Origin of the sequence: Thetidibacter halocola (assembly GCF_018224955.1) — a bacterium.
Taxonomy (GTDB): Bacteria; Pseudomonadota; Alphaproteobacteria; order Rhodobacterales; family Rhodobacteraceae; genus Thetidibacter; species Thetidibacter halocola.
The window spans coordinates 339,122-559,459 of the sequence record NZ_JAGTUU010000003.1; the positions used below are offsets into that span (position 1 = coordinate 339,122).

At 67.0% G+C, this 220,338-nt stretch carries 228 protein-coding genes, 4 tRNA genes and 2 pseudogenes (2 of these 234 only partly in view); 149 read left to right on the plus strand and 85 right to left on the minus strand.

Going from position 1 to position 220,338, the window contains the following annotated elements; genetic code table 11:
• Both rpsR and rpsF read right to left on the minus strand, forming a co-directional pair.
• Positions 1–217, minus strand: the 5' portion of a protein-coding gene (gene rpsR, locus KB874_RS08635) for a 30S ribosomal protein S18 (protein WP_212536163.1). Its footprint begins 11 nt before the window's first position; the window shows 217 of its 228 coding nt (coding positions 1–217); its start codon is at positions 215–217; the stop codon falls past the left edge of the window.
• Between the two features lie 24 nt (positions 218–241).
• Positions 242–634: a 30S ribosomal protein S6 gene (rpsF, locus tag KB874_RS08640; RefSeq protein ID WP_212536164.1), complete on the minus strand. Its 393-nt coding sequence runs from the start codon at positions 632–634 to the stop codon at positions 242–244.
• A gap of 243 nt (positions 635–877) precedes the next feature.
• Between rpsF and KB874_RS08645 the strand changes: the two genes are divergently transcribed.
• The 3 genes from KB874_RS08645 (at position 878) to KB874_RS08655 (ending at position 2,179) form a co-directional block, all read left to right on the plus strand.
• Complete coding sequence (locus tag KB874_RS08645) at positions 878–1,120, plus strand: hypothetical protein (RefSeq protein WP_212536165.1); 243 nt, start codon at positions 878–880, stop codon at positions 1,118–1,120.
• 111 nt (positions 1,121–1,231) lie between these two features.
• Positions 1,232–1,480 carry a hypothetical protein gene (locus KB874_RS08650; RefSeq protein ID WP_212536166.1) on the plus strand — a complete coding sequence of 83 codons (249 nt, stop codon included), beginning with the start codon at positions 1,232–1,234 and terminating at the stop codon, positions 1,478–1,480.
• A 114-nt stretch (positions 1,481–1,594) separates the two neighbouring features.
• The gene (locus KB874_RS08655) at positions 1,595–2,179 is read left to right on the plus strand and encodes a YceI family protein (RefSeq protein ID WP_212536167.1); all 585 of its coding nucleotides are present in this window, start codon (positions 1,595–1,597) and stop codon (positions 2,177–2,179) included.
• Positions 2,180–2,249: 70 nt separating this feature from the next.
• Here KB874_RS08655 and KB874_RS08660 read toward each other — a convergent pair whose 3' ends face one another.
• Positions 2,250–2,990, minus strand: coding sequence for a hypothetical protein (locus KB874_RS08660; protein ID WP_212536168.1), 741 nt, complete (start codon positions 2,988–2,990; stop codon positions 2,250–2,252).
• A gap of 73 nt (positions 2,991–3,063) precedes the next feature.
• On the minus strand, positions 3,064–4,260 hold the full coding sequence (locus tag KB874_RS08665) for a cytochrome b/b6 domain-containing protein (RefSeq protein WP_212536169.1): 1,197 nt from the start codon (positions 4,258–4,260) through the stop codon (positions 3,064–3,066).
• Between the two features lie 159 nt (positions 4,261–4,419).
• Between KB874_RS08665 and fabD the strand changes: the two genes are divergently transcribed.
• From fabD to KB874_RS08680, 3 genes are all read left to right on the plus strand, one after another.
• Positions 4,420–5,361 carry an ACP S-malonyltransferase gene (fabD, locus tag KB874_RS08670; RefSeq protein ID WP_212536170.1) on the plus strand — a complete coding sequence of 314 codons (942 nt, stop codon included), beginning with the start codon at positions 4,420–4,422 and terminating at the stop codon, positions 5,359–5,361.
• 74 nt (positions 5,362–5,435) lie between these two features.
• On the plus strand, positions 5,436–6,173 hold the full coding sequence (fabG, locus tag KB874_RS08675; protein ID WP_212536171.1) for a 3-oxoacyl-ACP reductase FabG: 738 nt from the start codon (positions 5,436–5,438) through the stop codon (positions 6,171–6,173).
• Between the two features lie 205 nt (positions 6,174–6,378).
• A complete protein-coding gene (locus KB874_RS08680; RefSeq protein WP_212536172.1) occupies positions 6,379–6,612 on the plus strand; it encodes an acyl carrier protein in 234 nt (77 codons plus the stop codon).
• An 85-nt stretch (positions 6,613–6,697) separates the two neighbouring features.
• Here KB874_RS08680 and opgC read toward each other — a convergent pair whose 3' ends face one another.
• From opgC to mazG, 3 genes are all read right to left on the minus strand, one after another.
• Positions 6,698–7,924, minus strand: coding sequence for an OpgC domain-containing protein (gene opgC, locus KB874_RS08685; RefSeq protein ID WP_212536173.1), 1,227 nt, complete (start codon positions 7,922–7,924; stop codon positions 6,698–6,700).
• Between the two features lie 318 nt (positions 7,925–8,242).
• Entirely contained in the window at positions 8,243–9,244 is a 1,002-nt protein-coding gene (locus KB874_RS08690; protein WP_212536174.1) for a Fe(3+) ABC transporter substrate-binding protein, read from the minus strand.
• A gap of 84 nt (positions 9,245–9,328) precedes the next feature.
• On the minus strand, positions 9,329–10,141 hold the full coding sequence (mazG, locus tag KB874_RS08695; RefSeq protein WP_212536175.1) for a nucleoside triphosphate pyrophosphohydrolase: 813 nt from the start codon (positions 10,139–10,141) through the stop codon (positions 9,329–9,331).
• A 61-nt stretch (positions 10,142–10,202) separates the two neighbouring features.
• Here mazG and KB874_RS08700 point away from each other — a divergent pair, with 61 nt between their 5' ends.
• From KB874_RS08700 to KB874_RS08730, 7 genes are all read left to right on the plus strand, one after another.
• Positions 10,203–11,363, plus strand: a complete 1,161-nt coding sequence (locus KB874_RS08700) for a M20 aminoacylase family protein (protein ID WP_212536176.1) — start codon at positions 10,203–10,205, stop codon at positions 11,361–11,363.
• Between the two features lie 95 nt (positions 11,364–11,458).
• Entirely contained in the window at positions 11,459–12,625 is a 1,167-nt protein-coding gene (locus KB874_RS08705) for a M20 aminoacylase family protein (RefSeq protein ID WP_212536177.1), read from the plus strand.
• 102 nt (positions 12,626–12,727) lie between these two features.
• Entirely contained in the window at positions 12,728–13,690 is a 963-nt protein-coding gene (speB, locus tag KB874_RS08710) for an agmatinase (RefSeq protein WP_212536178.1), read from the plus strand.
• Positions 13,691–13,796: 106 nt separating this feature from the next.
• On the plus strand, positions 13,797–14,210 hold the full coding sequence (locus KB874_RS08715; protein WP_212536179.1) for a DUF1499 domain-containing protein: 414 nt from the start codon (positions 13,797–13,799) through the stop codon (positions 14,208–14,210).
• 31 nt (positions 14,211–14,241) lie between these two features.
• A complete protein-coding gene (gene prfA / locus KB874_RS08720; RefSeq protein ID WP_212536180.1) occupies positions 14,242–15,291 on the plus strand; it encodes a peptide chain release factor 1 in 1,050 nt (349 codons plus the stop codon).
• Position 15,292: 1 nt separating this feature from the next.
• Positions 15,293–16,141, plus strand: coding sequence for a peptide chain release factor N(5)-glutamine methyltransferase (gene prmC, locus KB874_RS08725; RefSeq protein WP_212536181.1), 849 nt, complete (start codon positions 15,293–15,295; stop codon positions 16,139–16,141).
• 207 nt (positions 16,142–16,348) lie between these two features.
• A complete protein-coding gene (locus tag KB874_RS08730; protein ID WP_212536182.1) occupies positions 16,349–16,996 on the plus strand; it encodes a DUF4167 domain-containing protein in 648 nt (215 codons plus the stop codon).
• A 42-nt stretch (positions 16,997–17,038) separates the two neighbouring features.
• Here KB874_RS08730 and rsmA read toward each other — a convergent pair whose 3' ends face one another.
• From rsmA to KB874_RS08760, 6 genes are all read right to left on the minus strand, one after another.
• Entirely contained in the window at positions 17,039–17,881 is an 843-nt protein-coding gene (gene rsmA, locus KB874_RS08735; protein ID WP_212536183.1) for a 16S rRNA (adenine(1518)-N(6)/adenine(1519)-N(6))-dimethyltransferase RsmA, read from the minus strand.
• 82 nt (positions 17,882–17,963) lie between these two features.
• Positions 17,964–18,935: a 4-hydroxythreonine-4-phosphate dehydrogenase PdxA gene (pdxA, locus tag KB874_RS08740; protein WP_212536184.1), complete on the minus strand. Its 972-nt coding sequence runs from the start codon at positions 18,933–18,935 to the stop codon at positions 17,964–17,966.
• On the minus strand, positions 18,932–20,143 hold the full coding sequence (locus KB874_RS08745; protein ID WP_212536185.1) for a peptidylprolyl isomerase: 1,212 nt from the start codon (positions 20,141–20,143) through the stop codon (positions 18,932–18,934). The genes pdxA and KB874_RS08745 overlap by 4 nt, the downstream gene beginning before the upstream one ends.
• Entirely contained in the window at positions 20,131–22,284 is a 2,154-nt protein-coding gene (locus tag KB874_RS08750) for an LPS-assembly protein LptD (protein WP_212536186.1), read from the minus strand. The genes KB874_RS08745 and KB874_RS08750 overlap by 13 nt, the downstream gene beginning before the upstream one ends.
• Complete coding sequence (gene lptG / locus KB874_RS08755; protein ID WP_212536187.1) at positions 22,284–23,378, minus strand: LPS export ABC transporter permease LptG; 1,095 nt, start codon at positions 23,376–23,378, stop codon at positions 22,284–22,286. Before lptG ends, KB874_RS08750 begins: the two co-directional genes overlap by 1 nt.
• Positions 23,375–24,490, minus strand: coding sequence for an LptF/LptG family permease (locus tag KB874_RS08760; protein ID WP_212536412.1), 1,116 nt, complete (start codon positions 24,488–24,490; stop codon positions 23,375–23,377). The genes lptG and KB874_RS08760 overlap by 4 nt, the downstream gene beginning before the upstream one ends.
• A gap of 148 nt (positions 24,491–24,638) precedes the next feature.
• On the opposite strand from KB874_RS08760, the gene KB874_RS08765 reads away from it, so the two are divergent.
• Positions 24,639–26,105 carry a leucyl aminopeptidase gene (locus KB874_RS08765; protein ID WP_212536188.1) on the plus strand — a complete coding sequence of 489 codons (1,467 nt, stop codon included), beginning with the start codon at positions 24,639–24,641 and terminating at the stop codon, positions 26,103–26,105.
• A 5-nt stretch (positions 26,106–26,110) separates the two neighbouring features.
• Complete coding sequence (locus KB874_RS08770; RefSeq protein WP_212536189.1) at positions 26,111–26,578, plus strand: DNA polymerase III subunit chi; 468 nt, start codon at positions 26,111–26,113, stop codon at positions 26,576–26,578.
• Here KB874_RS08770 and KB874_RS08775 read toward each other — a convergent pair.
• The 3 genes from KB874_RS08775 to KB874_RS08785 form a co-directional block, all read right to left on the minus strand.
• Positions 26,575–27,156, minus strand: coding sequence for a retropepsin-like aspartic protease family protein (locus KB874_RS08775; protein WP_212536190.1), 582 nt, complete (start codon positions 27,154–27,156; stop codon positions 26,575–26,577). The two genes, KB874_RS08770 and KB874_RS08775, sit on opposite strands and share 4 nt — an antisense overlap.
• 56 nt (positions 27,157–27,212) lie before the next feature.
• Positions 27,213–27,833: a MarC family protein gene (locus KB874_RS08780; RefSeq protein ID WP_212536191.1), complete on the minus strand. Its 621-nt coding sequence runs from the start codon at positions 27,831–27,833 to the stop codon at positions 27,213–27,215.
• A 295-nt stretch (positions 27,834–28,128) separates the two neighbouring features.
• Positions 28,129–29,982, minus strand: a complete 1,854-nt coding sequence (locus KB874_RS08785) for an ABC-F family ATP-binding cassette domain-containing protein (protein WP_212536192.1) — start codon at positions 29,980–29,982, stop codon at positions 28,129–28,131.
• A 129-nt stretch (positions 29,983–30,111) separates the two neighbouring features.
• Here KB874_RS08785 and ndk point away from each other — a divergent pair, with 129 nt between their 5' ends.
• Positions 30,112–30,534, plus strand: a complete 423-nt coding sequence (gene ndk, locus KB874_RS08790) for a nucleoside-diphosphate kinase (protein ID WP_212536193.1) — start codon at positions 30,112–30,114, stop codon at positions 30,532–30,534.
• Positions 30,535–30,598: 64 nt separating this feature from the next.
• On the opposite strand, the gene KB874_RS08795 is transcribed toward ndk, so the two are convergent.
• Positions 30,599–30,931 (minus strand): TfoX/Sxy family protein, encoded by a 333-nt coding sequence (locus KB874_RS08795; RefSeq protein ID WP_212536413.1) that lies wholly within the window; start codon positions 30,929–30,931, stop codon positions 30,599–30,601.
• Between the two features lie 57 nt (positions 30,932–30,988).
• Positions 30,989–32,173 carry a pyridoxal phosphate-dependent aminotransferase gene (locus tag KB874_RS08800; RefSeq protein ID WP_212536194.1) on the minus strand — a complete coding sequence of 395 codons (1,185 nt, stop codon included), beginning with the start codon at positions 32,171–32,173 and terminating at the stop codon, positions 30,989–30,991.
• 272 nt (positions 32,174–32,445) lie between these two features.
• Between KB874_RS08800 and KB874_RS08805 the strand changes: the two genes are divergently transcribed.
• Together KB874_RS08805 and KB874_RS08810 are read left to right on the plus strand one after the other, a co-directional pair.
• Positions 32,446–32,805 carry a hypothetical protein gene (locus KB874_RS08805; RefSeq protein WP_212536195.1) on the plus strand — a complete coding sequence of 120 codons (360 nt, stop codon included), beginning with the start codon at positions 32,446–32,448 and terminating at the stop codon, positions 32,803–32,805.
• On the plus strand, positions 32,786–34,081 hold the full coding sequence (locus tag KB874_RS08810) for a DNA-packaging protein (RefSeq protein ID WP_346346525.1): 1,296 nt from the start codon (positions 32,786–32,788) through the stop codon (positions 34,079–34,081). Before KB874_RS08805 ends, KB874_RS08810 begins: the two co-directional genes overlap by 20 nt.
• A 201-nt stretch (positions 34,082–34,282) precedes the next feature.
• Here KB874_RS08810 and KB874_RS08815 read toward each other — a convergent pair whose 3' ends face one another.
• The gene (locus KB874_RS08815) at positions 34,283–34,696 is read right to left on the minus strand and encodes a hypothetical protein (protein WP_212536197.1); all 414 of its coding nucleotides are present in this window, start codon (positions 34,694–34,696) and stop codon (positions 34,283–34,285) included.
• Between the two features lie 214 nt (positions 34,697–34,910).
• Between KB874_RS08815 and KB874_RS08820 the strand changes: the two genes are divergently transcribed.
• From KB874_RS08820 to KB874_RS08895, 16 genes are all read left to right on the plus strand, one after another.
• Positions 34,911–36,104, plus strand: coding sequence for a phage portal protein (locus KB874_RS08820; RefSeq protein ID WP_212536198.1), 1,194 nt, complete (start codon positions 34,911–34,913; stop codon positions 36,102–36,104).
• Position 36,105: 1 nt separating this feature from the next.
• On the plus strand, positions 36,106–36,333 hold the full coding sequence (locus KB874_RS08825) for a GTA head formation protein, RCAP_rcc01685 family (RefSeq protein WP_212536414.1): 228 nt from the start codon (positions 36,106–36,108) through the stop codon (positions 36,331–36,333).
• 12 nt (positions 36,334–36,345) lie between these two features.
• Positions 36,346–36,888 (plus strand): HK97 family phage prohead protease, encoded by a 543-nt coding sequence (locus KB874_RS08830; RefSeq protein WP_212536199.1) that lies wholly within the window; start codon positions 36,346–36,348, stop codon positions 36,886–36,888.
• A 64-nt stretch (positions 36,889–36,952) separates the two neighbouring features.
• Positions 36,953–38,131, plus strand: coding sequence for a phage major capsid protein (locus KB874_RS08835; protein WP_212536200.1), 1,179 nt, complete (start codon positions 36,953–36,955; stop codon positions 38,129–38,131).
• A 171-nt stretch (positions 38,132–38,302) separates the two neighbouring features.
• On the plus strand, positions 38,303–38,896 hold the full coding sequence (locus KB874_RS08840) for a head-tail connector protein (protein WP_212536201.1): 594 nt from the start codon (positions 38,303–38,305) through the stop codon (positions 38,894–38,896).
• A complete protein-coding gene (locus tag KB874_RS08845) occupies positions 38,893–39,231 on the plus strand; it encodes a head-tail adaptor protein (RefSeq protein WP_212536202.1) in 339 nt (112 codons plus the stop codon). The genes KB874_RS08840 and KB874_RS08845 overlap by 4 nt, the downstream gene beginning before the upstream one ends.
• A complete protein-coding gene (locus KB874_RS08850; RefSeq protein WP_212536203.1) occupies positions 39,228–39,644 on the plus strand; it encodes a DUF3168 domain-containing protein in 417 nt (138 codons plus the stop codon). Before KB874_RS08845 ends, KB874_RS08850 begins: the two co-directional genes overlap by 4 nt.
• A 44-nt stretch (positions 39,645–39,688) precedes the next feature.
• A complete protein-coding gene (locus KB874_RS08855; RefSeq protein WP_212536204.1) occupies positions 39,689–40,111 on the plus strand; it encodes a phage major tail protein, TP901-1 family in 423 nt (140 codons plus the stop codon).
• Positions 40,111–40,443 (plus strand): gene transfer agent family protein, encoded by a 333-nt coding sequence (locus tag KB874_RS08860; protein WP_212536205.1) that lies wholly within the window; start codon positions 40,111–40,113, stop codon positions 40,441–40,443. Before KB874_RS08855 ends, KB874_RS08860 begins: the two co-directional genes overlap by 1 nt.
• Positions 40,430–40,630: a rcc01693 family protein gene (locus KB874_RS08865; protein WP_212536206.1), complete on the plus strand. Its 201-nt coding sequence runs from the start codon at positions 40,430–40,432 to the stop codon at positions 40,628–40,630. Before KB874_RS08860 ends, KB874_RS08865 begins: the two co-directional genes overlap by 14 nt.
• On the plus strand, positions 40,627–41,292 hold the full coding sequence (locus KB874_RS08870) for a phage tail tape measure protein (protein WP_212536207.1): 666 nt from the start codon (positions 40,627–40,629) through the stop codon (positions 41,290–41,292). Before KB874_RS08865 ends, KB874_RS08870 begins: the two co-directional genes overlap by 4 nt.
• A gap of 12 nt (positions 41,293–41,304) precedes the next feature.
• Positions 41,305–41,934 carry a DUF2460 domain-containing protein gene (locus KB874_RS08875; RefSeq protein WP_212536208.1) on the plus strand — a complete coding sequence of 210 codons (630 nt, stop codon included), beginning with the start codon at positions 41,305–41,307 and terminating at the stop codon, positions 41,932–41,934.
• Positions 41,934–42,818: a DUF2163 domain-containing protein gene (locus KB874_RS08880; protein WP_212536209.1), complete on the plus strand. Its 885-nt coding sequence runs from the start codon at positions 41,934–41,936 to the stop codon at positions 42,816–42,818. Before KB874_RS08875 ends, KB874_RS08880 begins: the two co-directional genes overlap by 1 nt.
• Positions 42,815–43,249: a C40 family peptidase gene (locus tag KB874_RS08885; RefSeq protein ID WP_212536210.1), complete on the plus strand. Its 435-nt coding sequence runs from the start codon at positions 42,815–42,817 to the stop codon at positions 43,247–43,249. The genes KB874_RS08880 and KB874_RS08885 overlap by 4 nt, the downstream gene beginning before the upstream one ends.
• Positions 43,249–47,184 (plus strand): baseplate multidomain protein megatron, encoded by a 3,936-nt coding sequence (locus KB874_RS08890; RefSeq protein WP_212536211.1) that lies wholly within the window; start codon positions 43,249–43,251, stop codon positions 47,182–47,184. Before KB874_RS08885 ends, KB874_RS08890 begins: the two co-directional genes overlap by 1 nt.
• On the plus strand, positions 47,181–47,477 hold the full coding sequence (locus tag KB874_RS08895) for a DUF7742 family protein (protein ID WP_212536212.1): 297 nt from the start codon (positions 47,181–47,183) through the stop codon (positions 47,475–47,477). The genes KB874_RS08890 and KB874_RS08895 overlap by 4 nt, the downstream gene beginning before the upstream one ends.
• A gap of 64 nt (positions 47,478–47,541) precedes the next feature.
• Here KB874_RS08895 and KB874_RS08900 read toward each other — a convergent pair whose 3' ends face one another.
• The gene (locus KB874_RS08900; RefSeq protein ID WP_346346526.1) at positions 47,542–47,901 is read right to left on the minus strand and encodes a TraR/DksA family transcriptional regulator; all 360 of its coding nucleotides are present in this window, start codon (positions 47,899–47,901) and stop codon (positions 47,542–47,544) included.
• Positions 47,902–47,948: 47 nt separating this feature from the next.
• On the opposite strand from KB874_RS08900, the gene cysE reads away from it, so the two are divergent.
• Complete coding sequence (gene cysE / locus KB874_RS08905; protein ID WP_212536213.1) at positions 47,949–48,755, plus strand: serine O-acetyltransferase; 807 nt, start codon at positions 47,949–47,951, stop codon at positions 48,753–48,755.
• A 97-nt stretch (positions 48,756–48,852) separates the two neighbouring features.
• On the opposite strand, the gene KB874_RS08910 is transcribed toward cysE, so the two are convergent.
• The 7 genes from KB874_RS08910 to KB874_RS08940 form a co-directional block, all read right to left on the minus strand.
• On the minus strand, positions 48,853–50,163 hold the full coding sequence (locus KB874_RS08910; RefSeq protein WP_212536214.1) for a pyruvate dehydrogenase complex dihydrolipoamide acetyltransferase: 1,311 nt from the start codon (positions 50,161–50,163) through the stop codon (positions 48,853–48,855).
• Positions 50,164–50,238: 75 nt separating this feature from the next.
• Positions 50,239–50,508, minus strand: a complete 270-nt coding sequence (locus KB874_RS08915) for a hypothetical protein (RefSeq protein ID WP_212536215.1) — start codon at positions 50,506–50,508, stop codon at positions 50,239–50,241.
• A complete protein-coding gene (locus KB874_RS08920) occupies positions 50,508–51,872 on the minus strand; it encodes a pyruvate dehydrogenase complex E1 component subunit beta (protein WP_212536216.1) in 1,365 nt (454 codons plus the stop codon). The genes KB874_RS08915 and KB874_RS08920 overlap by 1 nt, the downstream gene beginning before the upstream one ends.
• Entirely contained in the window at positions 51,872–52,870 is a 999-nt protein-coding gene (pdhA, locus tag KB874_RS08925; protein WP_212536217.1) for a pyruvate dehydrogenase (acetyl-transferring) E1 component subunit alpha, read from the minus strand. The genes KB874_RS08920 and pdhA overlap by 1 nt, the downstream gene beginning before the upstream one ends.
• 87 nt (positions 52,871–52,957) lie before the next feature.
• On the minus strand, positions 52,958–53,260 hold the full coding sequence (locus tag KB874_RS08930) for an FtsB family cell division protein (RefSeq protein ID WP_212536218.1): 303 nt from the start codon (positions 53,258–53,260) through the stop codon (positions 52,958–52,960).
• Between the two features lie 102 nt (positions 53,261–53,362).
• The gene (locus KB874_RS08935; protein WP_212536219.1) at positions 53,363–53,542 is read right to left on the minus strand and encodes a hypothetical protein; all 180 of its coding nucleotides are present in this window, start codon (positions 53,540–53,542) and stop codon (positions 53,363–53,365) included.
• The gene (locus KB874_RS08940) at positions 53,539–53,778 is read right to left on the minus strand and encodes a YdcH family protein (protein ID WP_212536220.1); all 240 of its coding nucleotides are present in this window, start codon (positions 53,776–53,778) and stop codon (positions 53,539–53,541) included. Before KB874_RS08940 ends, KB874_RS08935 begins: the two co-directional genes overlap by 4 nt.
• A 120-nt stretch (positions 53,779–53,898) precedes the next feature.
• Here KB874_RS08940 and KB874_RS08945 point away from each other — a divergent pair, with 120 nt between their 5' ends.
• Positions 53,899–54,834 carry a hydrogen peroxide-inducible genes activator gene (locus KB874_RS08945; RefSeq protein WP_212536221.1) on the plus strand — a complete coding sequence of 312 codons (936 nt, stop codon included), beginning with the start codon at positions 53,899–53,901 and terminating at the stop codon, positions 54,832–54,834.
• Between the two features lie 76 nt (positions 54,835–54,910).
• On the opposite strand, the gene KB874_RS08950 is transcribed toward KB874_RS08945, so the two are convergent.
• Complete coding sequence (locus KB874_RS08950) at positions 54,911–56,110, minus strand: phosphoglycerate kinase (protein ID WP_212536222.1); 1,200 nt, start codon at positions 56,108–56,110, stop codon at positions 54,911–54,913.
• A 136-nt stretch (positions 56,111–56,246) separates the two neighbouring features.
• Here KB874_RS08950 and KB874_RS08955 point away from each other — a divergent pair, with 136 nt between their 5' ends.
• The 44 genes from KB874_RS08955 (at position 56,247) to KB874_RS09165 (ending at position 93,620) form a co-directional block, all read left to right on the plus strand.
• Entirely contained in the window at positions 56,247–56,756 is a 510-nt protein-coding gene (locus KB874_RS08955) for a peptidylprolyl isomerase (protein WP_212536223.1), read from the plus strand.
• Positions 56,749–57,306, plus strand: a complete 558-nt coding sequence (locus tag KB874_RS08960) for a peptidylprolyl isomerase (protein ID WP_212536224.1) — start codon at positions 56,749–56,751, stop codon at positions 57,304–57,306. Before KB874_RS08955 ends, KB874_RS08960 begins: the two co-directional genes overlap by 8 nt.
• Before the next feature lie 209 nt (positions 57,307–57,515).
• Positions 57,516–58,679 carry an isovaleryl-CoA dehydrogenase gene (locus KB874_RS08965; protein WP_212536225.1) on the plus strand — a complete coding sequence of 388 codons (1,164 nt, stop codon included), beginning with the start codon at positions 57,516–57,518 and terminating at the stop codon, positions 58,677–58,679.
• A gap of 80 nt (positions 58,680–58,759) precedes the next feature.
• Positions 58,760–59,221 (plus strand): lysozyme inhibitor LprI family protein, encoded by a 462-nt coding sequence (locus tag KB874_RS08970; protein ID WP_212536226.1) that lies wholly within the window; start codon positions 58,760–58,762, stop codon positions 59,219–59,221.
• A gap of 16 nt (positions 59,222–59,237) precedes the next feature.
• Positions 59,238–59,543, plus strand: a complete 306-nt coding sequence (locus KB874_RS08975) for a hypothetical protein (protein WP_212536227.1) — start codon at positions 59,238–59,240, stop codon at positions 59,541–59,543.
• On the plus strand, positions 59,540–60,010 hold the full coding sequence (locus KB874_RS08980; RefSeq protein ID WP_346346527.1) for a lysozyme inhibitor LprI family protein: 471 nt from the start codon (positions 59,540–59,542) through the stop codon (positions 60,008–60,010). Before KB874_RS08975 ends, KB874_RS08980 begins: the two co-directional genes overlap by 4 nt.
• Complete coding sequence (locus KB874_RS08985; RefSeq protein WP_212536228.1) at positions 60,010–61,557, plus strand: AMP-binding protein; 1,548 nt, start codon at positions 60,010–60,012, stop codon at positions 61,555–61,557. Before KB874_RS08980 ends, KB874_RS08985 begins: the two co-directional genes overlap by 1 nt.
• Positions 61,554–62,138, plus strand: coding sequence for a hypothetical protein (locus KB874_RS08990; RefSeq protein WP_212536229.1), 585 nt, complete (start codon positions 61,554–61,556; stop codon positions 62,136–62,138). Before KB874_RS08985 ends, KB874_RS08990 begins: the two co-directional genes overlap by 4 nt.
• Before the next feature lie 148 nt (positions 62,139–62,286).
• Entirely contained in the window at positions 62,287–63,888 is a 1,602-nt protein-coding gene (locus KB874_RS08995; protein ID WP_212536230.1) for a carboxyl transferase domain-containing protein, read from the plus strand.
• Positions 63,889–64,067: 179 nt separating this feature from the next.
• Positions 64,068–66,011, plus strand: coding sequence for an acetyl/propionyl/methylcrotonyl-CoA carboxylase subunit alpha (locus KB874_RS09000; RefSeq protein ID WP_212536231.1), 1,944 nt, complete (start codon positions 64,068–64,070; stop codon positions 66,009–66,011).
• Entirely contained in the window at positions 66,008–66,676 is a 669-nt protein-coding gene (locus KB874_RS09005) for a glutathione S-transferase family protein (protein ID WP_212536232.1), read from the plus strand. Before KB874_RS09000 ends, KB874_RS09005 begins: the two co-directional genes overlap by 4 nt.
• 90 nt (positions 66,677–66,766) lie before the next feature.
• Entirely contained in the window at positions 66,767–67,621 is an 855-nt protein-coding gene (locus KB874_RS09010; protein WP_212536233.1) for a hydroxymethylglutaryl-CoA lyase, read from the plus strand.
• A complete protein-coding gene (locus tag KB874_RS09015; protein WP_212536234.1) occupies positions 67,621–68,238 on the plus strand; it encodes a class I SAM-dependent methyltransferase in 618 nt (205 codons plus the stop codon). The genes KB874_RS09010 and KB874_RS09015 overlap by 1 nt, the downstream gene beginning before the upstream one ends.
• A complete protein-coding gene (locus tag KB874_RS09020; protein ID WP_212536235.1) occupies positions 68,231–69,022 on the plus strand; it encodes a crotonase/enoyl-CoA hydratase family protein in 792 nt (263 codons plus the stop codon). Before KB874_RS09015 ends, KB874_RS09020 begins: the two co-directional genes overlap by 8 nt.
• Before the next feature lie 126 nt (positions 69,023–69,148).
• Entirely contained in the window at positions 69,149–69,523 is a 375-nt protein-coding gene (locus KB874_RS09025; protein ID WP_212536236.1) for a hypothetical protein, read from the plus strand.
• Positions 69,524–69,750: 227 nt separating this feature from the next.
• On the plus strand, positions 69,751–70,116 hold the full coding sequence (locus KB874_RS09030; protein ID WP_212536237.1) for an NADH-quinone oxidoreductase subunit A: 366 nt from the start codon (positions 69,751–69,753) through the stop codon (positions 70,114–70,116).
• Entirely contained in the window at positions 70,107–70,640 is a 534-nt protein-coding gene (locus KB874_RS09035) for a NuoB/complex I 20 kDa subunit family protein (RefSeq protein ID WP_212536238.1), read from the plus strand. The genes KB874_RS09030 and KB874_RS09035 overlap by 10 nt, the downstream gene beginning before the upstream one ends.
• A gap of 11 nt (positions 70,641–70,651) precedes the next feature.
• Complete coding sequence (locus KB874_RS09040; RefSeq protein WP_212536239.1) at positions 70,652–71,260, plus strand: NADH-quinone oxidoreductase subunit C; 609 nt, start codon at positions 70,652–70,654, stop codon at positions 71,258–71,260.
• Complete coding sequence (locus KB874_RS09045; RefSeq protein WP_212536240.1) at positions 71,257–71,634, plus strand: nuclear transport factor 2 family protein; 378 nt, start codon at positions 71,257–71,259, stop codon at positions 71,632–71,634. The genes KB874_RS09040 and KB874_RS09045 overlap by 4 nt, the downstream gene beginning before the upstream one ends.
• A gap of 9 nt (positions 71,635–71,643) precedes the next feature.
• Entirely contained in the window at positions 71,644–72,873 is a 1,230-nt protein-coding gene (locus tag KB874_RS09050; protein WP_212536417.1) for an NADH-quinone oxidoreductase subunit D, read from the plus strand.
• Positions 72,874–72,896: 23 nt separating this feature from the next.
• Positions 72,897–73,211: a hypothetical protein gene (locus tag KB874_RS09055; protein ID WP_212536241.1), complete on the plus strand. Its 315-nt coding sequence runs from the start codon at positions 72,897–72,899 to the stop codon at positions 73,209–73,211.
• Between the two features lie 51 nt (positions 73,212–73,262).
• On the plus strand, positions 73,263–74,414 hold the full coding sequence (locus KB874_RS09060; protein WP_212536242.1) for an NADH-quinone oxidoreductase subunit E: 1,152 nt from the start codon (positions 73,263–73,265) through the stop codon (positions 74,412–74,414).
• Between the two features lie 54 nt (positions 74,415–74,468).
• On the plus strand, positions 74,469–75,203 hold the full coding sequence (locus tag KB874_RS09065) for an endonuclease (protein WP_212536243.1): 735 nt from the start codon (positions 74,469–74,471) through the stop codon (positions 75,201–75,203).
• Positions 75,204–75,376: 173 nt separating this feature from the next.
• On the plus strand, positions 75,377–76,117 hold the full coding sequence (locus KB874_RS09070; protein WP_212536244.1) for a hypothetical protein: 741 nt from the start codon (positions 75,377–75,379) through the stop codon (positions 76,115–76,117).
• Between the two features lie 10 nt (positions 76,118–76,127).
• Positions 76,128–76,346 (plus strand): DUF5337 domain-containing protein, encoded by a 219-nt coding sequence (locus tag KB874_RS09075; RefSeq protein WP_212536245.1) that lies wholly within the window; start codon positions 76,128–76,130, stop codon positions 76,344–76,346.
• Positions 76,347–76,349: 3 nt separating this feature from the next.
• Entirely contained in the window at positions 76,350–77,648 is a 1,299-nt protein-coding gene (gene nuoF, locus KB874_RS09080) for an NADH-quinone oxidoreductase subunit NuoF (RefSeq protein WP_212536246.1), read from the plus strand.
• A complete protein-coding gene (locus tag KB874_RS09085) occupies positions 77,645–78,070 on the plus strand; it encodes a DUF3291 domain-containing protein (protein WP_212536247.1) in 426 nt (141 codons plus the stop codon). Before nuoF ends, KB874_RS09085 begins: the two co-directional genes overlap by 4 nt.
• A 4-nt stretch (positions 78,071–78,074) precedes the next feature.
• Positions 78,075–78,545 carry a DUF3291 domain-containing protein gene (locus tag KB874_RS09090; protein WP_212536248.1) on the plus strand — a complete coding sequence of 157 codons (471 nt, stop codon included), beginning with the start codon at positions 78,075–78,077 and terminating at the stop codon, positions 78,543–78,545.
• Between the two features lie 52 nt (positions 78,546–78,597).
• Positions 78,598–78,942, plus strand: a complete 345-nt coding sequence (locus tag KB874_RS09095) for a hypothetical protein (protein ID WP_212536249.1) — start codon at positions 78,598–78,600, stop codon at positions 78,940–78,942.
• Positions 78,943–79,050: 108 nt separating this feature from the next.
• Entirely contained in the window at positions 79,051–79,443 is a 393-nt protein-coding gene (locus KB874_RS09100; RefSeq protein WP_212536250.1) for a DUF5333 domain-containing protein, read from the plus strand.
• Between the two features lie 227 nt (positions 79,444–79,670).
• Positions 79,671–81,656, plus strand: coding sequence for an NADH-quinone oxidoreductase subunit NuoG (nuoG, locus tag KB874_RS09105; RefSeq protein WP_212536251.1), 1,986 nt, complete (start codon positions 79,671–79,673; stop codon positions 81,654–81,656).
• Between the two features lie 3 nt (positions 81,657–81,659).
• On the plus strand, positions 81,660–82,049 hold the full coding sequence (locus KB874_RS09110) for a hypothetical protein (protein ID WP_212536252.1): 390 nt from the start codon (positions 81,660–81,662) through the stop codon (positions 82,047–82,049).
• A gap of 9 nt (positions 82,050–82,058) precedes the next feature.
• On the plus strand, positions 82,059–83,087 hold the full coding sequence (gene nuoH, locus KB874_RS09115) for an NADH-quinone oxidoreductase subunit NuoH (RefSeq protein WP_212536253.1): 1,029 nt from the start codon (positions 82,059–82,061) through the stop codon (positions 83,085–83,087).
• 11 nt (positions 83,088–83,098) lie between these two features.
• Positions 83,099–83,593 (plus strand): NADH-quinone oxidoreductase subunit NuoI, encoded by a 495-nt coding sequence (gene nuoI, locus KB874_RS09120; protein ID WP_212536254.1) that lies wholly within the window; start codon positions 83,099–83,101, stop codon positions 83,591–83,593.
• Complete coding sequence (locus KB874_RS09125; RefSeq protein ID WP_212536255.1) at positions 83,590–83,997, plus strand: carboxymuconolactone decarboxylase family protein; 408 nt, start codon at positions 83,590–83,592, stop codon at positions 83,995–83,997. Before nuoI ends, KB874_RS09125 begins: the two co-directional genes overlap by 4 nt.
• The gene (locus tag KB874_RS09130; protein ID WP_212536256.1) at positions 83,994–84,596 is read left to right on the plus strand and encodes an NADH-quinone oxidoreductase subunit J; all 603 of its coding nucleotides are present in this window, start codon (positions 83,994–83,996) and stop codon (positions 84,594–84,596) included. Before KB874_RS09125 ends, KB874_RS09130 begins: the two co-directional genes overlap by 4 nt.
• Position 84,597: 1 nt before the next feature.
• Positions 84,598–84,732, plus strand: a complete 135-nt coding sequence (locus KB874_RS23140) for a hypothetical protein (protein ID WP_283054209.1) — start codon at positions 84,598–84,600, stop codon at positions 84,730–84,732.
• A 93-nt stretch (positions 84,733–84,825) separates the two neighbouring features.
• Positions 84,826–85,131 carry an NADH-quinone oxidoreductase subunit NuoK gene (nuoK, locus tag KB874_RS09135; RefSeq protein ID WP_023849383.1) on the plus strand — a complete coding sequence of 102 codons (306 nt, stop codon included), beginning with the start codon at positions 84,826–84,828 and terminating at the stop codon, positions 85,129–85,131.
• Between the two features lie 4 nt (positions 85,132–85,135).
• Positions 85,136–87,289 (plus strand): NADH-quinone oxidoreductase subunit L, encoded by a 2,154-nt coding sequence (gene nuoL, locus KB874_RS09140; protein WP_212536257.1) that lies wholly within the window; start codon positions 85,136–85,138, stop codon positions 87,287–87,289.
• Positions 87,289–88,842 carry an NADH-quinone oxidoreductase subunit M gene (locus KB874_RS09145; RefSeq protein ID WP_212536258.1) on the plus strand — a complete coding sequence of 518 codons (1,554 nt, stop codon included), beginning with the start codon at positions 87,289–87,291 and terminating at the stop codon, positions 88,840–88,842. Before nuoL ends, KB874_RS09145 begins: the two co-directional genes overlap by 1 nt.
• Positions 88,843–88,853: 11 nt before the next feature.
• Complete coding sequence (nuoN, locus tag KB874_RS09150; RefSeq protein ID WP_212536259.1) at positions 88,854–90,296, plus strand: NADH-quinone oxidoreductase subunit NuoN; 1,443 nt, start codon at positions 88,854–88,856, stop codon at positions 90,294–90,296.
• A 137-nt stretch (positions 90,297–90,433) separates the two neighbouring features.
• A complete protein-coding gene (locus KB874_RS09155; RefSeq protein ID WP_212536260.1) occupies positions 90,434–91,171 on the plus strand; it encodes a biotin--[acetyl-CoA-carboxylase] ligase in 738 nt (245 codons plus the stop codon).
• An 8-nt stretch (positions 91,172–91,179) separates the two neighbouring features.
• Positions 91,180–91,956, plus strand: coding sequence for a type III pantothenate kinase (locus tag KB874_RS09160; protein ID WP_212536261.1), 777 nt, complete (start codon positions 91,180–91,182; stop codon positions 91,954–91,956).
• A complete protein-coding gene (locus tag KB874_RS09165) occupies positions 91,953–93,620 on the plus strand; it encodes a ribonuclease J (RefSeq protein ID WP_212536262.1) in 1,668 nt (555 codons plus the stop codon). The genes KB874_RS09160 and KB874_RS09165 overlap by 4 nt, the downstream gene beginning before the upstream one ends.
• Here the strand turns inward: KB874_RS09165 and KB874_RS09170 are convergent.
• The 5 genes from KB874_RS09170 to KB874_RS09190 form a co-directional block, all read right to left on the minus strand.
• Positions 93,604–93,858, minus strand: a complete 255-nt coding sequence (locus KB874_RS09170) for a hypothetical protein (RefSeq protein ID WP_212536263.1) — start codon at positions 93,856–93,858, stop codon at positions 93,604–93,606. The genes KB874_RS09165 and KB874_RS09170 overlap by 17 nt on opposite strands.
• A 36-nt stretch (positions 93,859–93,894) precedes the next feature.
• Positions 93,895–94,185 carry an HD domain-containing protein gene (locus tag KB874_RS09175; protein WP_212536264.1) on the minus strand — a complete coding sequence of 97 codons (291 nt, stop codon included), beginning with the start codon at positions 94,183–94,185 and terminating at the stop codon, positions 93,895–93,897.
• A gap of 92 nt (positions 94,186–94,277) precedes the next feature.
• Positions 94,278–95,786 (minus strand): DEAD/DEAH box helicase, encoded by a 1,509-nt coding sequence (locus KB874_RS09180; RefSeq protein WP_212536265.1) that lies wholly within the window; start codon positions 95,784–95,786, stop codon positions 94,278–94,280.
• Between the two features lie 204 nt (positions 95,787–95,990).
• Positions 95,991–96,932 (minus strand): glycosyltransferase family 2 protein, encoded by a 942-nt coding sequence (locus KB874_RS09185; protein WP_212536266.1) that lies wholly within the window; start codon positions 96,930–96,932, stop codon positions 95,991–95,993.
• A complete protein-coding gene (locus KB874_RS09190; protein WP_212536267.1) occupies positions 96,929–98,659 on the minus strand; it encodes a glycosyltransferase family 2 protein in 1,731 nt (576 codons plus the stop codon). The genes KB874_RS09185 and KB874_RS09190 overlap by 4 nt, the downstream gene beginning before the upstream one ends.
• A gap of 278 nt (positions 98,660–98,937) precedes the next feature.
• On the opposite strand from KB874_RS09190, the gene tgt reads away from it, so the two are divergent.
• The 6 genes and pseudogenes from tgt to KB874_RS09220 form a co-directional block, all read left to right on the plus strand.
• Positions 98,938–100,062, plus strand: coding sequence for a tRNA guanosine(34) transglycosylase Tgt (gene tgt / locus KB874_RS09195; protein ID WP_212536268.1), 1,125 nt, complete (start codon positions 98,938–98,940; stop codon positions 100,060–100,062).
• Between the two features lie 103 nt (positions 100,063–100,165).
• Positions 100,166–100,339 (plus strand): hypothetical protein, encoded by a 174-nt coding sequence (locus KB874_RS09200; protein ID WP_212536269.1) that lies wholly within the window; start codon positions 100,166–100,168, stop codon positions 100,337–100,339.
• A gap of 199 nt (positions 100,340–100,538) precedes the next feature.
• A complete protein-coding gene (gene lon / locus KB874_RS09205; RefSeq protein WP_212536270.1) occupies positions 100,539–102,944 on the plus strand; it encodes an endopeptidase La in 2,406 nt (801 codons plus the stop codon).
• A 157-nt stretch (positions 102,945–103,101) separates the two neighbouring features.
• A tRNA-Val gene (locus KB874_RS09210) sits at positions 103,102–103,176 on the plus strand.
• A gap of 110 nt (positions 103,177–103,286) precedes the next feature.
• A tRNA-Val gene (locus KB874_RS09215) sits at positions 103,287–103,362 on the plus strand.
• 165 nt (positions 103,363–103,527) lie between these two features.
• A pseudogene (locus KB874_RS09220) lies at positions 103,528–103,662 on the plus strand (transposase); the annotation flags it as partial.
• A gap of 250 nt (positions 103,663–103,912) precedes the next feature.
• Here KB874_RS09220 and KB874_RS09225 read toward each other — a convergent pair.
• From KB874_RS09225 to KB874_RS09240, 4 genes are all read right to left on the minus strand, one after another.
• Positions 103,913–104,638 (minus strand): transporter substrate-binding domain-containing protein, encoded by a 726-nt coding sequence (locus tag KB874_RS09225; RefSeq protein ID WP_212536272.1) that lies wholly within the window; start codon positions 104,636–104,638, stop codon positions 103,913–103,915.
• A 100-nt stretch (positions 104,639–104,738) separates the two neighbouring features.
• Positions 104,739–105,545 (minus strand): alpha/beta fold hydrolase, encoded by an 807-nt coding sequence (locus tag KB874_RS09230; RefSeq protein WP_212536273.1) that lies wholly within the window; start codon positions 105,543–105,545, stop codon positions 104,739–104,741.
• Positions 105,546–105,559: 14 nt separating this feature from the next.
• A complete protein-coding gene (locus tag KB874_RS09235; protein WP_249200343.1) occupies positions 105,560–107,317 on the minus strand; it encodes a thiamine pyrophosphate-binding protein in 1,758 nt (585 codons plus the stop codon).
• A 49-nt stretch (positions 107,318–107,366) separates the two neighbouring features.
• A complete protein-coding gene (locus KB874_RS09240) occupies positions 107,367–109,361 on the minus strand; it encodes a tripartite tricarboxylate transporter permease (protein WP_212536275.1) in 1,995 nt (664 codons plus the stop codon).
• A gap of 200 nt (positions 109,362–109,561) precedes the next feature.
• Here KB874_RS09240 and KB874_RS09245 point away from each other — a divergent pair, with 200 nt between their 5' ends.
• The 4 genes from KB874_RS09245 (at position 109,562) to KB874_RS09260 (ending at position 114,259) form a co-directional block, all read left to right on the plus strand.
• Positions 109,562–110,620 (plus strand): tripartite tricarboxylate transporter substrate-binding protein, encoded by a 1,059-nt coding sequence (locus KB874_RS09245; RefSeq protein WP_212536276.1) that lies wholly within the window; start codon positions 109,562–109,564, stop codon positions 110,618–110,620.
• A gap of 109 nt (positions 110,621–110,729) precedes the next feature.
• Positions 110,730–112,373 carry a UbiD family decarboxylase gene (locus KB874_RS09250; protein ID WP_212536277.1) on the plus strand — a complete coding sequence of 548 codons (1,644 nt, stop codon included), beginning with the start codon at positions 110,730–110,732 and terminating at the stop codon, positions 112,371–112,373.
• Positions 112,374–112,414: 41 nt separating this feature from the next.
• The gene (locus KB874_RS09255) at positions 112,415–113,500 is read left to right on the plus strand and encodes an AbrB family transcriptional regulator (RefSeq protein WP_346346528.1); all 1,086 of its coding nucleotides are present in this window, start codon (positions 112,415–112,417) and stop codon (positions 113,498–113,500) included.
• 78 nt (positions 113,501–113,578) lie between these two features.
• Entirely contained in the window at positions 113,579–114,259 is a 681-nt protein-coding gene (locus KB874_RS09260; protein ID WP_212536278.1) for a GntR family transcriptional regulator, read from the plus strand.
• Between the two features lie 9 nt (positions 114,260–114,268).
• Here KB874_RS09260 and KB874_RS09265 read toward each other — a convergent pair whose 3' ends face one another.
• On the minus strand, positions 114,269–114,844 hold the full coding sequence (locus KB874_RS09265; protein ID WP_212536279.1) for a UbiX family flavin prenyltransferase: 576 nt from the start codon (positions 114,842–114,844) through the stop codon (positions 114,269–114,271).
• A gap of 41 nt (positions 114,845–114,885) precedes the next feature.
• Positions 114,886–117,174, minus strand: coding sequence for a xanthine dehydrogenase family protein molybdopterin-binding subunit (locus KB874_RS09270; protein ID WP_212536280.1), 2,289 nt, complete (start codon positions 117,172–117,174; stop codon positions 114,886–114,888).
• Positions 117,175–117,292: 118 nt separating this feature from the next.
• Between KB874_RS09270 and KB874_RS09275 the strand changes: the two genes are divergently transcribed.
• Genes KB874_RS09275 through KB874_RS09290 form a run of 4 tightly spaced genes read left to right on the plus strand, consistent with a single transcriptional unit; the run spans position 117,293 to position 121,992 of the window.
• On the plus strand, positions 117,293–119,731 hold the full coding sequence (locus KB874_RS09275; RefSeq protein WP_346346529.1) for a xanthine dehydrogenase family protein molybdopterin-binding subunit: 2,439 nt from the start codon (positions 117,293–117,295) through the stop codon (positions 119,729–119,731).
• Complete coding sequence (locus tag KB874_RS09280) at positions 119,728–120,660, plus strand: ABC transporter substrate-binding protein (protein ID WP_212536281.1); 933 nt, start codon at positions 119,728–119,730, stop codon at positions 120,658–120,660. The genes KB874_RS09275 and KB874_RS09280 overlap by 4 nt, the downstream gene beginning before the upstream one ends.
• 14 nt (positions 120,661–120,674) lie before the next feature.
• Positions 120,675–121,175: a (2Fe-2S)-binding protein gene (locus KB874_RS09285; RefSeq protein WP_212536282.1), complete on the plus strand. Its 501-nt coding sequence runs from the start codon at positions 120,675–120,677 to the stop codon at positions 121,173–121,175.
• Positions 121,176–121,179: 4 nt separating this feature from the next.
• Positions 121,180–121,992, plus strand: coding sequence for an FAD binding domain-containing protein (locus tag KB874_RS09290; protein ID WP_212536283.1), 813 nt, complete (start codon positions 121,180–121,182; stop codon positions 121,990–121,992).
• Positions 121,993–122,005: 13 nt separating this feature from the next.
• On the opposite strand, the gene KB874_RS09295 is transcribed toward KB874_RS09290, so the two are convergent.
• Complete coding sequence (locus KB874_RS09295; RefSeq protein WP_212536284.1) at positions 122,006–123,367, minus strand: class II 3-deoxy-7-phosphoheptulonate synthase; 1,362 nt, start codon at positions 123,365–123,367, stop codon at positions 122,006–122,008.
• Positions 123,368–123,471: 104 nt separating this feature from the next.
• Here KB874_RS09295 and KB874_RS09300 point away from each other — a divergent pair, with 104 nt between their 5' ends.
• From KB874_RS09300 to KB874_RS09350, 11 genes are all read left to right on the plus strand, one after another.
• Positions 123,472–123,996: a TIGR02444 family protein gene (locus KB874_RS09300; protein WP_212536285.1), complete on the plus strand. Its 525-nt coding sequence runs from the start codon at positions 123,472–123,474 to the stop codon at positions 123,994–123,996.
• Positions 123,997–124,185: 189 nt separating this feature from the next.
• Complete coding sequence (locus KB874_RS09305) at positions 124,186–124,941, plus strand: FadR/GntR family transcriptional regulator (RefSeq protein ID WP_212536286.1); 756 nt, start codon at positions 124,186–124,188, stop codon at positions 124,939–124,941.
• The gene (locus KB874_RS09310) at positions 124,934–126,586 is read left to right on the plus strand and encodes an amidase (RefSeq protein ID WP_212536287.1); all 1,653 of its coding nucleotides are present in this window, start codon (positions 124,934–124,936) and stop codon (positions 126,584–126,586) included. The genes KB874_RS09305 and KB874_RS09310 overlap by 8 nt, the downstream gene beginning before the upstream one ends.
• Positions 126,587–126,670: 84 nt before the next feature.
• Positions 126,671–128,212: an ABC transporter substrate-binding protein gene (locus KB874_RS09315; protein ID WP_212536288.1), complete on the plus strand. Its 1,542-nt coding sequence runs from the start codon at positions 126,671–126,673 to the stop codon at positions 128,210–128,212.
• 76 nt (positions 128,213–128,288) lie between these two features.
• Entirely contained in the window at positions 128,289–129,230 is a 942-nt protein-coding gene (locus KB874_RS09320; protein WP_212536289.1) for an ABC transporter permease, read from the plus strand.
• On the plus strand, positions 129,227–130,060 hold the full coding sequence (locus KB874_RS09325; protein WP_212536290.1) for an ABC transporter permease: 834 nt from the start codon (positions 129,227–129,229) through the stop codon (positions 130,058–130,060). Before KB874_RS09320 ends, KB874_RS09325 begins: the two co-directional genes overlap by 4 nt.
• The gene (locus tag KB874_RS09330; protein WP_212536291.1) at positions 130,060–131,892 is read left to right on the plus strand and encodes an ABC transporter ATP-binding protein; all 1,833 of its coding nucleotides are present in this window, start codon (positions 130,060–130,062) and stop codon (positions 131,890–131,892) included. Before KB874_RS09325 ends, KB874_RS09330 begins: the two co-directional genes overlap by 1 nt.
• Positions 131,893–131,933: 41 nt before the next feature.
• A complete protein-coding gene (locus tag KB874_RS09335) occupies positions 131,934–132,878 on the plus strand; it encodes an acetamidase/formamidase family protein (RefSeq protein ID WP_212536292.1) in 945 nt (314 codons plus the stop codon).
• A gap of 491 nt (positions 132,879–133,369) precedes the next feature.
• Complete coding sequence (locus KB874_RS09340) at positions 133,370–133,837, plus strand: hypothetical protein (protein ID WP_212536293.1); 468 nt, start codon at positions 133,370–133,372, stop codon at positions 133,835–133,837.
• A gap of 184 nt (positions 133,838–134,021) precedes the next feature.
• Complete coding sequence (locus KB874_RS09345) at positions 134,022–134,432, plus strand: hypothetical protein (protein WP_212536294.1); 411 nt, start codon at positions 134,022–134,024, stop codon at positions 134,430–134,432.
• On the plus strand, positions 134,342–135,151 hold the full coding sequence (locus KB874_RS09350; protein ID WP_212536295.1) for a hypothetical protein: 810 nt from the start codon (positions 134,342–134,344) through the stop codon (positions 135,149–135,151). Before KB874_RS09345 ends, KB874_RS09350 begins: the two co-directional genes overlap by 91 nt.
• A gap of 248 nt (positions 135,152–135,399) precedes the next feature.
• Here the strand turns inward: KB874_RS09350 and KB874_RS09355 are convergent, their stop codons facing one another.
• The 6 genes from KB874_RS09355 to KB874_RS09380 all read right to left on the minus strand — a co-directional run bounded on the left by KB874_RS09355 (position 135,400) and on the right by KB874_RS09380 (position 140,528).
• Entirely contained in the window at positions 135,400–135,813 is a 414-nt protein-coding gene (locus tag KB874_RS09355; protein WP_212536296.1) for a hypothetical protein, read from the minus strand.
• Positions 135,814–136,080: 267 nt separating this feature from the next.
• Complete coding sequence (locus KB874_RS09360; RefSeq protein WP_212536297.1) at positions 136,081–137,265, minus strand: vWA domain-containing protein; 1,185 nt, start codon at positions 137,263–137,265, stop codon at positions 136,081–136,083.
• Between the two features lie 61 nt (positions 137,266–137,326).
• Complete coding sequence (locus KB874_RS09365) at positions 137,327–137,494, minus strand: apolipoprotein acyltransferase (protein WP_212536298.1); 168 nt, start codon at positions 137,492–137,494, stop codon at positions 137,327–137,329.
• Positions 137,491–138,879, minus strand: coding sequence for a DUF2927 domain-containing protein (locus KB874_RS09370; protein ID WP_212536299.1), 1,389 nt, complete (start codon positions 138,877–138,879; stop codon positions 137,491–137,493). Before KB874_RS09370 ends, KB874_RS09365 begins: the two co-directional genes overlap by 4 nt.
• The gene (locus tag KB874_RS09375; RefSeq protein WP_212536300.1) at positions 138,879–139,334 is read right to left on the minus strand and encodes a GNAT family N-acetyltransferase; all 456 of its coding nucleotides are present in this window, start codon (positions 139,332–139,334) and stop codon (positions 138,879–138,881) included. Before KB874_RS09375 ends, KB874_RS09370 begins: the two co-directional genes overlap by 1 nt.
• 291 nt (positions 139,335–139,625) lie before the next feature.
• Positions 139,626–140,528, minus strand: a complete 903-nt coding sequence (locus KB874_RS09380; protein ID WP_212536301.1) for an AEC family transporter — start codon at positions 140,526–140,528, stop codon at positions 139,626–139,628.
• 181 nt (positions 140,529–140,709) lie between these two features.
• Between KB874_RS09380 and KB874_RS09385 the strand changes: the two genes are divergently transcribed.
• Positions 140,710–141,186, plus strand: a complete 477-nt coding sequence (locus tag KB874_RS09385; RefSeq protein WP_212536302.1) for a VOC family protein — start codon at positions 140,710–140,712, stop codon at positions 141,184–141,186.
• Here the strand turns inward: KB874_RS09385 and KB874_RS09390 are convergent.
• Positions 141,183–142,022, minus strand: a complete 840-nt coding sequence (locus KB874_RS09390) for an AAA family ATPase (protein WP_212536303.1) — start codon at positions 142,020–142,022, stop codon at positions 141,183–141,185. The two genes, KB874_RS09385 and KB874_RS09390, sit on opposite strands and share 4 nt — an antisense overlap.
• Before the next feature lie 175 nt (positions 142,023–142,197).
• Here KB874_RS09390 and dksA point away from each other — a divergent pair, with 175 nt between their 5' ends.
• The 4 genes from dksA to KB874_RS09410 all read left to right on the plus strand — a co-directional run bounded on the left by dksA (position 142,198) and on the right by KB874_RS09410 (position 146,063).
• On the plus strand, positions 142,198–142,620 hold the full coding sequence (dksA, locus tag KB874_RS09395; protein ID WP_212536304.1) for an RNA polymerase-binding protein DksA: 423 nt from the start codon (positions 142,198–142,200) through the stop codon (positions 142,618–142,620).
• Positions 142,621–142,699: 79 nt separating this feature from the next.
• Positions 142,700–143,866 carry an FAD-dependent monooxygenase gene (locus KB874_RS09400; RefSeq protein WP_212536305.1) on the plus strand — a complete coding sequence of 389 codons (1,167 nt, stop codon included), beginning with the start codon at positions 142,700–142,702 and terminating at the stop codon, positions 143,864–143,866.
• 239 nt (positions 143,867–144,105) lie between these two features.
• Positions 144,106–145,074: an XdhC family protein gene (locus KB874_RS09405; RefSeq protein ID WP_212536306.1), complete on the plus strand. Its 969-nt coding sequence runs from the start codon at positions 144,106–144,108 to the stop codon at positions 145,072–145,074.
• Positions 145,071–146,063, plus strand: coding sequence for a molybdopterin-binding protein (locus KB874_RS09410; RefSeq protein ID WP_212536307.1), 993 nt, complete (start codon positions 145,071–145,073; stop codon positions 146,061–146,063). The genes KB874_RS09405 and KB874_RS09410 overlap by 4 nt, the downstream gene beginning before the upstream one ends.
• Positions 146,064–146,140: 77 nt before the next feature.
• Here the strand turns inward: KB874_RS09410 and infC are convergent, their stop codons facing one another.
• Positions 146,141–146,815: a translation initiation factor IF-3 gene (gene infC, locus KB874_RS09415; RefSeq protein WP_428849240.1), complete on the minus strand. Its 675-nt coding sequence runs from the start codon at positions 146,813–146,815 to the stop codon at positions 146,141–146,143.
• A gap of 50 nt (positions 146,816–146,865) precedes the next feature.
• On the opposite strand from infC, the gene KB874_RS09420 reads away from it, so the two are divergent.
• On the plus strand, positions 146,866–148,026 hold the full coding sequence (locus KB874_RS09420; RefSeq protein WP_212536308.1) for a hypothetical protein: 1,161 nt from the start codon (positions 146,866–146,868) through the stop codon (positions 148,024–148,026).
• 103 nt (positions 148,027–148,129) lie between these two features.
• Here the strand turns inward: KB874_RS09420 and KB874_RS09425 are convergent, their stop codons facing one another.
• The 6 genes from KB874_RS09425 to cysG form a co-directional block, all read right to left on the minus strand.
• Positions 148,130–148,987: a ferredoxin--NADP reductase gene (locus KB874_RS09425; protein WP_212536309.1), complete on the minus strand. Its 858-nt coding sequence runs from the start codon at positions 148,985–148,987 to the stop codon at positions 148,130–148,132.
• A 93-nt stretch (positions 148,988–149,080) separates the two neighbouring features.
• Positions 149,081–149,455, minus strand: a complete 375-nt coding sequence (locus tag KB874_RS09430; protein ID WP_212536310.1) for a DUF934 domain-containing protein — start codon at positions 149,453–149,455, stop codon at positions 149,081–149,083.
• Positions 149,456–149,528: 73 nt separating this feature from the next.
• Positions 149,529–150,302, minus strand: a complete 774-nt coding sequence (locus tag KB874_RS09435; RefSeq protein ID WP_212536311.1) for a phosphoadenylyl-sulfate reductase — start codon at positions 150,300–150,302, stop codon at positions 149,529–149,531.
• A 4-nt stretch (positions 150,303–150,306) separates the two neighbouring features.
• On the minus strand, positions 150,307–151,974 hold the full coding sequence (locus KB874_RS09440) for a nitrite/sulfite reductase (protein ID WP_212536312.1): 1,668 nt from the start codon (positions 151,972–151,974) through the stop codon (positions 150,307–150,309).
• Positions 151,967–152,272: a DUF2849 domain-containing protein gene (locus KB874_RS09445; protein WP_212536313.1), complete on the minus strand. Its 306-nt coding sequence runs from the start codon at positions 152,270–152,272 to the stop codon at positions 151,967–151,969. The genes KB874_RS09440 and KB874_RS09445 overlap by 8 nt, the downstream gene beginning before the upstream one ends.
• Positions 152,272–153,672, minus strand: coding sequence for a siroheme synthase CysG (gene cysG, locus KB874_RS09450; protein WP_212536314.1), 1,401 nt, complete (start codon positions 153,670–153,672; stop codon positions 152,272–152,274). Before cysG ends, KB874_RS09445 begins: the two co-directional genes overlap by 1 nt.
• Positions 153,673–153,821: 149 nt before the next feature.
• Here cysG and KB874_RS09455 point away from each other — a divergent pair, with 149 nt between their 5' ends.
• The gene (locus KB874_RS09455; protein ID WP_346346530.1) at positions 153,822–154,283 is read left to right on the plus strand and encodes an Lrp/AsnC family transcriptional regulator; all 462 of its coding nucleotides are present in this window, start codon (positions 153,822–153,824) and stop codon (positions 154,281–154,283) included.
• Positions 154,284–154,440: 157 nt separating this feature from the next.
• Here KB874_RS09455 and KB874_RS09460 read toward each other — a convergent pair whose 3' ends face one another.
• A complete protein-coding gene (locus tag KB874_RS09460) occupies positions 154,441–155,619 on the minus strand; it encodes a cytochrome P450 (RefSeq protein WP_212536421.1) in 1,179 nt (392 codons plus the stop codon).
• 59 nt (positions 155,620–155,678) lie between these two features.
• On the opposite strand from KB874_RS09460, the gene KB874_RS09465 reads away from it, so the two are divergent.
• From KB874_RS09465 to KB874_RS09495, 7 genes are all read left to right on the plus strand, one after another.
• Positions 155,679–157,421 (plus strand): ATP-binding protein, encoded by a 1,743-nt coding sequence (locus KB874_RS09465; RefSeq protein WP_212536316.1) that lies wholly within the window; start codon positions 155,679–155,681, stop codon positions 157,419–157,421.
• 70 nt (positions 157,422–157,491) lie between these two features.
• Positions 157,492–158,715 (plus strand): sigma-54-dependent transcriptional regulator, encoded by a 1,224-nt coding sequence (locus KB874_RS09470; protein ID WP_212536317.1) that lies wholly within the window; start codon positions 157,492–157,494, stop codon positions 158,713–158,715.
• Between the two features lie 112 nt (positions 158,716–158,827).
• The gene (locus KB874_RS09475; protein WP_212536318.1) at positions 158,828–159,298 is read left to right on the plus strand and encodes a hypothetical protein; all 471 of its coding nucleotides are present in this window, start codon (positions 158,828–158,830) and stop codon (positions 159,296–159,298) included.
• A 15-nt stretch (positions 159,299–159,313) separates the two neighbouring features.
• Positions 159,314–160,594 carry a DUF1513 domain-containing protein gene (locus KB874_RS09480; RefSeq protein ID WP_212536319.1) on the plus strand — a complete coding sequence of 427 codons (1,281 nt, stop codon included), beginning with the start codon at positions 159,314–159,316 and terminating at the stop codon, positions 160,592–160,594.
• A 271-nt stretch (positions 160,595–160,865) separates the two neighbouring features.
• A complete protein-coding gene (locus tag KB874_RS09485) occupies positions 160,866–161,870 on the plus strand; it encodes a DctP family TRAP transporter solute-binding subunit (RefSeq protein ID WP_212536320.1) in 1,005 nt (334 codons plus the stop codon).
• Positions 161,871–161,942: 72 nt separating this feature from the next.
• A complete protein-coding gene (locus KB874_RS09490; protein ID WP_212536321.1) occupies positions 161,943–162,626 on the plus strand; it encodes a TRAP transporter small permease in 684 nt (227 codons plus the stop codon).
• 4 nt (positions 162,627–162,630) lie between these two features.
• A complete protein-coding gene (locus tag KB874_RS09495; protein ID WP_212536322.1) occupies positions 162,631–164,112 on the plus strand; it encodes a TRAP transporter large permease in 1,482 nt (493 codons plus the stop codon).
• A 71-nt stretch (positions 164,113–164,183) separates the two neighbouring features.
• Here the strand turns inward: KB874_RS09495 and tpiA are convergent, their stop codons facing one another.
• Positions 164,184–164,924, minus strand: a complete 741-nt coding sequence (gene tpiA, locus KB874_RS09500; RefSeq protein WP_212536323.1) for a triose-phosphate isomerase — start codon at positions 164,922–164,924, stop codon at positions 164,184–164,186.
• 112 nt (positions 164,925–165,036) lie between these two features.
• On the opposite strand from tpiA, the gene KB874_RS09505 reads away from it, so the two are divergent.
• Positions 165,037–165,927 (plus strand): isopenicillin N synthase family dioxygenase, encoded by an 891-nt coding sequence (locus tag KB874_RS09505; RefSeq protein ID WP_212536324.1) that lies wholly within the window; start codon positions 165,037–165,039, stop codon positions 165,925–165,927.
• A gap of 126 nt (positions 165,928–166,053) precedes the next feature.
• Positions 166,054–166,827 (plus strand): hypothetical protein, encoded by a 774-nt coding sequence (locus tag KB874_RS09510; RefSeq protein WP_249200345.1) that lies wholly within the window; start codon positions 166,054–166,056, stop codon positions 166,825–166,827.
• A gap of 43 nt (positions 166,828–166,870) precedes the next feature.
• On the opposite strand, the gene KB874_RS09515 is transcribed toward KB874_RS09510, so the two are convergent.
• From KB874_RS09515 to KB874_RS09525, 3 genes are all read right to left on the minus strand, one after another.
• Positions 166,871–167,194: a TfoX/Sxy family protein gene (locus KB874_RS09515; protein WP_212536325.1), complete on the minus strand. Its 324-nt coding sequence runs from the start codon at positions 167,192–167,194 to the stop codon at positions 166,871–166,873.
• Positions 167,194–167,577: a HesB/IscA family protein gene (locus tag KB874_RS09520; RefSeq protein WP_212536423.1), complete on the minus strand. Its 384-nt coding sequence runs from the start codon at positions 167,575–167,577 to the stop codon at positions 167,194–167,196. The genes KB874_RS09515 and KB874_RS09520 overlap by 1 nt, the downstream gene beginning before the upstream one ends.
• Positions 167,578–167,646: 69 nt before the next feature.
• Positions 167,647–168,009: an SUF system Fe-S cluster assembly protein gene (locus KB874_RS09525; protein WP_212536326.1), complete on the minus strand. Its 363-nt coding sequence runs from the start codon at positions 168,007–168,009 to the stop codon at positions 167,647–167,649.
• Between the two features lie 141 nt (positions 168,010–168,150).
• Between KB874_RS09525 and KB874_RS09530 the strand changes: the two genes are divergently transcribed.
• On the plus strand, positions 168,151–168,369 hold the full coding sequence (locus KB874_RS09530) for a hypothetical protein (protein WP_212536327.1): 219 nt from the start codon (positions 168,151–168,153) through the stop codon (positions 168,367–168,369).
• Here the strand turns inward: KB874_RS09530 and rimK are convergent.
• Positions 168,366–169,778, minus strand: coding sequence for a 30S ribosomal protein S6--L-glutamate ligase (gene rimK, locus KB874_RS09535; protein ID WP_212536328.1), 1,413 nt, complete (start codon positions 169,776–169,778; stop codon positions 168,366–168,368). The two genes, KB874_RS09530 and rimK, sit on opposite strands and share 4 nt — an antisense overlap.
• Before the next feature lie 225 nt (positions 169,779–170,003).
• Between rimK and KB874_RS09540 the strand changes: the two genes are divergently transcribed.
• Positions 170,004–170,945 (plus strand): pirin family protein, encoded by a 942-nt coding sequence (locus KB874_RS09540; protein ID WP_212536329.1) that lies wholly within the window; start codon positions 170,004–170,006, stop codon positions 170,943–170,945.
• Between the two features lies 1 nt (position 170,946).
• Here the strand turns inward: KB874_RS09540 and KB874_RS09545 are convergent, their stop codons facing one another.
• Positions 170,947–171,705: a polysaccharide deacetylase family protein gene (locus KB874_RS09545; protein WP_212536330.1), complete on the minus strand. Its 759-nt coding sequence runs from the start codon at positions 171,703–171,705 to the stop codon at positions 170,947–170,949.
• Positions 171,706–171,949: 244 nt separating this feature from the next.
• On the opposite strand from KB874_RS09545, the gene KB874_RS09550 reads away from it, so the two are divergent.
• Positions 171,950–172,026 (plus strand) — tRNA-Asp (locus tag KB874_RS09550).
• A 33-nt stretch (positions 172,027–172,059) separates the two neighbouring features.
• A tRNA-Asp gene (locus KB874_RS09555) sits at positions 172,060–172,136 on the plus strand.
• Positions 172,137–172,333: 197 nt separating this feature from the next.
• Here the strand turns inward: KB874_RS09555 and mepK are convergent.
• A complete protein-coding gene (gene mepK / locus KB874_RS09560) occupies positions 172,334–172,903 on the minus strand; it encodes a peptidoglycan L,D-endopeptidase MepK (RefSeq protein WP_212536331.1) in 570 nt (189 codons plus the stop codon).
• Positions 172,904–173,221: 318 nt separating this feature from the next.
• On the opposite strand from mepK, the gene KB874_RS09565 reads away from it, so the two are divergent.
• The 8 genes from KB874_RS09565 to eno all read left to right on the plus strand — a co-directional run bounded on the left by KB874_RS09565 (position 173,222) and on the right by eno (position 182,800).
• Positions 173,222–174,856 (plus strand): L,D-transpeptidase family protein, encoded by a 1,635-nt coding sequence (locus tag KB874_RS09565; protein WP_212536332.1) that lies wholly within the window; start codon positions 173,222–173,224, stop codon positions 174,854–174,856.
• 59 nt (positions 174,857–174,915) lie between these two features.
• Entirely contained in the window at positions 174,916–176,022 is a 1,107-nt protein-coding gene (locus KB874_RS09570; protein WP_212536333.1) for a UDP-3-O-(3-hydroxymyristoyl)glucosamine N-acyltransferase, read from the plus strand.
• 96 nt (positions 176,023–176,118) lie between these two features.
• Positions 176,119–176,379: an acyl carrier protein gene (locus tag KB874_RS09575; RefSeq protein WP_212536424.1), complete on the plus strand. Its 261-nt coding sequence runs from the start codon at positions 176,119–176,121 to the stop codon at positions 176,377–176,379.
• Positions 176,376–177,584 (plus strand): beta-ketoacyl-[acyl-carrier-protein] synthase family protein, encoded by a 1,209-nt coding sequence (locus KB874_RS09580; RefSeq protein ID WP_212536334.1) that lies wholly within the window; start codon positions 176,376–176,378, stop codon positions 177,582–177,584. The genes KB874_RS09575 and KB874_RS09580 overlap by 4 nt, the downstream gene beginning before the upstream one ends.
• A 55-nt stretch (positions 177,585–177,639) precedes the next feature.
• The gene (locus tag KB874_RS09585; protein ID WP_212536335.1) at positions 177,640–178,863 is read left to right on the plus strand and encodes an NAD(P)/FAD-dependent oxidoreductase; all 1,224 of its coding nucleotides are present in this window, start codon (positions 177,640–177,642) and stop codon (positions 178,861–178,863) included.
• A gap of 66 nt (positions 178,864–178,929) precedes the next feature.
• Positions 178,930–180,555: an alpha-D-glucose phosphate-specific phosphoglucomutase gene (locus KB874_RS09590; RefSeq protein WP_212536336.1), complete on the plus strand. Its 1,626-nt coding sequence runs from the start codon at positions 178,930–178,932 to the stop codon at positions 180,553–180,555.
• A complete protein-coding gene (locus KB874_RS09595; protein WP_346346531.1) occupies positions 180,556–181,452 on the plus strand; it encodes a DMT family transporter in 897 nt (298 codons plus the stop codon). It begins immediately after the preceding gene.
• A gap of 73 nt (positions 181,453–181,525) precedes the next feature.
• Complete coding sequence (eno, locus tag KB874_RS09600; protein ID WP_212536337.1) at positions 181,526–182,800, plus strand: phosphopyruvate hydratase; 1,275 nt, start codon at positions 181,526–181,528, stop codon at positions 182,798–182,800.
• A gap of 170 nt (positions 182,801–182,970) precedes the next feature.
• On the opposite strand, the gene KB874_RS09605 is transcribed toward eno, so the two are convergent.
• From KB874_RS09605 to KB874_RS09615, 3 genes are read right to left on the minus strand one after another with little or no spacing between them, the layout of a single operon-like run.
• Positions 182,971–183,933 (minus strand): glucokinase, encoded by a 963-nt coding sequence (locus KB874_RS09605; RefSeq protein WP_212536338.1) that lies wholly within the window; start codon positions 183,931–183,933, stop codon positions 182,971–182,973.
• Positions 183,934–183,946: 13 nt separating this feature from the next.
• Positions 183,947–185,266, minus strand: coding sequence for a GH1 family beta-glucosidase (locus tag KB874_RS09610; RefSeq protein WP_212536339.1), 1,320 nt, complete (start codon positions 185,264–185,266; stop codon positions 183,947–183,949).
• A 7-nt stretch (positions 185,267–185,273) separates the two neighbouring features.
• The gene (locus tag KB874_RS09615) at positions 185,274–186,299 is read right to left on the minus strand and encodes a substrate-binding domain-containing protein (protein ID WP_212536340.1); all 1,026 of its coding nucleotides are present in this window, start codon (positions 186,297–186,299) and stop codon (positions 185,274–185,276) included.
• 248 nt (positions 186,300–186,547) lie between these two features.
• Here KB874_RS09615 and KB874_RS09620 point away from each other — a divergent pair, with 248 nt between their 5' ends.
• From KB874_RS09620 to KB874_RS09640, 5 genes are all read left to right on the plus strand, one after another.
• Positions 186,548–187,816: an ABC transporter substrate-binding protein gene (locus tag KB874_RS09620; RefSeq protein WP_212536341.1), complete on the plus strand. Its 1,269-nt coding sequence runs from the start codon at positions 186,548–186,550 to the stop codon at positions 187,814–187,816.
• A gap of 145 nt (positions 187,817–187,961) precedes the next feature.
• Positions 187,962–188,981 carry a carbohydrate ABC transporter permease gene (locus KB874_RS09625; RefSeq protein ID WP_212536342.1) on the plus strand — a complete coding sequence of 340 codons (1,020 nt, stop codon included), beginning with the start codon at positions 187,962–187,964 and terminating at the stop codon, positions 188,979–188,981.
• Between the two features lies 1 nt (position 188,982).
• A complete protein-coding gene (locus KB874_RS09630) occupies positions 188,983–190,137 on the plus strand; it encodes a carbohydrate ABC transporter permease (protein WP_212536343.1) in 1,155 nt (384 codons plus the stop codon).
• 74 nt (positions 190,138–190,211) lie between these two features.
• Positions 190,212–191,873, plus strand: coding sequence for an alpha-amylase family glycosyl hydrolase (locus KB874_RS09635; RefSeq protein ID WP_249200390.1), 1,662 nt, complete (start codon positions 190,212–190,214; stop codon positions 191,871–191,873).
• 21 nt (positions 191,874–191,894) lie between these two features.
• Positions 191,895–192,977 carry an ABC transporter ATP-binding protein gene (locus tag KB874_RS09640; RefSeq protein WP_212536344.1) on the plus strand — a complete coding sequence of 361 codons (1,083 nt, stop codon included), beginning with the start codon at positions 191,895–191,897 and terminating at the stop codon, positions 192,975–192,977.
• Between the two features lie 82 nt (positions 192,978–193,059).
• On the opposite strand, the gene KB874_RS09645 is transcribed toward KB874_RS09640, so the two are convergent.
• Both KB874_RS09645 and KB874_RS09650 read right to left on the minus strand, forming a co-directional pair.
• Entirely contained in the window at positions 193,060–193,302 is a 243-nt protein-coding gene (locus KB874_RS09645; protein ID WP_212536345.1) for a hypothetical protein, read from the minus strand.
• Positions 193,303–193,383: 81 nt separating this feature from the next.
• Positions 193,384–193,740, minus strand: coding sequence for a rhodanese-like domain-containing protein (locus tag KB874_RS09650; RefSeq protein WP_212536346.1), 357 nt, complete (start codon positions 193,738–193,740; stop codon positions 193,384–193,386).
• 151 nt (positions 193,741–193,891) lie between these two features.
• Between KB874_RS09650 and uvrA the strand changes: the two genes are divergently transcribed.
• Positions 193,892–196,750: an excinuclease ABC subunit UvrA gene (gene uvrA / locus KB874_RS09655; protein WP_212536347.1), complete on the plus strand. Its 2,859-nt coding sequence runs from the start codon at positions 193,892–193,894 to the stop codon at positions 196,748–196,750.
• 1 nt (position 196,751) lies between these two features.
• On the opposite strand, the gene KB874_RS09660 is transcribed toward uvrA, so the two are convergent.
• The 7 genes and pseudogenes from KB874_RS09660 to KB874_RS09685 all read right to left on the minus strand — a co-directional run bounded on the left by KB874_RS09660 (position 196,752) and on the right by KB874_RS09685 (position 202,270).
• The gene (locus KB874_RS09660; protein ID WP_212536348.1) at positions 196,752–197,069 is read right to left on the minus strand and encodes an excinuclease ABC subunit A; all 318 of its coding nucleotides are present in this window, start codon (positions 197,067–197,069) and stop codon (positions 196,752–196,754) included.
• Positions 197,070–197,194: 125 nt separating this feature from the next.
• Positions 197,195–197,398 carry a YgaP family membrane protein gene (locus KB874_RS09665; protein ID WP_212536349.1) on the minus strand — a complete coding sequence of 68 codons (204 nt, stop codon included), beginning with the start codon at positions 197,396–197,398 and terminating at the stop codon, positions 197,195–197,197.
• A 72-nt stretch (positions 197,399–197,470) separates the two neighbouring features.
• On the minus strand, positions 197,471–198,145 hold the full coding sequence (locus tag KB874_RS09670; RefSeq protein WP_428849236.1) for a Crp/Fnr family transcriptional regulator: 675 nt from the start codon (positions 198,143–198,145) through the stop codon (positions 197,471–197,473).
• A complete protein-coding gene (gene mmsB / locus KB874_RS23290; RefSeq protein WP_346346535.1) occupies positions 198,132–199,004 on the minus strand; it encodes a 3-hydroxyisobutyrate dehydrogenase in 873 nt (290 codons plus the stop codon). The genes KB874_RS09670 and mmsB overlap by 14 nt, the downstream gene beginning before the upstream one ends.
• Positions 199,005–199,031: 27 nt before the next feature.
• Positions 199,032–200,045 (minus strand): annotated as a pseudogene (locus KB874_RS23295) (enoyl-CoA hydratase/isomerase family protein); the annotation flags it as partial.
• Positions 200,046–200,142: 97 nt separating this feature from the next.
• Positions 200,143–201,282: an acyl-CoA dehydrogenase family protein gene (locus tag KB874_RS09680; RefSeq protein ID WP_212536351.1), complete on the minus strand. Its 1,140-nt coding sequence runs from the start codon at positions 201,280–201,282 to the stop codon at positions 200,143–200,145.
• A gap of 70 nt (positions 201,283–201,352) precedes the next feature.
• The gene (locus KB874_RS09685; RefSeq protein WP_212536352.1) at positions 201,353–202,270 is read right to left on the minus strand and encodes an ATP-grasp fold amidoligase family protein; all 918 of its coding nucleotides are present in this window, start codon (positions 202,268–202,270) and stop codon (positions 201,353–201,355) included.
• A gap of 132 nt (positions 202,271–202,402) precedes the next feature.
• Here KB874_RS09685 and KB874_RS09690 point away from each other — a divergent pair, with 132 nt between their 5' ends.
• Positions 202,403–203,551 carry a glycosyltransferase gene (locus tag KB874_RS09690; RefSeq protein WP_212536353.1) on the plus strand — a complete coding sequence of 383 codons (1,149 nt, stop codon included), beginning with the start codon at positions 202,403–202,405 and terminating at the stop codon, positions 203,549–203,551.
• Here the strand turns inward: KB874_RS09690 and KB874_RS09695 are convergent.
• The 4 genes from KB874_RS09695 to KB874_RS09710 all read right to left on the minus strand — a co-directional run bounded on the left by KB874_RS09695 (position 203,546) and on the right by KB874_RS09710 (position 207,381).
• Positions 203,546–204,673 (minus strand): carboxylate-amine ligase, encoded by a 1,128-nt coding sequence (locus tag KB874_RS09695; protein WP_212536354.1) that lies wholly within the window; start codon positions 204,671–204,673, stop codon positions 203,546–203,548. The genes KB874_RS09690 and KB874_RS09695 overlap by 6 nt on opposite strands.
• A gap of 47 nt (positions 204,674–204,720) precedes the next feature.
• On the minus strand, positions 204,721–205,140 hold the full coding sequence (locus KB874_RS09700; RefSeq protein ID WP_212536355.1) for a hypothetical protein: 420 nt from the start codon (positions 205,138–205,140) through the stop codon (positions 204,721–204,723).
• 183 nt (positions 205,141–205,323) lie between these two features.
• Positions 205,324–205,743, minus strand: a complete 420-nt coding sequence (locus tag KB874_RS09705; protein ID WP_212536356.1) for a hypothetical protein — start codon at positions 205,741–205,743, stop codon at positions 205,324–205,326.
• A gap of 138 nt (positions 205,744–205,881) precedes the next feature.
• Entirely contained in the window at positions 205,882–207,381 is a 1,500-nt protein-coding gene (locus KB874_RS09710; protein WP_212536357.1) for a CoA-acylating methylmalonate-semialdehyde dehydrogenase, read from the minus strand.
• 97 nt (positions 207,382–207,478) lie between these two features.
• On the opposite strand from KB874_RS09710, the gene KB874_RS09715 reads away from it, so the two are divergent.
• From KB874_RS09715 to KB874_RS09730, 4 genes are all read left to right on the plus strand, one after another.
• Positions 207,479–208,375: a LysR family transcriptional regulator gene (locus KB874_RS09715; RefSeq protein ID WP_212536358.1), complete on the plus strand. Its 897-nt coding sequence runs from the start codon at positions 207,479–207,481 to the stop codon at positions 208,373–208,375.
• Between the two features lie 60 nt (positions 208,376–208,435).
• Positions 208,436–208,870, plus strand: coding sequence for a CBS domain-containing protein (locus KB874_RS09720; RefSeq protein ID WP_212536359.1), 435 nt, complete (start codon positions 208,436–208,438; stop codon positions 208,868–208,870).
• A 98-nt stretch (positions 208,871–208,968) separates the two neighbouring features.
• The gene (coaD, locus tag KB874_RS09725) at positions 208,969–209,484 is read left to right on the plus strand and encodes a pantetheine-phosphate adenylyltransferase (protein WP_212536360.1); all 516 of its coding nucleotides are present in this window, start codon (positions 208,969–208,971) and stop codon (positions 209,482–209,484) included.
• A gap of 57 nt (positions 209,485–209,541) precedes the next feature.
• Positions 209,542–209,961 carry a hypothetical protein gene (locus KB874_RS09730; RefSeq protein WP_212536361.1) on the plus strand — a complete coding sequence of 140 codons (420 nt, stop codon included), beginning with the start codon at positions 209,542–209,544 and terminating at the stop codon, positions 209,959–209,961.
• Between the two features lie 12 nt (positions 209,962–209,973).
• On the opposite strand, the gene KB874_RS09735 is transcribed toward KB874_RS09730, so the two are convergent.
• Positions 209,974–210,132, minus strand: coding sequence for a hypothetical protein (locus tag KB874_RS09735; protein ID WP_212536362.1), 159 nt, complete (start codon positions 210,130–210,132; stop codon positions 209,974–209,976).
• Positions 210,133–210,312: 180 nt separating this feature from the next.
• On the opposite strand from KB874_RS09735, the gene KB874_RS09740 reads away from it, so the two are divergent.
• Entirely contained in the window at positions 210,313–210,561 is a 249-nt protein-coding gene (locus tag KB874_RS09740; RefSeq protein WP_212536363.1) for a hypothetical protein, read from the plus strand.
• A gap of 9 nt (positions 210,562–210,570) precedes the next feature.
• On the opposite strand, the gene gap is transcribed toward KB874_RS09740, so the two are convergent.
• From gap to rocF, 4 genes are all read right to left on the minus strand, one after another.
• Positions 210,571–211,572: a type I glyceraldehyde-3-phosphate dehydrogenase gene (gene gap / locus KB874_RS09745; RefSeq protein ID WP_212536364.1), complete on the minus strand. Its 1,002-nt coding sequence runs from the start codon at positions 211,570–211,572 to the stop codon at positions 210,571–210,573.
• 73 nt (positions 211,573–211,645) lie between these two features.
• Positions 211,646–211,789: a glyceraldehyde-3-phosphate dehydrogenase gene (locus tag KB874_RS09750; protein WP_212536365.1), complete on the minus strand. Its 144-nt coding sequence runs from the start codon at positions 211,787–211,789 to the stop codon at positions 211,646–211,648.
• Positions 211,790–211,857: 68 nt separating this feature from the next.
• On the minus strand, positions 211,858–212,913 hold the full coding sequence (locus KB874_RS09755) for an ornithine cyclodeaminase (protein WP_212536366.1): 1,056 nt from the start codon (positions 212,911–212,913) through the stop codon (positions 211,858–211,860).
• 82 nt (positions 212,914–212,995) lie between these two features.
• A complete protein-coding gene (rocF, locus tag KB874_RS09760; RefSeq protein ID WP_212536367.1) occupies positions 212,996–213,916 on the minus strand; it encodes an arginase in 921 nt (306 codons plus the stop codon).
• Between the two features lie 117 nt (positions 213,917–214,033).
• Between rocF and KB874_RS09765 the strand changes: the two genes are divergently transcribed.
• Positions 214,034–214,462, plus strand: a complete 429-nt coding sequence (locus KB874_RS09765) for an Lrp/AsnC family transcriptional regulator (protein WP_212536428.1) — start codon at positions 214,034–214,036, stop codon at positions 214,460–214,462.
• A 79-nt stretch (positions 214,463–214,541) separates the two neighbouring features.
• Here KB874_RS09765 and KB874_RS09770 read toward each other — a convergent pair whose 3' ends face one another.
• Complete coding sequence (locus tag KB874_RS09770; RefSeq protein WP_212536368.1) at positions 214,542–215,183, minus strand: response regulator transcription factor; 642 nt, start codon at positions 215,181–215,183, stop codon at positions 214,542–214,544.
• Entirely contained in the window at positions 215,180–216,601 is a 1,422-nt protein-coding gene (locus tag KB874_RS09775; protein ID WP_212536369.1) for a cache domain-containing protein, read from the minus strand. Before KB874_RS09775 ends, KB874_RS09770 begins: the two co-directional genes overlap by 4 nt.
• 283 nt (positions 216,602–216,884) lie before the next feature.
• Between KB874_RS09775 and KB874_RS09780 the strand changes: the two genes are divergently transcribed.
• From KB874_RS09780 to KB874_RS09790, 3 genes are all read left to right on the plus strand, one after another.
• Positions 216,885–217,970: a TRAP transporter substrate-binding protein gene (locus KB874_RS09780; protein ID WP_212536370.1), complete on the plus strand. Its 1,086-nt coding sequence runs from the start codon at positions 216,885–216,887 to the stop codon at positions 217,968–217,970.
• Between the two features lie 113 nt (positions 217,971–218,083).
• The gene (locus tag KB874_RS09785) at positions 218,084–219,022 is read left to right on the plus strand and encodes a TRAP transporter small permease subunit (protein WP_212536371.1); all 939 of its coding nucleotides are present in this window, start codon (positions 218,084–218,086) and stop codon (positions 219,020–219,022) included.
• Positions 219,023–219,034: 12 nt separating this feature from the next.
• Positions 219,035–220,338, plus strand: the 5' portion of a protein-coding gene (locus KB874_RS09790) for a TRAP transporter large permease subunit (RefSeq protein ID WP_212536372.1). The gene runs 1,057 nt beyond the window's last position; 1,304 of the gene's 2,361 nt are visible here — the first part of the coding sequence; the start codon lies at positions 219,035–219,037; its stop codon lies off the right edge, out of view.

Genomic DNA, 220,338 nt, shown 5'->3' on the forward strand with positions numbered 1-220,338 from the left:
CGTAGGGCAGCAGGGCGAGGAAGCGGGCGCGCTTGATCGCGCGGGCCAGCTCACGCTGCTTCTTGGCCGAAACGGCGGTGATGCGGGACGGGACGATCTTGCCGCGCTCGGAGATGTAGCGTTGCAGCAGCTTGACGTCCTTGTAGTCGATCGCCGGTGCATTGTCGCCCGAGAAGGGGCAGACCTTGCGGCGGCGGAAAAACGGTTTTGCAGCCATGGGTTATGTCCTCTTCTTCAGGTCTCAGTTGCGGCGTTCGCGGCGGTCGCCACGATCACCTCGGTCACCGCGATCGCCCCGGTCACCGCGCTCGTCGCGCTTCTGCATCTGGGCCGAGGGGCCCTCTTCGTGGGCGTCGACCTTGATGGTCAGAACGCGCATCACGTCGTCATGCAGGCGCATCAGGCGTTCCATTTCCTGCACGGCCGACGCGGGTGCGTCGGTCTTGAGGAAGGCATAGTGGCCCTTGCGGTTCTTGTTGATCTTGTAGGCCATCGTCTTGACGCCCCAGTACTCGGTCTCGACGATCTTGCCGCCGTTGTCCGAGAGGACGGTTCCGAAATGCTCGATGAGACCTTCGGCTTGCGTGTTGGACAAGTCCTGACGCGCAATGAAAACATGCTCGTAAAGCGGCATGTGCACTCCACTTCTGTCAAGGCGCATTTCAAAGGGCGGGCGTCATGCCTTCCGCACCCGACCCACGAGAGGCTGCGCGGTTCATAAAGAATTCGCGGAAGGTGCGCGGCTTATACAAGCTTCGAACCGAAACGCAAGGCCGCCGGGCATCGTCCCGTGGCGGCATCCTGTTTCCCGCTTCCTGCCGTATTTCCGCCCGACGAATCCGTCAGGTTCGGGTGGTTTGATCGAGGAGTGTCACGCATGGAACGTTTGCAGGGTGTCGACAGGACCGGAACCGCCGCCGGTGCGGTCCGCTGGACCTTCTTGCGTTTCGGGCTGGCTGTTGTGGGGGTGGTGCTGGCGATGTCGGCCTTCGGGCTTTGGATGGTGCCCGGCGACACGGGACAATCGCCCCTCTCGCTGGATAGGCTCGGCCTGTCCTTGTTCATGCTGCTGTGCGGGTTGTGCTGCTTGGTGGTCGCGCAGCAGATGCGTCGTCTCTAGCTGGCATATTTCCGCCGAAACAACAACCTTAGCGCGAATTCATTTTAATCTTCGCCATCAATTCCCGTAGGATGGCCACAGTTTGGTTTAGTCGCTTCGTGGAGACGTTCCATGAAAGAAAAAATACAGTTCGCAAATAGTCTGTTTCCATCCCTTCGAGTGCTTCTCTCCAGCCTGTTGACCTTGATCCTGACCTGTTCGGGCCTGTTGCTGTCGGGGCTCGCGGTCGGTGTCTGGATCATACCCGATCGCGGGATGCTGCCCATGCTGACCCTGATGAACCTGGCCCTGTCGGTTCTGTTGCTGATCATCGGCTTGTGCTGTCTTGCCTTCGCATATCACCGGCTCCGGGCGGGCTGAGCGGTTTTCGATCGCCTGTCGAAAAACGCACAGACCGTGTTGAGCCCTCAAGATTGCTGTATCCGGCGGTCTGCCCCACCTCCTGTGCACAGTTCACACACGAGGAGACCCCCAATGAAAACTCTCATGCTGTCCACCGCCCTGATGGGCGCCCTGTTCGCCGCGCCGCTGGCCGCTTCGGACGGCGCCGAGACCTATGTGCTCGACGCCAGCCACAGCCAGATCGTATTCAACTACAACCACCTGGGCTATTCCACGACCTATGGCATGTTCTCCGGCTTTGACGGCCAGATCGCCTGGGACAAGGCCGCGCCGGAAAACTCGACCGTGAGCGTGTCCTTCCCGGTGCGCACCATGCTGACCGGCTGGGAAGCCCGGTTCTCGCATTTCATGGCGGCTGACTTCTTCGACGCCGCCGAAGACGAAATGGTGACCTTCACCTCGACCGCGATCACCGTGACCGGCGACAACACCGCCGACATCACCGGCGACCTGACGCTGAACGGCGTGACCAAGCCGGTGACGCTGTCGGCAAAGCTCAACCAGGAGATGGATCACCCGATGGAGGGCAAGCCCTGGGCCGGCTTCGACGCGACCGCGACGCTGCTGCGTTCGGATTTCAACGTCGGCGCCTTTGCCCCCTTCGTCAGCGACGAAGTCCAGGTGATGATCTCGATCGAGGCGATGAAGGCCGAGTAAGCCTGTCTTTCAGTCTGACCGGAAAGGCCCGCGCTTTGTGCGGGCCTTTTTTCTTGTCCGGGACGCGGCCTCAGAGAAGGTTGCGCACCTTCTGGTGGAAGGCGTGATTGCGGGCGCGGGCGGTCTCGAGCAGGCTTGGGCGGGCTTCGGCGGTGCCGATCCGCGATGGCCAGTCCTGCGGCGCCGCCTCGGGCGGGTTGTCGGGGAAATGGCGGAACTTGTCGCTGAAGGGCAGGCTCAGAACCCGCCGCCCGAGGCAAAGCGCCCAGTAGGTGCCGTGGTACGAATTGGTGACGACCGTGGCGCCGCTGGCGAGAAAGGCGATGGCCCCTGCCATGTCGCCCTCGTCGTTCGACCGGGTCGGGATGGCCGGATCCAGCGCCAGGTCGGCGGACTTGCGCGCGTGGCGGAACAGGACGACCTCGTGGCGGGGCGCGGACACCGCGTCGAAGAGCGGCGACAGGGCAGAGGCGCAGGGTACCCACTCGATCCTGTCGATTCCGTGGTTGCGGGTCGAGACCAGCGCACAGCCGCCTTCGAGGATGTCGAAGGCATAGCCGCGCCGGTCCCTTGCCGAGATGCCGACGCCCCAGGCGACGCGATGGCGGACGCTTTCGACCGTGGCGATGGCGGCGCTGACGCAGTCCTGAAAGACCTGCCCGCCGCCCATTACCAGCAGGTCGCAAGGCGGGCAGTCGTCAGCGAAATCAGCGAACTCATGGGGTCCCAGATCGACATAGTGACCGGGCGAACAGGCCATGTCGCCGACATTGCGATGCCGGCGACGATGCATGAAAACGGTTCTGGTCATGGTGCCCGGATGGTTGCCGCCGGGCGCAGCATGCCGTGGGCCCGGGCCGGGTGCAACCCAGCCCGGTGGCCCGTCAGCCGCGTGTGGCGGTCAGCGCGACATCCACCGTCACCTCGAATCCCAGTTGCGCCGGGTCGGTCATCTGCCCGCCGATGCCGAATTCGCGGCGGTCGAGCGCGAGGCTTCCCGTCATCGTGGCGCGGTCTTCCTGAACCTCCAGTATGAAGGGCAGGGTGACCGGCATGGACTGGTCCTTGATGGTCAGCGTGCCCTCGGCGCGCAGCGCGCCGCTCTCGTCGGCCAGGATGTCGGCGGCGAAGGTCGCGGTGGGATGTGCCTCGGCGGCGAAGAAATCCGGCCCCATCGCCTGGCCCGTGACGCTGCCCAGCGTCAGCGAGGGGATCGAGACCGTCACGGTGACCGAGCCCTTGTTGCCGGCGCCGGAACTGTCCTGGTAGGCGATCTGCGCGGTCCAGTCGGCGAAACTGCCTGTCACCGCGCTGCCGAACTGGCTGACGGTTAGGCCCAGCGTGCCTTCCTGCACCTGCCAGTCGCTTTCCACGGTGGCCAGCGCGGCGGCGGGTGCGGGCCGGTCGTCATGGGCAAAGACGCCCAGCGCCGCACCGGCACCCAGCGCGCCGCCCCAGACCACCAGCGCCCCCGCCAGACCGGCCAGCGCGCCGCGATGCCGGGCGGGGCTGCCCGCCTGCGTCCGGCCGGGCAGCATCCGGCGCAACGTGGCGTCGCGGTCGATCACGTGATGCTTGAGCGCGCCCGCCACATGCGCCGCCAGCGCGCCCATCAGAACGTAGGTGGCAACGTGGTGCAGCGCGGCTGTGGCCCCGGCGAGGGCCTCGGACTTGGGCACCAAGGGCAGGTCCTGCCCGATGCCCCAGATCGGCGCAAAGCCGGTGGTGGCGGCATGGTGCACCCAGCCCGACAGCGGCACCAGCACAAGCGAGCCGTAGAGCAGCCAGTGCGCCACCTCGGCCGCGAGCGTCTCGAGCTTGCGATCGGGATGCAGCGGGGCGGGTTTCGGCTGGCTCAGCGCCCACAGGATGCGCAGCAGGGCCAGCGCGAACAGGATCACGCCCACGGTCTTGTGGATCGAGAACAGCATCGCCTTGCGGGCCAGTTGCTCGGCGGTGTCATAGGGCAGGTCATTGGCCACGATGCCCAGCGGGATCATCGCGAGGATGCCCAGCGCGATCGACCAGTGAAAGGTCTTGGCCACCGCGCCATAGCGGGTTTCGGAGTTTGTCAGGGACATTGGAACCTCGTTCGGATCGTCCTGTTGCTGCGGCAGACCTATAGGCCGGAATGCCGCGCGCAATCCGCGCGCGCGCACAGGCGCCGTGCAGCGCGGCGTTGCGCGGCAGGCCTGCGCCCTGTAAGGGCAGGACAACAAGGCTGAAACGGAGGGGGATCCATGTCACGCGCTTTCATCTTTCCCGGACAGGGGGCACAGTCCATCGGCATGGGCCGCGACCTGGCGGAGGCCTATCCCGAGGCCCGCGCCGTGTTCGACGAGGTGGACAACGCGCTGGGGGAAAAGCTCTCCTCGCTGATCTGGGAGGGCGACATCGAGACCCTGACCCTGACCGCGAATGCGCAGCCCGCGCTGATGGCGACCTCGATCGCGGCGATGCGCGCGCTTCAGGCCGAGGGCGTCGGTATCGACGCCGCAGCCTATGTCGCGGGGCATTCGCTCGGCGAGTACTCGGCGCTCACGGCGGCGGGGGCGTTCACCGTGGCGGATGCGGCGCGGCTGCTGCGCGCGCGCGGCAAGGCCATGCAGGAGGCGGTTGCGCCGGGCGACGGCGCGATGGCGGCGATCCTGGGGCTCGACCTCGCCGACGTGCGGCAGGTGGCGCATGACGCGGCGATGGGGGCCGTCGTGACGGCGGCCAATGACAACGACCCGGCGCAAGTGGTCATCTCGGGCCATGTGCATGGCGTCGAACGCGCCGTGGCGCTGGCCAAGGAGCGTGGCGCCAAGCGGGCGGTGATGCTACCGGTCAGCGCACCGTTCCATTGCTCGCTCATGCAGCCCGCCGCGCGCGAGATGGCCGAGGCGCTGAACCACGTGACGATCAACGCGCCCGCGGTGCCGCTGGTGGCCAACGTGGTGGCCGAGGCGGTGGACGATCCCACCACGATCCGCTCGCTGCTGGTGGACCAGATCTGCGGCACCGTGCGCTGGCGCGAGTCGGTGCAGTGGATGGTCGCCCATGGCGTGTCCGAGTTCTGGGAGATCGGCGCAGGCAAGGCGCTGTCGGGCATGGTGCGGCGCATCCACAAGGAGGCGGCAACCGTGACGGTGGGCAGTGCCGGGGATGTCCGGTCGGCGGCAGCCAGCCTGTCGTCCTGAGCGGGGTGCACATTTCATCGACGAAATTTGCAAATTCCCTTGAGGGAATTTGCGCGAGCGGAGAAGGAAGCAAGATGTTCGATCTGACGGGCAAGACGGCGCTGGTGACCGGCGCCTCGGGGGGAATCGGGGGCGCCATCGCGCGCACGTTGCACGGGGCCGGGGCAACGGTCGGGCTGTCGGGCACGCGGGTCGAGCCGCTCGAGGCGCTGGCCGCCGAGTTGGGCGACCGCTGCCATGTGCTGCCCTGCAACCTGTCGGATGCCGATGCCGTCAACGCGCTGCCGAAACAGGCGGCCGAGGCGATGGGCGGCGTCGACATCCTGGTGAACAACGCGGGCATCACCCGCGACAACCTGTTCATGCGCATGTCCGAGGAGGAGTGGTCCGCCGTGCTGGAGGTCAACCTCACCTCTACCTTCCGCCTGTGCAAGGGCGTGCTGCGTGGCATGATGAAGGCGCGCTGGGGCCGGATCGTGAACATCTCGTCGGTGGTGGGCGCGACGGGCAACCCGGGGCAGGGCAACTATGCCGCCGCCAAGGCCGGGATGATCGGCATGTCCAAGAGCCTTGCCTACGAGGTGGCGAGCCGCGGCATCACCGTGAACGCGGTCGCCCCCGGCTTCATCGAGACGGCGATGACCGACAAGCTGAACGACGACCAGAAGGCCTCGATCCTCGGGCAGATCCCGTCGGGTCGCATGGGCACGCCCGACGAGATCGCCGCTGCGGTCCTCTACCTGGCGAGCCCCGAGGCAGGTTACGTGACGGGCGCCACGCTGCACGTGAACGGCGGCATGGCGATGCTCTGATCCATGCCGCAAAGCGGCATGACAAAGCGTTTGCCATCCTCGTGCCTTATGCTATAGGCGCGCTGACATTGGCCGGGGGGCGCGCAGGCGTTGCAGGCCAGCAGGCCGGGTTTCCCGGAGAACACCGCCCGAAAGGGCATGTATGGCCACCCCGGAGGGGCAAGGGCAGAACGGGCCTTCGGGCCGCAGAAGCAGAGGAACGGACATGAGCGACATCGCAGATCGCGTTAAGAAGATTGTGGTCGAGCACCTGAGCGTCGAAGAGGACAAGGTCACCGAAGGCGCCTCGTTCATCGACGACCTGGGCGCGGACAGCCTCGACACCGTCGAGCTGGTCATGGCATTCGAGGAAGAGTTCGGCATCGAGATCCCGGACGACGCGGCCGAGACGATCCAGACCTTCGGCGACGCGGTCAAGTTCATCACCGACGCGCAGTAAGCGGTTCCCCACGGGGAGTTCAGGCGGCGCCCCTCGCGGGCGCCGTTTTGCTTTGGCGGGATGCCGTCCGGCGCTCGTCCCGGCCTCAGGCCGGAACATCGCCCCGCCCGCCGTCCCGCCTGCGCGCCGCCTTGCGGGCGCTCTGGTGGCGGTTGACCAACACCGAGACGCCGTAGACGACCGCCATGCACAGGCCCAGGAGTCCCAGCGCGAAGGCCGGCGTGGATTCGCTGCCCGCCGGTACGGTGTAGGCGATCCAGTAGCTGATCACGATACTGGCCGAGAAGCTTTGCAGCGTCACCGCGCCGATGGTGCGCAGTACGCGCAGGCCGAACAGCCCGCGCACCGCCCGCGCCACCCGGCTGTTTGCCAGGCGGGGCGTCATCAGCAGGCAGGCGAGCACGAACACCGCCAGCACGAAATTCATCAGCGGCAAAAGCGCCACTGTCAGGTAGTCGCGCAGGTAGCGCAGCCCGAGGGGCGCAAGCCCGCTGGCCGACAGAAGGCCGACGACGCCGAAGACGGCCAGCAGCGTCAGCATCAGCCGCAACACGCCCGGCGGGGTGTTGCGGACGAAGCCGCGCAGCGCCTCGGCATCGCGGGCATAGAGCGCGCCGAGGGCGACGCCGAAGAAGAAGATCATTTGCCAGGCGAAGATGTGGAACGATCCGCCCTCTTCTATCCGGGCGCCGGGAACCTGGGCGAACAGCGCCTCGAAGGCGCGCTGGGTGAAGCCGTAGCGCGCGAACAGCCAGGCCAGCACGCTCAGCCCCAGCGCGACATGGCGCAGGCGCGACTGGAACATCAGAACGAAGACCGGGGCGATGGCGATGTAGACGACATAGAGATACAGGATGTCGAAGAAGGCAGGCCGGTAGAACCCTGTCAGGAACAGCGCGATGTCGTCTAGGCCGATGCTCTCGCGGCCATGCAGCAGGACCGAGGCCGTGCTGCCTGCCAGCGGCAGAACCAGCGCCGGCAGCAGGCACAGCGCGAAGACCACGATGTAATGCGCGACGATCCTGCCCGCGCGCTGCAATCCCCAGCCCAGCGACGACAGCACGCCGCGCCGCGCCAGGCGGAAGCTGAGGATGTAGCCGGTCATGAAGCCGGACACCGCCATGAAGCCTTCGCCGGTCAGGAACACGGCAAAGGGCTTGTGCGTCAGGAATGACAGTGCGCCGACGCCGGTGATGGCGACCACGTGGCCAACCGTCATGGCAAAGATCAGGTAGCCGCGGATGCCATCGACAAGCGGCAGGTGGGCCGGCGCCTTGGGCCGTTCCTGGCTGTCTGCCTGCGCGTCGCTCACCCGTCCGTTCCTTCTGGATGTCCGGCACCGGTGCCGCATCGCGGACGCGATACTCCGGGAATGCGCTCAGAATAAGGCTTTGCGAGAGACAGGAAAGGGCACCTTGCGGCGCCCTTCGAGGTCGGTCGGGAAGTGTGGCGGGCCTGCCCGGGATGCGGGCCTCTGGACGGGACGGATCAGGCCCAGGCCTGTCCTGCTCGTGCCGCGGGCGGTTGCCCGGCCCCATGGGGCCGGGTCCGGCTGCCGGGGCTCCGCCCGTCATCACCCCGAACCGGCCACTGGCAGGTTCGCCCGGGCCGCAGGCCCGGGTCCGGGCGGTCACCCATCGAAATCGACGGTTTCGACCAGCTTCAGCGCGTCGGCGCGCAGGGCTGCCAGCGTCATCAGGTTCACGTCGTCGGCGGTGAAGGTGCCCCAGCTGTTGGTCAGGGCGTCAGGCTCGGTGCCCGGGGCGATGGGGTATTCGTAATTCGCTTCGGCGTAGATCTGCTGCGCCTTGGGCGAGGTCAGGAATTCCATCATCTTCAGTGCGTTCTCGCGGTTCGGCGCCGCCGCCGTCATCGCCACGCCCGAGATGTTCACGTGGGTGCCGCCATTCTCGAAGGTCGGGAACAGCACGTTGACCGAGTTCGCCCAATCCTGCTGTTCGGGGTCGGTCAGCATCTGGCCCATGTAATAGGTGTTGCCGAGGCTGATGTCGCATTCGCCCGACCAGATCGCCTTGACCTGTGCGCGGTCGTTGCCTTGCGGCTTGCGCGCGAGGTTGGCCTTCACGCCTTCCAGCCAGGTCTTGGTATACTCCTCGCCATGATGGTGCAGCATGGCCGAGACGAGGCCGATCGTGTAGCTGTGCGTGCCCGAACGGGTGCAGATGCGACCCTGCCACTTCGGATCGGCGAGATCCTCGTACGTGGTCACCTCGGAGGGATCGACGCGGTCCTTGCTGGCATAGACGATGCGGGCGCGGGTGGTCAGGCCCCACCAATGGCCCTCTGGATCGTGATAGGCGTCGGGCACGTTGGCGGCCAGCGCCTCGGAGGTCACGGCCTGGGTCACGCCGGCATCGACCGCCTCGGCCAGGCGCGAGATGTCGACGGTAAAGATCAGGTCGGCGGGCGAGCGCGCGCCCTCGGCCTTCAGCCGCTCGACCATGCCCTTTTCCAGGAAGGCGACGTTGACCTTGATCCCGGTTTCGGCAGTGAAGGCGTCGGTCAGCGGGGCCAGCAACTCGGGCTGACGGTAGGAATAGAGGTTGACCTCCTGGGCAAGGGCCGGGGCGGCGATCGCGATGGCGGTCAGGGCGGTGGTCAGGCGCAGCATGAAGGACTCCTGTTCGTGGCGCTTCCATTTGATGCGCTTCTTAAACCCGACTAAAATGATCAGGTCAATACCTGAGTGAAGAGTTCAGGTATAGCCAGCCTTCTCGCGCGCCTTGGCCGCGTCCCACAGCGCGTCCATCTCTTCCAGCGTGCTGTTCGAGGGCGTGCGGCCCTGTTCGGCCAGCGCCGCCTCGATGGCGGCGAAGCGGCGGGTGAACTTGGCATTGGCGGACCGCAGGGCGGCCTCCGGGTCGATCTTGAGGTGACGGGCGAGATTCGCCATGACGAACAGGAGGTCGCCGAATTCCTCCTCCATGTGGGCGGCGTCGCGCGCCTCGCGCAGTTCGGCGGCTTCTTCCACCACCTTGTCCAGCACCTCGTCGGTCGAGGGCCAGTCGAATCCGACCCGCGCGGCGCGGTTCTGCAACTTGATCGCGCGGGTCAGCGCGGGCAGGCCGTGGGCGACGCCATCGAGGATGCCCTTCTGTTTCTTCGCGGCGCGTTCGGCGGCCTTGATCGCCTCCCAGTCGCGGGTCTGCTGTTCGGGGGACTTGTCGTTCGACTCGTCGCCGAAGACATGCGGATGCCGTGCCACCATCTTGTCCGACATCGTGTTGGCCACGTCGTCGAAGGTGAACAGCCCGCGGTCCGCCGCCATCTGGGCGTGAAAGACCGACTGGAACAGCAGGTCGCCCAACTCGCCCTTCAGTTCGTCCCAGGCCTCGCGCTGGATCGCGTCGGCGACCTCGTAGGCTTCCTCGATCGTGTAGGGGGCGATGGTGGCGAAATCCTGCTCGAGATCCCAGGGGCAGCCCGTGACAGGGTCGCGCAGCGCCCGCATGATCGCCAGAAGTCGCGGCATCCCGCCTTTCGGGTCGTGGATCAGATCGTCGCTCATTGCGTCCCTCTCGGGTTTCGGTCACTTGAGGGATGAGCCATCGCGTCCGAGGAGTCCACCCATGCCCGTCCTGAACCGCATCGCAGGCTTTGCCGAGGAAATGGCAGGCTGGCGCCGTCACCTGCACCGGCATCCGGAACTGTCGCTGGACTGCCACCTGACAGCCGCCTTCGTGGTCGAGCGCCTCGCCGAATTCGGGGTCGACGTGATCGAGACCGGCATCGCCACCAGCGGCGTCGTCGCGGTGATCGAGGGCAGGGGGCCCGGCCCCGTGACCGGCCTGCGCGCCGACATGGACGCGCTGCCCATGGACGAGGCGACGGGTGCGGAATGGGCCAGCACCACCCCGGGCCGGATGCATGCCTGTGGCCATGACGGCCACACGGCGATGCTGCTGGGGGCTGCGAAATACCTCGCGGAGACGCGCAATTTCGCGGGAAAGGTCGTGCTGATCTTCCAACCCGCCGAGGAAACCATCGGCGGCGGCCGGATCATGGTCGAGGAAGGCATCATGGAACGCTTCGGCATCGACGAGGTCTATGCCCTGCACACCGACCCGTTCGGCGACCTGGGCGAGTTCCGCACCTGTCCCGGCCCGATCATGGCGGCAGTGGACGATTTCGAGATCACCGTGACGGGCAAGGGCGGCCATGCAGCCTATCCGCATGAATGTCTCGATCCGTTGCCCTGCGCGCTGGCCATCGGCCAGGCGATGCAGACCGTGGTCTCGCGCAATGCCGATCCGCTGGCCTCGTTGGTGGTGTCGCTGACGCAGGTTCATGGCGGCACCGCCTTCAACATCATCCCCGAGAGCGTGCGGCTGGCCGGCACCGTGCGCAGCTTTGACCCGAAGGTGCGCGACATGGCCGAACGGCGCATCGCCGAAATCGCCAGGGGGCAGGCGGCCAGCTATGGCGTCACCGTCGCGGTGGAGTATCGCCGCAACTATCCGCCCACCGTGAACCATGCCGACCAGACCGCCCGCGCAGTGGCCGTGGCGCGGGAGGTCTCGCCCGCCGTGATCGACGATCTGCCACCCGAGATGGGGGCCGAAGATTTCTCTTACATGCTGAACGTCCGCCCCGGGGCCTTCCTGTTCCTGGGCCAGGGCAAGGGACCGTCGGTACATCACCCGGAATTCGACTTCAACGATGCCGCCGCGCCCTATGGCGCGAGCTTTTTCGCGCGGCTGATCGAGACGCGGCACGGCGGGGGACGGTGACGGCGCTCGTCCTTCGGACATCGCCCCGCCCACCGTCCCGCATGTGTTGCGCCTGTAGTCAATCGGCGCGACAGTTCCGAAAAAGGAGATCCCCCATGCCTATCGTGAATTCCATCGCCGCCCAGGCCGAAGAGATGACCGCCTGGCGCCGCCACCTGCACACGATCCCCGAACTTGGTCTGGACTGCCACAAGACGGCAGCCTTCGTGGTGGATCAACTGCGCGGCTTCGGGATCGAGGACATCACCACGGGCATCGCCCGCACCGGGATCATCGCCATCATCGAGGGCCGCGAACCGGGGCGCACCATCGGTCTGCGCGCCGACATGGACGCGCTGCCGATGCAGGACCTCTCGGGCACGGGCTGGGCCTCGACCGTGCCGGGCATGGCGCATACCTGTGGCCATGACGGCCACACGACGATGCTGCTCGGCGCCGCGAAATACCTGGCCGAGACGCGCAATTTCGCGGGGCGCGTCGCGCTGATCTTCCAGCCCGCCGAGGAAAACGAGGGCGGCGGGCGTATCATGGTCGAGGAAGGCATGATGGAGCGGTTCGGCATCGACGAGGTCTATGGCATCCACAATTCGCCGGGCCTGGCGCAGGGCCATTTCGCCACCAATCCCGGCGCGCTGCTGGCGGGCGTCGACGAGTTCACGATCACCATCACCGGAATCGGCGGTCATGGCGCGCAGCCCTACCAGACCCGCGACCCGGTGATCGCGGCCGCCAGCATGACGCTTGCGCTGCAAAGCATCGTCAGCCGCAATGTCAGCGCGCTTGACCGCCTGGTGGTCTCGGTCACGCAGATCCACACCGGGTCGGCGATGAACATCGTGCCCGAGACCGCCATGCTCAACGGCACCGTGCGCTACTTCGACAAGGCCGTGCAGGCCACGGTCAAGGAGCGCATGGCCGAGATCGTGGAATTCCAGGCCAGGAGCTTTGGCATGACGGCAACGCTCGACTATTCCGAGGGTTACCCGCCCACGATCAACCACCCCGACCAGGCCGCCTTCGCGGCCGAGGTCGCGCGCGAAGTCGCGGGCGAGAACGCCGTCGATGCCGACGCGCCGCCGATCATGCCCGGCGAGGATTTCGCCTACATGCTGCTGGCGCGCCCGGGCGCCTACCTCTTTCTTGGCCAGGGCGACACGCCGGGCTGCCACCACCCGAAATACGACTTCAACGACGGCATCGCCCCGATCGGCGCCAGCTTCTTCGCCCGACTGGTGGAGCGCGCCCTGCCGATCAAGGACTGAGCCGTCCCTTCATCTTGCCCGATAAACTCCGGGGGTGAGGCGCGGAACGCGCCGAGGGGGCAGCGCCCCCTCGACCCCATCCACACAGGACCACGACCGACCATGAGCCTCGAAGACGCCAAGCGCCAGATCGACCACGCCTTCACGAGGGAAGACCTCAAGGGCCCCTCATTCGAGAACGTCTTTGCCGGCGCCACATCCTTCCTGCGCCGCCGCTACACGAAGGACCTCGCGGGCATCGACATCGCCGTCACGGGCCTGCCCTTCGACCAGGCGGTGACGAACCGGCCCGGCACGCGCCTCGGGCCGCGCGCCATCCGCGAAGCCTCGCAGCTGCAACCCTGCGACGCGCCCTATGGCTGGGGCTTCGACGTGCTGTCCGAGTTCGCCATCGCCGATTACGGCGACATGGCCTTCGACTATGCCATGCCCTCCGAGGTGCCCGAGCGCATCCGCGCCCATGTGGCCGGCATCCTGGGGCAGGGCGCGGCCTGCATCGCGCTGGGGGGCGATCACTCGGTCACGCTGGGCTGTCTGCGGGCGCACGCGGGAAAGCACGGGCCACTCTCGGTGATCCAGTTCGACGCCCATACCGACACCTGGGCCGATGACGATTTCGCGCGGGTCGATCACGGCACCTTCCTCTACAAGGCGGCGAAGGAAGGCACGGTCGTGCCCGAACGCTCGGTCCAGATCGGCATCCGCACCGACAATCCAGACCCGCTGGGCTTCCACATCCTCGACGCGCCCTTCGTGCATGACAACGGCCCCGCCGTCGTGGCGCAGCGGGTGAAGGAGATCGTCGGCGACGCGCCCTGCTATGTCACCTTCGACATCGATGCGCTGGACCCGGCCTTTGCGCCGGGCACGGGCACGCCGGTCTGGGGTGGATTGGCCAGCCACCAGGCGGCGGCGATCCTGCGCGGCATCGCGGGTGTCAACATGGTCGGTGGCGACGTGGTCGAGGTCTCTCCGCCGTTCGATTCCGCCGCGATCACGGCGGTGGCGGGCGCGCATGTGGCGACGGCGCTGCTGTGCCTGTGGGCCTATGCAAGACGCGGCTAGGGGTGGCGGGTCCTTGCCGGGTCACAGCATTGTCCTTTGAGAATCGCGCCCAACCGTGTCATGCCCGCCTGAGGGCAGGACAACGAAGCCGGGGGACACCGTGCGCATGATCTTCTACGCCATCGTCATTCTCGTCTTCGGCGGGCTGGCCTGGATCCGCCTCGCTCCATCGGACCCTGCGGTGTGGAACGTCGATCCGCAGGTCACCGCAGACCAGGACCTGGCCAGTGGCGTGCGCCGCCGCATTCCCGGCGGCGAGGCGACGCTGACCGCGCTGCACCAGATCATCCTGGAAACCCCTCGGACAGAGGTGCTGGCCGGCGACCCCTCGGAGGGGCGCGTGACCTATGTCACCCGTTCCAAGTGGATGGGCTTTCCCGATTACACGACCGTTCAGCTGTCCGATGGCCAGGTCGAGCTGTATGCCCGGCTGCGCTTTGGCCAGTCCGACATGGGTGTGAACCGCGCCCGGGTCGAAGGCTGGTTGTCGGCGCTGCAATCCGAGGGCGGCACGTCTTGACGCGGCGCCGCGGGCGCGCCATTCAGCCCGCATGATCCCCCAGGACCGCCTTCGCCAGATCAAGGACAGGCTCGGCTATGTCGAGGCGCGTATGAGCACGGGCGATGGCGACATCGCCGCGCTGGGCCGTGAATATGCCGAATTGCGCCCTCTGGTCTCGGTGATCGAGGATTGGGAGCGGCTGAACACCGACATCGCCGAGGCCGAGGCGATGCTGTCCGATCCCGAGATGCGCGCGCTGGCCGAGGAAGAACTGCCGCAGCTGCGCGCCCGCCTGCCCGAGGCCGAGCGCGCCGTGCAACTGGCACTGCTGCCGCGCGATGCGGCCGATGCCCGGCCCGCCGTGCTGGAAATCCGCCCCGGCACGGGTGGCGAGGAGGCGGCGCTGTTCGCTGCCGACCTGGCCCGCATGTACCAGCGTTACGCCGAGGCGCGCGGCTGGACATGGGACGTGATCGAACAACAGGACAGCGATCTGGGCGGCCTGCGTGAGCTGGTCGTGCGAATCGCGGGCGAGGGAGTCTTTGCCCGTCTCAAGTTCGAATCCGGCGTGCACCGCGTCCAGCGGGTGCCCGAGACGGAATCGGGCGGGCGCATCCATACCTCGGCCGCGACCGTCGCCGTCCTCCCCGAGGCGCAGGAGGTCGATATCCAGATCGACCCCAACGATATTCGCATCGACACGATGCGCAGTTCCGGCGCGGGCGGGCAGCATGTGAACACCACCGACTCGGCGGTGCGGATCACGCATATCCCCTCGGGGATCGTCGTCACCTCGTCCGAGAAGTCCCAGCACCGCAACCGCGAGATCGCCATGCAGGTGCTGCGCGCGCGGCTGTTCGACAAGCAGCGCCAGGAGGCCGATTCCGAGCGCGCCGGCGCGCGCAAGGCGCAGGTGGGCTCCGGCGACCGCAGCGAGCGCATCCGCACCTACAACTTCCCGCAAGGGCGCATGACCGATCACCGGATCGGGCTGACGCTGTACAAGCTCGATCAGATCCTGCAAGGCGACCTCGACGAGATCATCGACGCTCTGACCGCCGAACACCAGGCCGCCGCCCTCGCGGAAATGGGCGCCTGAGATGCGCGGAACCGACCTGCTGGCGCGGGCCGTCGTGCGGCTGCGCGACGCGGGTGTGCCCGATCCGGGCCGCGATGCGCGCCGCCTGCTGGCCCATGTGCTGAAGGTGCCGCCGGGTCGGCTGACCCTGTTCCTGCCGGAACCTGTGGCGCCGGACCTCGGCATGGCCTTCGATGCGCTGGTCAATCGCCGCGCGGCGCGCGAGCCCGTCAGTCACCTGACCGGCCGCCGCGCCTTCTATGGCCGCGACTTCCTCGTGACGCCCGATGTGCTGGACCCGCGCCCCGAGACGGAAACGCTGATCGAGGCGGCCCTAGCCGAGCCCTTTGCCTCGGTCCTCGACCTTGGTACCGGGACGGGCTGCATCCTTCTGACGCTGCTGGCCGAACGGCCGCAGGCCTATGGCACGGGCATCGACCTCAGCGAGGCGGCGCTGAACGTGGCCTTCTGGAACCGCAACGCGCTGCGGCTGGAGGCGCGGGCGGAACTGCTGCAAGGCAACTGGTGCGTGCCGCTGGACCCGGACATGCGCTATGACCTGATCGTGTCGAACCCGCCCTATATCGCCGCCTCCGAGATGGCCGGGCTGGCGCCTGAGGTGCGCGACCACGAGCCACTCCTCGCGCTCACCGACGAGGAGGACGGCCTGTCGGCCTATCGCGCCATCGCCGACCAGGCGCCCGGTCATCTCGAACCCGGCGGGCGGCTGATCGTCGAGATCGGGGCGACGCAGGCGGAGGCGGTTTCCGCTCTTTTCGAACGGGCGGGGCTGGCCCGGATTGCCACGATTGCCGATCTCGACGGGCGCGATCGCGTGGTCGTCGCGCATCGCGACGCGGAAAAACGCTGAAAAGCGCGGCGAATTGCCCGGGACATGCCGCAAACCCCTTGTCTCTGCGGCGCCACTATGCTTAATCGAGGGCGTCAGGTGGTTGGACAGTGCCAACGCCGTCCTTCCTGACGCCAAGCCGAACAGCCGCGTGACCAGAAATCGGACCGGCGCAAAGCGCGCCCCAGGGGTCACTCCACAGTCAAAACGGACTGGATAGCCAAACTTATGCGTTCCACCAAATCCCGCTCGCGGAACAAGAACAACCGCAACCGCAACCCTCTGGGCAATGTCGTGAACCGTGTGTTCGACAGCTCCGGGCCCGAGGGCAAGGTGCGCGGCACGCCGCAGCAGATCATCGAGAAATACAACCAGCTGGCGCGTGACGCCGCCCTGGGTAACGACCGCGTCGCGGCCGAGAACTTCCAGCAGCACGCAGAGCACTACCTGCGTATGCTGGCAGAGGCCCAGCGCGAGCAGGACCAGCGCCGCGAGCAGCAGGAACGCGAGAACCGCGAACGTCAGGCGCAGCGCGACCGCGACCGCCCCGAGCGTGACGGCCAGTCCGGCGACCGCAGCGGCGACGACGATCAGCCGCGCCGCGCCGACAACCCGCGCCGCGCCGATCCTGCGCGCGGCGACGACCAGCCCGACGTGCTGGACCTGCACGGCGACGATGACGGCCCAGGCCTTGTCGAGACACCCGAATCGCGCTCTGAGGCTGCTCCGGAGCCGGCCCCCGCAACCGAGGAAAAGCCGCGCAAGCCCCGCGCCCCGCGCCGCCCCCGGAAAAAGCCCGAGGCCAAGGATGGCGGCCAGGGCGAGGCGCCGGCCGGATCGGACAAGCCCGGCGACGCCACCGAAGCGGCGGAATGACGGGATGGACTTAGGCCCCTTCGGGGGCCTTTTTCGTGGTGCTCAGCGGCGCGCGATCTCGCGCGCCAGCGCGCAGAATCCCTCGATCGGCACCTGTTCGGCGCGATCCGTGGGCGCGATCCCGGCCGCCCTCAGCCGATCCTCGATATCCGGCCCGAACCCCTTCAGCGCCGCGCGCAGCATCTTGCGCCGCTGGTTGAAGGCCATTGCCACCACCCGCTCCAGCACCGCCGGATCGGCCTCGAAACGCGGGCCGGGCAAGGCGCGCAGATGCACCACCGCGGACGAGATCTTGGGCGGCGGGGTGAAGGCCTCGGGCGGCAAGGACAGCGCGATGCGCGCCTCGCATCGCCATTGCGCCAGAACGGCGAGCCGCCCATAGGTCTTGGAGCCTGGCTGCGCCACGATCCGCTCGGCCACCTCGCGCTGGAACATCAGCGTGAGACTCGTCCAGAAGGGCGGCCATACTGGCGGTGTCAGCCAGCGCACCAGCAGTTCGGTGCCCACGTTGTAGGGCAGGTTGGCGCAGATCGCGATGGGCGGGGTCAGATGTGCCAGCGGGTCGACCTCCAGCGCGTCGCCCTCGATCACTTGCAAGCGGCCCGGATAGGCCGCGGCGATCTCTGCCAGCGCGGGCAGGCAGCGTGCGTCCTTCTCGATGGCCAGCACGCGCCGCGCCCCCTCGGCCAACAAGCCGCGGGTCAGCCCACCGGGGCCCGGCCCCACCTCCAGCACGTCCATCCCCGACAAGTCGCCCGCAATCCGCGCGATCCGTGCGGTCAGGTTCAGATCCAGGAGGAAGTTCTGCCCCAGCGCCTTCTTGGCGCGCAGGTCATGCGTCGCGATGACCTCGCGCAGGGGCGGCAGGGCGTCGATCCGGCTCATGGCGTCTCTGGGCTCCAGATACCCCGGGGGGGGCTCGCGCAGCGAGACGGGGGCACAGCCCCGATGTCCCGGCTCGCCACGATCACGCCTTGCCCCCGGCCATGCGCCAAGCCATGCGCAGCGCCTCGATCGTGCTTGTGGGATTGGCGACGCCGCGCCCCGCGATGTCGAAGGCGGTGCCGTGATCCGGCGAGGTGCGGATGAAGGGCAGGCCCAGCGTCACGTTCACGCCGCGGTCGAAATCGAGCGTCTTGATCGGGATCAGAGCCTGGTCGTGATACATGCAGAGCGCGGCGTCATAGCCGGCGCGGGCGCGCTCGTGAAACATCGTGTCGGCGGGCAGCGGGCCGCGCAGGTCCATGCCCACGGCGCGCAACCGGTCCAGCACCGGGGCGATCAGCGTCTCTTCCTCGTGACCCATGCGCCCGCCTTCGCCCGCATGCGGGTTCAGGCCGGCCACCGCCAGCCGCGGTGCCGCGATGCCGAACCGCTCGACCAGGGCGCGATGGGTGATGCGGATGCGTTTTTCCAGCAGGTCCGCGGTCAGCACGCGGGGCACCTCGGCCAAGGCGATGTGGATCGTCACCGGCACGACACGAAGCCGGTCCGAGGCGAGCATCATCACCACCTCGTCCACCCCGGCGAGATGGGCGAGAAACTCGGTATGGCCGGGAAAGGCGAAACCGGCCCCGTCGGCCAGCGCCTTCTTGTGGATGGGCAGGGTGCAGACGCCACCCGCCGAGCCGTCCTGCGCCAGCCGCACGCCGGTCTCGATCGCCGCCACCACGCCGGGAGCGTGCGCCGCCTGCGCCACGCCGGGAACGCGCGGGCCGGGCATGGACAGAGCCAGCACCGGCAGGCCCTGTGCGGCCGCCTTGGCGGCCTGGGCGGGGCTGTCGATGACGACCGAGGGCACGGTTCCGGGGAGATGGGCTGGATCGCCGATCCAGAAGAAGGGCAGGGATTCGCCCAATTCTGACCAGGCGGCCTCGGCCAGTTCAGGGCCGATGCCGGCGGGCTCTCCGCAGCTCAGCGCGATGGGCGCAGGTGTCATTTCTCGATGATGACCGAGTCGGAGCGCAGCTGTTCCAGGTAACTTGCGGCGAGCGATTCGATGCGCTGGTTGCGAAGCCCGATGCCAAAGCTCTCGCGGTCGAGATCGTCCGACAGTTTCGGCGAGCGTCCGCATAGCATCAGGAAGACCAGCGTCTGGCCGTTCGCCCGCGTCAGCGCGGTCGAGACCTCGCCGGGGTCGAGCTTGCTCAGTTCGAAGGCGATGTCGGTGGGGATCTGCTCGGGCGGCAGCGATCCGCGTTCCAGCACCTCGGCCGGCTGGCCCTTGGCGACGCCATAGAGGTCGTCACAGCGGTCCAGCGTGCTTTCCAGCACGCGCGCCTTGGCCAGCGTTTCGGGCGAGCGGCCACCGGGCATGTAATAGGCGGCGTATTCGATGGTCGCGCTTTCCGGAGCGGCAAAGCCGGTTTCCTCGATCTCGCGCAGCTGGAACAGGGCGATGGCGCCTTGCAGCGGGATCGGTTCCGACACTTCGCCCGGCTTCAGGCCCAGCACGATTGGGCGCAGCGGCGGCGGTAGCTCGGTCAGGTCCTGCCAGGGCAGGCGGCCGCCATTGCCGCGCGTGGCGGTTGCAGAATAGCGACGCGCCTCGGCCGAGAAGGCGGCGGTCGAGTCGAGTTCGGCGATGCGGGCGGCGCGGGCGCGCACTTCTTCCTGGTTCTGCGGCGTCATCGGCATGATGATCTCGGACAGCAGGACGCGCACCGAACTGCCGCCCTGCGCGGTCAGGGCGCGGTCGATCTCGTCTTCGGAGACATTGGCGCGTCCGGCAAAGCGCTGCTGGACCAGGATCCGCCAGCTGAGGCCGGCCTGCACGAAATCGCGGAAGGTCTGTTCGGCCACGCCCCTGGCCTCGAGGGCCGCAACGAATTCCTCGCGCTCGAGGTTTGCGCGGGCGGCGAATTCGGCCATCCCGTCCAGCACGTCCTCGGGCGAGGGGCGGATGCCGGCATCCTGCGCTGCGTTCAGGCGCAGACGGTCGTCGATCAGCTGCTGCCGCGCGGTTTCCATCGGGTCGCCGGGGGCGTTCAGCAATTGCAGCATGCGCGCGCGCTGCTCGATCTCGTAGCCGGTGATCACCTTGTCGTCGACGAGGATGGCGGGCGAGAACAACCCCTGCGCCTGCGCGCCCGAGGACAGCGACAGGCCGAGGACCAGCGCGGCGGAGAGGCGGGTCAGTAGGTGCATGTGCGACGGTACTCCTTGCCACTGCCGCCGGTGGAAAACCCCTTGAGCGCGACAGTCAGGTCGAAATCGGTGCTTGGTTCGAGGTTGGTCGACGACGCCAGGCGACGCGATGCCGACAAACCCACCTCCACGCATTCATTCCGGTATTGCAGGCCCAGCCCGACGCGGTCAAGCCGGTCGTCGGCAAGGTCATAGCGCCACTCGGTCAAGGCGGTCCAGTGCCGATCGAAGCGGTAGGTGCCGTCAAAGCTCCATTCCGACAGCGCCTTTGAACGGTTTTCGTCCGGATCGGTCACCAGCAGCAGGTAGGACGCGCCGAGGTCGAGCCGGGCATTGGACCAACCTGCCCGCGCCTCGGCCTTGGAAAAGCGGCTGTTTTCCTCAAGAAGGCCGCGCGCCGAGATGGTCAGACCGACGGGATGAGCGAAACTCCCGGCCAGCAAGATGTCCGACGCGGTATCCATCAGGCCCGATGAGCGCGAGAAATCGGGATCTGCCGCCTCGCGCCAGACGCGGCCCATGGTCAAGGCTGCCGTCCATCCGGTCGGTGCCTGGTGCATCCAGCGCAGCCCGGCGGCCAGCGTGGCGCCGTGTTCACGCCGGTCGGCGGCGGGAAAACGCGACAGCGACAGCAGGTTTGCCTCGTCGAATTCGACGCGGGTGCTTTCGTCGTTGGGATTGCCGGGTCGGGTTCCGCCTGTCCAGCCCAACTGGACGACCGGTTCCAGCAGGGTGCGACCGCCCGCGGGGCCGACCCGCAGCAGCGGCCAGCGCAGTTCTACCGCTGCGCCGGGCGTGGCGCGGGCGATATCGGGCGTGGCAGTCACGTCCTGCCGCGTGGCGAAGGAGTCGAGCCAGAGGTGGGCGCTGGCCCCGGCGCGCAGGCCCATCGGCAGGGTCCATTGGTCGCGCCAGCTGATCTCGGCGTTGACGCGGGCGACGTCCCGGCCGTCGATCTCGGTATCGGCGTCCGTGCCATCGATCGGCAGGTCGGAATAGCGATAATGGGTGTGCGCCGTGGCGTTGAACCGCCATTCGCCACCCCCGGCCCAGGCCGGGAACCACCGGCGTTCGAACCGTGCGTCCGAGACGATGGTGGGCTGGGTGCCGTTGTCCTCGCTTACGCGGAGCGACTGGTAGTGCACGAGATTCGCCTGGAGAAAGGCGTCGCGGCGCACCCGGGTCACGGTCAGGCGGCTTTCCAGCCGGTCTTGGCTGGTGACGCCGTAATCGTTGAGATAGCTTTCGTCCGAGGCGGTCTTGATGTCGAAATCCAGCTTGAAATCGTCCGGCAGGTCGAACAGGCCGCGGGCAAAAAGATAGCCCCGCGCCGCGTCCGAACCCAGCGTGTCCGACGACACGGCGCCCGTCACCTCGAGATCGCCATGCACGAAGGCGCGTCTATAGCGTAGTTCCAGCGTGCGGGTGTTTGGCGACAGGAAGGGCGTCAGCGTGACGTCCTGGTGATCGCCCAACGGGATGAAATAGGGCACACGCACCCCGAAACCCAGCAGGGTCGAGGTATGGATCGTCGGGATCATGAAGCCGCGCGCACGGTCCAGCGTCGGGTCCGGCATGCGCAGGCGCGGCAGGTAGAACACGGGCACGTCCAGCACGCGGACCTGCGCGTCGTCGAAATAGAGCTGGCGTGCCTCGGTGTCATGCACGACTCGCGTGGCGCGGATCTGCCACAGCGGCGCGCTGGTGCCGCAGACCTGGCAGGAGGTGGCGGCAACGCGGCTGAGCCGGGTATAGCGGCCGCCGACGCGGCGCGCCTCGACCGAGGCGACCTGCAACTGCTCGTCCAGAACCAGCCGTGCCCCTGTCAGCAGTCCGTTCTTCAGCGCACGATCCATCGTGGCGAAATCGGCGATCAGCACGTTGCCCTGCGGATCGGTGATGCGGATCGGGCCGTCGATCTGCAGGGTCTCTGCGGTGCTATCATAGACGATGCGGCTGGCTTGCAGACGGGTGCCATCCTGCAACGCCTCGACATTGCCGGTGGCGATCAGGCGGCTGTCACCCTCGACCAGGATCTCGTCGGCGACCAGCAGTGCGGGGCCGTCCTGCGCGCGCGCGGGCGGCGCGAGCGCGAGGCACAGCGCGGCGATCAGCGGCGCGATCAGGCGGACGGTGCGCATCAGCCGTCCTCCATCTGAAGCACCAGGCCAAGCGCCAGCAGCAGCGCCGCGACCGGCGGCACCCACGCCGCCAGCAGCGGCTGGAGCTGGCCGTTCTCGCCCATGATCTGGGCGAAGTTGCGCACGTAATACAGGCCAAAGCCCAGCAGGATCGCCGACAGCACCGAGACGCCGGTGCGCCCCAGCCGGGCGGGCCGCATGGTAAAGGCCGCGCCCACCAGCACCATGGCCACCAGGAACAGCGGCCTGGCCAGTTCCATCTGGAACCAGACCAGGTGGCGGCGCGCGGAAAAGCCCGCCTGTTCGAGATCGGAGATGAAATCGGGCAGATCCCAGATCGCCACCGCCGAAGGGCTGCCGAACCGGTCGCGGATGCTGTCCTGTGTCAGGTTCGACGGCAGCAGCAGCATGTCATGCGCCCGCGCGCCCAGTTCCGGGTTCAGACCCGGCGTCAGTGGCCAGGCGGTGGCGTTGGTGAGGCGCCAGGCGCCGTCGGTCAGCTCGGCCTCGGCGGCGAGGATGCGGCTCTGCGGTCCGCCCTGGGGCGCGTAGGTCACGATGGACACGTCGTAAAGCCGTGTCGCCTCGGCATTGGCGCGGTCGGCGCGGATCACCGCCTGCCCCTCGTCGCCACCCTGGCGCAGCCACAGCCCCTCGGGGCCGATCGAGATGGCCGAGGCGCTGCCCGTGCGGTAGGTCTCGCGCAGGTCGGCATAGCGTTTCGAGGTCGCGGCGACGATCGGGTTCATCATCGCCACCACAAGCACGCCGATCAGCAACGCTACCAGCAGCGGCGCGGCCAGCACCGTCAGCCCGGACCGGCCCGTGGCGCGTACCACGACCAGTTCCGACGACCGTGCCAGGCTGATGAACAGGGCGATGGTCGACAGGATCATCACCAGCGGCAGGATCTGGTACAGCCCGTCGGGCAGTTTCAGCGCGGCCAGCTGCACCACCTGCCCGAAGGTGGCGTCGTCGCCGAAACGGCGCAACTGCTCGACCAGGTCCAGCAATGCCTGGAGCAGGGCGAACACGGCGAAGAGGCCGAGGAACATCATCAGGAAGCGGCGGGCGAAATAGGCGTGAAGGATCATGTAGCGGCCTCCGCCGGGGGCGACCCGCGCCGCCGGGGGCGCCACCCTCGCCCGCCCGAGGCCAGAAGCGCCCAGACCATGCCGAGACCGACCACCGAGGGCAGATAGACCAGCGGCCAGAGCCGGGAAACGCTCCGCACCGGGTCGCTGACGCCGGATTCCACCAGCTTGACCGTCACCAGCAGGAAAATCGCGCCGACAATCTGCTTTGTGACGCCAAAGCGCGAGAAGGTGCCGGCCTGAAGCGCCGCAAAACCGATCAGCGCAGCCACCATCGCAAGGATCGGCTGTTCGAAACGCATATGCGCCTCTTGCAGCACGGCACCGGGTCGTTCGCGCAGTTCCTCGGCCAGCGCCTCTGTCCGGGTCAGCAATTCCAGCGTCGGTACCGTGTCGAGCCGCCGCACGACCACGCGGGACTGCGCGACCAGGCCGCTGATGTCGTAGATCAGGTCGGCGAAGGTGGTGGTCGAGAGGCGCCTTTCCTCGAGGTTCATGGTCTGTGCGAGGCCGGAGATCATGACCAGCTTTGGCCCGTCATCGGCCCGCAGCAGGTAGGCGCGCTCGGCGGTATAGGTCAGGCTGCGGTCAGGCTGTCGGCGGTCGGACAGCAGGACGTCGCGCAACTCCCCATCCGGGGCAATGTCGCCGATGTAGAAGGTGACGCCCCGCGCAGGATGCAAAAAGGTTCCCTCGCGCAGCAGTCGGGCCGAGACCGAGCCGGAAATCTCCTGTTCGCGCAGGCGCAACTGCGCGATCGAGGCGGGCACGAGGACATGGCACAGGATCGCCGTCATCAGCGCGATGATCGTGCCGTAGATCGCGACGGGGCGGGCCAGGCGCCAGGGCGAATAGCCCACGGCCTTGACGACGGTCAGTTCGGAATCGCCCGACATGCGGTTGGTCACGTAGACGGCGGCGGCAAAGCTGGCCATCGGCATGATCTGGAGGATCACCGCCGGCAGCGACAGCATGGTGAATTCCAGGAAAACCCCCGCCGAGTGCCCGTCGGCGATCAGCCGGTCGAACAGCACCACCGCACGGTTCACCCAGTAGACCAACACCAGCACCAGCGAGAAGAATCCGAACAGCACCATCAGTTGCGACAGCATGTATCTGTCGAATCTCTGCACGCCGACATGTCCCCCAGCAGTTCCTGTGCCGGAGCCTAGCCGATGCGCAGGGGACGGGAAAGGTGGCACTGGCCAAGGACTGCCGCGCGCATTACCTGTGGGCGGGGAACGGCCGAAGGGGAAAGACATGACGGACCTGCGCGCAATCCGCTTTGCGGCGGTGGAACTGGACGCCCTGGCGGACATCGAGGGGCACCTGGGAATCACGGTGCCCGCCGCCGGAACCATGAGCCCGGGTGCGCGGCGCCTGAACCGGCTGTGCAAGGGCGCGCTGGCGCGGCTGTTGGCCTCGGAGGCCTGGGAAAAGGTCAAACCCGGCGAGGGGCATACGCTGTCGCATCCCGCGGGCATGACCTGCGCCGCGTTGCACGTGGTCAAGGTCGAACGCCGCCCGGCGCAGGCGGATGCGCGCAAGGCCGGTGCGACGCTGGCGCGGCTGGCGGGCGAGGCGCCGCTGACGGTGCTGGTCGAGGGGACGGGCCTGCCGGAACAGATCGCGCTGGGGCTGGCGCTGCGCGGCTATGCCTTTACCGCGCGCAAGTCCGAACCGGGCAAGACACCGGCCCCGGCGGTGCTGATGGTGCGCGACGCGGACGCGGTCGCGCAGGCCGCGGCGCCGGTGCTGGCGGTGGCCGAGGGCGTGTGCTTCACCCGCGACCTGACCTCGGAACCGGCCAACGTGCTGACCACCACCGAGTTCGCCGCAAGGCTGGAGGCGCTGCGCGGCATTGGCGTCGAGGTCGAGGTGTTGGAGGAGGATCGCCTGACCGAACTGGGCATGGGGGCGCTGCTGTGCGTCGGGCAAGGCTCTGACAGCCCATCCAAGGTCGTCATCATGCGCTGGAAGGGCGGCGAGGGCGCGCCGCTGGCGCTGGTCGGCAAGGGCGTCGTGTTCGACACCGGCGGCATCAGTCTCAAACCTGCGCAGGGCATGGAAGACATGACCATGGACATGGGCGGCGCGGGCGTCGTGGCCGGGGTGATGAAGGCCCTCGCGCTGCGCAAGGCGCGTGCCAATGTCACCGGCCTTGTCGGGCTGGTCGAGAACATGCCCTCGGGTTCGGCGACCCGTCCGGGCGATATCGTGAAATCGATGAAGGGCGACACGATCGAGGTCATCAATACCGATGCCGAAGGGCGTCTGGTGCTGGCCGACGTGCTGTGGCACGCGCAGGAAACCGAAAAGCCCGCCGCCATCGTCGACCTGGCGACGCTGACCGGGGCCTGCATCATCGCGCTGGGGCATCACAATGCGGGCGTCTTTGCCAATGACGACGCCTTTGCGGCCGATTTCCTCAAGGCGGCGCAGGCCGAGGGCGAGGGCGCTTGGCGCCTGCCAATGGGCCCGGCCTATGACGAGCAGATCAAGTCGCAGAAGGCGGACATGAAGAACACCGGCGGGCGGCCCGGTGGGGCGGTGACGGCGGCGCAGCTGCTGCAACGCTTCGTGCGGCCGGAAATGCCGTGGATTCATCTGGATATCGCGGGCGTGGCGCAGGTCACGTTCGACACCACGCTGGCGCCCAAGGGCGCGACGGGCTGGGGCGTCATGGCGCTGGACCGGCTGGTTCGGGACAAGTTCGAGAAGGGCTGAGGGCCGTGGGGGCGGTCTATTTCTACCACCTGACGCGCCAGCCGGTCGAGGTCACGCTGCCCATGCTGCTGGACAAGTCGCTGGCGGCGGGCTGGCGCGTGGCGGTGCGCGGCACCGATCCCGCCCGGATGGACTGGCTGGACCAGAAGCTGTGGCTGGGTCCCGAGGAGCAGTTCCTGCCGCACGGGCTGGCCGGCGGCGATCACGACGCGGATCAGCCGGTGCTGCTGACAGTGGGACCGGGCGAAGCCAACAACCCGGCCTGCCTGATGGCGATCGACGGGGCCGAGGTGTCGGTCGACGAGGTGCAGCGGCTGGAACGGGTCTGCATCCTGTTTGACGGCCATGACGACTCTGCTCTGGGCGTCGCGCGCGCTCAATGGAAGGCACTGACCGGGGCGGGGTGCCGGGCGCTGTACTGGTCCGAGGAATCGGGCCGCTGGCAGAAGCTGCGCGAGACGGGCGGGGATTAGCGCTCGAGCACCAGCTTGCCGCCGGCGATCTCGATCCGGTCGAAGCGTTGCAGATAGCTCATCCCCAGCAGTGACTTGTCCATCTCGCCCTCGTTGACGTAGGCCGGCACGCGGGCGTCGGTGAAGGGGCCGACCGCCACCGTGTCCAGCGTGACGGGCGCCGTCCGGACAAGGCCGTTCGCGGTCATAGCCTCGGAGAAATAGGCCAACTCGCCCAGTGATAGGCCTGCGCGTTCGGCATCCGCCCTGGTCAGGACCATGGCCGAGGCGCCGGTATCGACGACAAAGCGCACCGGAACGCCGTTCAGGTCGAGTGTGACGTAGTAGTGGCCGTCCGGTGCGCGGGGCAGTTCGATCCGGCCGGATTCGGCAAAGACCGATTGCTGCGGACGGACTGTCTGGCGGATGTCGCCCCACAGGCCGATGGCCGCAATCACCCCGATGAAGATCAGCACCCAGGCCGACATCTGGCGCAGCGTCTTGCCCAAGCCCTGTCGGTTCTCGACGAAGAACCAGAAGGCGATGGCGCAGCCCAGCACCACGAGGTAGATCGCCTGACCGAAATCGTCGCCGTTCATGCCGCCGCTCCTTCTGACAAGGGAAAGATAGGGGCGCTTGCGCGGAATTTCGAGCCTCAGAGCGCGCCGAAACCGAACGCGCGCAGCCCGTCCAGCACGAATTGCACCGAAAGCGCGGCCAGCAGCATCCCCAGGAGCCGCGTGACGACGACGATTCCCGTCCGGCCCAGCGCCCGTTCGATCAGTCCCGCCAGCAGGAACATCACCATCACGATGGCCAGGACCGAGACCATGACGCCCATGATCCCCGCCATTTCCAGCGCGCTGTCGGACTGGCCCGCGAGCAGGATCATCGTAGCGATGGCGCCCGGGCCCGCGATCAGCGGAATGGCGATGGGAAAGACCGAGGGGTCGGGCATGTCCTCGGGCTCGACCTTGTCCTCGCGTCGCTTGGTGCGGCGCTCGAACAGCATGTCGAGGGCGGTCAGGAACAGCAGGATTCCACCCGCGATGCGGAAGGCCGGCATGGAGATGCCGATGAAGCCCAAGACCGCCTCGCCGAGGAAGGCGAACAGCGTCAGCACCGCGAAGGCCGTGATGCAGGCGCGCAAGGCCACGGCGCGGCGATGGCGCGCGTCGGCGCCCGCGGTCAGCGCGATGAAGATCGGCGTGAGGCCGATCGGGTCGATCACGACAAAGAGCGTCGCAAAGGCCGTTATGAGCGCGGCGGTGTCCATGGGCCGGGCCTAGCCGGGCGCACCGGCGGAGTCCAGCGGCCGAGGCCGCTGCCGTCGTGCGGCCCCAGTTGCGCAGGATCCTCTGGACGCGGAAGCAGGAAAAGACGAGCGGTCGAACATCCTGTCGCCGAAATGGTCGTCCATCTGAGCCTAGTGCACGCCGGGCAAGGTCAGGCGGCTTTGGTCATGGCCTTGCGCGATGGCCCAGCGGCGCGCCGTAGGCACGTCCCGTGGATAGCCGACGTGCCGACCCTCGGGAAAAATCGGGGAAGGCAGTTACCGGTCGCGTGAACGGCTACGCGCTTTCTGCGGCGTCGAGTTTCTCGGCAGCGGCCTCCCACATGGCCTCGGCGCGGGCGAGGCCTTCCATGACCTCGGCGTATTTGCGGTTCCAGACCTCGAGCTCGCCCACCTTTTCGGGCTCGTAGAGCGCGGGATCGGCAAGTTTTTTCGCCAGCCTGCCGCGCATCTCCTCGATCTTGGTCACGCGATCCTCGCAGCGGCGGAGCTCCGCCCGCAGTTCGAGAATCACGTCACGAGACGGGCGTTTCGGTTTGGAATCGTTTGGTTTCTGAGCCTTCTTTTGGTCCTTTTCAGAGATCAGCAGCAGGGCGCGATAGGTGTCGAGATCGTCCTCGTAGGGCGCCACGCCACCATCCGAGACCAGCCAGAGCCGGTCTGCCACCATGCCCAGCAGGTGCATGTCGTGGCTGACAAGGATCACCGCGCCGGAATAGGCGGTGAGCGCCTCGACCAGCGCCTCGCGGCTTTCGATGTCGAGGTGGTTGGTCGGTTCGTCGAGGATCAGCAGGTGTGGCGCATCAAGCGTTGCCAGCAACAGCGACAGGCGCGCCTTCTGACCGCCGGACAGGCGTGCGACCTCGGTTTCCGCCTGCGCCGCCATCAGGCCGAAGCCCGCGAGGCGCGCCCGCAACTGCGCCGGCGCTGTTCCGGAGCGTTCGCGTTGCAGGTGTTGCAGGGGCGTTTCGTCCAGGTGAAGTTCGTCGACCTGGTGCTGGGCGAAATAGCCGATGCGCAGCTTGCTGGAGGTGGTCATGCGCCCCTCGATCAGCGGCAGGCGGCCGGACAGCAGTTTCGACAGGGTCGACTTGCCCTGGCCGTTGCGGCCCAGCAGCGCGATGCGGTCATCCTGGTCGATTCGCAGGTTCATCTTTCGAAGGATGATCTTTTCGCCATAACCCGTTGCGCCACCTTCGATATTGATGATCGGCGGGCTGAGTTCCTCGGGTTGGGGGAAGGTGAAGACGCGCTTGGCGGCCTCCTCTGGCGCGGTGATCATCTCCATCCGCTCGATCATCTTCAGGCGGGCCTGCGCCTGCTTGGCCTTGCTGGCCTTGGCGCGGAACCGGTCGACGAAACCTTGCAGATGGGCGCGGCGTTCCTGCTGTTTCTTTGCCGTGGCGGTCTGCTGGGCGCGCTTTTCTGCGCGCTGCCGGACAAAGCCGTCATAGGGCACGCCGTAATAGGTCAGCCCACGATCCTCGAGATGCAGGATCGAGCCCACCGCGCGGTTCAGCAGGCCGCGGTCGTGGCTGATGATTATGACGGTGTGTGGATAGCGCGCGAGGTAGCTTTCCAGCCAGAGCGCGCCTTCGAGGTCGAGATAGTTCGTCGGTTCATCCAGCAGGAGCAGGTCGGGCCGGGCGAAGAGCACGCCGGCCAGCGCCACGCGCATCCGCCAGCCGCCGGAAAAGGCGCTGCACGGCATCAGCTGTTGTTCCGGGTCGAAACCAAGGCCACGCAGGATGGTGGCGGCGCGCGCCTCGGCCGACCAAGCGTCGATATCGGCAAGCCTGGTCTGGATCTCGGCCATGCGGTTGCCGGTCGCGTCCTCGGCCTCGGCCATCAGCGCGGCGCGTTCGGTGTCGGCGGCCAGAACCGTGTCGATCAGCGAGACCTCTGTGGCGGGCACTTCCTGCGCGACGCCGCCGATCTTGGCGCGCGAGGGCAGCGTGATCTCGCCGCCATCCAGAGTCAGTTCGCCCCGTATGAGGCGGAAGAGCGTGGTCTTTCCCGCGCCATTGGCGCCGACCAGGCCCACCTTGTGACCTTCGGGAATCGTGGCGGAGGCGCCCTCGAACAGGGGGCGGCCCTCGACGGAATAGGAGATGGAGTCGATGCGCAACATGGGCGCGGCTTAGCAGAGGCCGCAGGGGGGCGCCAGCGGCGCGGCAAGGGGTTTCCAATCGCTGCGCCCCATGCTAACGCCGCGCCCAATCGGCCGGGCTTGTCCGGCCTGTCACAATGGAGCGAACCCATGGCAATCGAACGCACTCTGTCGATCATCAAGCCCGACGCCACCCGCCGCAACCTGACCGGCAAGATCAACGCCAAGTTCGAGGATGCGGGCCTGCGCATCGTCGCGCAGAAGCGCATCCACCTGACCAAGGCGCAGGCCGGCGAGTTCTACAAGGTTCACGCCGCGCGCCCGTTCTATGACGAACTGTGCGAGTTCATGGCGTCCGAACCGGTCGTCGTGCAGGTGCTGGAAGGCGAAGGCGCCATCGCGAAGAATCGCGAAGTGATGGGCGCCACCAACCCGGCCGACGCGGCCCCGGGCACGATCCGCGCCGAATTCGCGGAATCGGTTGGCGAAAATTCGGTTCATGGGTCGGACGCACCGGACACCGCAGCCGGAGAGATCGCGTATTTCTTCTCGGGCCTCGAACTGGTGGGCTGAGCCACACCGCTTCCTCGGATCGGAAAGGCGCCCCGCGGGGCGCCTTTTTGTTTTGGCGGCGGGGTCAGGGGCGGATGCCGAAGTCGCGCAGGAAGGCGGTGAGGTCGGGCGGCAGGGCGCCGTCCTGTCCCGCGGCGCCGGCCTTGATCGCGTCAAAGCGTTCCCGCAGGGCGGCTTTTTCGGCGCCCTTGCAATCGTTCCAGGGACGGCCCTGCAACGCCATGACCAGGACGTAATAGCCGATGAAATGGGGTTTTTCGCCTGCGGCCAGCAGACGGGCATAGGCCCGGTCGGCACCGAGGGCGCGCAAGTCCTCGGCCGAGCGAATGCCGGCGCGTGCCATCGCTGCCTCTGTTGCCGGGCCGAGGTTGCGGATGGAGGAAACCGGCGTGGTCATGGTCACGCGGTCGAGGTTCGGCGGCGGATGCCGCCCCGAGTGGGGCGCAAGTGCCGTTCAGGCATCGGCGAGTCCCTTTGCGAAGTCGCACAGAGTATGCACGGCTTCCCAAAGGCGGTCATCCTCGACCGTGAGGGCCACGCGAATGTGACCGGCGGCGGAGCGGCCAAAGCTTTCGCCCGGCATGACGGCGATGCGGTGCTGATCGAGCAGGCGTTCGGCGAAGTCGCGGCCCGATAGACCGGTCTTGCGGATGTCGAGCATCAGATACATGGCCCCCTGGGAGGGGATGACACCGACGATGTCCTGCTTTTCCAGCGCGTCGAGGATGATCTGGCGGCGGCGGTGGAACGGTTCGGCAACGGCCTGTTCGGCGGATTCGCCCTGTGACAGGGCAAAGACGGCCGCATCCTGGATATAGCCGGGCACACCGTAGGTGGTGCAGGTGGCGAGGTCGATCAGGGAGCCGATCGCATCCTCCGGCCCGACGAGCCAACCGATGCGCGAGCCGGTCATCGCGTGGCTTTTCGACAGCGAGCCGATCACCAGCGTGCGCCGCGCCATGCCGGGCAGGGCGCGCGGGCTGAGATGGCTGCCCTGCCAGACCTGCGTGTCGTAGACCTCGTCCGACAGGAGCCACATGTCGCGCGCCTGCACCACGGAGGCCAGCGCCTCGAGCGTGAGGCGGGGATAGACTGCGCCGGTCGGGTTGTTCGGCGTGTTGACCAACAGGCTGGTGGCGCGGAAATCGGCGGCCAGCCTGTGCACCTCTGCCGGATCGGGCAGAAAACCCCGTTCCGCGCGGGTGCGGATGGCGACCGGATGGGCCGAGGCGGCGCGGATCGTGCCGGGATAGGTGGCGTAATATGGATCGACGAACAAGGCCGCGTCGCCCGGCGTGCAGGCGGCCATGTGCGCGGCAAAGAGCGCGGCCTGGCCGCCAGGCGTGACAAGCACGTTCTCGCGCGTGGTGGGCACGCCGGTGCGGGCCTGAACCCGGTCGGCGATGGTCTCGCGCAGGGCATCGGTGCCCGGCACGCTGGCATATCCGGTATGGCCCGCCCGAGCGGCCCGGTGCATGGCCTCGAGAATCGTCGGGTCGGTGGTGATGTCGTGTTCGCCAATGGTGAGCTCGGTGACCTGCTGGCCGTCGCGCACCATGGCGCGGGCGCGATAGAACACCTCCCACCCGTCAGAGCCGTCTTCGTTCAGCCGCGCAACGCGGTTCGAGAGCTTGGGCATGCGACCCTCCTCAATTGCGGTCGTTCTTGCCAGAGCCGGCCCCGCCCGGCAAGCGCACCGAACGATGCGGTTTTCTATCTGATTGCCACCTTAGAAAGGGTAAACGGTTTCAGATATTTGCGTTCGCTGGTGGCTTTGACAGACAGGGCAATCGCGGCTAGCGTCCATCCATGCTGGACGTGTCGGCATGTGGAACAGGCCGGGCGAAGATCCGATCCGCATCACCGCCGCTTACCTGGAGGGGAGACCTACAGGCAAGAAAGGTGTCGAGCATGGAAGAGCAGAACGAAGACCGGACGCTGATCCGGGCCAGCAGCCGCCTGAGACGGCTGGAATCAGAACGGGATGACATCGCCGAGATGCTGGCGACCATCCGCGAAGATATCCGCGATCTGAGAACGCGGATCCGGCAGGGCGAAGTTTCCAGGAGTGCAGAGGACGCGAAGTTGATGGCGGACATCCGCTACTGGCTGCGTGCGTCGCGGGAAACGGAGGCCGAGATTGAAGACATCAGGCGCAAGGAAGAGGGAATCGTCGGGGAATACGGATTGGACCTCGAACAGGCATGCGTTGCGGTCCGGTGCCAGCTTGATAGCCTCCGCGCCTGCTGCGGTGCAGGAGAGGTTTCTTGACGGTCTGACCACCGGGGAGCGCATCGCGCTCCCCTACCTGTTCGAATTCTGGGCGCATCCGCACCAGCTGCCGCCGGATGGTTTCTGGCGGTCCTGGGTGATCCTGGGCGGGCGCGGCGCGGGAAAGACGCGGGCGGGCGCCGAATGGGTGCGATCCCAGGTCGAGGGCGCGCGGCCGCTGTCGCCGGGGCGCTGCAAGCGGCTGGCGCTGATCGGCGAGACGCTGGACCAGGCGCGCGAGGTGATGATCTTTGGCGACAGCGGGATCATGGCCTGTTCGCCGCCTGACCGGAAACCGAAATGGGTGGCGTCGCGGCGCTGCCTCGTCTGGCCGAACGGGGCGGAGGCGATGGTCTATTCCGCCTTCGACCCTGAATCGCTACGGGGGCCGCAGTTTGATGGCGCCTGGGTGGATGAACTGGCGAAATGGCCCAAGGCGCGCGAGACCTGGGACATGCTGCAATTCGGGCTGCGGCTGGGGGATGACCCTAAGGTCTGCGTGACGACGACGCCGCGCAATGTCGATGTGCTGAAGGAATTGCTGGAGCTGCCGTCCTCGGTGGTGACCCATGCGCCGACCGAGGCGAACCGGGCGCACCTGGCGGAGTCCTTCCTCGAGGAGGTGCGGGCGCGCTATGCGAACACGCGGCTGGGGATGCAGGAACTGGACGGCGTGCTGGTCGACACGGTCGATGGCGCGCTGTGGTCGCGCGAGATGTTCCGGCCCGCGGGGCGGGTTCCCGATCTGGATAGGGTCGTTGTGGCGGTCGATCCGCCGGCGGGGACGGGCAAGGCGGCGGATGAATGCGGGATCGTGGTGGCCGGTGTGGTCATGCAGGGCAAGCCGCATGAATGGCGCGCCTATGTGCTGGAGGATGCCTCGGTCCAGGGGGTGTCTCCGACCGGATGGGCCACGGCGGCAGTCGAGGCGGCGCGGCGCTGGGACGCGCAGCGGGTGGTCTACGAGGCCAACCAGGGCGGCGCGATGGTGGGCACGGTGCTGCAACAGGTCGACCCGGGCGTGGCGCTGAAGGCGGTGCATGCCTCGGACGGCAAGAGCGCGCGGGCCGAGCCGGTGGCGGCGCTGTATGAGCAGGGCCGGGTGTTCCACGCGGCGGGTCTGGGGCGGCTGGAGGCGCAGATGCAACTGATGACGCAGCGCGGCTTCGAGGGGCAGGGCAGCCCGGACCGGGTGGACGCGCTGGTCTGGGCGGTGACGGAGTTGATGCTGGGGCGGGGGGGGATGGCGTCGCCGAGGGCAAGGACGTTAGGGTGAGGAATTACAATTTTCAAGGACCAAGGCGAATGTTTTGGTCCTGTTCTATCATGAGATAACGAATTCTTTGCGGCAAATGGATCTTGCAGCCTTTCATTCTTCAATTTGTCATAATGTAGCTAGTTGATTAGGAACTCTAAAATTTTCAATACGGTGGGCAGAGGGTGGGGTTTATTGATGGAAATACTTGCGCGGCTCAGGTTAAATAAAGACGAAATATGCTAAAGCTGCAAAACCCAAGAGCGCAACCAATGCGGCTGTGGAAGCAGCCACCCACATTGCCGAGACAGCGGCAAAGCTAGCAGTAAGCAAGTTCTGAAGGAACGGCACTTCGACGGCGGGCTCTTCAACAAAAGCCAATCCATACCAAGTATCGTCGATTCTAAGAATAGCAGCTTTGCCTGTTAGAAGAATTCCGTGTTTCAAAGCCATAATAGTCCCGTCTTCGTCACCGGCCCACCAACGATCCATCATGATGCGTTGTTCAAATTCGATCGAATTTTTTATTTTGACTGGAGCGATGCCGCTAGCAACCGTATAGCCGATAATGACAGCAGCAGCTGAAAATAGGCGTACTGCTTTTAGTAAGTCATCTAAACTCGCCCGTAGGTCCATTAGGATTCCTCGTCGGTGGTATGAAGCAAAATATGAAAGCTCTTTCATTTAGCCTTAATTTTAGATGGGCTCAACAAAGATTCTCAGTGTTGCGCACCCACCGTGCGGTGCCGTGAAAGCCTCTTAAGCCCAGTCTCCTACAACCCTCACAACGGCGGAAAGACCCGCCCAAGGACACCGCTTCAGGCGACCCGAGGAAAAGGAGCAAGGCGCGATGGTTTTCGATTTTCTGCGGCGTGGGAAGGGCGAGGCTGTGGCCTCGGTCGAGACCAAGGCCTCGGCCACGGGGCCGCTGGTGGCGCATGTGAGCTCGGGCCGGGTGGCGTGGACGCCGCGGGACACGGTCTCGCTGACGAAACAGGCGTTCACCGGCAACCCGGTGGGCTTTCGCGCGGTCAAGCTGATCGCCGAGGCGGCCTCGGCGTTGCCGCTGGTCCTCCAGGATACCGCCACGCGCTATGCCGATCACCCGGTGCTGCGCCTGCTGACCAAGCCGAACCCGGCGCAGGGGCGGGCGGAGCTGTTCGAGGCGCTGTATGGTCAGTTGCTGCTGTCGGGTGACGGATACCTGGAGGCCGTGGCGGGTGAGGCGGGGCTGCCTTTCGAGCTGCATGTGCTGCGGTCGGACCGGATGAGCGTGGTGCCCGGCGCGGATGGCTGGCCGGTGGCCTATGAATACGCGGTGGGCGCGCGCAAGCTGCGGTTCGACGTGACGGGGCCGGTTTCCCCGGTCTGCCACATCAAGAATTTCCATCCGCAGGACGATCACTACGGGCTGTCGCCACTGCAATCGGCGGCGCAGGCGGTGGACGTGCACAATTCGGCCTCGCGCTGGAGCAAGGGGCTGCTGGACAATGCCGCGCGGCCCTCGGGTGCGATCGTGTGGAAGGGTGTCGACGGGCAGTCGAACCTGACCACCGAGCAATACGAGCGTCTGGTGGCCGAGGTCGAGGCCAACCACCAGGGCGCACGCAATGCGGGCCGTCCGATGCTGCTGGAAGGCGGTTTGGACTGGAAACCGATGGGCTTTTCGCCCAGCGACATGGAGTTCCAGAAGACCAAGGAGTCTGCTGCGCGCGAGATCGCGGTTGCCTTTGGCGTGCCGCCGATGCTGCTGGGGATCCCGGGCGAGGCCACCTATGCCAACTATGCCGAGGCGCACCGGGCCTTCTATCGCCTGACGGTGCTGCCGCTGGCGACGCGGGTCACGGCGAGCGTTGGCCGCTGGCTGTCGGATTTCGTGGGCGAGGAGGTGGAGCTAAAGCCCGATCTCGACCAGGTGCCGGCGCTGGCAACCGAGCGCGACGCGCAATGGGCGCGCGTGGCCACCGCCGATTTCCTGACGCAGGCCGAGAAGCGCCGGATGCTGGGCCTGCCCGCACTGGCCGAGGACGGCGCCGGTGACTGATATGCGCCGAGTGTCGGAGTCCTTTGCCTGTGCGCCGGGGCTGAAGCTGGAGGCGCATGAGCGGCTGAGCAAGTTGCAGTTCGACGCCATCGACGCGCGGCTGGAACGGATGGAGGCGCTGATCGAGCGGCTGGAGCGGCGGCTGTGGCTGACCGTCTACGGCGTTGCTGCGGTGATCCTGACGCAGGCCTTCCAGGGATTTCTCAACGCGCTTCCGGGCGCGCAGTAAGAGGGAACGGACATGGATCTGGAACACAAGTTCTGCAGCTTCGACGCCGAGGTGACGGTGGTCGACGGCACGAAGATCGAGGGCTACGCGAGCCTGTTCGGCGCAGTCGACCAGGGAGGCGACATCGTTGCCAAGGGCGCCTATGCCCGCAGCCTCAAGCGGCTGATCGAGGAGGATCGTGCCGTCAAGATGCTGTGGCAGCACGATCCGGCGCAGCCCATCGGCGTCTGGGAGACGGTGCGCGAGGATGCGCGCGGCCTCTACGTCAAGGGTCGTCTGCTGGACAGCGTGGAAAAGGGCCGCGAGGCTGCCGCCCTTATCGCGGCGGGCGCCATCGACGGGCTGTCCATCGGCTATCGCACGCTGAAGGCCACGAAGAATGACAAGGGCCAGCGGCTCTTGACGGAACTGGAGCTTTGGGAGGTGTCGCTCGTGACCTTCCCGATGCTGCCCAGTGCGCGGGTCGCATCCAAGGGCGAATACCCAGCGGACGCGGAGCTTCGCGACTTGGCGGAGACCCTGGAGGGGCTGCGCCGGAACCTGGCGGGCGACTGACGCGCGCCACTCACTCGTGCCCCCAAGTAGCGACGCGGTAGGGCAACCAAAGAGGGATGCAAAGATGAACGAAACCGGGACCCAGTCTCGGACCGGGGAAGATCTGTCTCCGGTCGTCCGGGTGAGTGCCGCGATGGCGGGACTGATCGGGGACTTCAAGGCCATGCAGGCCGACCTTCAACAGAAGCTTCAGAAACAGGAAGAGCGACTGACCATGCTTGATCACAAGAACGCCCGCGTGGCGCGCCCGGCACTGTCCACCTGCACCGCGGTGGAGGCCCCCCATCAGAAGGCGTTCGACGCCTATCTGCGCTCTGGCGACGATGACGCGTTGCGCGGCATCGAGCTGGAAGGCAAGGCGATGTCGACCGCGATCAACGCCGATGGCGGCTACCTCGTCGATCCCAGGACCGCTGACACGATCAAGTCGGTCCTGGCGTCGACCGCGTCGATCCGCGCGATCTCGAACGTCGTGAATGTCGAGGCGACCTCGTTCGACGTGCTGATCGACCAGAACGATACCGGCGCAGGCTGGGCCAACGAGTCCAACCCGACCGCCGAAACCGGCACGCCGACCATCGAGCGCATCTCGATCCCGCTCTATGAACTCAACGCGATGCCGAAGATCAGCCAGCGCCTGCTGGACGACACGGCCTTCGACATCGAGGCCTGGCTGGCCGGTCGCATCGCCGACAAGTTTGCCCGTGCCGAGGCCGCGGCCTTCATCAGTGGCGACGGCGTGGACAAGCCGCGAGGCTTCCTGAGCCATGCCAAGGTCGACAATGACTCGTGGGCCTGGGGGTCTATCGGCACGGTGACCTCGGCCGATGCAAACCTGGTGGGTGACAGCGACTCTCTGATCGACCTGGTCTATGCGCTGGGTGCGCAGTACCGCGCCAAGGCGACCTTCGTGATGAACTCGAAGACCGCCGGCGCGCTGCGAAAGGTCAAGGACGCCGATGGCCGCCACCTGTGGGCCGACGGTCTGTCGAGCGGCCAGCCGGCGCAGCTGCTAGGCTACCCGGTGCTGATCGCCGAGCAGATGCCGGATATCGGTGCGGGCAACTTCCCCATCGCCTTCGGCGACTTCTCGGCCGGCTACACCATCGCCGAGCGCCCGGACGTGCGCGTGTTGCGCGACCCGTTCAGCGCTAAGCCGCATGTCCTGTTCTATGCGACCAAGCGCGTGGGCGGCGACGTGAGCGACTTTGCCGCGATCAAGCTGCTGCAAAGCGGCGTCTGATCGCCAATGAGACGGATGCGGTGAGGGTGCAGGTCCTTGCCGTGTCCCCGGGCACGCGCGTGAGCGGTCACGCCGTCCAGCAGCTCCCCTCCGCAGAAGCGGCGTGAGCGGCGCGTGCCCGACCTCGAGGCCCCGATCGCGGAGGCCAGGACGGGATTTCGGAGAAAAGACATGATCTTGGTGGAAGAAACTCAGGTGCCCGAAGCGGCCCTCCCGGTCGACGCGCTGAAGCAGCATCTGCGTCTGGGGAGCGGCTTTGCCGAGGATGACGTCCAGGACGCGGTGCTGGCCTCGTTCCTGCGGGCGGCGATGGCGGCGGTCGAGGCCCGGTGTTCGAGCGTGCTGATCGCGCGCCGGTTCGTGCTCACGGTGCACGTGTGGCGCGACGGCGAGGGGCAGGTCCTGCCGGTTGCGCCGGTTTCGGCGATCGCGGATGTGACCATCGTCGATGCCTACGGCGTCGAGACGGTGATCAGCCCGGCGCGCTATCGTCTGCAGAAGGACAGTTTCACACCCCGGCTGCGGCCGGTGGGGATGAGCCTGCCGACGATCCCTTCGGGCGGGTCGGCCGAGATCCGGTTCGACGCAGGCTATGGTCCGGCGTTCGACGATGTCCCGGCCGATCTGCGGCAGGCGGTGCTGTTGCTGGCAGCGCATTACTACGAATACCGGGACGAGACGGCACTGAGCCAGGGTTGCATGCCGTTCGGCGTGACGGCGCTGCTGCAGCGCTACCGCCCGGTGCGGCTGGGGCTGGGCGCATGAGCCGGCCCAACCTGACCCGCCGGCTGATCCTGGAGGCGCCGGTGCAGCTGCCCGATGGCGCCGGGGGCTATACCGAAAGCTGGTCGGCGCTGGGAACGCTCTGGGCCGAGATCAACCCGCGCTTCGGTCGCTTCGCCAGCGCTGTCGGCGGCACGGTGTCCGTCACCGCTGCGTTGATCACGGTGCGCGCGGCCCCTGTGGGCCATTCCAACCGGCCTGTTCCAGGCCAGCGGTTCCGCAACGGCAGCCGCGTCTTCACCATCGAGGCGGTGAGCGAGGCGGATGCACGCGCGATGTTCCTGGAATGCCAATGCAAGGAGGAGATCGCGGCATGACCTATGCGGTGGCAAGCGCGCTCCAGGCGGCGGTCTACCAGGCCTTGCAGGGCGACGCGGTGCTGACAGCGCTGGTGGGCAGCAATGTCTTTGACGAGTTGCCCAAGGGCGACCTGCCCAGCCTCTTCGTGTCTCTGGGCCCGGAAACGGCGGTCGATGCAAGTGACGCAGACGGCGACGGTGCCTGGCACCGGTTCACGGTTTCCGTCGTGACCGAAAGCGCCGGGTTCCAGTCCGCCAAGGATGCCGCCGGCGCCATCAGCGACGCGCTGCATGGCGCGAACCTGACCCTGAGCCGTGGCCGGCTGGTGGGGCTGTGGTTCCAGAAGGCGGTGGCGCGGCGGCAGTCGGGCAAGCGTCGGCAGATTGACATGGTGTTTCGTGCACGCGTCGAGGACGCGGTCGCGGGCTGATCCGGGCCGAGGCCCGAAATGGACTCAACGCAGGAGACGAAAACATGGGTGCTCAGAACGGAAAGGACCTTCTGGTCAAGGTGGATATCGACGGCACCGGCCAGTTCACAACGATGGCAGGTCTGCGCGCGACGCGCATCAGCTTCAACGCCGACCAGGTGGACGTGACCACGCTGGAAAGCCAGGGCGGCTGGCGCGAGTTGCTGGCCGGCGCGGGCGTCAAGTCGGCCAACATCAGCGGTTCCGGCGTGTTCAAAGACGCGGCGACAGACGAACGCGCGCGGCAGATCTTCTTTGACGGCGAAACGCCCTCTTTCCAGGTCATCATCCCGGATTTCGGCACGGTCGAGGGCCGGTTCCAGGTCACGTCGATCGAATATGCCGGCTCGCATAACGGCGAGGCGACCTACGAGGTCGCGCTGGCCTCGGCGGGGGCGCTGAACTTTGCGGCGGCGCCGGTGAACTGATGGCGAATCCGTGGAGGGGAGAGGTGACGCTGGTGCTGGACGGTCAGCCGCACGTGATGCGGCTGACACTGGGCGCACTGGCCGAACTGGAAGCGGGGCTGGAGAGCGGGTCTCTGGTCGAATTGGTGCGCCGGTTCGAGGCAGGACGTTTCAGCACACGCGACGTGCTGGCGCTGATCGTCGCGGGCCTGCGTGGCGGTGGCTGGCAGGGGCGGGCAACCGACCTGACCGCCGCCGAGATCGAGGGCGGGCCGCTGGCGGCGGCGCGGGCGGCCGCGGAACTGCTGGCCCGGGCCTTCATGTTGCCGGAGGATAGCCATGGACGGGTTTGACTGGCCGGTCCTGATGCGCGCCGGGATGCGCGGCCTTGGCCTGAGACCAAATGATTTCTGGGCGCTGACCCCGGCCGAGCTGCGTCTGCTGCTGGGCGAGGAGACAGGCGCCAGACCGATGGGACGGACGCGGCTTGACGAGTTGATGGCCGCCTTTCCCGACACAGCAGAAGGAGCACGCGGATGAGCGACTTCGACATCATCGAGGATCTGTCCGGCGGGATCGACGCGCTGGAAACCTCGCTGGGAGGAGCGATCGGCATGGCGGCGCAGTTTGACGCCGAGCTGAAACGGATCCACCAGACCTTTTCGGCCACAGGGGACGGTGCGACCAAGCTGGACCGCACCCTGAGTCGCGGGCTGTCGCGGGCGATCGACGGTGTCGTCCTGGATGGTATGAAACTATCCGACGCGCTGGGGGTCGTGGCCAATTCGATGATCGACGCGGCGTGGAAGGCGGCTGTGCGCCCGGTGGCAGACCATTTCGGTGGGATGATCGCCGGCGGTCTCGGCAAGCTGTTCGGGTCGTTCTCGCCCTTCGCGGATGGCGGCAGCTTTTCGCAGGGGCGGGTGATGCCGTTTGCGACGGGTGGCGTGGTCAGCGGTCCTGTCAGCTTTCCGATGCGGGGCGGCATGGGCCTGATGGGAGAGGCAGGCCCCGAGGCGATCATGCCGCTGACCCGCGGCCCCGACGGCAAGCTGGGCGTGCGCGCACAGGGCTCGGGCGGCGCGCCGGTGCAGGTCGTCATGAACATCCAGACCCCGGATGTGAAGGGGTTCCAGCGCAGTCAGAGCCAGATCGCGGCGCAGATGTCGCGAATGCTGAGCCAGGGCGCGCGCAACCGGTAAGCGGAGGACGAGATGGCTTTCCACGAGGTGAGATTTCCGACCGACCTGAGCTTTGGCTCGGTCGGGGGGCCGGAGCGGCGCACCGACATCGTGCAACTGACCAGCGGCTATGAAGAGCGCAACACGCCCTGGGCGCATTCGCGCCGCCGCTATGACGCGGGTCTGGGTCTGCGGTCGCTGGATGACGTTGCCGAGCTGGTTGCGTTTTTCGAGGCGCGGCGCGGCCAGATGTTCGGGTTCCGCTGGAAGGATTGGAGCGACTTCAAATCATGTCCTCCCTCGCAGGCGCCTGGGGCCACCGACCAGGTAATCGGGCAGGGCGACGGGACGACCACGGGGTTCGCGTTGGCCAAGACATATGCCTCGGGCGAGGCAGCTTATCTGCGTCCCATCGCCAAGCCGGTGGCAGGCAGCGTCCGCATCGCGCTGAACGGTGAGGAACAGGATGCAGGCGCTGTCTCGGTCGATGCCACGACGGGGATCGTGACATTTGCTGTTGCGCCAGCAATTGGAGTGCAGATCGCCGCCGGGTTCGAGTTCGACGTGCCGGTGCGGTTCGATACCGACCGGATCGCCGTCAGCGTCGCCACGTTTCGCGCCGGGCAGGTGCCGGATGTGCCCGTGTTGGAGCTTCGGGTTTGATGCCGGGCGCGAAGGCGCTGCACGCGCACCTTGCCGCGGGTCTCGCAACAGTTGCACGGGCCTGGGCCGTGACCCGGCGAGACGGTGTCCGTTTTGGGTTTACCGATCACGATTGCCCGCTAAATTTCGATGGTTTGGTGTTCAGGGCCGACAGCGGCTTGACGGCGCGCGCCTTGCAGCAGGCAACCGGGCTTGCGGTCGACAACACCGAAGCCATGGGCGCGCTCTCGGACAGCGCCATCCGAGAAGAGGATATCGCCGCGGGCCGCTTCGATGGTGCCGAGGTGGTCGCCTGGCTTGTCAACTGGGCGGATGTTTCTGCCCGGCGCGTGGTCTTTCGCGGCCATATCGGCGAGGTGCGGCGTGGCGCGGGGGCGTTTCATGCGGAATTGCGTGGCCTGACCGATGCGCTCAACCGACCCGTGGGGCGGGTTTTCCAGAAACCCTGTTCGGCGGTTTTGGGCGACCGGTCGTGCCGATTCGACCTCGATACGTCCGGTTTCATCCATGAAGGGCCGCTGGTCACGATTGAAGGTAACCGCGCCTTTGATTTCGGTGACCTGTCGGCCTTTGCGGGAGGATGGTTCCAGCGTGGGCGCCTGATCGTGCAGAGCGGCGCTGCGATGGGGCTGAGCGCGGCGATCAAGCGCGACCGCATCTTGGACGGCCAGCGACTGATCGAGCTGTGGGAGCCGTTGCGCGCGACGCCGCAGCCCGGCGACCTGGCGCGGATCGAGGCGGGCTGCGACAAGCGGTTCGAGACCTGTGGTGCCAAGTTCGGTAACACGCTGAACTTCCGTGGCTTTCCGGACCTCCCCGAAGAGGACTGGATCCTCGTGACACCGGGCCAGTCGCGGGCTCTTGGCGGCGGGAGCCGGCGATGAATGCGATGGTCGACGCGGCGCGGTCCTGGATCGGAACGCCCTACCTGCACCAGACCTCGGTCAAGGGGGCGGGTTGCGACTGTTTGGGGTTGTTGCGCGGAGTCTGGCGCGAGGTCATCGGTCCGGAACCGGTGTCCGTGCCGCCCTATTCCATGGACTGGTCCGAACCGCAGGGTGACGAACGGCTGTGGCGTGCGGCGCTGGCCCATCTGGTGGTTCGTCCGCTCGATCAGCCCTTCGCGGGCGATGTCCTTCTGTTCCGCATGCGGGACGGCGCGGTGGCCAAACACCTGGGAATCCAGACGCGGACCGGCCCGCAGCCTGCGTTCGTGCATGCCTACAACGGACATGGCGTCGTCGAATGCGCCCTCAGCGCCCCCTGGGCGCGGCGCATGGTGGCACGTTTTGCCGTTCCATTGGAGCAAGAGTGATGGCGACAATCCTTCTTTCCGCCGCTGGTGCGGCAATTGGTGGCTCGATCGGCGGGTCTGTCCTAGGCCTGTCCATGACGGCGGTCGGCCGGTTCGTTGGCGCCTCCATGGGGCGCATGCTGGATCAGCGGCTGATGGGGCAGGGGTCCGACGCGGTCGAAACCGGTCGCGTCGATCGGTTCCGCATCACCAGCGCAGGCGAGGGGGCGCCGGTGCCGCAGGTCTTCGGGCGGATGCGGGTCGGCGGCCATGTGATCTGGGCAACCGAGTTCAGCGAGCATGTCTCGAAGCGCGGGGGTGGCGGCAAGGGTGCTCCGCGCCAGCCGAAGATCCGTGAATACAGCTATTCAGTCAGCCTGGCCCTTGCGCTGTGCGAGGGCGAGATCGCCTCTGTCGGGCGGATCTGGGCCGATGGTGTGGAATTGGCACCGCGCGATTTGACGATGCGTGTCTATCGCGGCACCGAGGACCAGTTGCCCGATCCCACGATCGAAGCCGTCGAAGGGCCCGGCCAGGCGCCAGCCTATCGCGGCACCGCCTACGTTGTGATCGAGGATCTCGACCTAGGCCGTTTCGGCAACCGGATCCCGCAGTTCAGCTGCGAGGTGACTCGGCCCGACATGCGGGCCGAGGGCCTGTGCCGTCGCTTGCCGGGCGTGGCGATCATCCCGGGCTCGGGCGAATACGCGCTGGCGACCCGGCCCGTGTTCATGGATCACGCCCAGCAGGCGGAACTTCCATTAGGTCTGTCCTTCAATTCCGGCGGTTCCGGGGTCGCCAATGTCAACACGCCCAGCGAAGAGGCGGATTTCCTGACCTCTCTGCGCCATCTCAAGGATGAGGCGCCCGGCTGCCAGGCGGCGTCGCTTGTGGTCAGCTGGTTCGGCGACGACCTGCGCTGCGGCTTCTGCAGCATCCGACCCAAGGTGGAACAGACGCAACATGACGGGCGCGACATGCCGTGGAGTGTCGCCGGGCTGACCCGTGCGGACGCCGCTTCGGTGCCGTCGCTCGATGACCGGCCAGTCTATGGCGGCACACCGACCGACCAATCGGTCGTCCAGGCGATCCGCCGGATGACGCAGGACGGTCTTGCCGTGCTCTACTATCCCTTCATCCTGATGGATCAACTGGACGGCAACGGCCTGAGCGATCCCTGGACCGGCGGCCCGGACCAGCCGGGTCTGCCCTGGCGCGGTCGCATCACCCTGAGCGCGGCGCCTGGCCAGCCCGGCAGCCCAGACGGCACCACCGCGGCCGATGTCGAGGTGGAGTCCTTCTTTGGCAGCGCGACGGCCGCCGATTTCACCGTTGGCGACGGAACTGTGTCCTATTCCGGTCCGCAGGAGTGGGGATATCGCCGGTTCATCCTGCACCAGGCGGCGCTTTGCGCGGCGGCGGGCGGCGTTGACGCCTTCTGCATCGGTTCCGAGATGCGCGGCCTGACGCAGATCCGTGGGGCCAGCGGGTTTCCCGCGGTCGAGGCGCTGATCGCGCTGGCTGCGGCTTGCCGGGCGATCCTGGGTCCAGATGTGCGTATCGGCTACGCCGCCGACTGGTCCGAGTACTTCGGCTACCAGCCGCAGGACGGGTCGGGCGACGTCTATTTCCATCTCGATCCGCTCTGGGCCGATGCCAACATCGATTTCATCGGGATAGACAACTACATGCCGCTGTCCGACTGGCGGGATGGCGACGACCATGCGGATGCCGGCTGGGGCGCGATCCACGATGCCGACTACCTGAAATCCAACATCGAGGGTGGCGAAGGGTTCGACTGGTTCTATGCCTCTGACGCCGACCGCGCGGCGCAGTTGCGCACACCCATCACCGACGGAGCCCATGCCGAGCCGTGGGTCTTTCGCTACAAGGACATCCGCCGCTGGTGGACGAACCCGCATCACGAACGGATCGGCGGCCTGCGTTCCGAGACGCCGACCGCCTGGCAGCCGCGGTCGAAACCGGTCTGGTTCACCGAACTGGGCTGTGCCGCTGTCGACAAGGGCACGAACCAGCCGAACCGCTTTGTCGATCCCAAAAGCTCGGAAAGCGATCTGCCACATTTCTCGAACGGGATGCGAGACGACCTGATCCAGCATCAGTATCTGACTGCCATGCTGGACTATTGGGGCGATGCGGTGCGCAATCCTGTATCCGAGGTCTACGCCGGTCCGATGATCGACATGACGCGCGCCTTCGTCTGGGCCTGGGACGCGCGCCCCTATCCCTGGTTCCCGGGCAACGAGGCCTTGTGGAGCGACGGCGGCAACTATCGTCACGGTCACTGGATCACCGGGCGGATCGGCGGGCGGACGCTGGCCTCGGTCGTCGAGGAGATCTGCGCACGGGCCGGGTTGACGCAGATCGACACGCAGGGCCTGCACGGGTTCGTCCGGGGCTTCGTCGTTCCGGACAATGGCGATGCGCGCCGGGCGTTGCAGCCGCTGATGCTTGCCTATGGGTTCGACGCGGTCGAGCGCGACGGCGTGCTGGTCTTCCGCATGCGAAGCAGGGTTTCCGCACAGGAGATCGACCCGGACTTCCTCGCGCTCAGCGACGAACTCGAGGGCGACATCGTCGAGACCCGCGCCAGTGAGGCCGAGATGGCGGGCCGGGTGCGCGTGGGCTTCGTTCTTGCGGATGCCGATCACCAGGCCGCGACAGAGGAAACCGTCCTACCCGATGACGCGACCCATGCGATCGCCGAGACCGACCTGCCGTTGGCCCTGACACGCGCCGAAGGGCGGCAGACCGCCGAACGCTGGCTTGCCGAGGCGCGCGTCGCCCGCGACACGCTGCGCTTTGCCCTTCCGCCCTCGTGGCTGGACCTGGGCGCAGGCGACGTGGTGCGCCTGCCGTCGAAATCGGGCCCGATCCTGGCGCGCATCGACCGGATCGACGTAACCGACCGGCAGATCGTCGAGGCGGTCCGGATCGAGCCCGATGTCTACAGCCCGTCCGAGATGCCGGATCAGGGTGGCGCGCTGCGCGCCGTCGTCCCAGTAGTGCCGCCGACACCGGTCTTCCTGGACCTGCCGCTGATGCGCGGTGACGAGGCGCCCCACGCGCCGCACCTCGCGGTCACGGCGCAGCCATGGACAGGCCCGGTGGCGATCTACGACGCGGCCGCGGACGAGGATTACACGCTCAACGGCGTGGTCGCGGCGCAATCGGCAATCGGCCTCACCGAAACGCCTCTTTCGTCGGCACGGCCGGGCCTAGTCGACCGGGGCGAGGGGCTGCTTGTGCGGCTGGCGTCCGGCGCGCTTCAATCCATCACCGACACGGCCCTGCTGTCCGGCGGCAACCTGATGGCCATCGGCGACGGCACGCTGGACCGGTGGGAGCTGTTCCAGTTCCGAGACGCGCAGTTGGTTGGTCCGGGGCTTTGGCGGCTGTCGCATCGGCTGCGCGGGCAGGCGGGCAGCGACGGTGTGATGCCGCCGGTCTGGCCGGCCGGATCGATAGTCGTGCTGCTGGACGGCACACCATCGCAGATCGCGCTGGCGGCCGCACAACGCGGGGTCGAGCGGCATTACCGCATCGGACCCGCCCGCCGAGGCTACGACGATCCGACCTTTGTCCACCGCGTGGCGCGCTTTGCCGGAAACGGGCTGCGGCCCTATCGCCCGGCCCATCTGCGCGCCGAGAGCAACCCACTGGGCACCACCTTCCGCTGGGTGCGGCGGACGCGGATCGACGGCGATGGCTGGGACGGGTACGAGGTGCCCCTTGGCGAGGATGCGGAAACCTATCTGCTGCGCGTCACGCTTGGCGGAACCCTTGTGCGCGAGGTTCAGACTACCGCGCCGGAATGGCACTATAACGCAACCTTGCAGGCGGCGGATGCCGTCACCGGGGGCTATGACCTTTCCGTTGCGCAGATATCGGCGCGGTTCGGCCCCGGTGCCTTTGCCGTGTTGAGCGTGGCATGAGACCGGTCTTGCATGGCGACGTTATCGCGGCGGCGCGGGCGATCCTGCCCCTGCCGCCGCTGGCGCGCGAGGCCGCCGCACGCCGCCTCGTCGCGCAGGCAGAGGCCGCCGACCGCTATCGCAAGCGCATGGGCCGCGTGCATCGCGACTGGGGCAACGGCACGCTGATGGGGGCTGCCGGGCCGGGCGTGGCGGCCGTGCGTCTTGGCGATCCAGAGATGCTCGATGCGATGCGGGCCGTGATTGACGCCCTGCTGGAGCGTGCCGTCCGCGCAGGCCGACACCACGGCTGAATCGTCTTGCCCTCGTCCCCGTCGACCTTCGCATCAGTTTCCTGGATGCAACCTGGCAAAGCTGTCAGCCACTGGCGCAGGACACGCAGCGCATCGCGGTCAGGTCGAGCGTCAGCCGGGCCTCGGGGATCTCTTCTCCGCAATCCTCGCAATGGCCGTAGTCGCCCGCGTCCAGCCTGTGCAGCGCGGCAATCAGGGCGCGGCGTTCGCCCTCGCGGCGTGCGGTCGCCGCCTTGGCCATCGATTGCGACAGCAGCGCGTCCTGACGCGACAGGCGCCCCACCGCCTGCTGGTCCAGTTCGACGACCCCGCGGGCTTCGCGGCCGCGCGCGTCGTCCGCCTCCAGTTCGGCCAGCCGCGCTGCGATCAGCGCGCGCCATTCAACGTCACCCATGATCGCCCCCATCACCGATTTGCGTTTCACGCGTGAAAGCCTATCTGCTACAGTCGCTGCGTCAAAGGAGAAGACCGATGGCGGAAAAACGCGCGAAACTGGCCGAAGTCGATCCCGTCTGGGCCCGAATCCTGATGGAGGCCGACCGGGCCGTGGCCGACGAGCCGCTGCTGGGCGGCATGGTTCATTACTCGGTCCTGCATCACCCCTCGCTCGAGCGGGCGCTGGCCTATCGCATATCGCTGAAGCTGGCGAATGGCGAAATGACCGAACAGATCCTGCGCGAGATCTGCGACGAGGCCTTTGGCGCCGAGTCCCATCTGGCGCAGTCGGCCCGCGCCGATATCGTGGCCACCTATGAACGCGATCCGGCCTGCCATCGCTACTTGCAGCCGCTGCTGTTCTTCAAGGGGTTCCAGGCCGTGCAGGCCTATCGCGTGGCCCACTGGCTGTGGAAGCAGGGCCGGCGCGATCTGGCCTATTTCTTCCAGATGCGGTCGTCCGAGGTGTTCGGCGTCGACATCCATCCGGCTGCACAGATCGGCAAGGGCATCATGATCGACCACGCCCATTCCATCGTCATCGGCGAAACCGCCGTGGTGGGCGACAATGTCTCGATGCTGCACTCGGTCACGCTCGGCGGCACCGGCAAGGAAGAGGAAGACCGCCACCCCAAGATCGGCAATGGCGTGCTGATCGGCGCCGGGGCCAAGGTGCTGGGCAACATCAAGGTAGGCCATTGCTCGCGCATCGCGGCGGGCTCGGTGGTGTTGCAGGAGGTGCCGCCGTGCAAGACCGTCGCCGGCGTTCCGGCGAAGATCGTGGGCGAGGCGGGTTGCGACCAGCCATCGATCAGCATGGACCAGTTGCTGGGCACGCGTTGACGCTTGGGCGGTGCGAAACAGTGGGTGACTGCGGGACGCTGTCGCCGGAACTCACTATGACTGACCGTGTGGCGGGCGGGGGTGTGCCCCGCCCTTGTCACGCCAGCATGGCCAGCGGGTTTTCGAGGTTACCGACGATGGCCGCCAGCAATTCGGCACCCAGCGCGCCATCGATCACCCGGTGATCCACCGATAGGGTCAGAGACATGACGGTGGCCGTCCCGAGACTGCCATCCTCGTTCACGACCGGCTGTTTCACCCCGGCTCCGACGGCCAGGATCGCGCCATGCGGCGGGTTGATGACCGCATCGAAACTTTCGATCCCGAACATGCCCAGGTTGGAAATGGCAAAGCTGCCCCCCTGGTAGTCCTGCGGCGCCAGCTTGCGGTCGCGGGCGCGGGTGGCGAGGTCCTTCATCTCGGCGCTGAGCGCCGACAGGGACTTCTGATGCGCATCGCGCAGGACCGGGGTGAACAGGCCGCCTTCGACCGCCACCGCCACGGCCACGTCGGACGGGGTCAGCTGCAGGATGCGGTCGCCGGCCCAGACCGCGTTGGCGGCGGGCACCTGCTGGAGCGCGGCGGCGCAGGCCTTGATGATGAAGTCGTTGACCGACAGTTTCACCCCGCGTGCCGAGAGCTGGTCATTCAGCTGCGCGCGGAAGACCAGCAGCGCGTCGAGTCGAACCGAGCGGCGCAGGTAGAAATGCGGGATCGTCTGCTTGGCCTCGGTAAGGCGGGCGGCGATGGTCTTGCGCATGCCGTCGAGCGGGATCTCGGTATGGGGACGGTCGGCGTAGATCTTGGCCACGCCACCTGCCGGGGTCGTGGGCGCGCTGCGCGGTGCTGCGGGTTGCGCCGCGGCTTGCGGGGCTGGTGCGGCGGGTTGCGGCGCGCCGGCCGCATCGGGCGTCGCGGCTTCGACATCGGCCTTGACGATCCGGCCATGTGGACCGGATCCCTTGACCGCCGCGAGGTCGACGCCCTTTTGCGCCGCGATCCGGCGGGCGAGGGGCGAGGCGAAGACGCGGTCGCTGTCCGGTGATGCCGGGGCAGGGGCGGCCTTGTCGGGGCCCCCTGCGGGGGCCGCCTCCGCAGCCGCGGCGGTCTGCGCCTTCGGCGCGGTGACCGCGGGCGAACCAGTGGCGATGTCGTCCGACGACTCACCGTCCTCAAGCAGCACCGCGATGGGCGTGTTCACCTTAACGCCCTCGGTGCCCTCCGCGACGAGGATGCGGCCGATCGTGCCTTCGTCCACCGCCTCGAATTCCATCGTGGCCTTGTCGGTCTCGATCTCGGCGATCACGTCGCCGGAGGACACGGTGTCGCCTTCCTTGACCAGCCATTTCGCCAGCGTGCCTTCCTCCATCGTCGGGCTGAGGGCGGGCATGAGGATTTCGGTGGGCATCGGTCAGCTCCTGTCGGCGGCTGGGCCTGTGGCGGCGATGGGTTCGGCGGGGGCCAGCCCCCGCACCCCCGGAGTTCAGGGGCAAGATGAAGGGGCGGTTCGGTCGATCAGAGAAAGGATGTCATAAGGTTTGCGGGGCGTTTCGCCGCCTGCGAGGGTGGCGACGGCGCGGGCGAGCGGCGCGCGATGCGCGGCGATCCATTCGTAGGCTTCCTGGTGGCTGGGGCGCCCGCAGGGGCGCAGGCCGCCCATCAGGCATTCGGGCACCAATGCGCGACCGGCATCGGTTTCGATGCGGTAGGCCTCGGCGATGGCATCGCGGCCCATGACCTGAACCCGGGGCATCAGCGGTAACAGACCTGTTTCACGGCCGCCACGACCTCGGCCGTGGTGACGAGGGCCAGTTTCTCGAGGTTCGCCGCGTAAGGCATCGGCACGTCCTTGCCCGTGCAGTTGATGACCGGCGCGTCGAGCCAGTCGAACGCCTCCTGCATCAGCACGGCCGAAATGTGGTTGCCGATGGCCCCGACCGGAAAGCCCTCTTCGACAGTGACGCAGCGGTTGGTCTTCTGCACGCTTGCGATGACGGTGGCCGTGTCCATCGGGCGCAGGGTCCGCAGGTCGATCACCTCGGCGCTGATGCCCTCCTTTGCCAGGATCTCGGCGGCCTCGAGCGCATAGGTCATGCCGATGCCGAAGCTGACCAGCGTGACATCGGTGCCTTCGCGCCAGATTCGCGCCTTGCCGAAGGGTACGGTGTAGTCGTCGCCTTCGGGCACCTCGAAGCTGCGGCCGTAGAGGATCTCGTTTTCGAGGAAGATCACCGGGTTCGGGTCGCGGATCGCGGATTTCAACAAGCCTTTGGCGTCGGAGGCCGAGTAGGGCATGGCCACCTTCAGGCCGGGGATATGGGCATACCACGCGGCGTAGTCCTGCGAATGCTGGGCGCCCACGCGCGCCGCCGCGCCGTTCGGGCCGCGGAAGACGATGGGGCAGCCCATCTGGCCGCCCGACATGTAGAGTGTCTTGGCCGCCGAGTTGATGATCTGGTCGATCGCCTGCATGGCGAAGTTGAAGGTCATGAACTCGACGATGGGGCGCAGCCCGCCGAATGCCGCGCCGACGCCGATGCCGGCAAAGCCGTGCTCGGTGATCGGCGTGTCGATCACGCGCTTGGCCCCGAATTCCTCCAGCAGGCCCTGGCTGATCTTGTAGGCGCCCTGGTATTCGGCCACCTCCTCGCCCATCAGGAACACATCGCCATCGCGGCGCATTTCCTCGGCCATGGCGTCGCGCAGCGCCTCTCGCACGGTCTGTTTCTTCGTCTTGGTGCCTTCGGGCCAGGGCGCCTCGGCCTTGGCCACCGGCGCCGGCGTCGCCTTGGCCGGGGCGGCGGTTGGCGCAGCGCGGGCAGGGGCTGCGGGCGGCCGCGGGGCGGGTTCGGCGGCCCCGGTCGGCACGGATTCCCCGGCCTCGACCAGCACGGCGATGGGGGTGTTCACGCGGACGTTCTCGGTGCCCTCGGGCACCAGGATGCGGCCCATCACGCCCTCGTCCACGGCCTCGAATTCCATCGTGGCCTTGTCGGTCTCGATCTCGGCGATGATGTCGCCGGACGACACCGTGTCGCCCTCCTTGACCAGCCAGCGGGCCAGCGTGCCTTCCTCCATCGTGGGAGAGAGGGCGGGCATCAGGATTTCCGTGGCCATCACTGCGCCTCCGCGTAAATGTCGGTCCAGAGCTCGTCCAGCGGCGGCTCGGGGCTTTCGCGCGCGAAATCGGCGGCGTCGCTGACGACCTTCTTGATCTCGCGGTCGATCGCCTTGAGGTCGTCCTCGGTCGCGTGCTTGCCTTGCAGCAACAGGTCGCGCACGTGGTCGATCGGATCGCGTTCCTCGCGCATCTTCTGCACTTCCTCGCGGGTGCGGTACTTCGCCGGGTCCGACATGGAATGGCCGCGATAGCGATAGGTCTTGATCTCGAGGATGTAGGGCCCGGCACCCGACCGGCAGTGCGCGACGGCGCGCTCGCCGGCATCCCTGACCGCCAGCACGTCCATGCCGTCGACCATTTCTCCGGGGATGTCAAAGGCCTGGCCGCGGTGGTAGATGTCGGGCGACGAGGTCGAGCGTGCCTGTGCCGTGCCCATCGCGTACTGGTTGTTCTCGACCACGAAGATCACCGGCAGCTTCCACAAGGCGGCCATGTTGAACGTCTCGTAGACCTGGCCCTGGTTGGCCGCTCCGTCGCCGAAATAGGTGAAGGTCACTCGGTCGGTGCCCTTGTACTTGTCGGCAAAGGCCAAGCCCGCGCCCAGCGGCACCTGCGCCGCCACGATGCCATGCCCGCCGTAGAAATGCTTTTCGCGGCTGAACATGTGCATGCTGCCGCCCTTTCCTTTGGAATAGCCGCCGATCCGGCCGGTCAGTTCGGCCATGACGCCGCCCGGGTCCATGCCGCAGGCCAGCATGTGGCCGTGATCGCGGTACGAGGTGATGCGCTTGTCGCCTTCCTCGGCGGCGGCCTCGAGACCCACGACGACCGCCTCCTGGCCGATGTAGAGGTGACAGAACCCGCCGATCAGGCCCATGCCGTAAAGCTGGCCGGCCTTTTCCTCGAACCGCCGGATCAGCAGCATGTCGCGATACCACGCGAGCAGCTTTTCGGGTGCGACATTGGACTTGGCCGGCTGTTTGCGCGTGGCCATGACGGCACCTCCCCGGGATCGTTCAGCGTTAAACCGTCTTGAAGGGTAACGCGGGCCGGGTCAGCCGTAAAGACGCCTTTGGCGGTGTCAGCGCACCACGATCTCGTCGGTGCGGATCAGGCCCAGCACGTCGCGCGCCTGCTGGTCCAGCAGGTCGGGGTCGAGGAATTCGTCCGAAAGGCGGCGGGTCAGGTTCTCCATCCGCTCGACGTCGGCCTCCAGCCCCGCCAGTTCGGCGCGCAGGGCGCCGGCCTCGACCTGGATCTCCGCGCGGCGGAACAGGCCATAATCGCCCTGCACAGCGGCAAAGATGAAATAGGCCGACAGGCTGAGAGCCACGGCAAAGAACACGAGAACACCGAACGCGGGTCGGGACTTGCGATGGGTCATCAAGGCGCTGCTCTCGTTCCTCGGAGGGGGCGCCTCTGGCGGGCGCGTTCTTGCACCATGCCACAGGGGCGGGGGCTTGTGAATCCCCGCCCCGGGCTTTGTTCAGGTCGTGCGCGCGGTTTCCAGGGCGCGTGGCTTTTCTGCACGGGTACGGTCCTCGGCGGATTTCCCGCGGTGGCCGAGCGCATCATGCGGTCCGCATTCCCCAAGGGCCTCGCGCATCTCGTCGAGGTCGCCATGCAGGCGCAGGAATGGCGCGCGGCCAAAGGTCTGCCCGATCATGCCCGCTGCTCCGCGTCGGCCCGGTCCATCGCCGAGACGGTGCGCAGGACGCCGTCGTAATAGGTCATCTCGTCCTTGAGGATCAGCTTGTTGCGCTTGAGCATCCGCAGGCGCGACACGCTGGGCAGCGGGCGGTTCTGCTCGTCGCGGATGCGTTCGTCAAGCGCGGCGTGGCGCGTCTTCAGCGCCTCGATGCGGGCATGCAGCGATCCGGGGTTGGCCGGTGTCTTGGTCATGGTCGTCCTCCCTCTGGTTGAACTGGTGAGGATGTGGGGAGGCGCAGGGCTTGAATGAACCCAATGCAACGCCGATTTAGGATAGGGATAACCTATGGAACATCCGGCATGGGCGCGGCGATGAAAGAGGCACCGACGATCCGGCAGGTGACGTATTTCCTGCTTCTGGCCGAGACCGGCAGCTTTGGCCAGGCGGCCGAGCGGGCCGGGATCAGCCAGCCATCGCTGTCGCTCCAGATCTCGGCGCTCGAGAAAACGCTCGGCCTGCGGTTGTTCGAGCGCGGCCGCCACGGCGCGCATCTGACGCCTGAGGGCCGCGCCCTGCGCGAGCGCGCGCTCGAAGTGGCCGAGGCGCTGGAGGGGTTCTCCGAGACCGCCACGCAGTTGCGCAGCGGCATGTCCGGGCAGCTGCGCCTGGGCTCGACCCCGACCATCGGCCCCTACCTGATGCCCGCGCTGGTGCGCCGCTTGCACCAGCGCCATCCCGACGCCCGCCTTGTGCTCAGCGATGGCGATCCGCGCACCCTGTCGGACAGGCTGATGCAGGGCCAGCTCGACGCGATCATCACCCAGCTTCCGGTCGACGTGAAGGGCGTGACCGTCACGCGGCTGTTCCGCGAACCCTTGATGCTGGCCATGGCGCATGACCATCCCCTGGCCCGCAAGCAGGCGGTCAGCGATGCCGACCTGGCCGGGCAGGACGTGCTGACGCTGTCGCCGCGCTACGCGTTGCACGCGCAGATCACCGCGCTGGCGCGCGAGGCCGGGGCGACGTTGCGCAGCGACTACGAGGGCACCAGCCTCGATGCATTGCGGCAGATGGTGGCGATGAACATGGGGCTGACCTTTCTGCCCACGCTCTACGTCCGATCCGAGATTGCGGCGCCGCGCGGCGATGTGGCGGTCAGGCCGTTCCGGCGCGGATCGTTCACCCGCTCGGTCGGGCTGGTCTGGCGCGAGAGGGCCGGGCGGTCGGTCGCGCTGGCCCGGCTGGCCGAGGTCGCCCGCGAGACGATCCGCCTCGACTGCGCGGCGCATGTGGTGATCGAGGGCTAGGGCCGGCCGCGCCGGGGCGAGCCCGCCACAGCCGCCAGCGTGCCTTGCCGGGTCGTCCCGGCGGTGCCGGCCGGACTCAGTCCCCGGCCACGTCCAGCGCCGCGACTCCGGGCAGGGTCTTGCCCTCCATCCACTCGAGGAAGGCGCCGCCGGCAGTCGAGACATAGCTGAAATCATTCGCCGCGCCGGCCTTGTTCAGCGCCGCGACCGTGTCGCCGCCGCCGGCGACCGAGACCAGCTTGCCGTCGTCGCTGCGCCGGGCCGCGTGTTTCGCGGCGGCATTGGTGGCGACGTCGAAGGGTTCGATCTCGAAGGCGCCCAGCGGGCCGTTCCAGATCAGCGTATGGGCCCGGTCGATCGCCGCCTTGATCGCCGCCACCGCCTCGGGCCCGGCATCGAGGATCATCGCGTCCGACGGGCATTCGGTGGCGGGAACCACCTGGTGCGCCGCCCCGGCGGCGAATTCGCGCGCCACGACCACATCCACGGGCAGCAGCACCTCGCAGCCCTTCTTGGCGGCCTTGGCCAGGATCTCGCGCGCGGTCTCGGCCATCTCGTGCTCGCACAGCGACTTGCCCACGTCGATGCCCTGCGCCGCCAGGAATGTGTTGGCCATGCCGCCACCGATCACCAGGATATCGACCTTGCCCACGAGGTTGCCCAGCAGGTCCAGCTTGGTCGACACCTTGGCGCCGCCGACCACGGCCAGCACGGGGCGCTCGGGCTTGCCCAGGGCCGCTTCCAGCGCCTGCAACTCGGCCTGCATCAGGCGGCCCGCGCAGGACGGCAGCAGCCGCGCCAGCCCCTCAGTCGAGGCATGTGCACGGTGCGCTGCGGAAAACGCGTCGTTGCAATAGACGTCGCCCAACTTGGCCATCTCGGCCGCCAGCGCGGGGTCGTTCTTTTCCTCACCCTTGTGAAAGCGCGTGTTCTCCAGCAGGGCCACCGCGCCCTCGGGCAGCGCCTCGACCACCGCCATCGCAGCCGGGCCGATACAGTCCGAAGCAAAGATCACCGGTGCGCCCAGGATCGCTTCCAGTGTCGGAACCAGCGGTTGCAGGCTCATGTCGTCGCGGCGCTCGCCCTTGGGCCGCCCGAAATGCGCCAGCAGGATCGGCTTGCCGCCCCGGTCCAGAATGTCCTGCACGGTGGCGGCGATTCGCTCGATCCGCGTGGTGTCGGTGCAGGCGCCGTTTTCCATCGGCACGTTGATATCGACCCGAGTCAGCACGCGTTTCCCGCGCAGCTCCATGTCATCAAGCGTATTCCAGGCCATGATCGTCCCCAATCCGTGTTTCCCGCTGTCTGCCCGGTCGCGCCCGCCTCGTCAACGCTTGGGCGCATGTCACGGCTTCTTGTCCATCGGCGGGCGGAGGGCTAAGTCTGGCGCAACTTTGTGGAAGGAGAGCCCGATGGCCGAGATCAAGGACCCCGAGAACACGATCGTGATGGAGCTGAAAGGCGGCCAGGTCGTGATCGAACTGTTGCCCGACGTGGCGCCCAAGCATGCCGAGCGGATGAAGGAACTGGCGCGCGAAGGCGCCTACGACGGCGTGGTGTTCCACCGCGTGATCGACGGTTTCATGGCGCAGACCGGCGATGTCGAGCATGGCAATGCCGATGGCGACAGCTTCAGCATGCGCCGCGCGGGCACCGGTGGCTCGGACAAGCCCGACCTGCCGGCGGAATTCTCGAAGCTGCCGCATGACCGGGGCACGCTGGGCGCCGCGCGCAGCCAGAACCCGAACTCGGCCAATTCGCAGTTCTTCATCAACTTCAAGGACAACCATTTCCTGAACGGGCAATACACGGTCTATGGGCGCGTGATCTCGGGCATGGAGCACGTGGACGCGATCACCCGGGGCGAGCCGCCCGCGAACCCCGACAAGATGATCAGCGTCAAGGTGGCCTCCGATGCGTAAGCTGGCCCTTCTTCTCGCCTGTGCCGCGTCGCCGGCGCTGGCCACCGGTCTCCAGGTCGAGATTGCGGGCGAGGGTGCCAACGGCACCGTCACCATCGACCTCTTCGAGGATATCGCGCCCAAACATGTCGAGCAGATCGCCGCGCTGGCCGCGGCGGGCGAATACGACAACGTCGTGTTCCACCGCGTGATCGACGGCTTCATGGCGCAGACCGGTGACGTGGAATTCGGCGATGCCGAGGCCGATGGCTTTTCGATGCAGGCTGCGGGGCGCGGCGGTTCGGATCGCGGCGACATCCCGGCCGAATTCTCCGACCGTCCGTTCGAGCGCGGCATCGTCGGCATGGCCCGCGCGCAGGATCCGAACAGCGCCAATTCGCAGTTCTTCATCATGTTCCAGCCGGGCTATTTCCTGAACGGCCAGTATACCGTGGTCGGAGAAGTCACCTCGGGGATGGAGATCGTCGACGCGATCAAGCGCGGCGCCGGCCAGAACGGCGCGGTGGTCGGCGCGCCCGACCGCATGGTGACGGTGACCGTCACCGAATGAGACAAGGCCGGGGCGCGCGGCCAGACGCTGCGCGCCCCGGCCACCTCCCCCCCCCCCCGCGCCCCTGTCGCCGGACGCCTTTCCAGCCCCCAAGCCAATGAAACGCCACCATCCCGCGCGGCCCGTCGCCCTGCGGCCTCTGGCCCATTGACGCGACTCGCTTTGCCCGTCTAAATGAACGCACGTTCAATAAGCGCGGGGAGGCGCCGATGTTCCTGGCCAGCATGAATTTCGACCTGGGCGAAGACGTGAATGCCTTGCGCGAGATGGTCCACAAGTGGGCGCAGGAGCGGGTCCGGCCGATGGCGGCCGAGATCGACAGCAGCAACGATTTCCCGGCGCCGCTGTGGAAAGAGATGGGCGACCTCGGCCTGCTCGGCATCACCGTACCCGAGGAATACGGCGGGGCAGGCATGTCCTATCTGGCACACACCGTCGCCACCGAGGAAATCGCGCGAGCCTCCGCCTCTGTCAGCCTGTCCTACGGCGCGCATTCCAACCTCTGCGTCAACCAGATCAAGCTGAACGGCACCGAGGCCCAGAAGCGCAGGTATCTGCCCGGCCTGATCTCGGGCGAGCATGTTGGCGCTCTGGCCATGTCCGAACCCTCGGCCGGGTCCGATGTCGTCTCGATGAAACTGCGCGCCGAAAAGCGCAACGATCATTACCGTCTGACCGGCAACAAGTACTGGATCACCAACGGCCCCGATGCCGATACGCTGGTGGTCTACGCCAAGACCGACCCCGAGGCAGGCGCCAAGGGGATCACCGCCTTCATCGTCGAGAAATCGATGAAAGGCTTTTCGACCAGCCCGCATTTCGACAAGCTGGGCATGCGCGGCAGCAACACGGCAGAGCTGATTTTCGACGATGTCGAGGTGCCGTTCGAGCATGTGCTGGGCGAAGAGGGTAAGGGCGTGCGCGTGCTGATGTCGGGCCTCGACTACGAGCGCGTCGTGCTGGCGGGGATCGGCCTGGGCATCATGGCCGCCTGCCTTGACGAGATCATGCCCTACCTGCGCGACCGCCACCAGTTCGGCAAGCCGATCGGCTCGTTCCAGTTGATGCAGGGCAAGATCGCCGACATGTACACGGCGATGAACTCGGCCCGCGCCTATGTCTACGAGGTGGCCCGCGCCTGCGACCGCGGTACGGTCACGCGGCAGGACGCCGCCGCCTGCTGTCTTTATGCCTCCGAGGAGGCGATGAAGCAGGCGCACCAGGCGGTGCAGGCGATGGGTGGCGCGGGCTTCCTGGCGGATGCTCCCGTCGCGCGCCTGTTCCGCGACGCAAAGCTGATGGAGATCGGCGCCGGCACCTCCGAGATCCGCCGGATGCTGGTCGGGCGCGAGCTGATGGCGGCGATGGGGTGACGGCATGGGTTGGCGCGACTCGATGATCGGGGCTAGGATGCTGGGTGTTCGCCCAAGCATTTTGTCCGTCGGAGAGTGTCATGCGCCCCTTTGTTCTTGCCCTTTTTCTGCTTGTCCCCGGTGCGGCGCAGGCGCAGCAGGCCCAGCCCGCGGATGTGCAGACATTGCAATCCTGCGTCCAGAACTATGCCAATGGCGCGCCGCAAAGCCGGGTGATCGGCGGCTGCGTCGGAATCATCGACGGGGCGTTCCGCAACGGCACGACGCTCGAGATCGCAGAGGGGATCATGCGCGAACACGCCGCATGGGACACGCTGCTGAACGCCTGGTGGCAACCGATGAAAGCACGGGCGCAGGCGAACGGCACGTGGGACCGGTTGCTCGCCTCGCAGCGGCAGTGGATCAGGGACCGCGATGCGGAATGCCAGCGCGCCTACGACAGCGCGGGCGGCGGCTCGATCCGGGTGATTTATGCCGCCGAATGCCAGCGCGACCTGACCGCGGCCAAGGCGGTGGATTTCTTCTACAGTCTCTACAAGTAGCCTCCGGGGCAGGGGCATGAGCCGGTGGTTGTGGTTTCTGCCGCTCGCTGCTCTGACGCTGGTGGGGGCACTGCTGGCCTTCCGCTATGGCTGGGTCGCCGCCAACCTGTCGGAAACCGCGGCGATCGAGACCTATGCCGCGCGCTACATGGACGAGACGGGATCGCCCGCCGCCGACTGCACCGCCGTGCCGGGCAACCGCGTCTGGCTGGTCATCCGCTGCGGCAGCGGTCAGGATCGCATTGTCTACCGGGTCAACCGGTTCGGCGGGCTGGTCGATGTGACCGTCGGATCCGATCCCTTGCAGGAGCCTCGCACGTGAAATCCTTCGCCTTGATCCTCGCCGCTCTCGCCATGCCGGCCGCCGCGCAGGACCTGGTCTTTTCGCCACAGCCGACGCAGGCCTGCCTCGCCTCCGGCCAGCCCTTCGACCAGTGTATCGGGCTTGCCGCCGATGCCTGCACCGCCGCCAACGGCTATGCAACCGTGGTCCAGGGCGGTTGCCTGTCGCGTGAGGCAGAGTGGTGGGACGGCCGCCTCAACGCCGCCTACCAGCGCGCCATGGCCGGGGCAAAGCAGTCGGACAGCCAGAGCGGCCAATACGCCCCCAGCCAGGCCAAGGCGCTGCGCGCCATGCAACGCGCCTGGATCCCGTTCCGGGATGAGACCTGCAGTTTCGAAGCCAGCCAATGGGGCGGCGGCACCGGGGCAGGGCCGGCCTTTGCCGCCTGCCTGATGCGGCTGACCGCGTATCAGACGCATTACCTAGAAAACATCGGTCTGAACTGATGCTGACCCGCGCGCCTACATATGATGCCTTGCACGACGGGTTCCGCTGGACCCTGCCCGAAGGGCTGAACATGGCGGTGCAGGTCTGTGACGCGCGCGCCCACGCCACGCCCGAGGCGCTGGCCATCATCGACCTGACCGACGGCGCGCGGCGCGACGTGACCTGTGGCGCGCTCTACACGCTGTCCCGCCGGGTCGAGGCGACCCTGCGGCGCCGCGGCGTGGACAGGGGCGACAGGGTGGGCGTCCTGCTGTCGCAATCGCCGCTGTGCGCCGCCGCGCATCTTGCGGCCTGGCGGATGGGCGCGATCAGCGTGCCGCTGTTCAAGCTGTTCCAGGGCGACGCGCTGCGCACGCGGCTCGAGGATTGCGGCGCGCGGATCGTGGTCACGGATATCGACGGGGCCTTCCTGCTGTCGGAACTCGGCGTCGCGGCACTGGTCGAGGCCGACCTGACCGACCCGCCCACTGATGCGCCACCCGCCGACACCGGGCCGGAAACCCCGGCGGTGCTGATCTACACCTCGGGCACCACGGGCAAGCCCAAGGGCGCGCTGCACGGCCACCGGGTTCTGACCGGCCATCTGCCCGGCGTCGAGATGAGCCACGATTTCCTCGGCCAACCCGGCGACGTTCTGTGGACCCCCGCCGACTGGGCCTGGATCGGTGGGTTGTTCGACGTTCTGATGCCCGGCCTCGCGCTCGGCGTGCCGGTGGTCGCGGCGCGCGCCGACAAGTTCACGCCCGAGACCTGCGCGCAGGTGATCCGCGAGGGTCGCGTGCGCAACGTTTTCTTCCCGCCCACCGCGCTGCGCATGCTCAAGGCCGCCGATGCAAGCCTGCCGGGCCTGCGCAGCGTTGCCAGCGGTGGCGAGCCGCTGGGGGCCGAGATGCTGGCCTGGGGGCGGGACGCGCTGGATGTGACGATCAACGAGTTCTACGGCCAGACCGAATGCAACATGGTCGCCTCGTCCTGCGCCGCGCTGTTCGACCCGCGCCCGGGCTGCATCGGCCGCGCCGTGCCGGGCTTCGACGTGGCGGTGATCGACGAGGCGGGGCAACCGACGACGGACGAGGGCGCCATCGCCATCCGCCGCGGCTGCGCCTCGATGCTGCTGGAATACTGGGGCAACCCGCAGGCCACCGCCGAGAAGTTCCGCGGCGACTGGCTGCTGACCGGCGACCGCGGGACGATCGAGGGCGGGTATATCCGCTTCGTCGGGCGCGAGGACGATGTCATCACCAGCGCGGGCTATCGCATCGGCCCCTCCGAGATCGAGGATTGCCTGCTGACCCATCCCGCCGTCGCCACCGTCGGCGTGGTGGGCAAGCCCGATAGCCTGCGCACCGAGATCGTCAAGGCCTATGTCGTGCTCAAACCCGGCGCGCGGGCCAGCGCGGAGACGTTGCAGGACTGGGTCAAGGCGCGCCTCGCAAGCTATTCCTATCCCAGGGAAATCGCCTTTCTCGACGCGCTGCCGATGACCGTCACCGGCAAGGTCATCCGCAAGGACCTGAAAAGCATGGCGGCAGAGGAAGGGGCATGAAACACGCGCTTTTCGCCGCCCTGATCGCCGCCGCTCCGCTTTGTGCGCAAGAGGCGCTGCCGGATTTCGCCACCTGCCTCGACAGCGACATGGCGCAATTCGAGCGCAGCCTGCGCGCGCTGCAAACCCTGCCCGAACCGCGCGAGTTCGAGATCGGCGACACGCGCGGGGTCGGCTGGTGCGGCTCGGCCGGGATCATCGCCTGCGACCGTAGCGAAACCCCCTATCCCTGCCAGCACCGACTCGCCGCCCTGCAAGAGGCGACGCGCCGCGCCGTGCTCGACAGCCTGCCGCCGCCCGAGTCGCTGCCCGACGCGCCGGGCGACTGGGCCGCGCCGCTTTATCCGCGGGTCTACGCCCTGGCGCATGGCTTGTCCGCCGGGCCGGATTGCGACGGCGCGACCGAGGCGCGCGGCGCCTGGTGCGCGGCCTGGGAGGCCAACAACCGCCTGCGCGACGCGGTGCTGGCACATCAGCTGGCGCGCTATTTCGGCGTAACCGCGCCGGCGGTGGACCTCGGCTGGGCCCAGGTGCCGCCGCCCGTGCGCCCCGTGGCGCGAAACGCGGAGGGTGGCGAATGAGCAGACGGCAGGACCGGCCAGGCATCGGCCCGGTGGCGCCCGGGGCTTGGGCGGGCAGGGCCGACCCTCGCCCGCTATGGACGAAACACGCGGCGCGGTCCGGCGGGGCGATCCCGCGGCGCGCGGCGACGGGGAAGGAAGCAGCAGCATGAGACTGCAATCGTCGGTCGTGACCGGCTCGGAAACCTATCGCGCCAACCGTGCGGCGCACCTGGCCGCGCTGGCCGAGATCGAACAGGCCGCGGGCCTCGCCGCCGAGGGCGGCGGGCCGAAGGCGCGCGAGCGCCATGTCTCGCGCGGCAAGATGCTGCCGCGCGAGCGGGTGGCCAACCTGCTCGACCCCGGCTCGCCCTTCCTCGAGATTGGCGCGACGGCGGGGCATGGCCTCTATGACGACGCGGCCCCCTGCGCCGGCGTGATCGCCGGGATCGGCCTGGTCGAGGGGCGCCAGGTCATGGTCGTCTGCAACGACGCCACCGTGAAGGGCGGCACCTACTACCCGATGAGCGTCAAGAAACACCTGCGCGCGCAGGAGATCGCGCTGGAATGTCGTCTGCCCTGCGTCTACCTGGTGGACTCGGGCGGTGCGAACCTGCCCAACCAGGACGAGGTCTTTCCCGACCGCGACCATTTCGGGCGCATCTTCTACAACCAGGCGCAGATGAGCGCGCAGGGCATCGCGCAGATCGCCGTCGTCATGGGCTCCTGCACGGCGGGCGGCGCCTATGTGCCGGCCATGTCGGACGTGACGATCATCGTCAAGGAACAAGGCACGATCTTCCTCGCCGGTCCGCCGCTGGTCAAGGCCGCGACGGGCGAGATCGTCACCGCAGAGGACCTCGGCGGCGGCGACGTGCACACCCGCCTCTCGGGCGTGGCCGACTACCTGGCCGAGGACGATGCCCACGCGCTGGCGCTGGCGCGGCGCGCCGTGGCCTCGCTGGGGCGCGCGTCGGCGACGTTGGATCTCGGCAGCGGTCCGCCCCCGGCCTACGATCCGGACGAAATCCTCGGCGCGGTGCCCGCCTCGCTCTCGACCCCCTACGACATCCGCGAGGTGATCGCACGGATCGTCGACGAGTCCTATTTCGACGATTTCAAGCCCCGCTTCGGCGAAACCCTCGTGACCGGCTTCGCCCGGATCGAGGGGATGGATTGCGGCCTCATTGCCAACAACGGCGTGCTGTTCTCCGAGGCGGCGCAGAAGGGCGCGCATTTCGTCGAGCTCTGCTCGCAGCGCAAGATCCCGCTGATCTTCCTGCAGAACATCACCGGCTTCATGGTCGGCCGCAAATACGAGAACGAAGGAATCGCACGACACGGAGCCAAGATGGTGACGGCGGTAGCGACGACAGCCGTGCCCAAGATCACGCTGCTGGTGGGCGGCAGTTTCGGTGCCGGAAACTACGGCATGGCGGGCCGCGCCTACCAGCCGCGCTTTCTCTGGACCTGGCCCAACAGCCGCATCTCGGTCATGGGCGGCGCGCAGGCGGCAGGCGTTCTTGCAACGGTGAAACGCGACGCGATCGAACGGGCGGGCGGCGCATGGTCAGCCGAGGACGAGGCCGCGTTCAAGCGCCCCACGGTCGAGATGTTCGAACGCCAGTCGCACCCGCTCTATGCCAGCGCGCGCCTCTGGGACGACGGCATCCTCGATCCGCGCAAGTCGCGGGCCGTACTGGCCCTGAGCCTGCGCGCGGCGCTGAACGCACCGATAGGCGAGACACGCTTCGGCGTGTTCCGGATGTGAGCCGGGCAGGGGCTCTGCCCCTTTGCCCCTGCGGGGCATTCACCCCGGAGTTCAGGGGCAAGATGAAGGGGCACCGGGTCCGTTCTTCATCTTGCCGGGCAAACTCCGGGGAGCGCGAGGGGTTGGCCCCTCGCCGGCACGACAGAACGGCCCGGCACGACGCCGGAAGGGAGTGAGCAATGTTCGACACGATCCTGATCGCCAACCGGGGCGAGATCGCATGCCGCGTCATCCGCACGGCGCGCGCCATGGGGCTGCGGACGGTGGCGGTGCATTCCGACGTCGATGCGGGGGCGGCACATGTGGCGATGGCCGATGTCGCGGTCTGCATCGGTGGTGCGGCGCCTGCCGACAGCTATCTGCGGGGCGACCGGATTATCGCGGCGGCGCAGGCGACGGGCGCGCAGGCGATCCATCCGGGCTACGGCTTTCTTTCCGAGAACCCCGATTTCGTCGAGGCGGTCGAGGCGGCCGGGCTGACCTTCATCGGGCCATCGGCGGCGGCGATCCGGGCCATGGGTCTCAAGGACGCGGCCAAGGCGCTGATGGAGAAGGCCGGTGTGCCGGTCGTGCCGGGCTATCACGGCGCCGATCAGGACCCCGGCCACCTCGAGGTCGAGGCGGACCGCATCGGGTATCCCGTCCTCATCAAGGCGGTGGCGGGTGGTGGCGGCAAGGGCATGCGGCTGGTCGAGACACCCGCCGGTTTCGTCGACGCGCTGGAACGCGCCAAGGCCGAGGCGCGCACCGCCTTCGGCAACGACTCCGTTCTGATCGAGAAATTCGTCGAGAAGCCGCGCCACATCGAGGTGCAGGTCTTTGGCGACGGCACGCGCGCGGTGCATCTGTTCGAACGCGACTGCTCGTTGCAACGCCGCCACCAGAAGGTCATCGAGGAGGCCCCCGCGCCCGGCATGACGCCCGAGATGCGCGCAGCGATGGGGTCAGCCGCGGTGCGAGCCGCCGAGGCGATCGGCTATCGCGGCGCGGGCACGGTCGAGTTCATCGTGGACGGCAGCGACGGCCTGCGGCCCAATGGGTTCTGGTTCATGGAGATGAACACGCGCCTTCAAGTCGAGCACCCGGTGACCGAGGGGATCACCGGCGTGGACCTGGTGGAATGGCAGATCCGCGTCGCGGCGGGCGAACCGCTGCCTCTGCGGCAGGAGGAGCTTTCCATCACTGGCCATGCCTTCGAGGCGCGGCTTTACGCCGAGGACGTGCCGGCGGGGTTCCTGCCGGCGACCGGAACGTTGGCGCATCTGTCCTTCCCCGAGGGTGTGCGCGCCGACAGCGGCGTGCGGTCGGGCGATGCGATCTCGCCGTTCTACGATCCGATGATCGCCAAGGTGATCGTGCATGGGCCGACCCGCGCGGTGGCGCTGCGGCAGCTTGCGCGCGGGCTCGAGGGCTGCCGCGTGGCGGGAACGGTGACGAACCTCGCCTTTTTGGGCGCCCTCGCGCGACACGAGGGGTTCGCCGCCGGCGACGTGGATACCGGGCTGATCGCGCGCGACCTGTCCGCGCTGGCCGCCGAGCCGCGGGCCGAGCCGCGCCATTGGGCGCGCGCCGCGCTGGCGGCGACCGGGCTGGATGCGCCGGGTGGCTGGGACCGGGGCTTTGCGCTCTGGGCACCGCTGGCGCGGCGGGTGACTTTGCGCCACGGCGACGAGGTCGTTGACTGTGTCCTGCGCGCGGAGGGACCAGACCGGGCGCGGATCGCCATCGGCGAGGCCGAGGTTCTGGCCGAATGGCAGGGCGGCGCCCTTCGGCTGGACGGCGGGCCCGCGCCCGAGGTGCATGTGGCGCCGCTTCGGGTTACGGTGTTCGACCGGTTCGGTCTGGCCTTCGACCTGCCCGACCCGCTGGAGCGTGCCTCGGCGGCGGGGGCGGGCGATGGGCTGACCCGCGCGCCGATGCCGGGCCGGGTGGTGAAGGTGCATGTCCATGCCGGGCAGGCCGTGGCTGCGGGCGACCGGCTGGCGGTGCTCGAGGCGATGAAGATGGAGCACACGATGCAGGCCGCGCGCGATGGCGTGGTGGCCGAGGTGCTGGTGGCCGCCGGCGACCAGGTCGAGGCGGGCGCGCCGCTGATCCGGCTGGAAGAGGAGGACGCGGCATGATCCGCCTGCATCACGTGCAATACGGGCGTTCGTTCCGGGTGCTCTGGCTGATCGAGGAGATCGGCGTCGACAGGTTCGGCGGGCTCGAGGTGATCGAGCACCGGATCGGCACCCGCGAGATGGCCGAAAGCGGGCTGGCCCGAGTCTCGCCGGCGGTGCGCATCCCGGCGATCGAGTTCGACGTGCTCGAAATGAGCGAGTCGGGCGCAATCGTCGAATACCTGGCCGAAACCTTTGCCCCCGGCCTCGCGCGGATGCCGGGCAACCCGGAGCGGCCGCGCTGGCTGCAATGGATCCACTACGCCGAGACGATGGCGAGCCTGATCGAGAACCTGAATCTCCAGATGGTCTTCCTGCGGCCGCCGGCGAAACCCTCGCCGATCGTGGTCAAGCTGACGGTCGCGCGGCTGCGCCAGACGCTGCGCGGCATGGAGACGGCGCTGGAGGGGCGTGACTGGCTGTTGCCCTCCGGCTTTTCGGCGGCGGATATCATGATGGGCTTCAACCTGTTCGCCGCGCCCTATTACGTGCGGATGGAGGAATTCCCGCGGCTGCTGGCCTACAAGGCCCGGATCGAGGCGCGACCGGCCTACCAGCGGGCGGTGGAGCGCGAGGGGCCGCAGCGGTTCTATGACCGGGACTTCTATCCGGTGCCGGAAGCGTGAGCCGGCGCGCGGATACGAAAACTGCATGGGTGGCGCCTGCGAGCGCCTTCGACGGAAATTTGTCCGGCAAGATGGAGCAAGGGGCGCGGCATGGGTGAGTTCGTCGAGATCTTCGAGGTGGGGCCGCGCGACGGGCTTCAGAACGAAAAGGCGCTGATCCCGACCGCCGACAAGGTCGCGCTGGTCGATTGCCTGTCGGGGGCGGGGTTCCGGCGGATCGAATGCGCCTCTTTCGTCAGCCCGAAATGGGTGCCGCAGATGGCCGACAGCGCCGAGGTTCTGGCTGCTATCACACGCGTCCCGGGCGTGTCCTACGCGGCGCTGACGCCGAACCTCAAAGGGCTGGAACGCGCGCTCGAGGCCGGGGTCGACGAGGTGGCGGTGTTCGGGTCGGCCTCCGAAGGGTTCAGCCGTGCAAACATCAACGCCAGCGTGGACGAAAGCCTCGCGCGGTTCGTGCCGGTGACCGATGCGGCGCGGGCGGCGGGCCTGCCGGTGCGTGGCTATGTCTCCTGCGTGGTGGAATGCCCCTATGACGGTGCGGTGGCGCCGGCCTCGGTGGCGCGGGTGGTGGCGGCGCTGCGCGAGATGGGCTGCTACGAGATCAGCCTCGGCGACACGATCGGCCGCGGCCGGCCCGAGGCGGTGGATGCCATGCTGGATGCGGTTTTGCAGGAAATCGGGCCCGGGCAGCTGGCCGGGCATTTCCACGACACGGCGGGCCGGGCGCTGGATAATGTCGCGGTGGCGCTGGCGCGCGGGCTGCGGGTCTTCGACGCGGCGGTGGGCGGGCTGGGCGGCTGTCCCTATGCGCCTGGGGCTGCGGGCAACGTGGCGACGGAGGCGGTGCATGACTTCCTTGTGGGGCGGGGGTTCGAGACCGGGCTGGACCGCGCGGTGCTGGAGCGGGCGGCGGCGATGGCGCAGGCGATGCGGGGGCGGTAATGAGCGACCCGGGACATTGGGACAGGGCCTATGCCAGGAGCGCCGAGGCGCTGAGCTGGTTCGAGGCCGATCCCGTGCGCTCACTGGCGCTGCTCGACCGGGCCGGGCTGCGGCCGGGGCAGGCGGTGGTCGACGTGGGTGGCGGCGCCTCGCTTCTGGTCGATGCGCTGCTCGCGCGGGGGCTGGGGCCGGTCACGGTGCTGGACCTGTCTCCAGTCGCGCTGGCAACGTCACAGTCGCGGCTGGGACCGTTGGCCGAACGGGTCGACTGGATCGCGGGCGACGTCACCGCCTGGCGGCCGGAGCCGGGCGGATATGCGCTGTGGCATGACCGGGCGGTGTTCCACTTCCTGACGACCGCGGCGGGGCAGGCGGCCTACGCGGCGGTGCTGCACCGCGCGCTCGCGCCGGGCGGGGCGGCGGTGGTTGCAACCTTCGCGCCCGACGGGCCGGAACGATGCAGCGGGCTGCCGGTGCAGCGCTGGTCGTCCGAGGACCTGGCGCAGGCGCTGGGCCTGCGGCTGGACCATGCCGAGCGGTTCGTACACGTGACCCCGAGCGGCAATGAGCAACGGTTCCAGATGGCGCTGATGCGCAAGGAGGGCGAGGATGGCTGAGTTCATCGAGGAAACCCGCGACGGGCGCGGCGTGGCGTCGCTGTGGCTGGCGCGGGCGGATAAGCACAACGCGCTCTCGGCGCAGATGCTGACCGAATTGCAGGACGCGGCTGGGCGGCTTGCGCAGGATGACAGCGTGCGGGTCGTCGTGCTGGCGGCGCGGGGGCCGAGCTTTTGCGCCGGGGGCGACCTCGCCTGGATGCGGGAACAGTTCGAGATGGAGACCGCCACGCGGCGGCGCGAGTCGGCCCGCATCGCCCAGGCGCTGGGGGCACTGCACGCGCTGCCGCAACCTCTGATCGGGCGGGTGCAGGGCAACGCCTTTGGCGGCGGGCTGGGGCTGATGGCGGTCTGCGACGTCTGCATTGGCGTCACTGGGTTGAAGTTCGGCTTTACCGAAACGCGACTGGGCCTGATCCCGGCCAATATCGGGCCTTACGTCATCGCCCGGATGGGGGCGGTGCGGGCGTCCCGGGTCTTCATGAACGCGCGGGTCTTTGGCGCGGAGGAGGCGGTTTCGCTGGACCTGCTGGCGCGGGTCGTCGGCGCGGAGGCGCTGGACGAGGCGGTGGAGGCCGAGGTCGCGCCCTATCTCGCCTGCGCGCCGGGCGCGGTGCGCGAGGCCAAGGCGCTGTTGCGGTCGCTGGCCGGAGCCGTGCGGACCGAGGACGTCGACGCCGCCATCGACGCGCTGGCGCGGCGCTGGGAAAGCGCCGAGGCGCAGGCGGGCATCGCGGCCTTCTTCGACAAGCGGCCCGCGCCGTGGTCGGGGCAGGCGGGGTGACGGCCCGCCCGGCGGGTGGGTGCGCCCTTGAAAAGGTCAGCTTTGCTGCCTCAATGTTTCGCGCGCGAAACATTGGGTCCGGGGTGAACCCGGCGTAAGGGTTCCATCAGGAAAGGTGACGCAGACATGACGGCACAGATCGCGCATCTTTACGCCACGGGCTGCCTTGCGCTGGTGTTCTTCCAGGTCGCGCTGATCGCCGGCGCGCCGCTGGGCGCCTGGACACAAGGCGGGCGGGTCGAAGGCCGACTCGATCCCAAGGGGCGGGTCATGGCGGCGCTGTCGATCCCGATCCTGCTTTTCATGGCGCTGGCGATCCTGTCGGCGGCGGGGTTCCCGGGGCTGGGCTGGCCGCGCTGGACGGGCTGGGCGGCCCTCGCGGTGTCGGGGCTGAGTTGCGCGGTGAACTGGATCACCCCCTCGCGGCCCGAGCGTGCGCTCTGGGGGCCGGTCACGACTGTGATGGTCGCGCTGGCGCTTTATGTCATGGCGGTGGGCTGATGCCGGGGCGCCGTATGCCAACGCATGCCAGGACAGGGCGCATCCATTTGTCGCGCTTGGGATTTCAGACTCAACCGACTGAAATGCAACAACTTTCATCTTTCTGAATATGTCGGGCCGCGGTTGACCCTGCCGCGGCGCAGCGGTAACAGTGACGCGACACGGCGCGGACCGCCCAGAGAGGAGTCCGCCCGATCCCGACCGCAGGCCCAAGGAGGTGCCACCCCGTGGAAGAGATGCTGAGGGAATACCTGCCCATCCTCGTCTTTCTGGCCATCGCCATCGGGCTTGGCCTGGTGTTGATCCTTGCCGCCGTGGTGATCGCGGTGCGCAACCCCGACCCGGAAAAGGTCAGCGCCTACGAGTGCGGATTCAATGCCTTCGACGACGCGCGGATGAAATTCGACGTGCGCTTCTACCTGGTGTCGATCCTGTTCATCATCTTCGACCTTGAAATCGCCTTCCTGTTCCCGTGGGCCGTGGCCTTTGGCGACATCTCGATGACGGCGTTCTGGTCGATGATGGTCTTTCTGGCCGTGCTGACCATCGGCTTTGCCTACGAGTGGAAGAAGGGGGCGCTGGAATGGGAGTGATGACCGGAGCCAACACCGCCGGCGCGGACCGCGAGGTTGCCGTGCAGGACCTCAACCGCGAGCTGTCGGACAAGGGGTTCCTGCTGACTTCGACCGAGGACATCATCAACTGGGCGCGCACCGGTTCGCTGCACTGGATGACATTCGGCCTGGCCTGCTGCGCGGTCGAGATGATGCACACCTCGATGCCGCGCTACGACCTTGAACGCTTTGGCACGGCGCCGCGCGCCAGCCCGCGCCAGTCCGACCTGATGATCGTGGCGGGCACCCTGACCAACAAGATGGCCCCGGCGCTGCGCAAGGTCTACGACCAGATGCCGGAACCGCGCTATGTCATCAGCATGGGCTCCTGCGCCAATGGCGGGGGCTATTATCACTACAGCTATTCCGTGGTGCGCGGCTGTGACCGCATCGTGCCGGTGGATGTCTACGTGCCAGGCTGCCCGCCCACGGCCGAGGCGCTGCTGTATGGCATCATGGCGTTGCAGAAGAAGATCCGCCGCACCGGCACCCTGGTGCGCTGAGGGAGAATGTGATGACCGAGGCCCTGAAAGAGCTTGGCGCGTATATCGAGGCGAAGCGCCCCGATTGCGTCCTTGGCTGGAGCGTGGATCACGGCGAGCTGACCGTCGACGTGGCGCCCGCCAACATCCGCGGCTTTGCCGAGTTCCTCAAGACCGATCCCAGCTGCCGGTTTTCGTCGCTGGTGGATATCACCGGCGTGGACTGGCCGCAGCGGCCCAAGCGGTTCGACGTGGTGTATCATTTCCTGTCGATGTACCAGAACCACCGCATCCGCCTGCGCGCCAGCATCCGCGAGGACGAGATGGTCCCCTCGATCGTGACGGTGCATCCCTCGGCCAACTGGTTCGAGCGTGAGGTCTTCGACATGTTCGGCGTGCTGTTCTCGGGCCACCCGGACCTGCGCCGCATCCTGACGGACTACGGCTTTCGCGGTTACCCGCTGCGCAAGGACTTCCCGACCACCGGCTATACCGAGGTGCGCTACGACGAAGAGCAGAAGCGCGTCGTCTACGAACCCGTTTCGCTGGTGCAGGAATACCGCCAGTTCGATTTCATGTCGCCGTGGGAAGGCGCGAAATACGTGCTGCCGGGCGATGAAAAGACCGGGGGCAAGGCATGAGCGACGCTTATGCCGAGGTGCTCGCCGCCGCCCACGCCTATGGCGAGGCGGTTTATCATGCGCGGCCCGAGGTTTTCGAGACGCTGTGCCACGACCGGTTCAACATGACGATGGTCGGCCCGGATGGGTTCACCTACTGGGACAAGGCCGGGTATCTGGCGCGCGTCAGCGGGCGCCAGGGGGCCGAGGGCGAACCGTCGTATGAAATCCTCGGGATCGACGTGGCGGGTGGCGAGATCGCGCGCGTTCACCTTTGGGTCGACGTGCCGCCGCTGCGTTACGAGGATCACCTGGGCTTTGTCCGCGAAGGCGGATCGTGGAAACTGCTGACCAAGGTGTTCCGCACCATGGCCCGGCTGGACGAACGGGAGTAAGGCACCATGATGGACGGCTCCAAATTCGACGACGGCAGCGTGGACGCGCTGCAAGGCGAACAGAAAATCCGCAATTTCAACATCAACTTCGGCCCGCAACATCCTGCGGCGCATGGCGTTCTTCGCCTGGTGCTGGAGCTGGACGGCGAGATCGTGGAACGCTGCGACCCGCATATCGGCCTGCTGCATCGCGGCACCGAAAAGCTGATGGAAAGCCGCACCTACCTGCAGAACCTGCCCTATTTCGACCGGCTGGATTACGTGGCGCCGATGAACCAGGAACACGCCTGGTGCCTGGCCATAGAGCGGCTCTGCGGCATCGAGGTGCCGCGCCGGGCCTCGCTGATCCGGGTGCTGTATTCGGAAATCGGCCGTGTTCTGAACCACCTGCTGAATGTCACCACGCAGGCGATGGACGTGGGCGCGCTGACCCCGCCACTCTGGGGCTTCGAGGAACGCGAGAAGCTGATGGTGTTCTACGAGCGCGCCTGCGGGGCGCGCCTGCACGCCGCCTATTTCCGCCCCGGCGGCGTCCACCAGGACCTGCCGCCGGAACTGATCGACGATATCGAGACCTGGGCGCAGGAATTCCCCGCCAAGTTGCAGGATATCGACGACCTGCTGACCGAGAACCGCATCTTCAAGCAGCGCAACTGCGATATTGGTGTGATTTCCGAGGCCGAGATCAACGAGTGGGGCTTCTCCGGCGTGATGGTGCGCGGCTCTGGCCTCGCCTGGGATTTGCGCCGCGCGCAACCCTATGAGTGCTACGACGAGTTCGACTTCCAGGTCGCCATCGGCAAGAACGGCGACTGCTATGACCGCTATCTGGTCCGCATGGCCGAGATGCGCGAAAGCGTGAAGATCATCCTCCAGGCTGTCGCCAAGCTGCGCGAGCCCGAGGCGCAGACCGACATCCAGGCGCGGGGCAAGTTCACGCCGCCGTCGCGGGCGGACATGAAGACGTCGATGGAATCGCTGATCCATCACTTCAAGCTGTATACCGAGGGTTTCCACGTCCCGGCGGGAGAGGTCTATGCCGCGGTCGAGGCGCCCAAGGGCGAATTCGGCGTCTACCTGGTGGCGGATGGCACGAACAAGCCCTACCGCGCCAAGCTGCGCGCACCGGGCTTCCTGCACCTGCAGGCGATGGACCATGTGGCCTCGGGCCACCAACTGGCCGACGTTGCGGCGATCATCGGCACGATGGATGTCGTGTTCGGGGAAATCGACCGCTGAGGCGGCCAAGAGGGACGCTCGACATGAAGAAGACCGCCGCAGCCCTGGCCGCCCTGGCCCTGACCGCCGCCTGCGTTCCGCCGCAGGGCGTGTCACAGACCGATATCGCGCTGTTCGACACCGCCGTGGCCTCGATCGGCTGCGACCTCGTGGACGAAAGCGATTACCAACCGGTCGAATTGCAGACCGGCATGCCGCGCGCCAAGCTGATCGAGATCGCGCAATACAAGGTCTCGCTGAAAGAGGCGGTCAGCCTGTCGAATGGCGGCGTGCGCCTTGTGACGGGGGCCTGCACGCCCGCCGCCACGCCGCAGCCCGCCGCCCCCGCCCAGACCTGAGACCGCAGCCGCGCCCGCCAAGGCGGCGTGGCCCGAGGCAAGGAAGATGAGATGCTGAGACGTCTGCACCCCGAGCAACCCGAAGGTTTCGCCTTCACGCCCGCCAACCAGGCCTGGGCGCGCGAGCAGATCACGAAATATCCGCCGGGCCGCCAGGCCAGCGCGATCATTCCGCTGCTCTGGCGCGCGCAGGAACAGGAAGGCTGGCTGACCCGCCCCGCGATCGAGCAAGTCGCCGACATGCTGGGCATGCCTTATATCCGCGCGCTCGAGGTGGCGACCTTCTACTTCATGTTCCAGCTACAGCCGGTGGGCAGCGTGGCGCATGTGCAGATATGCGGCACGACATCGTGCATGATCTGCGGCGCCGAGGACCTGATCGCCGTCTGCCGCGAAAAGATCGCCGACAAGGCGCATGCGCTGTCGGCCGACGGCAAGTTCAGCTGGGAAGAGGTCGAGTGCCTGGGCGCCTGCGCCAACGCGCCGATGGCCCAGATCGGCAAGGACTATTACGAGGACCTGACCGCCGACAAGCTGCGCGCCCTGCTGGATGCGCTGGCGAGGGGCGAGGTGCCGCAGGCCGGGCCGCAGAACGGGCGGTTCGCGGCGGAGCCCGCCTCGGGGATCACCTCGCTGACGGAATTCGTCAACGCCTCGATCAAGCTGAACGCCAGCGCGCAGCTGGCGGCGGATATCGGCGACACGGTCAAGCGCATCGACGGCACCGAGGTTCCGCTACGCGCGCCTTGGGGCGATGCCTCGGGGATGCGCGGGGCGGCCAATGCGTCGGCCGCACCGACGCGGGCCGGCGATGCGTCGGACAAGCGGTCCGAGGTGCCGGGCGCTGCCCCCAACGTCAAGGCCAAGGCAAAGCCCGAGCCCGATGTGCGACCAAAAGAGGATGTCGCGGCTGCTACCCCGGCCGAGTCCCTGGGCACCAAGCCCGCGACGCTCGCCGCTCCGCGCGACGATAAGGCCGACGATCTTAAGAAGATCAAGGGGATCGGCCCCAAGCTGGAGCAGCTTTGCCACCAGCTGGGCTTTTACCATTTCGACCAGATCGCCGCCTGGACCCCCGACGAAGTGGCCTGGGTTGATGCGAATCTCGAAGGGTTCAAGGGCCGCGTCACCCGTGACGACTGGATCGCGCAGGCGAAAATCCTTGCCTCGGGCGGCGAGACGGATTTCTCTGGTCGCGCATAGAAGGGTTGTGTTCACGACCTGTGACAGACCCGAACACGGACAGGGAGTGATGCGATGAACGACAACAACGGCGGATTCAGCTGCGCCTTGGGCTGCTGGGCACTGGCGGCCGGGGCGGGCCTGCTTGCCTTCATCCTGCTCATCGTGCTGGGCGGCCAGGGCTTCATAGCCTCGGTCTTTCTCAGCGCCGTGCTCTTTGCGGGGCTCGGCCTGTTGATGGGCTGGATCTTTTGCCAGCCGCTGCCCAAGGCGGGCGAGGTGAAGCCGGGCGAGGATCGCGGCATGCGTGCCGTGCCGCCGCCGCTTGGCGAGACGGGTCACGCAGCACCTGCCGCCGCGCCGGCCCCGAAGGCCGAGGCGCCCGCAGCGGCCGCCAAGCCCGCCGCGACGGCACCCGCCGCCGCAGAACCCGTGATCCAGCCCAGCAAGGCGCTGGCCGGCGAGGCCGACCTTGCAGGGCGCAAGGGCAGCTGGAAATACCAAGGCGCAGCCGCGCCCGCATCCGCAGCGGCCCCTGCGCCCGCAGCGGCCGAGGCCGGCGAGGGGACCAGGCCGGCCATGCTGTCCGCCGCGCGCGAAGGCGGGCCGGACAACCTGAAGGACATCAAGGGAATCGGGCCGAAGCTGGAACAGCTTTGCCACAGTATGGGCGTCTTTCACTTCGACCAGATCGCCAGTTGGGGCCCGGCAGAGGTGGCGTGGATGGACGCCAACCTCGAGGGCTTCAAGGGCCGCGTCACCCGCGACGACTGGGTCGGCCAGGCCAAGGCGCTGGTCGCGGGCCGGTAGGCGACTATCGCGCGGCGCATGGATACCGGCGCGGCCTTTGGGCCGCCCCTGCGACGAGACGGGGCATTGCACGGCGCGTCGGGCTGTGCGACCCCTCGCATGGCACTGTCGGGGAGGAACGGCGCTGACGAGGCGCGGATAGGCCGCGCCTGCTTTCACATGGGAGCCATGACGTGATCAGACTCAATCCCCAAGGATATGCGACACCCGATTACGGCCCGATGTTCCGCTTCTGGGGTACGCAGGCCGAACTCGCGCTGCATTTCCAGAACCAGATGTTTCGCGCCATGTTTGCGCCGGCGACATTCCTGGCATCGCTGTCCAGCCCCTGCGCGCCGGCAAAGACGCGCCGAACCGCTGCAGCCAAGCCGGCCGCGCCAGCATTTGTGCGGCCGCATCCGGTGGAGCCCACCGCGCCGGTGGCCGAGACCGTCGCCGTGACCGAACCGGCTCAACCGGTGGCAAAGGCCGTCGACACACCCGAACCGGTGGTCGAGGCCGCGCCGGTCGCCAAACCCGCGCCCGTTGTCGAGACCACGTCGGTGGTCGAGGCCGCGCCGGTCGCCACACCCGCGCCCGTTATCGAGACTACGCCCGTGGCCCAGCCCGCGCCTGTGGTCGAAACCGCGTCGGTCCAGCCCGAGCCGAAAGCAGATCCCGCGGCCAAACCCGCACCCGTTTTCGTGCGTCTCGACGCGCCGCGCGGCGGAGCGGGAGACGACCTGACGGCGATCAAGGGTGTCGGCCCGAAACTGGCCGAGGCGCTGAACGCCGAGGGCATCTGGCATCTCGACCAGCTGGCGGCGATGACCGAGACCGACGCCGCCCGGATCGACGAGACGATTCCCGCCACCCGTGGCCGCGCCCTGCGCGACGACTGGGCGGCGCAGGCCCGTGCGCTGATCGGCGCCTGACGGAGGAACGATGCCGGACCGGGACTCGCACAACCGCAAGGGGCGCCAGATCGCCCTGGTGATCGCGGGCACCGGTATGGCCTGGATCGCCGCGACGGCGATCGGGGCCAGCGCGGGGTGGACCCACCGCACGCTGGCCCTTTTCGACATGGCGGCCCTCGCGGGCTTTGCCTTTGCAATCTGGATGATATACGGCCTCTGGCGCGAGCGCCGGAACAACAAGGACTGATCCATGCTGGAAGACAAGGACCGCATCTTCACCAACATCTACGGCATGCACGACCGCACCCTCGCGGGCGCCAAGGCGCGCGGCCACTGGGATGGCACGGCGGGCATCCTCCAGAAGGGGCGCGACTGGATCATCGACCAGATGAAGGCCAGCGGGTTGCGCGGCCGGGGCGGGGCGGGTTTCCCGACCGGGCTGAAATGGTCCTTCATGCCCAAGGAATCGGACGGGCGGCCCAGCTACCTCGTGGTCAACGCCGACGAATCCGAGCCCGGCACCTGCAAGGACCGCGAGATCATGCGCCATGACCCGCATACGCTGGTCGAGGGCTGCCTGATCGCCAGTTTCGCAATGCAGGCCCATGCCTGCTACATCTATATCCGCGGCGAATACATCCGCGAGCGCGAGGCGCTTCAGGCCGCGATCGACGAGGCCTATGACGCGGGCCTGCTGGGCAAGAATGCCGCAAAATCCGGCTGGGATTTCGACTTGTATCTGCATCACGGCGCCGGCGCCTATATCTGCGGTGAGGAAACCGCGCTGCTGGAAAGCCTCGAAGGCAAGAAGGGCATGCCCCGGATGAAGCCGCCGTTCCCGGCGGGCTCGGGCCTCTATGGCTGCCCGACCACGGTGAACAACGTCGAATCCATCGCCGTCGTCCCGACGATCCTGCGGCGCGGGCCTGAATGGTTCTCGTCCTTCGGGCGGCAGAACAACGCAGGGACGAAACTGTTCGCCATCTCGGGCCACGTGAACAACCCCTGCGTCGTCGAAGAGGCGATGTCGATCCCCTTCGAGGAGTTGATCGAAAAGCATTGCGGCGGGATTCGCGGCGGCTGGGGCAACCTCAAGGCGGTGATCCCCGGCGGCTCGTCCGTGCCCTGCGTGCGCGGCGAGAAGATGAAGGACGCCATCATGGACTTCGACTACCTGCGCGGCGAGCTGGGCTCTGGCCTGGGCACCGCGGCGGTCATCGTGATGGACCAGTCCACCGACATCATCAAGGCGATCTGGCGGCTGTCGAAATTCTACAAGCACGAAAGCTGCGGCCAGTGCACGCCCTGCCGCGAGGGCACCGGCTGGATGATGCGGGTGATGGAGCGGCTCGTGAAAGGCAACGCCGACCCCGAGGAAATCGACATGCTCTGGGACGTGACCAAGCAGGTCGAGGGCCACACGATCTGCGCCCTTGGCGACGCGGCGGCCTGGCCGATCCAGGGCCTGATCCGCAACTTCCGCGACGAGATCGAGGACCGCATCAAGGCGCAGCAGACCGGGCGCGTGAGCGCGGTCGCGGCGGAATGAGCATCGCAGTCCACACCTATGGACTGCTGAAGGCGCCGCATGGGGAACCTGAGGTGCAAGCGTTCGTGGACGGGATTGCAACGGTCTATGCCGTGGCCGAGCGCAGCAAGGGCTATGTCTGGCGCTTCTCGGATTACGAAACACTCGCTCCCGTGCCGGTTCCCGCTGCTCGGACGTTGTCGATCTGGGATGATCTGGACAGCCTCAGGCACTTTGTTTGGGACACCCTGCACGGCAAGTTCTATGCCCGGAAATCGGAATGGTTCCATGAACCCAACGAGCCGATGATGGTGCTTTGGAACACTGATCCCGCGGCGCGCCCGACGATGGAAGAAGCTTACGAAAAGCTTGAGTTTCTGCGGGCCAACGGGCCGAGCCCCGCTGCGTTCGACTGGCAGACGGCCGAAAAATATACCCAGTGACGCTATGCATCTTGCGCAACTGAACATCGGCCGCCTTGCCGCCCCCACCGACGACCCGCGCGTGTCCGAGTTCATGGCGAATCTCGACCGGGTGAACGGGCTGGGCAAGCGGATGCCGGGCTTCGTCTGGATGATGGAGGGCTCGGGAGAACCGGGGACGGGCAACACCGAAAACGCCATCGGCAACGATCCGCAATTCGTCACCAACCTGACGGTGTGGGAGGACGTGGACAGCCTCGACCGTTTCGTCTGGGGGACGATCCACAAGCAGTTCTACGACCGCCGGAAGGAGTGGTTCGAGGTGCTGGGAGAGCAGCATTTCGTCATGTGGCGGGTTGCCGAGGGCCACCGGCCGACACAGGCCGAGGCGCTGGACCGGCTGGCGCACCGCAAGACACACGGCGACAGCGACCATGCCTTTGGCTGGGGCTGGCTCAAGGAGGCCGGCCTGTGGAAGACGCATGCCTGTGCTTGACCATCGCGCGCCCACGGGCGACAGTCCGGCGCAATCGAGGGGGGCTTTGGCCATGAAACATGCCGTGATCCTGGGACTGGTGGCGCTGACCGTGGCTGGCTGCGGGCGTGGCTCGGGCCGCGAGGAAATCCTGTTCGACGGCCAGCGGTTCCGTGGCAGCGCCAAGGCGGTCGAACGCTCGGACCGCTCGAATTTCGTGGCCACCGCGCGCCCGGTGACGGCCTCGCTGCAAGGCGCGGCGCTTGCGGCCGAATACGAGGCGATCCAGCATTGCCTGCGCTACTACGGCACGTCCGAAATCGACTGGACCCGCGGCCCAGACAGCATCGAGACCGGCCCGGTGATCGACGGCGACTCGCTGGTGCTGACTGGCGTCTGCCGCGACATTCCGGGCTGAGTCCTGCGCGGGTTGCCGCCCGCCGGGCACGATAACCGTGCCGCGCTATTGAATATCACGGCCCCTGCGCCCCATTTCTGGGAAAACTCCAACGAGCAGGAGGGCCGTATGCGCCTTGTTCCGACCGTTCTTCTCTGTGCCGCGCTGGCCCTGCCGGCCGCCGCCAAGCCGCCGCTGCGCGACGTGGCCGAGATAGACAACGCCCTGATGGCGATCGCCATCGCCGACGAGATCCGCAAGACCTGCGATGGCATCAATGCCCGCCTGATCCTCGCTTATACCACGATCAACGCCCTTAAATCGCGGGCCGAGTCGCTGGGCTATACCGAGGACGAGATCGACGCCTACGTGACGTCGAAATCCGAAAAGGACCGGATGCGCGCCAAGGCCACGGCCTACCTGGCCAGCAAGGGCGTCGATGCGAAGGACAAGGGCGAACTCTGCGCCTTCGGCAAGGCCGAGATCGCCAGTGATAGCGCCATCGGCCGCCTGCTGCGCTGACGGACGTCGTGTGACGCTGCGGCGCGGCGTTCCCTTGCTCGATTTGTGATCACACATTCAGGGCGGCGCATGTAACTTGCGCTGCCCGCGTCGATTTTTCCCGCCTGTGCGGTGCAATCGCACCTTTCATCAAGCGATGTGCCGGGGTAGAACGCCCCCGACCGCGCGCCGTCTCGCCGGCGGCGCAGGGCGGCCATGGGAAATTTAGGCCATCGGAAGGGCTCTGCATGTCCGATTTGCGCAAGATCATCATCGACGGGATCCAGATCGAGGTGGACGGGGCGATGACCCTCATCCAGGCCTGCGAAGAGGCCGGGATCGAAGTGCCGCGCTTCTGCTACCATGAGCGGCTGTCCATCGCGGGCAATTGCCGGATGTGCCTTGTCGAGGTGGTGGGCGGCCCGCCGAAACCGGCGGCCTCCTGCGCCATGCAGGTGCGCGACCTGCGCCCCGGCCCCGAAGGCCAGCCGCCGGTGGTCAAGACCAACAGCCCGATGGTCAAGAAGGCCCGCGAAGGGGTGATGGAGTTCCTGCTCATAAACCACCCGCTGGATTGCCCGATCTGCGACCAGGGCGGCGAATGCGACCTGCAGGACCAGGCGATGGCCTATGGCGTCGATTTCTCGCGCTTCCGCGAACCCAAGCGCGCGGTGGACGATCTCGATCTCGGCCCGCTGGTCGAAACCCACATGACGCGCTGCATCTCATGCACCCGCTGCGTGCGATTCACCACCGAGGTCGCGGGAATCACCCAGATGGGTCAGACCGGTCGTGGCGAGGATTCGGAGATCACCTCGTATCTGAACCAGACGCTCGATTCGAATCTCCAGGGCAACATCATCGACCTGTGCCCGGTGGGCGCGCTGGTGTCGAAGCCCTATGCCTTCACCGCCCGTCCGTGGGAACTGACCAAGACCGAATCCATCGACGTGATGGACGCGCTGGGGTCGAACATCCGCGTCGACACCAAGGGGCGCGAGGTCATGCGTTTCCTGCCTCGGAATCATGACGGCGTGAACGAGGAATGGATTTCCGACAAGACACGCTTTGTCTGGGACGGGCTGCGTCGGCAGCGGCTTGATCGTCCTTACGTGCGCGAGAACGGCAAGCTGCGCCCGGCCACGTGGCCCGAGGCGCTGGCCAAGGCTGGCGAAGCGATCAGGGGCGCGAAAAAACTGGCGGGCCTGGTGGGCGACCTTGCCCCGGTCGAGGCGGCGTTCGCGCTGAAACAACTGATCGAGGGGCAGGGCGGCGCCGTGGAATGCCGCACCGACGGGGCCAGGCTGCCCGCCGGCAACCGCTCGGCCTATGTCGGCATTGTCGCCATCGAAGACATCGACACGGCGAAGGAAATCATCCTGATCGGCACCAACCCGCGCGAGGAAGCACCGGTGCTGAACGCCCGCATCCGTAAGGCCTGGGCGCGCGGCGCGACGGTCAAGCGCGTCGGCCCGGCGGTCGACCTGACCTACCCGGTCGAGGAATGCGGCGCGGGACGCAAGGCGCTGGCATCGGTCAAGGCGTCCGAGGGCGCCATCGTGGTCGTCGGCATGGGTGCGCTGACAGAGGCGGACGGCGCGGCGGTGCTGGGCGCGGCCATGGCCCTGTCGGACCGGCTGCTGGTGCTGCACACGGCGGCGTCGCGCGTGGGCGCGCTGGACGTGGGCGCGGTCAACGACCGCGGCATGGCGACCGTGCAAGAGGCGGACGTGATCTACAACCTCGGCGCAGACGAGGTCGAGATCGGCGAGGGCGCGTTCGTGATCTACCAGGGCAGCCACGGCGACCGTGGCGCGCATCGGGCCGACGTTATCCTGCCCGGCGCAGCCTATACCGAGGAGCCGGGCCTGTTCGTCAACACCGAAGGCCGCCCTCAACTGGCGCTGCGCGCTGGCTTTGCCCCCGGCGAGGCGAAAGAGAACTGGGCGATCCTGCGCGCGCTGTCCGCCGAGATCGGTGCGACGCAAGCATGGGACAGCCTGGCGCAGCTGCGGCAGGCGCTGGTCAAAGCGGTGCCGCATCTGAAACAGGTCGACCAGGTGATCGAGAACGATTGGCAGCCGGTCGAGGCGGGCAAGCTGGGGGATGCGGATTTCCGCTATGCGATCCGCGACTTCTACCTGACCAATCCGATCGCGCGCGCCTCGGAACTGATGGCCGAACTGTCGCGCAACGCCAAGGCCCGGGCCCAGGCGCCGCTGGCGGCGGAGTAGGCCTTGGCCCTGCGTGCGCTGATCCCCGTGCTGGCGCTGGCCGGCCTGACCGCCTGCGAGGCGGCCCCGCCGAAGGGGCCGTTCGCGCCGGTCTACGAAGGGATCGAGACGCGCCTTCTTGACGGCGACCTGGTGCAGTTCGCGGTGAAGATGCGCGGGGCACGGGACAGCGCGGATGTCGAGGATTATGCCGAATGCGCCGCCGCGCAATACGCGCTGATCCGGGGCTACGGCTTTGCGCGGCATTTGCGCACAAATGTATACGAAGAGGGTGGCCTCTGGCACGGAGATGCGGTTTACACCATCTCGGCCGCGCTGCCCGCCGGGCTGGTCAAGCTCGACGCCGAAGTGGTGGCGCTGGCCTGCGCCGAAAACGGAATACCGATGGTGTGAGGGACGTGGATGGCTGATTTTCTGAGCACGCCGCTGGGAACACTTGTGATCATCACCGCGCAATGTCTGGCGGTGCTGGGCTTCGTCATGGTGAGCCTGCTGTTCCTCGTCTACGGCGACCGCAAGATCTGGGCCGCCGTCCAGATGCGGCGCGGGCCGAACGTGGTGGGCGTCTTCGGCCTGCTGCAAACGGTGGCCGACGCGCTGAAATACGTCGTGAAAGAGGTGGTGATCCCCGCCGGCGCCGACCGCCCGGTCTTCATGCTGGCGCCGATGACCAGTTTCGTGCTGGCGATGATCGCCTGGGCGGTGATCCCGTTCAACGACACCTGGGTGCTGTCGGACATCAACGTGGCCATCCTCTATGTCTTCGCCGTCTCCTCGCTCGAGGTCTACGGCGTCATCATGGGCGGCTGGGCGTCGAACTCCAAATACCCGTTCCTCGGCTCGCTGCGCTCGGCGGCGCAGATGATCTCTTACGAGGTGTCGATCGGCCTGATCATCATCGGCGTCATCATCTCGACCGGATCGCTGAATTTCGGCGATATCGTGAATGCGCAGGATGGTGCCTACGGCTTCTTCAGCTGGTACTGGCTGCCGCATTTCCCGATGGTCTTCCTGTTCTTCATCTCGGCGCTGGCCGAGACGAACCGCCCGCCCTTCGACCTGCCAGAGGCGGAATCGGAACTGGTGGCGGGCTACCAGGTGGAATACTCGTCCACGCCCTTCCTGCTGTTCATGGCGGGCGAATACATCGCCATCTTCCTGATGTGCGCGCTGACATCGCTGCTGTTCTTCGGCGGCTGGCTGTCGCCGATCCCGGGCCTGCCCGACGGCGCGCTGTGGATGGTGGCCAAGATGGCGTTCTTCTTCTTCCTGTTCGCCATGGTGAAGGCGATCGTGCCGCGCTACCGCTATGACCAGCTGATGCGGCTGGGTTGGAAGGTGTTCCTGCCGTTCAGCCTGGGCTGGGTGGTCTTCGTCGCCTTCGCCGCGAAATTCGACTGGTTCTGGGGCGCCTTCGCGCGCTGGAGTTGAGGAGGTCAAAGATGGCAGATTTCGACTACGGCCGCGCCGCCAAGTACTTCCTGTTGCAGGATATCTTTGTCGGGTTCCGGCTGGGGCTGAAGTATTTCTTCGCTCCTAAGGCGACGCTGAACTACCCGCATGAAAAGGGGCCGCTCAGCCCGCGGTTCCGGGGCGAGCACGCGCTGCGCCGCTATCCGAACGGCGAGGAACGCTGTATCGCCTGCAAGCTGTGCGAGGCGATCTGCCCGGCGCAGGCCATCACCATCGACGCCGAACCGCGCGAGGACGGCAGCCGCCGCACCACGCGCTACGACATCGACATGACCAAGTGCATTTATTGCGGCTTCTGTCAGGAGGCCTGTCCGGTCGATGCCATCGTCGAGGGACCGAACTTCGAGTTCGCGACCGAGACGCGAGAGGAACTGTTCTACGACAAGGCCAAGCTGCTGGAGAACGGCGAGCGCTGGGAGGCCGAGATCGCCCGCAACCTCGAACTGGATGCGCCCTACCGATGAGCGACGCGAAAACCCCCTTCGAGCTGATGATGGAGCAGGCGCAGGAAATGGCGCGGGCGTTCAACCCCGCGCTGACCTCGTTCGATCCCAAATCCTTCGAGTCCCTCTGGCCCACCATGACCAAGGACGCGATGGAGATGTGGTTCGGCAAGGGCATCTCCAAGAACGGGCTCGACGCCAAGACCCGCCTGCTGCTGACGCTGGCCGGGCTGACCATGCAGGGCGCGCAGGCCGAGACGCCGTTCCGCATGACGGTGCGCCACGCGCTCGAGGCCGGGGCCACCGAGGAAGAGATTGCCGAGACCATCGCGCAGATGTCGATGTTCGCCGGCATTCCCGCCATGAGCCGGGCGATGGACATCGCCCGCACCGTCATGGCCGAGAAAAAGGATGACAAGACATGATCGTCTTCGCCTTCTACCTGTTCGCGCTTGGCGCCATTGCCGGCGGGCTGTTCACGGTGATTTCCCGCAACCCGGTGCACTCGGTGCTCTGGCTGATCCTCGCCTTCCTCTCGTCGGCCGGGCTGTTCGTGCTGATGGGGGCGGAATTCGTCGCGATGCTGCTGGTCATCGTCTATGTCGGCGCGGTTGCGGTGCTGTTCCTCTTCGTGGTGATGATGCTCGACGTCGATTTCGCCGAGCTGAAGGCCGAGATGGCGAAATACATGCCGCTGGCGCTGCTGATCGGCCTGGTGATCCTGATGCAGCTGGCCATGGCCTTCGGCGCCTGGGAAGCCTCCGAGATGGCGGCGGGCCAGCTGGCGCAGCCGGTGCCGGTGGATCGCCACAACACCGAGGCGCTGGGGATGATCCTGTATGACCAGTACTTCCTGCTGTTCCAGCTGGCGGGCCTGATCCTGCTGGTGGCGATGATCGGGGCCATCGTGCTGACCCTGCGCCACCGCCAGGACGTGAAACGCCAGTCGCCGGTGGCGCAGATGATGCGCGACCCCAAGAAGGCGCTGGAACTGCGGGACGTGAAACCGGGGCAGGGGCTCTGACTTGGGCGGGCTGCTGGCCCACCTGCATGGCGCCGCCGGGACGCTGGGAATCGCGGGCCTGGCCGGGCTCTGGGTGGTGAAGGCCGCTGTCGGCTGGAAGCTGTTGCGCTGGTGGCGCGGGCGGCGGCCGGGCTGAGAGAGCGGTTCCGGGGCTGGCACCCAGGACGGGTCGGGCAAGGACCGGCCACGAGACGGAAAGACAATCGGGCAAGGCCCGGAGGGACGTGAGATGATCGGATTGGAACATTACCTGACGGTGGCGGCAGTGCTGTTCGTCATCGGGATCTTCGGGCTTTTCCTGAACCGCAAGAACGTGATCATCCTGCTGATGAGCATCGAGTTGATGCTGCTGGCGGTGAACATCAACCTCGTCGCCTTCTCGACCCATCTGGGCGACCTGGTGGGGCAGGTCTTTACCCTGTTCGTGCTGACCGTCGCCGCCGCCGAGGCCGCGATCGGGCTTGCGATCCTGGTCTGCTTCTTCCGCAACCGCGGCACGATCGCCGTGGAAGACGTCAACGTGATGAAAGGCTGAGCCGATGGAGAGCATCATCCTCTTCGCGCCCCTCGTCGGCGCGCTGATCGCGGGCTTCGGCTGGCGCTGGATCACGATCCGGGGCGCCCAGTGGATCACCACCGGCCTGCTTTTCGTGGCTTGCGCGTTTTCGTGGATCGTCTTCCTGACCCACGGGCCGGAGACCGAGACGATCAACATCCTGCGCTGGATCGAGTCCGGCACGCTGAGCACCGAATGGTCGATCCGGCTGGACCGGCTGACCTCGATCATGCTGATCGTGGTCACAACCGTCTCGGCACTCGTGCACCTGTACAGCTTCGGCTACATGGCGCATGACGACAATTTCCGCGAGGGCGAAGAGGCCTACAAGGCGCGCTTCTTTGCCTACCTGTCGTTCTTCACCTTCGCCATGCTGATGCTGGTGACGTCCGACAACCTCGTGCAGATGTTCTTCGGCTGGGAGGGCGTGGGCGTCGCATCCTACCTGCTGATCGGCTTCTACTATCGCAAGCCCTCGGCCAACGCCGCCGCGATCAAGGCCTTCGTGGTGAACCGGGTCGGCGACTTCGGCTTTGCCCTGGGGATCTTCGCGCTGTATTTCCTGGTCGACAGCGTGCGCTTCGACGACATCTTTGCCGCCGCGCCGCAACTGGCCGAGACGCGCATCACCTTCCTCTGGACCGACTGGAACGCGGCCGAAATCTGCGCCTTCCTGCTGTTCGTGGGCGCGATGGGCAAGTCGGCGCAGTTGTTCCTGCACACCTGGCTGCCCGACGCGATGGAAGGCCCGACCCCGGTGTCGGCGCTGATCCACGCGGCGACAATGGTGACGGCGGGCGTGTTCCTGGTCTGCCGCATGTCGCCGCTGATGGAATACGCGCCGTCTGCCATGGCCTTCGTCACCTTCCTTGGTGCCTCGACCGCGTTCTTCGCGGCAACGGTCGGCTTGGTGCAGAATGACATCAAGCGCGTGATCGCCTATTCGACCTGTTCGCAGCTGGGCTACATGTTCGTGGCGGCGGGCGTTGGCGTCTACTCGGTCGCGATGTTCCACCTGTTCACGCACGCCTTCTTCAAGGCGATGCTGTTCCTCGGCGCGGGGTCCGTCATTCACGGAATGCACCACGAACAGGACATGCGGAACTACGGCGGGTTGCGGACCAAGCTGCCGATGACCTTCTGGGCCATGATGATCGGCACTTTGGCCATCACCGGCGTCGGCATCCCGCTGACCACCATCGGTTTTGCCGGGTTCCTGTCGAAGGATGCGGTGATCGAAAGCGCCTATGCGGGCACGGCGGGGGGCTATGCCTTCTGGATGCTGGTCGTGGCGGCGCTGTTCACCAGCTTCTACTCGTGGCGGCTGATGTTCCTGACCTTCTTCGGCAAGCCGCGCGGCGACAAGCACACGCATGAGCACGCGCATGAAAGCCCGCGCGTCATGCTGATCCCGCTGGGCGTGCTGAGCGTGGGCGCGGTGTTCGCCGGCATGATCTGGTACAACAGCTTCTTCGGGCATACCGACCAGGTGGCCAAGTTCTTCGGCGTACCCTATCACGCCGAGGAAAGCCACAGCGCCGCGGATGCGGGCCATGGCGAGGCCACGGCCGACGCCCATGGTCAGCCCGCCGCCGACACCCATGCCGCCGCCCCCGCCGATCACGGTGAGGCCAAGGCGGAAGGCGACGCCAAGCCGCACTACGTCTTTACCGGCGCACCGGGCGAGGGCGCGATCCACGCCGCCCCCGGCAATGACGTGCTGAACGAGGCGCATTACGTGCCGAAATGGGTCAAGGTCAGCCCCTTCATCGCGATGATCCTCGGCCTGGTCGTGGCCTACTGGTTCTACATCGTGAACCCGGCCCTGCCGAAGCAACTGGCCGAGAACCAGCGCCCGCTGTACCTCTTCCTGCTGAACAAGTGGTATTTCGACGAGATCTACGACTTTCTCTTTGTCCGCTCGGCCAAGGCGCTGGGGCGGATCCTGTGGAAAGGCGGGGATGAGGCCATCATCAAGGGCTTCTTCATCAACGGGCTGACGATGGGTGTCGTGCCCTTCTTCACCCGGCTCGCGGGCCGCGCGCAGTCCGGCTACATCTTCACCTATGCCTTCGCGATGGTGATCGGCATCGCGATCTTCATCACCTGGATGACGATCTCCGGGGGAGCACAGTAATGGACAACCTTCTTTCCATCGTCACCTTCCTGCCGGCGCTGGCCGCCCTGATCCTCGCGCTGTTCCTGCGCGGGCAGGACGAGGCGGCGGTGCGCAACGCAAAGTGGCTGGCGCTGATCGCGACCACGGCGACCTTCGTCGTCTCGTTGTTCATCCTGTTCCAGTTCGATGCCGGGAACACCGGTTTCCAGATGGTCGAGGAACGCGACTGGCTGCTGGGCCTGCAATACAAGATGGGCGTCGACGGCATCAGCGTGCTGTTCGTCATGCTGACCACCTTCATGATGCCGCTGGTCATTGCCGCCAGCTGGGATGTCAGCCACCGCGTCAAGGAATACATGATCGCCTTCCTGATGCTGGAAACGCTGATGCTGGGCGTGTTCATGGCGCTGGACCTGGTACTGTTCTACCTGTTCTTCGAGGCAGGCCTGATCCCGATGTTCCTGATCATCGGCATCTGGGGCGGCAAGGACCGCATCTATGCCAGCTTCAAGTTCTTCCTCTACACCTTCCTCGGCTCGGTGCTGATGCTGGTGGCGATGGTGGCGATGTATTCCGATGCCGGGACCACCGACATCGAGGCGCTCTTGAACCACAATTTCGCGCATGAGACCTTCAGCCTCCTCGGTGTGCAGATCATCGGCGGGATGCAGACGCTGCTGTTCCTGGCCTTCTTCGCCAGCTTCGCCGTCAAGATGCCGATGTGGCCGGTGCACACCTGGCTGCCCGAGGCGCACGTGCAGGCGCCGACCGCCGGATCGGTCGTGCTGGCGGCAATCCTGCTGAAGATGGGCGGCTACGGTTTCCTGCGCTTCTCGCTGCCGATGTTCCCGGTGGGCTCCGAGGTCATGCAGAACCTCGTCTTTACCCTGTCGGTGATCGCCATCGTCTACACCTCTCTGGTGGCCCTGGTGCAGGAGGACATGAAGAAGCTCATCGCCTATTCGTCCGTCGCCCACATGGGCTATGTCACGATGGGCATATTCGCCGCGAACCAGCAGGGCGTCGATGGCGCGATCTTCCAGATGATCAGCCACGGCTTCATCTCGGGCGCGCTGTTCCTGTGTGTCGGCGTGATCTACGACCGGATGCACACGCGCGAGATCGACGCCTATGGCGGCCTCGTGAACCGGATGCCGGCCTATGCGCTGATCTTCATGCTGTTCACCATGGCGAATGTCGGCCTGCCCGGCACCTCGGGCTTCATTGGGGAATTCCTGACGCTGGCGGGCATCTTCCAGGTCAACACCTGGGTGGCGGCTGGTGCGGCCCTGGGCGTGATCCTGTCGGCGGCCTATGCACTGTGGCTCTACCGCCGCGTGGTGATGGGCGACCTGATCAAGGAAAGCCTCAAGACCATCAAGGACATGACCCGCCGCGAAAAGGCGATCTTTGCGCCGCTGGTGGTGATGACGATCTGGATGGGTGTCTACCCGGCGCCGATCCTCGACCGCATCGGGCCGAGCGTCGAGGCGCTGGTGCAATCCTATGACACGGCCATCGCAGCCGCCGACCTGGGCGGCGACACGCGGCTGGCCGAAGCAGCAGAGTAAGGGGGCGGGGCATGATCTCGACCGATCTGAACATCATCCTGCCGGAGACCGTGCTGGCGGTCTACGCGATGCTCGCGCTGGTGGGGGCGGTCTATACCGGCAAGGACAAGCTTGCCCCGGCGCTGGTCTGGGCCACGTCGGGCCTGTTCCTGGCCCTGGCATTCTGGATCGGCACGACCGGAGAGGGCACACGCATCGCCTTCGGCGGCATGTTCGTCGATGACGGGTTCGCCCGTTTTGCCAAGGTGGTGATCCTGCTGTCGGCCGCGGCCGTGCTGGTCATGTCCGAGGCCTACATGGAACGCCGCGGCATCCTGCGCTTCGAATACCCGCTGCTGATCGCGCTCAGCGCCGTCGGCATGATGATGATGGTCAGCGCGGGCGACCTGATGGCGCTCTACATGGGTCTCGAACTGCAATCGCTGGCGCTGTATGTTGTGGCCTCGCTGCGCCGCGACAGCGCCAAGTCGACCGAGGCAGGGCTGAAATACTTCGTGCTGGGCGCGCTGTCCTCGGGTCTGCTGCTCTATGGCGCGTCGCTGACCTATGGCTATGCGGGAACCACGCTGTTTTCCGGCATCATCCAGACCGCGACCGAGGGGCAGATGTCGATCGGCTTGCTGATCGGCCTGGTGCTGCTGATCTCGGGCCTGGCGTTCAAGGTCTCGGCGGTGCCGTTCCACATGTGGACGCCGGATGTCTACGAGGGCTCGCCCACGCCTGTGACCGCTTTCTTCGCCACAGCGCCCAAGGTGGCCGCAATGGGCCTGTTCGCCCGCGTCATGCATGACGCCTTCGGAAATGCCACCGCGGATTGGGGCCAGGTCGTGGCGCTGCTGTCGCTGCTGTCGATGTTCCTCGGTGCGGTGGCGGCGATCGGGCAGCGCGACATCAAGCGGCTGATGGCCTATTCCTCGATCGCCCATATGGGCTATGCGCTGATGGGCCTCGCGTCCGGAACGCTGCTGGGCGTGCAGGCGATGCTGATCTACATGGCGATCTACGTCACGATGAATGTCGGCACCTTTGCCTTCATCCTGTCGATGAGCCGCGACGGCCAGCCGGTGACGGATATCCGCGCGCTGGGAATGTATTCCAGGCGTGAGCCGGGCAAGGCGCTGGCCATGCTGGTGCTGCTGTTCTCCCTCGCGGGCGTGCCGCCGCTGGTGGGCTTCTTCGGCAAGTTCTACGTGCTGCGCGCGGCCTACGAAGCGGGGCTTGCCTGGTTGGCGATCGCCGGCGTCGTGGCCAGCGTGATCGGCGCCTTCTATTACCTGCGCATCGTCTTCTACATGTATTTCGGCGAAGAGCGCGAGGACCGGCTGGATGCGGGCCGTTCCCCGGTGCTGTGGGGGTTCCTGATGGGCTCGGCGCTGATCATGGTCGTCGGCGTCGTGAACCTGTTCGGCATCGAGGGCGCGGCGCAGGCTGCCGCGGCGACGCTTGTCAACTGATCGCGGCGATCGTGATCCTGCGGAGACGCGCCTTCGGGCGCGTCGCTTTTTTTGTGACGCGGGCAGGGGGCTTTGCCCCCTCTGGCCTGCGGCCATTCACCCCCAGAGTTTCCCGGGCAAGATGAAGCGGGGGCGCGGTGCGCATGTGGCCTGACGGGTACGGGCGGATCCTGCTGGACGGCGTGGACAGCACCAATGCCGAAGCGTTGCGCCGGGCCGGCGACCTGGCCGGGCCGGCCTGGATCTGTGCGCATCGGCAGAGTGCGGGGCGCGGACGGCGCGGACGGGCCTGGGCCATGCCGGAGGGCAATTTCGCCGCCTCGCTGGCGCTGCGCACTGCCGAACCACCCGAGCGGCGGGCACTGCGGTCCTTCGTTGCGGCGCTGGCGCTGTTCGACGCGGTGGCGGAGGCGGTCGGGTCGGATCGGGGTCTTGCGCTGAAATGGCCAAACGACGTGCTGCTGAACGGCGGCAAGATGGCGGGCATCCTGCTAGAGGGGCAGGGCGAGGTGCTGGTGATCGGGCTCGGCGTCAACCTCGTGGCGGTGCCGGATGCGGCGGCGCTGGAGACAGGCGCGGTAGCCGCCGTCTCGATCCTGGGCGAGACCGGGGTGCGGGTCGGGGCCGAGGATTTCCTCGACCGTCTTGCGGCGGCCTATGCGCCGTGGGAGACGCGCCTTGTCACCTACGGGTTCGAGCCGGTGCGGCAAGCCTGGCTGGCGCGCGCCGCGCGGCTGGGCGAGCGCATCGTGGCGCGCACGGCGCGGGAGACGCATGAAGGCACGTTCGAGACGGTGGACGCCAGCGGCGCACTTGTCCTAAAGACGGCGAAGGGCCGCGAGAGCATCGCGGCGGCGGACATCTTCTTCGGGTAGGGGCGGACATGCTTCTGTGTATCGACTGCGGCAATACCAATACCGTCTTCTCCATCTGGAACGGCGAGAGGTTCCTGTGCACGTTGCGCACCTCGACCCATCACGCGCGAACCGCGGATGCCTATTTCACGTGGTTCCACACCCTGGTGCAGCATTACGGGATCGAGGCGAAGATTTCCGATGTCATCATCTCGTCCACCGTGCCGCGTGTGGTCTGGAACCTGCGGGTTTTTGCCGACCGGTTCTTTGGTGCGAGGCCGCTGGTCGTGGGCAAGCCGGAATGCGTGTTGCCGATGGCGCCGCGAGTCGACGCCGGCACGACCGTCGGGCCGGACCGGCTGGTGAACACGGCCGGCGCCTTTGACCGCCATGGCGGCGACCTTGTGGTGGTGGATTTCGGCACCGCAACCACCTTTGACGTGGTGGCCGAGGATGGCGCCTATGTCGGCGGGGTGATCGCGCCGGGGCCGAACCTGAGCCTCGAGGCGCTGCACATGGGTGCCGCCGCCCTTCCGCATGTGGACATCACCCGTCCCGAGAAGGTGATCGGCACCAACACCGTCGGCTGCATCCAGGCCGGCGTGTTCTGGGGTTATGTCGGCCTTGTGCAGGGCATCACCGAACGCATCCGGGCCGAATATGGACGTCCGATGAAGGTCATCGGCACGGGGGGTCTTGCACCGCTCTTCGCCAGCGGCGAAGTGCTGTTCGATCTCGTCGAGGAGGACCTGACCATGCATGGTCTCGTCGTCATCCACAAACACAACAAGGAACTCAGCCAATGAGCCAGGACCGCCTGATCTATCTTCCTCTCGGTGGCGCCGGCGAGATCGGCATGAACTGCTATGTCTACGGCTACGGCAAGCCCGGCGAGGAACGCCTGATCGCCGTCGACCTGGGCGTGGCCTTTCCCGACATGGACTCGACCCCGGGCGTCGACCTGATCCTGCCTGACATCACCTGGCTGAAACAGAACCGCAACCGGATCGAGGCGGTCTTTGTCACCCATGCGCACGAGGATCACATCGGCGCCGTCGGCCACACGTTCGAGCATCTGGGCGCCAAGGTCTATGCCCGCGCCTTTACCGCCAATCTCGCGCGGCAGAAGCTGGCGGAATACGGCATCGGCGAGAAGGCGGTGCAGACCTGTTCCAAGTGGCCCGCGACGGTGCAGGCCGGGCCCTTCACCGTGGGTTTCCTGCCGATCTCGCACTCGATCCCGGAATCGAGCGCGCTGGTCATCGACACGCCGGCGGGGCGGATCATCCATTCCGGCGACTTCAAGCTGGACACCACCCCGCTGGTGGGCGAGCCGTGGGATCCCGCGCTCTGGGCCGAGGTGGCGAAACCCGGGGTCAAGGCGCTGATCTGCGACTCGACCAACGTCTTCTCCCCGCATCCGGGCCGGTCCGAGGCGTCTGTCGGCCCGAATGTGGAAAAGCTGGTGGCGGGTGCAAAGAACATGGTCGTCGCCACGACCTTTGCCAGCAACGTGGCGCGGGTGCGGACCCTGGCCGAGGCGGGCGACCGCGCGGGCCGGTCGATCTGCCTGATGGGTCGCGCCATGCGCCGGATGATCGAGGCGGCGGTCGCAACCGGGGTGCTGACGGGCTTTCCCAAGGTGATCGCGCCCGAGGATGCCTCGATGGTGCCGCGCGACAGCCTGATGCTGATCGTCACCGGTAGCCAGGGCGAGCGCCGCGCAGCCAGTGCACAGCTGGCGCGGGGCAAGTATAACGGGATCGAGCTGAAGGAGGGCGACATGTTCCTGTTCTCCTCCAAGACCATCCCGGGCAACGAACGCGACGTGATCCGCATCATGAACCAGTTGTCCGAAAAAGGCGTTGACGTGGTGGACGAGAGCAACGGGTTGTATCACGTGTCGGGCCATGCCAACCGGCCCGACCTGGAAACCGTGCAGGACATCGTGCAGCCGCAGGTCGTCATCCCCATGCACGGCGAGCATCGCCACCTGCGCGAGCATGTGAAATTGGCGCAGGCGCGCGGACGGACGGGCATTCTGGCGGTGAACGGGACGATGATCGACCTGTCCGGCAACGCGCCCACCGTGGCCGAGTTCATCGAGACCGGCCGCACCTACCTGGACGGCACGGTGCAGATCGGCGCGCTGGACGGTGTGGTGCGCGACCGCATCCGCATGGCGCTGAACGGCCATGTGACGGTGACGGTGATCCTGGACGAGGACGACGATCCGCTGGGCGATCCCTGGTGCGACGTGATGGGCCTGCCCGAGACCGGACGCAGCCATGCGCCGCTGGTCGATGTCCTCGAGGAGGACCTGGGCCAGTTCCTGGGCCGCGCGGGCAACAAGACGCTGATCGACGACGACAAGCTGGAGGACGGGCTGCGCAAGGTCGTGCGCCATGTCTGCCTGAACGAGATCGGCAAGAAGCCCGAAGTGACGGTGGTGATCAGCCGCCTGTCATAAGTCGGCCGGTTTCCGAGCGCAGGCTTTCCACGGTTTCGGCGAGGCGTTTTGCCTGCGCCGTCGGGGCGCGGGTCGAAAGGGCGCGTGCCAGTTCGCCGTAATACCACAGCGTGTCTTCGCGGCCGGCGGTGAACCGGTCGAAGACCGACAGGCCGTCGTTGCGCAGGTCGCTCAGGATCGCGGTGGCATTGTGCAACTTGTCGCATCCTGTCATCAGGATCGCGTCAGAACTTTTCATCGCGATGTCAGACAGATATCGTTTTCTCCTCATGTTTCACGCGGCCTTGTAGCCGCCATGGTTGTCGGAGCATTCGAGAACCATACTGCGTACGCGCGGCCCGTATTTCGCGCCGATCTGGTCGGCGGTGGCCAGGCCGCCCTGGTCCTCGACCGCGTCGTGCAGCAGGCCCGCGATGGCCTGGTCCTCGTCGCCGCTGTGCTCCAGCACAAGCGCGGACACGCACAGCAAATGCGCGATGTAGGGGATGTTCGAGACCTTGCGGACTTGGTCGCGGTGCAGGGCCGCAGCATAGGACAGCGCCTCGTCATAGCGAGGGGTGAGCACGGCAATGCTCCTTTCAGCGATGTCAGGGAAAGCGTGGCCCATCAGGACCACGCCACAGCGATACCCCGGCAGCGCCGCGCCGTCCAGCCAGATCAGCCGGCGCGGCGCTCGTCAAAGCTGAGCGCGATGAATTCCGGCAGGTGGTCGCCAAGGCCGACCACGCCGTTGTCGCGGTCGCGGCGGTCGCGGCGATCCCGCTGGGGTCGGTCCTGACGCTCTGTCCGTTCGGAGCGTTCTGCGCGTTCGGGATGTTCCGCGCGCTCGGGACGCTGGGCCGGTTCTGGTCGTTCCGTGCGTTCGGGGCGCGGAGCCTCGACGGCGACGGGGGTGGTGCTGGCCTCGGGTGCGTCGGCGCGGGGTTCGGGCTTGCGGCTGCGGGTGCGGCTCTTGCGGCCGCGGGTCTCGCGCTCTTCGCCGTCGCGCTCCGGGCGCTCCGGACGCTGCGGCGCGTCCTTGACCGGGTTCTCGATCCTCGGGATTTCCTTCTGGAGCAGCGCCTCGACCGCAGCGTAATACTTGTCGTCGCGCGGCGTCACGATGGTGAAGGCCTTGCCCGACCGGCCCGCGCGGCCCGTCCGGCCGATGCGGTGGACGTAATCCTCGGCATGGCTGGGCACGTCGAAGTTGAACACGTGGCTGACCGCCGGGATGTCGAGGCCGCGCGCCGCCACGTCGGAGGCGATCAGCAGGCGGATCGTGCCGGCGCGGAACCCGTCCAGCGTGCGCGTGCGCTGCGACTGGTCGAGATCCCCGTGGATCGGCTCGGCGTCATAGCCGTATTTCTTCAGCGACTTGGCGACGATATCCACATCGACCTTGCGGTTGCAGAAGATGATGGCGTTGGTGCAGGCCTCGCCCTCGGCATCGATCAGCGCGCGCAGGACGGCGCGCTTTTCACTGGCCTCCTGGTCGCGGCGCGAGGGCTGGACCATGACGGCCGCCTGTTCGATCGTCTCCGAGGCGGTGGCCTGGCGGGCCACCTCGATCCGCGCGGGGGCGGAGAGGAAGGTGTTGGTGATGCGCTCGATCTCGGGCGCCATCGTGGCCGAGAAGAACAGCGTCTGCCGGGTGAAGGGCGTCAGGCTGAAGATCCGCTCGATATCGGGGATGAACCCCATGTCGAGCATGCGGTCCGCCTCGTCCACCACCATGATTTCGATGCCGGTCAGCAGCAGCTTGCCGCGCTCGAAATGGTCCAGCAGGCGGCCCGGGGTGGCGATCAGAACGTCGACGCCCTTGTCGATCAGCAGATCCTGCTCCTTGAAGGACACGCCGCCGATCAGCAGAGCCTTGGTCAGCTTGACGTGCTTGGCGTAGGTGTCGAAGTTTTCCGCCACCTGTGCCGCCAGTTCCCGCGTCGGGCACAGCACCAGGCTGCGCGGCATCCGCGCGCGGGCGCGGCCACGGGCCAGCATGGTGATCATCGGCAGGGTAAAGCTGGCGGTCTTGCCGGTTCCCGTCTGGGCGATGCCCAGAACGTCCTTGCCTTCGAGCGCCGGGGGGATCGCACCCGCCTGGATCGGCGTGGGCGTTTCATATCCCGCCTCTTCGATGGCTTTGAGGACTTTGGGGTTGAGATTCAGGTCCGAGAATTTCGTCATGTGTATCCGATCAATGCGGACACTGACCGGGCCCGCGCGTCTGTCTTTGGGGCAGGCCCGTATGGCCTTGCATATGTCGCATCAGCGCCCCTGGGCGTCCCTTATTGAAAACTGCGCCAAACGTCAATCAAAGGCTGTCCGGCGGGCCAGTGGCGGGTTTGTTGCCGTTTCCAGATGCGCGACTCTCTGCCGGACTACGGGGGGTCATGGCGGGCCGAAGTGTTTGCGCCGCAGCGTGGGCAGGTCCATCCGGTGGCGCCGCAGCAGGCCCGCGGCGGCCAGCCGGTCGCAGAGCGGGCGCGAGGCGACACAGACCGCGTCGAAGAAGGCGCGCAGCGCCGGTTCGCCACCATCCGCCAGGATCCCGGCCAGCAGGTCGTGATGCGACAGCGCGCCTGGGCGGCGCACCTGCGGCTTCAGCTCGGCCCGGTAGGAGCCGCGCTGAAGCCGAAAGGTCAGCCGGTCGCGGAAATGGTCCCAGTCGGCGGCGTGGAAATGGCCCAGTTCGATCCCGGGTAGTTCCATTATGCCGGGGTTTTCGACGCCGTCGAGAAAGACGTTGTGGATGCGGATCTGCAAGCCCTGCGTTCCGGCGCGAAAGAACACCTTGCCCGCCACGTGGCTCAGGAAGCCGCCCGACAATTCTGCGCCCCAGCGGGGAAAGCAGAGTTCGGCCGCGCGCTGGCGGTCGGGTGCGTGCAGGTGAAAGGCCTTGAACAGCGTCTCGCCGGGGTCCGCCGCATCGCCCGGCGCCAGCGCCTCGATCGGGCGAACGCGGGCGCAGAGGCAGGCGGGCGGCAGCGCGGCCAGCTGGTCGGCGATCGGCGTGGCCGGGATCAGGAATTCGTCCACGTCGATATGGGCCAACCAGTCGACACCCTTGGCGCTGTTGTTGGCGTGACGCGCGTTCAACCCCTGCCGCGCCTGGTGCATCTCTGGCCGGCCCTTGCGCCGCGCCCACCAGTCGGCATCGGTGTGCCGGGCGGTGATGCGCGGATGGGCGTTCAGCACGGCCAGTGCCGCCGGGTCGTCCTCGTCGAGATAGAGGAACAGGCGTTCCGCTCCCTGTTCCAGGTGCCAGGCGGCGAAATCGAGGATCTCGGGCAGCGGTGCCCGGATGGTCGAGACGATCCCCCAGTGCGTCATGGCGCGCGCCCGAAGACCCGCGTCACCGCGCCGTCGAGGTCGAAGCGATGATGCCGCAGCATGCCGTGGGCCTTGAGACGGTCGCGCAGGGCGGGCGTGTCGGCGCAGACCTCGTCGAAGAACAGCCGCAGCCCGGCCTCCCCCTGCTCTGCCAGCAGGAAGTCGATCAGGTCGGCGGCGCCCAGTTCGGGCCGCCCCTCCTGCGGGCGGTAGGAGCCCCGGGTGCGGCGGAATTCCAGCCGCTCGGCGAAATACGCCCAGTCGGGGGCATGGACATGCGCCAGCCACAACCCGTCGAGCGTGGCGGCGGTCTCGACCTCCTCGCCGCGCAGCTTCATCGTGTGGATGCCGAAGCGGGTGCCGGGAATGCCGGTGCGGGCAAAGGCCTTGCCCTTGCTGTGCGACAAGAAGCCCGCGCGCAGGTGCAGGCCGAAGGTCGGGTAGATCTCTTGCAGGGCGCCGGGTGGCGCGCCTGCGTCGCGGTCGGTCAGCTTGAAGTGTTCGGGCCAGCCGTCGTCGCGCGCCAGCGCCTCGAGCGGGGGCAGGCGGGCGACGGCGGCATCCGGCGGCAGCCCGGCCAGCGCCCGTGTCACCGGTCGGTCTGCGATCAGAAATTCGTCGACATCGATATGGGCTAGCCAGTGCAGCCCGTCGGCGGCCTTGAGCGCGCGGGTCGCGTTCAGGGCCTGGCGCTGCTGGTGGGCGTCTGGGCGGGTCTTGCCGATCGCCTGATAATAGGCGGCGTCGCAGGCGGTGACGATGATGCGCGGGTCGCGCGACAGGTAATGCATCGCGCCCGGCTGCGGATCGTCGAGATAGAGGTGGAGGGCCTCGGCGCCGAGGTCGAGATGATGGGCGGCAAAGCGGGCGATCTGACATAGCGGCGCCTTGACCGTCGCGACGATCCCCCAGCGCAGCGCCTCCACCGCTGGGGCGGCGGGCGGCCGCGGCGCGGGTTTCGGCTCGGGGTCTTCGGGCGTGTTGGATTTGCGGGCCTTGCGGGCGCGCATGATGCGCAGGCGGCGCATCACGGTGCGGTCGTCCTGGATCAGCAGGGTCAGCAGGCGGTGAGCGAGCGGGCGGATCACCGCGCAGCCCTCGGCCTCCTGCCAGAGGCGTCCGATCAGGTTGACGTCGAGCCCGCCCGATTGCAGCGCGAACCCGTCCATGTCCATCGGCAGGCTGGCGCGCACCTTACCCGACAGTGGAAAGGCGCGGTCGGGCGTCAGGCCGGAATAGAGCCGTTCGGATTCATAGAGCTTCATCGTTCCGAAGAGCGCGGTCAGGGCGAGTCCGGTGCTGCGCTGCACGGGCGTGGCGCCGTGGTCGCCGAAGGTGGTGACCGCCGAGACCAGCCAGCGTGGATCCAGCGCGCCCAGCAGGTGGTCGCCCTGTTCGGCCCAGAGGCGCTGGAAGAGGGCCGGCGCGTGCGCGGGCCACGCCCGCTTGCGCAGGTGCGAGACCGTGAGGCCATGCAGGACGACCAGTTCCGACTGGCCCGTGAGTTCCTGCCGCAGTTTGAAACGCTTGCGGTGATAGGAGGAGCGGAAGGGTGGACGCTCCTCGCGGTCGGCTGCCGGGTCGGCGACGGTCTGAGCGGCCAGCGCGGCGAGGTCGGAGTCGAGCGGTGCCAGCCCCTCGCCCGGCGCATAGGAAAAGGGATCGCGCCGGCCCTCGTATTGCGCCAGCACGGCGTCGATTCCGCCGGGATACGTCTCGCTGCTCATTGCCCTGCTATCTTTGGTCCCTGCCGGGTCGCGGGGCAAGATGGCAGGGCTTTGCGGCGATATTTCGGCGGGTTGCGTTTTCAGGTGGGGCGCCTGCGGCGCGCCGGATGTCTCGTCCGCCGCGCTGTGCACGGCGGACTCGGGTGGGCGCGCGTGGCGACGGACGGGATTGTCCGGCTGTTGGTGCGTCTTGCGGTTGCGGGAGCCTCCGGCGGGAGTTTATTGGGCAAGATGAAGACGGGACGGTTTGCGCCCGGGTTAATGAGCGGGGCAGGGGCATGGCGGCGGGATTCCAGATGGCGGCGCGGGACGGCACGGCGCGGACGGGGGTGATTTCCACGCCCCGGGGCGAGATCCGCACGCCGGCCTTCATGCCGGTGGGGACGGCGGCGACGGTCAAGGGGATGCTGCCGGAAAGCGTGGCCGCCACCGGGGCGGACATCCTGCTAGGCAACACCTATCACCTGATGCTGCGGCCCGGGGCCGAGCGGATCGCGCGGCTGGGCGGTTTGCACCGTTTCATGAACTGGGAGCGGCCGATCCTGACAGATTCGGGCGGCTTCCAGGTGATGAGCCTGGCCGAGCTGCGCAAGCTGACCGAGGAGGGGGTGACCTTCCGTTCTCATGTCGACGGGTCGAAGCACATGCTGAGCCCGGAGCGGTCGATGGAGATCCAGAAGCTGCTGGGCTCGGACATCGTCATGGCCTTCGACGAATGCCCCGCGCTGCCGGCGGATCGCGATCGGATCGCCGAGAGCATGCGGCTGTCGATGCGGTGGGCGCAGCGGTCGCGCGACGCATTCGGCGACCGGCCGGACCATATGCTGTTCGGCATCCAGCAGGGCGGGCTGGAGGAGGACCTGCGGGGCGAGTCGGCCGAGGCTTTGCGCGCCATCGGGTTCGATGGCTATGCCGTCGGCGGTCTGGCCGTGGGCGAGGGGCAGGAGGCGATGTTCACCTGTCTGGACTATGCGCCGGGGATGCTGCCAGAGGACAAGCCGCGCTACCTGATGGGCGTGGGCAAGCCCGACGACATCGTGGGCGCCGTCAAGCGCGGCATCGACATGATGGATTGCGTGCTGCCGTCGCGCTCTGGCCGGACGGGGCAGGCCTGGACCCGGCGCGGGCAGGTAAACATCAAGAACGCGCGGCATGCGGACGACCCGCGCCCGCTGGACGAGCACTGCTCCTGTCCGGCCTGCCGAGGCTATAGCCGCGCCTACCTGCATCACGTGTTCCGGGCGGGGGAGATGATCAGCGGCATGCTGCTGACCTGGCATAACCTGCATTACTACCAGGAGATCATGGCGGGGATGCGCGCGGCCATCGCGGCGGGCACTTTCGCGGCCTGGGAGGCGGAGTTCCACGCCACGCGGGCCGAAGGGGATATCGAGCAGCTCTGACGTCTTGCTGGCCTGCCTTGTCCTTCGACGGCAAGACGCTTGCGCGAGGGCACGCAAGCAGGCATCACGGTGACCAGTGATTTCCGACCCGAGGACGACACGGATGGCACACGGCAAGACCGGCGCAGCAAAGGCTGGTGGCAAGGCGCCTCGCCACGACACTGGAAAAGGTGCCCCGAAGGTACCCGAAGGAAAGGCCGCGCGCGGTGGCAAGTCCAGCCGCGCGGAGCTTCTGGCACGGATGAAGGCTGTGGCCGACGCCCGCAAGGACGCTTGAGCACCTGCGGACCCGCTGTCCGATCGGCCCTCATTGCAGGCTTGCACGCGGGATCGTGCAGGGCCATGCTGCGCCGACCGGGGTGGGGCACCGCTTGAATTTGCTGCCGTTAACCCCACCTTAACGGTTCAGGAAAGGAGATGGCCCAGGGCTGCCGCCGAGCGGGGCAGGGCGATCTTGCCAGGAACAGGAAACGAGCATGAAAAATCCCCTCAATCCCTCTTATCCGGTGCTTCCGCTGCGGGATATCGTGGTTTTCCCCCACATGATCGTGCCGCTCTTCGTGGGGCGCGAGAAGTCGGTCCGCGCGCTGGAAGAGGTGATGAACGACGACAAGCAGATCCTGCTTGCGTCCCAGATCGACCCCAGCATCGACGACCCCACCCCCGAGGGCATCTACAAGGCCGGTGTGCTGGCCAACGTGCTGCAACTGCTGAAACTGCCCGATGGCACGGTCAAGGTGCTGGTCGAGGGGCAGGGCCGCGTGCGCATCACCGAGTATCACGAGAATGACCGCTTCTTCGAGGCGAGCGCCGAATACCTGACCGAGATGCCGGGTGACGAGGACGCGATCAAGGCGCTGATCCGCACGGTCGGCGAAGAATTCGAGCGTTACGCCAAGATCAAGAAGAACATCCCCGAAGAGGCCCTGGCCGCCGTGGGCGAGGCTCAGGATTCCGCCAAGCTGGCCGACCTCGTGGCCGGGCATCTGGGCATCGAGGTGGCGCAGAAGCAGGAATTGCTCGAGACCCTGTCCATCTCGGACCGGCTGGAGAAGATCTATGGCCTGATGCAGGGCGAGATGTCGGTCCTGCAGGTCGAGAAGAAGATCAAGACGCGCGTCAAGTCGCAGATGGAGAAGACCCAGCGCGAGTATTACCTGAATGAGCAGATGAAGGCCATTCAGAAGGAACTCGGCGACGGCGAGGACGGCCAGAACGAGGTGGCCGAACTGGAGGAGCGGGTGGCAAGGACCAAGCTCTCCAAGGAAGCCCGTGACAAGGCCGATGCCGAGATCAAGAAGCTCAAGAACATGTCGCCCATGTCCGCCGAGGCGACGGTCGTGCGCAACTACCTCGACTGGATGCTGTCGATCCCGTGGGGCGTGAAATCGCGCGTCAAGAAGGACCTCGGGAAGGCTCAGGAAATCCTCGATGCCGATCACTACAGCCTGGAAAAGGTCAAGGAACGCATCGTCGAATATCTCGCCGTGCAGGCGCGCTCGGCCAAGCTGAAGGGGCCGATCCTGTGCCTTGTCGGTCCTCCGGGCGTGGGCAAGACCTCGCTGGGCAAGTCGATGGCCAGGGCCACCGGGCGTGAGTTCATCCGCATTTCGCTGGGCGGTGTGCGCGATGAATCCGAAATCCGCGGCCACCGCCGGACCTATATCGGCTCGATGCCGGGCAAGATCATCCAGGCGCTGAAGAAGGCCAAGACGACCAACCCGCTGATCCTGCTCGACGAGATCGACAAGATGGGCCAGGACTTCCGTGGCGATCCCGCCAGCGCGATGCTCGAGGTGCTGGACCCGGAACAGAACTCGACCTTCATGGACCACTATCTCGAGGTGGAATACGACCTGTCGAACGTGATGTTCGTGACCACGGCCAACAGCTACAACATGCCCCGGCCGCTGCTGGACCGGATGGAGATCATCGCGCTGTCGGGTTACACCGAGGACGAGAAGCTCGAGATCGCCAAGCGTCACCTGCTGGACAAGCAGGTCAAGGCGCATGGCCTGAAGAAGGGCGAATTCGGGATCGAGGACGGCGCGCTGACCGACATCATCCGCTACTACACGCGGGAAGCCGGCGTGCGGAACCTGGAACGCGAGATCGCCAAGCTGGCGCGCAAGGCCGTGACCAAGATCGTCAAGGGCGAGGGCAAGTCCGTCACCGTGACGTCCGACAACCTCGACGATTTCCTGGGCGTGCGGAAGTTCCGCTATGGACTGGCCGAGGACGAGAACCAGGTCGGTGTCGTGACAGGGTTGGCCTATACCTCGGTCGGTGGCGACCTGTTGCAGATCGAGGCGCTGCGCCTGCCCGGCAAGGGCCGGATGAAGACCACCGGCAAGCTGGGCGAGGTGATGAAGGAGTCGATCGACGCGGCCGCGTCCTACACGCGCTCCATCGCGCCGAAGATCGGGGTGAAGCCGCCGCGCATGGACAAGTGGGACATTCACGTGCACGTGCCCGACGGCGCCACGCCCAAGGACGGTCCCAGCGCGGGTCTGGCCATGGTGACGGCCATCGTCTCTGTGCTGACGCAGATCCCGGTGCGCAAGGACATGGCGATGACCGGAGAGGTCACGCTGCGCGGCAACGCCACCGCCATCGGCGGGCTCAAGGAAAAGCTGCTGGCGGCCCTGCGGGGCGGCATCAAGACCGTGCTGATCCCCGAGGAGAACGAGAAGGACCTGGCCGAGCTGCCCGACAACGTGAAGCAGGGGCTCGAGATCATCCCGGTCAAGCACGTCTCCGAGGTCCTGAAACTGGCCCTGGTCGAACAGCCCACGCCGATCGAGTGGGACGAGGCCGAGGAAGAAGCCGCGGCGGCGCAGATCTCGGGTGACGAGAGCGTGGCCGGCGCGACGGCTCACTGATACCGGCGCGCGGCGTTCCCCCGAGGGCGCCGCGCGTTGTATGGCCTTCGTGCGATTCGACCGTCTCGGCAGGTTGGCCCTGCATCGAAAACTCTGGATTGATTGCGGAAAACGCCTCTTGCAGGCCGCAGCGAGGGGCGCTAATAGACCCCGCACCGGGTGATTAGCTCAGTGGTAGAGCGCTTCGTTCACATCGAAGATGTCGGGGGTTCAAATCCCTCATCACCCACCAGAATATCAGGGGCGCGGCCGGAAACGGACGCGCCCTTTTGATGTCGGTCTGTGGATGCCGGGCGTACTGGGGCTTGATGCCCGGCCGCCACGGGGCTAAACCGCCCGCAGGGGTGATTAGCTCAGTTGGTAGAGCGCTTCGTTTACACCGAAGATGTCGGCGGTTCGAGTCCGTCATCACCCACCATACAACTCCTTGAAATGAAAAGAAACGGCGCCCGTTGGACGCCGTTAAACGAAGTGCGCAGTGACTCTTATCTTGCCCTACTGAAGGGCTCCCCTCCTTGGGGTAGTTTGTCCCGTATCACGGAGGACTACGACGACGGCAGGAGAACGAGAGAAGCCCGAAGACATCATCACGACGCTGCGGCAGGTCGAAGTGCTGCAAGGCCAGGGCGCGAAGATTGCGGACGCGGTTCGACAGATCGGCGTGACCCAGCAGACCTTCTACCGCTGGCGGCGTGAGTATGGTGGGATGAGGCGGGACTGAAGCCTGCGGCGAGCAGCTCGCCGGTAACCGCAAACCCTTCATAGGCCACCCACCATCCGACCCGGTGACAAGACGCGGAACGGCCGCGTGCTCCCGGCGTCTCCGGACCGGAGGGTGGCGCTGGTTTCTTTATGGTTCAGGGTGTTGCAGCGGCAACCCGACTTCGACCCGACCAGCCCGCCGAGGGGGCGCCTGTGGTTTCCTCGGGCGCGCGGATGGGCTTGGTGGCGGAAATGCGGGCGGGCGATCAGCCGACCAGCGCGCAATCCCGCGACACCCCGTGACGTTCCAGGATGTCACCCACGAGGCCGCTGCGGGCGAAATCCGCCAGCGTTTCGCGCAAGTGGGCCGAGGCCAGGGCACGGCCGCGCGGCATCGCCATGGCCTGCCGGATTTCCATGAAGGGCGGCGTCAGGATGCGGCTGCCCGGGCGCTTGCGGGATTCGCCTTCCATCGCCTCGCGGATTCCGGCGATGGCCTCGACCTCGCCGGAATCCAGCGCCTCCAGCGCGGCCAGGATGTCATGATAGGCGACCAGGTTCCCGGCGCCGGGCAGGCGCGACAGGGCCAGCGTGTAGGCGGTTCCCTCGACGGTTCCGACCCGGCATCCCAGGTCCACGAGTTCCTGCGCATCGGCGGCCAGCGTGCCGGGCGCGGACAGGTAATTGCCCTCGATCCGGATGTAGGGCGCCGTGAAATCGATGGTTTCCATGCGCTTCGGATCAACCGCAAGGAAACACACATCCCAAAGATCGTCGCCCGCGGAGGAGGAGACATCCACGGCGCGATCGAACTCCACGAAGCGCAGCGGCAGACCCAGCAGGTCGGCCAGCGCCGTCGCCAGGTCCACGGCGATGCCGATCGGCTTACCGTCGGCATCACGCCCGACAAGGACGCGGTTGCCGTGGTTCAAGGCGACGCGCAGGACAGAGGTGGGCGCGTAATCGTCGAGAAGGGCCTGGGGCAGGGACATTCGGAGCATCCTTCGGTTGGAGCGGGCAACGTGACGGGCCGCCCCGACGGCGGCCCTGCCGGAAGGTGGTGCGGGGGCGGTGCCGTGCCCCGGCCTGCGGTCACAGCCGGGCGACGACCCGACGGATGGTGTCCGCGACCTTGTCGGGGACCTCGAGTGGCGTGAAATGGCGGGCGCCTGGCAGTTCCGTCAGCCGCGATTGCGGGATGGCCGCCTGCAACGCCTGCGCCATGGCGACCGGGGTGGCGTAATCCTCTTCGCCGACCATGATCTCGACCGGCGTCGCCAGGGCGCCCAACCCTGCGCGCAGGTCGCAGCGGCCCAGCATGCGGCAGGTCTCGAGGTAGGCGTCCACGTCGTTGTTCAGGAAGATGCCGACCGGGAGTTCCACCTTGTCCGGATTTTGCTGGCGAAAGGCGTCGCCGAACCAGCGTGTCTTTTGGAAATCGACCAGCGAGGCGAGGCCCGAGACCTTGGCTTTCTGCCCCCGGTCTTCCCAGGCCGCGTCGGCGCCCTCGCCATACCAGGCGGTCGTGTCGATCAGGGCAAGGCCGGCCGTGCGCTCGGGAAACTGCTGGGCAAAGGCCAGCGCCACACATCCGCCCATCGACGCGCCGCCGACGATGGCCCTGTCCCAGCCGAGCGCGTCCAGGACCGAGGCGAGGTCCTGCGCGAAAAGCCCGGCGGTGTAGGGGCCGGCGGGCTTGTCGGAGGCGCCATGCCCGCGGCAGTCGATGGCCAGCACGGCGCAGTCCGGCACGAGGTGTGCCGCGGTCTCGGCCCAGAAATCGGCGGTCATGGCCAGCGCATGGACCAGTGCCACGCGCTGCGCCGCCTCCGGGTCGCCCCAGACCCGGTAGGCGATCCTTGTGCCATCCTGCGCGGTCGCGAATTGCTGTTCAGTCATCGCGAAGTGTCCTTTCAGTCGAAGTCCTGCATCGGCGCGCCGATGTATTCTGGCCGCACCTGCACATCGAGCACCACGGCCTTGCCTGCGGCAGCCTTGTCCAGCGCATCGGCCAGCGCGGCGTCCAGGTCTTCGAGCTGGGTCACGCTGTCCGGGGAATGCAGGCCAAGGCTGCGCGCAAGGCCGGGCAGGTCTGGTTCGGGGTCCTGCATGCGCTGGCCGATCGGCGCGTTCTCGACCGCGCGGCCACGCTTGCGGGCCACTTTGATCTGGTGGTCCTCGTCGTTGTAGTAGGAGTGGTTGTTCGCCACGAGGAACAGGATCGGCAGGTTCAGCGTCACCGCGTTCCAGATCGCGGTCAGGCCCATCGTGTAATCGCCGTCGCCGATGATGGCGACCGCCACGCGCGGCGAGCCGATCTCGCGCAGGCCCAGCGCGACGCCGACCGCGATGGACGTGCCCGCGCCCAGGCCGCCGCCGCCGGTATGGCCGAGGAAGTCATGCGGATGCTCGATCCGGTTGGCGTTGGTGGGCCAGCCCAGCGGGCGCGAGACGATGGACAGGGCGCGGCCCTCGGACGCGCGTGAAAAGGCGCGGGCGAGGTCCATCAGGCCGATCTCGCCGCTGGTGTTCTGCGCCTCGTCCGACCACGCGCGCGGCGGCTGCGGCGCCGGGGCGGGGCGCGTGTCGCGCAGCCGGTCGATCAGGGCGCGGACGGTGGTCTCCGGCACGGTCGGGATGTTCACATCCGCCACGGGCAAGCCGCCGTAATCGGCGTTCCAGCCGCGATGGATGTGGAAATCGTTCGAGACGTTGATGACTGGCGGGCGCGGCGTTCCCGGCGGGAAGGCCAGCTTCAGCGCGTTGCCCGCGTCCAGCCAGTCCAGCATCAGGATCGCGTCGGCCGCGCGGATTTCCTCCAGCAGCTTGCCTTTCAGGCGCCAGCCGGTCTCGGCGATCAGGGCGGGGTGGGTGGTCGGGAAACCGGCGGGCAGTTTCATGTGGGTCGTGGTGCGCGCGCCCAGCATCTCGGCCAGGGTGACGCGGTCGGCAAAACCGTCCTCGCTGCGCGAGGCGCGGCCGCAGAAGATGAAGGGGCGTTTCGCCTTGGCCAGGATGTCCACCGCGCGGTCCAGCGCCTGCCGGGGCGGCTCGGCGTCCTCGGGTGCGTCATAGGCCGACAGCGGCTCCAGCGCCGGGACCGCGTCAAGCTCCATCTCCTGCACCGAGACGTCGAGGTTGATGTAGACCGGGCCGCTGGGCCGGGCGTTGGCCAGCATCACGCCGCGCCGGATGGATTCGACCGCCGCCTCTGGCGAGCCGGGCTGGTCGTCCCACTTGGTATAGTCGCGCACCAGCCCGCCCTGGTCCTGCGTGGTGTGGATCCACTCGATCCAGGGGCGGCGCTTGGCGGCGTCGATCGGCCCCGTGGCGCCCAGCACCAGCATCGGCGTCCGGTCGCACCAGGCGTTGAAGATGCCCATCGTGGCATGCATCAGCCCGACATTGCTGTGCACCGCCACGGCCAGCGCCTTGTCCGTGACCTTGGCATAGCCCTGCGCGATGCCGACCGCGTGTTCCTCGTGCATGCAGGTGATGATCTGCGGCGTCTGGTTGCCGAGATAGTTCACCAGCGAGTCGTGCAACCCGCGATAGCTGGCGCCCGGATTCAGGCAGATATACGGGAACTTCTGCTCGCGCAGCGCATCTGCGATGACATCGCTGCCATAGATCGTGTCGCCGGCGATGGCGTTGGGTTTCATTTCGGTCATGGACATGTCTCCTGAACGGGATCGAGAGGGGCGGCGCGCGGTGGCCGCCTCAGAGGATGCGGCCGGTGGCCGAGCGCAACGCCGGGATCAGATCGCCCAGCAGCGATTGCGGCCACGGAACGTGAAGGATCGTCTGGAACAGCAGGAACAACGCCACCACGAAGGGCACGACGATCAGCACGGCGCGCTTCGGGCGGGTTTCCCCCTCGAACACCATGTAGGCCAGCGCAAAGACCGTGATCGCGGGCAGCATCCCCACCAGCTTGACCGCTACGACAAGGCTGGTCAGCCACGCGACCTGTACCAGGATCGCGCGCAGCGGTTGCTCGTAATCCGCGGCGGGCAGGGGGATCTTGCCCATCAGGCGGAACACCGTGTAGGCGCCGGCAAAGAACAGTCCCGCATAGGCGATGCTTTGCGGCAGCATCCGCGCCGACAGCTCCCACCCGGCAGAGGACAGCAGCACGTAGACGAACAGCGAGACGACCCCGGCCCAGACCGCGATATCGCCGTAGAAGCCGCGATTGCGCGGGTGATAGACCCGGCCCATCGCGGCCTTGCCGCCCGCCGAGCGCCCGACAAAGCGCGTCACCAGCGGCGTCAGCAGCATCAGCGCCATGATGCACAGCAGCACCAGCGGCACCGGCCGCAGCATCCACTCCGCTCCGTAGCGCAGGTGTGAGATGAACAGGTAGTTCTCGATCAGCCCGCCCAGCACGAAGGCCAGGATCAGCGGCGGGCGCGGCCAGCCGAGGCGCTTCATCACGATGCCGATCACGCCGAACACGAACAGCACGATCAGGTCGGCATAATCCTTGGAGCCCTGGTAGGCGCCGACGATCATGATGCCCAGCACCAGCGGCACGAGGAACCCGGCCCGGATGGTGGCAAGACGGGCAAAGTAGCCCGCCAGCAGCAGGCAGGTGCCGGCGCCCAGGATGTTGGCCAGCGCCACCGTCCAGATCAGGGTAAAGGTCACGTCCAGCTGGCTGCCCAGCATGTTCGGTCCCGGCGCGATGCCGTGGATCAGGAAAGCGCCGAGCAGGATCGCCATCGAGGCGGAACCGGGCACGCCGAAGACAAGGGTGGGCACCAGCGCGCCGCCTTCCTTGGCGTTGTTTGCGCTTTCAGAGGCGATGACGCCGCGCACGTCGCCCTTGCCGAAGGTCTCGTGCGAATTCTTGATGCTGCGCGAGGCATAGCCGTAGGCGATCCAGTCGATCACGTTGGCGCCGATGCCGGGCACGGCGCCCAGGAACGTGCCGATCGAGGCGCAGCGCAGCACCAGCCACCAGTTCCTGACCACGTCCATCGCGCCCTTGATCTGCTGCCAGGGGTCGGCCTTTGCGTCGCTTTGCGAAATCGCCTTCTTCGAGGCGCCAAGGTCGATCATCTCGGGGATCGCGAACAGGCCCAGCGCCACCGCGACCAGCGACAGCCCGTCCCACAGGTAGAAGCTGTCGAAGGTCCAGCGCAGCGTGCCGGTTTGCGATTCGTCGCCGATGGTCGCCAGCAGCAGACCCAGCGAGGCCGCGACGAGGCCCTTGAACAGCGCGCCGTGGCTGAGGGTCACGATCAGTGTCAGGCCAAGCAGGCAGATGGCCAGCAGTTCGGGCGTGCCCACCGCCAGCACGAAGGGCCGCAGGATCGGAATCGCCAGTGCCAGTGCCAAGGCGCCAAAGAGCCCGCCGATAACCGAGGCGGTGAAGGCCGCGCCATAGGCCCGGCCGGCCTCGCCCTTCTTGGCCATCGGGTGCCCGTCGAGCACCGTCGCGGCCGAACCCACTGTCCCCGGAACGCCGAACAGGACCGCCGGAATGGTGTCCGATGTGGTGGTTACCGCCTGCACCCCGACCAGGAAGGCCAGCGCGGTATACGGGTCCATCGCGAAGGTGAATGGCAAAAGCAGCGATAGGCCGACGAGGCCGCCGATGCCGGGAATCACGCCGATCAGAAGCCCCAGAAAGGTCCCGATGGCGACGAATAGAAGGCGCGTTGGATCTCCGATGATGACCAAGGCGTCCAGTGCGGCATCCCAAACCACGTCTTTGCTCCTCCCCGAGTCCTGACGTCCGACTTCTTATACCAATCAAATCTGATTGCATACTGATATATTGTATGACAGTATAACGCTAATTCGGGAGTGCGTGCCACCTGTCATCAGACCAGCGGCGCGTTTCTCGGGTCTAGCGGGCGCCGGGCCAGGGCGCGGGGCTGCCCGTCAAATCCAGGGAGGAGGAAGAAATGAACCTTATTCGGTCTGTCAGGCATGGACTTGCGGTGGCCTCGGTTGCGGCCACCATGTCGCTTGCCGGCGCCGCGGCTCATGCCGACGCCATCGAGGATCTTTATGCCGGCGAAACGATGACCATCGTCATCGGCCATCCGCCGGGCGGGTCCTATGACCTTTATGCACAACTGGCGGCGGCTCACCTGGGCAAGTTCATCCCGGGCCAGCCCAACGTGATCGTCCAGCACATGCCGGGCGGCGGCGGGCGCAAGGGCGCGGCCTTCTTCATCAACAACACCGATCCCGACGGCAAGACAGTCGCGATCCTGCCCGACACGCTGGGCCATACCGAGCTGCTGGACCCGTCGCGCGCCGACTGGAAATCGGCCGAATTCCGCTATATCGGCCGCTTCGCCCCGGCAAACGCCGCCTTTGTCGTGCGCAAGGACGCGCCGGCGACCACCATCGAGGAGATGAAGGAAAAGGAGATCATCGTCGCCTGCACCGGCAAGGGGTCGCGCAGCGGCCAGCAGCCGACCGCCATCGCCAACATGGCGGGTCTCAAGCTGAAGGTGATCTGTGGCTATCAAGGGTCGGCGCCGGCCAAGCTGGCGACCCTGCGCGGCGAGACGGACATGACGTCGGAGAACTGGGCCGCGCTGGCGCAGGATACGACTGATCTCGACAACGGTGACCTCAAGGTGGTGTTCCAGGCCGGTCTGGTCCGCGACCCGGACCTGCCCGACGTTCCGCTGCTCTTTGAACTGACCGACGATCCCGATGCCAAGGCAGTCCTGCGGTTCATCTCGGCCGGTGCTCCGGTCGGGCGGTCGATCATGGTGCATCCGGGCACGTCCGAGGACATCATCGCCGCGCTGCGCACCGCCTTCCAGGCCATGCTGGCGGATCCCGATTTCATCGCCGACGCCAAGCAGCGCGGCGCGATCATCGATCCGGAAACCGGTGAATACGTCGAGAGCGTCATGCAGGAGATCATGGCGGCCAGCCCCGACTTGATCGCCGCGGCCATGGCGGCGATGGACGACTCTGCCGCCACCGAAGTCGCGCAGTAACCCACGCGACATGAGCGATGGAAGCCGCGCGAGAGGTTGCGCGGCTTCTTTCTTGCCGACCCCCTGAAAAGCCGCCAGACCTGAACGACCCCATCCGGAGATCCGATCCATGGCCCACAACCGCGACACCAACGCCCCGGGCGACCTGCAGGAGCATCTTGCCCGACTCGAAGAGCGCGGCCTGCTGACCCGCATCCAGCGCGCCATCGACAAGGACAGCGAATTGCATCCGCTGATGCGCTGGCAGTTCCAGGGCGGCCTGCCGGAAGAGGATCGCCGCGCCTTCCTGTTCACCGACGTTCACGACGCCAAAGGCCGGGCCTATGACATCCCGGTGACCGTTGGCGCGCTGGCGGCCTCGCCGGCGATCTACGCGGCGGGCCTGGGCGTCGAGGTCTCCGACATTGGCGATGTCTGGGTGCGGGCAATGGAAAAGCCCATCAAGGCCGAGGAGGTCGCCTCGGGCGCCTGCCAGGAGATCGTCCTCACGGGTGAGGACCTGACGCGGCCCGGCGGCGGCATGGCGGCGCTGCCGGTGCCGGTCTCGACCCCCGGGTTCGACGCGGCGCCCTACCTGACCGCGACGCTGGTGGTGACGAAGGACCCGGAAAATGGCGTGCAGAACATGGGCACCTATCGCGGCATGCTCAAGGCACAGGACCGTTTGGGCGTGCGCATGGCCAGCCGCCTTGGCGGTGCGGGCGGCTACCTGCACTGGCTGAAATACAAGGAGCGCGGCGAAAAGATGCCGGTGGCCATTGTCGTCGGCTGCGCGCCGGCGGTGCTGTTCACCGGCCCGCAGAAACTGGCCATCGACGTCGATGAACTGGACGTGGCTGGCGGGCTGATCGGGCGGCCGGTGCAAACCGTGCGTTGCAAGACGGTGGACCTGATGGTGCCCGCCGACGCCGAGATCGTGATCGAAGGCGAGATCGCCACCGATTACCTCGAGCCCGAGGGGCCGTTCGGCGAAAGCCACGGGCACGTCGCGCTGGAAGACTTCAACATGTCGATGAAGGTCACGGCCATCACGATGCGGAAGAAGCCCGTATTCATCTCGATCGTCAGCCAGGTCACGCCCAGCGAAAGTTCCGTGCTGAAGAAGGTGGCCTACGAGCCGCTGTTCTTCAACCATCTGAAGAAGGTGCTGAACGTGAAGGGGATCAAGCGGGTTGTCATGCACGAGCCCTTGACGAACATCCGCAAGGTGATCTTCCTGCAATTCGACCGCAGCGCGCCGCAGACCGAGGTCTGGCGCGGGTTGCAGGGCGCGGCATCCTTGCAGGCGCAATGCGGCAAGGTGGTGATCGCGGTTTCGGACGACATCGACCCGAACAACGCCGACGCGATCTTCTGGTCAATCGCCTACCGGTCGAACATCACGACCGACGTGCATGTGACGCCCTATCGCTCGGGCGGGCACGGGCCGAAATCGGGGGGCAAGACCGCCGACGGTACGCTGATGATCGACGCGACGCTGAAGGGGAACATGCCGCCGCTGGCGCTGCCCGCCGAACGCTACATGACCCGGGCGAAGGAGATATGGGAGGAATTGCAGCTGCCCCGGATCACCCCGCAATCGCCCTGGCACGGCTATGAACTGGGCGACTGGGACGGGCTTTGGACGAGTTTCGCCGACCGCGCGGTCGCCGGCGACTGGGAAGAGAACGGGCGCCAGACCGAAACGCGCCAGCGCGGCGGGATGAAGCCCGAGACGCCTGCGCGCGACATCGAACGCGAGGGTTCGCGCTAGATGCCGGTCCGGCGGCAGGCGCCGGGCAGAAGGGCCCGGCCGTGAGGCCCGGCGGTGGCGGCATCGCGCGGGTGGACTGGCCCGTTCTGCGCCGGGTTCTTCTGGCGCTGGCTCTGGGCCTGGCGGGTGGGCTGCTGTTCGAATGGCTCAGGGCGCCTCTGCCCTGGATGCTGGGGCCGATGGTCTTCAACACGCTTGCCGCGGTTCTGCGCCTTCCGGTCCGCGGGCCTGTCCTGTTGCGGCCCTACGTCGTCGTCGTGATCGGGGTGATGCTGGGCGCGGGATTCACGCCCGAGCTTTTCTCGCAGGTCGGGGCCTGGGCCGTTTCGCTGGCCTTTCTCGCCGTCTACCTGGTCGTCTCGGGCCTGATCGTGGTGCCGTATTATCGCCACGTCGCCGGGTTCGACAAGGTGACGGCCTATTTCTCGGGTATGCCGGGCGGATTGAACGAGATGGTTGTGCTCGGCCGCGACGCGGGCGGGGATGACGGCCGGATCGCGCTGGCCCACGCGGCGCGGATCGTGATCGTGGTCTCGCTGGTCGCGGTCTGGTTCCGGCTGATCGCGGGCTACGACCTGGGCGACCGGTCGCAGTTCGGGAAATCCTTTGCGGTGATCCCGTGGCTGGACCTGGGGGTGCTGGCGGGCTGCGGCGTCCTCGGCTTCTTCCTGGGGCGGTTGCTGCGCCTGCCGGCGCCGACGCTGATCGGCCCGATGATCCTGAGCGCCATCGCCCACCTGACCGGGCTCAGCCAGAACCCGCCGCCGAGCGAGATCGTCACCGTCGCGCAGCTGTTCCTCGGCACCATAATCGGCTGCCGCTTTGTCGGGGCGGGCGCGGGCGCGATCGGCCGCGCGCTGCTGGTCAGCCTTGGCGGGACCCTGATCATGCTGACCATCACCGTCCTGTTCGCGGTTGTCCTGCATGGTGCGTTCGGCCAGCCCACGGAACAGGTCCTGCTGGCCTATTCGCCCGGCGGCCTGGCCGAGATGAGCCTTGTCGCCCTCGCGATGGATGCCGAGGTCGCCTATGTGGCGATTCACCACGTGATCCGTATCACCTTGGTCGTGCTTTTCGCGCCAGTGGTGTTCAGGATGATGCGCAACCGATCCGACGACGCGGAATGACGTATGACAATACCATGCCGGGCCTTTCTATGGACCTCCTGGGCCGCTATACATATGCCGATATGACGGAGTGATAGTATGCAGGATTTTAACTCCGGGGGGCTGACCCCGATCCGCCAGGAGGTCGCGCCTCTCAGGACCCGCATCATCGAGTCGATGCGCCGCGCCATCGAACGCGGCTTTCTGAAACCGGGCGAAAGACTGGTCGAAAAGGATCTGTGCGAGCAACTCGGCGTCAGCCGCACGTCGCTGCGCGAGGCGCTGCGCGAGCTCGAGGCCGAGGGTGTCATCGCGCAGGCCCCGGCGCGCGGGCTGGTCGTGGCCAAGATCTCGCGGCGGGACGCCGAGAACATCTACCTGATCCGCGGCGACGTCGAGGCGCTGATCATCGGCCAGTTCATCAATCTGGCCAGCGACGCCCAGATCGCCGAGGCGCTGGAGAACTGCGACACGCTGATCGACGCCTACAAGCAGGGCGAATTCGCCGACATCGTCGAGGCCAAGCGCGCCTTCTATGCCCATATCTGCGAGGTGGCGGGGAACGGCGTGGCCATGGATCTGTTGTCGCGCCTGACTTTGCGGACCGCGCAGTTGCGCAGTCATTCCGTCGTGCGCAAGGAACGCCAGGCCCAGAGCGTGCAGGAAATCCACGCCCTTGCCGAGGCGATCCGCGCGCGCGACAGCGACGCGGCGCGCCACGCGGCCAAGACCCATGTCGAGAACGCCGCGCGGTCCGCGCTGGCCTATGCCGAACCCTGACCGGCCCGCTCAGCCGTCGTCGCCGTCGTCCTTCCAGCGGTGCACATGCGGCAGGTGGATCCCGACCAGGTCCAGCGCCCGGCCGACGGACTGGTTGATGATGTCGTCGATCGTCTTGGGCTTGCTGTAGAAACCCGGCACCGGCGGCATGATGATCGCGCCGTTCCGCGTAGCCTGGTCCATCAGGGCGATGTGCCCGGCGTGAAACGGCGTCTCGCGCAACATCAGCACGACGCGGCGGCGTTCTTTCAGGCAGACATCTGCGGCGCGCACGATCAGGTCGGAATCGTAGCAATGGGCGATGCCGCTCAGCGTCTTGACCGAGCAGGGCATGACCAGCATCCCCTCTGTGCGGAACGACCCCGAGGCGATGGACGCGCCGATGTCGCGGTGGTTGTGGACGTGGTCGCAAAGGCTGCGGATTTCGTCCGCGCCCATGTCGACCTCGGTCTGCGCGGTCAGCAGGGCCGAGGGCGAGATGATCGCGTGCGTCTCGACGTCCGGAACGTCGCGCAGCATCTCCAGCGCGCGGATCCCGTAGATGGTGCCCGACGCTCCTGTCAGGCCGATGATGATCCGGCGCATTCCGCTTTCTCCGTTGGGTCCTGCCCTTGTGGTGCAGGGTGTCAGTTTCCTTTGGCGGCCTGCAAGGCCTGCCAGACGCGATCCGGGGTGGCCGGCATGTCGAGGTGCCGGACCCCTTCACAGGCAAGCGCATCGTTGACCGCGCTCATGCAGGCGGACAGCGCGCCGACCGTTCCCGCCTCTCCGACGCCCTTGACGCCGAGGGGATTGGCCCGGGTCGGGAACGGCAGGCTTTCGACCGCCAGAAATGGCAGATCCGCGGCCCGGGGCAAGGCATAGTCCATCAGCGTCGCGGTCAGCATCTGGCCCGTCTCGGCGTCATAGGTGATCCGTTCCATGAACGCCTGGCCCAGTCCCTGCGCCACGCCGCCCGCGATCTGGCCCTTGACCAGCATCGGGTTCAGGACGGTGCCGACATCGTCGACCACGACATAGGATTGCAGCGCGACGGCGCCGGTCTCGGGGTCGATCTCGACCTCGCAGACATGGCAGCCGTTGGGAAAGGTCGCGCCCTCGGGACCGTCGAACACCTCGGCGATGACCGGGGTGCCGCGTTCCGTCAGGACGGTGGACAGGGGCAGGGCGCGGTCGGTGCCGTCGACCCGGAAGACCCCGTTGGCAAAGACGACATCCTGCGCCGCCGCTTCCAGCATCTCGGCCGCTTGCGGGGCAAGCTCTGCGATGGCCTTGTCGACCGAAACGCGGATCGCCGCGCCGGCGCTGCACAGGGTGCGCGATCCGAAGGTGCCGGTGCCGCGCGCCACGGCGCGGCTGTCGCCCGTCACGATGCTCACCGGGCCGGTCTCCGGCCCCAGGCACTGGGCCAGGATCTGGCGATAGGCGGTTGCGTGACCCTGGCCGGAATCGGATGACCCGGCGCGCAACTCGACGCCTTCGGGGGACAGCGCGATGCGGGCGTATTCCGGGTGCGGCTTTCCGGCCGGGCCGCCCGCGATCTCGATGGGAAAGGCGATGCCGAGGCCGCGCAACAGCCCCTTCGCGGCGCTGGCCGATCGCCTTTCGCCGAAGGATCGCCAGTCTGCAAGGTCCAGCGCGCGGTCCAGCACGGCGGGAAAGTCGCCGCTGTCATAGGCAAAGAGAAAGCCGGTGTCATAGGGCATCGCCCTCGCCGGGATCAGGTTGCGGCGGCGCAATTCTGCGCGGTCGATGCCCAGTTCGGCCGCAGCGATGTCGATCATCCTCTCGACGATATAGGTGGCCTCTGGCCGCCCCGCGCCGCGATAGGGGGCGGTGTATTGGGTGTTGGTGAAATAGCCGTCGACCGAGGCGTGGATCGCGGGAATCCGGTAGACGCCGGACAGGCCGCCCAGGTTGGCGACCGGCGGATGGGTCGTCGCGGGTCCCAGCCGCGCGCCCAGGGCTGCGGCGATCCGGACGTCGAGCGCAAGGAACCGCCCCTCGGCATCCAGCGCGAGGGTTGCATCGGCGACGCTTTCGCGGGCCTGCGAATCCGACAGGAAAGATTCCAGCCGCGTCGCCGTCCAGACAACCGTCTTGCCGGGCAGTTGCTGCGCCGCCCAAAGCGCCAGCGCCTGTTCCTGGTAGCCTGCGTTCTTCATACCGAAGGACCCGCCGCAATCGGGCGAGACCACGTGGATCCGGTCGGCCGTCGCACCGATCAGCGGCGCGAGGTCCATGGCGACCCGGTGCGGCGCCTGCGTGCCCGAATCCAGCCGCCACGATTGCAACCCTTCGTCGAACGTGGCGCGCAGGGCCCGAGGCTCCAGCGCGACGGCGGTCACACGCGAGATGTCCAGCCGCTGCCGCACGACATGCGCCGCGCCCTGTATGGCCTGCGCGACCGCCCCTGCATCGCCCCGGTCGACGTGAAAGCAGCGATTGTCAGGGAACTGGTCCCAGACACGCCGGTCATTGGCCTCGGCCTGGGCCAGGCCGATCACCGGCGCGACCGGGTCGATGTCCAGCACGATCGCCTCCAGCGCGTCCTGCGCGGCCTGCGGCGTTTCGGCCAGCACCAGCGCCACCGGATCGCCGACATAGGCCACGCCCTCGCGCGCCAGAAGCGGAAAGGGCGGCACACGCATCGCGCCGCCATCCGGCCCGGGATGGGAGAGGCGGGGGGTTATTTCTCTTGTGTCTTCAAGGTCATGAGCGGTCGATACCAGCAGGACGCCCGGCACTGTCCGCGCGGCTGAGACGTCCAGCGCCACGATGCGCCCGGCCGCTTCGGGTGAGCGAAAGAGGGCCATGTGCACGGGATCGTCGGCGGCGATGTCATTCGTATAGTGACCCTCACCGCGCAGGAGGGGAGCGTCCTCGGCGCGCGAAACCGGATGTCCGATCGTCATGCTGACCTCTTGCAGGGCACGGTTTTTTGCTTGTTAGTATTATTGTCATACATTATAACAACACACAAGCGGATGTCGCAGGCAATTATGCGACGCGCAGGAATGGTTGGGGGCACCCGTGACTCGAGCAAAAACCAGCGCAGTGCGGAAGGCGTCCGATTCCGCGCCGGACATCGCCTGGCGGTGGGACGATGCGCCCCCCGACATGGATTACGTCCGCGAGGCGCTGTTCCGGCATATCGGCAAGCCCGTTGCCCGCAAGGAGGACAAGCGGCTGCTGACTGGCAAGGGCCGGTTCACCGATGACTTCAACCTGCCGGGGCAGACCTATGCGGCGATGGTGCGCTCGCCGCATCCGCATGCGCGCATCCTGGGCATCGACGCCTCGGCGGCCCTCGCGGCCCCCGGTGTCCTTGCGGTGCTGACCGGCGTGGACGTGCTGGCCGACGGCCTGGGTCCGATCCCGCACAACCCGTTGCCCAAGACGAATTTCGACATGAAACTGTCGGCACCCGGTGGCGGCGCGCCCTTCATCGGCCCGCACCTGCTGCTGCCGGCCGACAAGGTGCGTCACGTGGGCGAGGCGGTGGCGGTGGTCGTCGCGGAAAGCGCCGCGCAGGCAATGGATGCGGCCGAACTGGTCGACGTCGATTACGAGGAACTCGATTTCGTCATCGACGCGCTCGACGCGGCCTCGGGATCGTGCCCCTCCGTGGTCTGGGACGAGGTGCCCGACAATGTCTTTGTCGAGACGCATTTCGGCGACCGGGAGGCGACCGACGCGGCCTTTGCCCGCGCCGCGCATGTGGTCGAGGCCTCGTTTCACATCGACCGCGTCACCGGCGTCCCGATGGAGCCGCGCGCAGCCCTTGCCGCCTTTGACGCCGAGAGCGGGAAATACACGCTTTACGCCGGCAGCGGTGGCGCGGTGCGGCAAAAGAACGAACTGGCCGAAGTCCTTGGCATCGAACCGAAATCGCTGCGCGTCCTGTCCTTCGACGTGGGCGGGAATTTCGGTACGCGCAACCGGACCTACGTGGAATTCGGCCTGACCCTCTGGGCGTCGCGCCGGGTCGGCAGGCCGGTGAAATACACCGCCACCCGGTCCGAGGCCTTCCTGACCGATTACCAGGGCCGCGACCTGCACACGACGGTGGCGCTGGCGATGGATGCCGAGGGGCGCTTCCTGGCGATGCGGGCGGACAATCTCAGCAATGTGGGCGCGCGCTGTGTCTCGTTGTCGCCGCTCAGCAAGGGGTCGGGTCTGATCACCGGCTCGTACGACATTCCGGCCGCCACGCTGCGCTCGCGCGCGGTCTTTACCAACACCATGTGCACCCAGGCCTATCGCAGTTCGGGCCGGCCCGAAGTCACCTATGCCATAGAACGCCTGGTGGAAATTGCCGCCAAACAGATCGGCATGGACCCGATCGAGCTGCGCCGCCGCAACATGATCGCGCCCGACCGGATGCCCTATCGCAACGCGGTCGGCCAGGTCTACGACAGCGGCACCTACGAGACGAACATGGACCAGGCGATGGCCCTGTTCGACTGGGACGGTTTTGCCGCCCGCCGCGAAGAGGCGACGGCGCGGGGGATGCTGCTGGGGCGGGGCCTTGCGAATTACGTCGAAAGCTCCATCGGCTCGCCCAGGGAGAGGGCCGAGATCACGGTGCTGCCAGATGGCCGGATCGAGGTCGTCATCGGCACCCAGCCCAGCGGTCAGGGGCACGAGACGAGTTTCGCGCAGGTCGTGGCCGACATGCTGGGCGTGCCGGTCGAGACGGTGACGATCATCATCGGCGATACGGATGTGGTGTCGGTGGGCGGAGGGTCGCATTCCGGCCGCTCGATGCGGCATGCGGGCACGGTCATGGCGATGGCCTCGTCCGAGTTGCTGGCCGAGGCGCGCCGGCGCGCGGCCGAGCATTTCGACGTGGCCCTCGACCGGATCGAACGCGACGGCGACCAGTATCGCGTCGCGGGGACGAACCACACGGTCGGCCTGTTCGAACTGGCCGCGCTGCCGTCCGGGCCGCTGGCGGTTGCCCGCACCAACGAGATGCACACGCCGGTTTTTCCGAACGGCACCGCGATCTGTGAGGTCGAGATCGACCCGGAACTTTGCCATGTCGAGATCACGCGATACGCCACCATCGATGACGTGGGACGCTGCATCAATCCGATGATCGTCCACGGCCAGACCCATGGCGGCATCGCGCAGGGCGTGGGCCAGGCGATGTGGGAACTCTGCGTCACCGATCCGGACTCGGGCCAGCCGCTGGCCGGCTCCTTCATGGATTACGGCATGCCGCGCGCGGACAACCTGCCCTCTTTCGACGCTGAAATCGCCGAGGTGATTTCGCCCACCAATCCGCTGGGTATCAAGGCGGGCGGAGAAGGGGGAACGACTCCGGCACTGGCGACCGTAACGCTCGCCGTTCTGGACGCATTGGCGCCGCTGGGCGTCACCGACATCAAGATGCCACTCACGCCGAACACGATCTGGCGCGCCATTGGGGAGGCGCGCCAGCAAGAAAAAGGAGTCATGGAATGACAGAACCGGTTCGCGTCATCGCCTTTCCGGGCGCACCGAACTTGCCGACCTTCGCCGCCATCGAGCAGGGATTCTTCGCGGCGGAAGGGCTGGATGTCTCTGTCGAGCTGACGCCGAGTTCCGTCTACCAGGCGGAACGGACGGCGGCGGGCGACTTCGACATCGTCTTTACCGCCTTCGACAATGTCGTGGCCTATGGCGAGGGGCAGGGGGCGGCGGGCGACGGGGTCGATCCCGGCTATGTCGTGATCGCAGGCGCGACGCAGCTGGAGCTCAGCCTTGTCGTGGCGGCCGACATAAAGACGCATGCCGATCTCGCGGGCCGCAGCATCGCGCTGGACGCGCTGACCACGGGCTTTGCCTTTGTCTTGTTCGACATGCTGGAACAGGCGGGGATCAGCCCGGATGACGTGACTTTCGAGGCCGTGGGCGCCACGCCGCAACGCTGGCAGGCGGTGAAGGCCGGTGAAAGCGACGGCACGCTGACGATCGAGCCCTTCACCTCGATCGCCGAGCGGCTGGGGTTCACGGTGCTGGACCGCTCGACCCGGATCTACGACGCCTACCAGGGCGGCGTTGTCGCCACCCGCCGCAGCTTTGCCGAGGCGCGGCCCGAGACGGTCACGGCCTTCCTGCGGGCCTACCTGAAGGGGTTGAACTGGGTGCTGGACCCAGCCAACCGCGAGGCGGGACAGGCGCTGCTGCTGGAAAAGATGACGGCGATCCAGCCTCAGGCAGCCCCGGCGGTGATGAAAAGCCTGCTGTCGCCGGCTTCGGGCCTGACGCCCGGCGCCGACATCCTGCCCGACGGCATGAAACAGGTTCTGGCGTTGCGCAGCCGCTACGGATCGGGGGGATCGCCGCTCGACGATCACGAGAAGTATCTCGACCTGTCCTTCCTCGACGCCGCGCGCGCCGGTCTCGGCTGACGGTGGGGATCGCCATGCAAGACGTCACCCTGACCGTAAACGGCAAGACCGAAACGCGCCGCGTCGAGGGCCGCACCCTGCTGGTGCAGTTCCTGCGAGAGCATCTTGGCCTGACCGGTACCCACGTTGGCTGCGACACCAGCCAGTGCGGCGCCTGCACCGTGATCCTGGGCGGCAGGGCGGTGAAATCCTGCACCATCCTCGCCAGCGCCGCCGCGGCACGTGGCGAGGTGCTGACCATCGAGGGGCTGGGTGACGAAGAGGCGTTGAGCCCGATGCAGGAGGCCTTTCACCGCCACCACGCCCTGCAATGCGGTTTCTGCACGCCGGGCATGGTCATGGCGGCGCACAACATGGTGCAGCGTCACGAAGGCGAGCTGACCGAGGCCATCGTGCGCCGCGAACTCGAGGGCAACCTGTGCCGTTGCACCGGCTATCACAACATCGTCAAGGCCGTGCTGGCGGCGGCAGAGGCGCATCGGGCGGTGGCATCCGCGCCCGCGGGACAGGACTGAGCCGATGTATGCGTTCGACTACCACCGCGCCCGCAGCCTCGAAGAGGCACTGAAACTGTTCGCAACCCTGGACGAGGCGACGTTCCTTGCCGGCGGGCACACCCTGTTGCCCACGATGAAGAACCGCCTGGCTGCGCCGGAAAACCTGATCGACATCAGCGCCTTGCCGGAACTGTCGGGTATCGGGATGCAGGGCGGCGTGTTGCGGATCGGTGCGGCCATGACGCATCACGCGGTCGCGGCGTCTTCGCTGGTGGCAGAGACCATCCCGGCCCTCGCGGCGCTGGCGGGGTCCATCGGCGACGTGCAGGTGCGCCACGTGGGCACGATGGGCGGATCGGTGGCGAACAACGACCCGGCGGCGGATTACCCGGCGGCGGTCTTGTCGCTGGGCGCCGAGATCGAGACCGACCGGCGCCGCATTCCGGCAGACGACTTCTTTCAGGGACTCTACGCCACCGCGCTGGAGGAAGGCGAACTGATCGTCGCTATACGCTTTCCCGTGCCTGAAACGGCGGGTTACGGCAAATACCGCAATCCTGCGTCCCGCTATGCGTTGGCGGCATCCTTTGTCAGCATTCGGGACGGGGCGGTTCGCGTCGCTGTCACCGGGGCTGGAAAGAACGGCGTGTTCCGTTGGGAGGCCGCCGAACAGGCGCTGATGGGTCATTGTTCAGCCTCGCGCATCGCCGACCTGCGGCCGGAGAGCGACGCGCTCTTGTCCGACATGCATGCCGATGCCGCGTTCCGGGCGAACCTCGTCAACGTGGTCACGCGGCGCGCGGCCGAGCACCTGGGCGGGGCGTCCATCGTCTGACCCCGCCCGGCCGTCAGACCGTCCGGGCCTGCCTGCTCTGCATCAGTTCATCAGCAACAAGAAACGCCATTTCCAGCGCCTGGCTGGCATTCAGCCGTGGGTCGCAGGCTGTGTGATAGCGGTCCGACAGGTCCTCGTCCGCGATCGGACTGACCATGCCACCGGTGCATTCGGTGACGTTCTGGCCGGTCATTTCCAGGTGGACTCCCCCCGCGATGGTGCCCTCGGCGCGATGGATGGCGAAGAAGTCGCGCACCTCGCTCAGGATCAGGTCGAAGGGCCGAGTCTTGTAGCCCGACGACGCCTTGAGCGTGTTGCCGTGCATCGGGTCGCATGACCAGACCACCGTCGCGCCAACCTGTTCGACGGCCCGGATCAGGGGTGGCAGTTTCTCGGCGACCTTGTCGGCGCCGAACCGTGCGATCAGGGTCAGCCGGCCGGGGATGTTGTCCGGGTTGAGCGCCGCAATCAACTGCTTCAACTCGTCCGGCGTGGTGGTCGGGCCGCATTTCAGCCCGATGGGGTTCTGCACGCCAGAGGCGAAATCCACATGCGCCCCGTCCGGCTGGCGGGTCCGGTCGCCGATCCAGATCATGTGACCCGACCCGGCCAGCGGCTTGCCCGTGGTGCTGTCGATCCGGCACAGTGCCTCTTCGTATTCCAGCAGAAGGGCCTCGTGGCTGGTGTAGAAATCGACCGAATGCAGCGCGTGGATGCCACGGCTGTGCAGGCCCGTCGCGGCCATGAAATCCAGCGAATCCGTGATCTTGGCGGCCATTGCCTCGTAGGCGTCGACCTTGGATCGGTCGGTGAAATCCAGCGTCCAGGCATGCACCTGTGCAAGGTCCGCATAGCCGCCCTGGCTGAACGCGCGCAGCAGGTTCAGCGAGGCCGCGGCCTGGGTATAGGCCTGAAGGATGCGGTCGGGATCGGGTTGCCGTGCCTCGGGTGTGAAGTCGAAGCCGTTGATGATGTCGCCTTTGTAGCTGGGCAGCGTCACGCCATCGAGCGTTTCGGTCGGGGCCGAACGGGGCTTGGCGAACTGGCCGGCGATCCGCCCCACCTTCACCACCGGCATCTTGGCGGCATAGGTCAGCACCAGCGCGCTTTGCAGCAGCAGCCGGAACGTGTCCCGCAGGTTATTCGCGGAAAACTCGGCGAAACTCTCGGCGCAATCGCCCCCCTGGAGGAGGAACGCCTCGCCCCGCGCCACCTGCGCCAGCTGGCTTTGCAGGCGCCGTGCCTCGCCGGCGAAGACCAGCGGAGGATACGCTGCAAGCTGGCGCTCGACGCGGTTCAGGTGGTCGATGTCCGGATAGTCGGGCATCTGGATGCGGGGCTTGTCTCTCCAGCGTGTCTTGGTCCAGGGGGCCATTGTGCTCTCGCGCATTTTGTATAACAGTATGACAATGACTGCCTAGCAAACTCCGGCAGGGCCGTCACTAGCGAAACGCACCGGGAAACGATGGGGGCCGCAGGATGGACAGTTTCGATTTCTGGCGGTTTTCGCTCTGGCTCTATCGCCAGGACGGGGTCGCGCCGGCCTGCCTGCACTTGCAGGAGGGGCATGGCGTCGACGTCAACATCCTGCTGTTTTCCTTATGGCTGGGGCATTGCGGCAAGACGGCGGATGCCGCGACGCTGGCCGCGCTTTCGACCGAGGCGTCGGATTGGCATGTGGCGGTCGTCCTGCCGCTGCGCGCCGTGCGCCGGCACCTGAAGACCGTCGATCAACCGGACATCCCGGAGGCATCGACCAGCTACCGCGACCGGATCAAGGCCGACGAGATCCACGCCGAGCAGATCGAGCAACGCCTGCTGTTCGCGGCGGCGCAGCGGCGGTTCGGGCCGGGCCTTTGCGTGGCGGACGGGGGCGATGGCCACGCGGATGCGGCGCTGGCCAACGCGCTGGCCTATCTTGATCTTCTGGGCGCACACCCCTCGGCCGAGGAGGCGGCGCTGATCGCGCAACTGGCGGGCAGGGTGCCGCCGGCAGGGGCTTAGCGCGCGTACATCGCGCGGGATCCGGGGTTTCGGCAGCGTCCCGGTCCTCGCACAAATTTTGCGCGATTGCCGCCGTTCCTGTTCGCCCAAGGCGGAAACCGGCCGATTTCGCGACCATGCGGATTGCGCGAATCCCGGAAGCGAACCAATCTGGTTTTTGTTCACCCCGCCGCAGAATGCGAGTGCCCGATGACCGCCCCGCCAACCGCAATCCTTGTCCGGAGCCATGTTCTTGCCCTGATCCGTTCGGGCCGGCTGGGCCCGGGAAACCGCTTGCCGACAGAGAGGGTGCTTTGCGAAACCACCGGCGCGCCGCGCCGGGTCGTGCGCCGCGCGCTGGCCTCGCTCGAGGCCGAGGGCCTGATCTGGCGCCACCAGGGCAAGGGCACATTCGCGGGCCAGCCGGCCGAGCCGATTGGCGTGCTGGCCGCTGAGGTCAACGGGCCTTCGCACCCCATCGAGGTGATGGAGGCCCGGCTGTGCATCGAACCGGAACTGGCTGCGCTCTGCGCGCTTCGATGCAGCGCAGAGGACATCCAGCGGATGTGGGCGCTGGCGCGTCACCAGTACGAGGCCGAGGATGACGATGTGATCGAGCTCTGGGATTCCGCGCTGCACCGGATGATCGCCAAGAGCGCGCGCAACCGTCCGCTGCAAACCGCCTTTGCCCTGCTGGACGAGATCCGCGCGACGGCGGAATGGCAGGATCTGCGCGCGCTTTCACGCTCGACCCGGTCGCTGGGCGAGAGCCGGGCGCAGCATCAGCAGATCATCGCGGCTATCGCGGCGCGCGACCCCGACGGGGCGCGGGCGGCGATGTGTGCGCACCTGATGGCCCGCCATGCCGCGATGGAGGCGGCGCTGGTTGCGCTGGCGGGGGAGGCTGCGCAGGCCTTCCGGGCAGAGCAGGGCACAGACGACAACCAGGGAGCGGAGCATGCCTGAACCGACGATCACCGAGGCCGATATCGAGGCGGCCGAGCGCCTGATGGGCATCGCCTATACCGCGCGCGAGCGGGCGCAGATGGTGGGCAACCTGTCGGGCCAGATCGGATCGGCGGTAGAGCGACGCAAGGTGGACCTGCCCAATTCCGTGCCGATGAGCCTTCGCTTCGATCCGCGACTGCCCGGGTTCGTCATGCCCACGGCAGACGGGGTGACGGGCAGCAAGCCCGACGCGCCCTTGCCCGACGATGACACGGATATCGCCTTTGCCACGCTGCCGCAGCTTGGCGGTTGGATCGCCTCGGGCGCGCTGACCAGCCGGCGGCTGACGGAAATCTACCTTGACCGCATCGCGCGCCTGAACCCGCAGCTTTACTGCTATGCGCAGGTCACGCCCGACCTGGCGCTGGCCGAGGCCGACGCGATGGACCGGCTGACCGCCGAGGGCAAGACGCTCGGGCCGTTGCACGGCATTCCCTACGGGCTCAAGGACCTGTTCGACACAAGGGGCATCGTGACCGGCTGGGGAGCGGAGCCCTATCAGCACCGCGTGCCCGACGGCGACGCGCGCATCGTCACGCTGCTGCGGCAGGCAGGCGCGGTCCTGCTGGGCAAGACCACGGTGGGGGCGCTGGCTTATAACGACATCTGGTATGGCGGCGTCACGCGGAACCCGTGGAACACCGAAGAGGGATCGTCGGGCTCCAGCGCCGGGTCGGCCTCGGCCACGGCGGCGGGGCTGTGCGCCTTTTCCATCGGGACAGAGACGCTTGGTTCGATTACCTCGCCCAGCCAGCGCTGCGGCACCACCGGGCTGCGCCCGACCTTCGGCCGGGTCAGCCGCGCGGGCGGCATGGCGCTGTGCTGGTCGCTGGACAAGGTGGGGCCGATCTGCCGCGGGGTCGAGGATACCGCGCTGGTCCTCGCGGCACTGAACGGTGCCGACGTGGACGACCGCTGCACCATCGCGGCGCCTTTCGCCTTTGACGCAGGAAAGGGCATCGAGGGGCTGAAACTTGGCTACCTGCCAGAGGCCTTCGGCGAAGGTGCGACCGAGGTCGACCACGCCGCGCTGGCCGCCGCCAAGGCCCTGGGGATCGAGGTGGTCGAGGTGTCGCTGCCCGACCTGCCTTACGGCGCGCTGATGAACACGCTGTACGCCGAGGCGGCGGCCGCCTTCGAGCACCTGACGCTGGGCGATCTCGACGACACGCTGACCTGGCAGGATGACGGTGCTTGGCCCAACACCTTCCGCAAGGCGCGCTTCCTGTCCGCGGTGGACCACGTCCAGCTGGACCGGCTGCGCTATCTCGTGATGCAGGCGCTGGATGGGCTGTTCCGCGACATCGACGTGCTGATCGGACCGTTCATGACCGGGCCGATGCTGGTCGCGTCGAACTATACCGGCCATCCATGCCTGCACCTGCGCGCCGGGTTCCAGCAGCTGGGAACCCGCAGCCCCGCCTCCCTGGGCGAGGGCAAGCTGACCACCGGCGAGGCCGATACGGGCGGCAAGACGCACCGCGTGCCGCAGGGCATCTCGCTCTGGGGGCGGCTGTTCGACGAGGGCACGATCCTGTCGCTGGGCCTCGCGCTCGAGGCAAAACTCGGCGTCGCGGCGGAACGCCCGCCGCTGACTGCATGACCTGACAAGAACCGCCCCGGGAAGGGCGGCGCATCACCCAGGCGCGGCCGATCCGGCAGCGCCGTTCAACATGGAGACTGAGAGATGAAGCGCAGAGATTTCCTCAAGACGACGACCGCCCTGATGGGCGGCACGATCCTCTATGGCGCGCCCGCGATGGCGGCAAGCCATTCGGCACCCGTCACCGGCGGCACCCTGATCTGGGGGCATTCCGAGACCACGCAGAACCTCGACATGCACCAGACCGGCACCGCCTCGACAGGCCGGGTACTTCAGAACGTGCATGACAGCATCGTCACCGTCGACAAGGACCTCAAGGTGATCCCGAACCTCGCCGAAAGCTTCGAGCAGAGCGAGGATGGCCTCGTCTACACGTTCAAGCTGCGCCCGGGCGTGATGTTCCACAACGGTAAAACCATGACCTCGGCGGACGTGAAATTCTCGTTCGACCGTTGCCGGAACCCCGATACCGGGGCCGTCAACTTCGAGGTGTTCAACAACGTCGCCAGCATCGAGACGCCGGACGACCTGACCGTCATCATCACACTGGGCCAGGTCAACGCGCCCTTCCTGTCGCGCCTGGCCGAGAACGGCGCCGGCGTCATCATGCCCGAGGGCTCGGGCGAGGTGCAGGGCACCACGCCCATCGGCTGCGGCCCGTTCAAGTTCGTGCGCCGCGAATTCGGCAACGAGGTGGAACTGGAACGCTTCGACGACTACTGGGGCGGCCCGGCCTACCTTGACAAGGTCATCGCGCGCGAGATCACCGAGCCCACCGTGCGCCTGACCGGCCTGCGCACCGGCGAGTTGCACATGATCAACGACATCCCCGCCGACCGGATTGCCGAGATCGAGGCCGATCCGAACCTTCAGGTCGTGGCGTGGTTCCCGCTGAACTGGGACTTCGTCAACTTCAATCACGACTACGAGCCGTTCAAGAACCCCAAGGTCCGCGAGGCCTTCGACTACATGATCGACAAGGAAGTGCTGCTGGAAGGCGCGCTGTGGGGGCAGGGCAAGACCACCGCATCGCCCAGCTATCCGACCTCGGCCTCCTATAACGCGGCGCTGACCCAGCGTCCGCAGGACATCGAAAAGGCCAAGGCGCTGCTGTCCGAGGCGGGTTACGGGCCCGGCGACCTCAAGGTCGTGTTCAAGGCGACGACGAACTATCCCTACCACATCGAGGCGGCGCAGATCATGCTGGAATGGTTCCGCATGGCCGGCGTCGATGCATCGATCGAGCAACTGACCTGGGCCGACTGGCTCAGCCAGTGCTGGGTCGACAAGGATTTCCAGATCACGATGATGAACTTCTTCACCCTGTGGGAGCCGGATTTCCTGTATTACTCGCTGTGGAACACCGAGGGCGCGTTCAACTACCGCAAGATCTCGAACCCGATGGTGGACGAGCTGACCGCCAAGGCGCGCGTCACCGTCGATCCGGCCGAGCGGGCCGAGGTCTACAAGCAGGTGCAGCAGGTCGTCCATGACGAGACCTTGGACGTGGTCCTGTGGTTCCGCAACGGCACCATCGGCGCGCAGCCCACCGTGATGGGTCTCGACACGATCGTGCATCCGAACGGCTCGAACCTGCGCTTTCACAAGGTCTGGCTGGCCGCCTGATCCTTTGAAACCTGACGCGGGCGCCTGACGGGGCCCGCGTTCCCCGCCTTTGCCCCATGACACGAAAAGGACCGGCATGAGCTATCTCGTGAACCGCCTGCTGTCGATGATGCTGACCCTGTTCCTGATTTCGGTCATCACCTTCACGGTGACCAACATCCTGCCGGGCGACGTGGCGATGATGATCATGGGCACGCAGTCCAATCCCGAGGCGCTGGCCGGCCTGCGCCAGTCTCTTGGCCTGAACGACCCGCTGATCGTGCAGTATGGCCGCTGGATCGGCGGCATGCTGACCGGCGACTGGGGCAACTCGCTGGTCTTCAAGGAACCGATCGCGCCGCTGCTGCTGCAAAAGATGAAGGCCAGCGCGCTGATCGTCCTGTTCTCGATGAGCATCGCGCTGGTCTGCGCGGTGCCCCTGGGTGTCTGGGCGGCGGTGCATGCGAACCGCTGGCAGGACACGGCGGCGAGTTCCGCCTCGCTCGTCGGTGTCAGCCTGCCGGATTTCTTCTGGGGCATCATGCTGATCCTGCTGTTCGCGCGGGGGCTAGGCTGGTTGCCCTCGTCGGGTTTCATCGACCCGGCCGATGACATCTGGGGTGCGATGCGCCATGCGCTGCTTCCGTCTCTGGCGCTGGGGCTGGGCTTGATGGCGCACCTGACGCGCATGACCCGGGCGACGATGACCGGCATCCTTAACCAGGAATTCATCCGCGTCGCCCGCGCCAAGGGGTTGGACGAGGGCACCGTGGTCTGGCGCTATGGCCTGGCCAACGCAGTCGGGCCGGTGATGACGGTGGCGGGCTTGCAGGTGGGTTACCTGTTCGGTTCGATCATCGTGATCGAGAGCCTGTTCAATTTCACCGGCATGGGCTGGCTGACCTACCAGGCACTCCTGAACCGCGACATCCCGCTGATCCAGGCCAGTGTCTTCGTCATCGCGGCGGTTGTTATGCTCGCCAACCTGATCGTCGACTTGCTGTATGTCGCCGTCGATCCCCGGATCCGGCTGTCATGAGGATCCCCGCCGCCTTCCGCAGGTCCAAGGGGCTGATCGGCGCCATCCTGGTGCTGTCCGTGTTCCTCGTCGCGCTGCTGGCGCCGGTCTTCATCCCCGAGGACTGGGCGACGCAGATGGACATGCGCGCGCGCCTGTCGCCGCCCACCTGGGCGCATCCGCTGGGCACCGACCAGCTGGGGCGCGACCTGATGTATCGCGTGCTGCTGGGGGCGCAGACCTCGATCTACATTGCGTCTGCGGCGGTGCTGATGTCGATTGTGATCGGCCTGCCGCTGGGCCTGATCTCGGGCTACGTCGGGCGGACCACCGACAACGTCCTGATGCGCCTTGTCGACACACTGCTGAGCTTTCCGGCGCTGCTGCTGGCGCTGACGATCAGCGCCGTCCTTGGCCCAAATCTGCAGAACACGATCATCGCCATCGGCATCGCCTTTACCCCCTTCCTGGCGCGGATCATCCGGGGCGAGGCGCTGCGCGTGGCGCAGATGCCCTATGTCGAGGGCGCGCGGACGGCCGGCAATTCCGACTTCCGCATCATCGTGCACCACATCCTGCCCAACATCATGCCGGCGGTGATCGTGCAGTCGACGATCAGCCTGGCCTTCGCCATCCTCGCCGAGGCGGGGCTCAGCTTTCTGGGGTTGGGAACGCAGCCGCCCGACGCGTCCTGGGGCCTGATGATCCAGGCCTCGCGCGACTATCTCGACCGCGCGCCCTGGACGGCGCTGGTGCCGGGGGTCGCGGTGGCGGTCACCGTGCTTGGCCTCAACATGTTCGGCGATGCGCTGCGCGACGCGCTGGACCCGCGCGCCAAGGGAGGCTCGTGATGCCCGACGGAAACACGCCCCTTGTCTCGGTCGAAGGCCTGCGCGTCGAATTTGCCAGCGATGGCGGCACCATCGTCGGCGTCGAGAATGTCAGCTTTTCGGTCGCGCCGGGAGAGACGGTCTGCATCGTCGGCGAAAGCGGTTCGGGCAAGTCCGTCACCTCGCTGTCGCTGATGCGCCTGGTCGAGTTCGGCGGCGGCACCATCGCCGAGGGACGGCTGCGCTTTGCCGGGCAGGGAGGCGAGATCGACCTCGCGCAGGCCGATCCCGAGACCATGCGCGGCATCCGCGGCAACGAGATCGGCATGATCTTCCAGGAGCCGATGACCTCGCTCAACCCGGTATTCACCATCGAGCGGCAGATGACCGACGGTCTGCGCGCCCATCGTGGCCTGTCCGGCGCGCAGGCGCGACAACGGGCGCTGGAACTGCTGCAAGAGGTGCGCATCCCCGAACCCGAAAGGCGGCTGAAGCAATACCCGCACGAGTTGTCCGGCGGGATGCGGCAGCGTGTGGTGATTGCCATGGCGATGGCCTGCCGGCCGCGCCTGCTGATCGCGGACGAACCCACGACCGCGCTCGACGTCACGATCCAGGCGGAAATCCTGGCCCTGATCGACCGGTTGAAGCGCGAGAACGGCATGGCCGTGCTGTTCATCACCCATGACATGGCCGTGGTGGCGCAGATGGCCGACCGGGTCGTGGTCATGTATCGCGGCAACCTGGTCGAGGAAGGCCCGGTCGGGCGCATCTTTGCCGCGCCCCAGGAGGAGTATACCCGCGCGCTTCTGGCGGCGGTGCCACGCCTCGGCGACATGCGCGGCAAACCGGGGCCAGAGCCGCTGCGCCTGGTCGGTGCCGACGCGCCCGACTCCGTGCAGGCCGCCGTTCCGCCCGGCGACCCGGAGCCGCTGTTGCAGGTTTTGCATCTGACGACGCGCTACCCGGTCAAGGGCGGGCTGTTCCGGCGCACCGTGGCGAATGTTCACGCGGTCGAGGATGTGAGTTTCGACATCGCGAAGGGGGAAACGCTGGCGCTGGTCGGCGAATCCGGCTGCGGCAAGTCGAGTTGCGGCCGGTCGATCCTGCGCCTGGCCGAGCCGACCTCGGGCCAGGTCCTGCTCGACCGGACGGACGTGCTGGCGCTGAACGAGCGCGACCTGCGCCGGAAGGTCTGGCGCGACATCCAGATGGTCTTTCAGGACCCGTTCGCCTCGCTCAACCCTTACATGCGCCTTGCCGCACAAGTGGCTGAACCGCTGTCGAATTTCGGCATCGCCAAGGGGAGCGAGATCGAGGATCGCATCGCCGCGCTGTTCGACCGGGTGGAATTGCCACGCAGCTTCATGCGGCGCTTTCCGCACGAATTGTCGGGTGGCCAGCGCCAGCGCGTCGCCATCGCGCGGGCGCTTGCGGTCAGCCCGAAACTGATCGTCGCCGACGAGGCCGTGAGCGCGCTGGATGTCTCGGTGCAGGCGCAGGTCCTGAACCTGATGATGGAGTTGCAGTCCACGCTGGGGATTTCCTACCTGTTCATCAGCCACGACATGGCGGTGGTGGAGCGCGTCTCGCACCGGGTTGGCGTGATGTATCTGGGCCGGCTGGTCGAGATCGGATCGCGCGCGCAGATCTTCGAGAACCCGCGCCATCCTTATACCCATTCGCTGCTGAGTGCGGTGCCCATCGCCGATCCCGCGCGGCGGACTGTCCGCGACGACCTGAAGTTCCGGCCGATCCCGTCGCCGGTGTTCCCGGTTGGGCACGAACCGGCACCCTCCGTCTATGACGAGGTCGAACCCGGCCATCTTGTCCTGCGCCAGCAGGCATCCTGACGGCACAAGCCGCCCCGTTCCCAAGGAGCCCGCAAGACCCCATGACCCACCGCCTGACAGCCAGCCCCAAAACCTGCGCCTGGGGCTATTTCGACGCCACCCTGCCGCCCGCAATCGAGATCGAGAGCGGCGAGACCATCGTGATCGAGACAGTCTCTGGCAGTCCAGACCACCTGCCGCCGGCGGGCCAGGGCTTTCACGTTCCGCCGGAACTGCTGGAGATCCACGCGAAATCGCCGCGCCAGTTGCCGGGTCATATCCTGACCGGCCCGGTGGCGGTCAGGGGCGCGATGCCGGGCGACGTGCTCGAGGTGCGCATCCTCGACATCGCGCTGCGCCAGAACTGGGGCTGGAACATCATCCGCCCGCTGGCCGGCACCCTGCCGGAGGATTTCCAGACCGGCCGCATGGTGACGATCCCGCTGTTCCCGGACGAGGGCCGGGCGCGCCTGTCCTGGGGGCTGGACCTGCCGCTGAAGCCTTTCTTCGGGGTGATGGGCGTGGCGCCGCCACCGAACTGGGGCCGCATCTCGACCATTCAGCCGCGTGCCCATGGCGGCAATATCGACAACAAGGAACTGGTTGCGGGCACCACGCTGTTCCTGCCGGTCCTTGCCGAGGGCGCGCTGTTTTCCTGCGGTGACGGGCATGGCGCGCAGGGCGATGGCGAGGTCTGCGTGACCGCCATCGAGACCGCGCTGGAAGGCACGTTCCAGATGCTCCTGCACAAGGACATGTCGCTGGCCCGTCCCCGGGCCGAGACGCCGACCCACCTGGTCAGCATGGGTTTCCACGAGGACCTCGACCGCTGCGCCGAAATCGCCCTGAAGGACATGATCGCCTGGATCTGCGAGCGGACGGGGCTAGGCCGCGAGGATGCCTACATGCTGTGCTCACTGGCGGGCGATCTGCGGATTACCCAGACGGTCAACGGAAACAAGGGCGTGCACATGATGATGGCTAGGGACCTGCTGAAACCGCGCTAGAATTGGCTGGAGACCCTTGCTGCATGGCGGTCCTTCAGGTGGAAGACCTGATCGCATCCTTCTGGAATCGTTGAATTGGCCGCACACTGAAAAAGTCCCGGGGCCGTTGCAGTGGCGGGCCCGCCGCGCCTCTCCCTGCCATGTCGACACCGTTGCGGCAGTGTCGTCGGTCTTGGTTCAGGTGACGTCCGAAGAGGGGTGTTCGTCATGTCCCATTCGCAGCCGTGCGCAAGATTGCATCCTGCTTTCCATCCTTTCTGCGCCTCGGTGCGTCGGTCTGCATGACGGTGGTGGCCTCGCTTCCGGCACGTGCCATTGGGCCGGGGCGGATGGATTGACCTGTCGAGCGTGCATCCGACGCTCCCTTCCACCGGGCCTGCGACGCTCGGCTCTCGGTGGTCGCGCAGGACGCGGCCTCGGGACGCGCCGCGCTGGTTTCCGTTACTTGAGATGGCCTCACGACAGGGCGCCTCGCGCGGCGGTCCGGCCGATTGCTCTCGGCGGGCGGTGGCCTGCTGGTGCAGTTCGAGACGCCCGGAACCATCCTGTTCTGGACGTCCGAGGGCCCCCGCGCGGTCGAAGCCGACCGCCGGACAGAGTGCAATGTCGCGGCCGCGCGGCTGGTCGTTGCCGGGCGCGCCCGCTATCCGGACCTAGTCAACGCGGCCGACGCCGGTCCGCTGCTAACCAGCATTTCGGCCCGGGTCGCTGACGACATCGCCGGTGACACGGTTCTGCTGTCCGTCCATCCCGGACGGCGTCTGGGCGTTGGTCCAACCGTCCTGTTCGGACACGCGGCGCAGCGCGCTGGAACGCGAGGGGCTGGCCGGGCTGCCTCGACTTTCCACGCCACGCTCGAGCAGCTTTGGCTGCCTTGGGCCCTGCGTCCGAAAGACGTGCCCGGGGGCACGTTCCCAGGGTCAGCCAAGGCGTGGCTCTGCGGCGAGCGGGGGAATTGACCGCCGCGACCGGTTTTTTGTTGATGAAAGGATTTCAGCATGGATGCATCGCCCGGCAGGGACGCCGCCAACCTTGCCTGCGGGGATCTCGCGGTTGGCACGACGCTTTCCGCCACCGGAGCGCGACTGAACGGGTTCCGCGTCCTGAGCGGGGGCGGTCCGGATCCCGGGGGCCTGCGCGCCTATGAACCTGGGCTGGCGGCAGTTCGACAGACTGGTGCTCGGTTCGGTCGATGCACTGGCCGCGTTAGCCGATCCGGGCCAGATCACCGTGGCGGGTCACGGCCCGGCCAGCGCACTGGCACGATACCTCGTCCATGATCTTGCCATCCATTATCCCGGCCTGCGCAACATACTGAACCTTGTGAAGATCAACGGCCCCGACGCGGAGGCAGGCAGCGAAGAAAACTTGCCCGGCGGCTCAACCCCCGCCAACATCGCGGGGGTTGAGCCGCCAACGACTTCAACCGCGAGAACATCGTTGCGCGCATCGGCGGTGGCCACGTGGGCAACACGGTCGCCGTCGGTTCGGTCGACTTCGGCACGGACGGCGCCCTTGGATCGCATCGCGGCGGTGGCCTTGCCGACGCGCTGATCCTCGGCGCCACGGCGGGCGACCCGGATTGCCACCACGACATTCCGATCCAGCGGAACTACGAACTGGCGATCCCCTGTCTCAACGCCTTTGCCGCGGTCCACAACGCGCAGGAGGACGGCCGGATCGACAACCAGGACCTGCGCGACCTGTTTGTCACGGTCCAGCAGCAAGCCGAGGTGGGGCTCACGAACCCCGGGTCGCTGACGTCGATGCAGGATATCCTCGGGGGCAGCGCGGTGGATGGCGTGCGGCCGGGATCGGTTCACCGATTCCGCCGCCGAGGTGAAGCAGCCGATCTGCAGCGCGATCGATGCCGCGCGCGACCTCTGTTCGCCGGTCATGTCGACGGGCTGATCGCACAGGGCCGCGAGACGCTGAGCGCCAACACCGGACTGGCTGAACCAGAACGTGATCCTCTGGCAGGAGATCACCACCTGCATCGCCGACCACGCGGTCGCGCCGGGGAAGGACGTGGCCGCCTGTTGGAGCGCGACCCGGCGATCTCGCCGAACGCGAGGTCGCCCGCTGGCTCGAATGGTTCCAAGGTTATGGCGGCCGGATCGTCGGTTTTGCCGCCGACCAGTGCGGTCGGTGGACCGAGCCTTCGATGCCGCGCTGGAAGGGCCGCGCGAGACGTTCCGGACCTCGACCGGCGATTTCGGCCAATCCGCCCCGGACCCGATTCGCAATCTCGCGCTTGTCCGGTTCGCCTATGACGACCTGACCTCGTGTGCCATGGACCTGTCTGGTTTCGACCTGGAGGCGGCGCTGCTGCCGCAGCGCTGGGGCTATGGCCTGTTGCCCGACATCTTCTCCGTCATCACCATGAACCCGGAACTGCGCGTCAGGCAGGCGTCGCCGGCGGCCTTGGGGCCGGAGGAATTCCTTGATCCGGCAGAGGACGTTGCGGGCGCGGTGTGCGCACTGCTCTGGCAAGGGGCCGGGGTGCAGGACATGGACCCGGCTAGCCAGGCGCGACCTGCAGTTCATCAAGGTCCTCGTCGCCCGCGCCGATCCGCAATCGGGGCGTCCGAACGCCGCGCCCGGCGCCTTGCGCAGGCTGACCAACGCCGTCGAGACGGTGATGAACGCGGCGCTTCGGCGGATCATGGTGCAATTGCCGGTGGAGCAGGCGCAGTTCGGTGCGATCCCCGGTTTCGACGGGCGCACGGTTTCCTTTGCCGGCACTTTCACGCTGGACATGGACGGGCTTGCCGCGCTGGCGGCGGATTGCCAGGCCGCCGGGGCCGACGTGGGACAGGTCTGGGCGCAGATCGGTCGCGTTCTGAAAACCGCAATCGACCTCTGGGCGCTGGATGCGCCCTTGCGTGACGACCACGGCGCTGATCATCGAAACCTCGGGTGCGATCGTGGACATGACCAAGCTTCAGGTCCGGACGGAAGGGGCCACCGGGCAACGAGAGGATCCAGGGTCGACTCCTGCGGCGACCCGCTGGACAGCCTTTTCGACCGCGACACCGACGGGTTCGAGACGCTGGTCCTTTCGGACGGGACAGATACGACCTGTCTCTGCTCCGGACACGCGCCGGCGGCCCCGGACCGCACGGTGTTCGGGGGCTCTGTCCCCTGTCTCCCGTGCCGGGAGACTCCTCCGGGATATTTTTGGCGAGAAAAAGCGCCGGGGTCAGCGCGTGAGCAGACGCATGCCCCGGTCGATGCCCTCGAGCGTCATTGGCACCATGCGGTCGGCAAAGATCTCGCGGATCATCTGGATGCTCTGGGTGTATTGCCAGTGGCGTTCCGGCACCGGGTTGATCCAGAGATGGTCGGGCCATTGTTCGCGCGCGCGGGTCAGCCAGACCTGACCGGCCTCGGGGTTCCAATGTTCGCTGGCGCCGCCCGGATAGGCCACTTCGTAGGGCGACATGCTGGCATCGCCAACGAAGATGCACTTGTAGTCGGGCCCGTAGGTGTTGAGCACCTCCCAGGTCGGGGTCTGGGCGTCCCAGCGGCGGCGATTGTCCTGCCACACGCCCTCGTAGAGGCAGTTGTGGAAATAGTAGTGGCGAAGATGCTTGAACTCGGATCGCGCGGCCGAGAACAGCTCTTCGAGCACTTTCACGTAGGGGTCCATGCTGCCGCCCACGTCGAGGAACAGCAGCACCTTGACCGCGTTGCGCCGTTCGGGCCGGGTCTGGACGTCGAGATAGCCGTGCTCGGCGGTGGCGCGGATCGTGCCGTCTAGGTCGAGTTCCTCGTCGGCGCCGTCGCGGGCCCAGCGGCGCAGGCGTTTCAGTGCGACCTTGATGTTGCGCGTGCCCAGTTCCACGCTGTCGTCGAGATTGCGGAACTCGCGCTTGTCCCAGACCTTGACGGCGCGCTGGTGGCGGGACTCGGATTGGCCGATACGGATGCCCTCGGGATTGTAGCCATAGGCGCCGAAGGGCGAGGTTCCGGCGGTACCGATCCATTTCGACCCGCCCTGGTGGCGGCCCTGCTGCTCCTTGAGGCGTTCGCGCAGCGTCTCCATCAGCTTGTCGAAGCCGCCCAGCGCCTCGATCTGGGCCTTTTCCTCGGGCGTCAGGAATTTCTCGGCCTGCTTGCGCAGCCAGTCCTCGGGCAGGTCGATGGCCTGCATCACCTGTTCGACGCCGATCTGTTCCAGACCCTTGAACGCCTCGGCAAAGGCGCGGTCGAAGCGGTCGAGATGGCGCTCGTCCTTTACCATCGCCGTGCGGGCGAGATAGTAGAAGGCCTCGACGTCATAGGTGGCCAGGCCCGCGCGCACCGCCTCGAGGAAGGTCAGGTATTCGCGCAGGGACACCGGCACGCCGGCACGGCGCAGGGTTTCGAAGAATGGGACGAACATGGCGCCTTGGTAGCGCGAGGCGCGCGCCCGTGCAATCGCCGGGCGCGCCTGCCTATCGCGATCAGGCCAGCGACTTTTCCAAGACGATCGTGGCGATCAGTCCCAGGAGGCCGAAGAAGATGCCGTATCCCGCCGCGTATTGCAGGATGTCTGCCTTGTTGCCCTTGCGCCGGGCGGCCATCAGGCCGCCGGAAATCGCGCCGAGGATGACACCGCTGATGACGATCATAGTGCTCCATACCTCCGTTTGGCGGGGTTGAGGGTGGCGATCTCGCGCAGCTTGGCGCGCACCGCCCAGTCGGAACCGAAGCCGTAGCGCGCCCAGCCAAGGCTGTCCAGACGCACTTCGCGCGCCTCGGTGATGCGACCGGCAAGGTCCAGCGCCTCGGCCCGCAGCAGCATCAGCGTCGCCAGCAGGGCGGCATTCTCATAGCGGGCTGCGGTGTCGAGATGCGGCGTCAGCAGCGCCAGCGCCTCGTCGGCACGGCCGGCGGTGATCGCGTAGGCGGCAAGCTGCGAGGCGACGTAGGCGCGGTGCAGCGTGGTATCGGTGCGCTGGCCGAAATAGCGCTGCGCCAGCACGAACTGGTCCAGCGCGGCCTCGGGATCGCTGGCTTGCAGCAGCCGGCCCATCGCGAAATGAGAGAAGCCGCGACGGTGATCGCTCCAACCCATGGCCGAGGCGACCTTGAGCGCCTCTATGGCGGCGGCGCGGCGCTGGCCGGGATTGGCGCCTGGCCCCAGCGCGGTCTGGATCGCGTCGATCCAGACCCGCGGCGTGCGCGGCAGGCGCTGCGGCGGCAGACCCTCGCCGGCCGGGTTCAGCCGGGCAAGGATCGCAGGCAGGCGGTCGGCCACCTCGTTGCGCGACATGCCGTTGCGCAGCGCCGGGTCGTAATAGGCGCGCAGGACCAGCATGTCGAAGCCGGTCAGCACCGTGTGCACGTTGTCGTCGTTGAAGACGCTGTCGGGCAGGCGGTAGAGGTCGTTGAGCGGGCCGATCGCCTGGGCCAGTTCCTCGTGCAGGCAGTCGCGGGCTTCCTGGGCGCTGGAATCGGCTGGTATGAAGATCGCCAGCCGGTCCCGCCGGGTGAGCCGCGACCAGCTGACCCGGCTGCTTCGGCGGCTTGACTGGTATTCGCGCAGCGATCCGACATTCGGCACGACAAAGCAGGCCGCTTGTGGCAGCGCCTGGCGGATTTCGGCGCGGCTCACGGCCTGCACGGTGATGTTGGCCGAGCCCGCGTTGGTCAGCGCGATGTCGATGCCCGCCTCGGTCCGCAATCGGTGCAGCAGGCGGTTCAGATCGGCCACCATCGAGGCCGGCCCGGCCCCGGTGACGCGCACGGTGATCGGTTCCTCGAACCGGGTCAGCATGCCCAGCGAGCGGCCCGACTCCAGCGTGAAGGCCAGGTCGAGGAAGTCGCGCGCGATGTCGGCGTTCGATGCCACGGGCGGCGCCGGGCGCGGCACGGCGAAGGTCTTCATCGGGGGCAGGGCGCTTTCGCCTGGCATGTCGGCGGCGGCGCGGGTGGGCGTGTCGCGCGAGGCGACGGGCATGCAGGCGCCAAGCAGCAGGACCAGCGGCAGGACAAGTCGACGGGCCGGGCGCATCACGGCCTCTGATACTTGATGAAGGGCGTCTCGATGCCGATCCGGTCATAGAGCTGCCGGGCGGTGGTGTTGAAGGTCTGCGTCAGCCAGTAGACCGTGGGGGCGCCCGCGGCATCGGCGCGGGCATAGACCGCCTCGATCAGCGCGCGGCCCACGCCCTGGCCCCGGACCTCGGGGATGGCGTAGAGATCCTGGAGGTAGCAGACATCCTCGATCCGCCAGCAATGGCGGTGGAACAGGTAATGCGTCAGCCCCACCAGCCGACCGTCCTGTTCTGCGACCAGACCGTTGAAGTCGCGCGTGTCGTCGCCCAGAAGGCGCCCGAAGGTCGATGCATAGACCGCGTCCGGCACGCTTGTCTCGTAGAAGGCCAGGTAGGCCTTCCAGAGTTCGCGCCATTGCGGTTCGTCCTCGGCACGCAGTGCGCGCACGGTGAGAGCCGTCGGTTGGGACATGGGGTAAGCCTGCCTGCTCTTGTTATCCGGTTGCTCGAGGCTCCGGGTTTTTTCTGTCCTCTGTGGGGATACTATAGGGCAAAAGCAGGAAATCTGCACAGACCGGGAACGGGGGCGCGCTTTTTTTCGATCAAGCTGCGAAAGGTAGCCGCAACCAATTGATTAACAATGGGTTAACCTGTGCTTTTGTGCAACAATTCGGCCCCCTTGGCGGGATTGTTGCGCAGTTAAAGGGGGCGGAAAAGCGGCGGTTGGCTGCGGCTTTGTGGCCGGATCGGCAACGATGCGGCGTCAGGCCAGCGCCGCCAGCGAGACCAGCGACAACAGGCTGGTCCAGACGATGACCGGCGCGATGGCCCGCGTGTCGATCCTGTAAAGCAGCGCCAGCGCAAAGGGCGAGGCACCCGAGGGGCCGGCGGCGGTCAGCAGCAAAAGCGCGCTCCAGTCGGGCGGGGCATCGACGGCGCCCAGGGCCAGCCAGATCAGCGCCGGAAAGGCGAGCAGTTTCAATCCGGCGATGGTGGCCACCGTCCGATCGGGACGCAGTGGCGTGGTCGACAGGATCACCCCCAGGGCGAACAGCGCCATCGGCGCCGCGCCACCCCCGGCAAAGCGCATCGCGGTCAGCGCGGGATCGGGGATCTGCAGGTGCAGCAGGGCAAAGACCAGCCCTGCCAGGATCGCCAGCAGCACGGGGTTCAGCGCGATGCGGCGCGCGGTCCGCCGCAGGCCGGTACCGCCGCGGGTCGACAGGTCGGTGGTGACGATGAAGAAGCTGAACCAGATCGTCGCGTCCACCGCTACCACGGCCGACACCGGCCCGGCCCCGGCCTCGCCATGGATCAGCTGCGCGATGGGCAGGATGTAGAGGAAGGAATTGACGAAGATCACCGCCATGCCCAGCAGCCATGCCTCGGCATGGGGGCGGCGCAGCACGATGCGCGCCAGCACATAGGTGGCGACAAAGGCCACCACCTCGCAGGCGAAGTAGACCGCCATCGTGGCGAAGGGAAAGGTGGCGAAGTCTATCCCGGCGATCATCGGAAAGATCAGCGGCGGTTGCAGAACGAGGAAGGCCACCCGGTTCACCGCCGCCGCCTCTTGCAGGCTGATCAGCGCAAAGCGTCCCAGCAGGAAACCCAGCGCCGGCATGGCGAAGATCGGCAGGATGTCGTGGATCAGGATCGTGAGCATGGCGGGCCCTGGACTGCCCCGTGGTCAGAGCATGACGCGCCGCCGCGTACAAGGGCGCAGCCTGCCGGACGCCCCGGCTGACGCCCTGCGGGCGCAGCGGCCCGCCCTCCAGGCCGCGCGCCGCTTGCATCGTGCCCCTGCCGGGCGCAGGCTGGCCCGCAATAGGGCGGAGGATGCGGCGATGCAGACGGCGAAGGTCATCACCTGCCTGTGGTTCGAAACCGAAGGGCTGGAGGCGGCCCGTCTGTATTGCGGCCTGCTGCCCGGATCGGCAATCCTGAAGGTCGAGCGGTTCGACCATATGCTGACCGGCGAGATCGACGCCGTCCTTGTGATCGACCTCGTGCTGGCGGGAACGCCGGTCCGGATCCTTCAGGCCGGCCCGCACCAGCAGCACACCGACATGGCCTCGATCTCTGTCACGACCGAAGACCAGGCCGAAACGGACCGCCTGTGGCAGGCCTTGGGCGCGGGCGGCAAGGAATACCCGTGCGGCTGGCTGGCGGACCGCTGGGGCATCCGCTGGCAGATCGTGCCACGGCGCGTGTCTGAGATGACCGCGACCGGTGACAAGCGCCGCATCAAGGCGATGATGCAGGCGATGTTGGGCATGACCCGCCTGGATATCGCCACGCTGGAGGCGGCGTTCGATGCCTAGCGCTCGCGCTTGGCCATGAAGGCGAGACGCTCGAACAGGTGCACGTCCTGCTCGTTCTTGAGCAGCGCGCCATGCAGTCGGGGCAGGGCGCTTTTTGCGTCGCGCCTGAGATCCTCGGCGGTCAGGTCCTCGGCCAGCAGCAGTTTCAGCCAGTCCAGCACCTCTGAGGTCGAGGGCTTTTTCTTGAGGCCGGGCTGTTCGCGCAGCTCGTAGAATTGCGTCAGCGCCGTGGTCAGCAGCTGTTCCTTGATGCCGGGGTGATGCACCGCCACGATGGCCCGCAGCGTGTCGGGATCCGGAAAGCGGATGTAGTGGAAGAAGCAGCGCCGCAGGAAGGCGTCCGGCAGTTCCTTTTCGTTGTTCGAGGTGATGATGACGATGGGGCGGTGGCGCGCCCGGATCGTCTCGCCGGTCTCGTAGACGTGGAATTCCATCCGGTCGAGTTCCTGGAGCAGGTCGTTCGGGAACTCGATGTCGGCCTTGTCGACCTCGTCGATCAGCAGCACCACCTTGCCGTCCGCCTCGAAGGCCTGCCAGAGCTTGCCCTTGCGGATGTAGTTGCGCACTTCGTTGACCCGCTCGTCGCCCAGCTGGCTGTCGCGCAGACGCGACACGGCATCATATTCGTACAGCCCCTGCTGGGCCTTGGTGGTGGACTTGATCGACCATTCGATCATCGGCAGGCCCAGTGCGGCAGCCACCTGGCGGGCCAGTTCGGTCTTTCCGGTGCCGGGTTCGCCCTTGACCAGAAGGGGCCGTTCCAGGGTGATCGCGGCATTCACCGCCATCGTCAGATCGTCGGTCGCCACATAGCTGTCCGTGCCGTCGAATCGCATTCGCCGCTCTCCTCACAAACCGTTTCAGACAAGCCCCGAAATCGCCGTTTTCTGCCCCTATTGTGTAGTGACAATGCGGGGGGCTTGGTTTAGACGCTGCCCGCAGGGGTGCCAGATATCTAAGGAAATTGCCATGCCGGATATTGGCCATGACCACAGAGCGGATGGGGAGCAGATGAAAGCGGAATCATTTCTTCCGGACGACTATCGGCCGGCCGAGGACGAGCCCTTCATGAACGAGCGGCAGACGGAGTACTTCCGGCGCAAGCTGCTGGCATGGAAGGCGGACCTGCTGGCCGACAGCCGTGACACGATCGAGGGGCTTCAGGACTCGACGCGCAACATTCCCGACGTGACCGACCGCGCCAGCGAGGAAACCGACCGCGCGATCGAACTGCGCACGCGCGACCGCCAGCGCAAGCTGGTGGCCAAGATCGACTCGGCGCTGCGCCGGATCGACGAGGGCGAATACGGATATTGCGAAGTGACCGGCGAGCCGATCAGCCTCAAGCGGCTGGACGCGCGCCCGATCGCCACCATGAGCCTCGAGGCACAGGAACGCCACGAGCGCCGCGAGAAGGTGCATCGCGACGACTGAGGTGGCCGCAGCGGCGCCTTGACCGAAGAACCGGACGCCGGGGCTTGCGCCCCGGCGTTTTGCGTTTCAGGTAGGCGCGATGAACAGCGATCACGGCATCATCGTCCTGGGGGGCGGCATCGGCGGGTTGGCGACGGCGCTGGCGCTGGCGCGGCATGGCGCACGCGTGACCGTGCTGGAACAGGCCGAGGCGATCACCGAGGTCGGCTCCGGCATCCAGGTCTCGCCCAACGGGTTGCGGGTGGTCGAGGCGCTGGGACTGGGAGAGGCGTTTCGCGCCGCCTCGGTCGCGGGGCGGGCGGTCAGCCTGCGCGACCACGCCTCCGGGCGCGAGGTGCTGCGCCTGGACCTGGCGGGTCTGGCCCCGGGGCAGGAATACCGCTTTATCCATCGCGCCGACCTGGTCGACCTGCTGGCCGGGGCCGTGCGTGCGGCGGGGGTGACGATCCGGCTGCTGCAAAAGGCGGTGACGGTCGAGCCGGGCGCGCCCGCCCGCGTGCATCTGGCCAATGGCGACACGACCGGGGCGGGGCTGGTGATCGGAGCGGACGGGCTGCACTCGGTGGCGCGGGCGGCGCTGAACGGCACGATCGCGCCCTTCTTCACCGGGCAGGTGGCCTGGCGCGCGCTGGTGCCCAATGACAGTGCGCATCCGGCCGAGGCGAGGGTGCATATGGGGCCGGGCCGGCACATGGTGAGCTATCCGTTGCGCGGCGGCGCGCTGGTCAACCTCGTCGCGGTCGAGGAGCGCCGCGACTGGGTCGAGGAAGGCTGGAGCCGCATGGGCGACCCGGCCGACCTGCGCGCGCGCTTTGCCGGGTTCAAGGCTTTGGCGCCGCTGCTGGATCGGGTCGAGACGGTGGGTGTCTGGGGCCTGTTCGGGCATCCGGTCGCGGCGCGCTGGTGGGGCGAGGGCGTGGCGCTGCTGGGCGATGCGGCGCATCCGACGTTGCCGTTTCTGGCCCAGGGCGCGAACATGGCGCTGGAGGATGCCTGGACACTGGCCGCCTGCCTGGCCGAAGCAGAACAGGCGCAGGCGCTGGCGCACTACCAGGCGCTGCGGCGTGATCGGGTCAGCCGCGTGATCGCCGCCGCCAACGGCAACGCCTGGAAATACCATTTGCGCAACCCGCTGGTGCGGGGCGTGGCGCATCTGGGGCTGGGTGTGCTGGGGCGGCTGGCACCGGAACGGATGCTGCACCAGTTCGACTGGATCTATGGCCACGACGTGACGCGGTCGGTGTGATCCAGCGGTGTGCGCGATGCGCACGCAGTCCCGCCTCGGCCCTCCTCCTGTCCTCCTCCCGTGGCCGGGAGGAGGAACCGCGTGGCGGCCGACCCCGTTCCTCGCGCCTTGCGCAGGCGTCCACCAAAGCAGCACTTGCCTTCGCCGCCCGCCCGGCGCGATCCTGACGCGGGCTGCAAATCGGCTTGCATCCGTGCGGGCGGGCTGGCTCATTGGACGCAGGGCAGAGGGGGAACGCCATGGAAACGGCCGACAGGATACCGGAACAGGCTCTGGCCTGGCATGACGCGGGCATCGGCGCCGCGCTGGCCACCGTCACCGAGACCTGGGGCAGCGCGCCGCGCCGCGTGGGCTCGCAGCTGGCGATTTCGGGGCAGGGCGAAATCCAGGGTTCTGTGTCGGGTGGTTGCGTCGAGGGCGCGGTGATCGTCGAGGCGCTCGAGGCGCTGGAAAAGGGCGAGGTGCGCGAACTGGAATTCGGCGTCTCGGACCAGGATGCCTTTGCCGTGGGCTTGGCCTGCGGCGGCACGATCCGCGTGCTGGTGGAACCCGTGGGCAGCGTGTTGCCCGAGGCGATCCTGCGCGATCTCTGCGCCGCCCGCGCCGCACGTCAGCCGGTGGCCTATGTCGCTGACCTTGACAGCAGCGCCCGCCGACTGGACCGCGCGGGGCATGAAACCCGCTTCCGCATGGACCGCTCGGGGTTCGAGGAGGACAGTCGCACCTTTGTCGCCATCCACAACCCCCCGCTGAGGCTGATCGTGGTGGGCGCGGTGCATATCGCGCAGGCGCTGCTGCCGATGGCGCGGATCACGGGCTATGACCCCACGGTGATCGACCCGCGCGAGACCTTTGCCAGCCCCGCACGCTTTCCCGGCACACCGCTGCTGCATGAATGGCCCGACGAGGCGGTGGATACGCTGGGCCTCGACACCCGCACGGCGCTGGTGCTGCTGACCCACGATCCGAAACTCGACGACCCGGCCATCGAGCGCGCGCTGCGCTCGGGCTGTTTCTACATCGGCGCGCTGGGATCGACCCGGACCCATGCCAAGCGCGTCGCGCGCCTGGCCGATGCCGGTTTCACCGAGGCCGAGATCGGCCGCATCCACGGGCCCATCGGTCTGGATATCGGCGCCGCAAGTCCTTCGGAGATCGCGGTTTCCATCTTGGCCGAGATGACGCGCGTCCTGAGGAAGGGCGCATGAAGTTCGGCCCAGTCCCGCTGGACGCGGCCGCAGGCGCGGTGCTGGCGCATTCCGTGGCGCTGGCCAAGGGGCGGCTGCGCAAGGGGCGCATCCTGTCGGCCGAGGATCTCGCTGCGCTGCGCGACGCGGGCCTGGCCGAGGTCACCGTCGCGCAGCTGGAGGCCGGCGATCTGGACGAGGACCGTGCAGCCGAACGGCTGGCCCGCGCCGTCGTGCCCGACCCGGAGCGCGCCGGGCTGCGGCTGGGCGCGGCCAGCACGGGGCGCGTCAACATTCATGCCGAGGCGCCCGGTGTGGTCGAGGTCCTGGCTGACCGAATCCACGCGCTGAACGCGCTGCACCCGATGATCACGGTGGCCACGGTCCGGCCCTGGCAGCGCAGCGAGGCGCGCGGCATGATCGCGACCGTCAAGATCATCGCCTATGCCGTGCCCGAGGCCGCGCTCGAGGCGGCCTGCCTTGCCGGCCAGGGCGCGCTGCGTCTGCGCCCGGTCGTCTGCCGCAGCGCGCAACTGATCCAGACCGATGTCGACGGGACCGAGACCGGGGAAAAGGGCCAAGCGGTGACGCAGGGGCGGCTTGACCGGCTGGGGGTGAGCCTTGCGCCGCCTAAGGTCGTGCCGCACCGCATCGCGCCACTGGCCGAAGCCATCGCCGCCAGCACCGCCGATGCCATCCTGATCCTGACAGGCTCGGCCACCTCGGACCTGCATGACACCGCGCCCGAGGCGCTGCGCCGCGCCGGCGGGACCGTCACCCATTTCGGCATGCCGGTCGATCCCGGCAACCTGCTGTTCTTTGGCGATCTGAACGGCCGGCCGGTGATCGGCCTGCCGGGTTGCGCGCGCTCGCCGGCGCTGAACGGAGCCGACTGGGTTCTGGAACGGCTGCTGTGCGGCGTGCCCGTGACGCCGGGCGACATCGCCGGGATGGGCGTGGGCGGGTTGCTGAAGGAGATCCCGCTGCGCGGCCGCCTGCGCGAGGGCTGAACGCACTGAAAAAACGTCGCGAAAACAAAAGGGCGGCTCGATGGCCGCCCCGTGTCCGTCTCAGTCAAGGGAGAGGGTCATTTCGCCGTCGGGCCGATCATCATGACCATCTGGCGCCCTTCCATCTTGGGCATGTTCTCGACCTTGCCGATTTCCTTGACATCTTCGGCCACGCGCTCCAGCAGATCGCGGCCCAGGTTCTGGTGCGCCATCTCGCGTCCACGGAACCGCAGGGTGATTTTCACCTTGTCGCCGCTCTCGAGGAAACGCATCACGTTGCGCATCTTGACCTCGTAGTCGTGAATGTCGGTTCCGGGGCGGAACTTGACCTCCTTGACCTCGATGATCTTCTGGTTCTTGCGCGCCTCGGCCTCGCGCTTCTGCTGTTCGTACTTGAACTTGCCGTAATCCATGATCTTGCAGACCGGCGGCGTCGCGTTGGGCGAGATCTCGACCAGGTCGAGCCCGGCCTGTTCGGCAAGCTCCAGGGCGCGTTCGGGCGTCACGACGCCGACATTTTCGCCTTCCGCTCCGATGAGACGGATTTCCGGGGCCCGGATGCGATCGTTGATGCGGGGGCCGGTGTCGCGCGTGGGGGGCGCGTTATGAGGTCTGCGGGCTATGGTTTCGCTCCGATTTGCTGTTTCGATCAGGTCGGCAAAGTAAACTTGGCGCGGCGGTGATTCAAGCGGCAAATCACCGGGCAAACCGGGCCTGAATGGGGGAACCCGCTTGCGGTTCCGGCGTTTCATCCCCAGATGAAGCGCGAGTGCCGGGCACAGGCCTGGCAAGAAGGAGTGACATGATGCGCAACGTGATCCTCGTCGTCGTCGCGGCGTTTGCGGCGGTCGGCGGATATCTCTGGTATAGCGGCCAGCAGCCCGAGAAGGCCGTGACCGAAACCGGCGAGGCCATCGACGCGCCGACCGCGCTTGGCAGCGCGGAAAACGCCGTGGGGGCGGCCTCCGAGGCGGCCGAAGAGGCTGCGGCCGAGGTCGAGGAAGCTGCCGAGACGGCAGCGGATGCGGTGCAGCAGCAGGTCGAGACCGCGCAGGAGGCCGTGGCTGGCGCCACCGAGTCCGTGCAGCAGCAGATAGACTCGGCCGCGCAGGCGGCTGGCAATGCTACCGGTGATGCCACGGCAGCCGCTGTCGCAGCGGCGGCAGTGGCGGCGGGCGTTGCGCTGGCCCTCGCCGACAAGGCGGAGGATGCCGCCAAGGAAACGGCGAACGCGACCGCGGGCGCTGCGACCGATGCGGTCGGAGCCGTGACCGAGGCCGTGAAGCAAGCCGCCGAGGGTGCACAGGCTGTTGTTGAAGGCACAACGGCAGAGGCTGCGCCGGAGGCTACTTCAGAAGCAACGGCAGAGGCCGCGCCGGAAGCCGCCCCCGAGGCGACGGCTGAAGCTGCGCCTGAGGCGACCGCAGAGGCTGCGCCGGAGGCCACGGCAGACGCAGCGCCGGAGGCTTCCGCAGAAGTGGCGACAGAGGCCGCGCCGGAAGCCGCCCCCGAAGCGACGGCTGAAGCCGCCCCCGAAGCGACGGCAGAAGCTGCGCCCGAGGCTACGGCAGAGGCTGTGCCCGAGGCGACGGCAGAGGCTGTGCCCGAGGCGACGGCAGAGGCTGTGCCCGAGGCGACGGCAGAGGCTGTGCCCGAGGCGACGGCAGAGGCTGCGCCCGAGGCGACGGCAGAGGCTGCGCCCGATGCGACGGCAGAGGCTGCGCCCGATGCGACGGCTGAAGCTGCCCCCGAGGCGACGGCAGAGGCCGCACCGGAGCCGACCATCGAGGAACTGCTGACGGTCGAGGGTTTCGACTTCGACAAGCTGGCCGAGTATATCGACCAATCGGACCTGGACATGGTGGCCAAGGCCGGCGCCAAGGCCCTGCTTGATCAGGTCAAGGACAGTCCCGATGGGCTCGAGGCCGTTCTCGAGCAGCTGCGCGCCGCGCTGAACCTCTGATCCGGACAACTCGGCATGGAAAAGGGCCGCCTGCATGGGCGGCCCTTTTCGTCCGGCCAAAGCGCGGCCAACCATGGGGCTGGGCGTGGCCCCGCCCACGCGCTTAGTCCAGGAACGCCTTTTCCACCACGTAATGCTGCGGCTTGGAATTCGCGCCCTCGACCAGGCCGTATTCCTCGAGCATCGCCTTGAGTTCCAGGTTGAAGGCGAGGTTGCCGCAGATCATCGCCCGGTCGGTTTCCGGGTCGAGCGGCGGCACGCCGAGATCGCGGAACGCCTCGCCCGAGCGCATCAGGTCGGTGATCCGGCCCATCTTGGCGCTCTCTTCCCGCGTCGTGGTCGGGTAATACTTGATCTTCCTCCAGAACCCCTCGCCGATCACCTCGTTGAGCAACTCGTCTTCCTTGAGGCTTTCGATCAACTCGCGACCGTAATCCAGTTCCGCCGCCTCGCGGCAGGTGTGGGTGATGATGACCTCGTCGTAATCCTGGTAGGTCTGCGGTTCGCGCAGCAACGACGCGAAGGGCGCGAACCCGGTGCCGGTGGCAAAGAACCAGATGCGCTTGCCGGGCAGCAGCGCGTCATGCACCAGCGTGCCGACCGGTTTCGGGCGCAGGATGATCTCGTCGCCGGGCTGGATATGCTGCAGCCGCGAGGTCAGCGGGCCGTCGGGCACCTTGATCGAGTAGAACTCCAGTTCCTCGTCCCAGCTGGGCGAGGCGATGGAATAGGCACGCAGCAGGGGCTTCTCCTTGCCGGTCTTCTCGTCCGGGGCCATCAGCCCGATCATCACGAATTCGCCCGAGCGAAACCGCAACGAGGCCGGCCGCGTGACGCGGAACGAGAACAGCCGATCGGTCCAGTGGCGGACCTGGGTCACGGTCTGGGCGTCGGGAAGGGCGGGGGCTTTTGCGGCGGCCGCGGTCGCGGATGCTTGGGTCACGGGTCTCAACTCTGTCATGTCTGTCTGCCGGATGAATTAAACCGGCACCTCCGTCATAGCTTTGATCCAGGTCAGGCGGAACCCGGCTTTGGTCCGGGTGCGGCGATCGGCTCAGGCTGTGCCGCGCAGCCGCGCCTGGTAGTCATGCGCGCGCCAGTCGGCGCGGAACAGCCACTGGTCCTCGGGCTGGCGGGCGGCCAGCGCCTCGTCGATCTCGACCTCGTCGAAGCCGGCACGGCGGGCCATCGCATACTGGTCGGCGATGATGTGGCCCGAGGCGCGCAGCCGCCCCTGATAGCCACGCATGCGGAGCAGCCGTGCGAGGGTGAAGCCGCGCCCGTCCGAGAAGCTGGGAAAGGCGATGCGGATCAGGTCCGCGTTCTCGCGCCCGGTCAGCGTGGCGGGGTCGGTGTCGGAGGGCAGGTCGAGGATCTCTCCGGTGAAGTCGTCGTGGGCAAACCCCCGGTCGGTGACGATGGTGCTCATGGCGTGGTCCTTTGATGACAGTGCGGGCGCGGGAGGTCCGCCCTGCGGGATTGCTGCGGCACGGGGCACGCGATCAGGCCTTTTGTCGGACGGCGCGGCCATTCTCGAAATGGATGCCGCATTCTTCCTTGGCCTGGCCGCGCCAGCGCCCGGCTCTGGGGTCTTCTCCCTCGGCCACGGGCGTGGTGCAGGGGGCGCAGCCGATGCTGGGAAAGCCGCGCGCCACCAGCGGGTGCCGGGGCAGGCGGTTTTCCTCCATGTAGGTGCGCGTGTCTTCGCTGCCCCAGTGGGCCAGCGGGTTGACCTTGATCCGGCCCGTCGCCGCCTCGAGTTCGAAGAAGTCGAGCGTCGCGCGCGTGCCGGATTGGTAGCGCTTGCGCCCGGTGATCCAGCCGTCGAAGCCTTGCAGCGCATGCTCCAGTGGCTCGGACTTGCGCAGGGCGCAGCAGGCATCGGGGTCGGAAAAGCGCAGCGCGCCGTAGGGGTCGCGCGTTTCGACGGCACTGTCTGCGGCGCGGATGATGCGCACATCTGTCAGGCGCAGGCGTTCGGCCACTTCCTGCTGGTAGACCAGGGTTTCGGCGAACAGCAGCGCGGTGTCGATGAACAGCACCGGCGTGTGCCGGTCGACCATCGCCACGAGATGCAGCAGCGCCACGGATTCCGCCCCGAAGGACGACACCATGGCGATGCGCCCCGCCTCGGGATCGCGCAGCGCGCCCTGCAACACGGCGGTCGCGCCGTGATGCCGGTAGCGGGTGTTCAGCGCGGCGACCCGCTGCCGGAGCGCCGCGCTGGCGTCACCCGTGCCTTCGGGGAGCGTTTTCTGGTCAAGATGAAGGGTCATCCGGTCACTCTGCCGCCACGCGGCTCTCTTGATCGTAGAGCGCGGCCTTGAACGGTGCCATGCCAAGGCGGCGGTAGGTTTCGAGGAAGGTTTCCTGCTTGCCGTCGCGATGTTCCAGGTAGGCGCCGACCAGCCGCTCGATGGCGGGCACGATCTCGTCCGCGCCGAATCCCGGCCCGGTGCGGTCGCCCAATGCGGCAGTCTCGGTGTGGTCGCCGCCCAGCGTGATCTGGTAGGTTTCCACGCCGGCCCGGTCGAGGCCCAGGATGCCGATATGGCCCACGTGGTGATGGCCGCAGGCGTTGATGCAGCCCGAGATCTTGATCCGCAGCGCGCCGATCTCGTGTTCCAGCTTCAGTTCGTCGAAACGGGTCGCGATCTGCTGCGCCACGGGGATCGAGCGGGCGGTGGCCAGCGCGCAGTAATCCATGCCGGGGCAGGCGACGATGTCGCTGACCCGGCCGATATTGGCGGTGGCGAGGCCATGCGATTTCAGCCGGGCGTGGATCTCGGGCAGGTCGGCCTTGTGCACATGCGGCAGGATCACGTTCTGGTCCTGGCTGATGCGCAGTTCGTCGTGGCCGAACTGCTCGGCAATGTCGGCCAGCACCCGCATCTGCGCCGAGGTCGCGTCGCCCGGCACCGCGCCATGCGCCTTGAGGCTGACCTGGACGATGGCATGGCCCTCGGCCCGGTGCTCTGCGAGGTTGGTGTCGGCCCAGGACCGAAAGACCGGATCGGCCTCGTAGGCGCGCTCAAAGGCCGAAACCGGGCGTTTCGCGAACGAAGGCGGGGTAAAGGCGGCCTTTATCGCCTCGAACAGGGGCACGTCGATTCCCGAGAAGGCGGCCCGGGTCTCGATGAACCGCGCCTCGACCAGCGACCGGATCTCGTCCATGCCGTGTTCGTGCAGGGTGATCTTGATCCGCGCCTTGTACTTGTTGTCGCGCCGGCCCAGCAGGTTCCAGACGCCGACCACGGCCTCGATATAGGGTAGCAGGTCTGCCTGCGGCACGAAATCGTTGATGACCTGGCCAATCATCGGCGTGCGGCCAAGACCGCCGCCCACCAGAACCGTGTAGCCGATCGCGCCGTCGCGCTCGACGATGCGCAGGGCAAGGTCGTGCGCGGCGGTCACGGCGCGGTCATTCGGAGAACCGGCCACGGCGATCTTGAACTTGCGCGGCAGGAACTGGAATTCCGGGTGGTCGGTAGACCATTGCCGGATCAGCTCTGCCACCGGGCGGGGGTCGGCGATCTCGTCGGCGGCGGCGCCGGCGAACGGGTCGGCGGTCACGTTGCGGATCGTGTTGCCGCTGGTCTGGATGGCGTGCATCTCGACCTCGGCCAGCGCGTCCAGGATGTCGGGAACGTCCCGCAGCGCGGGCCAGTTGAACTGGATGTTCTGCCGCGTGGTAAAGTGGCCATAGCCACGGTCCCAGCGCTCGGCGATCTCGGCCAGGCGGCGCATCTGCCGCCCGTTCAGCGTGCCATAGGGGATCGCGACCCGCAGCATGTAGGCATGCAGTTGCAGGTAGAGACCGTTCATCAGGCGCAGCGGCTTGAACTCGTCCTCGGTCAGCGCGCCGGCGATGCGGCGCTCGACCTGGGCGCGGAACTGGCGGTTGCGCTCGGCCACGAAAGCCGCGTCGAAGTCGGTATAGTCATACATTCTGCGTCTCCTGCGGAACGCGCGCCGCCTCGGACGGGCCGGAGCGGCGGAATTCCTCGCGGAAATGGGTGGGCTCAGGGCCTTTCGGGCCCGGTTTCACATCGGCAAGATAGGTGCCCACGATCTCGGAGGCGCGGCGCGCGGCATCCAGCAGCCGCATCTGCGCGTGGGCCTCGTCGGTCAGGATCTCTGCCCGGGACAGGTCGCGGGTCCAGCCGTCGTCTTCGGTCAGGTAGATCACGTCGCCTTCCAGCAGCGCGTTGCCGGTCACGACCTTGGGGGTGAAGCTGCGGGACATCAGAGCGCCTCCTGTTCGCGGGCCTGGATGGGGTGGGTGGCGGCCGCGGCGTGGCGCGGCGCAAGACCGAGAAGGGTCAGGGCAGGGCCGGTCAGCCCGGCCTCGGTGATGCGCGCGGGCAGGTCGCCCAAGGTCGCGGTCACGATCCGCTGGTCGGGTCGCGAGGCATTCTCGACCACCGTGACGGGCGTCGACGGGTCGGCGCCGTGCATCAGCAGCCGCCCCTGGATGAAGCGCGCGGCCTTCTTGCCCATGTAGATCGCGGTGACCTCGCCGGCGCGGGCAAGGCCACGCCAGTCGTGATCGGCAAAGCCCATCATGTCGTGGCCGGTCATCAGGCGCACGTCGTCGTTGCGGCCACGGCGGGTCAGGCTCTGCCCGATGGCGGCGACCGAGGCGCTGGCGGCGGTGATGCCGGGCACCACGTGCCAGGACAGGCCGGCCGCCTCGACCGCCTCGATCTCCTCGTCGAGGCGGCCGAAGACGGTGGGATCGCCGCCCTTCAGTCGCACCACTTGCGCGCCCGCGCGGCCATGCGCGACGATCATCGCGTTGATCTCTTCCTGCGTGGTCGACGGGCCGAAGCCTTCCTTCCCGGCGGGGATCAGCAGTGCCTCGCGACGGGCGAGTTCGAGGATCTCGGCGCCGACCAGCCTGTCGTGGATCACCACGTCGGCCTCGTCCAGCGCGCGCCGCGCCTTCAGTGTCAGCAACTCGGGGTCGCCGGGCCCCGCGCCAACAAAGGCGATGTGGCCGGGGCGCCCGGCGCGGGCGAGGTGGCGGTCGAGCAGTCCGTCCAGTGCCTCGCGGGCAGACTCCTCGCCCTCGGCGATGGCGTGCGGACCGTCGCGGAAATACCAGTCCGACCAGAAGTCGCGGCGCGGGCGGCCATGCGGCAGGGCCTCGGCCATCTTGCGGAACGCCTTGCCGATGCGGGCGAGCAGCCCCAGCGTGATGGGCAACCGCGCCTCGAGATCGGCCTTGATCGCACGGGCCAGCACGGGGGCCGCGCCCTCGGTGCCGATGGCGATGGTGACCGGGTCGCGGTCGACGATGGCAGGGGTGATGAACTGGCTGTCGGCGAGGTTGTCGACGATGTTGACCAGCGCCCCGTCGGCCCGGGCCAGTGCGGCGGTGCGGGCATCCTCGGCCTCGTCCTCGTCGGCGCCATAGAACAGCACCGCGCAGGTGGCGTCGCCCGGTTCCATCGCGCGGCGGACCAGCCGCAGGCGGCCGGACTCGGCCCAGGCGGCGATCTGCGGGTCGGCCTCGGGGGCGAAGACTGTCAGGTGCGCCTCGGTTTTGAGCAGCAGGCGCAGCTTGGCCAGCGCCGCCTCGCCGCCGCCGGACAGGACGACGCGGCGGCCAGCGAGGGCGACGAAGATCGGGAAATGCTGCATCGGGGCGACTCCGGCTGGTTGTTTCCTGCGCTATAGATAGAATTTTGTCCCCAATAAGCGCCAGTATCCCGAAAATATAAGAACATCGGTTCCATCTGGAGGGGCGATGAGTTACGATGTTCCAAATCGCGCGAAACAGGAGAACGCCAGTGAAGATTGACGCAACGGATCGGAAAATCCTCACTGCCCTGCAACGCGACGCCAGCCAGTCACTGGACGAGATCGCCAGGGACGTGGGCTCGTCCAAGACCCCGGTCTGGAACCGGATTCGCAAGATGCGCGAGGCCGGGATCATCAAGGCGCAGACCGTGGTGCTGGATGCCGAGGCGCTGGGATTCGAGGCGACCTTCTTTGTCCTGATCCGCACCAGCGAGCATGAGGCCGAATGGCAGCGACGGTTCCTCGAAACCCTTCGCAACCGCCCCGAGGTGCAGGAGGCGCACCGGCTGGCTGGCGATATCGACTATATCCTGAAGGTCCGGGTGAAGAACGCGCGCGCCTATGACGCCTTCTACCAGGCGCTGATTTCCGAGGTGAAGGTGCACAACGTCACCGCGCTTTTGTCGATGGAAGAGATCAAGGCGACGACGGCGCTGCCGCTGGGGCCTTGAGTCCATTTTGCGCTGTCGCGCGCGTCGGTGCGACCAGCAGCAGATGAATTCGCGACTGCCTGTTCTTCACGATCCAGGCCCCGGGACGTGCCCTGTCCTTCGCGCCAGCGTCTTCATCTTGTTCCAAATACTCCGGGGGTCCGGGGCTGGCCCCCGGTCAGACGGTGGCCATCAGCCGCGACAGTCCGTGGAAATGGTAGACATCGGCAAAACGCGGCGGCTCCGCCAGGCGCAGCGCCGCGGGGCAGCGGCGGAACAGGATCGGCAGCGCGATCTGCATTTCCAGCCGGGCGAGCGGCGCGCCGACGCAGAAATGCAGCCCGCCGCCGAAGCTGGTCGACGTGACCGGCGCGCGGTTCGGGTCGAACCTTTCGGGGTCGGGCCAGGTCCGCGGGTCGCGGTTGGCCGCGCCAAGCAGCAGCGCCACCTTGTCGCCACGGGCGAAGCGGTGGCCGAAAAGGTCCGCGTCTTCATAGGCGTAGCGCGTGAACATGTGCAGCGGCGGGTCGAAGCGGAGGATTTCCTCGACGACTTGTTCGGCGTTGTCCGGCGTTGGCGTCACGCCATGATCCAGCAGCGCCTTCACCCCGTTGCCCAGGCTGTGGACCGTCGCCTCGTGGCCGGCGTTCAGCAGCAGGATGCAGGTGGCGATGAGTTCGTCCGTGGTCAGTTTCTCGCCATCCTGTTCGGCGGCGATCAGGTGGGTGATGAGGTCGTCCGCGGGGCGGGCGCGGCGCTCGACGACATAGGCGCGCAGGAAGGCTGCGAAATCCGTGGCGGCCTGCGCAGCGGCGTCCTCGATCGCGCGGTCGCGGCGGGCCTGGTACATCGCCACCATGGCGTTCGACCAGCGCAGAAGCCGCGGCGCCATGTCCTCGGGCACACCCAGCAGCCGACAGATCACGATGACCGGGATCGGCTGGCAGAAGGCGGTCAGCAGGTCGAATGGTTCGCCCCGGGGAAAGGCATCGACCAGACCCTCGGCCAGCGCGGCGATCTCGGGCGCCAGCGCGGCAATCCGGCGCGAGGTGAAGGCGCGCAGCACCAGGCCGCGCAGGCGGGTGTGGCGGGGCGGTTCGAGTTCCAGCATGGACTGCCCCTCGATCGCGTAGAAGGGTGCGAGGCGGGCCGGGATCTCGGGCGCGGCCTCGGGCGGGATCTCGCGGCCAAAGCGGCGGTCGCGCAGCAGCGCGTGCACCGCGGCGTGCGAGGTGGCGCAGGGCATGCCGTATTCCGGCCAGAAAACCAGATCCCCGGCCGCGCGCATCCGGGCGTAGACAGGGTAGGGGTCCTGGACGAAGGCGGGGTCGGTGGGCGATTGCGACAGGCTTTGCATGGCGCGACGGTGGCGCGCGGCGTCTTTCATGGCAAGGGGTGGCTTGCTATGACTGGGGCATGTCGCACTTGATCCGTCTGCGCGCGCTTGCGCTTGGCCTGTCGCTGGCCGCGGTCGCCGCCCTGTCCGCGGGCGTCTGGGCCTATTCCTATGCCCAGGCGCTGGAACCGCTGGCGGCGCGCGGCCGGGCCGACCTGGCGCTGGCCGCCGACCGGCTGGTTTCGCAGCTGGCGCGCTACCGCGAGACCGCCGTCCTGCTGGCCGATCACCCGGTTCTGACCGCGCTGCATGCGGGCGGCGATCCGGCCGAGGCGAACCGGCTGTTGCAGGAGGTGGCCGACAAGACCTCGGCCCTCGCGGTGATCTATGCCGGCGCCGACGGGCGCATCCTGGCCGGAACGGGCGACGGCAGCCTCGACCGCCCGATGTCGGAGGCGGCGCATTTCCAGCGGGCCATGCAGGGGGCGCTCGGCTTTGCCTATGGCGAGGCGGCGGGGCTGGCGGCACGCGCCTTCGTCTATGCGGCGCCGGATTTCGCGCCCGGCGCCGCGCCGCGCGGGACGCTGGTCGTCGCGGTGGACATGGAGCGCATGGAACAGGGCTGGGCCGGGGCCTCTCCGCCGGAATTCTTCACCGATCCCGAAGGCCGGATCGTGATGGCCAACCGGTCCGAACTGGTGGGCTGGCGCGAGACCGCGCAAGGCATGGAGACGGGCCTTGCACTGAGCCCGGTGACGGTGCGCCGCGTCTCGGGCGAGACCGTGTGGCGGCACGATTTCTCGCCCTATGTCGCCTCGCCCGCGCTGCACCTGGTGCAGGACCTGCCGGTGGTGGGGCTGCGCGCCGAATCGCTGGTCGACGTCGCCCCGGCGCTGCGGCTGGCGGGGTTGCAGGCGGCCTCGGTGGCGGCGCTGTGCCTGTTCTTCGGTTCGCTGCTGTTCGTGGTCACCGGGCGCCGCCGGGCACTGGCCGAGGCCAACGCGGTGCTGGAGGACCGGGTGCGGGCGCGCACTCAGGCGCTGGAGACGGCGAACACGGCGCTGCGCCACGAGGTGGCCGAGCGCGAGGAGGCCGAGGCCGCGCTGAAGCGCGCCCAGGCCGACCTGGTGCAGGCGGGCAAGCTGTCGGCGCTGGGGCAGATGTCGGCCGGGATCAGCCACGAGCTGAACCAGCCGCTGATGGCGATCCGGCAGTTTTCCGAGAACGGCGCGGCCTTCCTCGACAAGGGCGAGGCGGCGCTGGCGGCGGCGAATTTCGCGCGCATCACCGACCTTGCGCATCGGGCAGCGCGGATCATCCGCAACCTTCGGGCCTTTGCGCGCAACGAATCTGAGCCCATGGGGCGGGTCGACCTTGTGGCGGTGCTGACCTCGGCGGTGGAATTGACCGAAGTGCGCCTGCGCGGCGACAGTGTCGCGCTGGACTGGACGCCGCCCGCCGCGCCGCTCTGGGTGCTGGGCGGCGAGGTGCGGCTGGCGCAGGTCTTTGTCAATCTCATCAACAACGCCGCCGACGCCATGGCAGGGCAGTCCGCCAAGCGCATCGGCATCGCCATCGCCGAGACGCCGGCCGGGCCACGGGTGACGGTGCGCGACCACGGGCCAGGCATCGCCGATCCCGAGCGGATGTTCGAGCCCTTCTACTCGACCAAGACCGTGGGCGAGGGCATGGGGCTGGGCCTGTCGATCTCCTACGGGCTGGTGCAGAGTTTCGGCGGCGAGATCCGGGGCCGCAACCTGCCCGGCGGCGGCGCCGAGTTCACCGTCGCGCTGGAACCCTGGCGCGCCGAGGCGGCGGCATGAGGACGCCGTGCGCCGCTCTTCCGCTGCGCGGAATTCGCCCCGCCCGCCGTCCCGCATGGGGGCGCGCCGGATGATCGGGCGTATCCTGATGGTCGAGGACGACCCCGCCGTGCGCGAGGCGCTGGCGCAGACGCTGGCGCTGGCCGGATTCGAGTCCATCGCGGCAGGCTCTTTCGTCGAGGCGAAGGATCGGATCGGGCCGGGTTTCGAGGGCGTCATCCTGTCCGACATCCGCATGCCCGGGCGCGACGGGTTCCACCTGCTGGACTATGCCCAGGCGCAGGATGCCGACCTGCCGGTGATCCTGCTGACCGGCGAGGGCGACATCCCGATGGCGGTGCGGGCAATCGGCAAGGGGGCCTTCGACTTTCTCGAGAAACCCTGTTCGCCCGCCGACCTGACCGCGGTGCTGACCCGTGCCCTGCGCACCCGTGCCCTCGTGCTGGAGAATCGCCGCCTGAAGGCGCAGCTGGAAACCGGCGATCCGGCCTCGCGCATGCTGTTCGGCCAGTCCGCCCGCGCCGAGGCCTTGCGCGCTGCCGTGCGCGCGGCAGCCCGCGCCGGAACCGAGGTGCTGGTCTGCGGGCCGCCCGGGTCCGGCATATCGAAGGTGGCCGAGGTCATCCACCTGAGTTCGGACCGTTCCAAGGGGCCCTTCGACAAGCGCGGCAGTGCCGGGCTGGGGCGCGAGGCGCTGGAGGCGCTGTGGCAGGGTTGCGCCGGCGGCACGCTGTTCCTGGACGAGATCGGCGCCCTGCCGCATGACACGCAACTGGCGCTGGTCGACGCGCTGGACCGGGGGGGCGCGCGGCTGGTGGCGGGCAGCACACAGGATCTGGCGCGTGCGGTGCGCGAGGGCACGCTGTCCTCGGAGCTTTTCTACCGGCTCGAGGTGGCGCAGGTCCGCATTCCCAGCCTTGCCGAGCGGCCCGAGGACATTCCCGTGCTGTTCCGCCACTACGTCGCGCAGGCGGCCGAACAGGCGGGTGTGCCCGTGCCCGAGGTCACGCCCGACCACGAGGCGGCCCTGCTGGCGCAAGACTGGCCGGGCAATGCCCGCGCGCTGATGTCGTCGGCGATGCGCTTTGTCCTCGGAATCCCCGAGGAACTGGCGCAGACCCGCGACCTTGGCCTGGCCGAGCAACTGGCGCAGGTCGAACGCGCGCTGCTGGCGGCGGCGCTCGCGCGGCACGAGGGGCGCGCGGCTCAGGCGGCCCTCGCCCTGAAGCTGCCGCGCAAGACCTTCTACGACAAGCTGGCGCGCTACGGGCTGAAACCCGAGGACTACCGCTGACGCTGCGGAACCCAAAAAGCCTCCTGTTTCCGGGGGCTTGCTTGATCAGTGTCAACATGCGCAGACCGAAATCACATTAAGATAACAGCATGTGTTCAACAAGGAGAGAACCATGCATCACATTGAAAAGATCAAGCTGCGGCGGGTGCTGACGGTAATGGCCATGCTGGCGGTTCTGCCGGGTGCCATGTGCTCGAGCCAGGACCCGGCCAGCATGGACCGCAAGGAGATCACCAAGGTGGTCATCCAGGAAGGCGCGATGGAAGTGTTCAAGGGCAAGGCCACCGGCTCGATCGTGTCGGGGCTGGCGGCGATGCCTGAAACCGCCAAGGGCCTGCTGATCGCCGATCTGCGGTCCGAGCGGGACAGGCTGGAAAACCAGGCGTTCACCGCGCAAGGCGAGGAACAGCGACGGCTGGACGCGCGGGCCGATTGGGTCGGAGCCAACCTCGACTGCATCGCGACGGACGGCAAGAACTGCGCCAAGCTGCGCGAACTCATCGCCCAGCGCGAGGCCGCGGCCGCCCAGGTCACCGACAGCGGTGGCGACAGTGGTGGTGACAGCGGCGGGCATTCCGACTGAGCGCGGTCAGGGTTGATGCACAAGCGTGACCTGCTCAAGGGGCTGGCGGCGGCGGCGTTCGCGCCACTGGCCGCCTGCGAAACGGCCGACCCGGAGAAATCCGGGCCGGTCCTGTCGAGCCGCGCGGCGGTGTTCTTTCCGGGCTACCGGACCGACGACGCGCGCCTGCTGGGAGAGCCTGCCGACAGCCGCCGGCGGCGTGGCGTGGATGGACCCCGCACGATGCTGACCCGGGTCGGGGCGGACGGATCGGTGCGCCAGGCGGTGTTTCCGGTGATCGGGCATGACGTGGCCATCGCACCCGACGGCTCTGTCGGGTTCTTGGGCCGCATGGGCGACGGCGGCGGCGACGGTGCCGCCCATCACGTCGCCTTCGATCCCGTGACACTCGAGATGGTGGCCACGGGCCTGACGCCCGGTCCCGGCTGGCGCGGTGGCGGGCATGGCGTGTTCGTGCCCGGCGGGCCGCTGCTCTGTGCCGAACGCGCGCCGATGACCGCCTATTCGGGAAGTCCCGAGCGGCATTTCGGGCGCGTCTCGGTGCGCGATCGGCAGAGCCTTGCATTGCTGGGGTCGTTTTCCTGCCATGGCATCGACCCGCACGAGATCCGCCTGTCCGAGGACGGGAGGCACGTCGTTCTGGCCAATTACGGGTCCGTCGCGGGTCAGGGTCAGGACGATCTGTCGGTGCCCCGCCGCGTGGTCGCGCCCTGCCTGACCGTGGTCGAGATCGCCACTGGTCGGCTGGTCGAACGCATCGCCGTCGCCGCGCCCGAGACCGAGTTGCGGCACCTCGCGCTGCGACCGGACGGCACCGCCTTCGGCATCCGCTGCCGGCTGGCACCCGAGGGGGCGGATGCGCCTTGGTTACGCAAGCTGGGGCTGGACGAGACGGATCGCACGGCCGATCCGGGCGAAAGCTATCTTCCCGCCACACCCGTTCTGGCCTCGCGCGGAACCGCCCGGACGCTGGCGGCACAGGAGCCGCCAGCGCATCTGCGGCACGGGCTTTCGGTCGAATACGATGCGCTGCACGACGAATTCATCGCAAGCTTCCCGTCGTCGCATCGTCTGATCGTCTTTTCCGGCGGGGGCGAGGTCCGGCACTCGATCGACACGCGGGATTTCGGCCTGGCCTATCCCTGCGGCGTGACGCTGATGCCGGGCGAGACCTTCTATGCCGTGGCCGGGTTCTGGCGCGGGCTGCGCCTGATGCGCCGCGGAGACCACCGCCCCGAGCATGCGCTGGCGACGGGGGCCGCGTTTCGCGGCCATAGCCACATAACGGCCGCCTGAGCAGCGATTCGACCTGGCTCCGGGCCTTGTGCGGAAATCCGCACAAACCGGGCCGATTGCTGTGCGGTTTTCCGCACCGGCCCGCGTGCCACAGCGTTGACCGGGCACCGATTCCCGGGATTTCTGCCTGAAAACGCGTGTTTTTCCGGCATTGTTCGAATCCACCTCCGCGACGCTTGCACCGATTCGAACAAAAGGGTTTCGTAACGCCCGAGCGGTCCGCATCGACGCGGCTCCGCGCAAAAAAGAAGACCCAACCGGGAGGAAATCCATGAAGAAGTTTCTGATGTCCGCTGTCGCCGCGGCAGCCCTGATGACTGGCGCGACCGGCGCCATGGCAGCCTGCGAGGATGGCGAGGTCGTCATCAAGTTCAGTCACGTGACCAACACCGACCGCCACCCCAAGGGGATCGCGGCCAGCCTGCTGATGGAGCGCGTCAACGAAGAGATGAACGGCAAGGCCTGCATGGAGGTCTATCCGAACTCGACGCTCTACACCGACGAGCAGGTGATCGAGGCGATGCTGCGCGGCGACGTGCAACTGGCCGCCCCCTCGCTGTCGCTGTTCGAGTCGATCACCAAAGCCTATCGCCTGTTCGACCTGCCCTTCATGTTCAAGTCGATCGAGGCCGTTGACGCGTTCCAGTCGTCCGAGGCCGGCCTTGCCATGAAGAACGCCATGCAGCGCCGCGGCCTTCAGGGCCTCCAGTTCTGGCACAACGGCATGAAGCAGATCTCGGCCAACAAGCCGCTGATCGAACCGGGTGACGCCGCGGGCCTCAAGTTCCGCGTGCAGCCCTCGGACGTGCTCGTGGCACAGATGGAAGCCCTGGGCGCCAGCCCGCAGCCGATGGCCTTTGCAGAGGTTTACGGCGCGCTTCAGACCGGCGTCGTCGACGGCCAGGAAAACAGCTGGTCGAACATCTACGGTCAGAAGTTCTTCGAGGTGCAGGACGGTGTCACCGAGACCAACCACGGCATCATCGACTATCTCGTCGTGGCGTCGGTCGACTGGCTGGACAGCCTGGATGCGGACGTGCGCGACCAGTTCCTGACCATCCTCGAAGAGGTTACGACCGAGCGCAACGCCGCCGTGAACAAGGTCGACCAGGAAGCCCGCCAGGCGATCCTGGATGCCGGCGGCACGATCCGCGAACTGACCGCTGAACAGCGCGCCAACTGGGTGGCCACGATGAAGCCGGTCTGGGAGAAGTTCGCCGAGGAAGTCGGCCAGGAGAACATCGACGCCGCACAGGCGATCAACGACAGCATGTAAGACTGTCCTTGCGGGCGGAGGCGGCAGAACGGCCGCGCTCCGCCCGCTTCATATCCCGGGAGGGGGACAACCATGAGCGGCAAGTACACGCCGAAAGGTGTGATCGGTCAGGCCGTGCACGGGTTCGAGGAAACGGCCATCGCCGTTCTGCTCGGCCTGATGACGGTGCTGACATTCACCAACGTGATCCTGCGCTACGTCTTCAATTCCATGATCATCTGGAGCCTCGAGGTCGTCCTCGTGCTGTTTGCATGGCTGGTGCTGTTCGGCGTGGCCTATGCATTCAAGGTGACGGCACATCTGGGGGTCGACGCGATCACCAACATGCTGCCCCATCGCGGCCGCCGCATGACGGCGCTGTTCTCGGGCGCGATCTGCATCTTCTACGGGGTGCTCCTGGCCAAGGGGGCCTGGGACCAGTGGGCGCCTTTCGCAGACCTGCCGCCCACCACGGGCAAATGGTTCCCCACCGGGCTCGACACCGCGGCGCGCTCGCGCTCGTTCTTCGAGACCGACCAGATACCGATGCCGTCCTGGCTGCGGTTCCTGGAGGACTGGATCAACTATGGCGAGCGGTATTCCAAACTGCCGCGCATGGTGCCCTACACGATCCTGCCCATCGCCGCCGTCCTGATCCTGTTCCGCATCTGCCAGGCCGTCTGGCGGATCTGGGTCGGCAAGGCCGAGAGCATGATCGTCAGCCACGAAGCCGAAGACGCGGTCGAAGAAGTCGCCGCCATGAACCGCGGAGACTGAACGCATGGAAGTCGCCCTTCTTTTCCTGATGATCATCGGGCTGCTGCTGGTCGGCGTGCCGATCGCGGTCTCGCTCGGCTTTGCCTCGATCGTGTTCCAGCTGGCGTTCTCGGACACCTCGCTGGCCGCCGTGGCGCAGTCTCTGTACCTGGCCATGGCCGGGCATTACACGCTGCTGGCCATTCCATTCTTCGTGCTGGCCTCCAGCTTCATGTCAACGGGGGGCGTGGCGAGGCGGATCATCCGCTTTTCGGTGGCCTGCGTCGGCCACCTGCAAGGCGGTCTTGCCATCGCGGGCGTGTTTGCCTGCATGATGTTCGCGGCGCTGTCCGGCTCGTCCCCGGCGACGGTGGTCGCCATCGGCTCCATCGTCATCGCGGCGATGCGGCAGGTCGGCTACACCAAGGATTTCGCCGCCGGCGTGATCTGTAACGCCGGCACGCTGGGCATCCTGATCCCGCCTTCTATCGTGATGGTGGTCTACGCCTCGGCGACTGACGTGTCGGTGGGCCGGATGTTCCTTGCAGGCATCATTCCCGGCATTCTCGCGGGTGTCATGCTGATGATCGCGATCTACATCATGGCCCGCATCCGCAACATGCCGCGGGGCGAGTGGAAGGGCTGGGGCGAAATCTTCGAGTCGTTCCGCGACGCGCTCTGGGGCCTGCTGCTGATCGTCATCATCATGGGCGGCATCTATGGCCACCCCTGGATCCGCTTCGACGGCGGCAGCTTCTTTTACTGGAAGGGCGGTGCCTTTACCCCGACAGAGGCCGCAGCCGTGGCCGCCGTCTATGCCTTCTTTGTCGCGACCTTCATCTATCGCGACATGGGGCCGCTGGCATCGAAGGAACCGGGCGGTGCGCCGACTGCGCTCTATCGCAAGCCCATCGCCATCGTGACGGCCTTCTTCCACGAGGACACGCGCAAGACGCTGTTCGAAGGCGGCAAACTGACCATCACGCTGATGTTCATCATCGCCAACGCGCTGCTGCTCAAGCACGTGCTGACCGACGAACAGATCCCGCAGCAGATCGCGGGCGCGATGCTGGACGCGGGGTTCGGCCCGGTGATGTTCCTGGTCATCGTCAACGTGATCCTGCTGATCGGCGGCCAGTTCATGGAGCCGTCGGGCCTGATCGTGATCGTGGCGCCGCTGGTCTTTCCGATCGGCCTGCAACTGGGCATCGACCCGATCCACCTGGGCATCATCATGGTGGTGAACATGGAAATCGGGATGATCACGCCACCTGTGGGCTTGAACCTGTTCGTGACCTCCGGCGTGGCCGGCATGTCGATGATGCGCGTCGTCAAGGCCGCGCTGCCCTTCCTCGGCGTCCTGTTCATCTTCCTGATCATGATCACCTATATGCCTTGGTTGTCCACATCGGTGCCCGATGCGGTCATGGGACCACAGGTGAACTGCGCGGCAGGGGCGACGAACAGCCTGGAACAGGCCTATTGCGAGGCCATCGCCAATCGGTGATCCGGTTACCGCAAAACGACAAAAGGCGGCGCGATGCGCCGCCTTTTTTCGTTGTCCACGCGGGTATCGCGTCAGCCGGCCGCGTCCAGCGCCGCGATGATCGGCACGAAATCCGCCGCCTTCAGCGAGGCGCCGCCCACCAGCGCGCCGTCTACATTCGACACGGCAAAGATCTCGGCCGCGTTGCCCGGCTTGACCGACCCGCCGTAAAGGATGCGCACCGACAGGCCCGCGCCCTCGCCAAAGCGTTTCTCGAGCCGGGCGCGGATGAAATCATGCACCTCGGCGATCTGGTCCAGCGTGGGCACCTTGCCGGTGCCGATGGCCCAGACCGGTTCGTAGGCCACGACCAGACGGTGGCCCGTGGCCCCGTCCGGCACCGAGCCCGCCAGTTGTTCGCCGATCACGTCCAGCGTGGCCCCGGCCTCGCGCTCGTCCAGCGTCTCGCCGATGCAGACCACGGCGGTCAGCCCGGCTTCCCATGCGGCCTTGCACTTGGCGCGGACCGCATCGTCGGTCTCATGGTGATCGGAGCGCCGCTCGGAATGGCCGAGGATCACGTGGGTCGCCCCCGCATCCTTCAGCATCGCGGCCGAGATATCGCCGGTATGCGCACCCGACGTCTTGGCATGGCAATCCTGCCCGCCGATGGCCAGGCCCGTGCCCTTGGCCGCCGCTGCCGCGACCAGCGTGGCGGGCGGGCAGATCAGCAGCTCCGACTTTGCCCCCGCCGCTGCGATGGCGTCGAGTTCGGCAAGGCTGTCCTTCAGCCCGTTCATCTTCCAGTTTCCGGCGGCCAGCTTGCGTCTCATGGTCCCTCTCTCGGCTTTTTCGCATCATTGCGCGCGGGGGCGCGGCGTCAAGCGCGCTTGCGCGCTGCGCGACGACATGACAAGGGGGCGCAACCCGAGAATGGAGGCCGTCATGATCCCCAGACTGGACGCCGCGCTGATCGAGGCCCGCGACCCCGCGACGCTGGAGGCGCTGCGCGAGGGTGCCCGCGGGGCCGGGTTCCTGACCGTTCACAACACCGGGCTGTCGCCTGCGCGCATGCGCTTTGTCCTCGCCGCCTACCGCGCCTTCTTTGATCGGCCCGAGGTGGAAAAGCGCCTGGTGGACATGGCGGCGACGGGCTCGAACCGGGGCTGGGGCGCGCCGGGGTCGGAACAGGTCGACCCCAACGCCAACCCGGATTACAAGCAGGTTTTCGACTGCGGCTTCGAGGCGCCCGAGACCGGGCTTTCGGTCTATGCGCCGAACCTCTGGCCCGCGCGGCCCGAAGGGTTCCGCGAGGTGGTGCAGGCCTATTACCGCGACGCGATGGCCGTGGCGATGGTGATCCTGCGCGGGCTGGCCGAGGCGTTGGGGCACGACCGCGCCTATTTCGACGACAAGTTCGACCGGCCCATGGCGCTGTTGCGGGGCAACTACTATCCGCCGCGCCCCGACTGGGCGGGCGACAGGGATTTCGGCATCGCCGCGCATACCGATTACGGCTGCCTGACGCTGCTGGCCACCGACGGGGTGCCGGGGCTCGAGGTGCTGACGGCGCAGGGCGACTGGCAGGCGGTCACCGCCGGACCAGGAGAATTCGTCATCAATTTCGGCGAGATGTTCGAGATGTGGACCGCCGGCGCCGTCCGCGCCACGCTGCACCGGGTGGTGGGCAGCGCCGAGGAACGGCTGTCGGTGCCGCTGTTCTTCAACCCGAATTACGAGACGAATGTCGCCCCAAAGGGGGCGGAGCCGATCACGGCGGGCAAGCACCTGTCGAAACGGTTCGAGGAAACCTACCTGCACATGAAGGCGGGCTGAGCGTCACTCGGACGGGATGAAACCGTCCGGGCCATGATGCAGATCATGGCAAGGCCCGCGTTTGCCTGCCTCACTTTCCGACGCGGGACGCAGCGCATGGCGCCCGTTTCGGGAGGAGGAAAATCCATGATTGCATATCTGGCACGCCGCGCCATCACGGCCCTTTCCATAGTCGTCTGCCTGCTGGTTGCGCCGGACCTGTCGCGCGCCGAAACGTTGGTCGGCTCGAATGTCGACAACCGCGTCATTCTCGCCTTTGACGTAAACGCCGACGCGCTTGGCGCCTATGTGCCCGAGGGTTGGGCGCCGATGGCCTTTCCCAACGGACCGCTTGCGGGCGGCAACCTGCTGCTGGTGATGATTGACCGGCTGGTGCAGTTGAACCCCGAGGGCCAGCCCACGAGCCCGCCGAACAGCCGCTACGCGGTTCTTGCAGGCCTCGCCGCGCCGGATGCCGGGGGGCCGCCGAGTCTCTTCGTCTACCGCATTTTCGCGTCCGACATGTCGGCCAACCCCTATTCCAACTCGGTCGCGGCCGAGGTCGCCCGCAGCAGCGCCACGACCGGGCCCGCCAATGGCGGCCGCACCAGGACCGAGTCCTGGGCCGTCTCGTATGACGGGGGCACGTTGGCTCTGGAGCTTAGCTTTGTCTCGGGCAAGGCGGGCTGGGGGCCGGCAGAAGCCTTTCCGCATTCCGCCGTGAACCCCGATTTCTCGCGCATCTATCGCTACGATCAGCTTGTCGACCTGGCCATGAGCACGGCGGTGGGCAAGCCGCTGGATGGCACCGTGTCGCTGAGCAGCTCGATCCCGGAATTGACGGGAATTTTCAATGGGGCCGAGTCGCTTGTGGCGATCATGGATGTCCCGGTCTACACACGTCAGGTCTTTCTGCCGTGATGCCCGGATGACGGCAAACAGGTCCGGCGCAGGGTCGGACCTGTCAGAGATGCCTTAGCGCCTCGCGCGCCAGGGCCACCGCTTCGGCTGGATCGTCCTGCGCGCTGTCTGGCAGGGTCCAGTAGGGCATGGCGACCGGCGCCTTGCCCTCGCGCGCATAGGTCCATCGGGTGCAGCCCATCGCCTCGAGCCGGTCGATGAAATCGCCCGCGCCTTTCAGCAGGATGCCGTGTTCGGGATGCAGCAGGACAAAGATCGTACCGTCGTGATACAGGCAGAGGCCGCCCATCATGCGCCGCGTGGTGATCGCGCCAAGCCCGGCGAACAGGTCGGTCGCGAAACCGATCTCGGCAGCCGAGATCGCCATCAGCCTTGCGCCGCGCGCTCGGCCTCCAGCTCGTCGAGTTCCTTGAACTTGATCGACTCGCCGCAGCCGCAGGCATCGACGACGTTCGGATTGCGGAACCGGAACCCCGATTCCAGCAGCGAGGTCTCGTAGTCGATCTCGGTGCCGAACAGGAACATCTGAGCCATCGGCGCGATCAGGACGCGCGCGCCGTCCTGTTCCACGACCTCGTCGGCGGCCTCGGCCGTATCGACGTAATCCATCGTGTATTCCATGCCCGCGCAGCCGCCCTTCTTGACTCCGATCTTCAGACCATAGCGGCCGTCGCGCTGCATCAGCTTGCGGATCTGCGCGACCGCCGGGGCGGTCAGGATCACGGGGGATTTGCCGGGAATGCCGAACATGAGACTCACCTTTTCTTTCCCACCAAGGTAGGCACGCGACCGCCCGATCACAAGCGCGGGTTGCGCGTCTTACATGAAGCCCAGTTCCAGCCGCGCCTCGTCCGACATCATGTCCATCCCCCAGGGCGGATCCCAGGTGATCTCGACATCGACCTGCTTGACGCCGGGCAGCGGTTCGATCGCCTCGGCCAGCCAGCCGGGCATCTCGCCCGCCACCGGGCAGCCAGGCGCAGTCAGGGTCATCACGATCCGCACCTCGTTCTGGTCGCTGATCTCGATCGTATACACGAGGCCCAAGTCGTAGATGTTGACCGGGATTTCAGGGTCATAGACCGTGCGGCAGGCCTCGACCACCTGATCGTACAGCGGGTGATCGGTGCTGGAAGGCGCGATCAGCGGGGTGCCTTCAAGCTTTGGGCTGGCTTCGTTCATGGTCTCACTGCTCCTTAATTCCCGAGCAAAGATATAGGATAATACGGGTCGGGGTAAAGAGGCTCGCGTGCCGGATGCTGTCGCGGTTACGCCGTGATCATGCCGCTTTGCAATGCTATCCTGTTCAGGATGGAGGCGAGGATGACAAACGCGACTCTCGACCCACTGATCCTTCTGCATGTGCAGGCGCTGATCCGGGAGGATCTGGCCCTCGCCAGGGACGATGCAGACCTTGCACGGCGTTTGGCGCGCCACGGATACACCTTTCAGGACACGCGCGGCGGGCGCAAGCTGGTGACGCTGCCGCACGGTGTCGAGGTGATGGACCTGCCGCTTCACCCCTCGGCGCTGCGCCCCTAGGCGTCCGGCAGGGCCTTGCGGCTGCGCACCGGGGTAGGGCGCACGCTCGATTCGACATGGGCCATGACCTGGTCGGCGATGTCCTTGTGCGTCGCGGTCTCGATCCCTTCGAGGCCGGGGCTCGAATTCACCTCCAGCACCTTGGGCCCGGAATCCGACCGCAGCAGGTCCACGCCCGCGAGACCCAGTCGAAAGGCGCGCGCTGCGCGCACCGCCGCCTCGCGCTCCTCGCGGGTGATGCGCACCACCTTGGCAGAGCCGCCGCGATGCAGGTTGCTGCGGAAATCGCCCTCGGCCCCGGTGCGCTTCATGCTGGCGACCACCTTGCCGCCGACCACGAGGCAGCGGATATCCTCGCCGGCCGATTCCTTGACGAAATCCTGCACCAGGAAATTCGCCTTCAGCCCGCGAAAGGCGTCGATCACCGATTGCGCGGCCTTCTTGGTCTCGGCCAGCACAACACCCTTGCCTTGCGTCGATTCCAGCAGCTTGACGATCACCGGGGCGTTGCCGACCAGCCGCATCAGGCTGTCGGTATCCTTCGGGCTGCTGGCAAAGGCGGTGTTGGGCATGCCGATCCGGTGCCGCGCCATCAGCTGGTGCGCAAACAGCTTGTCGCGCGAGGCGAGGATGCCGTCGGACCCGTTCAGGCAGAAGGTGCCGATCGTTTCGAACTGCCGCACCACGGCCGTGCCGTAAGAGGTGATCGTGGCGCCAATGCGCGGGATTACCGCGTCGTAGCGGGGCAGGCGCTTGCCGTCGTAATGCACCTCGGGCGCCAGCGCGTTGATCGCCATGTAGCAGCGCAGCGTGTCGATGACCTCGACGCTGTGGCCACGCTTTTCGCCTGCCTCGACAAGACGGCGGGTCGAGTAATTGTCCTCGCGGCTGAGGACTGCGATGCGCAGGGACCGGTTCGGTGCGGCGGTGCGCACCTTGGCGGTGGTGTAGACGTCGTAACTCAGGCGCGGTTGCTGGTAGCGTTCGGTTGCGACGATGGTGATGTGGTCCTTCAGCGCCTCGCGACCCAGCAACATGCGCGAATTCATCGACGAGCGATCCGTCAGCGTCATCTCGATCCGCCAGCTCTGGTCGCCCACGCGCAGCGCCGAGGCGATGACATAGCGCTGTTCCGATTCACCGTTCGACGAGGTCACCGTGCGCCGGTCGACCACCCGGGCCGAACAGGCGATCGCCAGGTCCTCGCGCCCCGGCACAGGATGCACCATGAACCGCACCTTGGGCGCGTTGATCGAGCCGAAGGATTCGATATCCGAGGCATGCAGCGCCGAGGTGCGCGCGCCGGTATCCACCTTGGCCTTGAGCGCGGGCAGTCCGAGATCGGGCAGGGACACCCATTCCTCCCAGCCGAAGCGAAGCAGGTCGGGGTTTTCTTGCGGCTCGGACATTCCTGGCTCCTGCGACTCGGGCGGCACGCCTACCAAGGCCGTGTGACCGTCACAAGCGGATGACGGGGCGGCGTGGTTGGCGGTGGTGCGGGTTGGCAGCACATTGCCGTGAGAGGGCTTTTCTTGTGCGAAATCGCACAGCTATTGGCCGATTGCAGGGGTTTCTGTGGACATGCGCGCTGTTATCTTGGTCGCATCACGCCAACCCCAGAAGGGAGACAGGACATGAGCTGGAACCCCGCCCTCGATCCGCATTGCCCGACCGGCGACGCGGTGGACGCGATCGACACCGTTATCATTCCCCGCGCCCGCGACCTTGGCGCCTTCGAGGTTCGACGCGCGCTGCCCGCGCCGCGCCGGCAGATGGTCGGGCCGTTCATCTTCTTCGACCAGATGGGGCCGGCGGAACTGTTGCCGACGCGGCGGCTGGACGTGCGGCCGCATCCGCATATCGGGCTCGCGACGATCTCCTATCTCTATCGCGGTCGGATGCATCACCGCGACAGCCTCGGCACCGACCAGTGGATCGAGCCGGGCGCGGTCAACTGGATGGTGGCGGGGCAGGGGATCACCCATTCCGAACGCACCGACGACGAGACCCAGCGCGATCCGATGCCCTTCTTCGGCATCCAGACCTGGGTCGCCCTGCCCAAGGACCACGAGGACCGCGCGCCGGAATTCCACCACGCGCCGGGCTCGGCCCTGCCGCTGATGCAGGGCGAGGGCAAGCAGGTGCGCCTGATCCTCGGTTCGGCCTGGGGTGAGCGCGCGCCGGTCGCGACCGCGTCCGAGATGTTCTATGCCGACGCGGTGCTGCAACCCGGCGCGCAGATCCCGCTGCCCGAGGATCACGAGGATCGCGGCGCCTATGTCGTCGAGGGTTCTGTCACCGTGGCGGGCGACGATTTCGATTCCGGGCGGATGATGGTCTTTCGCCCCGGCGACCGGGTCTCGTTGCGGGCGGGGCCGCAGGGTGCGCGGCTGATGCTGCTGGGTGGCGCCACGCTGGAGGGGCCGCGCCACATCTGGTGGAACTTCGTCGCTTCGTCGAAGGAGCGCATCGAGGAAGCCAAGGAGGCTTGGCGGCGCGCCGACTGGCACAGCAACCCGCGATTCCATCTGCCGCCGGGAGACGACGCGGACTACATCCCGCTGCCCGAGCGCTGACTCAGCCCGCCACCCGGCGGAACCGCCGATCCTGCCAGAGCGGCCAGCCCAGCATCTGGCTGACCGTGCCGCATTTCAGCCCACGCGCGGCCAGCCCGTCCAGCGTCTGCGGCATGGCGGCGACCGTGCCGCGCTGGATGTCGTGGCTGAGGATGATCGCGCCGGGGCGGCTACCGTTCAGGATCCGACTGGCCACCGCCTGCGCCCCGGGGCGGCGCCAATCCTGCGGATCGACCGACCACAACACGGTGGGCAGCTTGCGCGATTCCAGCAGAGCGTGGCGCTGGCGCTGGGTGAAGGCGCCGTAAGGCGGGCGGAAGGTGACGGGCGGCCGCCCGGTGACGCGCCAGATCGCGTCGCTCGTGCGGTCGATCTCGTCGCGCACGGCTGCGTCGGACAGCTTGCTGAGGACAGGGTGGCTCCAGCTGTGATTGCCGATCTCGTGGCCTTCGCTTGCGATGCGGCGCACGATGTCGGGCCATTGCACGACGCGGTTGCCGATCAGGTAGAAGGTCGCCCGCAGGCGGCGCGCGCGCAGCAGGTCCAGCAGGTGCGGCGTCAGCGTGGGATGTGGCCCGTCGTCGAAGGTCAGCGCCACGACCGGCGAGGGCGTGCGCACCGCCATGATGGTCGCTGCATCGCCTCTGCCGGCATCGCGGGGCAGGGCTATGACCGGTGTCGTGGCAGAGGCGGCCGAGGGCAGGGTCAGCGCCGCAGCGCCGAGCGTGGACAGAAATGTCCGTCGACTGGAAATACTCATTGAAACAATCCCGTGGCAGAACAGGGGTTTGGCAGAGAGGATATGGTCGGCGTCCCGGGCGGTTTCACGCAAGCCCGTTTCTGACTGTCCCCAGGCGCGCGGCGCATGGCGTTGCGCGCGGGACACGGTCTTTGCGGATTGCCGCGCATTTTGCGGCATTTCCGGCGGGAAAGGCGCTTGACGGGGGAAAGCACCCCGCATATTACCCCCCTCACGCCATGGCCAAGAGGCCGGGTCGCAGCGGGCGGTTGTAGCTCAGTTGGTTAGAGTACCGGCCTGTCACGCCGGGGGTCGCGGGTTCGAGCCCCGTCAACCGCGCCACTGCTGCGAAACGGATCTGGGTCGGCGCGATGCGCGGTTGTAGCTCAGTTGGTTAGAGTACCGGCCTGTCACGCCGGGGGTCGCGGGTTCGAGCCCCGTCAACCGCGCCACCTTCCCCTCACCTGGAAACCGATCGTTTCTATCCCTTGCTCTGGTCTGGGATTCCAGACTGAGACTCGTGGGCCGATTTCTGGCATAGTGATCGTCGGCGCCAGTCGCGCCAGGAGGATTTGTCAGGAAGAAACGAAAAGGGCGCCCCGAAAGGCGCCCCGTGGGACATCGTCATAGGAGACGGCAGAGAGCCGCGTCAGCTTCCCCAGGACCGGACCGGACCGCAGTCCATGTGCACGAAATCCGAACCTGTATACCGGCCGACGCCCCCGGCGCGGCAGGCCATGGCTGCTTTCGCCATCTGGCCGACCGAGCGCGAGGAGAGGCGCAGGTCGGCTGCTTCGCCGCGCAGGTGACGCGAGTTCTTGGCAACGCCGCTCGACCGCGAGCGCAGCATCGCGTTGGTCTGCGGGCTGCGATAGCCCGAGATCAGCATGTAGGGTTCGGACGCATCCATCAGGTTATGCGCCGCGGTCATGATGTCGATCGTCCGCGGATCGATCGACTTGACCTGGTTGTTGCGCCAGTCGCGCATGAAGTGATTGATTTCCTTGACTGCGTCGGCGATGTATTCGCCTTCGATCCAGTAGATCATGTCGATCCGCTCGCCCGTGCGGCCAGAATACATGCGCAGCCGCCGGATGTCGCCGGCGCCGCGCAGAAAACCCGCCGCGTTCGAGAAGGTCGGTGCCGCCGTCAGGGCTGTCGCTGCGAACGCGCCAAGCAATGCACGCCGCGAAAAGCTGGCTTTGGTCGTATCTGTCATGAGAGCGCCTGTCCCGTGGTCGCCTTGAGTTACCTGTCGAGTGGGCGCAACGTTGTGCGCCGCCTGCCATCTTTTTCCCCAGATGCGGGAACTCTATCGCACGAATCGGGTTAACTCGAAACCGCCATTTTGGCGGAATGGACACGATCAAGGCCAAATGCGCGGGTTCCTGCCGAAATTGCGCCCAATTGTGGCGATCCTGCCCATGCGCGCTTTCCTTGCCACGCCGGGCGCGTCTGGCACGATTGTGAGTGGACAGGCTCAGTGCCTTGAATATTAAATCAAAACGGGAACGGACGCGCGAATGAGGATTGGTCGATGAAATTTGAGTTTCTGGCGGGCTCCCGCCGATTGACGCGCGCGGCGGCGCTTGTGTTGGCGCTAACTGCTGCACAGGGCAGTCCGGTCGCGGCACAGGACGGGTTCTCTTTCACGGTTACTGCCTTCAAGCAGGCGGTCGCGGAATCGCTGGGGGACAACCCGGAGGTGGCCGCCTTCTACCGCACCCGGGGGTTCGAACCGCTCTGGACCGGCGCCGACGACCTGTCGGCCGCCCGCCGCAGCGCCTTGTTCGAGATCCTCGGCATGGCCGACGACCACGGCCTGCCGGCGCGCCGCTATGACGCCGAAGGGCTGATGGCACAGCTGGCCACCGCCCGCACCGGGCGAGAACGTGGCCTGGCGGAGATGGCGATGACGCGGACCTACCTGCTGTTCGCGCATGACCTGCAATCCGGCATTCTCGACCCCGGTACGCTGGATGCCGGGATCAAGCGCGTGCTGCCGCGCCGCCCCGATTCCGAACAGTTGGCCAAGCTGGACAACGGCGATCCCCGCGCCGTGATGCGCGCGCTGGTGCCCGCGACGGCGGAATACTCGCGCCTGATGCGGGAAAAGCTGCTGCTGGAACACCGCATCGCCCATGGTGGCTGGGGCGACACCGTGCCCGCGGCCAAACTGGAACCGGGCGACAGCGGCCCCGCGGTCGTCGCGCTGCGTGACCGGCTGGTGCGCATGGGCCATCTCAAGCCGCACCTCGGCGCGTCCTACGATTCCCGCCTGACCGAGGCGGTCCGCCGCGTCCAGGAGGCGCATGGCCTCGAGCCCGACGGCGTCGCAGGCGCCTCGACCCTGCGGGCGATCAACACCGCCCCCGAGGAGCGGCTGCAATCCGTCATCGTCGCGATGGAGCGCGAGCGCTGGCTGAACCTGCCCGAGGGCCGGGGCAAGCGGCACATCCTGGTGAACCTGGTGGATTTCCATGCCCGCATCATGGATGACGACAAGCTGACCTTCGAGACCCGCTCGGTCATCGGGCACCAGGACCCGGACCGGCGCACGCCGGAATTCTCGGACCTGATGACGCACATGGTCATCAACCCGTCCTGGTATGTGCCGCGCTCGATCATCGTCAAGGAATACCTGCCCATGCTGCGCAGCAACCCGGGCGCGGTCAGCCATCTCCAGATCATCGACGCGCGCGGCCGCGTGGTCGGCCGGGGCAACGGCTTTGGCCAGTATTCGGCCAGTTCCTTCCCCTTCTCGATGCGCCAGCCGCCGGGGCCGAAGAACGCGTTGGGGTCGGTCAAGTTCATGTTCCCCAACCAGTACAACATCTACCTGCACGACACGCCCTCGCAGCACCTGTTCAAGGAAGAGGTGCGCACCTACAGCCATGGCTGCATCCGGCTGGATGATCCGCATGACTTCGCCTATGCGCTGCTCGCCCGGCAGACCGATGACCCGCAGGGGCTGTTCCACCGCATCCTGAACACCGGGGCCGAAACCCGCGTCAATCTGGAACAGCCGGTCCCGGTGCACCTGATCTACCGCACCGCCTTCACCCAGGCGAAGGGGCCGGTGAACTACCGCGCCGATGTCTATGGCAGGGACGCGCTGATCTGGCAGGCGCTGGCGCGGCAGGGGGTGGCCCTGCGCGCAGGACGCAGCTAAACCGGCGGCAACACCGGACGGGGGCGGCGCGCCCCCGCACCGCTGCACCGGAGGCCGCCATGTCTGACACCCGACCGACCTACAGCCTGGCTGAGATCGCGGCCTCGCTTGGCCTGACCGCCGTGGGCGATACCGCTCTGCGGGTGTCTGGCGTGGCGGAGCCGGCCCTGGCCGGGCCCGATCAGATCGCGCTGGCGATGAAGCCCGACTATGCCGCCGCCCTGTCGCAGGGACAGGCCCGCGCCGCGATGCTTTGGGACGGGGCCGACTGGAAATCCTATGGTTTGAAGGGCGCGATCCTGTCGCCGCGGCCGCGCCACGCGCTGTCGGGCCTGTCGGCGATGATGGATCCGGGGCAAGGTTATGCGCCGGGTATTCACCCCTCGGCCATCGTCGAGGATGGCGCCGTCCTGGGCGAGGACGTCAGCGTCGGCCCCTTTGCCTACATCGCCGCGGGCGCGCGGGTCGGCGCGGGATCGGTGATCGCGGGCCATGTCCATGTCGGGCGCGACGTGACGCTGGGCGAGGGCGCGCTGATCCATGTCGGCGCTCGGCTCATGGCGGGTGTTACCGCCGGCGCACGGCTGATCGTGCAGCCGGGGGCGGTGATCGGCGGCGACGGCTATTCCTTTGTCACCCCCGAGGTCTCGGGCGTGGAACGCGCCCGCGCCAGCCTGGGCCGCGACACGGGCGCGGCGAGCCAGCCCTGGGCGCGCATCCACAGCCTCGGCGCAGTGACGCTGGGCGACGATGTCGAGGTCGGCGCGAACAGCACGATCGACCGTGGCACGGTGCGCGACACGATCGTGGGCAGCGGCACCAAGATCGACAGCCTTGTGCAGGTGGGCCACAACGTCGTGGTCGGGCGCGACGTGCTGCTGTGTGCGCAGGTGGGGCTGGCGGGCACCTCGACCATCGGCGACGGGGCGGTGCTGGGCGGCAAGTCCGGCGTCAGCGACAACACAAACATCGGGGCTGGCGCGATCCTGGGCGGCGCCACCATCGCGTTGTCCAACGTGCCCCCGGGCCGCGTCATGCTGGGTTATCCGGCGATGAAGATGGACACGCAGATCGAGGTGACCAAGGGCTTGCGCCGCCTGCCGCGCCTGTTCCGCGAGGTGGCCGACCTCAAGGCCGCGATGGCCCGGCTGCGCGGGTCGGACTGAGCCTCGCGCGCCGTCGGGTCACGGCGAATTTCCGTTTCAATTCGCCGTCGAAACGACTAAATGCCCTGCAAATCGCAGCGGGATGGGAACATGACGATGGATGTCCGACGCAAGGTGATCGAGATCATCGCCGAACAGGCGATGCTGGAACCCTCCGACGTGACGCTGGAGAGCACGCCGGAAAGCCTCGGGATCGACTCGCTCGGACTCGTCGAGGCGATCTTTGCCATTGAGGAAGCCTTTGACATCTCGATCCCCTTCAACGCGAACGATCCCACCGAATCCGATTTCGACATTTCCTCGGTGGCCAGCATCGTCGCTGGCATCGAAAAGCTGATCGCCGAGCAGAAGGGGTGAGGCGTGTCGTCATCACGGGGGCGGGCACGATCAACCCGCTCGGCCAGTCGGTGCCGCAAACGCTTGCCGCGATGCGTGAGGGGCGCTGCGGCATCGGCCCGCTGCAGTTCCGCGATGTCGAGCGTCTCGCCGTCAAGATCGGCGCGCAGGTTCAGGGTTACGATCCCGAGGCGGTGTTCAACCGCCAGCAACTGGCGCTGTATGACCGGTTCACGCAATTCGCCCTGATCGCCGCGCGCGAGGCGCTGGCACTGTCGGGGCTGGAGTTCACGGGCGCACTGGCCGACCGGTCGGGCGTGGTGCTGGGCACCTCGGGCGGTGGGTTGACCACGCAGGACGAGAATTACCGGGCCGTCTACGAGGAAGGGAAGAACCGGGTTCACCCCTTTGTCGTGCCCAAGCTGATGAACAACGCCGCCGCCAGCCATGTGAGCATGGAGTTCAACCTGCGCGGCCCCAGCTTTACCGTCGCGACCGCCTGCGCGTCATCCAACCATGCGATGGGCCAGGCCTTCCAGATGGTGCGCTCTGGCCTCTGCACCGCGATGGTGACGGGCGGAACAGAGGCGATGCTGTGCTTTGGCGGGGTCAAGGCCTGGGAGGGGCTGCGAGTCATGTCCAAGGACGCCTGCCGCCCGTTCAGCGCCACGCGCAACGGCATGGTGCAGGGCGAGGGTGGCGGTGTCTTTGTCTTCGAGGATTACGAGCACGCCAAGGCGCGTGGCGCCGAAATCCTGGCAGAGGTGCTGGGTTTCGCCATGACCTCGGATGCGGCGGACATCGTCATGCCGTCGAAACAGGGCGCGGCGCGGGCCATTGCAGGCGCGCTGAAGGATGGCGGCATCGCGAAGGAGCGCGTCGGTTACATCAATGCGCATGGCACCGGCACGGCGGCCAATGACAAGACCGAATGCGCGGCGGTGGCCGACGTGTTCGGGCGGCATGCGGACCGGCTGATGATCTCCTCGACCAAGTCGATGCATGGCCACCTGATCGGCGGCACCGGGGCGGTCGAGCTTCTGGCCTGCATCATGGCGCTGCGCGACGGGGTGATCGCGCCGACCATCGGCTATGAAGAGCCCGACCCGGAATGCGCGCTGGACGTGGTGCCGAACGAGGCGCGCGAAGCGAGCGTGGACGTGGTGCTGTCCAACGCCTTTGCCTTTGGCGGGCTGAACGCGGTTCTGGCGCTGGGACGGGTTTAGGGGGCTCTGCCCCCTCGGCCCTTGCGGGCCTCACCCCCGGAGTTTTTCGGGCAAGATGAAGAGGGACAGGGTGCGCGAACGCTATGACGTGGTGATCGTGGGCGGGGCGGCGATCGGATCGGCCGTGGCCTGGGCGCTGATGGAGTGTGCAGGCTTTGGCGGGTCGGTGGCGATCGTCGAACGCGACATGGGGTTCGCGCAGGCGTCCACCGCGCTGTCCGCCGCCTCGATCCGGACGCAGTTCTCCAATCCCGTGAACGTGAAGATCAGTCAATATGGTCTTGAGGTCATTCGTTCCTTCCCGGAATTGACAGCGGTGGACGGGGTGCCAGGGCCGGACCTGGCGCTGGTCGAGGGCGGTTACCTGACGCTGGCGGGGACGCGGTCGCAGGCGCAGGTGCTGCGCGAGAACCATGCCGCGCAGATGGCCTGCGGGGCGGATGTCGTCCTGATGACACCTGAGGAGATGGCGCAGGCCTTTCCGCATCTGCGGGTGGACGACCTGCTGCTTGGTGCCTGGGGACACAGCGGCGAGGGCTGGTTTGACAATGTCGGGCTGATGACAGGCCTGCGCAACCGGGCGCGATCTCGCGGAGCGGATCTGCTTCGCGACACGGTGACGGGGATGGAGCGGGATGGCGGGCGCGTGACGGGGGTGCGGCTGGCCTCCGGAGCGCGGGTCGGTTGCGGCTGGCTGGTCAATGCGGCGGGACCGCGGGCGGCGCAGGTGGCGGGCATGGCGGGACTGTCCCTGCCGGTCGAGCCGCGCAAGCGCACTGTCTTTGTCTTTGACTGTGCCGCCAGCCCGCAGGGCAGCGCGCGGGTCAAGGGCGGCTGTTTGCCGTTGATGATCGACCCAAGCGGCGTCTATGTGCGGCCCGAGGGGCGCTATTTCCTGGCCGGCGCCACGCCCGATCCCGACCCGGCGGTGGACCCCGACGATTTCGAGCCGCGCCATGCCGAGTTCGAGGAGATCGTCTGGCCGGTCCTCGCCGCGCGCTCCGCCGCCTTCGAGGCGATCAAGCCGGTGCGCATGTGGGCCGGGCACTACGCCTGGAACACGCTGGATCAGAACATGATCCTCGGACCGCATCCGGACCTGCCGAATTTCCTGTTCGCCAACGGCTTTTCCGGCCACGGGCTGCAGCAGGCGCCGGCCGTGGGCCGCGGCCTGGCCGAATGGATCGCCCACGGGGAATTCCGCGCGCTCGACCTGTCGGATTTCGGCTATGACCGGGTGCTTGAAAACAGGCCTAATCCTGAGCGCGCGGTGATCTGAGCGGCCCGCCTTGCCCCGCGCGGGCAAACCGGCGATACCTCTGTCAGCGGACAGGGAGACGGCAGAATGAACATCGTCACGGTCAACACCCAACCCATCGACGGGCAGAAGCCCGGCACCTCGGGCCTGCGCAAGCGAACGCCGGTCTTTCAGGGCCGGCATTACCTCGAGAATTTCATCCAGGCGATCTGGACCGCCGTGGGCGGGGTCGAGGGGCGCACCCTGGTCGTCGGCGGCGACGGGCGGTATTTCAACACGCAGGCGATCCAGGTCGTGCTGCGCATGGCCGCGGCCGGCGGGGCGACCCGGGTCATCGTCGGGCAGGACGGCATCCTGTCGACGCCCGCCGCCTCGCACCTGATCCGCAAGCGCAAGGCGTTCGGTGGCATCATCCTCTCGGCCAGCCACAATCCCGGCGGGCCGGACGGCGATTTCGGGGTCAAGTTCAACGCCTCGAACGGCGGGCCCGCGCCGGAAAGCCTGACGGCGAAGATGTTCGAGGCCACCAAGGCCATCACCGAATACCGCATCCTCGAGGCGCATGACGTCGATCTCTCGACGCTGGGCGAGCAGAGCCTCGGCACGATGGCGGTCGAGGTGGTGGACCCGGTGGCGGATTACGCCGAACTCATGGAAAGCCTGTTCGATTTCGAGGCGATCGCAAGCCTGTTCGCCGACGGCTTCACCCTGCGCTTCGACGCGATGCACGCGGTGACCGGGCCTTATGCTCGGGCGATCCTTGAGGACCGGCTGGGTGCGGCGCGGGGCAGCGTGGTCAACGGCACGCCGCTGCCGGATTTCGGGCAAGGCCACCCCGATCCGAACCCGATCTGGGCCAGGGACCTGATGGACCTGATGATGGGGCCGGATGCGCCCGATTTCGGCGCCGCCTCGGATGGCGATGGCGACCGGAACATGATCGTGGGCCGCGGCATCTACGTGACGCCCTCCGACAGCCTCGCCGCGCTGGCCGCCAATGCGACGGTTGTTCCCGCCTATGCCGGGGGGCTCAAGGGCATCGCGCGGTCCATGCCCACCTCGGCCGCCGCCGACCGGGTGGCGGAAAAGCTGGGGATCGCCTGCTACGAGACGCCAACCGGCTGGAAGTTCTTTGGCAACCTGCTGGACGCCGGTCGGGTGACGATCTGCGGTGAGGAAAGCGCGGGCACCGGCAGCGACCATGTGCGGGAAAAGGACGGGCTCTGGGCCGTGCTGTTCTGGCTGAACATCCTTGCCGCGAAACGAATCTCGGTCGCCGAGTTGATGGAAGAGCATTGGCGCACCTACGGGCGCAACTATTACTCGCGCCACGATTACGAGGGCATCCCGACCGAGGGCGCCAACGCGCTGATGGACGGGCTGCGGGCCAAGCTGGCCGATCTGCCGGGCACCAAGGTCGGCGGGCTGGTGGTGAGCCAGGCTGACGAATTCGCCTATGACGACCCGGTGGACGGCTCGCGCAGCGAGGGGCAGGGCATCCGCATCCATTTCGACGGCGGCGCGCGCGTGGTGTTCCGCCTGTCCGGCACGGGAACCGAGGGCGCGACCCTGCGCGTCTACCTCGAATTCTTCGACCCTGTCACCATGACGATGGACGCGCAGGTGGCGCTGGCGCCGGTCATTGCCGCGGCCGAGGCCATCGCCGGGATCAAGGCCCATACCGGCCGCGATGCGCCCGACGTCATCACCTGAGTGGACGTCCTTCGCGCCATATCGCTGATGATCCTGTCCATGGCCTTGCTGGCCGGGGCGGACGCGTTCTTCAAGCTGGCGACCAACGCCGCGCCCATCGGGCAGGTCATGACCCTGGTCAGCATCGGCGGCACGGCGCTGTTCGTGGCGCTGGCGGCCATGCGGGGCGTGTCTCTGCTGGGGCGGGACGCGCTGCACCCGATGGTGCTGCTGCGCAACCTCTGCGAGGTGGTGGGCGCGGTGGGCATGGTGACGGGGCTGAAATACATCTCGCTGCCGGTCTTTGCCGCGATCATCCAGACCGGGCCGCTGATCGTCGTGCTGGGGGCGGCGATCTTTCTCAAGGAGCAGGTGGGCTGGCGCCGCTGGGCCGCCGTCGCGGTGGGCATCGTCGGCATGCTGATCGTGATCCGGCCCTTCGGCGCGGGCTTTACCGGGTATGAGCTCTGGGCCGTTCTGGGCATCGCCGCGCTGTCGGCACGCGACCTGGTGACGCGCCTGTCGCCACCGCATATTCCTGCGCTGGCCATTTCGACCTGGGGATTTGGCATCACGCTGGTCCCGGGCCTCGCGCTCTGGGCCTTTGCGTCGGAGCCGTCCAGCTATGCGCCCGACGCGCTCTGGCCGATCCTCGGCGCGGTAATCGTGACGACCAGCGGATACCTCGCGATCACCACGGCGATGCGGCTGGCCCCGGCCTCGATCGTCTCGCCCTTCCGTTACACGCGGCTGATCTTCACCACCGCGCTGGGGATCCTGATCTTTGGCGACCGGCCCGATGGCTGGACGCTGGTCGGGGCGGCGCTGATCCTTGCGGCGGGGCTTTACTCGTTCCTGAGGGAACGCAGGCTGGCGAAAGAAGCGTTAGCGCAAACCCAAGCAGGCTTGGCGTGTTAGCGATAACATCCGCGTTTACAACGCGCCTTGCGTCTGCGATAGGTCGCGCAACCAAGTTTGAGGGATTTGACCCATGAGCACCATCATCGACATTCACGCCCGCGAGATCCTGGACAGTCGGGGCAACCCGACCGTCGAGGTAGACGTCACGCTGGAAGACGGCACGATGGGCCGCGCGGCGGTGCCCTCGGGCGCGTCGACCGGCGCCTACGAGGCGGTCGAAAAGCGCGACGGCGACAAGAGCCGCTACATGGGCAAGGGGGTGCTGGACGCGGTCGCCAACGTCAATGGCGAGATCGCCGAGGCCATCGTGGGCTTCGACGCGACCGAGCAGGTGGCCATCGACATGGCGATGATCGAACTGGACGGCACTGACAACAAGGGCCGCCTGGGCGCGAACGCCATCCTCGGCGTGTCGCTGGCGGTGGCCAAGGCGGCGGCGGATTTCTGCGGCCAGCCGCTGTTCCGCTATGTCGGCGGCACCTCGGCCCGTGTCCTGCCGGTCCCGATGATGAACATCATCAACGGGGGCGAGCATGCCGACAACCCGATCGACATCCAGGAATTCATGATCATGCCCGTCGCGGCCGAGACCATCGCCGATGCGGTGCGCATGGGGTCGGAAGTGTTCCATACGCTGAAGAAGGAGCTTTCGGCGGCGGGCCTCTCGACCGGTCTTGGTGACGAGGGCGGTTTCGCGCCGAACCTGGGCAGCACCCGGGAGGCGCTGGATTTCATCCTGAAGTCCATCGAAAAGGCTGGTTACAAGCCCGGTGACGATATGATGCTGGCGCTCGACTGCGCCGCCACGGAATACTTCAAGAACGGCAACTATGTGTTTGCGGGTGAGGGGAAAACCCTGTCTCCGGCAGAGAATGTCGCCTATCTTGAGGCTCTCTGTGCCGATTACCCGATCATCTCGATCGAGGATGGCTGCTCCGAGGATGACTGGGACGGCTGGAAGCTGCTGACCGAGCGGCTGGGCGACCGGTTGCAACTGGTGGGTGACGACCTCTTCGTGACCAACCCGGCGCGCCTCGCGATGGGGATCGAGCGCGGCTGCGCCAACGCGATGCTGGTCAAGGTGAACCAGATCGGCTCGCTGACCGAAACGCTGCAGGCGGTCGAGATGGCGCATCGCGCGCGCATGACCAACGTCATGTCGCACCGCTCGGGCGAGACCGAGGATGCGACCATCGCCGACCTCGCCGTGGCGACGAACTGCGGTCAGATCAAGACCGGATCGCTGGCCCGTTCTGACCGGCTGGCCAAGTACAACCAGCTGATCCGCATCGAGGAAATGCTGGGTGAGACGGCGGAATATGCGGGCCGTTCGATCCTCAAGTGATGCATCGAAGGCGTCCGAACCATGGGTACGGGCGCCTTTTCTTGCCGATCTGGAAAGGTCCGGATCGGTCCAAATGTTTCGCGCGCGAAACATTCCGTCTATTTTTAATCGCTATTTCAAGAGTTTGTTAACCGAACCAAGATCCGACAAGGTGCGACCGTGGGCGGCTTTCACCCTTCCAGGATCTCGCTCAGATGCACCGCGCAGCCGGTCAGGGCCGCGTAATCGTCATCGACCATCCAGACCGGGAACTGGTCCATGAAGGGGCCGAACCGCCCCTTGTCGCGGAAGGCCTCGGCAAAGCCCAGCTTCTGCAGGTGCGGTGCGAAGTGGCGGACGACTCCGCCGACGAGGAAGACGCCGCCAAAGGGCAGAGTGATCAACGCGAGGTTTCCCGCGTAACGCCCCATGAACCGGACGAAAAGTCGCGCGGCACGGGTCGCGCGGGGCTCGCCCGCCTCGAAGGCGGCAAAGATCGCGTCGGCGGGCAAGGTCAGGTCCTTGCCGTCCTGCAGTGCGAGGAAGCGGTGAATGTGTTCCAGACCACGGCCCGACAGGACCTCTTCCAGCCCGGGCGTGCCATGCCCCTCGGCCAGCCAGTGCAGCAGGCGCAGTTCCTCATCGGTCTGCACGGGGATCGAGATATGCCCTGCCTCGGCCGGCGGCACGATGGTCAACCCGCGCGAGCGATAGACCGCCACGGCGTTTAGCCCCGTGCCCACGTTCACCACCAACCGCGCGGCCTCGGGCCCGGCATGATCGGCGGGCAGGATCGTGCGCAGGTTCTCGCGCGCGACATGCCCCACGGCAAAGCCTTGCGCCTGCAGGTCGTTCAGCACGGCGACCGTGGCGGCGCCGGTGGCCTGCGCAAGGCTCGGCGCGGCGATGTGCCAGTCGAGGTTGGTCAGCTTGCCGACCCCGTCCTTGACCGGCCCGGCCATGTCGACGCAGACCGCGCGGGGCTGCGCGCCCAGTTCCTTGAGATAGGATTGCAGGATCGGCTCGATTCCCGGGTGGTCGGCGTTGCGGTAGCGGCGGATCGTGTCGGCCTGCACCGCGCGCCCCCGCGCCAGCGCGACGCGCGTGTTGGTTCCGCCGATATCGGCGACGACGGCGAGAACGGGATCGGACATGGGGGCCTCCGTTTCAGACGGTCAGGGCGGACTTAAGCGCGTGGTAGGACGCCTTGGGCGTGCGTTCAAGGCTGTCGAAATCCACGTGCACCAGCCCAAAGCGTTTCTCGTAGCCCAGCGCCCATTCGTAATTGTCCAGCAGCGACCACAGGAAGTAACCCTGCACCGGCACACCGGCCGCGATGGCGCGCAGAACGGCGTCAAGGTGCGCCTCGACATAGGCGATGCGCTGGGGGTCGTTCACCGCGCCGTCCTGCACGCTGTCGGGATTGGCCATGCCGTTTTCCGTAATGAACAGCGGCAGGACGCCGGTATAATCACGTGCCGTGCGTACGAGGAAATCGTGCAGCCCGTCGGGGTAGACTTCCCATTCCATCTGGGTCTTGGGCAACGGGCCCTCGACCTCGCGCAGGGCGGGCCAGGGGCCGTCGGCGGGGGCGATCAGCTTGCGCGTGTAATAGTTGATGCCGCACCAGTCGACCGGGCTCTGGATCTTGGCGAAATCGTCCTGCCAGCGGTCGGGCATGTGCGGCTCCAACCCGGCCAGTGCCGCTGCGGGGTATTCGCCGCGAAACACCGCGGACAGGAACCAAGTGTTGTAATAGGCGTCCATCAGCGCGGCCTTTTCGGCGGCCTCGGGGCTGTCATCGGCGGGGGCGGCCCATTCCATGTTGAACACCGCGCCGAGGTTGTTCATTCCGAGGTCGCGCATCACCTGGATCGCGGTACCATGCGCCAGCAGGACGTGGTGCATGGCGCGGGCGGTGGCGCGGATGTCGCGCAGGCCGGGCGCGTGAAGCCCCATGAAATGGCTCAGCCAGGCGACGCACCAGGGCTCGTTGATGGGCGCGGCGGAATACATCCGGTCGCCGATCCGGCCCATGATCGTCTGGGTGAAATCCGCGAACCAGCCCGCGATGTCGCGGTTGCGCCAGCCGCCCTTGTCGGCCAGCGCCGAGGGCAGTTCCCAGTGATAGAGGGTGACACAGGGTTTCAGCCCGCGCTCCAGCATGGCGTCCGTGAGCCGGTCGTAGAAATCCAGCCCCTCGGGGTTGACCGTTCGCCCGTCGGGCATGACCCGCGCCCAGCTGGTGGAAAAGCGGTAGCAGTCGAACCCGGCCGCCGCCACCAGGTCGAGGTCTTCCTCGAAGCGGTGGTAATGGTCGCAGGCCCGGTCGCCGTTTTCCGCCCGCACCACGTTGCCGGGGGTGGCTGCGAAATCGTCCCAGTGGGTGCGGCCCGCACCGCCAAAGGCGTGGCCCTCGATCTGGTAGCTCGAGGTGGCAGCACCAAAGAGGAAGCCGGGCGGAAAGTCCTGTCGGGTCTGTTTCATGGTGTCCTCACTGTGGGGCGGGGCCGGTCGAGGCGCCGATGATCAACTCGGCCTCCATCATCTCGGTCAGGGGGCCGCAGCCGGGGTCGCGGATCAGCTGCAGCAGCATCTCGGCCACGCGCTCTCCGGCGCTGCGCACGGACGATCGGGTGGCGGTGAAGATCGGCACATCCTGGTCGTTCTTGAAGGCGCCGAGGTCGTCGTCATGGGTAATGACCGAGACATCGCGCCCCATGTCGAGGCCCGCATCATGAATCGCCCGGCGTACGCCGATGGCGCTGATGACGGACGAGACGAGAAAGGCGGTGGGCGGCTCTGCCTGCCGCAACATGTCGCGCGCTGAGCGAAAGCCATAGACCTCGGTCATGTCCTCGGCCCGCATCAGGCGCGGGTCGGGGGCAAGGCCGCGCGCGATCAGCGCCGCCTCGAATCCGCGCCGCCGCCGCCATGCGAAATCCATGTCCTCGAGTCCGTTGATCAGCGCGATGCGACGGTGGCCGAGATCCAGCAGGAAATCGGTGGCGCGGCGGAAGGACCGGCTGTTGTTGGTGTCGAGCCAGCTGTAGGGGGCGGTTTCCTCTGTCGCGCGGCCATGCACGACAAAGGGCAGGCCAAGCCCGTTGAGCAGCGCGATGCGCGGGTCGCGCATGGCCGGGGCGCTGACGATGATGCCGTCCACCGTGCCGCGGGCGTGGATGTCGCGATAGACGCGGTCCTGGCGCACGTCGTCGACGATACTCAGCACCATGTCGTAGCCCGCGCGGGCATAGGTTTCGCCGGCGCCGGCAATGAAATCGCCGAAGATCGGGTTCACCATCTGGTGCCGGCGACTCACCGGGATGACATGGGCGATCGCCTGCGTCCGGCCGGTGGCGAGGCCACGGGCGCGGGCATTGGGGCGATAGTTCATCGCGCGGGCCGCCGCCTGCACCCGCGCGCGAGTCGTTTCGCTGACCTCGGGATAGCCGTTCAGCGCCCGGCTGACCGTGGTCGGGGACAGGTTCAGATGGCGCGAGAGTTCCTTGAGATTCATGCGGACGCATTCAAAGCGGTTTGAATTCCGATCACAGTGTCACAACCGTGCGCTGCACGAAAGGGGGGCTACTGCAACTTTCCTAGCTGCGCTGCGGCGAAAAAAGTGTTTGTAATAAATCGCGACGTCGTTGACAGTCGCTAACAGGTAGGACAGGAAGTCTGTGTCCAAAGCGCTTTGGCTATTGTGCCGGCGCCAGAGATTCAGGCGGAAAGCGCCGGACAGGCGCGACAATGGGAGGAGTCATAATGAAATCTCGTTTTTACACCTGTGTGGCTGCCACGGCGCTGACCGCAGGCATGGCCCAGGCCGAGGATCTGACCGTTTTCGGGCCCTGGCTTGGCCCCGACCAGGCCGTGGTCGAAGAGGTGCTTGCCGCCTTCGCCGCCCAATCGGGCCACAACGTCAGCTATGTCGGCTCGGACAGTTTCGAGCAGCAGATCGTCGTCGACGCCGAGGCCGGGTCGGCCCCGAACATCGCGATCTTCCCGCAGCCGGGTCTGGCGTCCGACATGGCGGGCCGCGGGTTCCTCGCGCCGCTCAAGGAGGGCACGGGCGACTGGGTGCGCGACAATTACGCAGCCGGCCAGTCCTGGGTCGACCTCGGCACCTATGCGGGCCCTGACGGGGCAACGGACCTCTACGGGTTCTTCTACAAGGTCGATGTGAAGTCGCTGGTCTGGTATGTTCCCGAGAATTTCGAGGATGCGGGTTATGAGATCCCGACCACGATGGAAGAGCTCAAGGCCCTGACCGAGCAGATCGTCGCCGATGGCGAGACGCCGTGGTGCATCGGTCTGGGATCGGGCGGCGCGACCGGCTGGCCCGCGACCGACTGGGTCGAGGACATGATGCTGCGCACGCAATCGCCCGAGGATTACGACGCCTGGGTGAAGAATGAGCTGAAATTCGACGACCCCAAGGTGGTCGCCGCGATCGAGGAGTTCGGTTGGTTCGCGCGCAACGACGCCTACGTGGCGGGCGGCGCGGGCGCCGTCGCCTCGACCGATTTCCGCGACAGCCCCAAGGGCCTCTTCGATGCGCCGCCGCAGTGCTACCTGCACCGCCAGGCGTCGTTCATCCCGGCCTTCTTCCCCGAAGGCACGGTCGTCGGTGAGGACGCGGATTTCTTCTATTTCCCGGCCTATGCCGAAAAGGACCTGGGCGCGCCGGTGCTGGGCGCGGGCACGCTCTGGGCCATCACCAACGAGAACGACGCGGCGCATGATCTGATCGCCTTCCTCCAGATGCCCGAGGCGCACGAGATCTGGATGGCGCGCGGCGGTTTCCTGACCCCGCTCAAGGGTGTGGACTCGTCCAAGTTCTCGGACGCGCCGACAGCCAAGATGAACGACATCCTGCTGGGCGCGACCACCTTCCGCTTCGACGGGTCCGACCTGATGCCGGGCGGCGTGGGCGCGGGCAGCTTCTGGACGGGGATGGTCGACTATACCGGCGGCAAGGACGCTGGCGCCGTGGCCTCGGGCATCCAGAACAGCTGGGACGCACTGAAGTAAGCGCGGAGGCGGGGGCGGTGCTGGCCGCCTCCGCAGTCCGGCGGGGCCGGGCGGCAAATTCCGTTGACGGAATTTGCGGATTTCTTGGAAGACATTTGCGCCTGGCGGCACAGTCCGGCAGGGCGCGAACCGGGGGGAGACCGTCATGCATCCTGCCATCCAGGGCCTGCTGACCATCGTGATCGGCGTGGGCGCCTGCCTTAGCTACTTCTATTTCTCGAACCAGTTCCTGGACAAGGTGCTGTTCCCCGCCAAGGGGCCGCAGGCGGGGCGCAACATCAACCGCGCCAACATGGTCCGGCCCTGGCTGTTCCTGTTCCCGGCGCTCTTCGCGCTGTCGCTGTATCTCGCCTACCCAGTGGTCGAGACCATCCGCCTGTCGCTGACAGAGCGGGTCACCCAGCCCGACGGATCGACGGTCTACCGCTTTGTCGGGTTTGCCAATTACGTCCAGATGTCCGCCGATCCCAAGTTCTGGGAGGCGATGTGGAACAACATGTTCTGGCTGATCGTCGTGCCAGCGCTGTCCACCGCCTTCGGCCTGCTGGCGGCACAGCTGTCCGACCGGATCAAGTGGGGCAACGTGGCCAAGTCGCTGATCTTCATGCCGATGGCCATTTCCTTTGTTGGCGCCGCGGTGATCTGGAAGCTGGTCTATGACGCCCGCCCGCCGGGAGCCGAGCAGATCGGCGTGATGAATGCGGTCTATGTCTGGCTGACCGGCAACGACCCGCAGCAATGGCTGACAGTGCCGTTCTGGAACAACTTCCTGCTGATGGTGGTGCTGGTCTGGATCCAGACGGGCTTCGCCATGGTGATCCTGTCGGCGGCGCTGCGCGGTATCCCCGAGGAAACCATCGAGGCCGCCATCGTCGATGGCGCCAACCCGTTCCAGATCTTCTTCAAGATCAAGGTGCCACAGATCGCCGGGACCATCGTGGTGGTCTGGACCACGATCACGCTGGTCGTGCTCAAGGTCTTCGACATCGTCTTTGCGATGACCAACGGCCAATGGGGCACGCAGGTCCTCGCCAACTACATGTTCAACCAGCTCTTCGTCGCCCGTGACTGGGGTGTGGGCTCGGCCAGCGCGATGGTCATCATGCTGCTGGTGACGCCGATCCTGGTGTGGAACGTTCGCAACGCGCGCAAGGAGATGCGGTAACATGGACAACATAGCCGGTTCCAAATCCTCGCTCACCTGGGCCGTCCACATCGCCACGGCGCTGTTGGTGGCGCTGTGGCTGTTCCCGACCGTGGGCCTCTTCGTGTCGTCCTTCCGCACGGCGGACCAGATCGCCAGTTCCGGCTGGTGGAACGCGCTGTTCCCGACCGAACAGACGCTGACCCTGCGCACCGCCGCTCCCGAGACGCAGGTGCAGGAGGGCAATCTGTATGTGATCGAGGGCAATCTCTTCACCGAAACCGACACGCCCCCCGCCGAGATCGGCAGCTGGGGCACCTCGTCCCGCGACGTGTCCGCCTATGGCCCGGGCGATACCGCCGAACTGGGCGATGGCGAAAAGCTGACAGTGCAGGCGGACGGGGGCTATCGGCTGGAAAGCGCGACCGAGATGACCGGGTCGCGCGGCCAGCGGACCTTCGTCACCGCCGAGATCCCGCCGGAATTCACGCTGGACAACTACCGGCAGGTCTTGTTTTCGGGCGACTCGACCGACAGCATGGCCAAGGCCTTCTTCAACACGCTGACGGTGACGATCCCGGCGACGATCATCCCGATCGTGGTCGCGGCCTTTGCCGCCTATGCGCTGGCCTGGATGGATTTTCCCGGCCGTGCGCTGCTGATCGCCTTCGTCGTGGGGCTGCTGGTGGTGCCGCTGCAACTGGCGCTGATCCCGCTCTTGAAGCTCCACCTGGGTATCGGCATCGGCAAGGGCTATCTCGGTGTCTGGCTGGCGCATACGGGGTTCGGGTTGCCCTTGGCGATCTACCTCTTGCGCAACTACATGGTCGGCTTGCCGCGCGACATCATCGAGAATGCGCGGGTCGATGGCGCGACCGAGTTCCAGATCTTCACCAAGATCATCCTGCCGCTGAGCTTCCCGGCGCTGGCCAGTTTTGCGATCTTCCAGTTCCTCTGGACCTGGAACGACCTGCTGGTGGCCAAGGTGTTCCTGATCGACGCGACGGGTCAGACCACGGTGATGACCAACCAGATCGTCGAGCTGCTGGGCACGCGCGGCGGCAACTGGGAAATCCTCGCTACTGCGGCCTTTGTCAGTATCGCGGTGCCGCTGGCGGTGTTCTTCGCCATGCAGCGGTATCTTGTGCGCGGTCTGCTGGCGGGCTCGGTGAAATAAACCTCCCCGCGCGCGGCGCGGGACGACAGACAAAAGGCTCCGGGCCACGGTCCGGGGCGCGCGGAGTGACACAGATGAATGCAGAGGCACAGACCTTCATGGGCACGACACAGATGCCGAAAGACCCCGACTGGTGGCGCGGCGCGGTGATCTACCAGATCTATCCGCGCAGCTTCCAGGACAGCAACGGCGACGGTGTGGGCGACCTGAACGGGATCACCGGGCGGCTGCCGCATGTGGCGAGCCTTGGCGTGGACGCGATCTGGATCTCGCCCTTCTTCACCTCGCCGATGAAGGATTTCGGCTATGACGTCAGCGATTACTGCGACGTCGACCCGATGTTCGGCAGCCTGGCGGATTTCGACGTGCTGGTGGACACGGCGCACCAACTGGGCCTGCGGGTGATGATCGACCTCGTGCTGTCGCATACCTCGGACCAGCATCCGTGGTTCGCGGAAAGCCGCGCCAGCAAGGACAATGACCGCGCCAACTGGTATGTCTGGGCCGATGCGAAACCCGACGGCACGCCACCCAACAACTGGCTGTCGATCTTCGGTGGCTCGGCCTGGCAATGGGACGCGCGGCGCTGCCAGTATTACCTGCACAATTTCCTGACCTCGCAGCCGGACCTGAACTTTCACGAGCCCGCCGTGCAGGAGGCGCTGCTGAAGGTCGTGCGCTTCTGGCTGGATCGGGGCGTCGACGGGTTCCGGCTCGACACGATCAACTTCTACATCCACGACAAGCAGTTGCGCGACAACCCGGCCCTGGCCGAGGAAAAGCGCAACCCGATCAGCGCGCCGGCCGTGAACCCCTATACCTGGCAGGAACATCTCTACGACAAGAACCAGCCGGAAAACCTCGATTTCCTGCGCAAGCTGCGCAAGATCATGGACGAATTCGGCGCGGCCGCCGTGGGCGAGGTGGGCGACGACCTTTACGGTCTCGACATTCTCGGCGAATACACCTCGGGCGGGGACAAGGTGCAGATGTCCTACGCCTTCGAGTTGCTCTCGCCGAAACAGCCCGATGCGGCCTATGTCGCCGATGTCATGGCGCTGGTCGATGAAAAGGCGCCCGAGGGCTGGGTCTGCTGGGCCTTCTCCAACCACGACGTGCCGCGCCATGTCAGCCGCTGGAACCTGCCCGACGCCGCCGCTCGCGCCTATATCACGCTGATGATGTGCCTGCGGGGCTCGGTCTGCCTCTACCAGGGCGAAGAGCTTGGCCTGCCCGAGGCAGAGCTGCATTTCGAGGATCTGCAAGACCCCTACGGCATCCAGTTCTGGCCCGAGTTCAAGGGCCGCGACGGTTGCCGGACACCGATGGTCTGGGACCGCATGGCGCTGAACGGCGGGTTTTCCGCCGGGGTGCCGTGGCTGCCCGTCAGCCAGGATCACCTGCCGCGCGCCGTGGGTGAACAGGAACGCGACCCGGGCGCGCTGCTGCATCACTACCGCAAGACGATCGCGTTCCGCCACAGCCACGCGGCGCTGGCCAAGGGCACGCAAAGCAAGGTGCAGGCCACCGGCAGCATCGTGCATTTCCAGCGGCAGAGCGACACAGAGACGATCTTTGTCGCGGTCAACCTGTCGGGAGAGCCCGCGCAGGTGGCCATGCCCGAGGGAGACTGGCACCAGATCGGGATAGAACTGGGCAGCGCGGCGGGTTTCCCCGACGGGCGCCTGCACTTGGGGCCGTGGCAGCCGGCGATGGCCGTGCTTCACCGCGGTTAACGAGAAAAAAGAGGGGGAGAGATGGCCAACCTGAAGCTGACCAATGTCGCAAAGACCTATGGCGGCACGGTCGACGTGCTCAAGGATATCAACCTGGACATCACGCAGGGCGAGCTGATCGTCTTCGTGGGCCCTTCGGGCTGCGGCAAGTCCACGCTGTTGCGGATGATCGCGGGGCTGGAAAAGATCACCGGCGGCACGCTGGAGATCGACGGGCAGGTGGTCAACGACGTGCCGCCCGCGCAGCGCGGCATCGCCATGGTGTTCCAGTCCTACGCGCTCTATCCGCACATGACCGTGCGCGAGAACATGAGTTTCGCGCTGAAACTGGCCAAGAAACCCCAGGCAGAGATCGACGCGGCGGTGAACCGCGCGGCGAAGATGCTGCAACTGGAACCCTACCTGGACCGCCTGCCCAAGGCGCTGTCGGGCGGCCAGCGGCAGCGGGTGGCGATCGGGCGGAGCCTCGTGCGCGACCCCAAGGTCTATCTCTTCGACGAGCCGCTCTCGAACCTCGACGCGGCGCTGCGGGTGGCGACCCGGATCGAGATCGCGCAGCTCAAGGAACAGATGCCCGAGCGCACGATGATCTACGTCACCCATGACCAGGTCGAGGCGATGACGCTGGCGACCCGCATCGTCGTGCTGGCGAACAAGGGCATCGCGCAGGTCGGCTCTCCGCTGGACCTGTATGAGCGGCCGAACAGCGAATTCGTGGCGCAGTTCATCGGCTCTCCGTCGATGAACCTGCTTCTCGGCAAGGTCGTGGCGACCGGTGCGCAGACCCGGGTGCAACTGGCGGGCGGCGGCGTGGCGCTTTCGGATTATCCCACGACCGAGGCCGACATGGGCCTGTCGGTCAACGTGGGCGTCCGGCCCGAGGATTTCGTGACTGCCGGGGACGATTACCTTTACGAGGGCACGGTCGGCATCACCGAGGCGCTGGGAGAGGTGACGCTGCTCTATTTCGGCTCGGGCGAGGGGCAGGTCATCGCCAAGCTGCCCGGCATCCACCGCGAGATGCGTGGTCGCACCGTTCGGCTGACCGCCGATCCCGCCAAGGTGCACCTGTTCGCCAACGGCGTCTCGCTGCACCATCGCTGAGGCGGACACGGAAACGCCCGGCGGGGAGGAGACTCCGCCGGGCGTTTCGCCTGTGCCGCCCAGAGGCAGCGGTCAGGTCATGTCAGCAGCGAGCGCGATAGGTCTCGCCGGTCTGCGGGTCGCGATAGAGGCAGGTGCCGTCGCTGTAACGCTCGATCAGCGAGCCCGCGATCACGCCTGCGGCTGCACCAACCACGGCGCCGCGGATCGGCTTGTCGTCGTCAAGCGCCGCACCCAAGGCCGCCCCGCCGGCCACGGCCGCGGTGGTGGTGTCGCAGGCCGCGAGCGGGATGAGAAGCGGCAGGACGAGGATCAGTTTCTTCACGGTCTGTCTCCCCTCAGGATGCCAATGTTCAGGCGCCGCGCCGGGTTCCCGCCGGCCTTGCGGCGGGCGGGAACGCGCCGATCACCGTTCGATCGCGCCGCCGGCCTGCTGCCAATGCGCCAATCCGCCGATATTGTATACCTCGTGACCCATCCGGGCCAGCATCCCCTTCGCCATCGATGACCGCGCGCCCGAGGCGCAGTAGACGGCGACGGGCTTGCCCGATTTCAGTTCGGCCAGGCATTCCGGGCTGCGCGGGTCGGCGCGCATGGCCAACGCGGCGGTGGGGATCGCCAGAGCACCCTTCGCCTTGCCCGACATGGCAATTTCCATCGGCTCACGGATGTCGATCAGCACGATCTCGCCCGCCTCGACAAGGGGGATAGCCTGGGCGGCGGTCATGCCCGGCGTGGGGTCGGTTCTCAGAAAGTTGAACATTGCGGCGTCTCCAAGCCTGTTTGACCTTTCATATACATTCTAATAGTGGAATGTAAAGGGTCACAGTGCACGTTCCGCATCCGTTCTCCATTTTCGATTGGCGGGACGGGCCGGATCGACTATCTGTCACCCAGACCAGCCGGGGGACCAGATGCCGGATCTGAAGCAGATCGAAGTGCGCGGCGCGCGCGAACACAACCTGAAAAGCATCGACGTGGACATTCCGCGCGATCAACTCGTGGTCATCACGGGCCTGTCGGGGTCGGGAAAGTCGAGCCTCGCCTTCGACACGATCTATGCCGAGGGCCAGCGCCGCTATGTCGAAAGCCTCAGCGCCTATGCGCGGCAGTTCCTCGACATGATGGAAAAGCCCGACGTGGATCACATCGCGGGCCTGTCACCCGCCATCTCGATCGAGCAGAAGACGACGTCGAAGAACCCCCGGTCGACCGTCGGCACGGTGACAGAGATCTACGACTACATGCGGCTGCTCTTTGCCCGCGTCGGCACGCCCTACAGCCCCGCCACCGGCCTGCCCATCGAGGCGCAGCAGGTGCAGGACATGGTCGACCGCGTCATGGCGATGGAGGAGGGCACGCGCGCCTACCTGCTGGCCCCCATCGTGCGCGACCGCAAGGGCGAATACCGCAAGGAATTCGCCGATCTGCGCAAGCAGGGCTTCCAGCGCGTCAAGGTGAACGGCGAGTTCCACGAGTTGGACGCGCCGCCGACGCTCGACAAGAAATTCCGGCACGACATCGATGTTGTGGTGGACCGGATCGTGGTGCGCGAGGGGATGGAGACGCGGCTGGCGGACAGTTTCCGCACCGCGCTGGATCTGGCCAGCGGCATCGCCGTGCTGGAAACCGCCCCGAAAGAGGGCGATCCCCAACGGATCACCTTTTCCGAGAATTTCGCCTGTCCCGTGTCCGGCTTCACCATTCCCGAGATCGAGCCGCGCCTGTTCTCCTTCAACGCGCCCTTCGGGGCCTGCCCGGATTGCGACGGTCTGGGCGTCGAGTTGTTCTTCGACCCGGGCCTGATGGTGCCGGACGTGACGCTGACCCTCGTGGACGGGGCCATCGCGCCCTGGCGCAAGGGCAAGTCGCCCTATTTCATCCAGACAATCGAGGCCATCGCGAAACACTACGGCTTCGCCCCCAAGGCCCGGTGGAAAGACCTGCCTGCCCATGTGCAGCAGGTGTTCCTCTATGGCTCGGGTGATGACGAGATCCCGTTCCGCTATGACGAGGGCGGGCGCGTCTACCAGGTGACGCGCGCCTTCGAGGGCGTCATTCCCAACATGGAACGCCGCTATCGCGAGACGGATTCCAGCTGGATCCGTGAAGAGTTCGAGCGGTTCCAGAACAACCGTCCCTGCGGCACCTGCGGCGGCTACCGCCTGCGGGCCGAGGCGCTGGCGGTGCGCATCGGCGGGCTGCATGTGGGCCAGGTGGTCGAGATGTCGATCAAGGAGGCCTATGCCTGGATCGGGTCGGTCAACGCCACGCTGACACCGCAAAAACAGGAGATAGCCCGCGCCATCCTGAAGGAGATCGGAGAGCGGCTGGGATTCCTGAATAACGTTGGACTTGAATATCTTACCCTGTCCCGTGCAGCCGGAACATTAAGTGGTGGCGAAAGCCAGCGCATCCGCCTGGCCAGCCAGATCGGCTCTGGCCTGACGGGCGTGCTGTATGTGCTGGACGAGCCCAGCATCGGGTTGCACCAGCGCGACAACGACCGTTTGATCGGCACGCTGAAACACCTGCGCGACCAGGGCAACACGGTGCTGGTGGTCGAGCATGACGAGGACATGATCCGTCAGGCGGACTATGTGTTCGACATCGGGCCGGGCGCGGGTGTGCATGGCGGGCGCGTCGTGGCCGAGGGCACGCCCGACCAGATCGCCGCCGATACCGCCAGCCTGACCGGACAATACCTCTCCGGCACGCGCGAGATCGCGGTGCCCGCCGAGCGGCGCAAGGGCAACGGCAAGAAGCTGACCGTGGTCAAGGCGACGGGCAACAACCTGCGGGACGTGACAGCGGAATTCCCGCTGGGCAAGTTCGTCTGCGTGACCGGCGTTTCGGGCGGGGGCAAGTCGACCCTGACCATCGAGACGCTCTACAAGAATGCCGCGATGAAGCTGAACGGTGCGCGCGAGACGCCCGCCCCCTGCGAGACGATCAAGGGGTTCGAGCATCTCGACAAGGTCATCGACATCGACCAGCGCCCTATCGGGCGCACGCCGCGGTCGAACCCGGCGACCTACACCGGCGCGTTCACGCCGATCCGCGACTGGTTCGCCGGCCTGCCCGAAGCCAAGGCACGCGGCTACAAGCCGGGGCGCTTCAGCTTCAACGTCAAGGGCGGCCGCTGCGAGGCGTGTCAGGGCGACGGCGTCATCAAGATCGAGATGCACTTCCTGCCCGATGTTTACGTCACCTGCGAGACCTGCAAGGGCAAGAGATACAACCGGGAAACCCTTGAAATTCATTTCAAGGGCAAGAGCATAGCCGACGTTCTTGATATGACGGTCGAGGACGCGCAGGAGTTCTTCAAGGCGGTTCCGGTGATCCGTGAAAAGATGGATGCACTGGTTCGTGTCGGCCTTGGCTATGTCAAGGTCGGCCAGCAGGCCACGACCCTGTCAGGCGGCGAGGCGCAGCGCGTGAAACTGTCCAAGGAACTGGCGAAACGCTCCACCGGGCGCACACTTTATATCTTGGACGAGCCCACGACCGGCCTGCATTTCGAGGATGTGCGCAAGCTGTTGGAAGTGCTGCATGAACTGGTCGAACAGGGCAACTCGGTAGTGGTGATCGAGCACAATCTCGACGTCATCAAGACCGCAGACTGGATTATCGACATCGGCCCAGAAGGCGGCGATGGCGGCGGTCTGATCGTTGCGACGGGCACACCCGAGGACGTGGCCGAGGTTGGCGAAAGCCACACGGGCCGCTACCTGAAACCGATTCTGGCCCACCGCAAGGTGGCCGCTGAGTGACCTAGTCGAGAACTGCCGCGATCGCGCCGATCAGGTCCAGAACCTCGCGCGTTTCGCGGTCCACGCGGTAGACGTAGTTGCCGACGCGGTAATAGCTTTGACCGGGGTCCAGGCCATAGCGGTCGGGGTAGCGGATCACGATGTAATCGCGGTCGATGCGGTCGCCGACGCGATAGTGGTCGTGATGCTGTTTCTTTGCGAGCCCCGGAGGAACGCAGGCGGGGCTTTTCTTTGCGAGGCCAGGCGGGCAGCCCTGCGGGCCGGCCTGCACCGGTGCCGCAAGGGCGATCAGGATCAGGGGAAGGGCGAGGACGCGCATGGGAAGTCCTTTCGCATCTGCGTTCACATGCGAGACAAATACCCCTGCGCGTCGCCTTGTTCCAACGGGATCGTCACCTGCAGCGGATGACCGCCGACAGGCTGGCGCGGTTCCGCCTGTGGCCGTCAGCCCTTGGTCTTGCAGGTGTTGATGCCCAGCATCGCGTAGGGCGGGCAGGTGCCCAGCGCAGCGGTCGCCAGCATCACGAGTCCGACGATCAGGGCGATCCATTTCAGCACGCCCGCGGCAGTGAAGAAGACGACCAGCGCGACGATGCCGACGATGGCGCGGATCAGGCGGTCGGTGGAGCCGACATTCTTGGCAAACATTGTGTAACCCTCCGGTTTGATTCGATGTGAAGGAAGGTTAACGCGACTCGGTGCCTTCTGTCGGTGACATGGTCACATTGCAGCGTCGCTTTCTGCAAGGCTGCGCAGCGTCGTCTCGTCGCAGAGCAGGACCGCCCCGCGTTCCAGCCGCACCAGACCGCGCCGCGCCAGCGCATCCAGCCGGCGCGAGATCACCTCGCGGGCCGAGCCGATCATCACGGCCAGTTCGGCATGGGTGGCCTCGACCCGTCCGGCGTCGGCGCGCTCCAGCAGGCATTGCGCCAGCCGCGCCTCGACCCGGGTGAAGGCGACGCGTTCGAGCAGGTGCATCATGGATTGCATTCGCGCGGCGAAGGCGCGGAAGACAAAGGCGCGAAAGGCCGCGTCGCCGTCCATCAGCCGCAGGAACATCTCTCGCGGGATCAGGACCAGGCGGCACTCGGTTCGGGTGATCGCCTCGCCGGAATAATCCTCGCTGCCCAGCAGGCTGAGCGTGGATTGCACGCAGCTTTGTCCCGGCTCGACGGCGTAAAGCAGGATGTCGCGCCCGGTAGGACCGGTCAGAAAGACCTCGATCCGCCCGGACAGCACGACGACAAAGCCCATGGCGGCCTCGCCGGGGTGGAACAGCGCCGTGCCTTGCGGCACGGTTTGCGGGATCAGCCCGCGCAGCGCGGTGCGGCTGGCATCCGCCAGGGGCGGCAGCGAGCGGTCTGCCGTCCAGTCGGGCAGGTCAGCCGCGGCCACGGGACTCGAACCGCGGCAGCATGGCGCTGAAATCGCGGCCCTTGCCGTCCTCCTGCTCGACGAAACGGCGGTAAAGCTCCATCGCGGCCTCACCCATGGGCGTGTCGGCATCGACCGAATCGGCAGCCTGCTGCGACAGGCGCAGATCCTTCAGCATCAGGTCGGCTGCGAATCCGGGCTTGTAATCGTTGTCGGCGGGCGTTTTCGGGCCGATCCCGGGCGCCGGGCAATAGGTGTTCATCGACCAGCTGGACCCGGACGAGGTGCTGACCACGTCGAACATCGCCTGGCGCGACAGGCCCAGCTTGTCGGCCAGGGCAAAAGCCTCGCAGGTGGCGATCATGGTCACGCCGAGGATCATGTTGTTGCAGATCTTGGCGGCCTGGCCGTTGCCCGATGGGCCGCAATGCACCGCCTTCTGGCCCATCACGTCGAAGAGCGGGCGCGCCGCTTCGAAGGCGGCCTTGCTGCCGCCCACCATGAAGGTCAGCGTGCCCGCCGCGGCACCGCCCACACCGCCCGACACCGGCGCGTCCAGCGCGCCGAGGCTTGCCTCGTCGGCCTGGTGGGCGACGGCGCGGGCGCTGTCCACGTCGACAGTGGAGCAATCGAGCAGGATCGCGCCGGGGCGCATGACAGGAATGACATCATCGGCCACGGCGCGCAGGATCGTCCCGTTGGGCAGCATGGTCACCACCACGTCGGCCCCCTCGGCGGCAGCGCGGGCAGAAGCGGCGGGGGTGACGCCCTCGGCGGTCAGGCCCGCCACGTCGAAGCCCTTTACCTCGTGCCCGGCCCTGACCAGGTTGGCGGCCATGGGCGCGCCCATGTTTCCCAGTCCGATGAATCCGATCTTCATGCTCTTCTCCCTGAAATCCAGCTTGTCGTCGCCCAGCGGCATCAGCATCTTCGACACCGCCACGGCCGGAACGTCGCCGTCAGCGTAGTGCCATCGGGGCGACTTGTCCTTGTCGATGATCGCGGCGCGGATGCCTTCGAGAAAGTCGCCATGCTCCATGATCCGATGGCTGACGCGGTATTCCAGTTCCAGCGCCTTGCGGATGGTCAGCGAGGGGCCACGCAGGCGGTGGATCATGCCGACCGTGACGGCCAATGACAGCGGCGCGCAGCGCGCCATCGCCTCCAGCGCCTGCGCGGCAAAGGGAGTGCCATCATGGCGCAGGCTGTTGACGATGTCGCGCGCGGTCTCGCCGGCGAACAGCGCGTCGATCTGCGTTTGCTGTGCCGCCAGGGGGCTGTCGGGGACGGGCAGGGCGGCGCCCGCCACGACCGAGGCATCGCCCGTCTCGCAGAGCAGGGTCTTGAGTGTGCGCCACTCGATCTCGGTGATGTAATGGTCGGCGAAACCGGCATGGATCGCATCGCCCGGCCCCATGCGGGCCGCGGTCAGGCCCAGGTATTCGCCCAGCCGTCCCGGCGCGCGCGCCAGCAGGAAGGAGCCGCCCACGTCGGGCACGAAGCCGATGCCGCATTCGGGCATGGAAATCCGGGTGCTGTCGCAGACGATGCGGTGGCTGCAATGTCCGCCCAGACCGACGCCGCCACCCATGGTGAAGCCGTGCAGGAAGGAGACGATCGGCTTGGGGTATTCCGCCAGCTTGGCGTTCAGCCGGTATTCGTCGCGCCAGAAGCGGCGGCCATACTCAAAGTCGCCGGCCTTGCCGGTGCGATACATCTCGGCGATATCGCCGCCTGCGCAGAAGGCGCGCTCGCCTTCGGCGTCGATCAGGACGAGGTCGATGGCGGGATCCTCGCGCCAGAGGTCCAGCGCGCGTTCCGTGGCGAGGCACATCTCGTAGGTCAGCGCATTCAGCGCCTTCGGCCGGGCCAGGGTTATGCGGCCGGCGCGGCCCTCGGTGCGGATATGGATGTCTGACATGGCGGCGTCGGTCCTTGTTCCGGCGGCGGGGCGAGGCGGCTGTCTGCCGTCTCGCGCTCCCCCGAGGATATTTGAGGCCAGAAGAAAAGGGAAAGGGTCAGCGAGCGAGCATCTGGCGCGCCACGATCAGGCGCATGATCTCGTTCGTGCCTTCGAGGATCTGGTGCACGCGCAGGTCGCGGACCAGTTTCTCGATGCCGTAATCGGCGAGATAGCCGTAGCCGCCATGCAGTTGCAGGCACTGGTCGACGATGCGTGAGCCGGCCTCTGTCACGAATTTCTTGGCCATGGCGCAGAATTTCGTGGCGTCAGGCTGTTGCGTGTCGAGTTTCCAGGCGGCCTGGCGCAGAAAGGTGCGGGCGGCCTGAAGCTCGATCTCCATGTCGGCGAGGCGGAATTGCAGCGCCTGGAACTGGTCGATGCTCTGGCCGAATGCCTTGCGTTCCGACATGTATTTCAGCGTGGCGTCGAGCCCGGCCTGCGCCGCGCCCAGCGAGCAGGCTGCGATGTTGAGCCGTCCGCCATCGAGCCCGGCCATGGCATAGCGAAAGCCCATACCTTCCTCGCCCACGAGGTTTTCCTGCGGCACGCGGCAATCGTCGAACTGGACCTGGCGGGTGGGCTGGGATTTCCAGCCCATCTTGTCCTCGAGTCCGCCGAAGCTGAGGCCCGGCGCGCCGTCCTCGACATAGAGGGTCGAGATGCCCTTGGGCCCGTCCTGCCCGGTGCGGCACATCACAAGGTAGGCGTCGGAATATCCGCCACCCGAGATGAAGGCCTTGGTCCCGTTTAGGACGTAGCCCTCGTTCGTCCTGTCGGCGCGGGTTTTCAGCGCGGCGGCGTCAGAGCCCGATCCCGGTTCGGTCAGGCAGTAGCTGAGCACCGTCTCCATGGTCAGGGCGCGGGGCAGCAGGCGAGCCTTGATCTCGTCCGAGCCGAAACTGTCGATCATCCGGGCGCACATGTTGTGGATCGACAGGAAGGCCGCAACAGACGGGCAGGCCATCGAGAGCGCCTCGAAGACCAGCGTCGCGTCGAGCCGCGTCAGGCCCGAGCCGCCCGACTCCTCGGAGACGTAGAGCCCGCCGAAACCGAGTTCAGCAAGGCGTGGCCATAGGTCTTTCGGAATCGTGCCCTGCGCCTCCCATGAGCGAGCATGGGGCGCGATTTGCTCCTGTCCGAAGGCGTGGGCCATGTCGAAGATGGCGGTCTGTTCCTCGGAAAGCGCGAAATCCATGAGACCCTCCCAGGCTGTGAATTGAACGTTTGTTCAGATTGTGACGGAAGGGGCGCGCCGTTGCAAGGGGCTAGAGGTCTGGCAGAGTCCACATGTCGCCATAGTGGCGATCCCATTCGGGCGGCGAATAGGGCATCATGCCCGAACCACGGTACAGCGTGAGTTCGTTCAGGACGATCCGTTCGTCGGTGAACAGGAAATCGACACGGACCATGTCGAACTGTGCGCCGATGCGGCGGGCGACATCGAGCATCCGCTCGAACAGGATGGGTTTCGGCGGCAGGATACCCTTGTCGAGATCGGCGTTGCTCCAGGGAAGCTCTGTCCAGGTGTCGTCGCAGATGTGCTGCGTCATGCTGCCGAAGCGGTCGTCATCCCAGAAGATGAACCCGCACTGGTCGCGGAACATCGAGAATTTCAGGTCGTCCGGCACCGTGCTGTCGGGCTTCTGGATCATCTCCTCGGCGATGATGCGGCGCGGGATGTGCTGGTAGGCCCATTCGTGCTTGCGAACCGCGTAGCTGCGGCGCAGCCAGCGGCGCATTTCCTCGCGCAGGCGGTCCTCGTCGCGCGGCTCGCCCTCGCGCAGGAAGATGTTCCAGCCGCTGCCGTGGTTGGCCTTGAACACGACATTTGCCGGCAGGGCGGCAAAGTCTATCCGATCGGGATCGTCGGTGGCGAGGTGCAGACGGGGGAGGATGTCGGCTGCGTCCGGCCCCAGCAGATCCTGCACGTATCCGCGCAGCCGCAGCTTGTCCGACACGATCGGGAAGAGCGGATTGCGGTCGTTGATCTTCCGCCACTGGACCTTTTCGTTGTAGGTCTTCGGCGTCTTGAGGTTCGGCTCGTAGCCGACACGCTCGCGGAACATGCGCCGCAGGTGGGGATAGCCCGCCAGCGCATCCAGCCGGGCCAGCGCCTGTTCGCGCGTCTCGACAAGCCAGTCCTGCAAGGCGGACCGGCGGCGGAACGGCTTCTGGAAATGCATGGCTGCCCTCGTCATCAACGCGCGCGGCTTGTCTATCGGGACGCGCTGGCGGCGACAAGCGGCGGCTTGTTCGTTGCGTTCCGGGATGGGGCGCGCTAAGGCCGATCGCGCAGCGACGCGCGAGGTGGTCCTTTGAAATCCTGCATTGCGACCGGCGATTACTTCCGGCTGGGCGAGACCTTTGTCAATCGTCATATCGACAAGCTGTTCGGTGGCGAGACCTGCATCGTGGCCGGGCGCTGGAATGGCGAGAACCCGTCCGGGAGGCCGATCTTCGTGCGGCGGCAGCGTGGCTCGAGCGTGGCGGACCTGCTGGTGGCGCCCTACTGGCTGACGATGAACACGCTGCGGCATGGCACGTCGCGCCATCCGTTCGGCTCTGCCAGGCGGGATCTGGTGTCCTTCCTGCGGCAGAACGGCGTCGAGGTGATCCTGGCGGAGTTCGGCACGCAGGCGCTGGCGCTGGCACCACTGGCCAACGAGATGGACATCCCCATCTTCACCTATTTCCGGGGCACGGACGCCTCCAAGAGCATCCAGTCGCCGCGCATCGTGCAAGCCTATCGCAAGATGATGCCGCGCCTGGCAGGTGTATTCTCGGTGTCGCAGTTCCTGCTGGACAACCTCGCACGGGTCGGTGTCACGCATCCCAATGCCCACGTCATCCCCTCGGGGGTGAATGTCCGCACGGTCCGACCCGGCGACAAGGTGGCGCTGAAATGCCTGGCCGTGGGGCGCTTCGTCGAGAAGAAGGCGCCGGAGATCACCCTTCGCGCCTTTGCCGAGGCCGCGCGGGACGTCGCGGAGGCAAGCCTGACCATGATCGGCGACGGGCCGCTGCTGGAGCGGTGCCGCGCGCTGGCGGGCGAGTTGGGCGTGGCCGACAAGGTGGTGTTGCCGGGCGCCATGCCTCATGCGGCGGTGCTGGCGGAACTGGCCGGCACGCAGGTCTTCCTGCAGCATTCCATCACGGCGAAGGATGGCAATACCGAAGGCCTGCCGACCGCCATCCAGGAGGCGCTGGCTTGCGGCTGCGCCGTGGTCTCGACGCGCCATGCGGGCATTCCCGAGGCGGTGGACGAGGGAGAGACCGGCTGGCTTGTCGACGAGTTCGACACCGAAGGCTACACGCGGCACATCGCAGAGGCGCTGCGGCTGCCCGCCGGCCGCCTGGCCGAGATGGGGCTGATGGCGCGGCAGGTGGCGGAAGCTCGGTTCGACAACGACGCGCTGCTGCACAAGCTCGAGACCCGGATTCTCGAGGCGATGGGCCGGTCATAGATCGGCGTGGAATTCCTCGACCAGATGGGCGACCACGGCGCGCATCTGGCCTTCGTGACCGGCGCCCTTGCGCTGCGCCTCGGCCAGCGCAGCGCGCTGGCGGGTAGCGCTGTTGCCGTCGCGGGCGATGGCGCGGGCGCGGTCCAGTTGCGGCAGGCAGCGCAGGATGCCGGCGTCCTCCTCGATCAGTTGCGTCAGTTCATCGACCAGTTCAGGCATCGGCACGATGGCGCCGCGGCCATAGTCGATCAGCCCCTCTGACGTGCCATAGCGTTGCGCGCGCCAGCGATTCTCGCCGATCAGGAAATTGTCGTAGATCCGCCAGCGCTGGTTGCGCAGCCGCAGCCGCCAGAGCATCCGCAGGATGCACTGGTTCAGTGCCGCCAGCGTCAGAGTGTCCTCGAGGCGTGGCTGCACGTCCATGATGCGCGATTCCAGCGTCGGGAAGCGAGACGAGGGGCGCATGTCCCACCAGATTTTCGACGAGTCCTCGATTACGCCGAGATCGACGAGGATCTGCACCGAGCGTTCGTAATCCTCCCAATTGTCGAAACGCGGCGGCAGGCCGGTGCGGGGCAGGTTGTCGAAGACCGAGATCCGGTAGGAGGCGAGGTTCGTATCCTCGCCCTGCCAGAAGGGCGATGAGGTGGACAGCGCCAGCAGATGTGGCAGGAAATAGGTCGCCTGGCGCATCAGGTCGGCGCGCAGCGGGTTCGCGTCCAGGCCTACATGCACATGCATGCCGCAGATCAGCATCCGCCGCACCACGCCGCCCAGCGCCCGGCTGAGGTCGTTGTAGCGCTGCTTGTCTGTGTGATGCTGGGTCTTCCAGTCGGCGAAAGGATGGCAGGAGGCGGCGATCGGGGCGAGGTTATGCGCCTTGGCGCAGCGCGCCACGGTGGCGCGCAACCGCCGCAGATCCTCGCGCGCCTCGCCGATGTCGGCGCAGGGGCGGGTGCCGATCTCTATCTGGCATTGCAGGAATTCCGGGCTGACCTGATCCTCGAGTTCTGCGGCGCAGGCCTCCATCAGGCCGGGCGGCGCCTGGGCGAGGGCATAGCTGTCGAGATCGACCAAAAGGTATTCCTCCTCGATCCCGATGGTGAAGGGCGGTTCCTGCATGCCTGTCCTTCCGTTTGGCGCAGGTCCACGAAACCAGAGCGGAGCCTTTACGGCAAGGGCGGTTCGATGTCGAACTCGGGCCTGTCCCCGATCCGGAGAAAGGCAAAGGCCTCGGCGCGGCTGCGAAAGACGCCCACCGCGTGTCGCAGGGTGCCGTCGCCGGTCGATTGATACATTCGCGCCACGCCGAAGGCGACGTCGCTGGGGGCATAGAGCGCGGTGAGGGCGCCGTCCCGGCGCGGTGGCGCCTGACGGGTGAGCCACCCGACATGCGACAGCATGCGCCCGAAATCCACGTCGAAACGGGCGACTCGCGAGAAATCGACGAAATACTGGTGATCCGGATTGGCCTGCGGGTCGGTGCGCATGGCGATCAGGGTCGCCATGGTCTCGGCGGTCGTGATGGTGCCCCAGTGCTGGAACACCACCAGGTTGTCCCCGGGAAAGATCCTGTAGGTGCACGGCACGCGTGTTGCCTCCGTCGTGTTGTCTGGTTTCCGGTTGCCGAAGGGTTGCGTCCAAGGCCTGTCCAAACCGGTGCTTTCCAAGATAATCTGCAAGCGTCTCTCGCCATTTCAACGGGTTTTCGCGCAGATTTCCAGTAGGGTCAGTCCGGCCGGAGGCGCCATGCAAGGCGTGTCGGGCTCCGGTCAGATCGGCGTGAATCCGGCCTCGTGTTCGAGGTCGGCAAGGGTCGTGTCATGGATGCCGGCGGCCTTCAGTGCCTGCGTCTCCGTGCGTGCGATATGGAAGGTGAAATGCGTCAGCGGCTCGATCACCTGCTGCATGATCCGGGCCATGCCAAAGCTCAGGTCAGACGGACAAATCAGCACGCTGTTTACTGGCCGGTCGAACAGCGCGAGCACGTGGCGCAACCGATGCGCGGCGCCGATGATCTCGAGAAAGCCAGAGTTGATCTCTGTCAGGCCACGCGCGTCGGTGAGGAACGTGTAGGTCGGATCGAAGGCTGGATCCTGCGTGTAGCGGATCAGCGCCCGCTCGGATTCGATGGTATGCAGAACCCCACAGAGTCGGAAATGAACAAGGCGACGGTCTTTGCAAATCGCCATGTCCACCAGCATGTGCTTGCCATTCCTGCAGATTCTTCCTGTCCCCGGTTCTTGATAAAGAGAGGATTACCTAGCGTAAAGCGTCAAACGCACGCAGAGGGAGACGCGGGCGATTTTACTCGCCCGCGTCTCTTGCAATCAGTCCATCGCCTTGAAGTTGAACGCGGCGCCGTCCTTGATGCCCGAGAACCAGCGCGCTGTGACGGTCTTGGTCCGCGTGTAGAAGCGGAAGGCGTCGGGGCCATACTGGTTCAGGTCGCCGAAGGCCGATTTCTTCCATCCGCCGAACGTATGGTAGGACAGCGGCACCGGGATCGGGAAGTTGATGCCCACCATGCCCACGTTGACGCGGCTTGCGAAATCGCGCGCGGTGTCGCCATCGGCGGTGAAGATCGCGGTGCCGTTGCCATAGGGGTTGTCCATGGTCAGCTTGAGTGCTTCCTCGTAGCTGCCGGCGCGCACCTGGCTCAGGACCGGGCCAAAGATCTCTTCCTTGTAGATGTCCATGTCGGGCGTGACGTTGTCGAAGAACGACGGCCCCACGAAGAACCCGTTTTCGTAGCCCTGCAGGCTGAAGCCCCGGCCGTCGACCAGCAGTTTCGCGCCCTGCTTGACGCCGCTGTCGATCAGGCCCTCGATACGGGCCTTGGCCTGCGCGGTGATGACGGGGCCGTAATCCACGTCGTCGCCAGCGGTGTAGGGGCCGACCTTCAGCTTTTCGATGCGCGGCACCAGCCTTTCGACCAGCGCCTCGGCGGTCTTTTCGCCGACAGGGACAGCCACCGAGATCGCCATGCAGCGTTCGCCCGCAGCACCGAACCCGGCGCCCACCAGTGCGTCCGCCGCCTTGTCCATGTCGGCGTCGGGCATGATGATCATGTGGTTCTTTGCGCCGCCGAAGCACTGGGCGCGCTTGCCGTTGCTGGCCGCGCGGCCATAGATGTATTGCGCGATCGGGGTCGAGCCGACAAAGCCCACGGCCTGCACCGTCTCGTTGTCGAGGATCGCGTCCACCGCTTCCTTGTCGCCGTTCACGACCTGGAGCACGCCATCGGGCAGACCGGCCTCCTTCAGCAGTTCCGCCAGGCGGATCGAGGTCGAGGGGCAGCGCTCGGACGGTTTCAGGATCATGGCGTTGCCGCAGGACAGCGCCGGGGCCATCTTCCACAGCGGGATCATGGCGGGGAAGTTGAACGGCGTGATGCCGGCAACGACGCCCAGCGGCTGGCGCATGGAATAGAGGTCGATGCCCGGGCCGCCAGAGTCGGTGAACTCGCCCTTGAGCAGCGAGGGAGCGCCCATGCAGACCTCGACCACTTCGAGACCGCGCTGCACGTCGCCGCGCCCGTCGGGCAGGGTCTTGCCATGCTCGCGGCTGACCAGTTCGGCCAGTTCGTCCATGTGCTCGTTGATCAGCTGGCCGAACTTCATCATCACGCGGGCGCGGCGCTGCGGGTTGGTGGCACCCCAGCCAACCTGCGCCTCGGCGGCGGCGGCGACGGCCGCATTCATTTCCTCGACCGAGGCCAGCGGCACCTTTGCCTGAATTTCGCCCGTGGCGGGGTTGTAGACATCGGCAAAGCGGCCCGACGTGCCCTTGACGCGCTGGCCGTTGATGTAATGCGAAAGCTCTTCCATGAGACTCCTCCTGTGGTTGCCTGCAGGATACATTTGCAAAAATGCCGGGAACAGGGGTAATCCGGCAAAAGGGTTTTGCATTAATGCGGGTATTGCGATGAGAGACAGCTGGGACGACCTGCGCATTTTCCTTGCCGTGGCGCGGGGGGAAAGCCTGTCTGCGGCGGCCAAGGCGCTGCGGATGGACCCGGGAACGGCCGGGCGCCGTGTGGCGCGGCTGGAGGCGGCGATGGGCGCGGCGCTGTTCGCCAAGAGCCCGCAGGGCTACGCCCTGACAGAGGCTGGCGCGCGGTTCCTGCGTCATGCCGAAGAGGCGGAACAGGCCTTCTCGCTGGCGCGCGAAGCGGTGCAGGGCCGGTCCGAGGGGCTGTCGGGGCAGATCCGCATCGGTGCGCCGGATGGCTGCGCCAATTTCCTGCTGCCGCAGGTCTGCGCCCGCATCGTCGACGCCAACCCCGACCTCGAGGTGCAGATCGTCGCCCTGCCGCGCGTGGTGAACCTCAGCCGGCGCGAGGCCGACATGGCCATCGCCGTCTCGGCGCCCACGGCGGGGCGGCTGGTCGTGCAGAAGATGACCGATTATCGCCTGCATCTTGCGGCAAGCGACGCCTATCTTGCGAAAAACGCCCCGATCCGCGGCGTTGCGGACCTGCGTCACCACCGGATGGTGGGCTATATCCCCGACATGATCTTCGACAAGGAACTGGACTACCTCTCGGACCTGGGCGTGCAGCACTTGCCGCTGGCCTCCAACTCCGTCTCGGTCCAGTTCCACTGGATCCGGCAGGGCGCGGGGCTGGGGATCGTGCACGATTTCGCGCTGCCCGCCGCCACCGGCATGAGCCGCGTGTTGGCCGACCAGGTCAGCCTGACGCGCAGCTTCTACCTGGTGCGCCATGCCGATGACCGGCGGCTGGAACGGATGAACCGCTTTGCCGCCGCGCTGGTCGAGGGCGTGCGGCAGGAATTGCAACGTCTGGAAGGTCTTGCTTGACAGAGCGGTATACCGCGGTGGACCCTGACCTTACAGCCTCGTGACAGCAGGGAGGGTCGCATGCAGGTCCAGAACATCCTCAAGAGCAAGGGCTCGGACGGCGTCGTCACCGTGCCGCCCGGCACCACGATCTCGGCGGCCGCCAGGATCCTGACCGAGAAACGCATCGGCACGGTCGTGATCTCGAGCGACGGTGAGACCGCCGACGGCATCCTGTCGGAACGTGACATCGTGCGGGAACTGGCCAACCGCGGTGGCGGTTGCCTGACCGAGTCGGTGGACAGCTACATGACGCGAAACCTGCAAACCTGCACCCGGGCCGATCTGGCCGACGACGTGCTGGCGCGCATGACCGAAGGCCGCTTTCGCCACATGCCCGTGGTCGAGGACGGCAAGATGGTCGGCCTCATCACGCTGGGCGACGTGGTCAAGGCGCGGCTCAGCGAACTGGCGATGGAGAAGAACGCCCTCGAAGGCATGATCATGGGGTATTGAGCCTTTCGCCTTGCAATCCGTCACGCAATAATGTTGCGTGCGCCCCGTGGGGCGGGCGGCATGGCCTGCGCCCCGGGGGACAGCGGAAGGGAGCATCCATGCGCATCGGCCTATATCCGGGCACCTTCGATCCGATCACCAAGGGTCACATCGACATCATCCGGCGGGCCGCGCTTCTGGTCGACAGGTTGGTCATCGGTGTCGCGATCAACCGCGACAAGGGCCCGCTTTTCTCGCTCGAGGAACGCGTGGCGATGCTTGAGGCCGAGGTCGCGAGCCTGTCCGAACGCTTTGACACCGAATTCATCGTGCATCCGTTCGAGAACCTGCTGATCGACTGCGCCCGCGACGTGGGCGCCTCGATCATCATCCGCGGGCTGCGCGCCGTGGCCGATTTCGAATACGAATTCCAGATGGTCGGCATGAACCGGGCGCTGGACGATTCGGTCGAGACCGTCTTTCTGATGGCCGAGGCGCGGCACCAGGCCATCGCCTCCAAACTGGTCAAGGAAATCGCGCGGCTGGGCGGGGACGTGTCGAAATTCGTCACGCCCCCGGTCAAGGTCGCGCTGGACGCACGGTTTTCGGGCTGCGCCGCGCCGCGCGCGCGCTGACGGAATCGTAACCCCTGTGCGCGACAGTCCAGGACGGACAAGCGAAAGGGGGCTTTCATGGATGTGACAAACGGTGGGTCTGCGGCGCTCTGCTGCGGCGGCAAGGGCAATGGCCGCGCGGTCGGCCACATGGCAAAGGCCGCGGTGGCCGAGGCGCGCGCGGCGGGGGCGGAACTGCCTGCCAATGCGCAGGGGCTCGCGGCCTCCGGCATCGCGCGCGGGATGGACGTGATGGCGATGCTGGCCGCCTACGGGCCGCCGCCTGTCGCCAGTCCGGAACCCACGCCCGATCTCGGGGTGGATCCGGCAGAAGCCTTACCGGCCACGAACGCGCCAGGCGAGGAGGCGGCGGTCGAGACGGCCGAACCCGAGGCCGGGATGGCGTCGGGCGAGGCCGTGACGGGCTATGCTGCGTCGGTCGGCATCCTGTCGGTCACGGCCTCGGAAACCGCGCTGCAACTTCTGCAAGCGGTCTGAGCGCGTGGCGCGTCAGCCATAGACGGCGTGGCGCGCCACGTCCTCTTCGTGGCCCTCGATATCAAGGTCGCGGCGGACGCTCATGGGCAGGGCGCGCAGTTCGTTGCGCGTGCGCAGGAAACGGGCGCGCCGTTCGGCGCGGTCGATCAGGGTGGCGATCATCGTGGTCATGGTTCTGTCCTCGGTCTGATTTCGTTACCGCAAACATAGTGAGGCGGCGCCGCCAGAGGACCGCCACGAACCGTAACCCGCCTTGCGATCCGTGCATGGCGGCGCGCTGGATGGCAGTCGTCAACCTCCCGTTAAGCACAAAGCGTCAAGATTTTCGCATTGTGAGTCAGGAGGGTCGCGATGAACATTCTCCCGAACGCGGGGTTCCAGCGCCGGACAGCGCCGCGCCCATCCCGCCGGGCCAAGGCGTCGGACGGCACGGACAACGCCGAGGACACGGCGCGTGAACAGGCCACCAGCGTCGCGCCATCCGGCAGCCCGCATGTCCTGACCACGAGAACGCTGGTGCCCTCCATGCCGAAGTCCGGAACCGGAAAAAGGGCCGCGGCCGGCTATCACGCCGCCCGCGGCCCGATCTCGGCCAACTGAAAGCCGTGCTCAGATCAGCTTGCCCATCGCCACGGCGGTATCCGCCATGCGGTTGGAAAAGCCCCACTCGTTATCATACCAGGTCAGGATGCGCACCATCGTGCCGTCCATGACCTTGGTCTGGTCGGTGGCGAAGATCGAGGAATGCGGGTCGTGGTTGAAGTCGATCGAGACATTGGGCCGGTCGGTATAGCCCAGCACGCCCTTCAGCGGCCCGTTGGCCGCGGCGCGGATCGCGTCGTTGATCTCGGCCACGCTGGTTGCGCGGGATGCCTCGAAGGTCAGGTCGACCACCGAGACATTGGGCGTCGGCACCCGGATCGCGACGCCGTCGAGCTTGCCATTGAGTTCCGGCAGCACAAGGCCCACGGCCTTGGCCGCGCCGGTGCTGGTCGGGATCATCGACAGCGCTGCGGCGCGGGCGCGGTAGAGATCCTTGTGCATCGTGTCCAGCGTCGGCTGGTCGCCGGTGTAGGAATGCACCGTCGTCATGAAGCCGCGGGTGATGCCGATCGTGTCGTTCAGCACCTTGGCCACCGGCGACAGGCAGTTCGTCGTGCAGGACGCGTTCGAGACAATGATGTCATCCTTCGTCAGCACGTCGTGGTTGACGCCGTAAACGATGGTCTTGTCGGCATTGGTGCCGGGGGCCGAGATCAGAACGCGCTTGGCACCGGTTTCGAGATGCGCCTCGCACTTGTCCCGCGCGGTGAAGATGCCGGTGCATTCCAGGATGATGTCCACGTCACCCCAGGGAAGTTCCGCCGGGTTGCGGATCGCGGTCACGCGCATCGGCCCGCGGCCCACGTCGATCCAGTCGTCACCGGTCGTCACCTCGGCCGGAAAGCGGCCATGCACGCTGTCGAATTGCAGCAGGTGGGCGTTGGTCTCGACCGGGCCCAGGTCGTTGATCGCGACCACCTCGATATCGGTGCGGCCCGATTCGAGGATTCCGCGCAGGACGTTGCGCCCGATCCGGCCGAACCCGTTGATGGCAACCTTGACAGTCATGGAAATCTCCCTTTCCCGGTGTGGGTGATGTTACCGCTAACAAGCAAAGCGGCGTTGGAAAGTCAACCGGTCGTCAGCGCCAGAAGGCCAGCCAGTCCAGCAGGACGAACAGCTTGCGGGCCAGGAAAAGCAGGGCGCGCGCATCTGCAAGGACGTAGTCGGCGACCGCGCCGCCGACCAGCACGAGCCCCAGAATGATCGCAAGGCGGTTGGTCATCACGCAAGTCCCTGTCCCTTGCGCCCGTTTGTGCCAGAGGGCGGGGGCGCTGTCACGCGCCCCTTGGCTCAGGCGGCCTGCGCGGCCTCGGCCCGCATCAGCATGCCGAACAGGTCGCGCGGGTCATCCGGGTCTGCCAGCAGGTCGAGCATGGCGAACTGGCCGGTTTCCAGCGCCTTGGCATGCACGGTGCGCAGCGCGCTGAAATCCTCGATGGCGAAGCCGACACTGTCGAACAGCGTGATCTGCCGGTCGGCGGTGCGCCCCGGCGCACGGCCCGCCAGCACCTGCCAGAACTCGGTCACCGGGTGATCCGGGGCAAGCTGCTGGATCTCGCCCTCGATCCGTGTCTGGGGCGGATATTCGACGAAGATGGTCGAGCGGTGCAGGATCGCCTCGGCCAGCTCGGTTTTGCCGGGGCAGTCGCCGCCGATGGCGTTCAGATGCACGCCCGCACCCACCATGTTGTCGCTGAGCACGGTGGCGCTGCGCTTGTCGGCAGTGCAGGTGGTGACGATCTGCGCGCCCTCGATTGCCTCTTCGGGGCTGCGGCAGGGGACCACGGTCAGGCCTGTGCTGGCGAGGTTGCGAGCGCATTTCGCGGTCGCCGCCGGGTCGGTATCGAAAAGTCGCACGGTGTCGATGCCGACGATGTGCTGCATGGCGACGCTCTGGAATTCCGCCTGCGCGCCGTTTCCGATCATCGCCATGACGCGGCTGCCGCTGGGTGCCAGGTGTTTCGCCGCCAACGCCGACATGGCGGCGGTGCGCAGCGCGGTCAGCAAGGTCATTTCCGACAGCAGCAGTGGATAGCCCGTGGCCATGTCCGCCAGCAGCCCGAAGGCGGTCACGGTCTGCAACCCGTCCTGGGTGTTCTTCGGATGGCCGTTGACGTATTTGAAGGCGTAATGCGTGTCGTCGGCGGTGGGCATCAGCTCGATCACGCCGACGGGAGAGTGGGCGGCGACGCGGGGCGTCTTGTCGAAGCTCTCCCAGCGCAGGAAGTCCTCCTCGATGGCCTGGGCGATGGCGGCGATCATCGGGCGCAGGCCGACCGCATGGATCAGCCGCATCATGGCTTCAACGGAAACGAAGGGAACGAGGGCCTTGTCGGAGGGGGTCATGGTCATTTCCTTTGCGATGGCGGGCGACGTGCGTGCCGGACGCTGTCCGTCACGACACCCCACCCACCATCCCTTTGCGGTGTCAGAGGATGCGGGGGGTGGGGCGGTCGAAGACGCGGCGTCCCAGCGCAGAGGCGCAGAGATCGACCATAAGCTGCGCGGTGCGGCCGCGCTCATCCAGCATCGGGTTCAGCTCCACCAGGTCCATCGAGGTCATCAATCCGCTGTCGTGGATCATCTCCATCGCCAGATGCGCCTCGCGGACGGTGGCGCCGCCCGGCACGGTGGTGCCCACGGCGGGTGCCACGGCCGGGTCGAGGAAGTCGACGTCGAGCGAGACATGCAGCATGCCGCCGGCCTGCTCCACGCGGTCGAGGAAGGCGCCCAGCAGGGCCGAGATGCCGCGTTCGTCCAGCGCGCGCATGTCGTGGCAGAGCACCGGCGTTTCCTCGAGCGCGCGGCGCTCGTCCGGGTCGACCGAGCGCAGGCCGATGATGCAGACATTCTGCTGCGGCACGGGATGCGGCACCGGCGGGAAATGGTCAAAGCCGTCGCGGCCGGTGACATAGGCCAGTGGCGTGCCGTGCAGGTTGCCGCTGCTGGTGCTGCGCGGCGTGTGGAAGTCGGAATGCGCGTCGAGCCAGAGCACGAATTGCGGGCGGCCCGAGTCCGCGGCGTGGGCGGCCACGCCATGCACGCTGCCCAGCGACAGGGCGTGGTCGCCGCCCATGAAGATCGGCAGGCCTTCGGTCATCGCCGCGCTTGCGGCGCGGGACAGCGCCTGCGTCCAGCCGATGGTGCGGGGCAGATCGTGGAGGTGGGTGTCCTCGGGCAGGTCGACCGCGTCGGGCGCCACGTTGCCGAGGTCGCGGACGCTGTGGCCCAGGTCCGAAAGCGCGCCTTCGATCCGGGCGCATCGAAAGGCGTCGGGCCCCATCAGGCAGCCGTCGCGGCGCTTGCCGCTGTCCACGGGGGCGCCGATGAGCAGGATGGGTCGAGTCATATCGAAGGTCCTTGTTCGCTGTTGCATGGGATGTGCCGCCGAAACGTGCAGGGAAACAGTGGTCATTTTGCACGATTTGGGGCATGGTTGACCGAAACGGACGGAATGGCTGCCGAAATGGATGAAACCGACCAAGCGATCCTGTCCGCGCTGCGCCGCGATGCCCGAGCCGGGTTTTCCGACCTGGCAGCGGAACTGGGCCTGTCCCGGACCACGGTGCGGGCGCGGATCGACAAGATGCTGGCGCGGGGCGACATCCTGGGCTTTGGCGTGGTCACTCGGGCGGATGTGGCCAGCGACCCGGTGCGGGCACTGACCATGATCGCGATCGAGGGGCGCGGCACCGACCGGGTGATCCGGCAACTGTCCGGCCTGCCCGAGATCCGCGCGCTGCACACGACCAATGGCCGCTGGGACGTGATCGCGGAACTGGGCGCGCCGGGGCTCGAGGCGCTGGACGCGGTGCTGACCCGCATCCGCCGCCTTGACGGGGTGGCCAATTCCGAGACATCGCTGTTGCTGGCGACGCGCAAGGCTGGGCGGTAACCGGGCAGGGGGCGCTGCCCCCGTCCGCGGCGGGCTCCCGCCGAGTTTTCGGGCAAGATGAAGGAGCGGAGGCTGGCGCCTAGAGATTGGCGCCGGTGCCCTGGAGCACTCCATGTTCCAGCGCGTAGCGGGTGAGGCCAGCGGTCGAGGAAATGCCCAGCTTGCGCTTGATGTTCTTGCGGTGGGTCTCGACCGTGCGCACCGAGATGTCGAGGGCCAGCGCGACCTCCTTGTTGGACTTGCCCTGCGCCAGTTGCAGCAGGATCGTCTGTTCGCGGTTGGTCAGTTGCTCGCGCCCGGCGCGGTCGGGCGAGAGCGCGTCCTCGGCCCCGGTGCACAGGTAACGCCCGCCCGCCATAACCGTGTCGATGGCTGTCTTGATCTCGTCCGTCGGCACGTCCTTGAGGATATAACCGCGCGCGCCGTGGCTGAGCGCGGTCTGCACGTATTCGGGTGTGTCATGCATGGACAGCACGAGGATGCGGGTGTCGGGGCGGCGTTCGAGGATCATCTCGGTGGCCGAGAGGCCGCCGAGGCCGGGCATGTTGAGGTCCATCAGGATCACGTCGGGCGACAGGGCGTCGAGCCGGTCGATCATCTGCTGGCCGTCGGACAGGGTGGCGATCACGTCGATGTCGTCATAGCTTTCGAGGATCGCCTCGATGCCTTCGGCGACCATCGGGTGATCGTCGACGACAGCGACTCGGGTGGGTCTGGTCATGCGCTGGCCTTCGGTTTCGGGCTGCCCTGGTCCTGTGGCGGCAGCAGATGGGTGAGGGGCACCTGAGCCTCGATCACGGTGCCCGAGCGGGAGGACAGCACGCGCAGCGTGCCGTTGAGCTGGTCCATGCGTTCCTGCATGTTGCGCAGCCCGATGCCCTTGCGGGTGCCGCGGCCGGCCTCGTCGATGCCGGTGCCGTTGTCCGAGATGCGCAGCGTGGCCCCGGCACGATGGCCGCGCAGGTCGATCGAGACCTCGGTGGCGCCGGAATGGCGCTCGATGTTGGTCAGCGCTTCCTGCGCGATGCGGTAGAGGGCGATCTTGGCGTCCTGGTCGAGGCGGTTGCGGAACACCACCGTGTCGAAATGCGTGGCGATGCCGGTGCGGTGGTGGAAATCGTCGGCCAACCCCTTGATCGCGGGGCCAAGGCCGAGGTCGTCGAGCACGCCGGGGCGCAGGTCGCGGCTGATGCGGCGGACCTCCTGGATGGCGGTGCTCAGGTGTTCGCTGCCCTTGTCCAGCATGTCCGGAGCGCGGGCGTCGCCCTGCGCCATGCGGCGGCGCGCGATATCGAGGGCGTATTTCACCCCGACGAGGATCTGGCTGATCCCGTCGTGCAATTCGCGCGCGACGCGGCCGCGTTCCTCTTCCTGCGCGTCGAACACCCGCTGAGTCAGTTCCTTGAGCTTGGCGTCGGCGAGGCGGCGTTCGCGGATGTTGATGACGAGACCGGAAGCGAAGACCGACAGCAGGGCGGCCAGCGTGATTGCCCCAATGTAAAGGAAGGTGCGCTGCACCCGCATCGCCACCTCTGCCCGGGTCGCGGCGATGGACTCGAGGATGTCGTCGATGAAGACGCCGGTGCCCACGGCCCAGCGCCAGCTGGGGAACGAGGTGACATAGGTGATCATCCGCCCCTCCTCGCCCGTCGACGGCTTGGGCCAGAGATGCTCGACATAGCCCGCGCCGCCGCGCGCGGTGCGGATGAATTCCTGCACCACGGGCTTTCCTTCGGCGTCGCGCAGCTCCCACCAGTTGCCGTTGATCAGCTCGGTCTGGCGCGGCGAGACGAGGTTGTTGCCGGCATAGTCGTAAACGAAGAAGAACCCCTCTTCGCCATAGATCATCGCGGCGAGGATCTGCATGACCTGCTGCTTGGCGGCCTCGTCGTCCGGCGCGGCGGAGCCGTAGACGAAGTAGAAGCCGTTGCGCGCCTGGGTTACGTAGTTGCGCAACTCGCGCTTCTTGGCCTCGATCAGCTGGGTTTCGAGCTGGTGGATCTCGCGTTCTGCGAGGGCGCGCGACTGGTAGGCCACCAGGAAGGCGATCGCGGCGGCTGCAAGGATCAACGGCACCGCCGCCAGAAGAAACAGCTTCTGTCCGTAACTTGGCCGCATTCTGTGCAATATGCCCTGCATGGGGGCGCAGCATAGGGCCAGTCCGGTGCGCGGCCAAGATGCGCCGTGCGTGTGGCGCGATTCGCAGACCCGGTGCGATGCTCTCCTTTTCGGCGATTGGCTGACTGCCTTTTCGCGCATTGCTAAGATTTCCCGCAAGGGCGGCGGATTTCCGGTCAGATATTCTGACCGCCTCCGTAGTGGTGGGTATTTTCTTGCGTCGCGACGCCGCATACGGTCTGCGGACTTTTCGATCCGCGCGGGGTGGGTAACCACGCGCAATAACACTCTGGGAGGATACTCTATGGATCGTCGTTCTTTCCTTCGCGCCTCGACGGTGGGTGCAGGCGCGGCTGCGGCCTCGACGCTGGCATCGCCGCTGGTTGCGCAGGGCACCCGCACGCTGACCATGGTCACCTCGTGGCCGCGCGGTTTCGCGGTTCTCGATGACGCCGCGCAATACCTGGTCAAGTTCGTGGGCGAACTGTCGGGCGGCAGCCTGACCATCGACCTGAAGGCGCCGGGCGAACTGGTGGGCGCGTTCGAAGTGTTCGACGCCGTCTCGTCGGGCCAGGCGGACATGTATCACTCGGCCGACTACTATTTCATCAGCCAGCATCCGGGCTACGCCTACTTCACCGCCGTGCCGTTCGGCGGCACCGCGCAGGAAGTGACCAACTGGTACCACCACGGCGGCGGCCAGGCCCTGCATGACGAGTTGGGCTCGATCTTCAACCTCAAGGGCTTCCTCGCCGGCAACTCGGGCTCGCAGTCGGGCGGCTGGTTCCGCAAGGAAATCGCCTCGGCCGACGACTTCAACGGCCTGAAGTTCCGCATGCCGGGCCTCGGCGGCCAGGTGCTGGGCAAGCTGGGCGCATCGGTCCAGAACATCCCCGGCGGCGAACTGTACCAGGCGCTGTCCTCGGGCGCGCTGGACGGCCTCGAGTGGGTGGGCCCGCTCGCGGACGAACGCGCGGGCTTCCAGGAAGTGGCCAAGGTCTACTACACCGCAGGCTTCCACGAGCCGGGTTCGGCGCTGGCGGCGAACATCAACCTGGACGTCTGGAATGGCCTGTCGGACCAGCACAAGGCGATCCTGCAGTACGCCGCGATGGCCGTTACGCACTTCCAGCTTTCCGAAACGCTGGCCAACAACGGTGCCGCGCTGGCCCGTCTCCAGGCGCAGGGCGTCAAGACGCTCCAGTTCCCGAACGACGTGTGGGATGCCTTCGGCCGCGCCTCGAAAGAGGTGATGGACGAGAACATGGGCGATCCGCTGTTCGCCAAGATCCGCGAGAGCTTCGAGGCGTCGCTGGCGACCTCGGCAAGCTGGATCCAGAAGTCCGACGGTTTCTACGTCGAGCAGCGCACGCGTGTGCTGGGCGGCTGAGGCCTGACCTGACGGATAGGGAAGGCCCCCGCGCAAACGGGGGCCTTCTGCCGTAACGACGGGGAACCGGGCCGGGGGCGTCTGCGCGCCGAGGCCGGGACAAGGGGGACAAGATGGAAGACGATGGCGGTTACGGCCTGGGCGCATGGATCCTGTGGATCCTCGAAAACATGGCGCTGGCCTTTTACAACCTCGGATACGCGCTGACGCATCCGATGTCGTGGCTGGACTGGATCACCTGGCAGAACACGGACGCGGACAAGCTCTCGCTGATGAAGATCGTCTACTACGGCGCTTCGATCGAGTTCTTCTTTGCCGTCTTCATGGTGTTCGTGGTGATCTTCATCGTCGGGCTGGTGCGCAACGAGTTCCTCTGGGGCGTCGTGCGCGCCCTCGAGGGCCTGGCAAACACGATCGGGCGCCTTGCCGCCTGGGCGGGTCTGCTGATGGTTCTGCAACAGGTCGTCATCGTGATCCTGCAACGGATATTCACCCGGCCGGACATCGCCATCGGTTTCGGCATTCCGTTACAGTTCGACATCTCCTGGTTCGCCGAGGAACTGAAGCTTTACAATGCGATGGTCGTTTGTCTGTGCCTGACCTACACGTTCGTGCAGGGCGGGCATGTGCGCGTCGACCTGGTCTATTCCGCCGTCAGCTACCGCACCAAACGGGTGATCGACATGCTGGGCAGCCTGTTCTTCATGATGCCGACCGCCGTGCTGATCTGGATGTACACCTGGTTCTTCATGTGGCGCTCGCTGATCGTGCCGCCGGTCTCGCCGACCGACGCCATCGACCGGCTGGAACTGAAGGCGCGCGCGGCGCGCTGGAACGTCGAGACCATCGGCTTCAGCCCGAACGGCTTTACCGGCTACTTCCTGTTCAAGCTCCTGATGGTCGTCATGCTGGGCATGATCTTCATCCATGCCTGGGCGTTCTTCTACCGGTCGTATCTGGAGTGGAAGGAAGGGCCCGAGTCCGAGGGCAAACATCTCGACAAGGACGTGCTCGAGCAGGGTGAAGAACCCTACGACCACGCTGAATTCTAAGGGGCAGGGCACATGATATTCGGACTAGACGGCGTCGAGATCGGCCTGATCATCGTTTTCCTCATGCTCTTCGGGGCAATTCTGACCGGCTTCCCGGTGGCTTTCGCCATCGGTGGCGCAGGTGTTCTCTCCTTCGGCGTGATCGCCGCGCTGGACAGCGCGGGCCTGCTGATCCACCAGGCCATCGATACAAGCTCTGCAGCCTATCAGGCCGTGCTTTCCAGCGGGGTGCCGGCCAAGGGTATTACGCTGTTCACCTATCCAGACCTTCCAAGGGTCGCGACCGAGTCGATCTTCCCGGACGGCAACGCGCAGAACGCGCTGAACCGGGTGATCGGCTTCATCACCAACCGCATCAACGAGCGCGTCATCGCGGGGCAAAGCATCGAAACGCTGCTGGCGGTCCTGATGTTCGTCCTGATGGGTATCGTCCTTGAACGCTCCAAGATCGCGAACGACCTGCTGACCACGATGGCGCGCGTCTTTGGCCCGCTGCCGGGTGGCCTCGCGGTGTCGATCGTCGTCGTGGGCGCGTTCCTCGCGGCCTCGACCGGCATTGTCGGCGCGACCGTGGTGACGATGGGCCTGCTCGCCCTGCCAACCATGTTGCGAAACAACTATTCGCCGGAACTGGCGACGGGCGTGATCGCGGCGAGCGGAACCCTGGGGCAGATCATCCCGCCCTCGATCGTGATCGTTCTGCTTGGCACGCTGGCGGGCGACCTCTATTCCGCCGCGCAGGAAGAACGCGCGCAACTGGCCGGCTGCACCGACGCGCTGACCTACCTGGGTGAGCCGGCGGTCCTGTCGGTCGGCACGCTGTTCCAGGCGGCACTGTTGCCGGGCATCCTGCTGGCCCTGCTCTACGGTCTCTATGCCTTCGGCTTTGCCATGCTGAACCCGTCCAAGGCCCCGGCCGTGGAAATGGGCGACAGCATGGGCGAGGTGCGGACCCGCGGCGAGTCCTTCACCTGGTTCATCGGCGTGCCGGTCGCGATCATCGCGGGCACGATCCTGCTGGGGCAGGTGAATGTCGTCGGCAGCCAGGACACGACCGTGTCCAGCTTCTCGGATATCGGCGAGGCCGCGAGCCTGCGCACAAACGTCTCCGAAGGCTGCCAGGCCGCGATGGTCGAACTGCACGGGCAGGAGGCCTGGGATACGGCGATTGCCGAACAGCAGGCCATCGACGCGGCGGGCGGAGCCCAGCAGAGCGAGCGGCGCAGCCCCGAGGAGATCGAGGCCCTGCGCGTGCAGAAGATCGCCGACGCGGCCCCCATCGGCACCGGCATCGCCACGCTGGCGGTGATCTTCGG

Excerpts from the sequence above, each read along its gene's own strand:
- KB874_RS09235 (WP_249200343.1), bottom strand. The coding sequence starts at position 107,317 with ATGACCGAAATGAAACCCAACGCCATCGCCGGCGACACGATCTATGGC.
- KB874_RS09300 (WP_212536285.1), top strand. The coding sequence starts at position 123,472 with ATGGACAGTTTCGATTTCTGGCGGTTTTCGCTCTGGCTCTATCGCCAG.
- coaD (WP_212536360.1), top strand. The coding sequence starts at position 208,969 with ATGCGCATCGGCCTATATCCGGGCACCTTCGATCCGATCACCAAGGGT.
- KB874_RS09375 (WP_212536300.1), bottom strand. The coding sequence starts at position 139,334 with ATGTCCCAACCGACGGCTCTCACCGTGCGCGCACTGCGTGCCGAGGAC.
- KB874_RS09440 (WP_212536312.1), bottom strand. The coding sequence starts at position 151,974 with ATGTATGACTATACCGACTTCGACGCGGCTTTCGTGGCCGAGCGCAAC.
- KB874_RS08945 (WP_212536221.1), top strand. The coding sequence starts at position 53,899 with ATGAAAGAGGCACCGACGATCCGGCAGGTGACGTATTTCCTGCTTCTG.
- KB874_RS09355 (WP_212536296.1), bottom strand. The coding sequence starts at position 135,813 with ATGTCCACGATCGCACCCGAGGTTTCGATGATCAGCGCCGTGGTCGTC.
- KB874_RS09430 (WP_212536310.1), bottom strand. The coding sequence starts at position 149,455 with ATGAGCACCATCGTCACCGACCGGGGGTTTGCCCACGACGACTTCACC.
- KB874_RS09090 (WP_212536248.1), top strand. The coding sequence starts at position 78,075 with ATGCATCTTGCGCAACTGAACATCGGCCGCCTTGCCGCCCCCACCGAC.
- KB874_RS09750 (WP_212536365.1), bottom strand. The coding sequence starts at position 211,789 with ATGACCAACCGCCTTGCGATCATTCTGGGGCTCGTGCTGGTCGGCGGC.
- ndk (WP_212536193.1), top strand. The coding sequence starts at position 30,112 with ATGGCAATCGAACGCACTCTGTCGATCATCAAGCCCGACGCCACCCGC.
- nuoF (WP_212536246.1), top strand. The coding sequence starts at position 76,350 with ATGCTGGAAGACAAGGACCGCATCTTCACCAACATCTACGGCATGCAC.
- KB874_RS09010 (WP_212536233.1), top strand. The coding sequence starts at position 66,767 with ATGGGTGAGTTCGTCGAGATCTTCGAGGTGGGGCCGCGCGACGGGCTT.
- KB874_RS09460 (WP_212536421.1), bottom strand. The coding sequence starts at position 155,619 with ATGCAAAGCCTGTCGCAATCGCCCACCGACCCCGCCTTCGTCCAGGAC.
- rocF (WP_212536367.1), bottom strand. The coding sequence starts at position 213,916 with ATGACTCGACCCATCCTGCTCATCGGCGCCCCCGTGGACAGCGGCAAG.
- KB874_RS09515 (WP_212536325.1), bottom strand. The coding sequence starts at position 167,194 with ATGGCGATCTCGGCTGCCGAGATCGGTTTCGCGACCGACCTGTTCGCC.
- fabG (WP_212536171.1), top strand. The coding sequence starts at position 5,436 with ATGTTCGATCTGACGGGCAAGACGGCGCTGGTGACCGGCGCCTCGGGG.
- KB874_RS09640 (WP_212536344.1), top strand. The coding sequence starts at position 191,895 with ATGGCCAACCTGAAGCTGACCAATGTCGCAAAGACCTATGGCGGCACG.
- rimK (WP_212536328.1), bottom strand. The coding sequence starts at position 169,778 with ATGTCCGAGCCGCAAGAAAACCCCGACCTGCTTCGCTTCGGCTGGGAG.
- KB874_RS09250 (WP_212536277.1), top strand. The coding sequence starts at position 110,730 with ATGGCCCACAACCGCGACACCAACGCCCCGGGCGACCTGCAGGAGCAT.
- KB874_RS09045 (WP_212536240.1), top strand. The coding sequence starts at position 71,257 with ATGAGCGACGCTTATGCCGAGGTGCTCGCCGCCGCCCACGCCTATGGC.
- KB874_RS09325 (WP_212536290.1), top strand. The coding sequence starts at position 129,227 with ATGAGGATCCCCGCCGCCTTCCGCAGGTCCAAGGGGCTGATCGGCGCC.
- eno (WP_212536337.1), top strand. The coding sequence starts at position 181,526 with ATGAGCACCATCATCGACATTCACGCCCGCGAGATCCTGGACAGTCGG.
- fabD (WP_212536170.1), top strand. The coding sequence starts at position 4,420 with ATGTCACGCGCTTTCATCTTTCCCGGACAGGGGGCACAGTCCATCGGC.
- KB874_RS09480 (WP_212536319.1), top strand. The coding sequence starts at position 159,314 with ATGCACAAGCGTGACCTGCTCAAGGGGCTGGCGGCGGCGGCGTTCGCG.
- KB874_RS09705 (WP_212536356.1), bottom strand. The coding sequence starts at position 205,743 with ATGGCGATTTGCAAAGACCGTCGCCTTGTTCATTTCCGACTCTGTGGG.
- KB874_RS09545 (WP_212536330.1), bottom strand. The coding sequence starts at position 171,705 with ATGAGTATTTCCAGTCGACGGACATTTCTGTCCACGCTCGGCGCTGCG.
- KB874_RS08855 (WP_212536204.1), top strand. The coding sequence starts at position 39,689 with ATGGGTGCTCAGAACGGAAAGGACCTTCTGGTCAAGGTGGATATCGAC.
- KB874_RS08665 (WP_212536169.1), bottom strand. The coding sequence starts at position 4,260 with ATGTCCCTGACAAACTCCGAAACCCGCTATGGCGCGGTGGCCAAGACC.
- KB874_RS09130 (WP_212536256.1), top strand. The coding sequence starts at position 83,994 with ATGATCGTCTTCGCCTTCTACCTGTTCGCGCTTGGCGCCATTGCCGGC.
- KB874_RS09000 (WP_212536231.1), top strand. The coding sequence starts at position 64,068 with ATGTTCGACACGATCCTGATCGCCAACCGGGGCGAGATCGCATGCCGC.
- KB874_RS08965 (WP_212536225.1), top strand. The coding sequence starts at position 57,516 with ATGTTCCTGGCCAGCATGAATTTCGACCTGGGCGAAGACGTGAATGCC.
- KB874_RS09020 (WP_212536235.1), top strand. The coding sequence starts at position 68,231 with ATGGCTGAGTTCATCGAGGAAACCCGCGACGGGCGCGGCGTGGCGTCG.
- KB874_RS08915 (WP_212536215.1), bottom strand. The coding sequence starts at position 50,508 with ATGCCCCGGGTTCAGGTCATGGGCCGCGATGCCATCGCCGAGGCCTAC.
- KB874_RS09465 (WP_212536316.1), top strand. The coding sequence starts at position 155,679 with ATGTCGCACTTGATCCGTCTGCGCGCGCTTGCGCTTGGCCTGTCGCTG.
- uvrA (WP_212536347.1), top strand. The coding sequence starts at position 193,892 with ATGCCGGATCTGAAGCAGATCGAAGTGCGCGGCGCGCGCGAACACAAC.
- KB874_RS09100 (WP_212536250.1), top strand. The coding sequence starts at position 79,051 with ATGCGCCTTGTTCCGACCGTTCTTCTCTGTGCCGCGCTGGCCCTGCCG.
- KB874_RS09720 (WP_212536359.1), top strand. The coding sequence starts at position 208,436 with ATGCAGGTCCAGAACATCCTCAAGAGCAAGGGCTCGGACGGCGTCGTC.
- KB874_RS09005 (WP_212536232.1), top strand. The coding sequence starts at position 66,008 with ATGATCCGCCTGCATCACGTGCAATACGGGCGTTCGTTCCGGGTGCTC.
- KB874_RS09050 (WP_212536417.1), top strand. The coding sequence starts at position 71,644 with ATGGACGGCTCCAAATTCGACGACGGCAGCGTGGACGCGCTGCAAGGC.
- KB874_RS09380 (WP_212536301.1), bottom strand. The coding sequence starts at position 140,528 with ATGCTCACGATCCTGATCCACGACATCCTGCCGATCTTCGCCATGCCG.
- KB874_RS08785 (WP_212536192.1), bottom strand. The coding sequence starts at position 29,982 with ATGTTGCGCATCGACTCCATCTCCTATTCCGTCGAGGGCCGCCCCCTG.
- KB874_RS09505 (WP_212536324.1), top strand. The coding sequence starts at position 165,037 with ATGATCCCCAGACTGGACGCCGCGCTGATCGAGGCCCGCGACCCCGCG.
- KB874_RS08655 (WP_212536167.1), top strand. The coding sequence starts at position 1,595 with ATGAAAACTCTCATGCTGTCCACCGCCCTGATGGGCGCCCTGTTCGCC.
- KB874_RS09270 (WP_212536280.1), bottom strand. The coding sequence starts at position 117,174 with ATGACGATCGGACATCCGGTTTCGCGCGCCGAGGACGCTCCCCTCCTG.
- KB874_RS09485 (WP_212536320.1), top strand. The coding sequence starts at position 160,866 with ATGAAGAAGTTTCTGATGTCCGCTGTCGCCGCGGCAGCCCTGATGACT.
- KB874_RS09735 (WP_212536362.1), bottom strand. The coding sequence starts at position 210,132 with ATGACCACGATGATCGCCACCCTGATCGACCGCGCCGAACGGCGCGCC.
- KB874_RS08895 (WP_212536212.1), top strand. The coding sequence starts at position 47,181 with ATGAGACCGGTCTTGCATGGCGACGTTATCGCGGCGGCGCGGGCGATC.
- KB874_RS09715 (WP_212536358.1), top strand. The coding sequence starts at position 207,479 with ATGAGAGACAGCTGGGACGACCTGCGCATTTTCCTTGCCGTGGCGCGG.
- KB874_RS09305 (WP_212536286.1), top strand. The coding sequence starts at position 124,186 with ATGACCGCCCCGCCAACCGCAATCCTTGTCCGGAGCCATGTTCTTGCC.
- KB874_RS09015 (WP_212536234.1), top strand. The coding sequence starts at position 67,621 with ATGAGCGACCCGGGACATTGGGACAGGGCCTATGCCAGGAGCGCCGAG.
- mepK (WP_212536331.1), bottom strand. The coding sequence starts at position 172,903 with ATGACAGATACGACCAAAGCCAGCTTTTCGCGGCGTGCATTGCTTGGC.
- nuoI (WP_212536254.1), top strand. The coding sequence starts at position 83,099 with ATGGCAGATTTCGACTACGGCCGCGCCGCCAAGTACTTCCTGTTGCAG.
- KB874_RS09200 (WP_212536269.1), top strand. The coding sequence starts at position 100,166 with ATGGCACACGGCAAGACCGGCGCAGCAAAGGCTGGTGGCAAGGCGCCT.
- KB874_RS09685 (WP_212536352.1), bottom strand. The coding sequence starts at position 202,270 with ATGCATTTCCAGAAGCCGTTCCGCCGCCGGTCCGCCTTGCAGGACTGG.
- KB874_RS09310 (WP_212536287.1), top strand. The coding sequence starts at position 124,934 with ATGCCTGAACCGACGATCACCGAGGCCGATATCGAGGCGGCCGAGCGC.
- KB874_RS09710 (WP_212536357.1), bottom strand. The coding sequence starts at position 207,381 with ATGGAAGAGCTTTCGCATTACATCAACGGCCAGCGCGTCAAGGGCACG.
- mmsB (WP_346346535.1), bottom strand. The coding sequence starts at position 199,004 with ATGAAGATCGGATTCATCGGACTGGGAAACATGGGCGCGCCCATGGCC.
- nuoK (WP_023849383.1), top strand. The coding sequence starts at position 84,826 with ATGATCGGATTGGAACATTACCTGACGGTGGCGGCAGTGCTGTTCGTC.
- KB874_RS09265 (WP_212536279.1), bottom strand. The coding sequence starts at position 114,844 with ATGCGCCGGATCATCATCGGCCTGACAGGAGCGTCGGGCACCATCTAC.
- KB874_RS09400 (WP_212536305.1), top strand. The coding sequence starts at position 142,700 with ATGAACAGCGATCACGGCATCATCGTCCTGGGGGGCGGCATCGGCGGG.
- KB874_RS09145 (WP_212536258.1), top strand. The coding sequence starts at position 87,289 with ATGGACAACCTTCTTTCCATCGTCACCTTCCTGCCGGCGCTGGCCGCC.
- KB874_RS08715 (WP_212536179.1), top strand. The coding sequence starts at position 13,797 with ATGATCTTCTACGCCATCGTCATTCTCGTCTTCGGCGGGCTGGCCTGG.
- KB874_RS08865 (WP_212536206.1), top strand. The coding sequence starts at position 40,430 with ATGGACGGGTTTGACTGGCCGGTCCTGATGCGCGCCGGGATGCGCGGC.
- KB874_RS08800 (WP_212536194.1), bottom strand. The coding sequence starts at position 32,173 with ATGCCCAAGCTCTCGAACCGCGTTGCGCGGCTGAACGAAGACGGCTCT.
- pdhA (WP_212536217.1), bottom strand. The coding sequence starts at position 52,870 with ATGGCCACGCGCAAACAGCCGGCCAAGTCCAATGTCGCACCCGAAAAG.
- KB874_RS08890 (WP_212536211.1), top strand. The coding sequence starts at position 43,249 with ATGGCGACAATCCTTCTTTCCGCCGCTGGTGCGGCAATTGGTGGCTCG.
- prfA (WP_212536180.1), top strand. The coding sequence starts at position 14,242 with ATGATCCCCCAGGACCGCCTTCGCCAGATCAAGGACAGGCTCGGCTAT.
- KB874_RS09060 (WP_212536242.1), top strand. The coding sequence starts at position 73,263 with ATGCTGAGACGTCTGCACCCCGAGCAACCCGAAGGTTTCGCCTTCACG.
- KB874_RS08745 (WP_212536185.1), bottom strand. The coding sequence starts at position 20,143 with ATGCACCTACTGACCCGCCTCTCCGCCGCGCTGGTCCTCGGCCTGTCG.
- KB874_RS09775 (WP_212536369.1), bottom strand. The coding sequence starts at position 216,601 with ATGCAGGGCATATTGCACAGAATGCGGCCAAGTTACGGACAGAAGCTG.
- KB874_RS08815 (WP_212536197.1), bottom strand. The coding sequence starts at position 34,696 with ATGGACCTACGGGCGAGTTTAGATGACTTACTAAAAGCAGTACGCCTA.
- KB874_RS09585 (WP_212536335.1), top strand. The coding sequence starts at position 177,640 with ATGAAGAGGGACAGGGTGCGCGAACGCTATGACGTGGTGATCGTGGGC.
- KB874_RS09540 (WP_212536329.1), top strand. The coding sequence starts at position 170,004 with ATGAGCTGGAACCCCGCCCTCGATCCGCATTGCCCGACCGGCGACGCG.
- nuoH (WP_212536253.1), top strand. The coding sequence starts at position 82,059 with ATGGCTGATTTTCTGAGCACGCCGCTGGGAACACTTGTGATCATCACC.
- KB874_RS09660 (WP_212536348.1), bottom strand. The coding sequence starts at position 197,069 with ATGCGCGTCCTCGCCCTTCCCCTGATCCTGATCGCCCTTGCGGCACCG.
- rsmA (WP_212536183.1), bottom strand. The coding sequence starts at position 17,881 with ATGAGCCGGATCGACGCCCTGCCGCCCCTGCGCGAGGTCATCGCGACG.
- KB874_RS08950 (WP_212536222.1), bottom strand. The coding sequence starts at position 56,110 with ATGGCCTGGAATACGCTTGATGACATGGAGCTGCGCGGGAAACGCGTG.
- KB874_RS09755 (WP_212536366.1), bottom strand. The coding sequence starts at position 212,913 with ATGACCCCCTCCGACAAGGCCCTCGTTCCCTTCGTTTCCGTTGAAGCC.
- KB874_RS08690 (WP_212536174.1), bottom strand. The coding sequence starts at position 9,244 with ATGCTGCGCCTGACCACCGCCCTGACCGCCATCGCGATCGCCGCCCCG.
- nuoN (WP_212536259.1), top strand. The coding sequence starts at position 88,854 with ATGATCTCGACCGATCTGAACATCATCCTGCCGGAGACCGTGCTGGCG.
- KB874_RS09520 (WP_212536423.1), bottom strand. The coding sequence starts at position 167,577 with ATGTTCGGCATTCCCGGCAAATCCCCCGTGATCCTGACCGCCCCGGCG.
- KB874_RS08780 (WP_212536191.1), bottom strand. The coding sequence starts at position 27,833 with ATGGACACCGCCGCGCTCATAACGGCCTTTGCGACGCTCTTTGTCGTG.
- KB874_RS09445 (WP_212536313.1), bottom strand. The coding sequence starts at position 152,272 with ATGTCCCGCAGCTTCACCCCCAAGGTCGTGACCGGCAACGCGCTGCTG.
- dksA (WP_212536304.1), top strand. The coding sequence starts at position 142,198 with ATGAAAGCGGAATCATTTCTTCCGGACGACTATCGGCCGGCCGAGGAC.
- KB874_RS09230 (WP_212536273.1), bottom strand. The coding sequence starts at position 105,545 with ATGACTGAACAGCAATTCGCGACCGCGCAGGATGGCACAAGGATCGCC.
- KB874_RS08835 (WP_212536200.1), top strand. The coding sequence starts at position 36,953 with ATGAACGAAACCGGGACCCAGTCTCGGACCGGGGAAGATCTGTCTCCG.
- KB874_RS09680 (WP_212536351.1), bottom strand. The coding sequence starts at position 201,282 with ATGGATTTCGCGCTTTCCGAGGAACAGACCGCCATCTTCGACATGGCC.
- KB874_RS09315 (WP_212536288.1), top strand. The coding sequence starts at position 126,671 with ATGAAGCGCAGAGATTTCCTCAAGACGACGACCGCCCTGATGGGCGGC.
- KB874_RS08995 (WP_212536230.1), top strand. The coding sequence starts at position 62,287 with ATGAGACTGCAATCGTCGGTCGTGACCGGCTCGGAAACCTATCGCGCC.
- KB874_RS08880 (WP_212536209.1), top strand. The coding sequence starts at position 41,934 with ATGCCGGGCGCGAAGGCGCTGCACGCGCACCTTGCCGCGGGTCTCGCA.
- KB874_RS09435 (WP_212536311.1), bottom strand. The coding sequence starts at position 150,302 with ATGACCCTTCATCTTGACCAGAAAACGCTCCCCGAAGGCACGGGTGAC.
- KB874_RS09730 (WP_212536361.1), top strand. The coding sequence starts at position 209,542 with ATGGATGTGACAAACGGTGGGTCTGCGGCGCTCTGCTGCGGCGGCAAG.
- KB874_RS09490 (WP_212536321.1), top strand. The coding sequence starts at position 161,943 with ATGAGCGGCAAGTACACGCCGAAAGGTGTGATCGGTCAGGCCGTGCAC.
- KB874_RS09180 (WP_212536265.1), bottom strand. The coding sequence starts at position 95,786 with ATGACGAAATTCTCGGACCTGAATCTCAACCCCAAAGTCCTCAAAGCC.
- KB874_RS09085 (WP_212536247.1), top strand. The coding sequence starts at position 77,645 with ATGAGCATCGCAGTCCACACCTATGGACTGCTGAAGGCGCCGCATGGG.
- KB874_RS08760 (WP_212536412.1), bottom strand. The coding sequence starts at position 24,490 with ATGCTGTCGCAACTGATGGTGCTGTTCGGATTCTTCTCGCTGGTGCTG.
- KB874_RS09605 (WP_212536338.1), bottom strand. The coding sequence starts at position 183,933 with ATGTCCGATCCCGTTCTCGCCGTCGTCGCCGATATCGGCGGAACCAAC.
- KB874_RS09695 (WP_212536354.1), bottom strand. The coding sequence starts at position 204,673 with ATGCAGGAACCGCCCTTCACCATCGGGATCGAGGAGGAATACCTTTTG.
- KB874_RS09295 (WP_212536284.1), bottom strand. The coding sequence starts at position 123,367 with ATGGCCCCCTGGACCAAGACACGCTGGAGAGACAAGCCCCGCATCCAG.
- KB874_RS09570 (WP_212536333.1), top strand. The coding sequence starts at position 174,916 with ATGTCTGACACCCGACCGACCTACAGCCTGGCTGAGATCGCGGCCTCG.
- KB874_RS09740 (WP_212536363.1), top strand. The coding sequence starts at position 210,313 with ATGAACATTCTCCCGAACGCGGGGTTCCAGCGCCGGACAGCGCCGCGC.
- nuoG (WP_212536251.1), top strand. The coding sequence starts at position 79,671 with ATGTCCGATTTGCGCAAGATCATCATCGACGGGATCCAGATCGAGGTG.
- KB874_RS09665 (WP_212536349.1), bottom strand. The coding sequence starts at position 197,398 with ATGTTTGCCAAGAATGTCGGCTCCACCGACCGCCTGATCCGCGCCATC.
- KB874_RS08930 (WP_212536218.1), bottom strand. The coding sequence starts at position 53,260 with ATGACCCATCGCAAGTCCCGACCCGCGTTCGGTGTTCTCGTGTTCTTT.
- KB874_RS09025 (WP_212536236.1), top strand. The coding sequence starts at position 69,149 with ATGACGGCACAGATCGCGCATCTTTACGCCACGGGCTGCCTTGCGCTG.
- KB874_RS09780 (WP_212536370.1), top strand. The coding sequence starts at position 216,885 with ATGGATCGTCGTTCTTTCCTTCGCGCCTCGACGGTGGGTGCAGGCGCG.
- KB874_RS09620 (WP_212536341.1), top strand. The coding sequence starts at position 186,548 with ATGAAATCTCGTTTTTACACCTGTGTGGCTGCCACGGCGCTGACCGCA.
- rpsF (WP_212536164.1), bottom strand. The coding sequence starts at position 634 with ATGCCGCTTTACGAGCATGTTTTCATTGCGCGTCAGGACTTGTCCAAC.
- KB874_RS09365 (WP_212536298.1), bottom strand. The coding sequence starts at position 137,494 with ATGATCGTCATCAGCGGTGTCATCCTCGGCGCGATTTCCGGCGGCCTG.
- KB874_RS09320 (WP_212536289.1), top strand. The coding sequence starts at position 128,289 with ATGAGCTATCTCGTGAACCGCCTGCTGTCGATGATGCTGACCCTGTTC.
- lptG (WP_212536187.1), bottom strand. The coding sequence starts at position 23,378 with ATGATCCTTCACGCCTATTTCGCCCGCCGCTTCCTGATGATGTTCCTC.
- KB874_RS08700 (WP_212536176.1), top strand. The coding sequence starts at position 10,203 with ATGCCCGTCCTGAACCGCATCGCAGGCTTTGCCGAGGAAATGGCAGGC.
- KB874_RS09575 (WP_212536424.1), top strand. The coding sequence starts at position 176,119 with ATGGATGTCCGACGCAAGGTGATCGAGATCATCGCCGAACAGGCGATG.
- KB874_RS09385 (WP_212536302.1), top strand. The coding sequence starts at position 140,710 with ATGCAGACGGCGAAGGTCATCACCTGCCTGTGGTTCGAAACCGAAGGG.
- KB874_RS09330 (WP_212536291.1), top strand. The coding sequence starts at position 130,060 with ATGCCCGACGGAAACACGCCCCTTGTCTCGGTCGAAGGCCTGCGCGTC.
- KB874_RS09530 (WP_212536327.1), top strand. The coding sequence starts at position 168,151 with ATGACAAACGCGACTCTCGACCCACTGATCCTTCTGCATGTGCAGGCG.
- KB874_RS09065 (WP_212536243.1), top strand. The coding sequence starts at position 74,469 with ATGAACGACAACAACGGCGGATTCAGCTGCGCCTTGGGCTGCTGGGCA.
- pdxA (WP_212536184.1), bottom strand. The coding sequence starts at position 18,935 with ATGACACCTGCGCCCATCGCGCTGAGCTGCGGAGAGCCCGCCGGCATC.
- KB874_RS09785 (WP_212536371.1), top strand. The coding sequence starts at position 218,084 with ATGGAAGACGATGGCGGTTACGGCCTGGGCGCATGGATCCTGTGGATC.
- KB874_RS09425 (WP_212536309.1), bottom strand. The coding sequence starts at position 148,987 with ATGACAGAGTTGAGACCCGTGACCCAAGCATCCGCGACCGCGGCCGCC.
- KB874_RS08985 (WP_212536228.1), top strand. The coding sequence starts at position 60,010 with ATGCTGACCCGCGCGCCTACATATGATGCCTTGCACGACGGGTTCCGC.
- KB874_RS08680 (WP_212536172.1), top strand. The coding sequence starts at position 6,379 with ATGAGCGACATCGCAGATCGCGTTAAGAAGATTGTGGTCGAGCACCTG.
- KB874_RS08825 (WP_212536414.1), top strand. The coding sequence starts at position 36,106 with ATGCGCCGAGTGTCGGAGTCCTTTGCCTGTGCGCCGGGGCTGAAGCTG.
- KB874_RS08860 (WP_212536205.1), top strand. The coding sequence starts at position 40,111 with ATGGCGAATCCGTGGAGGGGAGAGGTGACGCTGGTGCTGGACGGTCAG.
- KB874_RS08775 (WP_212536190.1), bottom strand. The coding sequence starts at position 27,156 with ATGAACGGCGACGATTTCGGTCAGGCGATCTACCTCGTGGTGCTGGGC.
- KB874_RS09035 (WP_212536238.1), top strand. The coding sequence starts at position 70,107 with ATGGGAGTGATGACCGGAGCCAACACCGCCGGCGCGGACCGCGAGGTT.
- KB874_RS08840 (WP_212536201.1), top strand. The coding sequence starts at position 38,303 with ATGATCTTGGTGGAAGAAACTCAGGTGCCCGAAGCGGCCCTCCCGGTC.
- gap (WP_212536364.1), bottom strand. The coding sequence starts at position 211,572 with ATGACTGTCAAGGTTGCCATCAACGGGTTCGGCCGGATCGGGCGCAAC.
- KB874_RS08795 (WP_212536413.1), bottom strand. The coding sequence starts at position 30,931 with ATGACCACGCCGGTTTCCTCCATCCGCAACCTCGGCCCGGCAACAGAG.
- KB874_RS08705 (WP_212536177.1), top strand. The coding sequence starts at position 11,459 with ATGCCTATCGTGAATTCCATCGCCGCCCAGGCCGAAGAGATGACCGCC.
- KB874_RS09095 (WP_212536249.1), top strand. The coding sequence starts at position 78,598 with ATGAAACATGCCGTGATCCTGGGACTGGTGGCGCTGACCGTGGCTGGC.
- nuoL (WP_212536257.1), top strand. The coding sequence starts at position 85,136 with ATGGAGAGCATCATCCTCTTCGCGCCCCTCGTCGGCGCGCTGATCGCG.
- KB874_RS08830 (WP_212536199.1), top strand. The coding sequence starts at position 36,346 with ATGGATCTGGAACACAAGTTCTGCAGCTTCGACGCCGAGGTGACGGTG.
- KB874_RS08910 (WP_212536214.1), bottom strand. The coding sequence starts at position 50,163 with ATGCCCACCGAAATCCTCATGCCCGCCCTCAGCCCGACGATGGAGGAA.
- KB874_RS08875 (WP_212536208.1), top strand. The coding sequence starts at position 41,305 with ATGGCTTTCCACGAGGTGAGATTTCCGACCGACCTGAGCTTTGGCTCG.
- KB874_RS09370 (WP_212536299.1), bottom strand. The coding sequence starts at position 138,879 with ATGCGCCCGGCCCGTCGACTTGTCCTGCCGCTGGTCCTGCTGCTTGGC.
- KB874_RS09285 (WP_212536282.1), top strand. The coding sequence starts at position 120,675 with ATGCAAGACGTCACCCTGACCGTAAACGGCAAGACCGAAACGCGCCGC.
- KB874_RS09170 (WP_212536263.1), bottom strand. The coding sequence starts at position 93,858 with ATGAAAAGTTCTGACGCGATCCTGATGACAGGATGCGACAAGTTGCAC.
- KB874_RS09610 (WP_212536339.1), bottom strand. The coding sequence starts at position 185,266 with ATGAAACAGACCCGACAGGACTTTCCGCCCGGCTTCCTCTTTGGTGCT.
- KB874_RS08885 (WP_212536210.1), top strand. The coding sequence starts at position 42,815 with ATGAATGCGATGGTCGACGCGGCGCGGTCCTGGATCGGAACGCCCTAC.
- KB874_RS08730 (WP_212536182.1), top strand. The coding sequence starts at position 16,349 with ATGCGTTCCACCAAATCCCGCTCGCGGAACAAGAACAACCGCAACCGC.
- speB (WP_212536178.1), top strand. The coding sequence starts at position 12,728 with ATGAGCCTCGAAGACGCCAAGCGCCAGATCGACCACGCCTTCACGAGG.
- KB874_RS09410 (WP_212536307.1), top strand. The coding sequence starts at position 145,071 with ATGAAGTTCGGCCCAGTCCCGCTGGACGCGGCCGCAGGCGCGGTGCTG.
- cysE (WP_212536213.1), top strand. The coding sequence starts at position 47,949 with ATGGCGGAAAAACGCGCGAAACTGGCCGAAGTCGATCCCGTCTGGGCC.
- KB874_RS08990 (WP_212536229.1), top strand. The coding sequence starts at position 61,554 with ATGAAACACGCGCTTTTCGCCGCCCTGATCGCCGCCGCTCCGCTTTGT.
- KB874_RS08645 (WP_212536165.1), top strand. The coding sequence starts at position 878 with ATGGAACGTTTGCAGGGTGTCGACAGGACCGGAACCGCCGCCGGTGCG.
- tgt (WP_212536268.1), top strand. The coding sequence starts at position 98,938 with ATGGCGGCGGGATTCCAGATGGCGGCGCGGGACGGCACGGCGCGGACG.
- infC (WP_428849240.1), bottom strand. The coding sequence starts at position 146,815 with ATGAAACGCCGGAACCGCAAGCGGGTTCCCCCATTCAGGCCCGGTTTG.
- KB874_RS09290 (WP_212536283.1), top strand. The coding sequence starts at position 121,180 with ATGTATGCGTTCGACTACCACCGCGCCCGCAGCCTCGAAGAGGCACTG.
- KB874_RS09565 (WP_212536332.1), top strand. The coding sequence starts at position 173,222 with ATGAAATTTGAGTTTCTGGCGGGCTCCCGCCGATTGACGCGCGCGGCG.
- KB874_RS08960 (WP_212536224.1), top strand. The coding sequence starts at position 56,749 with ATGCGTAAGCTGGCCCTTCTTCTCGCCTGTGCCGCGTCGCCGGCGCTG.
- KB874_RS09420 (WP_212536308.1), top strand. The coding sequence starts at position 146,866 with ATGATGCGCAACGTGATCCTCGTCGTCGTCGCGGCGTTTGCGGCGGTC.
- KB874_RS09165 (WP_212536262.1), top strand. The coding sequence starts at position 91,953 with ATGAGCCAGGACCGCCTGATCTATCTTCCTCTCGGTGGCGCCGGCGAG.
- KB874_RS09765 (WP_212536428.1), top strand. The coding sequence starts at position 214,034 with ATGGATGAAACCGACCAAGCGATCCTGTCCGCGCTGCGCCGCGATGCC.
- cysG (WP_212536314.1), bottom strand. The coding sequence starts at position 153,672 with ATGCAGCATTTCCCGATCTTCGTCGCCCTCGCTGGCCGCCGCGTCGTC.
- KB874_RS08850 (WP_212536203.1), top strand. The coding sequence starts at position 39,228 with ATGACCTATGCGGTGGCAAGCGCGCTCCAGGCGGCGGTCTACCAGGCC.
- KB874_RS09615 (WP_212536340.1), bottom strand. The coding sequence starts at position 186,299 with ATGAATCTCAAGGAACTCTCGCGCCATCTGAACCTGTCCCCGACCACG.
- KB874_RS09040 (WP_212536239.1), top strand. The coding sequence starts at position 70,652 with ATGACCGAGGCCCTGAAAGAGCTTGGCGCGTATATCGAGGCGAAGCGC.
- KB874_RS08935 (WP_212536219.1), bottom strand. The coding sequence starts at position 53,542 with ATGATCGGGCAGACCTTTGGCCGCGCGCCATTCCTGCGCCTGCATGGC.
- KB874_RS09475 (WP_212536318.1), top strand. The coding sequence starts at position 158,828 with ATGCATCACATTGAAAAGATCAAGCTGCGGCGGGTGCTGACGGTAATG.
- KB874_RS08650 (WP_212536166.1), top strand. The coding sequence starts at position 1,232 with ATGAAAGAAAAAATACAGTTCGCAAATAGTCTGTTTCCATCCCTTCGA.
- KB874_RS09280 (WP_212536281.1), top strand. The coding sequence starts at position 119,728 with ATGACAGAACCGGTTCGCGTCATCGCCTTTCCGGGCGCACCGAACTTG.
- KB874_RS08660 (WP_212536168.1), bottom strand. The coding sequence starts at position 2,990 with ATGACCAGAACCGTTTTCATGCATCGTCGCCGGCATCGCAATGTCGGC.
- KB874_RS08845 (WP_212536202.1), top strand. The coding sequence starts at position 38,893 with ATGAGCCGGCCCAACCTGACCCGCCGGCTGATCCTGGAGGCGCCGGTG.
- KB874_RS08940 (WP_212536220.1), bottom strand. The coding sequence starts at position 53,778 with ATGACCAAGACACCGGCCAACCCCGGATCGCTGCATGCCCGCATCGAG.
- KB874_RS09360 (WP_212536297.1), bottom strand. The coding sequence starts at position 137,265 with ATGTTCGTCCCATTCTTCGAAACCCTGCGCCGTGCCGGCGTGCCGGTG.
- prmC (WP_212536181.1), top strand. The coding sequence starts at position 15,293 with ATGCGCGGAACCGACCTGCTGGCGCGGGCCGTCGTGCGGCTGCGCGAC.
- KB874_RS09405 (WP_212536306.1), top strand. The coding sequence starts at position 144,106 with ATGGAAACGGCCGACAGGATACCGGAACAGGCTCTGGCCTGGCATGAC.
- KB874_RS09635 (WP_249200390.1), top strand. The coding sequence starts at position 190,212 with ATGAATGCAGAGGCACAGACCTTCATGGGCACGACACAGATGCCGAAA.
- KB874_RS09650 (WP_212536346.1), bottom strand. The coding sequence starts at position 193,740 with ATGTTCAACTTTCTGAGAACCGACCCCACGCCGGGCATGACCGCCGCC.
- KB874_RS09390 (WP_212536303.1), bottom strand. The coding sequence starts at position 142,022 with ATGCGATTCGACGGCACGGACAGCTATGTGGCGACCGACGATCTGACG.
- KB874_RS09590 (WP_212536336.1), top strand. The coding sequence starts at position 178,930 with ATGAACATCGTCACGGTCAACACCCAACCCATCGACGGGCAGAAGCCC.
- KB874_RS08765 (WP_212536188.1), top strand. The coding sequence starts at position 24,639 with ATGACGGACCTGCGCGCAATCCGCTTTGCGGCGGTGGAACTGGACGCC.
- KB874_RS09260 (WP_212536278.1), top strand. The coding sequence starts at position 113,579 with ATGCAGGATTTTAACTCCGGGGGGCTGACCCCGATCCGCCAGGAGGTC.
- KB874_RS09525 (WP_212536326.1), bottom strand. The coding sequence starts at position 168,009 with ATGAACGAAGCCAGCCCAAAGCTTGAAGGCACCCCGCTGATCGCGCCT.
- KB874_RS08920 (WP_212536216.1), bottom strand. The coding sequence starts at position 51,872 with ATGGCCACGGAAATCCTGATGCCCGCCCTCTCTCCCACGATGGAGGAA.
- KB874_RS09190 (WP_212536267.1), bottom strand. The coding sequence starts at position 98,659 with ATGAGCAGCGAGACGTATCCCGGCGGAATCGACGCCGTGCTGGCGCAA.
- KB874_RS09225 (WP_212536272.1), bottom strand. The coding sequence starts at position 104,638 with ATGTCCCTGCCCCAGGCCCTTCTCGACGATTACGCGCCCACCTCTGTC.
- KB874_RS08805 (WP_212536195.1), top strand. The coding sequence starts at position 32,446 with ATGGAAGAGCAGAACGAAGACCGGACGCTGATCCGGGCCAGCAGCCGC.
- KB874_RS08955 (WP_212536223.1), top strand. The coding sequence starts at position 56,247 with ATGGCCGAGATCAAGGACCCCGAGAACACGATCGTGATGGAGCTGAAA.
- KB874_RS09510 (WP_249200345.1), top strand. The coding sequence starts at position 166,054 with ATGATTGCATATCTGGCACGCCGCGCCATCACGGCCCTTTCCATAGTC.
- KB874_RS09495 (WP_212536322.1), top strand. The coding sequence starts at position 162,631 with ATGGAAGTCGCCCTTCTTTTCCTGATGATCATCGGGCTGCTGCTGGTC.
- KB874_RS09055 (WP_212536241.1), top strand. The coding sequence starts at position 72,897 with ATGAAGAAGACCGCCGCAGCCCTGGCCGCCCTGGCCCTGACCGCCGCC.
- KB874_RS08970 (WP_212536226.1), top strand. The coding sequence starts at position 58,760 with ATGCGCCCCTTTGTTCTTGCCCTTTTTCTGCTTGTCCCCGGTGCGGCG.
- KB874_RS09345 (WP_212536294.1), top strand. The coding sequence starts at position 134,022 with ATGAACCTGGGCTGGCGGCAGTTCGACAGACTGGTGCTCGGTTCGGTC.
- KB874_RS08975 (WP_212536227.1), top strand. The coding sequence starts at position 59,238 with ATGAGCCGGTGGTTGTGGTTTCTGCCGCTCGCTGCTCTGACGCTGGTG.
- KB874_RS08870 (WP_212536207.1), top strand. The coding sequence starts at position 40,627 with ATGAGCGACTTCGACATCATCGAGGATCTGTCCGGCGGGATCGACGCG.
- KB874_RS09125 (WP_212536255.1), top strand. The coding sequence starts at position 83,590 with ATGAGCGACGCGAAAACCCCCTTCGAGCTGATGATGGAGCAGGCGCAG.
- KB874_RS09245 (WP_212536276.1), top strand. The coding sequence starts at position 109,562 with ATGAACCTTATTCGGTCTGTCAGGCATGGACTTGCGGTGGCCTCGGTT.
- KB874_RS09625 (WP_212536342.1), top strand. The coding sequence starts at position 187,962 with ATGCATCCTGCCATCCAGGGCCTGCTGACCATCGTGATCGGCGTGGGC.
- KB874_RS09770 (WP_212536368.1), bottom strand. The coding sequence starts at position 215,183 with ATGACCAGACCCACCCGAGTCGCTGTCGTCGACGATCACCCGATGGTC.
- KB874_RS09160 (WP_212536261.1), top strand. The coding sequence starts at position 91,180 with ATGCTTCTGTGTATCGACTGCGGCAATACCAATACCGTCTTCTCCATC.
- KB874_RS09185 (WP_212536266.1), bottom strand. The coding sequence starts at position 96,932 with ATGACGCACTGGGGGATCGTCTCGACCATCCGGGCACCGCTGCCCGAG.
- tpiA (WP_212536323.1), bottom strand. The coding sequence starts at position 164,924 with ATGAGACGCAAGCTGGCCGCCGGAAACTGGAAGATGAACGGGCTGAAG.
- KB874_RS08820 (WP_212536198.1), top strand. The coding sequence starts at position 34,911 with ATGGTTTTCGATTTTCTGCGGCGTGGGAAGGGCGAGGCTGTGGCCTCG.
- KB874_RS09335 (WP_212536292.1), top strand. The coding sequence starts at position 131,934 with ATGACCCACCGCCTGACAGCCAGCCCCAAAACCTGCGCCTGGGGCTAT.
- lon (WP_212536270.1), top strand. The coding sequence starts at position 100,539 with ATGAAAAATCCCCTCAATCCCTCTTATCCGGTGCTTCCGCTGCGGGAT.
- mazG (WP_212536175.1), bottom strand. The coding sequence starts at position 10,141 with ATGAGCGACGATCTGATCCACGACCCGAAAGGCGGGATGCCGCGACTT.
- KB874_RS09075 (WP_212536245.1), top strand. The coding sequence starts at position 76,128 with ATGCCGGACCGGGACTCGCACAACCGCAAGGGGCGCCAGATCGCCCTG.
- KB874_RS09470 (WP_212536317.1), top strand. The coding sequence starts at position 157,492 with ATGATCGGGCGTATCCTGATGGTCGAGGACGACCCCGCCGTGCGCGAG.
- KB874_RS09630 (WP_212536343.1), top strand. The coding sequence starts at position 188,983 with ATGGACAACATAGCCGGTTCCAAATCCTCGCTCACCTGGGCCGTCCAC.
- KB874_RS08750 (WP_212536186.1), bottom strand. The coding sequence starts at position 22,284 with ATGCGCACCGTCCGCCTGATCGCGCCGCTGATCGCCGCGCTGTGCCTC.